Here is a 203,989-nt window from a genome sequence, read left to right on the forward strand (position 1 = left end):
CGGTGCGCGATCAGCCAGCCGAGCCAGTCCCGCCCCCCGGCCCTGTCGCCGATCGCCGCGGCCTCGAGCGCGAACAGGCCGGTCTCCGGCGTCCACGCGGCGCTGGCGCCGAACGCCTCGCCGGGTACCGCACCGCCGCCCGCCAGCCGCAGCCGGTCCCGGATCCGGGCCACCGCCGCCAGCACCCCGGGCGCGGGCGTCGCGAACGGCGGGGCCAGGAAGGTGACGGAGGCGTCCGCGGCCCCTCCGCGGATGGGCGAACGCGGATAGCCGTACGGCGCGAACCGCCGCTCGATGGCCGCGGACAGCCGGTCGGCGGCCCGGTCCCAGCGCTGCGCGGCGCCGGCGTCGCCACGGTCGGTGGCCAGCGCGGCGGCGGCCCGCAGCCCGGCCAGCATGGGCGCGCAGACACCGAGCGTCGGCGCGTGCGGCGCCTGCTCCCGCGAGGGGCTGCGCTCCCAGTAGTCCGGCGACGGCGGCGGGAGGCCGTCGGCGCGCAGCGCGGTCGCGGAACGGTCGGCGGCCCGGCGGACCATCGGCCACAGCGTGTCCAGATTGGCCGCCCGCGGGTCCTTCTCGTGCAGGAACCAGGTCGCCCAGAGCACCCAGCCGAGACTGTCCAGCTGTACCTCCCGGCCGTCCGTGACGGCCGTGCCGTCGGGCCGGTACCGGGCGGCCCACAGGCCCGTCGGCGCCTGGGTGCGGGCCAGGAAGTACAGCACCCGCTGGGCGTCGCCGCCGTGACCGGTGGCGGCGAACGCCGCGACGGCGAACGCTCCGTCGCGCGGCCACACGTAGTTCCACGCGCCGTACCAGGACGCGGTCGAGGCGCCGTTCGGCAGCGTCAGCATGCGCAGGTCGAGCAGGGCACGGGCGGCCGCCTCGCGCTGCTGCGCCGTCGCGCCGGGCACCGTTCCCGAGGCCAGCCACGCCTGGTCGGAGCGGACCGCGTCGGCCACCCGCGGATCGTCGCGGTGCAGCGTCAGCGGCTCGCCGCCGCCGAACGGGATGAGTCGCGCCCGGCCGTCCGGGAGCATCAGGACGGCGCTGCCCGGGACGTAGGACGCGCCGGCCGCCTCCTCCGGCGTGACCGCGACCCGCGTGAACGGCCAGCCGCCGTTGCCGATCAGGCCGGGACTGCGCCACGGCGAGGCGTCGGTTCGCGGCAGGCCGGCGGCACAGGTGGCGCTGAGCGCGGCGACGAGGAGGAGAAGGGCGATGTGGCGCACCCTCCGTGCCGCCCTCTGTGCCGTCTTCCGCGTCACTGGCGCACCCTCCCTACCGTGTCGCGCCTCACCGGCGGCTGCTGCGATCCATGGCGTTCCAGTACACCAAACCCCGGAGTGCACTTTGACGACATCGACTCCTTACCCGGCCGTCATCTCCGGAACGCGTTCCGCCGGACCCACCGGCCCGCGCCGCATCCTGGAAGGACTAGGCTGCCTGGTCGGAGCGGACCGCTGGACGCGGTCGTTATCTGTCGATCCCGTTAAGGACGGACCCCCGTGGACCTGTTCGAACATCAGGCGAAGGAGCTCTTCGCGGAGTACGGCGTCCCGGTCCCCACCGGCAAGATCGCCAAGACGCCGGAGGAGGCCCGCGCGATCGCCGACGAGTTCGCCGCGGCCGGCACCTCGCGCGTCGTCGTCAAGGCGCAGGTGAAGACCGGCGGTCGTGGTAAGGCCGGCGGCGTGAAGGTGGCCGACTCGCCCGCCGACGCGGAAGAGAAGGCGCGGCAGATCCTCGGCATGGACATCAAGGGCCACACGGTCCACAAGGTCCTCGTCGAAGAGGCCAGCGCCATCGCCCAGGAGTACTACTTCTCGTTCCTGCTCGACCGCGCCAACCGGACGTTCCTGTCCATCTGCTCGGTCGAGGGCGGCATGGAGATCGAGGAGGTCGCCGCCACCAAGCCCGACGCGGTGGCCATGGTGCCGATCTCCGCCCTGGCCGGCGTCGACCGGGCAAGGGCCCGTGAGATCGCGGCCGCCGGCCGGCTGCCGGTCGAGGCCCTGGACGGCGCGGCGGAGCTCATCGAGCGCCTGTGGGCCGTCTTCGTCGACGAGGACGCCACCCTGGTCGAGGTCAACCCGCTGATCCTCACGCAGGACGGCCGGGTCGTGGCCCTCGACGGCAAGGTCACCCTCGACGAGAACGCGTCCTTCCGCCAGGCCGAGCATGCGGCCCTGGAGGACAAGGCCGCCGCCGACCCGCTCGAGGCCAAGGCCAAGGCGAAGGACCTCAACTACGTCAAGCTGGACGGTTCCGTCGGCATCATCGGCAACGGCGCGGGCCTGGTCATGTCCACGCTCGACGTCGTCGCCTACGCCGGTGAGCAGTACGACGGGCAGAAGCCGGCCAACTTCCTCGACATCGGCGGCGGCGCCTCGGCCGAGGTCATGGCCAACGGCATGGAGATCGTGCTCGGCGACCCGGCTGTCAAGAGCGTGTTCATCAACGTGTTCGGCGGCATCACCTCCGGTGACGCCGTCGCGAACGGCATCGTCCAGGCCGTCAAGCTCCTGGGCGACCGTGGCGAGACCGTCGACCGGCCGATCGTGGTCCGGCTCGACGGCAACAACGCAGAGGAGGGCCGGCGCATCCTCAACGAGGCCGCGATCCCGGTCATCGAGCAGGTAGAGACGATGGACGAAGCGGCGCGCCGTGCCGCCGAACTGGCCGCGCAGGGGGCATGAGATGGCGATCTGGCTGACAGAGAACAGCAAGGTCATCGTCCAGGGGATGACCGGCGGTGAGGGGTCGAAGCACACGGCCCGCATGCTGCGCGCCGGCACGAACGTCGTCGGTGGCGTCAACGCCCGCAAGGCCGGGCAGACCGTCACCCACGAGGGCCGTGACCTCCCGGTGTTCGGCACCGTCGCCGAGGCGATCGAGCAGACCGGCGCGGACGTGTCCGTGGTCTTCGTTCCGCCGAAGTTCACCAAGGACGCCGTCGTCGAGGCCATCGACGCGGAGATCCCGCTGTGCATCGTGATCACCGAGGGCATCCCGGTGCACGACAGCACGTGGTTCTGGGCGCACGCGGTGGAGAAGGGCGGCAAGACCCGCATCATCGGCCCGAACTGCCCCGGCATCGCCTCGCCGGGCAAGTCGAACGCCGGCATCATCCCGGCCGACATCACCACGCCGGGCCGCATCGGCCTGGTGAGCAAGTCGGGCACGCTGACGTACCAGATGATGTACGAGCTGCGTGACATCGGCTTCTCCACGTGCGTCGGCATCGGTGGCGACCCGGTCATCGGCACGACCCACATCGACGCCCTGGAGGCCTTCCAGGCCGACCCCGAGACCGACGCGATCGTGATGATCGGTGAGATCGGCGGCGACGCCGAGGAGCGCGCCGCCGCGTACATCGAGCAGCACGTCACCAAGCCGGTCGTCGGGTACGTCGCGGGCTTCACGGCCCCCGAGGGCAAGACGATGGGCCACGCCGGCGCGATCGTCTCCGGCTCCTCCGGCACCGCCCAGGCCAAGAAGGAGGCCCTGGAGAAGGTCGGCGTCCGGGTCGGCAAGACCCCGAGCGAGACGGCTCGCCTCATGCGCGAGATCATGTCCGCCTGATCCACGGCGGCACACGTCGCCGAAGACGCCCGGGCCGGGACCTCCTGGCCCGGGCGTCTTTCGCGCGAGAGCGGCTTCGCCCGCGGCTCATGTCGTGCGGGCGTGTGGGGCGTCCGTGGCGAAGGGAAGGGCGACACGCCGGGCGGGTGCGCGGGATCGCCGGTTCCGCGCTGCCAGCATGGTGACGCCGTCCGCGAAGCGAGTGAGGAGCGGTGATCGCCCCATGACCACGACCGATCACGACGAGGCGGAGCTCGACGAGGGCGACCCGTCGCCTGTGGCGGAGCCCGTGACCCGGCCGCTCGCCGTCACCGGCATCGTCGCGGCGGTCTGGTCGGCGGGCATCGGCCTGACCGTCCTCACCACCATCACGCTGATCGGCTGGATCGCCGCGCCGCGCAGCGCGCTCGGCACGGGCCTGCCGGACGTCTTCCGCACGGCGGTCGGGTTCTGGCTCGTGGCCCACCACGCGGGCTTCACGGTGCCGCACGGCCGCGTGGGGCTGCTGCCGCTCGGGCTGATGGTGCTGCCGGGCGCGGTGCTTTTCCGCAGCGGCGGGTGGATCGCGCGGACCGGCCGCGTGCGGGGCCGCTACCGGATCGGTGTCGTGCACGCCGCACTGGCGCTGGCCGTCCCGTACGCGGTGCTGTCCGGGCTGCTCGCGCTCCTTGCGCACTCGTCGGTCGTCCGGCCGTCCGCGTGGCAGGCGCTGCTGCTGTGCTTCCTGCTGGCCCTGTTCGCCGGAGGCCTCGGGGCGGCGCGGATGCTGGTCTCGACGACCAACCGCGCCCCGTGGGTGGCGATGCTCGGGCTGCTGCCCAGGCGCGCCCGTTCGGTGGCCGCAGGGGCCACCGGCGCGACGGCCGTGCTGCTCGGCTCGGGTGTCCTGATCTTCCTCGCGTCCCTGCTGTTCCACCTGTCCGAGGCCAAGAACCTCTACGACGTTCTCAAGCCGGGTGTCGTCGGCGGGATCCTGCTCTTCCTCGTCGGGCTGGTGTATCTGCCGAACGCCGCGCTGTGGGCGGTCGCGTACGCCGTGGGGCCGGGGTTCGCGGTCGGTGCGGGTACGAGCGTGTCGCCGTCCGGGGTGTTCGTCGGCATGATCCCGGCGTTCCCGCCGCTCGCGGCGCTGCCGCAGCCGGGGCCCGCGCCGCTGGTGTCGCTGTTCACGCTGGCCGTGCCGTTCGCCGCCGGAGCCGTCGGCGGCGTGTTCACGATCCGGTACCAGCCGACCGCGGCGACCGAGGCGGCGCCGCTGTGGGGCTTCGTGTCCGGGGTGCTCACCGGCGGCGTGATCGCCTTCCTCGCCGCCCTGTCCGGTGGCCCGCTCGGCGGTGGGCGGATGGCCGTCATGGGGCCGTCCGCGTGGCAGATCGGGCTGCTGGCCGCGCTCGAGGTGGGCGTGTCGGCCGCGATCGCCGCCTGGGTGGCGAACTGGCGGCTGCTGCGCCGTGCGCCCTCCGTCGACGATGTCCCCGACGACGAGCCCGTGGCCGAGGAGGTCGAGTTCGAGGAACCGGAGCCGCTCCTGGCGTCCGTCGACGACGAGCCGCCGCTGCCCGAGGGCGTCATCCCGATCGGGGAGTGGACCGGCTCGCGGACCGCCGAGCCGCCGCGGTCGCGCGAGGAGCCCGCGCCCGGAACGGTGTCACCGATCAGGAAGCGGCCTCCGCGCGACCGCGGCTGAACGACGGGGTCAGAACCAAGAGTCGTACCGCCGCAGGGAGTCCTTCGGCATGTGCAGCCGGTGTTCGATCCGCGGGAAGTATTCGTCCTGGCAGGTCTTCTTGTCGTCGATGGTGAGGGCCGACTCGCGGCACTTCGTGTAGCCGCTGAGCTCGTTCCACATCGTCGCGGTCAGCGCGATCGAGAAGGCGCAGAAGACCAGGCCGATCGAGCCGAGCACGACCCCCGCGACCGCGCCCGGCGCCGGGGCGAGCACCCGCCGGGCCCGCTTCCGGGAACGTATGCCCGTCACGACCGCCGCGATGGACAGCACCAGCCCGGCGGGAAGGAACAGGAACGTCAGAACGAGCCCCGTGATACCCAGGATCAGCGCGCGGGGGCCGCCGCGCTCCGGCGCGGTCGGCGGCAGCGGCGGCCGGGGTGGTTCGGGGAGCTGCGTCTGCGGCCCGGCCTGCTCGGGGCCTGGCGCGTCACTCACTGGTCCTCCTGGTGTCGGCTGAGCCGAGTCGAGCGGCGGCCGATAGGCTGGTACGGCCCGCCCACCAGTCGTTCCTGGGAGTTTACGGTGTCCGCCCGGCTCGTCGTCCTCGTCTCCGGTGCGGGGACCAACCTACAAGCGCTGCTCGACGCGTGTGTCGATCCAGCTTATGGCGCTCGGATCACTGCCGTGGGCGCCGATCGCGACGACATCGAGGGACTGCGCCGCGCCGAGCGCGCCGGCGTGCCGACCTTCGTGGTCCGCGTGAGAGACCATCCGACGCGCGACGCGTGGGACGCCGCGCTGACCGAAGCGGTCGCCGCGTACGCCCCTGACCTGGTCGTCTCCGCCGGCTTCATGAAGATCCTCGGCAAGCGGTTCCTGGACCGGTTCGCCGGTCAGGTGATCAACACGCACCCCGCGCTGCTGCCGGCCTTCCCCGGCACGCACGGCGCGCGCGAGGCACTGGAGTACGGCGTCAAGGTGACCGGTTGCACGGCGCACTTCGTCGACGCCGGGGTCGACACCGGCCCCATCATCACCCAGGAGGCCGTACCCGTCCTGGACGACGATGACGAGGACTCGCTGCACGAGCGGATCAAGGCGGTCGAACGCCCGCTGCTCGTGCGGACCGTGGGCCGTCTGGTCCGCGAGGGATGGACCATCGAGAACAGGAAAGTGAGGATCGGGTGACCCGCATCGCGATCAAGCGGGCGCTGATCAGCGTCTACGACAAGGCCGGCCTCGAAGGACTCGCCAAGGGTCTTCACCAGGCCGGCGTGGAGATCGTCTCGACCGGGTCGACCGCCGCCCGCATCGCCGAGGCGGGCGTCCCGGTCATGAAGGTCGAGAAGCTCACCGGCTTCCCCGAGTGCCTCGACGGCCGGGTCAAGACGCTGCACCCGAAGGTGCACGCCGGGCTCCTCGCCGACCGGCGTAACCCCGACCACGTACAGCAGCTCGAAGACCTGCACGTCGAACCGTTCGACCTGCTGATCTCCAACCTGTACCCGTTCCGGGAGACGGTCGCCTCCGGCGCCGCCCCGGACGAGATCGTCGAGCAGATCGACATCGGCGGCCCCGCGATGGTGCGCGCCGCCGCCAAGAACCACCAGAGTGTCGCGGTCGTCGTCGACCCTGCGGCGTACGACCAGGTGCTCGACGCCGTACGCCGGGGCGGCTTCGAGCTGGAGGAGCGCAAGCGGCTCGCGGCGGCGGCCTACGCCCACACCGCCGCGTACGACGTCGCGGTGGCGTCGTGGTTCGCGAGCGCGTACGCGCCGGACTCGGAGACCCGCTGGCCGGACGTGGTCGGCGCGGTCCGCACCCGCAAGAGCGTCCTGCGCTACGGGGAGAACCCGCACCAGGAGGCGGCGCTCTACACCGACGGCGACGGCGGCCTGGCCGAGGCCGAGCAGCTGCACGGCAAGGAGATGTCCTACAACAACTACGTCGACGCCGACGCCGCCCGCCGGGCCGCGTACGACTTCGCCGAGCCGTGCGTCGCGATCATCAAGCATGCCAACCCGTGCGGCATCGCGATCGGCGCCGACATCGCCGAGGCGCACCGCAAGGCGCACGCCTGCGACCCGGTGTCGGCGTACGGCGGCGTCATCGCGACCAATCGGCTCGTTTCGGCCGACATGGCCCGCCAGCTCGCCGAGATCTTCACCGAGGTGATCGTCGCCCCCGGCTTCGAGGAGGAGGCGCTGGCGCTCCTCACGGCCAAGAAGAAGAACCTCCGGCTGCTGGTGTGCCCGGAGGGCCCGGCCGCCCAGGTCGACACCCGGCAGATCGACGGCGGTCTGCTCGCGCAGAGCCGGGATCGGATCGACGCGCCCGGCGACGACCCGGAGACCTGGGAGCTCAGGACGGGTGAGCCCGCCGATGAGGCGACCCTCCGCGACCTCGTGTTCGCCTGGCGGGCCTGCCGCTCGGTGAAGTCCAACGCGATCCTGCTGGCCGCCGACGGCGCGACCGTCGGGGTCGGCATGGGGCAGGTCAACCGGGTCGACTCCGCGCGCCTCGCGGTGTCGCGGGCGGGGGACCGCGCCGCCGGCGCGGCGGGTGCCTCGGACGCCTTCTTCCCCTTCGCCGATGGTCTTCAGGTGCTCGTGGACTCCGGAGTCACGGCTATTGTCGAACCCGGTGGGTCGATCCACGACGAAGAGGTGATCGAAGCGGCCGCCAAGGTCGGCATCACCCTCTACTTCACGGGGGTCCGCCACTTCTTCCACTGACCCCACAGGTCGCCGGGGATTCCGTCCCCGGCGACCGCAGCCCCCAGGGAGACATCGTGCCCGGGTTCCTCGCGTTCAGCGTGGCCATCATCGGCCGAAGCGCGGCGTTCAGCGAGCAGGTCCGCCCAGTGATCGGCCTCATCGCCGCCGTGCTGGCCGCCGTTCTCGCGGGGTCCGCGAGCTGGCACCTCACGGACCGCCTCGTCGCCTGGCGGCGGCGGGCGGACCAGGACGAGCTGTAGTTCCCACGCCTGAGAGGATTGACCCGTGACCGCACGAATTCTCGACGGTAAGGCGACCGCCGCGGCGATCCGCGCCGAACTGAAGCAGCGCGTCGACGCGCTGCGCGAGCGCGGAGTCGTGCCCGGCCTGGGCACCGTTCTCGTGGGCGACGACCCGGGAAGCCAGGCCTACGTCGCCGGCAAGCACCGTGACTGCGCCGAGGTGGGGATCGCCAGCATCCGGCGCGACCTGCCCGCGACGGCCACTCAGGAGGAGGTCGAGGCGGCCGTCGACGAGCTCAACGCCGACCCGGCGTGCACCGGCTACATCGTCCAGTTGCCCCTTCCCAAGGGCCTGGACGAGCAGCGGGTCCTCGAGCGCATCGATCCGGCCAAGGACGCCGACGGCCTGCACCCGGTCAGCCTCGGGCGCCTCGTGCTGATGCAGCCGGGCGCGCTGCCGTGCACTCCGCGCGGCATCGTCGAACTGCTGCGCCGCCACGACGTGCCGGTGCGGGGCGCCGACGTCACCGTCATCGGCCGGGGCATCACGGTGGGCCGGGCGCTCGGCCTGCTGCTCACGCGCCGGTCCGAGAACGCCACCGTCACGACCTGCCACACCGGCACGAAGGACCTCGCCGCGCACACGCGCGGTGCCGACATCGTCGTCGTGGCCGCAGGGGTCCCGGGTCTGCTCACCGCGGACATGGTCAAGCCCGGTGCGACCGTGCTCGACGTCGGCATCACCCGCACGGAAGAGGGTCTCGTCGGCGACGTCCACCCCGACGTCCGCGAGGTCGCCGGATGGGTCGCGCCCATGCCCGGCGGTGTGGGGCCCATGACCCGCGCCATGCTGCTGGCCAACGTCGTCGAGTCCGCGGAGAAGGCCTCGGCCTGACCCGAGACCGCCCCCGCTCCGCCGCAGGCTCGGCGGCCGAGCCACGAGGACGGCGGCGCGGTCGGTCGCGGTGCCAGGAGACGTCGCCACCGGCTCCACGGTGGCGACCTGGTCAGCTCGCGCGCCGTCCCGGCGTCGTCGGCTGCCCGGGGGCCGTCGGCTGACGCGGCTGTGGCGGGGTGCCCGGCCGGGCTCCGTCGGGACGACGGGCCGGCTCCGGCGGACGGCCGCCCTGCGGCGGCACGTGCACAGGCGGCAGTGGGCGGACCAGCCCGAGGGCGATCACCTCGTTCGCGAGCCGGGTGCGCCGGTTGGCGCCCTCGGGGATGCGGAACTTCTGGTACAACCGCAACAGGTGCTGCTTGACCGCCGCCTCGGTCACCACGAGGTCGGTGGCGATCTCACGGGCCGTGGCGGGCGCGACGAACGCCTCGTCGGACAAGGCGGGACGGCACAACGACGTCAGCACGTCGACCTCCCGGCGGGTGAGCTCAGGGGCGACGGCACGGCGCAGCTCCACGTCAGGGTCGACGTCCTCGCGCGGGATGCCGCCCATCCGGCAGCGCGCGGCGCCGAAGCTGATCACGTCACCGTCCTCGAGCACACGCCGCGCGATCGGCCGGCCGTTGACCCTGGTCCCGTTGCGCGACAGGCCGAGGTCCACGACGTAGACGTACGGACCGCGGCGGACCAGCTCGGCGTGCAGCCGGGACACGCTCGGATCGTCGAGTCGTATGTCCACGCCACGGCCTCGGCCGATCGTCGTGACCTCTGAGCGCAGTGGTAGTACCGTGCCGGTTTCTTCGATCCGTATGTACGGGCCCTCCACAGCGGTCCCTTCAGTAGTTAGCGACCCCTGTCTGCCTGGTTACCCGGACCGGCCATGGTCACACCCGCCTACCGGTGGGTAGGACCGAGTACACCGGAGATTACGGGACATCCGACCCTCCGTGAAGGGGGCTTCGGGACCGCCGGAACGCGGAGGGAGTGAGGCGGCCATGAGTACGCCGTCGAAGGGGCTGGCCGATGTCGTCGCCGCCTCCACCGCGCTGAGCGACATCGACGGCATCCGAGGGCTCCTGTCGTACCGCGGATACGACATCCACGACCTGGCCGGGAGGATCGGCTTCGAGGAGTGCGTGCACCTCCTCCACCACGGGTCACTGCCCGACCGCGCCGGGCTCACGGCCCTCACGGAGCGCCTGGCCGAGGGCAGGAGGCTCGGCGGCCTCGTCGCGGACGTCCTCGACGCGGTCGCGCGGAGCCAGGCGCCGATGGAGGCGCTGCGCACGCTCGTCTCGCTGTCCAGCGCGGACGACCCGGACGCCGCTTCCAATGAGCCGGCGGCCGACCTTCGCAAGGCGGCCCGGCTGACGGGCCGGCAGCCGGGCCTCGTCGCGCGCTACCACGCCGCCCGCCGTGGAGTGACCGTCCCGGACCCCGACCCTACGCTCGGCATCGCCGGCGACTTTCTGCTGCAGATCACCGGCCGGCGTCCGTCGGCACGCGAGGTCGAGATCTTCGACGAGTGCCTGGTCCTGCACGCCGACCACACGATGAACGCCTCGACCTTCGCCGCCCGCGTCTGCGCGGCGACGCTGTCGGACATGCACTCGGCGATCGTCGCCGCGATCGGCACGCTGAAGGGTCCCCTGCACGGCGGCGCGAACGAGCAGGTCATGCACATGCTGGAGACGATCGGGAGCGCCGCCGAGGCGCCCCGGGCCGTACGCGCCCGGCTCGACGCGGGGCAGAAGATCCCCGGGTTCGGGCACCGCGTCTACAAGACGGAGGATCCACGGGCCACCCACCTGCGCCGGCTGGCGCGCGAACTCGCCGGCAGCACGGGCGACGACCGCTGGTGGGCCATCTCCCGCCGCATCGAGGAGGCCGTCCTCGCCGAGAAGAGACTGTTCCCCAACGTCGACTTCTTCGCCGCGAGCGTCTACCGCGGTCTCGGCATCCCGACCGACCTGTTCACCCCGGTGTTCTCCATCAGCCGGATGGCCGGCTGGACCGCCCACGTCATCGAGCAGCACGCCGACAACCGGCTCATCCGTCCCGGCAGCGAGTACGTCGGGGAACACGACCGAGAATGGGTCCCTCTGGACCGGCGGTGAGCATTCACGCTCGAGCGCTGCCAAGATAGAGACATGTCGGAGCAGTACGGGCCACCGGAGTCGTACGAAGCGTCCCCGGCGGACGCCCCGCCGTCGGCGCAGCCCGCGCCCGGGCCGAGGACCCCGCCGTCCCCGCGCCGCGCGGAGCGCGCGCAGGTCCGCCCGGCCGTGCCGCGGTGGCTGGGGCAGCTGCCGTACGTCTTCGTGCTCTGCGGGGTCGCGGCCGGCCTGGCCGTGGTGGCGACCAACCACTTCCGGCGGGGCAGCATGCTGATCGCCGCGTCGGTGTTCATCGGGGCGCTCGCCCGGCTGGTGCTCCCGGAGAGCCAGACCGGAATGCTCGCGGTGCGCCGCCGGTGGGTGGACGTCCTGCTCATGACGGCCGCCGCGGTCGGCGTCACACTCGTCGCATTCGTCGCAAAGGGCACCACCGGCTGAGCGGTTGGTCCGCCATCGGCGCTTCGAGTGGAGAAAAAAGGTCTGCCCCGGGCGCGCACCTTGCGAGCGGGTCCGGGGCTTACGGCCTCAGCTTACGGAACCGATGGTGGTGAAGCACGGTCGGGTGCCGGAGTTGTTGGCGCGGAGGCCGTGATGGGCGGTGCGGTGGGGCGATCGGGCGCGCGGTAGCCTGACGCCTGGAATATCTCGACGACGAGAGACCCGATGGGAGCTCCGCTCGGCGCTCGACACGGGCCTCGTACCAGCTGGAGACCACGATGACTCGCACTCCCGTCAATGTGACCGTCACCGGCGCGGCCGGCCAGATCGGCTACGCCCTGCTCTTCCGCATCGCCTCGGGGCAGCTGCTCGGCCCCGATGTACCCGTGCACCTTCGCCTGCTGGAGATCCCGCAGGCCGTCAAGGCCGCCGAGGGCACCGCGATGGAGCTCGACGACGCAGCCTTCCCGCTGCTCGCGGGCATCGACGTCACCGACGACGTGAAGAGGGCCTTCGACGGGACCAACGTCGCCCTGCTGGTCGGCGCCCGCCCGCGCACGAAGGGCATGGAGCGCGGTGACCTCCTCGAGGCCAACGGCGGCATCTTCAAGCCGCAGGGCGAGGCGATCAACGCCGGCGCCGCCGACGACGTGCGGGTGCTCGTGGTCGGCAACCCGGCCAACACCAACGCGCTGATCGCCAAGTCGCACGCCCCGGACGTTCCGGCCGACCGCTTCACCGCGATGACCCGCCTGGACCACAACCGCGCCATCGCCCAGCTCGCCAAGAAGCTGCAGGCGCCGGTGGCGGACATCAAGAGGCTCGCCATCTGGGGCAACCACTCCGCGACGCAGTACCCCGACATCTTCCACGCCGAGGTCGGCGGCCGGAACGCCGCGGAGGCCGTGAACGACGAGGCCTGGCTCCGCGACACCTTCATCCCGACGGTCGCCAAGCGGGGCGCGGCCATCATCGAGGCCCGTGGCGCCTCCTCGGCGGCCTCGGCGGCCAGCGCGGCCGTCGACCACATCCACACCTGGGTCAACGGCACCGCCGAAGGCGACTGGACCTCCATGGCCGTCGTCTCCGACGGCTCGTACGGCGTGCCCGAGGGCCTGGTCTCGTCCTTCCCGGTGGTCGCCAAGGACGGCAAGTGGGAGATCGTCCAGGGCCTGGAGATCAACGACTTCTCGCGCGAGCGCATCGACGCCTCGGTGCGCGAACTGGAGGAGGAGCGCGAGGCGGTCCGCAGCCTCGGCCTGATCTGACACGGAGGCGCGATCGTCTCTTTGCGTGATCGAATTGACGCGGAGCGTGACTTCTGTGATCCTCGCCGTCAGAGTCACCTCATCAAGAGCCATTGCCGGCCAGGAGTGGTCGTGCCCCGCGTCAAGGCCGTCTGGGTGGCGTGCAGACGGACACGAGGAGCTTGGAGGAGACTCACCGCAGCCAGCGGTCGCCCTTCGGTTCGTGTCAACCCCCAGCGCCGAGGAGGCAGAAGCACCGTGGGAGTCATCGAGGACATCCAGACCCGGGTCGGGACCCTGGAGCGACGCATGGACGACCATGACACCGCGTGCGGCCGGATCGAGCAGCGGCTCGACCGGCTCACGGACGACGTCACCGAGCTCAAAGCTGACGTCACCGAGCTCAAGAGGGACATGGCGCAGGTCAAGGCCAATACGGCCGACCTGGGCGAGATCCGGGCTCGGGTCGCGGTCATCCCGGAGCTGATGGCCGGGCAGGTCGAGCTGCGCGAGATGGTCGCGAAGCTGCTGGCCCGGTCCGAGGCGGACGGCCGCTCCTGAGGCGGTCTCAGGCACAGCGGTGAAAGGCCGCCGGGTCCCCGTGACGGGGGCCCGGCGGCCTTCGCGTGCAGGCGTGCCCGGTGGTGCGGCTGAACGCCGGGGCGTCGGCGGCCGCCGCCTGCGACGTTCGCGCGACCATGTCGCGGATCAGGTGGCTCGGCGGGCGCGCCAGACCAAATACACGGCGGTGACCAGCGGTCCGATGATCATGACGGTCAGGAGCGGGACGCCCAGCCAGCCGGACAGGGCGGTGCCCGTGCAGTGCCCGCCGTGCCGGTGCCCGCTCGCGTCGTCCACGTACACGCATTCGCGGGTGGGGGCGAAGACGACGAGGGCGGTGGCCGCGGCCAGCCCGCCCGGCCAGACGAGCAGGCCGGCCAGTTTGTCGCGGGCCGACCAGCGCGACGAGCCCACGAGCATCGCCGCGCCGATCAGCCAGCCGGCCACCGGGAGCAGCACTCCTCCGACGAGGAGCAGGAACACCGTTATTGCCTCATAGCGCCGCATGTGACCAAGGATGGCGGTACGGGGTGATCCAGGCGTGTCAGGACACGCGGCGGGCACCGGCCGAGGGGGAGGCGTCGATGAAGCGCGGCTCCTCCCAGGCGCGGTCGGCGTACGCCTTGGTCACGGCCTCGCGCACCTGCTCCTCGCGGTCCACCGGCACCAGGGCGATCACCGAGCCGCCGAATCCGCCGCCGACCATTCGCGCCCCTCGCGCACCGGCGCGTACGGCCTCCTCGACCGCCACGTCGGCCTCCGGCCAGGAGATCTCGAACTGATCGCGCAGGGACAGGTGCGAGGCGATGAGCAGCGCGCCGACCTCGGCGACGGCGCCGGCCCGCAGCAGGCCCACCGCCGCCTGGACGCGGTGGTCGTCCGTGACGACGTGCTGGGTGCGGCGGCGCAGCACCGGGTCGTCGAGCTTGGTGAGCGCGGCGGCCAGGTCCTCGACGTCGCGCAGCGCCGCGACGCCGAGAAGCTCGGCGGCCTTCTCGCAGGCGGCGCGGCGGGCGGCGTACCCGCCGTCGACCAGCTCGTGCTCGGCGCGCGTGTCGATGACCAGGAGAGACAGGCCGGTCAGGTCGAGGGGGACCTGCGTGGACAGCCCGCTGCGGCAGTCCAGGAGGAGCGCGTGACCCTCGGTGCACAGCAGGGAGGCGGACTGGTCCATGATGCCGCAGGGCACCCCGACGAAGTCGTTCTCGGCCCGCTGCGCGATGCGGGCCAGCTCCGGCCGGGGCACCTCGATCCCGTAAAGATCGCACAGCGCGAGGGCGACGGCGCACTCGAGCGCGGCCGACGACGACAGGCCGGCGCCCTGCGGCAGGTCGGAGGTGATGAGCAGGGACGCGCCGCCGACCTCATGCCCGGCGTCGCGCAGCGCCCAGGCCACGCCGGCGGCGTACGCGGCCCATCCGGTGACGTCGCCGGGCCGCGGGTCGGTGACGCGTACGGCGTCCGGCGACTGCAGCGAGCGGAACTCGAGGACGCCGTCGTCGCGGCGGGCCGCCGTGGCCGACACGCCCTGGGCGAGGGCGAAGGGCAGGACGAAGCCGTCGTTGTAGTCGGTGTGCTCGCCGATGAGGTTGACGCGACCGGGAGCGTGCCAGACCCCTTCTGGATCGCGCCCGTAGAACTCGCGGAAGTCCATGATCACCGTGCCTGTCGTGGGGGCAGCGATCCTACCGGCAGCCCATCGGGGAAAAGGTCCTCGGTCGCCCGTTCGAGGGCGAGGCGGACGGCCCCGGTCGCGACGCCGACTGGAGCCGGCCGCCGATGAGGACACCCGCCGCGACGCGGTTGCCGGCGAGGACGCAGACGGCGTCCCGTACGTCCTGGGCGGCCCCGCGCCAGTGCTCGGCGATGGTGGCGAGCAAGAACGGAGTACGCCGACATCCGACCATCCGCTTTACGCGTGCGTGCACCGCCAGTAAGGTCGCTGGCGCTCCCACGGCTCCATCGAGGGCGACGGGGTTCGGCTGACCCTGGAGGACTTCGTCTCCGGGACCCACGAGGTCGTCGAGGCGGACGACGGGGAGGAGGCGTCACTTGCCGGGGACCAGGCCCCGCCGACACGTTCGTCGCCGCGCTGGCCGCGAACGACCCGTCCCTGCTGCTCTCCGACGCCCGCACGTCCCTCGCGAGCCACCGGCTCGTGTGGGCCGCCGAGCGGGCCCGGCACACCGGCACCGTCGTCTCCCTCCCCGACGGCGGGAGCTCCGCCCCCTGACGCCCCCCTGCACCGCCCTCCATCCCACCAGCGGAGTCACCATGAAGCACCGTTTCCCGCGCCGGAGCCTCCTCGGCGCCGTCCTGGCCCTCGGGCTGTGCGCCTGCGGATCCTCCGGCGGCTCCGACGACTCGGCCGGCCGCGGGCCGATCACCTGGGCGAGCTTCAAGGAGCCCACGGGAACCCTCCGGAAGATCGTCGACAGCTGGAACTCCTCCCACCCCGGCACCAAGGTCACCCTGGTCGATCTGCCGGAGGCGGCCGACGCCCAGCGCCAGCAGCTCGTCCAGAACGCCCAGATCAAGTCCACCGCGTACGACGTCGTCACGCTGGACGCCGTCTGGACCGCCGAGTTCGCCGCGAACCGGTGGGCGGAACCGCTCACCGGCCTGGACACCGGCGGGTTCCTCGAACCATCGCTGCGGACCGGCCAGTACCGCGGGAAGCCGTACGCCGCGCCGTGGCTCACCGGCGCGGGCCTGCTGTACTACCGGACCGACCTGCTGAAGAAGGCCGGCATCGACAAGCCCCCGACGACGTGGCAGGAGCTCACCGACGACTGCGCCAAGGTGCGCAGGTCCGTCGACATCGGGTGCTACGCCGGCCAGTACGACAAGTACGAGGGCCTGACCGTCAACGTCACCGAGGCGATCAGCAGCGCCGGCGGGCAGATCCTCGACGCCTCCGGGAAACCGGCCCTGAACACCCCGGAGGCCCTGGCCGGTCTGCGGTTCCTCACCGACGGCCTCAAGAACGGCCTGATCCCCAAGCCCGCCCTCACCTACCAGGAGGAGAACGGCCGGCGCGCCTTCGAGGCCGGCGACCTGCTCTTCCACCGCAACTGGGGCTACGTCTACGCCCTCGCGGGCAAGGCCGACGGCTCCAGCAAGGTCGCCGGCCGGTTCGGGGTCGCGTCGCTGCCCGGGCGCACCGGCCCGGGCACGTCCACCCTCGGCGGGAACAACGTGGCGATCTCCGCCTTCTCCAAGCACAAGAAGACGGCCCTGGAGTTCATCCGGTACGTCACCGGCACCGAGGCCGAGAAGGCCTTCGGCCTCGGCAGCGCGTACCCGATGTCCCGCACCGCGCTGTACTCCGACCCCGACATGGTCAAGGCACAGCCGTACCTGCCGACACTGGCCACGTCCATCCAGAACGCCCGGCCCCGGCCGGAGGTCGTCCGCTACGGCGACGTCACCGCGGCCGTCCAGGAAGCGGCCTACGCGGCCCTGCGAGGCGAGCAGAGCCCTGAACAGGCCCTGTCCGGCCTGCAGGCCAAGCTGGGTCCCCTGACCGCGAACTGAGGGATCTGGGCGTCAGCGCCGGGCGAAGCCCCAGGCGTCGGCGACCATCGCCTTCAGGTCCCGTTCGGGCTTCCAGCCGAGCCGGTCCGCGATCTTGGTGGAGGAGGCGATCAGCACCGCCGGGTCGCCGGGCCGGCGGGGGCCCTCCACCGCCGGGATCTCGTGGCCGGTCACCTCACGGCAGACGTCGATCACCTCGCGGACCGAGTAGCCGGACCCGCTGCCGAGATTGAAGATCTCGTGGCTGTGCGGGGTGCAGGCGTCCAGGGCCAGGAGGTGGGCCTCGGCCAGGTCGACGACGTGGATGTAGTCGCGGACGCAGGTGCCGTCCGGCGTCGGGTAGTCGGTGCCGAAGACCGACACCGACGCGCGCTCGCCGAGCGGCACCTTGAGCACGTTGGGGATGATGTGCGTCTCGACCGTGTGCCGCTCGCCGTACCTGCCGTAGGCGCCCGCGACGTTGAAGTAGCGCAGGCTCACCCCGCCGATGCCGTAGAGGCGGGCGTACTCCGCGAGGGTCGTGTCGATGGCGAGCTTGGACGCGCCGTAGGGGTTCGTGGGCCGGGTGGGGTCGGTCTCCAGGATCGGTGTGCGCTCCGGCTCACCGTAGGTCGCGGCGGTCGAGGAGAACACGATGCGCGGCGTCCCGTGCGTCCGCATCGCGTCGAGCAGGGCCAGCGACTCGCCGAGGTTCTTGTCCCAGTACAGCCCGGGCTTCTCGACCGACTCTCCGACGAGGGACTTGGCCGCGAAGTGCAGCACGCCGTCGAACCCCTCGGCCAGCGTCTCATGGGCCGCCTCCCGGAGCGTGGCCCGGACGAGCCGCGCTCCGTCCGCGACCGCGTCGGCGTGACCGGTCGAGCAGTCGTCCAGCACGACCACCTCGTGCCCGGCCTCCAGCAGTCGTGCCGAGACGACACTGCCGATATAACCGGCACCTCCCGTGACGAGAAGTTTCATCAGGCCTCCTTCTGAGCAGGAACGGGTACGCTTTCAGCTCAAGTCTTTCCGAACAACCCACCTGGATATGGACGACCCACATAGTCTGAGGCGTTTCTCATGAGAGAAACGCTGGTGAGCGCCGCGATCGTCCTCGCGCTCATTCTCATCGAGGCCCTGTTCGTGGCGTCCGAGATCGCTCTCGTGTCGCTGCGCGACAGCCAGGTCCGCCGCATCGCCGAGCTCGGGCGGCGCGGTACCGCGGTGGCCAGGCTCGTCAGCGACCCCAACCGGTTCCTCGCGGTGGTGCAGATCGGCGTCACGCTGACCGCACTGCTGTCGTCGGCCTACGGCGCCATCACGCTCTCGGAGACCGCCAAGAAGGCGCTCATCGCGCATGCCGGGCTGTCGGACGGCCTGGCCGGGTTCGTCGGCGTCGTCGGCGTCACCCTGATCATCTCCTACGTCACGCTGGTCATCGGCGAGCTGGCGCCCAAGCGGCTCGGCCTGCAGCGGGCCGAGGGCACCGCGCTGACGGTGGCGCCGTTCCTCGACCGGATGGCGAAGGTCTCCCGGCCGGTGATCTGGCTGCTGTCGAAGTCGACCAACGTCATCGTGCGCCTGCTCGGCGGCGACCCGGACACCTCCCGCGAGGCGATCACCGCGGAGGAGATCCGCGCGCTCGTGGCCGGCACCGCCGAGATCGCACCGGACGAGCGGAACCTGATCGAGGAGGTCTTCGCGGCCGGGGAGCGTCAGCTCCGCGAGGTGCTGGTGCCCCGCACCGAGGTGGAGTTCCTCGACGCCTCGACACCCGTGTGCAAGGCCGCGAAGATCGCCGCGGGCAGTCCGCACTCACGGTTCCCGGTGTACCGGGACTCCCACGACGACGTCATCGGCTTCGTGCACGTCCGGGACCTGCTCGATCCGCAGATCTCCGGCCGCTCCACGCCGGCCGGCGAACTCGTACGGCCGGTGCTCTACCTCCCGGCCAGCAAGCGGGTGCTGGCCGCGCTGTCGGAGATGCGGCGTGAGGGCCACCACCTGGCGATCGTCGTCGATGAGTACGGTGGAACAGCGGGGATCGTCACCCTCGAAGATCTCGTCGAGGAGCTCATCGGCGACATCCGCGACGAGTACGACGTGGAGGACGCCCACGCCCGCCGGCTGCACGGCGGCGCGCTCGAGATCGACGGACTGCTCAATCTCGACGCGTTCGCCGACGAGACCGGCCTGGAGCTGCCCGAAGGGCCGTACGAAACGGTCGCGGGCTATCTCATGGCCGTTCTCGGGCATCTGCCGCAGGTCGGGGAGAGCATCGAGGTGGACGGGCATCACCTCACCGTCACGGAGGTGGACGGCAGGCGCGTGTCGCGCGTTCGCCTCACTCCTCCGCCCGCCCAACCGGCGGACGCCGACGAATCCTGAGAGAATCCACCTATGCCCATCGAGTCCAGCCCGTCCGCCCCGCGCCCGCGGGTCCTGTCCGGGATCCAGCCGACCGCCGACTCCTTCCACCTCGGCAACTACCTCGGCGCGCTCCGTCAGTGGGTCGCCCTGCAGGACACCCACGACGCGTTCTACTGCATCGTCGACCTGCACGCCATCACGATGGAGCACGACCCGCAGACGCTGCGGCGGCGCACGCGGGTGGCGGCGGCGCAGCTGTTCGCGATCGGGCTGGACCCGGAGCGCAGCACGGTCTTCGTGCAGAGTCAGGTGCCCGAGCACGCGGAGTTGCAGTGGGTGCTGTCCTGCCTCACCGGGTTCGGCGAGGCGAGCCGGATGACGCAGTTCAAGGACAAGTCGGCCAAGCAGGGGACCTCCGCGGCCTCCGTCGGGCTGTTCACGTACCCGATCCTGCAGGCCGCCGACATCCTGCTCTACCAGGCCGACCAGGTGCCGGTCGGGGAGGACCAGCGGCAGCATCTCGAGCTGACCCGCACGCTCGCGCAGCGGTTCAACCACCGCTTCGGCGAGACCTTCGTCGCGCCCGAGGCGTACATCCCGAAGGCCACCGCGAAGATCACCGACCTGCAGGAGCCGACGGCGAAGATGAGCAAGTCCTCGTCCTCGCCGCAGGGCATCCTCGACCTGCTCGACGAGCCAGGCTCGGTGCGCAAGAAGATCATGCGAGCGGTCACCGACACCGGCACGGAGATCAAGGCCGACGAGGTGAACAAACCAGGTGTCACCAACCTCCTCCGGATCCACTCCGCGCTGTCCGGCACCTCCGTCGAGGACCTCGAGCGCCGTTTCGAGGGCCAGGGGTACGGCGCGCTCAAGAAGGAACTCGCCCAGATCGTCCTGGACACCTTCGAGCCGATCCGGGAGCGCACCGCCAAGCTGCTGGCCGACGAGGGGGAGCTCGACCGGATGCTGATGGTCGGCGCGGACCGCGCCCGGGAGGTCGCCCGGCAGACGATGGGCACCGTACGCGACCGGGTGGGGTTCCTGGGTCGTGACTGACGCCGAGGAGCGCACGATCGGAGTGGCCGTCGCCATTCCCGAGCCGTACGGTCCGGAGCTGCAACGCCGCCGCGCGTCGTTCGGTGATCCGCTCGCGGCGTCCATCCCCACGCACATCACGCTGGTGCCGCCGACGCGGGTGCCGGTCCCCGCTCTGGACGACATCGAGCGGCATCTGCGCGCGGCGGCCCGCGACGAGTCCCCCTTCGACATCCATCTCCGGGGCACGGGCACCTTCCGGCCCGTGTCACCGGTGGTGTTCGTCGCGCTCGCGGAGGGCATCGGTGACTGCGAGCGCCTCGAGCGCGGGGTCCGCCGGGGCCCGCTCGCCGTCGAGCGGGCCTTCCCCTACCACCCGCATGTGACCGTGGCCCACCATCTCGCCGACGACGCGCTCGACCGCGCGTTCAAGGAGCTGGCCTCCTACGAGGCGAAGTTCCCGGTGCGCGCCTTCTCGCTGTACGAGCACGGGGCGGACGGCGTGTGGCGGCCGCGGCGGCACTTCCCGTTCGGTCGCCGCGCGCACCGTTCATGAGCGTTCGCTCCGGGTGAATCTTCTTCTTTCGGCGGGGTAGTGCCCCCACCATGGCGCCGATGATCGGTGGGGTGCAGCGGGGTGTCACCTCGGTTCAGGAGCACGGGAAGGCGTTCCTGCGCGGCCTGCGGGCCCGCTGGCGGTGGTTCGACCACATGGGCCGGGCCTATGACCGTTACGAGCGGCACCGGGGCAACCGGCTGGCCGCGGCCCTGACCTTTTACGGGTTCCTGTCGTTCTTCCCGCTGGTCGCCCTGGCCTTCGCCGTGATGGGGTACGCCGTGGCGGTCAGCCCCGGAGCCCGCGACTACGTCACCAAGGCGATCTCCGAGATCCTGCCCGGCATCGCCGACAAGCTCCCCGTGCAGCAGATCGCCGACGCCAAGGCGGGCGCCGGCGTGTTCGCGCTGCTCGGCCTGTCGTGGAGCGGCCTGGGCTGGATCGGCGTCTGGCGCGAGTTCCTCCGCACGATGTGGACGGGCGATCCGGAGGACGACGCCAACCCGATCCTCAAGAAACTCGCCGACCTGGCCGTCCTGCTCGTCCTGGGCCTGACGCTGCTCGCGTCGGTCGCGCTTTCGGGACTGGCCACCTCGGCCACCCACGCCGTCCTCCACGCCGCCGGGGTGGACCACGTTCCGGGCGCCGGCACGGTCCTGCGTCTGGTGGCGATCGGCGTCGCGGTCGTCGCGGACACCTTCGTCTTCCTGGTGCTGTTCTCCCGCCTGTCGGGCACCCGCGCGCCCTGGCGGCGGCTGCTGCGCGGCTGCCTGTTCGGCGCCCTGGGCTTCGAGGCGCTCAAGCTGCTCGGCGCGTACCTCGTTGGGCACGTCGTGCGCAATCCGCTGTACGCGTCGTTCGCCGTGATCGTCGGCCTGCTGATCTGGATCAACGTCGTCTCGCGGTTCGTCCTGTTCACCGCGGCGTGGACGGCGACGCGCCGGGTGGTGCTGAAAGCCGACGAAGCAACGGCCGACGCACCACCGGCCGACGACTCCGAGCAGAGCCCCCGCCCCGCCGAGCGCACGTAAGAAGAGGGGCTGGCGGCGCGCCGGTCGCGGGCGGGGAGCCCTCTGATCAGCGTGCCGCCTCGTCGTCGCGGCTTCCGGCCTCCGGTGACTCGTCGGACATCGCCGGCGACGGCTCGCCCGCCGACCCGTCCACCGGCTCGAACGGCCCTCTGGCCCGTAGGCCCGGCTCCCCGCCGCCCGTCGCGGCGTCCCGTGCGGTCGCCGTGCCGTCGCGTACGGTGCGCTCGGCGTCCCCCACCGTCCGTTCGTCGTCACGGAGGGTCCGCTCGGCCTCCTCGACCGCCCAGCCCCCGTCCAGTACGGTCCGTTCGGCCGCCCACTCGTCATCGCGGAGGGTCCGTTCGGCGTCCCGTACGGCCGGGTCCTCCTCGGCCCGAGGGCCGTCGTGGACCGTCTCCTCGCCGTCGGCCCACGCGTCGTGCGGGAGCTGCACCGGATTCGGTGCGGTCTGCCGGGCGGACGGGTCCTGTCCATCGGAGGACAGCGGGGCGCCCGCGACCTTGACGTCGCCGGGATGCCGCAGCCGCGGCACCGGTTCGGTGCCATCGGTGTCACCGGGAACCGGCGTCTCGGAGCCGGCACCGGGCGGCGGGGCCGGATCGGGGCCGATCGTGCGGACGTGACCGCCGACGGGCGGCAGCGGCGGTGCCGCGCCGGCGAGCGCCGCGCGCCGCCGCCGGCGCCGCAGGCCGATCGTCACGCCGACGACGATCACCAGGAGGACGGCACCCCCGCCCCCGGCGGCGCCGAGCCTGCTCCAGTCGGGGCCGTCGGCGGGGGAGACGCGCACGGTGCGCGGCCTCTTGTCCACCGTCGCCGCGGTCTTCTTCGGCTGCGGCGGCGGAATCGGATCCACCAGCGTCCCCACCGGCTGCGCCTTCGCGCGCTCGGCGAAGCCCCAGTTCAGCAGCGAACGCGCGTCGCCCCAGAAGTCGGACTGCGCGTGCATCAGCGCGATGATGATCGTGTGGCCGTTCCGCGTGGCCGCGCCGACGAAGCTGCCGAGCGCGTGGCTGGTCCAGCCGTTCTTGCCGCCGATCATGCCGCGGTAGCCGTCACCGACGAGCAGGTGGTCGTGCGTGCCGATCTGGTAGCCGCCGGTCTTCTTGCCCTTCTCCCGCTCCTTCTTGTCCGGCGGGGCCGGCCAGTCGTAGAGCGTCGCCCCGACGTACTTGCGGAAGTCGGGCAGCGTGAGGCCCTGCTTCATGATCAGCGCGAGGTCGTACGCGGAGCTGTGCTGCTGCGCGAGCGTGAGCGGCGGGTCGTCGTCGAGACCGTTGGGGGTCCGGGCGACGGTGTCGAGGGCCTGGATCCGGTGGGCCTCGGCGTTCATCTGGTCGAGGGACGGCCCAAGTCCGCCGTTCGCCTCGCACAGGGCGATGGCGGTGTCGTTCCCGGACTGCATGAGCAGGCCGTGGAACAGGTCGCGGACGGTGTACTTCCACTTGGTGTCCATGCCGACCGCCGATCCGGACGCGTTGACCGCCGTCTGGGACGGCTTCACCTGCTTCGCCGGATCCAGGCGCGGGATCAGCGTGATCGAGGTGAGCGTCTTCAGCGTGCTGGCGGGCCGGAAGTGGCCGTGCGGGTCCTTCGCGGCCAGGATCCGTCCCGTCTCCAGGTCGGCGATGACGTACGACGACGCCTGAATGTGCGGCGGGGCCGACACTCCGGACGACCGGTCCCAGATGTACCCGTGCCCGCCGAGGCCGGGGCCGCCGACGACCGTGTCGGCCCGGGCCGGCGCTGCGACCAGCGGGACGACACCCACGGAAAGGGTCAGCAGGGTGATTAACGTTCGCATGGCGGCCCAACGGTAGACGACGGGGTAGGTGCACGACACAGGGGGTGTACCCCCAATAATGACTGCTGATGAAGCTCTCTCGGTTCGCCTCCGCTTTTATGATCGGCCTTGCCGCATTCATGATCTTTGAGTGGCTCATGCTTGCCAAGAACTTGGGCAGCGGTCCGGCCCGATCCACCGCGTTCTATGTCATCCACGCCATCTTGATCTGCGTCAACCTCGTCCTGGCCGCCGTGCTCGGCACGATCGGCTGGCGCTCCTGGAGGGCCGGCCGCGGTGTGAAGTAGGCCACCATGTAACCGAACGGCGATCGGTCGTACGATCGCACAAGGGCGAGGTGGAGCCGCGTAAGCCTGCACGCCGAGGGCGTTCTCGCAGGTCGGCGGCGCGAATGGGAAGGTGATGACGGCATGCGTTCCGAGTCGGGGCTGCCGATCGAACCCGTCTACGGGCCCGAGGTGCTGGAGGGGTTCGACCCCGCGGAGCGCCTGGGGGAGCCGGGTGCGTTCCCCTTCACACGCGGGGTCTACCCGACGATGTACACCCAGCGGCCGTGGACGATGCGGCAGTACGCCGGGTTCGGCACCGCCGCCGAGTCGAACCGGCGCTACCACCAGCTGATCGAGGCGGGCACCGCCGGCCTGTCGGTGGCGTTCGACCTGCCCACCCAGATGGGCTACGACTCCGACGCGGACATCGCCCGCGGGGAGGTCGGCAAGGTCGGCGTGGCGATCGACTCGATCGAGGACATGCGCCTGCTGTTCGACGGCATCCCGCTGGGCGAGGTGTCGACGTCGATGACGATCAACGCGCCCGCGGCCGTGCTCCTGCTCCTCTACCAGCTCGTCGCGGAGGAGCAGGGCGTCCCCGCCGACCGGCTCACCGGCACGATCCAGAACGACATCCTCAAGGAGTACATCGCGCGGGGCACCTACATCTTCCCGCCGAAACCGAGCTTGCGCCTCGTCGCCGACACCTTCCGGTACTGCAAGGACGAGATCCCCAAGTGGAACACGATCTCGATCTCCGGCTACCACATGGCCGAGGCCGGGGCGACGCCCGTACAGGAGATCGCGTTCACCCTCGCCAACGCCAAGGAGTACGTCCGGGCGGCCGTCGACTCGGGGCTGGACGTCGACGCGTTCGCCCCGCGCCTGTCGTTCTTCTTCGTGGCCCGCACCACGTTGCTGGAGGAGATCGCGAAGTTCCGCGCGGCCCGCCGGATCTGGGCGCACATCATGCGCGAGGAGTTCGGGGCGAAGAACCCCAAGTCCCTGATGCTGCGGTTCCACACCCAGACCGCGGGCGTCCAGCTCACCGCCCAGCAGCCCGAGGTCAATCTCGTGCGCGTCGCGATCCAGGCGCTCGGCGCGGTCCTGGGCGGCACCCAGTCGCTGCACACCAACTCCTATGACGAGGCCATCGCGCTGCCCACGGAGAAGGCCGCCCGTCTCGCGCTGCGCACCCAGCAGGTGATCGCGCACGAGTCCGACCTGACGCGGATCGTCGATCCGTTCGCCGGGTCGTACGCCGTCGAGTCGATGACCGACGACATCGAGGAGGCCGCCCGCGCGCTCATCGATCAGGTCGAGGAGCTGGGCGGTGCCGTGGCCGCCATCGAGAAGGGCTTCCAGAAGGCCGAGATCGAGCGGTCGGCGTACACCATTGCGCTGGAGATCGACGGTGGTGAGCGCGTCGTCGTCGGCGTCAACCGGTTCCGGACCGACGGCGAGGAACCGTACGAGCCGCTGCGCGTGGACCCGACCATCGGAGAGGCCCAGGCCGAGCGGCTGGCGAGGCTGCGCGCCGCGCGCGACAACGACGAGGTACGCCGTCGCCTCGACGACCTGCGCCACCTCGCGGAGAAAGAGGGCGCGCAGGCGGCCTCCGGCGACGTCTCCGCGGGCGACGGCAACCTCCTGTACCCCCTGAAGGAGGCGCTGCGGGCCCGCGCCACGGTCGGCGAGGTCTGCGACGCGCTGCGCGACGTCTGGGGGGTGTACGTCCCCGCCGACGCCTACTGACGGAGGCGACCAGGCGAAGCGTCCGATCCGCGCCCGCGCGAGCCTCGTGACGGGCGATGACCCCCCGGGAGCGAGGATCACCACGATGAGCGACGAGTGGCGGGCGAACATCGACGCCTTGGAGCAGACGGCCCGTTCGGTGATCGCGCTGGGCGAGGAACTCGAGGCGCCGGACTGGGCCCGTGCGACCGAGTGCCCGGGCTGGTCGGTCCTCGACCAGTACTCCCATATTCTGGGACTGGAGCGTTGGCTGCTCGGCGAGGCCGCGGACGACGAGCCGCGGACGGCGGCCAACACCGGTCTCGACGTGGAGGCCCTCCGCTCCTGGCCGCCGGAGAAGATCCTCGGTGAGCTGCGCGGGGTGATCGACCGGCGTCTCGCGGCGCTGCGATCCGGTGCCGTCGACCTGTCGCAAGTGGTGACCACTCCCTTCGGCGTGGACATGCCGTACGGCGATTTTCTGCGACACCGTGCATTCGACGTGTGGATGCACGAACAGGACGTACGACGCGCCACGGGGCGTCCGGGCAACCTCGGCGGTCCCGCCGCCGAGACCGCCGCGCGCATCCTCGGCGGCGCGCTGCCCTTCGTCGTGGGCAAGCGGGCGGCGGCCGAGCCGGGCCAGACGGTCCTGGTCGAGACGCCCACGCGTCGCTGGTGCGTCGAGGTCGGCGCCGACCGGCGGGCCCGGTTCGCGGAGGAGACGCCGGAGCCGTCCGCGCGGCTCCGCATGGAGTGGGAGACGTTCGTCCGGCTCGGCGGCGGCCGCGTGGACCCGTCCCAGGCCGACGTGCGGGTCACGGGAGACGGGGACCTCGCCGGCCGGGTGCTCGCGGGCATGTCCGTCACGCCCTGAGCGGCGGACAAGCCCACCAGGGTTGATGATCAAAATGGTTATTAGTGAGGATTGCTCGTAGCCGGAACGGATGGCGGTGACCGCCCGATGGGTGCCCCAGAAGAGTCAACCGCGCATCGCGGGGCAAAGACGCCCCGAGACCGCATGCGGTCGGCGGCATGATGGTCGTCGATCGGGGCGGTTTCGGTGCTCACTCGGGGCACCTGACGTGCTGGCCGAATTACATCACGCGAGAGCCATCAACCTGCAAGGATTGAGGGACGGAGGTTGGCCGTGGCCATTGAGTTCAATGCCTCGCGAGGCGCGACACTGGGCGTCGAGTGGGAGCTTCAGCTCATCGACGACCAGACACGATGCCTTCGTCAGGACGCTGGACAGGTGCTGGGGGCGCTGCCCGGGCTCAGCGAGGCCGAGCGCAACCCCAAGATCCGCCATGAGCTCATGGAGTCGACCGTGGAGATCGTCACCGACGTGTGCCACACGGTCTCCGAGGCGCGCGCGGATCTGGCCGCCACCATCACCGAGCTGCGCTCCGCCGCCGAGCCCCGGGGCATCGGCCTCGCCTGCACCGGAACCCACCCGATCAGCGACTGGCGCGACGCGGAGATGGCGCCGATCCAGCGCTACGCCGAACTGGTCGAGCAGTACCAATGGCTGGCGCGGCGCATCCAGACGTACGGCGTGCACGTCCACGTCGGCGTGCGCTCCGGCGACAAGGCCATTCCGATCGTGAACGCCCTGTCCGCCTACCTCCCGCACTTCCTCGCGCTCACCGCGTCGAGCCCCTTCTGGAGCGGCCACGACACGGGGCTGGCGTCGAGCCGGGCGATCGTCTTCGGGGCGCTGCCCACGGCCGGCCCGCCACACCTGCTGGCGGACTGGGCCGAGTTCGAGGCGTACATGGACACGCTGCTGCGCGCTCAGGCGATCAAGAGCATCAAAGAGGTCTGGTGGGACATCCGGCCGCACCCGGATTTCGGCACCATCGAGATCCGGATGTTCGACGGAATTCCGACTCTCCGGGAGGTCGGAATGGCCGCGGCGCTGTGCCAATCACTCGTCGAACTGTTCGATCACCAGCTCGATCGCGGATACACTTTGCCCAGCCCAGCCGCGTGGGTCGTGCGCGACAACAAATGGCGAGCGACCCGGTACGGCCTGGACGCCATCGTGATCACCGACGATCAGGGAACGACCGCTCCGCTCCGCGACGAGCTCTACGAACTGGTCCGGGAGCTGGAGCCGATGGCGGACCGGCTCGGTTGCGCCGAGGATCTGAAAGTGGTCTCCGACGTCCTTGACCATGGCGCCTCCTACGAACGGCAGCGCGCCATCGTCGCCGATGGCGGCAGCCTTGAGGACGTCGTGACCGCGGGTCTCACGGAGTTCCGGGACGACCGGTTCGTCAATCCACGGGAGGTGACACATGCGGGGGCCTGAATTCCCCGGTAATGAGCCAGGAGGAGGGCTGAGACCGCAACTCGACTCGTTCCTTGCCGAGAACGAGAACGATCTCATCGCCTTCCGCCGGGATCTGCACATGCACCCGGAGCTCGGCTTCGCCGAGCACCGCACGACGGCTCGTCTGATCGAGGCGCTGACGGCGGCGGGGCTGCGGCCGAAGCGGCTGCCCAAGGGCACCGGCCTGGTCTGCGAGGTCGGCAACGGCGACGGGCCGGTCGTCGGCCTGCGCGCGGACATCGACGCCCTTCCGCTGACCGACGAGAAGGACGTCCCCTACCGTTCCACGGTGCCGGGCCTCTGCCACGCCTGCGGCCACGACGTGCACACGACCATCCTGCTCGGAGTGGGGCGGTTCTTCGCCCGGCAGGCCGCCGCGGGCCTGGTGCCCGGAAAGGTGCGGCTGATCTTCCAGCCGGCCGAGGAGACGCCGGGCGGCGCCCTGGACGTCCTGGCCGCCGGCGGCATCGCCGGGGTCGACCGCATCTTCGCGCTGCACTGCGACCCCCGCCTGGAGGTCGGCCGGCTCGGCCTGCGGGTCGGCCCGATCACCGCGGCGTGCGACAAGGTGGACGTCCGCGTCGCCGGTCCCGGAGGCCACACCGCCCGCCCCCACCTGACCGCGGACCTGGTGTACGCCCTGGCCAAGATCGTTACTGAGCTGCCGGCCGCCCTGTCACGGCGCGTCGACCCGCGCTCCAGCCTCAGCCTGGTGTGGGGTCGCGTATCGGCCGGGTCGGTGGCCAACGCCATCCCCGACGACGGCATCGCCCAGGGCACCGTGCGCTGCCTCGACGACGAGGCCTGGCACTCCGCGCCCGAGCTGATGAAGACCCTGCTCGACTCGGTGGCCAGTGCGTATGGCGTCAAGGCCGAGCTGGACTACGTACGCGGCGTCCCCCCGACCGTCAACGAGAAGACGAGCATCGACATGTTCCGCACCGCCGTCGGCAGCGTGCTGGGCGAGGACGGCGCGGCCGGCACCCCCCAGAGCCTCGGCGGCGAGGACTTCGGCTGGTACCTCGAGTCGATCCCCGGAGCGCTCGCCCGGCTCGGCGTCGCGGCGCCCGGCATGGCGGGGGCGTACGACCTGCACCGTGGCACCTTCGACGTGGACGAGCGGAGCATCGGCATCGGTGTGCGGATCATGGTCGCCACCGCGCTGACGGCCCTGTGGGAGAGCCGGCGTGCCGGCGCCACCGAGCCCATCGGAGAGCCGGCCGCTTAACGATCAGGCTCTGTTCTCGGGGCCGCTCACCCTCCTCACGCGCTGGGCGAAGCGGGCGGCCTCGTCTGCTGGCCTGACCAGTGACGATGCGCTCTCGCCTTGATAACGGACACGTTGCGACACGGTAGCTTTGGTTCGTTCTGCGCCTGGCTCCGACTAAGGTCCGAGGGATTCGTGCCAAGACGCACATTTCGGGCGGGGTCTAATTGGAGGAGCTACCTTGCGCCGTGCAGTGAAGATGACCGCCGTGGTCGCGAGCGCGGTGCTTGCGCTGAGTGCCGCCGGCTGCGGCGGTAAGAAGGCCAGCACCGGGGGCGGTGGCGGCAGCGAGAGCCAGAAGTCCCTCAAGGTCGGCCTCGCGTACGACGTGGGCGGCCGTGGTGACAAGTCGTTCAACGACGCCGCGTACGCGGGCCTGCAGAAGGTCCAGAGCGACCTGAAGCTCGACGTCAAGGACATCGAGGCCAAAGAGGGCGAGAGCGACAACGACAAGATCCAGCGGCTGCAGCTGCTGGCCCAGTCGGGCTACAACCCGGTGATCGCGGTCGGTTTCGTGTACGCGACGGCGCTCGGCAAGGTCGCGCCGAAGTTCCCGAACACCAAGTTCGCCATCATCGACGACAACTCGATCCAGCAGGCGAACGTCGCGGACCTGCTCTTCGCCGAGCAGGAGGGCTCCTACCTCGTCGGCGCCGCGGCCGCCAAGAAGTCCAAGACCGGCAGCATCGGCTTCATCGGCGGCGTGGAGACGCCGCTGATCAAGAAGTTCGAGGCCGGGTACGTCGCGGGCGCCAAGAAGATCAACCCGAACGTCAAGGTCCAGATCAAGTACATCTCCCAGCCGCCGGACTTCGGTGGCTTCAAGGACCCGGCCAAGGGCAAGACGATCGCCCAGGGCATGTACGACGGGGGCGCGGACGTGATCTACGCGGCGGCCGGCCTGTCCGGCAGCGGCTCCCTGCAGGCGGCCACCTCGACCAAGAAGTGGTTCATCGGCGTGGACTCCGACCAGTACCAGTCGGCGTCCGCCGACGAGAAGCCCTACGTCCTGACCTCGATGCTCAAGCGCGTGGACACTGCGGTGTTCAACTTCGTCAAGGACGTCGGCGACAACAAGTTCCAGAAGGGCGACCAGCGGTTCAGCCTCAAGAACGACGGCATCGACTACTCCAAGTCGAACCCGTCGGCCCTGGGCGACCTGTCGGCGACCCTCGACGACCTGAAGCAGCAGATCGTCTCCGGAAAGATCACGCCGCCCGAGAAGTGACGGCGACAAGGGCTCGGGCCCGGGTGGGCGGCCGTTCCGGCCTCCCACCCGGGCCCACTGGCGCGGGAGCAGGGCATGTCCACGACTGAGCCGGCGGTCGAGCTGCACGGCATCACCAAGCGCTTCCCCGGTGTCGTGGCCAACCACGACATCGACATCACGGTCGCGGCGGGCACGGTGCACGCGATCGTTGGGGAGAACGGCGCGGGTAAGTCGACCCTGATGAAGATCCTCTACGGCATGCAACGGCCGGACGAGGGGACCATCGAGGTCAACGGGGCGGTGGCGGATCTCCATTCACCGTCCGACGCCATCGCGCGCGGCATCGGCATGGTGCACCAGCACTTCATGCTCGCCGACAACCTCACCGTCCTGGAGAACGTCGTCCTCGGCGCGGAGAAGCTCCACGGCATCGGCGCCGGCGCACGGCGCCGCATCCAGGAGATCTCCGACCAGTACGGCCTCGGCGTCGAGCCGGGCCGGCTGGTCGAGGAACTCGGCGTCGGGGCCCGCCAGCGCGTGGAGATCCTCAAGGTCCTCTATCGCGGTGCGAAGATCCTCATTCTGGACGAGCCGACCGCGGTGCTCGTGCCGCAGGAGGTGGATGAGCTCTTCGCCAACCTCGAGGAGCTCAAGCGCGAGGGCCTCACCGTCATCTTCATCTCGCACAAGCTCGATGAGGTCCTCAAGGTCGCCGACGCGATCACCGTGATCCGCCGGGGCACCACCGTCGCCTCCGCCGATCCCCGGGAGGTCTCCGCGCGGCAACTGGCCGAGCTCATGGTCGGCAGCGAACTGCCGGTTCCGGAGCTGCGGGAGTCGACGGTGACCGACGTTCCGGTGCTGACCGTCGAGGACGTCACGGTCCGCGACGCGACCGGCCGCGCCGTCGTCGACGGCGTGTCCCTGACCATCCACGAGGGCGAGATCCTCGGGATCGCCGGAGTCGAGGGCAACGGCCAGGCCGAACTGGTCGAAGCGATCATGGGCATGCTGCCGGTCGAGTCCGGCGTCCTCAGGCTCAGGGGACAGGACCTGGTCGGCCGGTCCACCCGGCATCGCCGCGAGATGGGCATCGGATTCATCCCCGAGGACCGCCACCGGCACGGCCTGCTGCTGGAGTCGTCGCTGTGGGAGAACCGCGTCCTCGGCCACCAGACGCGGCCGCCGAACGTCAAGGGAATCCTCATCGACCGGGCCGGCGCGCGCCGGGACACCGAGCGGATCGTCGAGGACTATGACGTGCGGACGCCCGGCATCGACGTCGCCGCGGCGTCGCTGTCCGGCGGCAACCAGCAGAAGCTCATCATCGGCCGGGAGATGTCCGGCGAACCGAAGCTGCTGATCGCCTCGCATCCGACCCGCGGCGTGGACGTCGGCGCGCAGTCCGCGATCTGGGACCACCTGCGGCGCGCCCGGGGCGAGGGGCTGGCGGTGCTGCTCATCTCCGCCGACCTGGACGAACTGATCGGCATGTCCGACACCCTGCGGGTGATCCTGCGCGGCCGGCTGGTCGGGGAGGCCGACCCGGCCACCATCACCCCGGACGCACTCGGCTCCCTCATGACCGGCGCCGGAGAGGGGAGCGCGGCATGATTTCCAACCTGCTCGCGAAGTCGTACGCGCGGACCGTGGTGGCGGCGCTCGTCGCACTCGTGTTCGCGATCGTCGTGACCTCGATCGTGCTGTCGGTGAGCGGGTTCAACCCGCCGTCGACGTTCCAGGCGATGTTCTCGTTCGGCAAGCAGCCCGACAGCGTCGTCAACACGGTGAACCGCGCGGCGGCGTACTACCTGTCCGCGCTCGCCGTCGCCATCGGGTTCCGGATGAACCTGTTCAACATCGGCGTCGACGGGCAGTACCGCCTCGCCGCGATGGTCGCCGCCGCTGCGGGCGGCGCCTGGGCACTCCCGGCCGGCCTCCACCAGCTAGTGATCATCCTGGTCGCGGCGGTCGTGGGCGGCGCGTGGGCGGCCCTCGCCGCGATCCTCAAGGTGACGCGCGGCGTCAGCGAGGTCATCTCGACCATCATGCTGAACTTCATCGGCACCGGGGTGATCGCCTTCCTGCTCAGCCCGGACCGGCTCGCGGTGAAGGTCGCCGGCAGCAACAACATCGGCACCAAGCCCATCGCGTCCTCGGGCCGGGTGCCGGGGATCTCCTACCCGGGCAGCGACCTGAAGATCTACGGTCTGGTCCTGCTGGCGGTACTGGCCGGCCTCGGCTTCTGGTTCATGGTCAACAGGACGCGCTTCGGCTTCGATCTGCGGGCCACGGGTCTGTCCCAGAGCGCCGCCGTCGCCAGCGGTGTCGACACCAAGCGCATGGTGATCATCGCGATGGCCCTGTCTGGTGCGGTGGCCGGCCTGGTCGGCATGCCGCAGCTGCTCGGTGGGTCGTACTCCTACTCGCTGGACTTCCCGACCGGGATCGGTTTCACCGGGATCGGGATCGCGCTGCTGGGCCGGAACAACCCGGTCGGCATCGCGTTCGCGTCGCTGCTGTGGGCGTTCCTCGACCAGTCGTCGCAGATCCTCGAGTTCAACGACATCCCGAAGGAGATCGTCGCCATCACCCAGGCGGCCGTGCTGCTGTCGGTGGTCGTGGTGTACGAAATCGTCAACCGGGTGGGCCGGCGCATGGACCAGCGGCGCGTCGCCGCGCAGCTCGGAGAGGTGGCGGCGTGAGCACAGGGACGCGGCATCGGCCGGCGCACGGTTCCGAGCAGGCAGGCGAGGTGGCACCGTGAGCGAGCGAAGCGAGCGAGCCATGAGCACAGCATCCTTGATCACCCTTCCGACGAAGGAGGGCTCATGATCGACCAGGAGGTCCGTACGCCGACGCCCCGCACCGGGCCGGCGCGGGCGGCGCGCGGCCGGCGGGCGCTGACCATCGGGCTGGGCGTCTTCGCCGCGCTCATCGCGCTCCGGCTGATCACCGGCGAGACGGACATCACCTCCAGCGGCACCATGAGCGCGACGCTGGCCCTCGCCGTACCGATCGGGATGGCCGCGATGGGCGGCCTGTGGTCCGAACGCTCCGGCGTGGTCAACATCGGGCTCGAAGGCATGATGGTATTCGGCACGTGGGGCGCGGCCTTCGGGGCGTACTTCAGCGGCAGTCCCTGGCTGGGCCTGGTCGCCGGAGCCATCGCCGGAGCGCTGGGCGGCCTGCTGCACGCGGTCGCGACGGTGACCTTCGGCGTGGACCACATCGTCTCCGGTGTCGCGATCAACATCCTGGCACCGGGCGTCACGCGCTACCTGTCGGACCTGCTCTTCACGCACGAGAGCGGCGGCGGGGCCACCCAGTCGCCGCCGCTGCCGAGCTTTCCCACGTGGAGCGTGCCCGGCGTCGGCGGCCCGCTGGGCGACCTCGAGAAGCACCACTGGTTCCTGATCTCCGACCTCGCCGGCCTCGTCCGCGGGCTGCTCACGAACCTGTCCCCGGTCACCCTCATCGCGGCCGCGCTCATCCCGATCTCGTTCTTCCTGCTGTGGCGCACGGCGTTCGGCCTGCGGCTGCGATCCTGCGGGGAGAACCCGCTCGCCGCCGAGTCACTGGGCGTCAAGGTCTACACGATGAAGTACGCCGCGGTCGTGATCTCCGGTGCGTTCGCCGGAGTGGGCGGCACGTTCCTGGCCATGGTGGCGTCCTCGAACTACCAGGAGGGCCAGGTCAACGGGCGTGGCTTCATCGGCCTCGCCGCCATGATCTTCGGTAACTGGCGGCCGGGTGGCGTCGCGGCGGGCGCCGGACTGTTCGGCTACACCGACGCGCTGCAGCTGCGCGGCGGCGCCGGTGCGGTGCACGCCATGCTCCTCCTGCTGGGCGTCGGGCTCCTGGCCCTGGCGGTCTGGCACGGCTACCGGCGCCGGATGGTCACGGCGGCGGTCTCGGCGGTCGTGGGGGTCGGGCTCCTCGCCTGGTTCTTCCTGACCGACGAGCTGCCGAGGGAGATCGTCACCTACAGTCCGCACATCACGACGCTGCTCGTCCTGGCGTTCGCGGCCCAGCGGCTGCGCATGCCGGCCGCCGACGGGCTGCCCTACCGTAAGGGCGGGGGGCACTGATGGCCGACATCGACTGGGAGGCCCTCCGGCAGGCCGCCCGTACGGCGATGGAGAAGGCGTACGCGCCGTACTCCGAATTTCCCGTGGGCGCCGCCGGGCTGACCGACGACGGCCGCGTCGTCTCCGGCTGCAACGTGGAGAACGCCTCGTACGGCGTCGGCCTGTGCGCCGAGTGCGGGTTGGTCTCGGCGCTGCACGGCACGGGCGGCGGGCGGCTGGTCGCCGTCGCCGTCGTGGACCGCGCGGGTTCGCCGCTGATGCCCTGCGGGCGCTGCCGACAGCTGCTGTGGGAGCACGGCGGCCCCGACATGCTGCTGGAGACCGTTCGCGGCATCCGGCCGATGCGCGAGGTCCTGCCCGACGCCTTCGGCCCCGACGACCTGGAGAACCGTAAATGACCTTCGACGCCGTCGACGTCATCCGCGCCAAGCGGGACGGCGGAGAGCTGTCCGACGCGCAGATCGACTGGACGATCGACGCCTACACCAAGGGGGTCATCGCCGAGGAGCAGATGTCGGCCCTGGCCATGGCGATCCTCCTGAAGGGCATGACCCGGCGGGAGGTCGCCCGGTGGACGGACGCGATGATCCGCTCGGGCGAGCGGATGGACTGGTCGGGGCTGAGCCGGCCCACGGCGGACAAGCACTCCACCGGCGGGGTCGGCGACAAGATCACACTGCCGCTGGCGCCGACCGTCGCCGCCTGCGGGGCGGCCGTTCCGCAGCTGTCCGGACGCGGCCTCGGCCACACCGGCGGCACCCTCGACAAGCTCGAGTCGATCCCAGGCTGGCGGGCGTCACTGTCCAACGAGGAGATGCTGGCCGTCCTCGACCGGGCGGGCGCGGTGGTGTGCGCGGCCGGCTCCGGCCTCGCGCCCGCCGACCGCAAGCTGTACGCCCTGCGCGACGTCACCGGCACGGTCGAGTCGATCCCGCTGATCGCCAGCTCGATCATGTCCAAGAAGATCGCGGAGGGCACCGGCGCGCTGGTGCTCGACGTCAAGGCCGGGTCCGGGGCGTTCATGAAGAGCGTCGAGGACGCCCGTGAGCTGGCCCGCACGATGGTCGCCATCGGCGCCGACCACGGGGTCAGGACGGTCGCCCTGCTGACCGCCATGGACACCCCCCTCGGCCGTACGGTCGGCAACGCCATCGAGGTCGACGAGTCCGTGGAGGTCCTGGCCGGCGGCGGCCCGGAGGACGTCGTCGAGCTGACGGTGGCCCTGGCCCGCGAGATGCTGGCCGCAGCGGGCCTGGCGGGCGCCAAGGACCCGGCCGACGCGCTGCGCGACGGCTCGGCCATGGACGCCTGGCGGAGCATGATCACCGCGCAGGGCGGCGACCCGGACGCCCCGCTCCCGGTCGCGAAGGAGACCCACGAGGTCCTGGCGACGGAGTCCGGCGTGCTGACCCGGCTCGACGCCTTCGGCGTCGGCGTCGCGGCGTGGCGCCTCGGCGCCGGGCGGGCGCGCAAGGAGGACCCCGTGGCCCACGCGGCGGGCATCGTCCTGCACGCCAAGCCCGGCGAGACCGTACACGCGGGGCAGCCGCTGATGACCCTCCACGCCGACGACCCGTCGCGCTTCGAGCGCGCGCTGGCCGCACTCGAGGGCGCCGTCGAGGTCGAGACGGCCGTCGGCGAGACGTCGGAGCGGCCGCTGGTCATCGACCGGATCGCCTGATCAACCGGTTCCTGACTGGGAGGCGGCGGCGGCCATGATGATGACGATGACCACGAACACGAGCCCCAGGACGATGAAGGCCGTGCCGATCGCGCCCATCACGATGCCGGCCGTCGCATTGCCCTCGCCGCCGATGTACCCGCCGCTCTCGCGGATCCGCCGCTTGGCCGACATCCCCATGAACAGCGCGATGGGCGACAGCAGGCCGCACAACACAAGGCCGAGGATGCCGAGGACCATCGAGGTTGTCGCCCCACTGTCATCCTGCGGGGGCGGCGGCACCGGATACTGATACATGTCGGCACCATAGACGAACGCCGCCACGGACCGCGTGTCCAGGATCGGCCGAGTCAGTGGCGGCCGATTGACCTGCGCGGCAAGCCCCAGCGGGTCACGCTGCACTCTTGGGGGTTCGCCCAGCTCGGCCAGTTCATCGCCTACAAGGCGGTCCGCGCCGGGGTACCGGTGGTGTATGTGGACCCGCGCTACACCTCCCAGGGGTGCTCGGCGTGCGGTCACATCGACAAGAAGAATCGGCCCGAACAGGCCGTGTTCTGCTGCACGTCGTGCGGCTTCGCTGAGCATGCCGACGTGAACGCAGCCCGTAACATCGCCGCACGCGGTGTCGCGGGCTGGGCAGTGAGTCACGCTGCCGACGACGCGGCCTGAACCGTACCCGCCAGGCACGGAACAGAGTTGCAAGCTCGGAAATTCGAGGCCGAGAAGCTGACGAAGTACGTCATTTGAGCCGATCACACCGGACGTACTGGAAGCTGGTGCCGTACGACCACGTCTTCAAGCCCGGCCACCGCATCGGCCTGGTGATCATGGCCACCGACCACGACTACACGCTGCGGTACCCGGCCGGCACGAAGGTCTCCGTCCGGCTCGGCGGCTCGACCCTGCGGCTGCCCCTCACCACCGGCTGACGACCGCCGTACGGGCCCCCTCTCCGCGCCCCGCCGAGGGGGCCCGTACGGCGATCTGAGGGGCGCACGGCGGGTAGTGTGCGAGGCGTGACGAACCGCCCTGTGCTCGACGACATCCGGCGGGCCCCCAAGGTGCTCCTCCACGATCACCTCGACGGCGGGCTGCGGCCGGAGACCATCGTGGACCTCGCCCGCGAGACCGGCTACGACGCCCTCCCCACCACCGACCCGGACCGGTTGCGCACCTGGTTCGCCGAGGCGTCCGACTCCGGCTCACTGGAGCGCTACCTGGAGACGTTCGATCACACGGTCGGCGTGATGCAGACCGCCGAGGCCCTCACCCGCGTCGCGTACGAGTGCGCCGAGGACCTGGCCAACGACGGTGTCGTCTACGCGGAGGTGCGATACGCGCCCGAGCAGCACACTCGCCGGGGCCTCACGCTGGGCCAGGTCGTCGAGGCGGTGCTGCAGGGGTTCGCCGACGGCGGCCGGGACCACGGCATCCGGGTGGGCACGCTGCTCACCGCGATGCGCCACCAGGCCCGCAGCATGGAGATCGCCGAGCTGGCCGTCCGCTACCGCGACGACGGCGTCGTCGGCTTCGACATCGCCGGCGCCGAGGCGGGCTACCCGCCCACCCGGCACCTCGACGCGTTCGAGTACCTCCAGCGGGAGAACGCCCACTTCACCATCCACGCGGGCGAGGCGTTCGGTCTGCCGTCGATCTGGCAGGCCATCCAGTGGTGCGGCGCCGACCGGCTCGGCCACGGCGTGCGGATCATCGACGACATCGCCGAGCGCGACGCGGACATCCCCCGGCTCGGGCGCCTCGCAGCCTACGTACGCGACAAGCGCATCCCGCTGGAAATGTGCCCCAGCTCCAACGTCCAGACCGGCGCCGCCAAGTCCATCGCCGAACACCCCATCGGGCTCCTCCGCCGCCTGTACTTCCGGGTCACCGTCAACACCGACAACCGGCTGATGAGCGGCACCACCCTGTCCGAGGAGTTCGCCAAGCTCGTCGAGGCGTTCGACTACGGCTGGGACGACCTGCAGTGGTTCACGGTCAACGCCATGAAGTCCGCCTTCCTCGGCTTCGACGAACGCCTCGAGCTCATCAACGGGGTCATCAAGCCGGGCTTCGCGCAGCTGAAGTGGCGCTCGCACCCGTGACCGCCGCCGTGTCCCCCCAGACTCCGGCCGGGGCCAAGGTGTTCCGGTCGAGCGCCGCCCGCTTCTTCGGCTGGGCCTGGATGGTCTTTGCCGCGGCCAACCTCGCCGACCTGATCTGGCGAGGAGACGACGCGGCCTCACTGGTCGCCGCGACCGTCATGCTGCTCGGCTGCGGCGTCGCGTACGTCGTCGCGTTGCGCCCGCGCATCGTCGCCCACGCCGAGGCCGTCCGTCTGCACAACCTGTTCCGCGACGTCGAGGTGCGCTGGGGCGGGGTGGAGCGGGTCGAGGGCGGCGACGCGGTATACGTCCACGCGGGCGGCCGCCGGTTCCGCGCCTTCGTCCTGCAGATCTCCCCGCGCAACCGCGCGCGGTTCGAGGCGAAGGCCCGCCGCGAGGAGCGGAAGCTCCCCGACCACGTCGCGGAGTACATCCAGGGACGCACCCAGACCGACTTCGCGGTCGAAGAACTCCGCGAGATGGCCGAGGACCGCTCGCGTGGCGCGAAGACGGGTGCGACCGAGCCGGTGGTGACTTGGGCATGGCCCGCCATCACCGCTCTGGCGGTGCCCGCCGCGGCCTTCGTCACCGCCGTCATCATCGCCCTGTTCTAAGGACGGCCGCGCCTGGTCGTCTCCAGTCCGGTGGCGTGGATGGGGACCTGCCGGTCAGCCGTTCCTCTCCCAGTTCTCGGTGACACGTGCCTTCTCGGCCTCGATGAGGGGACGGACGACGTCCTCGACCGTTCGGTGGGAGATCTCGGCGAACGCCCAGACCCACTCGACGAGTTCGGCGGGCAGTTCGAGGGTCAGGCGGCGCGTGCCGGAGTCCGAACGAGACCTGGTCATGAGGGGTCTCCCTTCCATAGAGGATGATGACGGTCATGGCATTGTCGACGGCGTTCACGGAGTTGCTCGGTGTGCAGCACCCGATCGCGCTGGCGCCGATGGGCGGGTCGGCCGGCGGCGCGCTGGCGGCGGCCGTGTCCAACGGCGGAGGGCTCGGGTTGCTGGGCGCCGGCAACGGGGATCAGGACTGGCTGGCCCGCGAGTTGCCGATCGTCGCGGAGGGCACCGGGAAGCCGTGGGGTGTCGGGTTCCAGACCTGGGCGATCGATGCCGGTGCGGTCGTGCGGGCGCTGGAGTACGACCCCAGGGCGGTGATGTTGTCCTTCGGCGACCCGAGCCCGTTCACCGAGCGCATCCGCGCGGCCGGCGCGGTACTGATCATTCAGGTCACCGATTTGGAGGAGGCCAGGCAGGCCGTGGACCTGGGCGCCGACGTCATCGTGGCCCAGGGGACCGAAGGCGGTGGACACGGCGCCCGGCGCGGGCGATCCACGCTTCCGTTCGTACCCGTCGTGGTGGATCTGGCGGCGCCGGTGCCGGTGCTGGCGGCCGGCGGGATCGCTGACGGGCGCGGTGTGGCCGCGGCCCTGGCCCTCGGTGCCGCCGGGGCCCTCCTCGGCACCCGCTTCCAGGCCACGGCCGAGGCCCTTGTCGACCCGTCGATCGCCAAGGCGATCCTCGATGGACGCGGGGAGGACACCGAGCGCAACAGGGTCCTCGATATCGCTCGAAGCTCACGGTGGCCTTCGAAGTACACCGCCCGCACCCTCGGCCACCCCTACCTCGACCGATGGCGAGGCAGGGAGTCGGAACTCGCCGCCGACCCTCAGGCCAAACAGGCCTACCAGGATGACGTGGCCCGCGGCGATCTACTCCCGCTGCCGGTGTGGGCCGGCGAGGCCGTCGATCTCATCAACGACCTGCCATCCGCAACCGATCTTGTCAGCACTCTCGCCGCCCAGGCTGAGGACGCATTGTCCCGAGCGGGCAGGCACTGACTCGACCGCTTCGCCAGAAACGGCCAAGCCGTTGTGGGACGGCGCGCCGGGCCCGGGTTGCACAGGCAGCAGGAGACGACGAAGCCGTGGTGGGAGGGGTGCGCGGACCGGCGTAGCCCGGCGTCGGGGTTCCCGGGAGCCGTCCCCCTGGACGGAGACCGGGAGATGGCGAAGCCGTTGTGGAGGGGGGCCGGGCGTAGCCCGGCACCGGGGGTTCCAGGGAGCCGTCCCCCTGGATAGACACCAGAAAACGGCGAAGCCGCCCCAAGGGGCGGCGAGCATGGCGATCCGAGAGCGGACGACGGGATTCGAACCCGCGACCCTCACCTTGGCAAGGTGATGCTCTACCAACTGAGCCACGTCCGCGTGACTTCATAAGAATACCGGATTCGGTGACTAGACGAGTCCGGCGTCGTGGGCGAGGAGGGCGACCTGGACGCGGTTGTTGAGTTCCAGCTTGGCCAGCAGCCGGGAGACATGGGCCTTGACGGTGGCGACGCTCATGTAGAGCTCGGAGCCGATCTCGGCGTTCGACTTGCCCTGGCCGATGGCGACGACGACCTCGCGTTCACGGTCGCTGAGGCGGGTGAGGCGTTCCTGGGCGGGGTTGCGGCGCGTGTGGGCGACGTGTGCGATCAGGCGACGGGTGACGCTGGGGGAGAGGATCGGCTCGCCGGCGGCGACGCGCCGGATCGCGTTGATGATCTCGCCGGGCGGAGTGTCCTTGAGGAGGAACCCGGCGGCACCGGCTCGCAGGGCGCGCAGGACGTGCTCGTCGGCGTCGAAGGTGGTCAAGATGATGACCTCCGGGGAACCCTGGCGGGCTCGGAGGGCCTCGGTCGCGGCGAGGCCGTCCATGCGGGGCATCCGGATGTCCATGAGGACGACGTCCGGCAGGTGTTCGGCGACGAGCGGGGCGACCTCGGAGCCGTCGCTGGCCTCCGCGACGATCCGCAGATCATCGGCTCCGGCCAGCATCATCGACAGGCCCGCACGGACCAATGCGTCATCGTCGACGATCAGCACGCGAATGGTCACGGGGACACATTAATGGTGCTCGGTGATCAGCGGCCTGATTCGACGGGTCAGGCGTTGCCGCCGACCGCGGCCGCTCGTGCCGCCTGGTCACGCCAGGGCAGCCACGCGCGGATCCGGAACTCCCCGTCCGGCGTCGGGCCGTGTTCGAGCCGGCCTCCGGACAGCAGGGCGCGTTCGGCCAGCCCGATGAGCCCGGTGCCCGAGCCCGGGATCTCCGACACGGCACTGACCAGGGGGTTGCGCACCTCGACGGTGAGGTCGGCGCCCGCCGAGCCGCCGATGATCACACTCACGGCCGCGTCGGGAGCGTGCTTACGGGCGTTCGTGAGCGCCTCCTGCACGGTGCGGTAGGCGCTGCGCCCGACACCGGTGGGCACCGCGTTCAGGTCGCGCAGCCGGTTCTCGTACGTCACGGTCATCCCCGCCCGCCGCGACTCGTCGATGAGGGTGGGCAGGTCGGCGATGTTCGGCTGGGGGCGCTCTGGGGTGTCCTCCGCCGCGTCCTCGCGGAGCACGCCGATCACTTCCCGCAGGTCCTGCAGTGCCTGGTGCGCGCTGGCCCGGATGACACCCGCGGCCTTGGCGATCTCCTCCGGGGGAGCGTCGGGGCGGAACTCCAGTGCCCCCGCGTGCACGCTGAGCAGCGAGATGCGGTGGGCGAGTACGTCGTGCATCTCACGGGCGATCCGGGCGCGTTCCTGCTGCCGGGCCTGCTTCACGCGGAGCTGCTGCTCGGCCTCTGCTCGTAGCGCTCGCTCGCGCAGGGACAGGATGAGCTGCCGCCGGGCGCGGACGAACATCCCCCAGGCGACGACCGCCGCGATGATGACCACGCTCCACAAGATCCCGGTCCAGTACCCCGTCTTGGGGTCCGGGAAGACGGCCGTGTAGATCAGGCCGGTGACGAAGTGCACCAGCGCGACCAGTGCCACCGTACGGAAACGCCGGTGCACGGCGACCGTGAACAGTGCGATGCACGCCGCGCCCGAGACCGTCACGGAGATGACGCTCAGTACGCCCAAGGCGGCCCCGAGCTCGACCGGACGGCGTCGCCGTATCCACAGGGTGAGGCAGCCGAGCGCGCCGATGGCCACGTCGAGCAGGCGCGGCGGGTGATGGGGCGGGGGAGATCCCTGGGAGGTGGCGAACAGCATCAACGCCCCGAACAGCGCCGCCAGGACGAAGCAGGCCATGTCGACCACCCAGTCGCGCGCCGATCGCCGGATTCGCTCCATCGGTTCGGGGGCGACGAGGAGGGCGGGCAGGAGGGACGGGTGGTCGGGGCGGGACACCGCCATACCGCTCATGTTCGTCAACGGTAGGCCCTCTCCCGGTGGCCGGGCATCCGCCGAAAGTCGATGCGGGAACGACCTCGGTCGGCCGTCACCGGCCCACCGAGTCGCGACCGCTCAGGAGCCACGTCCCACGCTTCGGCCGAGCGCCGGGGCCGGCCGATCGGACCCCCGTCTCCCGAATGGCCGACGGCCGGACCGCGGGCTACAGCCCGAGGATGCTCGCGAGGTCGCTGCGGAGCACCGCGAGCGCGGTGTCGGCCCTCGTGCGGGCGCCGGCGACCGAGGCGGTCACCGGCTCGACGACCTCGAGGTAGCACTTGAGCTTCGGCTCGGTGCCGGACGGCCGGACGACGACGCGTCCGCCCTCCGACAGCCGGAAGCGCAGGCCGTCCGTCGGGGGCAGGCCGCCGAGCCCGGCGGACAGGTCGTCCACTTCTGTGACCGTGCGGCCGCCGAGCCGGTCCGGTGGCGTCGCGCGCAACCGGGCCATCGCGTCGGCGATGAGTGACAGGTCGGCCACCCGTACCGACAGCTGGGCGGTCGCGTGCAGGCCGTACCGGCGTGCCTGGTCGTCGAGGAGGTCGGTGAGCGTACGGCCCTCGGCCTTGGCCTCGGCGGCCAGCGCGGCGACGGCGAGCGCCGCGCCGATGCCGTCCTTGTCGCGTACGGGGACGCCGTCGTCCCCGCCGACGCAGTAGCCCAGGGCCTCCTCGTAGCCGTACACCAGGCGGTCGCGGGCGGTGCCCGCCTTCATGATCCACTTGAACCCGGTCAGCGACTCGGCGTACCGGACGCCGTGTGCCGCCGCGATCTTGCCGAGCAGCGACGACGAGACGATCGTGGTGACGACGAGCCGGTCGGCCCCACCGGTGTGCCGCAGGACGTGCTCGGCGAGCAGCCCGCCGACCTCGTCCCCGGTCAGCATCCGCCCGCCCACGGCGACCGCGCAGCGGTCCGCGTCAGGGTCGTTGGCGATCACCAGGTCGTGGCCCTTGCCCAGAGCGAGGGCCAGGTCCATCGCGCCGGGCTCCTCCGGGTTGGGGAAGGCCACGGTCGGGAAGTCCGGGTCGGGGCGGTCCTGCTCGGCGACGACGTCCGGCACCGGGAACCCGCTCCACTCGAAGGCGCGGCGCAGCACCTCCCCGCCCACCCCGTGCAGCGGGGTGTACGCGACCGTCACGTCCCGCAAGGCGCCCAGCGGCAGCCGCCCCAGCGAGCGGAGGTAGGCCTCGACGATGCCGTCGCCGAGGACGTTCCATTCCGCCCCGCGCGGCAGCTCGTCGACCCGGCCCACGGCGTCGATCGCGCGGGAGATCTCCGAGTCGAGCGGCGGGATGATCTGGGCGCCGTCGCCCCAGTAGACCTTGTAGCCGTTGTCTCTCGGCGGGTTGTGGCTGGCGGTCACCATGACGCCGGCGTCGGCGCCCAGGTGACGGACGGCGTACGCGAGGACCGGCGTCGGCAGAGGCCGCGGCATCAGGTGCACCGTGAGACCCGCCCCGGCGAGCACGGCGGCGGAGTCCTCGGCGAAAGTGTCGGACTTGTGCCGCGCGTCGTACCCGATCACGACGGAGCCGCCGTTGCCGGGCCGCTCGAACCGCTCCGCCGCCTCATCGGAGGTGAGAACGGTGGCGAGGCCGGCGGCGGCCCGCATCACCGTCACCCGGTTCATCCGGTTGGGGCCGGCGCCGAGCTCCCCGCGCAGGCCCGCGGTGCCGAATTCCAGCTTCGCCCCGAACCGCTCGGCCAGTGCCGCCTCGTCGTTCAGCAGACCCCGCAGTTCCTCCCGGGTCTCCGGGTCGGGATCCTGGGCGAGCCACTCTTCGGCCTGCCGCCGGTGGCCCGTGTCGTCGCTCACGTATTCGTCCACTCCGCCCTGCTCGCCGATGTCGTACGTCGCCTACAGGGCCCGCAGGGCCTTGGCCAGGAGCGCGCCCATCCGCTCGGCGGCGGCACGCCCGGCGGCCAGCACCTCGAGGTGGTCCAGCGGCTGCCCGGTCAGCCCGGCGGCGACGTTCGTCACCAGGGAGATGCCCAGGACGTCGGCGCCGCCCTCCCGGGCCGCGATCGTCTCCAGCGCGGTGGACATGCCGACCAGGTCCGCGCCCATCGTGCGCAGCATCTGGATCTCCGCCGGCGTCTCGTACGACGGGCCGGGCAGCGCGGCGTAGACGCCCTCGGCCAGCGTCGGGTCGATGTCCTTGACGAGGGCCCGGAGGGCCGGGGAGTAGGCCCCGGTCATGTCGACGAAGGTCGGACCGGTGATCGGGTTCTGGCCGGTGAGGTTCAGGTGGTCGCTGATCAGGACCGGGTCGCCGACCTTCTGCCACTCCGGGCGGGTGCCGCCGGCGGCGTTGGTGAGCACGATCGTCTTGACCCCGGCGGCCAGCGCGGTGCGGACGCCGTGCACGACCGGCCCCACGCCCCGCCCCTCGTACAGGTGGGTGCGTCCGAGGAAGACCAGCGCGCGCTTGGCCCCGACCTCGACGACGCGGACCGTGCCCGCGTGGCCTGGCACGCCGGGTTCGGCGAAGCCGGGAAGCTCGGTCACGGTGATCTCGTCGGCGGGCGCACCGAGCGCGTCGGCCGCCGGAACCCAGCCCGACCCCATGACGAGGGCGACGTCGAAGGAGTCGGCGGCGAGGCGTCGTTTCAGCGTGTCGGCCGCTGATCGGGCCAGCTCGTAGGCGTCATTGCTCACAAGCGGACAGACTACCCACGCCGTACGTGCTGGTCAGTCGCCGAGTGACTTGCACGGACGGGTGCGCAGGTCCTTGACGTAGTCGTCGGGCGCTCCGGCCTTCTCCGCGGCGTCCCCGAGGATGCCGAGATAGCGGGCCGACGGCAGGCCACCCTCATAGGCGTCGAGGACGTAGAGCCAGGCGAGGACGTCGCCGTCGAGGGTGGCGATCCGCACCCGCATCTTCCGGTAGACGCCGAGGGCCGCCCCCTCCCACCCGTCGAGCGCCTGCTCGTCGAGGTCCGGGACGTCGTACAGCGCGACGAAGACGTGCTCGTCGGCGTCCTCGACCACGGTGGCCAGGGCGCCTTCGAAGCCGACGTTCTCTCCGCCGAAGGTCAGCCGCCAGCCCTTGAGCCAGCCGGTCGTGCGCAGGGGCGAGTGCGGAGCCCGCTGCGCCATCTGCTCGGGATCCATGTTCGATGCGTACGCCGCGTACAAGGCCACGATCGCCCAGCGTACGGCCTGGAGCGACGCGACGACGCGCCAACCCCGGGAGTGCGGAAGAATGACCGATATGACAAGCGTAGCCATCATCGGAGGCGGCCCTGGCGGCTACGAATCCGCCCTGGTCGCGGCCCAACTCGGCGCCGACGTCACGCTCGTGGAGCGCGACGGGCCCGGCGGAGCCTGCGTACTCACCGACTGCGTTCCCTCCAAGACGCTCATCGCCACCTCCACCCGCATGGCGGTCCTGTCGGAGTCGGCGTCGCTCGGCGTGCGGTTCTCCGGAGGCGGAGACGGCGAGGTCGGCGGGCCGGAGGTCGATCTCCCGCTCGTCAACAAGCGGGTGAAGGAACTGGCCTGGGCTCAGTCCGCCGACATCGAGCGGCGGGTCGCGGACGAGGGCGTACGCATCATCCGCGGCGACGCACGCCTCGTCGACCCGCAGATCGTGGCGGTCGGCGACGAGCGGATCCACGCCGACGTCGTGCTCATCGCCACCGGCGCGACGCCGCGGGTGCTGCCCGGCGCGGAGCCCGACGGCGAGCGCATCCTGAACTGGCGCCAGCTCTACGACCTGCCCGAGCTGCCCGAGGACCTCATCGTGGTGGGCTCCGGCGTCACCGGCGCGGAGTTCGCCGCCGCGTACCTCGCGCTGGGCTCGCGTGTCACGCTCGTCTCCTCCCGCGATCACGTGCTGCCGAACGAGGACGAGGACGCCGCACGGGTCCTCGAAGAGGTCTTCCAGCGGCGCGGCATGAACCTCCTGGCCCGTTCCCGGGCGGCCGGGGTGAAGCGCACCGCCGACGGCGTCGAGGTGACGCTCACCGACGGCCGTACGGTCAGCGGCTCGCACTGCCTCATGACGGTCGGCATGGAGCCGAACACCCGCGGGCTCGGTCTGGAGGAGGCCGGCGTCCGGCTGGACGAGTGCGGGTTCGTCCAGGTCGACAAGGTCTCCCGCACCTCCGCGCCGCACGTGTACGCCGCCGGGGACTGCACGGGAATCCTGATGCTCGCCTCGGTCGCCGCCATGCAGGGCCGCATCGCGATGTGGCACGCCCTCGGCGAGGCCGTGCAGCCGCTCAAGCTCGGCTGGGTGGCGGCCAACATCTTCACCGATCCGGAGGTCGCCACGGTCGGCGTGTCCCAGGCGCAGATCGACTCGGGCGAGGTGCCGGCCCGCATCGTGAAGCTGCCGCTCGCCACCAACCCCCGCGCGAAGATGCAGGGCTTCCTTGACGGGTTCGTGAAGCTGTTCTGCCGGCCGGCCACCGGCATCGTGCTCGGCGGCGTGATCGTCGCGCCCCGGGCCAGCGAGCTGATCCTCGGCCTGTCCATGGCGGTGCAGCAGCATCTGACCGTCGATCAGGTCGCTCACACGTTCGTGGCCTACCCGTCCGTGTCCGGCAGCCTCACCGAGGCCGCCCGTCGCCTCATGCAGGAATCGGCCTACTGACCCGCGGCCCCCTCCACGCGTCGTCGGCCGTCGCTCGTGGGCTGCTGCGCGATGACGGTCAGGGGGAGTCTGACGAAGGACCACGCGTCGTCGGCCGTCGCTCGACGGCCGCGATCGTTCAGGGGCCGGTGCCACAGTCCACAGGTTGTGGACAACTACTGTGGACGACCCCTGTGGATGACGCGAAAGGGGAGGTCAGTGCGGTGGATGGCCGCGTTCCGGGTCGTCGGGCACGGGCAGCCCGTGCTGGCGCAGCCGCGCCTGCCGGATGTCGGCGGCGTTGACGCCGACGACGAAGGTGCTGCTCAGCAGCGCCAGCGCGACGACGGCCACCCGGAGGCCCCACTCGGCGGGCAGCAGCCCGAGCCCCACGCAGACCGGAGTCATGAGAACGAGGTGGCGGGCCATCATCCGGCCACGCCACCCCGCGTCGGTCAGGTCGTGCCGGACCCAGCTGAGGTTCTCCGGAGGGAGCCGGAACCCCAAGATGTAACGGGCCCACCGCAGCGGGCCCGGGTCACCGGGTAGCCGGCTCAGCGGGGGCCTCCATCACCAGTCGCCCCCGCCGCCGAAGTCACCCCCGCCATCGAAGCCCCCGAAGTCGCCGCCGCCGATGTCGAAGCCACCGCCACCGCCGCCGCCATCTCCGCCACCGAAGCCCCAGCCGCCGTCGTTGTTGTTGCCGGCGTCGTACCCGGCCGCGTAACCCGAGTCGTACCCGCCGTGGCCGCCGAAGCCACCGCTGAAGATCGATCCCAGTGCGGTGCCGATGAGCAGACCGCCGATCATGTCACCGCCGCCGAAGCCGGAGTAGTACCCCCCGGCGTACGGCGCGTACGCCGGTCCGGCGTCCCAGTACGGCCGCCGCTGACCGCCGACAGTGACGAGGCGGGCGTCGGGCTCCAGGCCGGACAGCACCCGCTGCGCGTCGGCCGCGCAGGCCGGGACCGACCGGGGCGCGCCACCCGGGGGCGCCCACGTGACGTCCTGCACCGACGGGCCGTGCTGCGGGTTGAAGAAGCAGGGCGCACGCCGCTCCGGGGCCGGCAGGCCTTCGAGGCGGGCCCGCACCGCGGTCATGGAGTAGCGGCCGTCCTCCAGGGCCTCGGTGACCTTGCGCATGTCCTCCGGCCGGCGCGCCGCGTCGACCGCCGCCTTGGCCCGGTCGTAGGAGTCCATCGCCCGCTGGTAGTCGTCGCGGGCGGCCGGGTCGAGACTCGGGTCCATGACGTTCAGGTTGAGCGCGGTGATGTCCTCACCGAGCCGGGTGACGTCCTCGTAGACGCTTTCCTTCAGCTCGGCCAGCTGCTTGGCCTCCCGCTCCTTGCGCCGCTTGCGGGCGAAGAAGATCAGGCCCACGACGCCCGCGACGATGAGCACCAGGATGGCGAGCACGACGAACCCGGCCGTGGCCGACCCGGACTTCTTGTCCCCGATGGCCTTGTCGAACCGCTTGTCGAGGTTGAGCAGCAGGCTCTTGAGGTTCGAGGAGTCGCCCCGCGCCTGGGCCACCAGCTCCTTGATCTTGCTGCTGCCCAGGCCCTCGTGAGACCCCGCGAGGACCCGCTGGCCGGTGCCGTCGAGCAGGATCAGGGTGCCCTTCTTACCCAGGGCGGTGTCGAGCTGGCGCAGGCCGGCGGTGGTGACCCGGCTCTGCTTCACCACGGCGATCCGGATGGTCGACTCGTCGTCCTTGAGCGCGCTGACGACGCTCTGCTGGTCCGAGCCGGACATCGTCGCACCGGCGTCCTGGGACAGGTAGAACCGCTGGCTCTTCAGCCCCTGGACGACGTTCTGGAACGGGTCGGCGCTCGCCGGTGTGGCGAACGCGAACAACAAAGCGACGACGGCAGCCACCGCGGCGGGAATCGTCGAACGGCGAATCTTCATGGCGGCCTTCATGTGATCAGATTGGTTGCTACGACTACCTTCGACGAATCAGCGGTCGGGATGGTTCCGTAAACGCCGCGTGAGCTCCCCACACGGCACCTCGTCCACCAGGTCGCCCCTGAGCCGATCGTGACCGTCTGCTGACCCTACGCTACGCCTGGGACCGGCCTCTTAGTAGAGCAACGCAGGGTCGACGGGCACGTGCGGGCGTCCTGAGCCACGCAGACCCGTACGCCCGGCCGGCCGGCGCCTCAGGAGTCCTTGATGTCGCAGATCACGGCACCGCTGGACACCGTCTGGCCGACCTCCGCGGACAGCCCGGTGACGGTGCCCGCCTTGTGCGCCGTGAGCGGCTGCTCCATCTTCATGGCCTCGAGGACGACGATGGTCGCTCCGGCCTCCACGGATGCGCCGTCCTCGACGAGGATCTTGACGATCGTGCCCTGCATGGGGCTGACCAGGGAGTCTCCGCCGGCGGCGGCCGCACCGGCCTTCTTGCCGCCACGTCGCCGGGCCGGGGTCGCGCGGCCGGGGTTGGAGGCGGTGGTGGAGGCGCCCAGTCCGGCGGGGAGCACCACCTCGATGCGCTTGCCCCCGACCTCGACGGTGACCTTCTCCCGCTCGGCGGCCTCCTCCGTCTCCACGGCGGCGTCGTACGGCGGGATCGTGTTGTCGAACTCGGTCTCGATCCAGCGCGTGTGCACCCGGAACGGCGCGTCGACGAACGCCGGGTCCTCGACCACCGTGCGATGGAACGGGATGACCGTCGGCATCCCGCCGACCTCGAACTCCGCCAGAGCGCGCCGGGCCCGCTCGAGCGCCTGCGTCCGGTTCGCACCCGTGACGACCAGTTTCGCGATCATCGAGTCGTACATCTGCGGGATCGTCATGCCCTGCTCGAAGCCCGTGTCGAGGCGCACCCCCGGACCGCTCGGCGGGCTCCACCGACTGATCGTCCCGGGGGCGGGAAGGAAGTTGCGACCGGCGTCCTCGGCGTTGATGCGGAACTCGATCGAGTGCCCGCGCAGCACCGGGTCGTCGTACCCGAGCTCCTCGCCCTCCGCCACGCGGAACTGCTCGCGCACCAGGTCCACGCCGGCGACCTCCTCGGTCACCGGGTGCTCGACCTGCAGACGGGTGTTGACCTCCAGGAACGAGATCGTGCCGTCCTGGCCAACGAGGAACTCGCACGTGCCGGCGCCGACGTACCCGGCCTCCCGCAGGATCGCCTTCGAGCTGGAGTAGAGGGTCGCGAGCTGCTCCTCGTTGAGGAACGGCGCCGGGGCCTCCTCCACCAGCTTCTGGTGCCGGCGCTGCAGCGAGCAGTCACGCGTCGAGACCACCACGACGTTCCCGTGCCGGTCGGCGAGGCACTGGGTCTCGACGTGACGCGGCCTGTCGAGGTACCGCTCCACGAAGCACTCCCCGCGACCGAACGCAGAGACCGCCTCGCGGACGGCCGAGTCGTACAGCTCGGGGATCTCCTCGATCGTCCGGGCCACCTTCAGCCCGCGGCCGCCACCGCCGAACGCCGCCTTGATGGCGATCGGCAGACCGTGCTCGCGGGCGAACTCCACCACCTCGTCGGCGTTCTGCACCGGGTCCTTGGTGCCCGCGACGAGGGGAGCGCCGACCTTCTGGGCGATGTGCCGCGCCTGCACCTTGTCGCCCAGCGCCACGATCGCGCTCGGCGGCGGGCCGATCCAGGTCAGCCCGGCGTCGATCACCGCCTCGGCGAACCCGGCGTTCTCGGCGAGGAACCCGTAGCCGGGATGCACGGCGTCGGCGCCGCTCTCCTTGGCGATCCGGAGAAGCTTGTCGATGTCGAGGTAGCTCTCGGCGGCGGTCTGCCCGCCGAGCGCGTAAGCCTCGTCGGCGATCCGCGCGTGGAGCCCGTCCAGGTCGGGCTCGGAGTAGACGGCAACACTGCCGATCCCCGCGTCCCTGCACGCCCGCGCGATACGGACGGCGATCTCACCCCGGTTGGCGATCAGGACCTTACGCACGTACGACTCCTCGCTCTCGCCGATCGAACAGAGTTTAGGCATCCCGGCTCAACTCGTCCGCAGGGGCCGCCCGGTTGTCACGATCTCCAATGTAACCAACCGCTTGCTCGGCTGATGGTCCGGCTCCTCGTGTTCCGTCGTTTCAGCCCAGCGCGATGAGTCGGTACAGCGGGTCGGGCCGGGCCTAATGTATCGGAATCGAGAACGAAAACGACATATCGGTCACTCCATGGGACCCGAATGCGCCTTTTTGAGTGCCCGCCCCGCCGCTGCCCGTCGGATTCCGCAGCGTGCGATCGCGAGTGCAATGTCCCGAGCAAGAAGCTCGGAAAACGACATGCGATCATGGTGATTTCCACCGCTATTCCGCACCGCGCAGCGCCGACCGTACTCGATGACCGAGTGTTTCGTCCGTCCACGAGGGGTCCACCCCGGCCGGCGGTCGGCCTCCACGGCGGATCCCCGATGAGGCGGGACGCCGGAGGGAGAAGCGATGAGTCCGAGTGCCGCCGGGGCGCTCGCCGTCCTGAGAGAACGCGACTTCCGGCGATTCTTCATCGGCCAGTCGGCCTCGCTGCTCGGCGACGGCATGGTCGGCGTCGCATTGGCGTTCGCGGTGCTCGACCTCACCGGATCACCGGCCGATCTCGGGTACGTCCTCGCCGCCCGATCGATCCCCATGGTCGCAGGCCTGCTCATCGGCGGCGTCGTCGCCGACCGGCTGCCCCGACGCCGCATCATGGTGACCGCCGACCTGGCCCGCTTCCTCGGCCAGGGAACGATGGCCGCACTGCTGATCGGCGGCCACGCGACGATCTGGGAACTGGTGGTTCTCCAAGCCGTGCACGGTACGGCGAGCGCCCTGTTCATCCCCGCCTCGACGGGCCTCGTCCCCGCCATCGTCACCGGCGGGCGCCTTCAGCAGGCCAACGCACTGCGTGGGCTGGTCCTCTCGGTAGGTAAGATCGCCGGTCCCGTCCTCGCCGGCCTCCTGGTCGCGGTGGCAGGCCCCGGATGGGCGATCGTCGCCGACGCGGCCACCTTCGGGCTGAGCGCGATCACACTCATCCTGCTGCGACCGCCTACGCATCGGCCACCACCGGCTCAGTCCTTCGTACGCGACCTGCGGGAGGGCTGGACGGAGTTCAGCTCCAGGACTTGGCTGCTGACGCTCGTCACGGCGGCGTCGCTGACCAACCTGCTGTTCGCGGCCTTCTACGTCCTCGGGCCGGCGACCGCCGCACACTCGCTCGGTGGTCCCGCGGCATGGGCCACCATCCAGGCCGTACTCGGTGCGGGCTCCCTGATCGGCGGCATCACAGCCCTGCACATCCACCCGCGCCGCCCGCTGCGGACCGGCGTGCTCGCCCTCCCGCTCAGCGCGCTGCCCGTCATCGGCCTCGCGGCACACCTTCCCGTCATCCCGGTGGCCGGCCTCGCTCTTCTCTGCGGCATCGGGATGACGGTCTTCAACACCCTCATGGAGACAGCCCTCCAACACCATGTCCCCGAAAAGGCCTTGTCCCGGGTCAGCGCCTACGACTGGTTCGGGTCCTTCGTCTGTCAGCCCATCGGCCAGGCCACGGCCGGTCCGCTCGCGGCGGGACTCGGCACCCACCCGGCCCTCTGGCTGGCAGGCGTCCTGCAGTTCCTCGTCGCCCTCGGCGCCCTCGCCGTCCCCGCCATCCGCCGTCTCCCGGCCGGAATCCCCGACGCACCGGTCCCCGCCCATCACGAGTCCTGAGTACGGCGCGTTGCCCGCCCCAAAGCGCCCGGGATGGACCAGCCGTCTGGTCACGATCCCCGTGCCGCACGCGACATCCAGCAGGACGCGCGTGTCCTCCGGCGGCAGCCGCTCGGCGGCCGCGGCACGCGCCTCTCCGCCGCGGGACGCGTCATATCCTGCGGCTTCGCGGTCATAGCGGGGCACGACAAGAACGTATCGGGATCGAGTACGACAACGACGAATCGAGTGCGCTATGAGGCCCGAATCCGTCTTTTTGCGTTATCCGCGCCGCCGTAATTCGCTGGGCCTGCTCCAGGGTCGCCTCCGGCGCCCTGAGCCTCCCACGTGGGCATGGCGGAACGATGTGCCGAGCAAGAAGCTCGGAAAACGATATGAGATCATGGCGATTTCCGGCACTATTCCGGAATTTGCGGCACCGCCCGTACTCGATGACCGAGCTTCTTGTCCGCCCACGAGGAATCCGCCGGCAGGCCTCCACAGCGGGTCTCCGATGAGGCGGGACGTCGGAGGGAGAAGTGATGAGTCCGAGTGCCGCCGGGGCGCTCGCCGTGCTGAGAGAACGCGATTTCCGGCGATTCTTCATCGGCCAGTCGGCCTCGCTGCTCGGCGACGGCATGGTCGGCGTCGCATTGGCGTTCGCGGTACTCCGCCTGACCGGATCACCGGCCGATCTCGGGTACGTCCTCGCGGCTCGCTCGATCCCCATGGTCGCAGGCCTGCTCATCGGTGGCGTCGTCGCCGACCGGCTGCCCCGCCGGCGCATCATGGTCACCGCCGACCTGGCCCGCTTCCTCGGCCAGGGAACGATGGCCACCCTGCTGATCAGCGGACACGCCGCCATCTGGCAACTCATCGCCCTTCAGGCCCTGCACGGCGCGGCGGCCGCGGCCTTCAACCCTGCCTCCACCGGCCTCGTCCCGTCCATCGTGGCCGGCGGCCGGCTCCAGCAGGCCAACGCGCTGCGCGGCCTGGCCATTTCGATCGGCGACATCGCCGGTCCCGTCCTCGCGGGCGTCCTGGTCGCGGCGGCGAGCCCGGGCTGGGCCATCGCCGCCGACGCGGCCACCTTCGCCATCAGCGCAGTCATGCTCGCCCGGCTCCGGCCTCCCGCGCACCGGCCGCCGCCCGCCCAATCGTTCATGCGCGATCTGCGCGAGGGCTGGACGGAGTTCAGCTCCCGCGTCTGGGTGTGGACGGTCGTCACCGTAGCCTCGCTCACGAACATGCTTTTCGCGGCGTTCCTGGTCCTCGGCCCCGTCCTCAGCGAACGGTCACTGGGCGGCCCGGCGGCATGGGCGACGATCCAGGCCGTCCTCGGCGCCGGATCCGTGCTCGGCGGCATCGCTGCCCTGCACATCCGTGCGCGGCGTCCGCTGCGAGCCGGTGTGCTCGCCCTCACCCTCTGCCCCCTGCCGACCCTCGGCCTCGCCGCGCATCTACCGGCTGTGGCGGTGGCCGGCCTGGCATTCCTGTGCGGCTTGGGGCTCACGGTCTTCAACGCACTGTGGGAGACCGCCCTGCAGCATCACATCGCCGACAAGGCCCTGTCCCGGGTCAGCGCCTATGACTGGTTCGGGTCTCTCGCCTGCCAACCCATCGGCCAGGCCACCGCCGGACCGCTCGCCGCCGTACTCGGCATCTACCCGACCCTCTGGCTGGCCGGCGTCAGCCAGGTCGCCCTGTCCCTCGCCACCCTCGCCATCCCTGCCATCCGGCGCCTCCCGGCCGGAATCCCCAACGCACAGACTCCCGTCCGCCAGGAGTCCTGAGTATCGGCGGCTACCCCCGGAACCCGGCACCCGTCGACCGGTGCCTGCTACGGCACCCCCAGGAGCCCTGAATGGGCTGATCCTTTTACCGGGTGACCTCGCGATTGCAATCGGGCAGGTCATGGGGTTCCTTCGGGGGGTATTGACCAGCCAGTGTTATAGATCACGAGGCAACCTGCAATTGGTCATATATGGCAACTGTTCAGGATGCGGTGGTTACGCACGTCATGGCCGTCATCATGCGTGTTTGCGTCGGCTCATGGCCAGAAGTGGACAAGTAAGAGACTTCTGTCGTGCCCTTCCCGATGCTTGATTTGGAACGGCAAAGAAGAGAATGCAGACAGGCGTAAGCGAACGCTCCAGGTCGGAGGCGTTGACGCGTTCGATCGCGGTCAGTCCACCGCAGCGGGGTGACCCACCGGCAGGCCACACTCGAACGTGGCTGACGGCACAGAGCGATCGCGGAAGGGAAAGGCTCGATGAGCGGCATCTACGGCGGCGATCCTGAAGCCATGAAGAGGCTCGCCAGCCTCTTCCAGAGGCACGGACAAGAGCTCGACCAGATCATCAGGGATCTCAACTCGAACACGCAGAGCAGCCAGAGCATCTGGCAGGGACCCGGAGCGAACCGGTTCCGCGAAGCGTGGGCGCAGGCCAAGCCATCGTTCGACAAGATGGTCACGGCCTTCCAGGAGGCTCACAGGGACATCAACAGCCGTGCGGAGGGCTTCCGCAACGTCGGCAGGTAGCTCCGTGTCGTCGAGGGTTGCCGCAGACCTTCGGCGCCCACGACTGTCAGGTACGGCGGAAGCGGTACCGCTTCAGAACGTGACCCATTGACGATCATCGCCTTGCAAGGATCTTGCATCAGCATGGGCGTTCCGCAGCAGTGCGGTAAGGGTGCTCAGTTCGCGAATGTCTCGTAGGACTGGGTAGTCGGACCATGCGGTGATGTCATGACCGTACGCCGCGATGGAGGCATCGCGTTGAGCTGTTGGGAGACCGAAACGGGTCGCGGCCAAAGTGGGAAGTAGATCTATTTCCCGAGGGCCCCAGCTAGCGCGTCCCAGTCGCTGAGTAGTGCGCCCTTTCCATCCCGAAGGACGTTGCCGCGCCACGCGTCTCGATGGATCATTCCGGCCGGCAATGAGAAATTCAAGTTGTACAAGGCTGTCTGTGCGGGGAAGGTGACACTCGCCGCCGCACAGAAGGCCATCATGACCGACTGGACGACCGCAGAGCAGATCATCCGCTAGGAGTCATGCGGCGACCTGCTGCGGCGCTCCAGATCGTGGAAGCCCCTCGGATATCACCCGGTCGAGGGCCAACTGATCACCAGACGGCTGTGTGGCTTGTGGATCACAGTCCCAGCAATCTCGTCGTCCGGTGCGTTGACGGGGTAGGCGGTGATTCTGGGCTGGGTGGGGCGCTGTTGATCCCATGTGTGGAGTAGTCGGGCCAATCGGTCGGCCAGGCATCGGCTATCCGGTCCGTGCGCGATGACGCCGAGCTCGGCGGTGTCGTCGTCGAGCTCGCGGCGGGTGATGTACGCCAGGGTGCCACTGTCGTGGATGGCGGCGCCGCCCCAGCGCCGTGCCGGGTCGGCCACGCCGTTCTCGCGCGCTTTCGGCCCTGCGGACATCCGTGCGAAGCGGTCGCTGTCGATGGTGGCGAGCCATAGGTCGAGGTGTTCGATCGGGTCGTTGTCGTTCACGATCACCCCGGTCCACTCCCTCTGGGAAGGGTGGTTCATGGCGTCGCGGAGCGCGTCGTCGTCCGTGCCGCCAGCGCGGACGCTGAGCGTGAGATCGTCGCCGAGGGTGATGCGGTGCCCGGCGTGGCCGGCGGCTCCGATGAGCGGTATGAATCCGCAGACCTGGACCGAGTCGCTGACCAGCCGATCGCCGTGGTTGGTGAACGCGATCGAGCGGGTCAGGTCACTGCCGTGCAGGCGCAACGGCACGACCAGGCGGCCGCCGACGGCGAGCTGCTGCCACCAGGCTGGGGCGATGTCCCAGGCTCCGGCGGTGACGATGATCCGGTCGTACGGCGCGCGGGGAGAATGCCCCAGGGCACCGTCGGCGCAGATTACCTCGACCTGGCGGTACCCGGCGGCGGCGAGGCCGGCGCGGGCTCCGTCGGTGACCTCGGGGTCGATGTCGATGGTGGTGACGTGACCACTCGGGCCAGTGAGCTCGGCCAGCAGGGCGGCGTTGATGCCGGTGCCCGCGCCGATCTCCAGGATCCGGTTGCCCGGCTGGGCGTCGAGCTGGTTGAGCATCCCTGCGACCACGACGGGGCTGGACGCCGACGACAACGCGGATCCGTCAGTGGCGCGTTTGGTGACCACGACCCGGGGGGCGTACGCCTCGTCGAGGTCGACGCCCGGAAGGAATGCGTGCCGGGGTACGGCGCGGAAGGCGGCCTCGACCGCTGGGCTGCCGATGCGGTTGAAGCGGTGCAGGGTGTCGATAAGCGCTTGGACACGCTCGGGGTCCGGAGCGACCTTCTGGGCACTGTCGGTTGGGGTCACTGGCGTCACCTTAGTCAGAGGGAGGGCGGAGAGGAGACGGTTCGTTCGGCGGAGACGGATCCTTGGCCGAAGACGACCTCGGATGCGGTCGCGGCCAGGAGCGCTTGGTGATGGGCGGCGACACCGGCGCGGTTCCAGGCGAACAGGACGTGGTGGGCCAGGATGGCTCGTAGCCCGCGCGTCAACGTCCCACGCTGCGCGAGCTCGGCGACCTGCCATCCGGCCTGCTCGAAGGCGGTTGCCCAGGCCGGCGCGTTCCGCAGGGGGCTGTGCTCTCCGTCGTCTCGGGCGGTGATGAACAGGCGCACGGCTGCCGGATCGGGTGCGAGAGGTGAGTTGTCGCCCGTAGAGCGGTGCGCGGCGACGTGTGCCCAGATGTCGCCCTGCTCATACCAGTCTTGCCCGGCGGCGCGCATCAGCCGACCGCCCAGCAGCAGGCCCAGTTCGTGCCGGAGGGCCTTGCTGGATCGTTGGAGGTGGTTCAGGAGGTGGCGGCTGTCGGCGTGGAATAGAACATGTGTGACCTGCATGGCCTCTGGGCCGCCGAAGGCGTGGGTCTCCGGTTCGTAGATGACGGTGGCGACGTCGCAGAGCCCGCCGTGGGCCAGGAGGTCGTGTGTCAGCTCGTCGAGCACAGCGGCGGCCTGCTCTTGCCGACCGGTGGTGGGGAGGTATCGCAGACGCCAGGTGGCGCGTTTGCGGACGAACCACCAGGCGGTGATGTGTCCGGCGTTCTCGGCGTCGGTCAGCCGCGGCCCCAGGAACGCGACGGCGGCCTGTTCGGCGATCTGCCAGTCACCGAACGTCAGGTTCGTCTGCCGCCACCGGGTATCGGTGTCGACCGTGCATCTCAGGTCGTCCATTCCGCGTTGTCCTCTTCGTCCAGGGGGCGGTCAGTTGATGAGCAGGCAGGTCTGCCAGCGGCCTCTCGTTCCGGTCACGATCTCGTGCAGCGTCAGGGCCACCCCGGCTGTGCCGTCGATCAAGCCGTGCGGGACCGGTGAGTCATCGGCCGCGATGCCGAGGAGGGGGCTCAGTAGGTTCGGCAGGTGAGCGGCGATCTCGGGGGAGCGGGCATCGACAGCCGCGGCCCAGACGGTGGCGATCATCCCCGCCCAGCCATGGCACAAGGCTGGGTCGATGAAGCGGGCGAGCTGGACCGGGTCGGACAGGCAGCGGTCCAGGGCGTGTTCGGCGAGTTGCTGGCGGGCGTGATCGCCGGTGACCCGGGCGGCCAGTTGCTGGGCGCGGGCGATGCCGGGCGTCCCGTAGCACCAGGACGGCCGCGCAGGTCCGGACTGGGACGACCGGCCGGCATACAAATCGGCGAGGCTGACGCGTTCGGGCCACCACGGGCCTGCTGGTCCCTCGCCGCGCCAGGTGTCCATCCACCGGCAGATCCGGTCGATCGCGGCATGGTGGCCATCGACGGTGATGCCCTCGCGCATCGCCAGGGCCAGCAGTGCGAGCGGGCCGCTGATGCCATGGGCCATGCCGAGGTCAGCGTGGCCGCCCGCGTCCGCGTGCGGTGGCCGGGAGGGCACGTCGCCGGTCCACCAACCCGGCAGACTCATTCCGGTCGGCTCCCCGCGAAGGGGCAGGGTGAGCCGCACCAGGTAGGCGAGGACCGCGCGGATCACCCCGCCGTGCGGATCAGAGCGCAGCAGGTAAGCGCCGAGCCCGGACAGGCCGTGGACCAGATCGTATTCCGCGCGTGGGACGAAGGCGCCCATTCTCATCCGGGCGTGCGCCTGGTCCAGGCGTGTCCGTACGAGGCGCTGGACAGCTGCATCTAGCGTCGCGTGGACCCGCTCGTATTGGCCGGGCTCGGCGGCGATCTCCATGGCGAACGCGACGGCCGGTGCGCCGAACCACAGGCCAGCACCGGGTCCGGCGCTGAGGTCCTCGCTGGTCGCTCGGGTGAGCCAGGCGTGCACTGCCTGCCATTCGCCTCGGCTGGTCTGGGCGCGTGCCCCGTGCAGGATCGCGATGCCGGCGGCACCTCCGGCCAGTGACTGGTGCTGCCAGCAAGGGCTGGAGGGGCCGCTGTCGGTGCAAGGTTCCAGAGGTGGCGGTACCGCCAAGCGGTCGGCGAGTTGATCGGCGAGTGCCGCAGCGCGGAGTCGGACCGCGTCCAGGGAGGTCATTCAGTTTCTCCTGCGGGGTGATGGGCGGTCCAGGCCAGCGCGGCGGCGCGGGCCAGCCGATGGCACCAGCGCTCGAGCTGAGGGTCGATGCCGTGTGCGCGGACGACGTGGAGGTGCAGCAGCGACCCCAGCGCCGAGCTGACGGTTACCGCCTGGCCAGGGTCGTGGAGACTTTCGGCGTACGCGGCCAGTGCTGTGCGTCGTTCCTGCCACATGGCGGCGATCTGTGGTCCGCCGGGGATTGCGTGCAGCGCCGCGTGGTCCTGGCTCGGGTCGGCCAGGGTGACGGCCTGGGCGTAGATCGCGCGGTTGCCCGGCACTGACGGCTGGCCGAGCTGGGGATGGTCGATCAGCCACCGCATCCCGTTGGCTACCCCACCGTTCATGGCGGACGCCATGTCGACCAGGCTTGCCGCGGTGATAGCGACCGGGTGCACGCCGGAGTTTGGGCGGGCTGCCATCTGTGTGAGGGCTGCTGTGGAGTCGGCCGCGAAGACGGTTTCGGCTGCTGCCAGCGCCGGGCCCATTCCGTAGCGGCCGACCTCGGGATGGTCGGTGTTCAGGGTGAGGTCGCCGATCAGACCCAACTGCCGCAGGTCGGCGGCCCACGCCCCGACGCGGGATGCGGCGTCACCGAACGCGGCGGCGATCGGGAGGTGGATCCGCAGTCGCAGGTGCGGGTCGGGGTCGCGATAGCGGATGAACCACCACAGCGGCTCAGGTTCCCAGTCGGTGAACAGGGCGGGCAGATGACGGGTCAGAACGGTCTCGTGCAGGTCCGGGTGCCCGTACAGCCGGGCGTACAGGACGTTCGATCCCGGCATTCGGCCGTGGTCGCGGTCGACCAAGGGGAGCCGCCCCGGCCTGGCCAGTGCGCGGGGTGGGCCGGCCGGTTGCGCGGTCGAGACCAACGGAATGAGCACTTCGTGGACCCGGCCGCCGCACCAGCCGTGATCCAGCGCCGAGGGGGCCTCAGCGAGCACGAGGTAGTCCCCGCAGGTGTTCGCGTGGGCGCGTAGGACCGCCAGGTCCATCGGTTCATTCAGATCCAGGCGCAACAGCCGATCCGCGGTCCCGGCGTGCACGGTGGCAGGCAGATCAAGACGATCTCGCAGGCGGGTCATCGCTGCGGTCCATGTCGCCTGCGAGGCGTCGGGGCCCGGGAGGTTCCGGATGGGGATGCGCCATCGGGCGGGGGAGAGTACGTTGCGGCCGTAGCGGACACGGGGCAGGAACGGCAGTTCGGCTGCCGCGCCCCACCGCCAGAGCGTGACCACGGAGGCGCGGGCGCGCGGGATCTCGAACAGGAACCGGGCCAGCGGCGGCATAGCATCGAGCGCGATCGCGTGAGCGATCATCGGCTCGACGACGCGTCGTCGGGACAACGAGACCAGATACAACCGATCCGTGTCCGCCGTGACCGCCAGGTCGTCAAGCCGGATCCGGCCGGGGCTGTCGTCGCGGTGTTCGGCCAGGGAGATTACAACCGGCAGCGCGAGAGGTGACCGTGCGACGTTCTCGGTGTGAGGGTGCCGCGGCGGGAAGGACAACAGTGCGGGATCAGCACCGTCCACGCTGACCGGCAGCCGGCGATACAGGCGGGCCAGCGGTTCATGGTCCTCGGCGAGCAAGACGTTCAGGAACCGACCGGACATTGCGGCCGCCGTCCGGCCGATGCCGGTGATCCCAAGCGTGAACGCTCCTTCAACGAGCGCGGTCGTTGTGGCGGCCCGTACGTCCGCGCATACCTCCAGGTGCGGCGGACGGTCCGCATCGGCTGCAGGGGTGGGGGCGGGGACATCGATCGTCAGGTCATCGAGGACGACTTCGCGCGCGCCGTCCAGCGCCGCCTGCTGGGCCAGTGCGAGCAGGCCCTTATCGCGTTCGCTCAATCCACACGGAGTGGAAGGACGCCCGGAGCAGTACCCGGCAGGGAAGCCCAGCCCGATCGTGGGGTCGACGAGGTCGGTGACCGGAACGAGGGCGGCGGCGCCGTACCGGTTCAAGAACCGGGCGTGGTAATCCCGCCAGGCGGACGTTCCCCCGGAATCTGGTGTCAGTCGGAGCAACACGTCGGCGGCTGCTTCGGCCTCGGCGGCGACCTGCGGCGGCAGCTCAACCGAGGATCCGAGCCGTAGGTCGACCATGACCGGCTGCTCCGCGCGATCACAGATGTCGCGCATGTGGGCGGCGACCGGCGGCCTCGACCTCGCGCTCGTCCAGGCGGCTGACGTGGTGGCCGCCAGCTCCGCATGGATCGTCCGTAGACGTTCCACCAGGGGCGCGACTCTATCCAGCGTCGCGGCGTCCACGTGGGTCAGCCGGTCCAGAACGTGGGCCAGCCCGTCGTGGCATGTCGAGGGAGGGCGTAATGCGGTGATCAGCACGCCGAGCTTCACCAGCTCGGCCACCGTGGTCTCGATCACCTGCACCGGCGAGGCGGTGAACTCCGCGAAGAGCTTGTCGATCAGATCACCGCCGCGGATCGGTGACCGGGCGGCGTCCACCACCAGCTCGACGGCCCGGCTACGTCGCACCGACACCTCTGCCGAGACGCTGCGGTCAGGATCCGCAGCGTGCGGCGGTACCAGCACCACTAGCCGATCCCCGCGTACGACGGCGAGGTCGTTGGTCATCATCGGCAGACGCCGGAGCAGCTCGGGGCATGCCTCCAAGGTCGCGATCACACCGGCCAGCCACACGACATCACTGCGGACTATGACCGTGTGCGGGCGGGCAGTCCACCGCGCCGATGGTTCGGGGCCGAATCGTGCCGCGGCTACTCCTGCCGCCAGCCCAAACGGTGTGGCCCTGCCTGACATGCGCAGTAGATAGCGAGCCACCGACATCGCTATGCGCCGCGCCTGGGTGTCCTTCGGGCGTGCGCCCATACACACGGCTTGGACTCTGGACGCAAGCACGGGGCTCGCCACCGTGATCACGGCTGCGATCGGGGCCTGTTCCCATACACGACGAAGCCAGATGCGCCATTGCTCTCCGGTCGCTTCGTCCGTATTCGGCCACGGAGGAAGTTCGAATTCATCCGAGGATGCAGCGCGGACAAGTGCCGTATCGACATTCCGGTAGGGCTGAAAAACAGATAGAGAACTCAATGTCCCTGCCTTCGCGCTGTTTCCTGGCCGATAAATCGGGGATTCGCCTGCTGGCGGCGGGTGCGGGATTCTCGCCGCCAGCAGGAGAGCAGGGATCAGCAGTCGCTGCCCTTGACGGTGTCACAGCCGTTGTCCGTGATGGTCGGCAGGACGTCGGCCGGACCGCCCTTCTCGACGATGGACACGTCCAGGTCGAGTTCCTGTGTCGGAGCGGTCATTGGGAATACCTCCCTGTTGTTGCGGATATTGCGAGATGAATACTCACTAAACATTTCCCAGATGTCAACCCCGAGTTCAGTAGATTTCCGATCGGAATCACCGCAGCCTAAATCGTCCTCCGGGCTGCTTTAATCGCGTAAGCGTGTAGCGCTTGTTAACGGGGCCTGTGATGCTCTGGCGGAGCCTTCTCACGAGAGAAGTGGTGACTACGACTAGCCCCGGTGAGCGATCCGTTGACGTGCGCGTGTGCCGGGCCTGCCGGGGGTGTTGGCTAGCTGCTCGATGTCCGTACGGCGGTATTCACGGCCGCCCGAGACGGTGGTTCGATGCTGGAGGAGTCCATCGGTCCAGTAAGTGAGCTGCCACCTGCTTGCGCCGAAGATCTCTCTCACATGGTGTTCGGCGAGCCATTCCGGGCCTTGCAACTGGTACACGGTGATGCTGCCTCCGTCGATACGCGGGGGGAGATGACGGCGCTTTCATTCGGTCTCCGGGAGGAGCCGGTCGGCGACCGCCGCTGCTTCGAGAGCGCCGAGCTCCGCGTAGATGGCGTGCGCTTCGCGGAGGTCGCGCTGTTCGAGGTCGGTCTCGCCCGTGTCGTCGGCCAGGTCTGCGAGCTCGACGAGGATCTCGGCCTGTTGCTGGTGGGCGCCGGTCTTCCGGCTGAGTTCGAGCGCATGTTGCAGCGCCGAGCCTGCCTCGGAGTATCGGAAGGTGAGGCGGAACAGGCGGCCGAGCGGCCCTAGGCATCGCGACAGCAGGTACGGCTCGTTTGCCTGCCGGCACCAGCGCTCTACGGCGTCCAGATGTATTTCGGCCTGGCGGTAGTTCCCTGCGGCCAGCTCGGCTTCCCCCTTGTGCCGGGTCATCAAGAAGACCCCCCGCTCGTCACCGAGCTCGCGGTAGATCTCGCGCGCAGCGTCGAAGTGGTCGACAGCGTCAGCGTGTTCTTCCCGACCGAGGTGAACCCGGCCCAGCAGCCCCAGCGACGTGGCCTCGGCGTGGCGGTGCCCGCTCACCATCGCGAGCTCAAGAGCCTGGGCGGACAGGGCCTTCGCGTGGCCGAAGTGGCATCGGCCAAGCCACGCGGATGCCTGGCCTTGGAGCATGTGGGCTTGCGCCTCCAGGTCGCCGGCCGTGAGGGCGGCCTTGTAGCCGATCTCGTAGGCGCTGACCCAGGTGTCGTAGTGGCGTCGGCGAACGAAAAGGGCCCACATCGCCTCGGCGATCTGCCAGGCGACCGTATGCAGACCCAGCTTGTGAGCGACATCGATGATGGCGAGCAGGTTGTGGCGCTCGACCGCCGACCATTCCAGTGCCGTGATCTCGTCGAACTCGACGGCGAGGGGTTCGGTGAAGACGCGGCCGAGATACCAGCGATCGGGGATCACCGCCCGCTGAGCCGCTGTGGCCCTGCGCAGGTACCAGTACGCCAGGCGGGTGAACGCTTCGAGCGGATCGTCCTTGCTCTCATACTTCTTGGCGGTGGCGCATGCGTGGTCGTAGGCCAGGTCGCCGAAGAAGTAGCGGCCCTGCTCCTCCTGGAGCAGATGGAACTCGACCAGCTGCTCCAGCAGGAGGGTCGCGGCCTGCTCGGTGGTGTCGATCAGCGCCGCAGCGGCGCTTGGAGTGATGTCGGGCCCAGGATGGCGGCTCAACAGCCGGTATAGGCGCTGGGCGTCATCGTCCAGGCAGGCTTCGTAGGCGGTATCGAAGGTCTCAGTCATGGTTCCGTTGGTGTCGAGGGCAGGCAGTGTTAAATCGCGAGCCAGGCGCGCGATCCGCGCCCACGTCTACGGGGCGCGGCGTGCGCCGGAGGCGGCGGCGAGTTGGGCGGCGCGTGCGCGGGTGATGAGGGTGTTCGGGTCGGGGGCGTCGATGATCGTCCCGGCCGGGGTGCACGCACCGAACGCCGTGTACCGGCGGTGGTAGGGCGCCCACATCACGACCCAGCCGGGCAGGCCCTGCTCAAGCCGTGCGGCGGTCTCGACGTTCGCTGCATCACGCATCGGCGGGCTCCTCGACGCGGCCGGACACGACGCGCGCGATTAGATCGGCGGCCTGGCCGATGTCGCCGGCCGGACAGAACGGCTCGAACTCCGGCTCCGGCGGCGGCGTGTCGCGGTCGGCCGGACGCGGGCCGGGCCAGAGCCAGCACCACATCAGCCCGTCGGGGGTCTCGCGGAGGCGTACCCCCTGAGAGAGAACTCGTGGGTTGGTCGCCGTCACGAGGTCGCCGTCGACCTGCACGCGCAGACCTCGTCGCACGAGCGCGGCGGACAGCAGGTCAATCAGCTTGCGCGGGCGTTGCTCAACCATGAGATGCCTCCGCTGGCTTCAGGCCGACGGCTCCCAGGACGGGAATCTCCTTGGCGGACTCCGCGGCGCGTTTCCACTTCGACACGGGGACCAGACCGGGATGGATGAGCTGGAAGCCAGTGAGGAGGCGCTCGATGTCCTTGCGTGTGCGGGGTACGCCGGGAGCGTTCGACTGGTTCCACACCTTGGCCACGTGTTCCGTCTGCGGTTCCGCTCGCCGTGGCTCAGTACCAGGTGACTGCCGGGGGCCATGGCCTTCCGGAGCTTCGCGACGATGCCGTAAGGATCATCGGTGTCCGGAATGAAGTGCAGGATCGCGACCAGTAGTACAGCGACCGGCTTCGACCAGTCGATGTGCCGGAGGAGCTCGGGGTGATTGATGATGTCGTCCGGGGCACGGAGGTCTGCCGTGACGACCGTGGTGTTGTCGTTTCTCGCCAGGATGGCGCGACCGTGGGCGAGGACGAGCGGGTCATTGTCGACGTAGACGACGCGGGCGTCGCGCGCTCGTTTTTGGGCGATCTCGTGGGTATTGGTCAGCGTGGGCAGTCCGGCGCCGACGTCGACGAACTGCCGGATGCCCTGATTCGTGCAGTATCTGACTGCTCGTTGGAGGAATGCGCGGTTCTCCTTGGCCATCAGCCGAAGGCTGGGCACCCGCTCGATGGCCTCCTTCACGGCCAGCCGGTCGGCCAGGCCGTTGTCTTTGCCGCCGAGGAGGTAGTCGTACATGCGAGCCACGTTTGGCTGACTAGGGTCGTACTCGTTCGACTGCGGCCGGTGCAGGTGCACCCCGTATCCGTCGCCGTCAGACATCAAGAGGGCGTCCCTCCAGCCTCGCCGCGTAGCTGCTCGGCGAGATGGTCAGATGTCGATCCGCGGAGTTCGGTTGCGCTGCCGTCCTTCGGGCGCAGGCGTTTGGCGATCCAGTCGCCATGTACCCCGCCGGGGAGACGCTCCCTATAGATCTCCCAATCGCTGGCGTACAGGGCCTGAAGCTGTTCGATGTCGCTTGGCCACGGGCCGTGCAGACTGTCTCTTCGCGTGTATGCGCTGTCCATCTCGGCGTCCTTCTGTCAGGTCAACTGAGAAGGTACGTTCGGTTATCTGTCAGTGACAGAGTCAACGCATGACCGTTTTAAAGATCGACAGCGAAACAGCCACGGAACGTGTCCTGGAAAGGGTCACGAAACGTGGCTGTTCTCGTCAGCGCGGTTACAACAGAAAATCCTGCGTCATAACCTGAAGGTCGCCAGATCTCAGGAAGGACGCAGGGCTGTGACTGAATCTACCATTGGCGATCGTCTCCGGGAGCTACGTCGGCGACGAGGAATGACCCAGGAGGAGCTGGCCGAAGCCGCTGGCGTCAGCCTCGGGGTGATCAAGAAGCTGGAGCGGGGCGGCAACGCTCGCATGGAGACCCTCCACGACATCGCACGGGCCTTGGGTGTGGTCACTGTGACGTTTGCCGCGCCGACGTCTCCGGAGCCGCAGGAAGAAGCTGCCGACGAACTAGTGCTCGCAGACATGCGCTCGGCGATCAGCCCGCCCATCGGACTCGGTGGCCGGCGCATCTACGGCACAGCTGACGGCGATCACCCCGACCTGGCGAGGCTTCGCCGGGCTGTGAAGACCGTAGCCGCGGCCTACCACGCCGATCGCTACGACGACCTCGCAAGGATCATCCCGGCTCTCGTTCGCTCCGCGCACTACCACGTGGACGTGCACGACCAGGGTGACGAGAACCGGGTAGCGCTACACGCCCGCGCCGACGTCCTCAGCCTCGCAGGCCGCTACCTGATCCAGGTCCGGGCACATGATCTCGCCTTGACCGCACTCCACGCCTCCCTCCAGGACGCAACGGCGATCGGAGACGTCCCCCTGGCGGCTGCAGCGATCAGCGCCCAGGCCCACGCGATGCTTCGCCAGGGCAGGCTCAGCGAGGTCGAACAGCTCTGCGCCGACACCGCATCAGAGATCGAGCCGCGCATGTCGAGCGCTGAGCCGGATGAGATCTCGGCTTGGGGCTGGATGCTGATGCGCGCGTCGGCTGCGGCCGCTCGCAACAACAGGCCCCAGGAAGCGACGGAGTACCTGAAGCTCGCCGCTGCCGGTGCGGCACGGCTCGATGACGAGCATCCGACGGTCGACTACCGCACATTCGGGCCGGTCACCGTTTCGCTCAAGCGAGCTGAGAACGCAGTGATCGGTGGCAAGCCCGACCAGACCATTGAGGTTGCGAGCCATCTGCCGGGCGACCTCGACCACACGATGCCCGAGGAGTGGCAGCGTCATCGTCTGGACCACGCCCTCGCGCTGGTCCGGGTTGGTTCCCCAGATCCGGCGACTGACGTTCTGGACGAGTTGCGGAGGCGCAAGCCGCACTGGCTTCGCTACCAGCAGTACGCCCGTGACGCCGTTCGAGAGATCCTCCAAACCCGGCCGCGGATGCCGAGCGAGAAACAGCGAGCACTCGCAGAGTTCATGAACGTGGAGGGCTGACAGGCTCCTCGGATCACCCCCACGTGCGTGGGGAGCACTACTCACACATCCGCTTGTAGTCCCGTTCGGTCGGATCACCCCCACGTGCGTGGGGAGGACACGACCCAAGACCTCTCCCGGGGCTACAGCGGCGGCTCACCCCCACGTAGGTGGGGAGGACGCACCATCTACATCATCGCCATCAACGAATGGCTCCACTCACTTCGAAACGCATCCTAGCTAGGTCCCTTGCATGGCTATGGCCCCCTGAATCGGAATTATCTGGCCGAGGTGGACGTATAGGCCGCGGCCGGTGGGGCCGTCCACGGAGATCTGGCGGGGGAGGCGGAGGTTGAAGACGTCGCCGTCGTCCGGGGACGTGACGGCGAGGAGGACACCGGTGCGGGAGCGTCTCGTTTCGGCAATGGCGCCGCTGTAGCCGCGGGCGAGGTCCTGGGTCGTTCCGCCGATGATGACGGCCTGTTCGGCGTCCCGGGCCTGGCGTAGCGCGCGGACGAGCACGTCGTCGAACGGGGTGGTGTCCAGCAACTCCGCGTCGTCGACCACCACCACGTACCGGCTCTCACCCTCGACGATCTCCTCGAATCGGTAGGCGTCCTCCGGCGTTTCCAGCACGGAGAGCACGCCCGGCTCACCGCGCAGCTCCCGCAGCGGCGACCGGCGGGGGCAGACGAGGACGACCGGCACGGTGCCGCTGCCGACCTTCGGGTCGAGCAGGGAGGTGACCATGGTCATGAGGACGGTGGAGCGGCCGGAGCGGGGTGGGCCGGCGACGGTGAATCCGGGGCCTTCGGCGAGGAGGTCGACGCCGATTGGGCCGAGTTCGTCGCCGCCCGCGCCCACCAACGCCCACAGCGGGGACGGTGCGACGAAGTCGGGGTCCAAAGCCAGCGCCTCGGCATAGGTGACGCGGACCGGGAGTTCGTCCACGTGGAGTGGGCGCTGGCCGTGGGGAGGGCGGTCGTACGACCGTTCGGCCTCGCGGGCGATCCTCTGCAGGGCGGCGACCTGGGCGGTGCCGGAGGCGACGTCGGTCAGCAGCGCGATCTGGGACTCCCGCAGGGACCCGCCGTCGGGGCCGACGGGCTCGAGCACGCGGCCCGGAGGCATGTCGGAGGGTACGTGGCGTTCGTCGACGCCGGCGTAGGCGTAGTCGTTCGGGTCGGCCATGCGCAGGATGAGGCGGTCGTCGAACAGGGTGGAGACCCGGCCGGTGAGGCCGGTGCGTTCGCCGGTGACGACGGCGCGCAGGCCGACGGCGGCGCCCTCGCGCAGGAGGAGCAGGACGGCGTCGATGAGACGGCCGTAGTCGTAGTTCTCGAAGGCGGCGACGAAGCCCTCCCAGCGGTCGAGCATCAGGAGCATCCAGGGCAGGCGCTCGGACGGTGCGACGGCGGCGCGCTGTTCGGCGAGGGAGGAGAAGCCGGTGGCGGCGAGGATCTGCTGGCGGCGGCCGACCTCGGCGTGGAGGCGCGCGAGGAGGCGTTCGAGGCGTTCGGTCTGGTCGCGGGTGACGACGGCGCCGCAGTGCGGCAGGGCGACCAAGGGGAGGAGGGCGTTCGAGCCGCAGTCGATGGCGTAGAGGTGGACGTCGGCGGGGGCGCAGGTCGAGGCCAGGGAGCCGGCCAGGGTGCGCAGCGCGGTCGAGCGGCCGGAGCGCGGCGATCCCGCGACGTAGACGTGGCCGCCGTGCACGAGGTCGAGTGCGAGGACGGAGCGTGACTGGGCGGACGGCAGGTCGGTCAGGCCGTACGCGAGCGGTGGGACGTCGTCGTGGTCGGTGAAGACCGCGGGCAGGTCCTCGAGGGTCACGCGGGACGGCAGCGGCTCCAGCCACGGTGGCGGCTGGTCGTCGAGGCCGGCGCGGTCGGCGGCGTCGCGGACGGCGGCGACGAGTGCCTTCAGGTCGGTCACCGTCGTGGCCTCGTCGTCGGTGGTCTCGGTGAGGGCGAGCGGGCGGCCGAGGCCCTGCCAGGGGAGGGGGACGACGTCGGCGGGGATGGCGGTGTGGGCGCCGGGGCGCCGTCCGCCGATCCGCGCAGACTGGACCGCCTGCGGTGCGGCGGCGCCGGACCGTACGTAGCATCGGCCGGGCGTGGACTTGGAGATCCGGGCGGCGGACGGGTCGTCGATCACGTCGGTGGACTCTTCGGGGCCGGTGACGCGCAGCGCGATCCGCAGGTTGGTGTTGGCGCGGATGTCGCCGGTGACGACCCCGGCGGGGCGCTGGGTGGCGAGCAGCAGGTGCACGCCGAGGGATCGGCCGCGGCGGCCGATGTCGACGAGGCCGTCGACGAAGGCGGGCAGGTCGTCGGCCATCGTGGCGAATTCGTCGATGACGAGGACGAGGCGCGGCATCCGGACGGGGGCGCGGCGGTCGCCGTCGTCGTACAGCTCGCAGTAGTCCTCGATGTCCTTGGCCCCGGCGTGCAGCAGGGTCTCCTCACGCCGCCGCAGCTCGGCCCCGAGGGACTCGAGGGCGCGTTCGGTGAGGTGGCCGTCGAGGTCGGTGACCATTCCGGCGACGTGCGGCAGTGACGCGCAGTCCTTGAACGCCGCGCCGCCCTTGTAGTCGATCAGCACGAACGTCATCTCGTCGGGCCGGTTCGCGACCGCCAGCGACGCGATCAGGGTCTGTAGCAGCTCGGACTTGCCCGCGCCCGTCGTGCCGGCGATCAGGCCGTGCGGCCCGTCGACGCGCAGGTCGATCGTGAACACGCCGTCGGCGGACACCCCGATCGGCACCGCGGTGGTGCGGCCGCCGGCCGCCCAGATCGCCTGGACGTGGGCGGCGGTGGGCGCCGGCATGCCGAGGACGTCGAGCAGCCTGGCCTCGCGCGGGACCGCCGACTCGGCGTCGTCGCGGGACACGTCCCGTACGGGGGCCAGGGCCCGGGCCATGCGGTCGCACCAGCCGGTGGAGACCTGGTCGGCCAGGATCGGGCCGACGGAGTCGAGCCCGTGGCCGCGCAGCCGTACGTGCGTCGGCCGGTCCCAGTCCCAGGCGGCGACGGCGGTGCACTCTTCGGGCAGGAGGCGTTCGTCGTCGTCGACGCAGATCGCGTGCAGTCCGACCGCCGGGCCGCCGGACAGCACCTGGGGCATGCCGGGTACGCGGCGCAGCTGCCGCGCGCCGTCCATGACCAGGAGGATGTTGTACGGGCCGGAGCCCTGGGCGGCGCCGCTGAAGAGTCCGCCGGAGGACCGGTCGGCGGCGCGGCGGCGCTCGGTGATGCGGATCGCCAGCTCGGTGATCCGCCGCGCGACCGATTCGGGATCGGCGCCGATCAACGCGACGCACTCCTCGCCCTCACGCGGGGCGCAGTGCGGCAGCCAGCGCGCCCAGTTCCAGTGCTCGCCGCCGTCGGGGTCGGCTGAGAGCACGACGATCGCCAGGTCGCGGGGGCTGTGCAGCGCGGCGGCCTGAGCGACCAGCCAGCGGGCGAGGGCGCGTGAGCGGTCGCGCGGCCCGGCGAGCCCGATCACGCCGAGGTCGGCGAGGGGCAGCGTGACCGGGACGGTGCGCGCGACGGGCGGCTCGGGCATGACGGGATCCGTGTCGCCGCCGCGGCCGGGGGTGAGCTCGATGCGGGCGGGCAGGTCGGCCAGGCCGACGCGCAGGTGCAGTGTGTCGGCGTCGGCGCGGCGGCGTTCCCAGAGCCGTCGCCGGGGGCCGGTGGCGGTCAGCAGCACCTCGGCCGGGTCGGGCGCGAGGGCCCGGCGGTCGTCCTCGTCGGCGCGGCGCAGCCGCTCCAGCGCGTCGTCGAACTCCGCCTTGGCGCGCCGGTGGTCCTTCATCGCCCGTTTGTAGGACTTACGGCCGTACAGCCGGTCGCCGATCCATTCGCCGACCTGGATGACGGGGTAGGCGAAGGCCATCAGCATCCAGTACCACTGGTGGGTGATCACGGCCATCGCGACGCCGGTCGCGGCGAAGAGCAGCGAGCCGAGCAGCCGGAGCCGCTCCCTCTGGCTCTTCGGTGGCTGCTGCGGCACCTCGAGCGCGGACCGGCGTTCGGGCGGCAGCAGGCGGGGCGGCCGGTTGTAGGCGAGCCCGCCGTCGTCCAGCGGCGCCAGGTGCGCGTCCGGCGCGGTGGACGGGGCGTACGTCAGCACGGACGCTCCGACCGTCAGCACGCCTCCGGGAGGCCACGCGACGGTGCCGTCCAGCGGCACGCCGTCGACGGTGCCGTGCCCGTCCACGGTGACGCGGTGGGACTCCACCGTGATGGTCAGGGCGTGCGGCGGCACGGAGGGGTCGCCGATGCGTACGTCCACGTCGGGAGCGTTGCCGACGGTGGTCGTGCCGATGCCGATGCGGTGCACCGCCCCGGAGGCGGGGCCGCCGGTCACGCGGATCTCGGCGCTGCCGCTGGGCTCGGTCAGGACCGTCGCGACGGCGTCCGCCGGGTCGAGGGCCACGACCGCGCCGTCTCGTAGCACCCGCGCGGCGGGCACGGCCGGATCGAGCATGCGGCCGCCGGCCCACAGCGGAGGCGCGGATTCCGCGACCCAGCGTGCGCTTGGTAGGTGTACGACTTCCGCGAGGGCCTCTTTGGCCGGCTCGGTGTTGAGCGCCGTAATAAGTGATCTCGCAACGGTTTCTACCGTCATATCGGAATCACCGTTGACCACGACGTCACGGGGACCGTGATCGGTCATCACCGTGAGCGAGATTCGCATTACCCCTCCGGATTCGCCGTCTGCCGGACCAGGATAGAGAGGGTGCCGGGGTCTCTCCAGCAGCTCCGGTCGAGTACTCGCTTGATCGCTTACTAGTTGTGACATCCGTGGCGAAACAATCTGTGGTTGCCGCATTGACGCGGAGCGGTAAGGGCGGAACGATGGTTCGCCGCGTCCCGTCAACGCCGACAGTCCGCAATCCCCCGAATTGGCGGAGTAGCCAGTGACGACGAGCAGTGATCGTAAGAGCGTCGCCGACACCTCCGGGCGGCCGTCGCTCGCAGTGGCGGCCGGCCACCGGATTCCCGTGCCGCCCCGGGAGCGCAAGCCGGCGATGGCCGCGCTGGCCGTCCTGCTCATCGTCGGAGGCGCGCTGGTCAGCGCCTATCTGGTGATGGCCAGCGGGCAGCGCGTCCCCGTGATCCGGGTCGCCGCGCCGGTCGCGGCCGGCCAGCGGATCCCGGCGTCCGCCCTGGAGGAGGTCCAGGTCTCGGCGACGGGCGGTCTGGACTACATCCCGTGGCGGGACCGCGCGAAGGTCACGCAGACGTACGCGACCGTCACCCTCGTCAAGGGCTCCCTCCTGACCAACGGGATGCTCAGCACGGCCGCCTCGGCGGCCAAGGGCACCGTCGTCGTCGGGCTGGCGCTCAAGCCCGGGCAGCTTCCGGCGGGCGGCCTGCACCCGGGCGACCGCGTCGCGGTGTACGCCGTGGCGGTGCAGGGGCAGACCGGCATCCAGGCCGGGGCGGTCCTCGCGCCGGCGGCGCTGGTGTACGACGTGGCCGAGCCGGGCCAGAACGACGTCCAGAGCGACCAGGTCCAGGTGTCGGTGACCGTGCCCACCGACGAGGCGCCGCTGGTGACCCAGGCGGCGTCGGCGGGCGCGGTCGCGGTGGCCGTCCTCGCGCCGGGCGAGCAGGCGTCCGGGAGGCGGCCGCGCGCCGGCGCGGCCTCGTCGGCCGTACCCCCGACGCCGCAGCAGTCGGCGACCGAGCGGCAGCCGACCCCCGAGCGCACGACACGCCGGCCCACGACGGGCACACGTGGCGGCTCGACGGGCAGGCCCTGATGGGGCTCATCGTCCTGGCGGCCGACAAGGGGGCACCGGGCGTCACCACCGCCGCGGTCGCGATCGCGGCGGTCTGGCCGCGCCCGGTGCTGCTCGCCGAGTGCGACCAGGCGGGCGGAGACCTGGTGTACCGGCTGCCCGCCGAGGACGGCGCCATGCTGAACCCCGCGCGCGGCATGCTGAGCCTCGCCGCCACCGCGCGGCGCGGGCTTCGGGCGGATCAGGTCTGGGAGCACACGCAGCGGCTCGTCGGCGGCCTTGACGTGCTCGTCGGCCTCACCAACGCCGAACAGGCGCAGGGCCTGACCTGGTTGTGGAGTCCCCTCGGCCGGGCGTTCGCGAACCTCACCGTCCCTTCGCCCGGCGGCGTGGCCCCCGGGCCTCCCGCCAACGGGACGACGCCGGGCGCCGGGTCCCCCGTGCAGGGCACAGGGTCGCCCGTCGACGGTGCGGCGTTTCCCGCGCGCGGCCCGGCGCCGCGCCCGGCGCCGGGCGCGGTCGCCGTCGACGTGGTCGCGGACTGCGGGCGGCTGGGCGCCGGATCGGCCGTGACCGACCTGCTCCGCGAGGCGTCCGCGATCGTGCTGTTCACTCGCGCAACCCTTGAACACGTCGCTCACCTGCGCGAACGCATTAATTCTCTCGCGTCCGAACTCGGCGGTCACGCCGCGCCACCGATCGGTGTCGTCGTGGTGGCCGACCCCCGCGAATATCGCACCTCGATCACCGAGGTCGGCCGGATCATTTCCAATGCCAAATTGCCCGCAAGTGTTCTGGGGGGTTTCGCGCTGGATCCCAAGGGTGCTGAAATGCTGAGAGGCCGATGGGGCGGAAGGCTTGACAGATCACTGCTGATTCGTTCGGCCCGGCAGATCGCGGGCGGGCTCGCCGCGCGGGCCGCGGGCGGCCCGGATGCGGGCCGCGAGGCGCAGGGAGCGGCTAGTGGATCACAGTCTCGTTAAGCGACTGCGGCAGGAGGTCGGCGGGCGGCTCGCCGACCAGCGCCGCCTCGACGCGGCGAACGGCATCGCGCCCATGGTGCCGGAGGACGAGCGGCAGTTCGCGCGCGCCCTGATCGGGCAGGTCCTGGAGGAGTACGCCCGGGCGGAGATCGGGGCGGGCCGGCGCCCGCCGAACGCCGAAGAGGAGGAGCAGCTGGCGGCCGGCGTGCACGCCGCCCTGTTCGGCGTCGGACGGCTCCAGCCGCTGCTGGAGGACCCCGAGATCGAGAACATCGACGTCAACGGCTGCGAGCGGGTGTTCATCGGGTACGCCGACGGCCGGGAGGTCATGGGGGAGCCCGTCGCCGAGTCCGACGAGGAGCTCGTCGAGCTCGTCCAGATCCTGGCGGCCTACAGCGGGCTGTCCAGCCGACCGTTCGACTCGGCCAACCCCCAGCTGGACCTGCGGCTGCCCGACGGGTCCCGCCTGTCCGCCGTCATGGACGTCACCGTACGTCCCGCGCTGTCGATCCGGCGGGCGCGGCTGGGCAAGGTGTTCCTGTCCGACCTGGTCGGCAACGGCACTCTCAGCACCGAGGTCGGCCTGTTCTTGCGGGCCGCGGTCGCCGCCCGCAAGAACATCATGATCGCCGGTGCGACCAACGCGGGGAAGACGACCCTGCTGCGGGCCATCGCCAACGAGATCTCGTCCACCGAGCGGCTGATCACCGTCGAGCGCGCCCTGGAGCTCGGGCTCGACCAGTTCCCCGAACTGCACCCCAACGTCGTCGCCCTGGAGGAGCGGCTGCCGAACTCCGAGGGCCAGGGCACGATCACGATGGCCGGGCTCGTCCGCCGGTCGCTGCGCATGAACCCCTCGCGCGTCATCGTCGGCGAGGTGCTCGGCGACGAGATCGTCACGATGCTCAACGCGATGACGCAGGGCAACGACGGCTCGCTGTCCACGATCCACGCCAACTCCTCGTGGGAGGTGTTCAACCGGATCGCGACGTACGCCCTGCAGTCCGACGAACGGCTGCCGATCGAGGCGACGCACATGCTCATTGCAGGTGCCATCGACTTCGTCGTCTTCATCGAGAAGCGCAACGACTACGTCCAGGGCGGGCGGCTGCGCCGCTTCGTCTCCAGCATCCGCGAGGTGACCGGCTGCGACGGCCGGGTGCTGTCCAGCGAGATCTTCGAACCCGGCCGGGACGGCACCGCCGTGCCCGCCGCGCCGATCGCCTGCGCAAACGAGCTCGTGCCGTTCGGCTACGACCCGGCCCAGGGAGTCTCCTGGTGATGGCCGGTCTGGCCGACATGGCCGCGCTGCCCGCCATCCTCGCGGGCGCGCTGGTCGGCGGTGGTGTCTTCCTGCTCATCGCCGCGATCCGCGGTGTGCGGCCCCGCCCCGGCCGGCCGTCCGGGCGCAGCCGCGAGGACCTCGTCCGCACGTTCAGCACACGCACGGCGCTGGCCGTCATCGCCGGGGTCGCCGTGCTGGTCGTCACCCGATGGCCGGTCGCCGCGGTCGGCACGGGCCTGCTCGTCCTCGGCTGGAACACCATCGGCGGCGGTGCCGCCGAGGAGCGCCGCGCGATGGCCCGCCTGGAGGCCCTCGCCGCCTGGACCGAGTCGCTGCGCGACACGATCGCCGGCGCGGTCGGCCTCGAACAGGCCATCCCCTCCTCGCTGCGGGCCGTGGCGCCCGTGCTGGAACCGCACGTACGGGCCGTCGTCGACCGCCTGCACACCCGCGTGCCGCTCGCCGACGCGCTGCGCGGATTCGGCGACGACCTGAACGACCCGTCCGCCGACCTCGTGGTCGCCGCGCTCATCCTGAACGCGCGGCTGCGCGGCCCCGGCCTGCGCGACATGCTCGGCGCGCTGTCCACGTCCGCCCGCGCCGAGCTCGACATGCGGCGCCGCGTCGAGGCGAACCGCCGCACGACCCGCCGCAGCGTCCAGATCGTCGTGGGCGTCTCGGTCGGCACGGCCCTGATGCTGGCCGTCTTCAACCGGTCCTACGTGAAGATGTACGACACGTTCGTCGGGCAGCTCGTCCTCGCCGTCGTCGTCGGCCTGTTCGCCCTCGGGTTCTTCTGGCTGCGCAGACTCGCCAAGTACGAGATGCCGCAGCGCTTCCTCGGCTCGGCCGACACCGACCGTCCCGGCGTGCCCGCCGAGGTGCCCGAGACGGTCGCCCGCTGGCAGGGCCGTACCGGTTCCGCCGTCAAGGGAGGCACGCGATGACGACCGCACTGCCGGCCGGCGCCGTTCTCGGGCAGGGAGGCGCGATGACCACCGGACTGCCGGCCGGCGCCGTTCTCGGGCAGGGAGGCGTGCGATGACCACCGCACTCCTCGCCGGGGCGTTCTTCGGGCTGGGCGGCTACCTCCTGTTCCGCGCGCTGTTCCCGCCCCGACCGGGCCTGGCCGCGCGCCTCGCCGCCTTCGACACGGCCCGGCGGCGGGGCGAGACGGAGCCCGAGAAACGGACCGCGGGCGACTCCGGAAGGTTCCCCGGCCTGCGCGCCCAGGTCGGCCGCTCCCTGGCGGCCTTCTACGAGGCGCGGGGGTGGCGGCAGCGCTCGGCGCGGGCGGATCTGGCCCTGCTGGACCGGTCGTTCGAGGGGTTCCTCGCCACGAAGTTCCTGCTCTCGGCGGCGGCGATCGTGTTCATCCCCGTCCTCGTCGGCTACTTCGCCATCCTGGGCCTCGGCGTCGCGGTCGCCATCCCCGTATGGCTCGGGCTGTTCTTCGCGGTCATCTTCTTCCTGCTGCCGGACCTGCAGCTGCGTCAGGAGGCGGCGGCGCGGCGGCGTGACTTCCGGCACGCCGTCAGCGCGTTCCTCGACCTGGTCGCGATGAACCTCGCCGGCGGGCGCGGCGTGCCCGAGGCCCTCATGACCGCCGCCAACGTCGGTGAGGGCTGGGCCATGCGTCGCATCCGCGACGCCCTGTCCAACGCCCGTATCACCGGAACGACGCCCTGGCAGGCGCTCGGCCGGCTGGGCGAGGAGGTCAGCGTCGACGAGCTCCGTGACCTGTCCGCCGCGCTGGCCCTGGTCGCCGACGACGGGGCGAAGGTACGCCAGTCGCTCGCCGCCCGTGCGGCCAGCATGCGCAGCCGTGAGCTGTCCGACGTCGAGGGCCGCGCCGGCGAACGCTCCCAGTCGATGCTCGTCGCCCAGCTCCTGCTGTGCGCCGGCTTCCTGATCTTCCTGGCCTATCCGGCGGTGATGCGGGTGATGGCCGCGTGACGTCGATCTCCACAAGTCTCCGCTCTGCGCAAGGAGTCGCCATGCAGTCGCTGAATCCGATGAACGATCCTTTTGTCGCCTATGTCTGGTCGTCGGTGCAGCTGCGCATCCAGCGGCTCCGCGACGACACCGAGCGCTCCCGCGGCGCCTCGGCGATCGAATGGGCGATCATCACCGGCCTCCTGGCGATGATCGCGCTCGGCGTCGGCGTCGTCATCTACCGCAAGGTCCGGTCCGCCGCGAACGACATCAAGACCAAGTGATCCTCCGATGGACAGGCGGACGGATCGTGGTGCGAGCACGCTGGAGCTCGCGCTGCTGACCCCGGTCCTCCTGCTCGTCATCCTGCTGGTGGTCCAGTTCGCGATGGTCTACCACGCCCGGCACGTGGCGCTCGCCGCCGCGCAGTCGGGCGCCCGGGTGGCGCGCGAGAGCGGGGGCGGCGACTGGAAGGGGGAGTCGGAGGCGAAGGCGCGCGAGTACGTCCAGCAGATCGGCCCGGAGCTGCTGAGCGGCGTCACGCCGCAGGCCGACGGCGACCGGAACCAGCGGTGGGTCACCGTGACCGGCACCGCCGTGCGCGTCGTGCCCTTCCTGACCTTCCACGTCAGCCAGCGCTCCGGCGGACCCATCGAGTGCTACCGGCCCGACGTGGGCGCCGGTGCCGCCTGCGAGGACCAGCCGCGCCCATGAGACCTCCACGGCGAGTGCGCGTGTCCGCCCGAGGGACGAGGCCGGACACGGAGCGTGAGCGATCCGTGGTCGCTCCCACGAGTACGCCTCCGCGACGGCGGCCGGACGCGGGTGCGCTCCGTCCGCGCGTGGACGCGGAGCCTGAGGGAGCCGTGGTCGCGCCCGCGAGTACGGTTCCGCGACGGCCGGTGGACGCGTGTGCGGTCCCGCCGCGCGCAGGCGCGGAGGGTGAGGGAGCCGCAGGCACTCCCGCGAGTACGCTCCTGCGGCGGCGGCTGGAGGCGCGCTCGGCCCGTCCGCGTGCGGACGCGGGCACGATGTCGCTGGAGCTCGTGCTGCTGACGCCGGTCCTCGTCGCGTTCATGATGCTGATGGTCGGGCTCGGCCGGATCGTGGAGGCGCAGAGCCAGGTCGACGGCGCGGCCCGTGACGCCGCCCGGGCCGCCTCGGTCGCCCGCGATCGAGGGAACGCCCGGGTCGACGCGGACAACGCGGCGAAGGCGACCATGAGCGGCACCAAGTGGTGCCGGGGCGGACCGCGCACCGACCCGGACTTCCGCGACTGGCGGCAGGGCGGCCAGGTGTCCGTCACGGTGCGGTGCGACATCGACCTGGGCGGCCTGTCGCTGATCGGGCTGGGCGCCTCCAAGACGATGGTCGGTACGGCGACAGCTCCCCTCGACACCCTCCGGAGGATCGATTGAGCCGGTGGAGGCGGGCGGTGGCGGAGGCCGGAGGCGACCGCGGGACCGTGGCGATGTTCACCACGATCTTCGCGCTGTTCGTGATCGTGCTGGCCGGGTTGGTCGTCGACGGCGGTCTGGCGATCCACGCCCGGCAGCGCGCGGCGGACATCGCCGAGCAGGGCGCCCGCGCCGCCGCCGACGAGGTGGACCAGGACGTCCTGCGGCGGACCGGCGAGGCGCGGATCACCGACGCGCGTGCGGCGTGCACCCGCGCCGAACGCCTCGTCGCCGCCTATCCCGAGGTGACGGGGCGGGCCAGGTGCCAGATCGAGGGCGGCCGGACGGCACGGGTCGTCGTGCAGATCAAGGTCCGGCTTCAGCTGCTCGGCATCATCCCCGGCTTCAGCGACTTCACCATGACATCGGCGGCGACCGCCCACCCTCAGGAGGGGATCTGATGAGAAGGGTGCGCGACCAATGAGCGAGCGAAGCGCGCGAATCATAAGCACAGCGCCCCGGGTCACTCCTCCGACGAAGGAGGGCGCATGACCGCCATACGGCGGCAGCCCGTGCGGATCGACCGTGGACGGGGGCCCGGCGACGTGGCCGTCGGCGTGCTCGCGCTCGCCGCCATCGCCGCGCTGCTCGTCGGCGTCCCGTTCGCGCTGCTCACCTTCTTCGGCTCGCCGATCCCGAGCCGGCCCCCGTCGATGGAGACGTTCACACAGCGGCTGGACACGGCCGCGCTGATGCGCATCCTCGTCCTCATCGTGTGGCTGGCCTGGTTGCAGCTGGCCGCCTGCGTGACCGTCGAGGTGTACGCCGGCATCCGCGGGGTCGGTGTGCCGGCCCGGGTGCCGTTCGCCGGCGGCCCGCAGGCGGTGGCGCACCGGCTCGTCGTCGCGGCGCTGCTGCTGTTCACCGCCACGACGGTGGTGGTGCCGGCCCTGACGGCGCCCCGCGCTACGCACGTCCAGGTCAAGGACCCGCCACGGCCGCAGCCCCAGCCGCCGTCGGCCGAGCGCGCCGATCCGGTCACCCGGCAGGCCCCGGAGCCGGACGTCGCGCCGACCCCGATGGAGCACAACGCCGTCCGCAAGATCTACCGCGTCCGTCCACCGGCGGGCCGGCACCACGAGAGCCTCTGGGAGATCGCGGAGAAGTGTCTCGGCGACGGCCGCCGTTACCGCGAGATCTACACGCTGAACAAGGGCAAGGTGCAGCCGGACGGCACCCGGCTGACCATGGCGAGCCTGATCCGGCCGGGCTGGGTCCTCGACATGCCGGCCGACGCCACGCACGTCGAGCTCGTGCACCGGGGCCCGCACGACGGGCAGCACGAGCACGGGGTGCCGCACTCCCAGGTGCCCGGAGGCGTTCACCATCACGGCTTCGTCGACACCGGGAAGCAGGCGGTCGAGGCGGCCCGGCGGGCGGCCCGCGAGGAGGCGCGGGAGGAACGGGCCGACCACCACGAAGGGCAGGAGGGCGGCCAGGGAACCGGCACGCGGGCCGGTCAGGACCGCCAGGACGGCCAAGGTCAGGACGGCCAAGGTCAGGACGGTCATGATGGTCAGGGCGGTCAGAGCCCTGGCCGGGAGACCGGTCGCCCACCGGCCGCGCAGGCGCCTCACCCGACCGCTCCGGCGCCGTCCGTACGGCCGCCCGCCCAGGCGTCACCCCGGGCCGAGCGGACGACGCCCGAACACGCGCAGTCACCCGCCGAGCGGCAGCCGTCCCACCGGCCGGAGTTCGGATGGCCCGAGGAGCTGGCCGTGGCGTCGCTGCTCGCCGCCGGACTGCTCGCCGTGCTGGGCCGCCGGCGGCGCGAGCAACTGTGGCGGCGGGCGTTCGGCACCATGATCACACCGCCCGACGGGGAGGCCGCGCTCGCCGAGCAGGCCCTGCGGATCGGCGCGGACACCGACGCCACGCGCCTGCTCGACCTCGGCCTCCGGCAGATGTCGAAGGCCCTCGCCGCCGAGGGGCGCACGCTGCCCACCGTGTACGGAGTGCACCTGGGCGCCGACAGCCTCGACCTGTGGATCGCCCCGGCCGACCGCAACCCGCCCGCGCCGTGGGAGGAGTACGACAACGGCCAGGTCTGGCGGCTCAACGCGGGCGCTCTCGACGGGATGGCGACGGCCGACCTCGCGGACGTCCTGGCGCCCTATCCGGGGCTGGTCTCGCTCGGCACGAACGACACCGGCCGGATCCTCATCGATCTGGAGACCGCGCACGGCCTGATCTCCCTGCAGGGCCCGGACGAGGCTCGCCGCGCCGTGCTCGCCGCCGTGGCGGTCGAGCTGGCGACGAACCGGTGGTCCGATCACATGCGGATCACGCTGGTCGGCTTCGGCGAGGAGCTGTCGCTGATCGCCCCGGACCGCATCCGCGCCGTCGCCACGCTCGCCGAGGCCCTGCCGGAGCTGGAGAGCCGTACCGAGGAGGTGCGTCAGGCCCTGGCGGCCTCAGGCGCGGACTCGGTGCTCACCGGCCGCTGCCGGGGGGTGTTCGGTGAGGCGTGGATGCCGCACTACCTGATCATGGCCGACCCGCCGGCGCCCGAGGAGGCCGAGCGACTGGTCGCCCTGGCCCGTACGGGTCAGCGGATGGCGGCCGGGTACCTCGTCGCGGGCGAGACGCCGGGAGCCACCTGGACCTGGGACGTCACGACCGACGGTCGGCTCCGCGCGGGTGTCCTCGGCTTCGACGTCGAGGCCCAGCTTGTACCCGAGCGGCACTACCGGGCGGTCGTGGAGCTGTTCCGTACGGCCGGGCGGGCGGACGGCGTCCCGTACGGCGGCATCGACGAGGAGCCGGCGGCGCCGCCCGCCATGGGCGAGACGCGGCCGGCCGTCGACATCCGGCTCCTGGGTCCCATCGAGGTGGACGCGCCCGGCGTCGTGGAGGAGAGCCGCCGGGCCTTGTGCACCGAAGTGCTCGTCCACCTGGCGACGCACCCCGAGGGGGTGCACCCGACCGTGCTGGGCGGCGCGGTGTGGCCGCGTGGGGTGTCGGCGCCCGTGCGCGACGCGACCGTCGCCCGCGTCGCCGACTGGCTCGGACGCGACTCGCGCGGCCGCCCCAACCTGTACTACGACGAACGCGGCCGCATCCGGCTGGGGTCGGAGGTCCGGGTCGACTGGGAGATGTTCCGCTGGCTCGTGTGGCGGTCCGCCGCCGAACCCGCCTCCGAGACCGCCTACCTGACGTACGCACTCGACCTCGTACGCGGCCGGCTGATGGACGGCCGTCCGCGCGGCCGGTACGCCTGGCTGGCGGCCGAGGACCTGGAGTTCGAGGCGACGGCGCGCATCGCGGACGTCGCGCACCGGCTCGTGCTCATGCGGCTGGACGACGGCGACGCCCGGGGAGCGGTCTCGGCGGCCCGCGCGGGGCTGCGGCTGGCGGTGGACGACGAGGGCCTGTGGCGGGATCTGCTGCGCGCGACCCACGCCACGGGCGACCACGCAGCTGTCCGGGGCGTCGTCGAGGAGCTCAGCGAACGCGCCGGCACCGACCCGTTCGCCGCGCAGATGCAGCCGGAGACCGAGGCGCTGGTCGAGGAGCTGGTGCCCCAGTGGCGCGGCGTCGCCGAGGGAACCGGCTGAGCACCACCGTTCCGGGTGCGGCTCCGTCTGCCTGAGGGAGCACTGGCGCGCCGGCCGAGCCGGGTGCGTCACCGTGACGGGGCGGGTTCGCCGCGCCGAAGGGCGCTGAACGTCGCGGGGGTCGTCCAGCCGCGCAGCGTGGCGAGGATCGTCGACCGGAACGTGGTCTCGGCCGTGGCGGTGTCGAGCGCCCCGGCCAGTTCGAGGGTCACGAGTCCGTGCAGGGTCACCCAGATCGAGAGGGCGATGGACGTCGCGTCGCCGGAGAGCACGGACGCCGACAACGCGCGATCGATCGCGTCGATGAGTGGTCGGACGGGGTCGCCGGCACCGACCGCGCCCGACGGGTCGAAGGACTGCACGCCACCGAACAGCACCGTGTAGAGGTGGCTGTGCTCGCGCCCCCATCGCCGGTACGCGACGGCGAGCGCATAGAGGTCGGCGAGGGGGTCGTCGGAGGTCGGCGCCATCGACAGGTCCTGGAACAGCCCGGCGACCGCCCTGTTGCGTACCTCGCCCATCAGCTCGTCCTTGCCGCCGAACAGCGAGTACAGGGCCGCGGTCGAGGTCCCGGCGGCAGCGGCCAGGGCGCGGACGGTGATCGACTCCCGTGGACGGGTGGCGAACATCTCGGTCGCGGACGCTACAAGACGTTCCTTCACGGTGTCGTCGTTGGTTCTCGGCCTTCCCACGACGACCAGCCTAACCCAGCTGCTAACGTTGTTTTGAAACAGTGTTTGGAAACTCTCGCGAGGACCGTGATGCTCAAACCGTTCATCCGTCTTGCCCGCTTCACCGGTCGCCTGGGCCTGGCCCTGACCGCCGTCGTGGGGCTGGTCGTCCTGTTCCTCGCACTGATCGTCCTGACGGACGGGGCGGGCGCGGGGATCGCCGCATGGCTGACGGCCCTCGGACTCGGGACCGTCGCCGTACTGTGGCGGGGCCGCCGCCGTACCTGGCCGGTGCGGCTGGCGCGGCTTCTGCCGGTGGTCCTCGCCGCAGCGCTGACAGCGTCGGTCTGCATCCCGACCGTGCCCACGGAGCGGCGATACCCGGCCGCCCTACCGTTCGTCGCGACGCAGCATTGGGGCCTTGCCACGGGAAGCCGGGTCGCGGTGTACCACTACCCGCCCGCCCCCGGCGGCACCCGGCACCCGACGCCCTTCGTGTACCTCAATGGCGGACCCGTCCGCGGCATCTCGGTGCTCGACCACCGATTCCTGCAACTCCTGGCACGACAGGGCTACGACGTCTACGCCTACGAGCAGGCCGGTGGGGGACGGAGCGACCTTCTTCCCATGGAGCAGTACACGATCGACAGGTCGATCCGCGACCTCGCCGCCTTCATCGACCACCTGGACAAGGGCCGGGTCGACGTCCTCGGGTTCTCCTCAGGCGCGGTCGTGCTCACCCGCGCCCTGGCCGACCCGCACGTCGCCGCCCACGTGCACCGAGCGATCATCGCCGAGCCCGGCCCGATGGACGGCCCCACCGCGCGGATCACCGGGCAGAAGGGACGACCGTCCGCACGCGGTCTCGCGCCGGCGATGACCGGACCGCGTTCTACGCGTGTCCCCCGATACGCCGTCGGACTCGGCCTCATGCAACTCGGGCTCCTCCCACCCGACACCGGCCTGATCGGGCAGGCCGAAGGCGACAACGCCTTCAAGGCCGCCGACCTCGGCAGCGACACCGCATCCGACTACTGCGCGCGGGACGCGCATCGCATTCCCGCCGAGGACACGGCGCAGAACTTCTCCTTCAGCCCCGCCGCGAGCCTGCACGTCCAGCAGACGGTGAAGGACTCACCCTCCATCGCCCAACAGCTGAGCCGCTCCCGCACGCCCGCGATGCTGATGATCGCCGAGTGCTCCGCGCAGGTCCGTCAATGGGAGACCGCCGTTCTGGCGAACGACCCCGCCATCCAGCGCACCCAGTACATGCCCGGCGTCGGACACCACATGTGGAACGGCCTTGACGACAACAACGAGCGAGCCGCAGCCGCCATCACCGCATTCCTTCGGCGCAAGCCGGCTCCCCTGCCGAACTACCCGACCCGCGCCGACATCCCCACATTCCTTCAGCGCCACAGATGACGGCGACGGGCAGTCCACCGTCGCGGCTCGGCGGGGCGCTGCGCGCTGACGCAGCGCGTAGCGGCGGGGCCGTACGAACGCCGGTCGACAGCCACAGGGCCCCGGGCGCTACCGATAGATGCCGGTATGTCTGGCGACTGCGATCCTGCTCCGCGACGGCGGTCTGCACCCCTCCATAGCCGCCGGACTCAACCGCCCGAGGGCGGATCGTGAGCGGATGATCACAAAGAGGTCGCCATCGGTTCGAACGGGTTTAGCGTCCGTGCGCCGGTGCGCTCTACGTCTTTGACGTTCCGCGTGACGAACGTCCAATCGTTGAGGAAGGCGGTCGCCGCCATCAATCCATCGACGACGGGGAGCGGAAACGCCGCTCGCCATCGTCCCCAGATGATCGCCGTCGCGGTGTCGACCGGGACGATTCGTGAGGCGTACTGCTCCTTGATTCCGGTCAGCCAGGCGCCGAGTCTGGTGGCCTGTGGAAGATCACGCTTGCTGAGCTGGTGGACGCCCCGCGTGAGCTCACCGACGACCAGTGAACTGAGGTACTCACTGGAGCCCTCGATCGAGTCGTACCACGCGCGAACATTCGGATCGCATCCGCGCTTGCGGAGTTCGGAGACCACGTTCGTGTCGAGAAGGTAGGACACCCGTCACTCCTCGAAGAGGAACGACAGGTCGCGACCAGAGTCCTTGTCGCGCTCGATGAGGTCGTCGAAGTCGCCCGGAAACGGAGGGCCGGACAGCAGGTAGTCGTGGAAGGTCATCTTCTTCGCCTGCGTATGGCGGTATTCGGCCATGTCCACGATGATCGCCACCTCTTCCCCGTGCCGCGTGATGATCTGCGGACCTTCATCGTGTGCCTTACGCAGAACCTCGCTGAAGCGCTGTTTGGCCTCTTGCACCTGCCAGTGCTGTGCGGGCTCACGTTCGTGTGCGGTGGTCATCACGTCCCCTCCTCTGTCCAGACAGTCTAGATTAAGGCCGCGAGAAGTGTCCACCCCATCACGAAGCGTTATTGACGCTGTGTTACGGCAGGGTGCGGGCGCGCCAGGCGCCGGGGCCGTGCGGGAGGGGGCGGCGGAGCCGGCGGGAGTGGTCGGCCCAGGCGGAGCGGCGCCGCGGGGGCGTCGCGCGGCCGGCCTCGGCGGCCCGTGCGCGGGCGGTCAGCACCGCGACCAGCGCGGCGATCTCCTCCGGCGTCGCGTCTCCGCGCACCACCTGCAGGAAGGGGCGCTCGCTCATCGGTCGGTACCTCCTACAGGGGGATGTTGCCGTGCTTCTTGGGCGGCAGCGTCTTGCGCTTGTCCTGCAGGGCGCGCAGCGCCTTGACCACCTGCCCGCGCGTCTCCGACGGCTTGATCACCGCGTCGACGTAACCGCGGGAGGCGGCGATGTAGGGGTTGGCGAGGGTGTCCTCGTATTCGGTGATGACCTCGGCACGCCGCGCGTCGGGGTCCTCGGCGGCGGCCAGTTCGCGCCGGTAGAGGATGTTCACCGCGCCCTGCGCGCCCATCACGGCGATCTGCGCCGTCGGCCAGGCCAGGTTGATGTCCGCGCCGAGGTGCTTGGAACCCATGACGTCGTACGCGCCGCCGTACGCCTTGCGGGTGATCACCGTGACCAGCGGCACGGTGGCCTCGGCGTAGGCGTACAGCAGCTTGGCGCCGTGCCGGATGATGCCGTTCCACTCCTGGTCGGTGCCGGGCAGGAAGCCGGGGACGTCCACGAAGGTCAGCACCGGGATGTTGAACGCGTCGCAGGTGCGGACGAACCGCGCGGCCTTCGCGGACGCGTCGATGTCCAGGGTGCCGGCGAAGTGCATCGGCTGGTTGGCCACGATCCCGGCCGACCGGCCCTCGACCCGGCCGAACCCGCAGATCATGTTCGGCGCGAACAGCGCGTGGACCTCGAGGAACTCCCCGTCGTCGAGGACGTGCTCGATGACGGTGTGCATGTCGTACGGCTGGTTCGGCGAGTCGGGGATCAGCGTGTCGAGTTCGAGGTCCTCGTCGGTGATCTCCAGCGGTGCGGCGGCGTCGTACGCCGGCGCGTCGGAGAGGTTGTTCGACGGCAGGTAGGACAGCAGCGCCTTGACGTACTCGATGGCGTCCTGCTCGTCGGAGGCCTGGTAGTGCGCGACGCCGGACTTGGTGTTGTGGGTGTGCGCGCCGCCGAGGTCCTCGAAGGTCACCTCCTCGCCGGTGACCGTCTTGATGACGTCCGGCCCGGTGATGAACATGTGCGAGGTCTGGTCGACCATGACGATGAAGTCGGTCAGCGCGGGGGAGTACACCGCGCCGCCCGCGCAGGGGCCCATGACGAGCGAGATCTGCGGGATCACGCCGGAGGCGTGGGTGTTGCGCTTGAAGATCTCGGCGTACAGGCCGAGCGCGACCACGCCCTCCTGGATGCGCGCGCCGCCGGAGTCGTTGATGCCGACGACCGGGCAGCCGGTCTTCAGCGCGTGGTCCATGACCTTGACGATCTTCTCGCCGAACACCTCGCCGAGCGAGCCGCCCGCGACCGTGAAGTCCTGGGAGAAGACGGCGACGGGCCGGCCGTCGACGGTGCCGTGGCCGGTGACGACGCCGTCGCCGTACGGCCGGTTCTTCTCCACGCCGAAGCCGTACGCGCGGTGCTGCGCCAGCTCGTCGAACTCGACGAACGACCCCTCGTCGAGGAACGCGTCGATCCGCTCGCGGGCGGTCATCTTGCCCTTGGCGTGCTGCTTCTCGACCGCGCGCGCGGAGCCGGCGTGAACGGCCTCGTACCGGCGGCGCTCCAGGTCGGCGATCTTGCCCGCCGTGGTGTGAATGTCGATCTCGTCCGCGGGGAGGGGCTCGGGCGCTTGCGTGGCCATGAAGGCCAGGGTAGCCAGCCTCCGGATCGGCCTGCCAGGAGGGGCGCGTTCTGCGGAATCTCAGCAGGCGAGACGGGACTCTGGCCACGTCACCGGGACGAACTACCCTGAGCTGCGTGTCGACTCGAAACTCCGCTCGGCAGGAGATGCCCGAGCCACTGCGCCGTGACGTCCGGTTGCTCGGTTCCCTCCTCGGTAAGGTCCTCGTCGAGTACGGCGGGCAGAGCCTGCTCGACGACGTGGAGGCCCTGCGGCACGCAGTGATCGCCGCGCGCCGGGGTGAGACCTCCGTCGACGACGTGGCCGCGATCGTCGGCGGCTGGGCGATCGACCGCGCGGAGCTGGTGGCCCGCGCGTTCACCGTCTACTTCCACCTCACGAACCTCGCCGAGGAACACCAGCGGATCCGCACGCTCCGGGAGCGTGACACCGGCGAGACGCCGCAGCGCGAGTCCGTCGCCGCGGCGGTCGCCGAGATCGGCGCGGACCGCGTCCGCGAGCTGCTGGAGGGTCTGGAGCTGCACCCGGTCCTGACCGCGCACCCCACCGAGGCGCGCCGCCGCGCGGTGGTCACCGCGATCCTGCGGATCAGCGCACTGCTGACCGCCCTGGACGACCCGCGCGCGGGCAGCGGGGAGCACGACGAGATCACCCGCCGGCTCGTGGAGGAGATCGACCTGCTGTGGCGCACGTCACAGCTGCGCCGCACGAAGCCGGACCCGCTCGACGAGGTCCGCACCGCCATGGCGATCTTCGACGAGACGCTGTTCCGCGTCGTTCCGGCGATCTACCGCTCGCTCGACACGGCCCTGGCGCCCGGCACCGGAGAGCGCCCGGCGCTGGCCCGGCCGTTCCTGCGCTTCGGCAGCTGGATCGGCGGCGACCGCGACGGCAACCCGTACGTCACCGCCCAGATCACCCGTGAGGCGATCGGCATCCAGGCCGACCACATCCTCCGCGCGCTCGGCAACGCCTGCGTGCGGATCGGCCGCACGCTCACCGCGAACGAGACGACGACCCCACCGTCGCAGGCGCTCAAGGGCGCGCTCGCCGCGGCCCGCGCCGCCCAGCCCGACCTCGTCGCCGAGATCGGCAAGCGCTCGCCGGGCGAGCCGCACCGCCAGTTCCTGCTGTACGCCGCCGAGCGGATCCAGGCCACGCGGCTGCGCAACGCCGACATGGCGTACGGCGGCCCCGCAGATCTGCTGGCCGACCTGCGCATCGTGCAGGAGTCCCTCGTGGAGGCGGGCGCGCCGCGCCAGGCGTACGGCGAGCTGCAGCACCTGGTCTGGCAGGTGGAGACCTTCGGGTTCCACCTCGCGGAGCTGGAGATCCGCCAGCACTCCGCGGTGCACGAGAAGGCCCTCGCCGAGGTCCGCGCCGGAGGTCCGCTGAGCGAGCAGACCGAGGAGGTCCTCGACACGCTGCGAGTCGCCGCGTGGGTGCAGGAGCGATTCGGCGTCGACGCCTGCCGTCGCTACGTCATCTCCTTCACCCGCACCGCCGACGACGTGGCCGCCGTGTACGAGCTGGCCGAGGCCGCCGCGATCGGCGGCCGGGCGCCGGTCCTCGACGTCGTGCCGCTGTTCGAGACCGGTGAGGATCTCGACCGGTCGCCGGTCGTGCTGGACGGCATGCTCCACCTGGCGCCGGTGCGCCGCCGTCTGCTGGAGACCGGCCGCCGCATGGAGGTCATGCTCGGCTACTCCGACTCGGCCAAGCAGCTCGGCCCCACGACGGCGACCCTGAAGCTGTACGACGTGCAGGGCGCGCTCACGGCCTGGGCGGCCCGGCACGACGTGAAGCTGACGATGTTCCACGGGCGCGGCGGCGCGCTGGGGCGCGGTGGCGGCCCGGCCAACCGGGCGGTGCTGGCCCAGGCGCCCGGCTCGGTCGCGGGCCGGTTCAAGGTGACCGAACAGGGCGAGGTGATCTTCGCGCGGTACGGCCACGCTGAGATCGCGCGGCGCCACGTCGAGCAGGTCGCCAACGCGGTCCTGCTCGCCTCGACCCCGGCGGTGCAGGAGCACGCGCTGGCGGCCGCCGAGCGGTTCCGGCCGCTGGCCGACCGGATCAGCGTGGCGGCCGAGCGGACCTTCCGGTCGCTGGTCGAGGCTCCGGGGTTCGCGGAGTGGTTCGCCCGGGTCAGCCCGCTGAACGAGCTGTCGAACCTGCGGCTCGGCTCCCGGCCGTCCCGGCGCAAGGCGACGACCTCGCTGGACGACCTGCGGGCGATCCCCTGGGTGTTCTCCTGGACGCAGACGCGCGTCAACCTGCCGGGCTGGTACGGCCTGGGCAGCGGTCTGGCCGCCGTCGACGACCTCGACGCCCTGCGTGACGCCTACCGTTCCTGGCCGCTGTTCGCCGCGCTGCTCGACAACGCGGAGATGAGTTTGGCCAAGACGGATCGCGCGATCGCCGAGCGCTACCTCGCCCTGGGCGACCGGCCCGAGCTGAGCGAGACGGTCCTGGCCGAGTACGACCGCACGAGCTCCCTCGTCATCGAGGTCACCGGGCACACCCGGCTCCTGGAGAACCGCCGGGTGCTGTCCCGCGCGGTCGAGCTGCGCAACCCGTACGTCGACGCGCTGTCCCACCTGCAGCTGCGCGCGCTGCAGGAGCTGCGGGCCGGGGTGGACGACGACGCCGAGCGCGAGCGGATCGAGGACCTGCTGCTCCTGGCCGCCGCCGGCGTCGCGGCCGGCCTGCAGAACACCGGCTGACCCGGGACGGATGATTCTCGTCCGTCTGACGGTTAGAGGAGCACATGGGTATCAGGCTGGCCGAAGCCGTCGACCGGGAGTCGGTGGAGGCGATCGTCAAGGCGGCGTACACCCCGTGGGTTCCCGTGATCGGGACGGAGCCGCCGCCGCTCACCGCCGATTACGCGGAGGCGATCGCCGAAGGGCGGGTGTACGTCCTGGAGAACGGCGGGATCAACGCACTGATCGTCCTGCGCCCCGAGGACGGCGACCTCCTTGTGGAGAATGTCGCGGTCAATCCGGATCGTCAGGGGCGCGGGCTGGGGCGGCGGCTCCTGGCGTTCGCGGAGTTCCGGGCGCGGTCGCTGGGGTTGCCGGCGGTGCGGCTCTTCACCAACGAGAAGATGACCTCGAATATCGGTCTGTATCAATCCCTGGGTTATCGCGAGACCGACCGGACGGGAATCGGCGGTCGCCGCGTCATCCACATGCGAAAGCGGCTCTGAGCGGCGAGAAAGGCCTCACATCCGAGGACGGGGGGCTGATCTTCACCTAAAGTCATAGGTGATGACTGTTCGCGAGCCTGTGTCTCCCCTATCGCCGCTGCCGCGCTACGCGATCCTCGTAGACGTGGGGTATCTCTACGCCGCAGCGGGCGACCTCCTGTTCGGCATCTCCTCTCGTCGCTCCTGGCGGGTCGACGCCGAGGGCCTCATCAAGGCCCTGGAGGAGCGCGCGGCCGCCTGCATGCGCGGAGAGCTGTTGCGGATCTACTGGTTCGACGCCGCGCGCGACCGCGTGCCGACGATCGACCAGCGGGTCGTCGCGCCGCTGCCCTTCGTGAAGCTCCGGCTCGGCAATCTCAACAAGCACAATCAGCAGAAGGGCGTCGACGCCCAGATCCGCGAGGACCTGGAGACGCTCGCCCGGCACGGCGCCGTGACCGACGCCATCCTGCTGGCCGGTGACGAGGACATGCTTCCGGCCGTGGAGGCCGCGCAGACCTACGGCGTCCGTATCCACCTGTGGGGCGTCGAGCCGCCGTACGGCACCAACCAGGCCGAGCGGCTCATCTGGGAGTCCGACACCGTCGACGTCGTGAACGCCGACTTCGTCAAGCCGTACTTCATGCTCGACACCTCCCGCGAGACGACGTCGGAGCCGCCGGTCACCCAGCCGATCCCGTCGCCCACCGCGGTGTTCGGCGCCCGGCCGCCCAAGCCAGCCCCGCCGCCGGTCCGTGCCCAGCCGAGCCCGGTCGCCAAGCTCGGTCCGAGCCGCGACCGCGTCGAGGAGATCGGCGAGCACATCGCGCACAAGTGGATCCTCACCCGGGGCCGGGACAACATCCGCGACCTGCTGCCCGGCCCGATCCTGCCCACGGTCATCGACAAGGAGCTGCTGATCGAGGGGGAGAAGGAGCTCGGTCACTCGCTGCGCCCCTACAAGGAGGCCCGCGACTGGCTGCGCGAGGGCTTCTGGGCGCGTGTCTACCGCGAGTTCGACTTCGGCGTCGGCGTCTCCGGCAAGGCCCCCCGCTGACTGCGGCCTAGGCTGGGGACGTGAGCCCTTCGCCGTACACCGATCTCGACCGCCCGCCGCTGAACGAGCGGGCGCTGAACCGCGCGCTCGTCCACCCGGGCGGGCTGTGGCGGGAGATCCGGGTGGTCGCCGAGACCGGGTCCACCAACGCCGACCTGGCGGCGCTCGCGCGGAGCGGCGCGGATGAGGGGCTGGTGCTCGTCGCCGAGGCGCAGACGGCCGGGCGCGGCCGCCTCGACCGGGCGTGGACGGCCCCGCCGCGTTCGGGGCTCGCCTTCTCGGTGCTCCTGCGCCCGGAGGTCCCGCTCGCCCGGCTGGGCTGGCTGCCGCTGATGGCCGGGGTGGCGGTGGTGTCCGCCCTGCGCGGGTTCGCCGAGGTCGAGGGGGCGACGCGGGGCGGGATGGCCGACGCGGCGCTGAAGTGGCCCAACGACGTGATGATCCGCGGCCGGAAGCTGGCCGGAATCCTCGCCGAGCGGGCAGGGGACGCCGTCGTGCTCGGCGTCGGGTTGAACGTCAGCCTGCGCGCCGACGAGCTGCCGGTGCCGACCGCGACCTCCCTCGCCCTGGAGGACGCGCCCGCCGACCGCGACCCGGTGCTCCGCGCGATCCTGCGCGAGCTGGACGTACGCTACGCCGCGCTCGGCCGGGAGGGCGCCGAGGAGCCGCTGCGGCGCTCGTACAAGGAGCTGTGCGCGACCCTGGGCCGCCAGGTGCGCGTCGAGCTCCCCGGTGGCGCCCCGGGCGGTCCTGGCGGCGTCCTCACCGGGGAGGCCGTGGACGTCGACGAGACCGGGCGGCTCGTCGTCCGCGCCGCCGACCGTGAGTACGCGCTCAGCGCCGGCGACGTCGTCCACGTCCGGTAAATGGATCCAACTGGACCGGTCCGCGACACGCCGGTTTAATTGGGCTATCCCCATCTTCCGGAGGTCGTTGCATGGCCAGTGTGGCTGAGCTCAAGGGCGCTATCGCCCAGGCCGGCGAAGAGGCCGAGCAGGCCGTGCAGCTGCTCGTCCAGGCCGGCGGCCGAGCCGAGTCGGCGCTGCAGTACCTCATCGCCGTGGCGCAGGGGAGCGAGCACGATGCCCTGAGCGGCGCGCTGGGCGCGATGGGGCAGGCGGTGGAGAGCATCGAGGAGTGCCAGAGCCAGATCGGTGCCGCGATCGAAGAGGCGAACACCTACGCCCAGGGGCTCTGAGGACCGCACATCGACACGTCCCCGACCGAGGTACCGCCCACCGCCGTCTGCGTGAAAGCCGCAGGAACACCCACATGACGCTCAAGCCCGGCGATCTCCTTGCCGCCGTGCGCAAGGACATCCGGCAGGCGCGGGGAGCGATCCGCGCCCGCCGGAGCGAGCTCGACGAGACGATCGCCCGAGCCGAGGCCGCGGTCGAGCAGGGCCGCCGGGACGTCGCCGCCACGAGCGGCCCCGAGACGGCGGTGACGGTCGACGGCTGGCGGGAGCTGGCCCGCGAGGCCGCGCCCGGCGCCGCGGCCGCCCTCTGGACCGACTGGCCCGCCGAGCCGGAGCCGGAGCCGGTCGAATCCGGGCCGTTCCTGTACCGCGTGGGGACGGCCGCCGGTGACGTCCCCGCTCTCGTCCCGCTCCTGGACTCCGGCCACCTGAAGATCACCGGAAGCCAGACGCCGGTGGCCGACGCCATCGTCGACTCGCTCCTGGTCCGGATCGTGGCGACGACGCGGCCGGGTTCCGTGCGGGTGAGCCTGTACGACCCGCGCCGGCTCGGCGCGGGCCTCGGCGGCTTCCACGCCCTGTCCCGGCCGGGGCTGCTCACGGTGTACGGCGTCGAGGAGTTCAAGGAGCTCCTCGGCTCGCTGGACCGTGACATCCGGCGCATCCAGCGCGACGTGCTCGGCGGCGGGCACTCCTCTCTCGCCGCGCTCGCCGCGGCCACGGGCCGGCGGCCCGAGCCGTGGCAGGTCGTCATCGTGCAGAGCCCGGTGCGGGGCTTCCGCGACGACGAGATCGCCCACCTGAACAGCGTGATGCACGCCGGGGCGGCCTGCGGCATCCACGTGGTCTGCCGCGACGTCCCGGTCGACGACGCGCCGGACACCGAGACGATCACCATCGCCTCAGACGGGCGGGTGACCACCTCGATGACCGGTGAGCTGGAGGTGACGGTCGAGCCGCCGCCGCCGGAGCTGGTTCGCGCGGTCTGCGAGCGCGCCGCCCGCTGGGCGGGCATCGAACGCGACCCGCCGCGCTTCGCCGAGCTCATCCCGCACCGGATGTGGAGTGAGTCGTCCGCGGCCGGGGTCCGCGCCCCCATCGGCGAGGACGTCGACCGGTACGAGCCCGTGGAGGTCCTCCTCGGCGACGACCCCGTGCACGCGCTCGTCGGCGGCCCGCCCGGCTCCGGCAAGACCAACTTCCTCTACGCGATGATCGGGTCGATGGCGGCCCGGTACTCGCCCGAAGAGCTGGAGTTCTACCTCCTGGACTTCAAGGAGGGCGTGTCGTTCGCCCGCCTGGCCAGCGGCCGTACCGACAAGACGTGGCTGCCGCACGCGCGGCTGATCGGCGTGAACATCAACAACGACCGCGAGTTCGGCCTGGCGCTGCTGCGCTTCCTCGCCCGCGAGCTCGAACGCCGGGGCGCCGCCGCCCGCGAGCACGAGGTCACCAAGCTGGAGGAGCTGCGGGCCGTCGACCCGGACGGGCACTGGCCGCGGATCGTCGCGGTGATCGACGAGTTCCAGGTGCTCATCCAGCAGCAGGACAAGATCACCGACGAGTCGTTGTACCTCCTCAACGACCTGGCCCGCCGAGGCCGCTCCCAGGGCATCCATCTCGTGCTGGCCAGCCAGAACGTCGGCGGCGTCCAGTCGCTGTGGGGGCGCGGGGCCATCCTCGACCAGTTCACGCTGCGGATCGCGCTGCCGAAGGCCCGCCGCATCCTCGCCGACGACAACCCCGCCGCCCTCCAGGTCGCCCGCTTCTGCGCGGTCGTGAACGCCGAGTCGGGCGCGCGGCGGGCGAACCGCATCGCCCGGCTTCCGGACGCCGGGATCGCGGGCACGTTCGACGCGCTGCAGCGGGAGTTGTGGCAGCGCCGTCCCGAGCACCTCGCGCCGCCGCGCATCTTCGACGGCGCGCACGTGCCCGAGCTGATGACCGCGCCGACCCTCCCGCCCGGCGAGAGCGCGGTGGGGCAGCTGATCGACCTGGCCGGCAGCGCCGCGACCGTGCGGTTCGACCGCGCGCCCGGCCGTAACCTCGCGGTCATCGGCACCCGTACCGACGAGGCGTACGACGTCCTCGCCTCGGCGGTGCTGTCGCTGGCCCGCGGGCACGCCCCCGGGTCGGCGGTGTTCCGGCTGTACGCGCTGGACGAGCAGCTGGAGCCCCGCGTCGGCCTGCTGGTCCGGCGGCTCGCCGATGACGGCCACGAGGTCACCATCGGCGGCGAGCTGCCCGATCTCGCCGACCGGACCGTCCCCGAGTACCTCGCGCTGTTCGCGGTGGACGCCGCGACCACCCGCTCCGACGAACTGCGCCGGACGGTGCGCCGCCTCGTCGAGCACGGCCCGGAGCGCCGCACGCACGTGCTCGGCTGGTGGCGGACCACCGATCGGCTCAAGGCCGATGTCGTCGAGCGCGTCGGGTCGGTGCGCAACATCGACGCATGGGTGGCCCTGGACGTACGGGACGGCGAGCTGTCGCCGCTGCCGGGCGGCCAGATGCTGGGCTGGACCCCGCGCCGCCGCCGCGCCCTGTTCCACGACCAGCGCACCGGCGAGCCGCCCCAGCCGATCATCCCGTTCGAGGTGCTGAGCGAGGCGGGGGACGGCGTCACGTGAGGGCGGAGGGCCGATGACGAACGCGCAGGCGGCGCGGCGGGCATACAAGGAGTACGCCGCCGAGGCCGGCCGCAGGCTGCTCGCCGCCGAGGAGGCGCGGCGCAGGCTCGCGGAGGCGGAAGAGCAGCGGACCGCGGCATACGCCTCGGTCGAGCAGGAGTGGGCGCGCCTGGACGGCCTCGAGGAGCGGGCCACCGGCGTCTGGCGCGAGCTGACCACGCGGTTCGGCCCGCACGCGGTGGGCCCGCTTCCCGGGCCCGCCGACGACGTGCGGCCCGACCAGGACGCCACGGAACTCCTGGGCGACGCGCACCGGCGGGTGCGCGAACCCGTCCACTATCCCCTCGCCGGCAGGTACGTCCAGATGGCCGTGCTGGGGTTCGCGGTGGCCGTGGTGGTGACCGCCGTCGGATTCGAGCTCGCCAAGGGCCTGCGCGACCTGGGGCAGGTGCGGCTGGTCCTGGCGTACGGGCCGGTTCTGGCGGCGCCGTGGATCGGGCAGCAGACGGCCAAGGGGTGGATCCGGCTGCGCACCTCGAACGAGGAGCGGGAGTACGCCGTGGACACCGCGACCGGTGGGCTCGTCGGCGGCGGGGGCGTCTGGCTCATCGCCCTCATCTTCATCGTCATCCACTTTGTGACGTGATCGGCGCACTGATCGTCCGCTCAACGACGGTTTCTGCCAGGATGGCGCCATGGGTCTTGCGAAGAGCGCGTTGGGCGAGGACGAAGAGATCGTCCTTGAGTTCCACCCCCACTGGTCGACGCTGGTCGGCACGATCTTCTGGGCGGTCGTCACGGTCGCCGTCGCCGCCGTCGCGATCGTCTTCATCCCGGGCGGCAGCGCGCAGACGGTGATCCGCCTCATCGTCGCGGCCGTGGCCGTCGTCGTGGTCCTCGTGGTCGGGCTGATCCCGTTCCTGCGGTGGGTCACCACCTCGTACACGCTGACCAACCGGCGGTTCGCCATGCGTGACGGCATTCTGTCCCGCTCGCACCGCGACATCCCCCTCACGCGGGTCAACGACGTGTCGTTCCGGCAGACCCTGATCCAGCGGATCATGAGCAGCGGCACGCTCACCGTCGAGTCGGGCGGCGAGCACGGCCAGCTCGTGCTGAAGAACATCCCCCGGGTCGAGTACACCCAGAACCAGCTCTACCGCATCGTCGAGGAGCTGACCGACGGTGACGACGTCCGCCCGTAGATGAGCGACGCGCCCGACCCGAGGGAGATCGAGGAACTGCTGCTCGGCGGCGAGCTTCAGTTCACCCGGATCGACGCGATCAAAAGGGCCGGGGTCTCGGAGGAGTTCACCCAGCGGCTGTGGCGCGCGTTCGGCTTCCCGCACCTCGCCGACGAGACGGTCGCCTTCACCGAGGGCGACCTCGACGCGCTCGTCCGGATCCGGGACCTGCTCCAGGCGGGGCTCCTGGACGAGGAGATGGTGCTGCGGATGGTCCGCGCGGTCGGCCAGACGATGGCGCGGCTCGCCGAATGGCAGATCGACATCATCGTCGGCGCGCTCGCCGACCCCCTCCAGCCGCCGTCGCCGGAGGTCGTCCGCCTCATCATGGACCACGCCGAGAGCCACATCGCCGCGCTCGAACCGTTGCTCGTCCACGCGTGGCGGCGGCAGCTCGCCGCCGCGGGCACCCGGGCGCTGACCGCGTCGACGGCGGAGGACGCCCTCCCCGGGCGGCCGCGGGTCGCCGTGGGGTTCGCCGACATCGTGGAGTTCACCGAGACCAGCCGGAACCTCGACGAGCGCGAGCTGGCACGGCTGGTGGAGCGGTTCGAGGAGACCGCCTCCGACATCGTCGCCGAGCACGGTGGCAGGATCGTCAAGACGCTGGGCGACGAGGTGCTGTACACCGCCGACACCCCCGCGCTCGGCGCGGAGATCGGGCTGCGCGTCGCCGAGGCGGTCCGCGCGGGCGGCGACACGGACGTGCGCGTCGGCATGGCGTACGGCCTGGTGCTCACGCTGATGGGCGACGTCTTCGGTACGACCGTCAACCTCGCGAGCCGGCTGACCTCGATCGCCCGCCCCGGCACCGTCCTCGCCGACGCCCGCCTGGCCGACGGCCTGCGCGGCGAGGGTGCGTACGAACTGGTCCGCATCGGCCGCCGCCCGGCCCGTGGCCTCGGCATCGTCCAGCCGTACGTCGTCCGCAGGGCACTTTAACGGGCGTTCGAAGCCACGCCGGCCGCCGGGTTTCGGCCCGGCAACATGTTGTTCGCTTTCCGTTCACAAAAAATGGGGAGCATATATCTCATGAGTGTTGAACCAGGGCATTTCGCCCGCCCCGTGGACGGCCTGCCGGAAGACCGGTTCCTTGACCGGGAGGAGAGCTGGCTCCGGTTCAACCAGCGGGTGCTGGACCTGGCCGCCGATCCGGGGCTGCCGCTGCTCGAGCGCGTGAAGTTCCTCGCGATCTTCGCGACCAACCTGGACGAGTTCTTCATGGTGCGGGTCGCCGGGCTGGCCCGGCGCATGGCCACCGGGATCGCCGTCCAGAGCGCCAGCGGCCGCCAGCCCCGCGAGATCCTCGCGCACACCTCCGAGGTGGCGCACGAGCTGATGGTCGCGCACGCCGCGCTGTTCCACGAGGAGATCCTCCCCGCCCTCGCCAAGGAGGGGATCGAGGTCCTGCGCTGGGACGAACTGGCCGACACCGAGAAGGAGAGCCTGAATCGCCTGTTCCGCCGGCGGATCTACCCCGTGCTCACCCCGCTGGTGGTCGACCCGGCGCATCCCTTCCCGTACATCTCCGGGCAGTCCCTCAACCTCGCGGTGCTGGTCCGCGACCCGCAGGTCGGCGCGACGATGTTCGCACGGGTCAAGGTGCCGCCGTTGCTGCCGAGGTTCCTCGAGGCGTCGCCGTCGCGGTTCGTGCCGCTGGAGGACGTGATCGCGGAGAACCTGCCGGAGCTGTTCACCGGCACCGAGATCCTCGAGCACCACGCCTTCCGGGTCACCCGCAACCAGGACTTGGAGGTCGACGAGGACATCGCCGAGAACCTGCTCCAGGCCCTCGAACGCGAGCTGCTGCGCCGCAGGTTCGGCCCCGTCGTCCGCCTGGAGGTCGAGGAGTCGATCACACCGGAGGTCCTCGACCTGCTGATGACCGAGCTCGAGGTCGAGGAGCGCGCGGTGTACCGCGTGCCCGGCCCGCTCGACCTCGGCGGCCTGTTCGCCATCGCCGACCTCGACCGGAGCGAGCTGAAGTACCCGCCGTTCGTGCCGTCCGAGGCGGCCCTGCCGCACGACGCGGACATCTTCGCCACCCTGCGCGACCACGACGTCCTCGTCCAGCACCCGTACGACTCCTTCACCACCAGCGTCGAGCGCCTCATCGAGGACGCCGCCGCCGACCCCCAGGTCCTCGCGATCAAGCAGACGCTGTACCGCACCAGCGGCGACTCGCCGATCATCGACGCCCTCATCGACGCCGCCGAGGCGGGCAAGCAGGTCGTCGTGGTCGTGGAGATCAAGGCGCGGTTCGACGAGCAGGCCAACATCACCTGGGCGCGCAAGCTGGAGCGGGCCGGCTGCCACGTCGTGTACGGCTTCGTCGGCCTCAAGACCCACTGCAAGGTCGCACTCGTCGTCCGCGAGGAGTCCGACGGGTCACTGCGCCGCTACTGCCACATCGGCACCGGCAATTACAACCCCAAGACCGCCCGGATCTATGAGGACTACGGCCTGCTCACCGCCGACCCCGAGGTCGGCCAGGACGTCAGTGCCCTGTTCAACCACCTGACCGGCTACTCGCGCGACACCGACTACCGGCGTCTCCTCGTCGCCCCCGACTCCCTGCGCGGCGGGCTCGTCCGGCGCATCGAGCGGGAGGTCGAACACCACCGGGCCGGCCGCCCGGCGCGCATCCGGTTCAAGGGCAACGCGCTGGTCGACGAGGTGATCATCGACGCGCTGTACCGGGCGTCGCAGGAGGGGGTGCCGGTCGACGTCTGGGTGCGCGGCATCTGCGCGCTCCGCCCCGGTGTGCCCGGCATGTCGGAGACGATCCAGGTCCGCAGCATCCTCGGCCGGTTCCTCGAGCACTCCCGGGTGTACGCCTTCGAGAACGGCGGAGAGCACGAGGTCTGGATCGGCAGCGCCGACCTCATGCACCGCAACCTCGACCGCCGGGTCGAGACGCTGGTGCGCGTCACCGACCCGGCCCACTGCGCCGACCTCGTCGGCCGCTTCGACCTGGCGATGGGCGTCGACACCAAGTGCTGGCTCCTGAACGACAACGGCGTATGGACCCGCCATGACGGGGACGTCGACGTCCAGACCAATCTGATGCGGGCGCGCCGCTGGAGGACCGTTGACTCCTGACCCCCCGGGGACGATCCGCGCCGCCGGCGCGGTCCTGTGGCGGCCCGGCCCGGACGGCCGCCCGCTCGTCGCCCTCGTCCACCGCCCGCGATACGACGACTGGTCCTTCCCCAAGGGCAAGGTCGACCGCGGCGAGCACGTAGTGCGCGCCGCGGCCCGCGAGGTCTGGGAGGAGACCGGTGTCTGGCCGGTGCTCGGCCGCCGGCTGCCCACGGTCCGCTATCCCCGGCAGGGCCGGCCCAAACGGGTCGACTACTGGACGGCCACCGGCGACGACAGCCCGTTCGTCCCCAGCGACGAGGTCGACCGGATCGAATGGCTGCCGATCGCCGACGCGGAGGAACGCCTCGCCTACGAGCACGACCTGACCGTCCTGCGCGCGTTCGCCGCCGGACCCAGCCGCACCACCCCGTACATCGTCCTGCGGCACAGCAGCGCGGGCGAGAAGCGCGACTGGCAGGAGGACGACCTGCTCCGCCCTCTCGACGGGCGGGGCCGCGCCCAGGCACAGCGGCTCGACGACGTGCTCGCCTGCTACGGCCCCACCCGCGTGATCAGCTCGGCCACGGCCCGCTGCCTGGAGACGGTGCTGCCGTACGCCTCCCGGACCGGCACCGACGTCCGCACCGACTGGGCCGTCACCGTCGGCACCTCCAAGGCCCCGGGCGACCGCATCGCCGAACTCCTCGCCGACGGCCTGCCGATCCTGATCTGCACCCACGGCGAGCTCGTCCCCGAACTCGTCACCCGCGCCTGTGAGGAGCTCGGGGCCCCGCCTCCGGACGACGCCAAGCTCCCGAAGGGCGGCTTCTGGGCCCTCCAGGCCGCCGACGGCGCCCTCGCCTCCATCGAGCGCCACAGCTGCTGACCCGGGGCCGGCCGGGTGGTCAGCGGAGGGTGCGAAAGAAGGCGCGGATGTCGGCGACGAGCTGGTCGGGGACTTGAAGAGAGGCGAAGTGGCCGCCGGTATCGAACTCCGACCAGTGGGTGACGTGGTTCGACAGAGCCGCCAGCGTGCGGATGGCGCGGTCGCCGAGGAATTTGGCGACGCCGGTCGGCACCCCGGAAGCGGGCGGTCGGCCCCAGCCGTCCGCGGTGATCTCGCGGTAGAGGCGTGCGGCGGAGCCGGCAGTGGAGGTGAGCCAGAAAGCGGTGACGTTGGTCAGCACGGCGTCCCGGTCGGCGAGCGGCTGCCGGGTATGTGTCGGATCGTGGTCGACGAACCATTCCAGGTTCCAGGCCAGCTGCCCCGCAGGTGAGTCATTGAGGGCGTACGCCACGGTCTGCGGGCGGGTGGCCATCTGGGTGGCGTAACCGGAGTGGGCGTGCCACCAGGCATGGTTGGCCTGTGCCTGCTCGCGTTCGATGTCGGAGAGCAGATCGAGTTCGTGGGGGGCCGCGGGGGCCGAGGCGCCCACGAGCGCGTTGACGTGGACGCCGATGACGTTCCCGGGGGCGACCCGCCCGAGTTCGGGAGAGACGATGGAGCCGAAGTCACCGCCTTGGGCGCCGTAACGGTCGTAGCCGAGGCGGCGCATGAGCTCGGCCCAGGCGCGCGCGGTGCGGTTGCTGCCCCAGCCCTTCTCGCGGGTGGGTCCGGAGAACGCGAATCCGGGTATCGAGGGAGCCACGACATGGAACGCGTCGGCGGGGTCCGCGTCATGGGCGCGGGGGTCGGTGAGCGGGCCGATGATCCCCAGGAAGTCGTTGACGGTGCTGGGCCAACCGTGCGTGATGATGAGCGGGGTCGCGCCGGGTTCCGGGGAACGGGCGTGCAGGAAGTGCACGTTCTGCCCGTCGATGGTCGTGGTGAACTGCGGTACCTCGTTGAGCCGCGCCTCGTGGGCCCGCCAGTCGTATTCGTCGATCCAGTACTCCACCATGTCCTGGAGGTGGGAGCGGGCGACGCCGTAGTCCCAGCCCACGCCGGGAAGCTCATCGGGCCAGCGGGTCCGGGCCAGCCGGTCTCGTAGATCGTCGAGATCCGTCTGCGGGATGTCGATGCCGAACGGGTTGATCTCCATTGGTGCCCCAGTCGTCGATCACAGGCGAGCCGGATGGCCGGCCGAGGAGTCACGGTAGGGATCACTTAGGTCAGATCCTGGCCGCTGTGCGGAGCGGTCGCCGACAGGAATGTGGCGGTGGGCAGGAGTACCCGTGCTCGGGTACGCGGTCGGAGACCGAGTGGGGCGTGGTCATCTCGTCATCAGAAGCCGGCGCAGCGCGGTCGGGGTGTGTCCCAGGTGTTCGCGGACGGTGCGGGTCAGGTGCGCTTGGTCGGCGAAGCCGAGGTCGGAGGCCAGGTCGGCGAGGCCGGATTCACCCTCCGCGAGGCGGTCCATGGCCCAGCCGACGCGGACCCGGTTGCGGTAGCGGGTCAGTGAGACGCCCATCTCTTGGGAGAACGCACGGCTCAGGCGATATGGCGAGACCTTCAGCAGGCCGGCCAGCGAGCAGAGCTGCGCCGTCTCCGGCACCCCTTCGATGATGGCCTCCCGAGCCGCAGCGACCAGCACCCGGTCGGCAGGCCTCACCCGCTCGACGGGCCGTCCGGTGGCCACCGCGACCAGCCGGAGCAACTCCTCCGTCAGCGCGTAGTCGATGTCACCGCCACGGGCGGCGGCGAGCACACGACGGTGCGCCAGGTCGACGCGCGCGTCCACGTATACCGCCGCTCCGCCCGAAAGCCCTTCCCAAAGCCAAGGCGTGAAGCTCAGAGATGTGCAGAAGTCGCCCCCGGCCGGATGCGCGAACCGTTCCTCCTCGCCCGGTGCTCCCACGTAGCCCACCGTCGAGTCCAGATCGGCGTCGGACCCGTCCACCGACCGCCGGAACCTGCCACGCCGTACGAGCACCATGCGGTGGTCGTCGCGGGCCTCCGGCTCCGACCATCGGGTGTGGTCGGCCTCGCAGGCCACCGTGGTCACGGCGAACTCGGGCCGGTCGGCAAGGACCACGGCTGACAGCACGCCGCGGACACTACGCCAGGGATACGACGAAACAGCCCGCAAGGATCTTCAAGACCGTGCGGTACTCCAGAGCGGATCCTGAGCGGGCAAGCGATCGACACCAAGGAGTCATCGACATGACCGTCAACGCGGAACTCACCGCGATCATCATCGACTGCGCCGGCCCGAAGGCGCTCGCCGAGTTCTACCGGAACGTCACCGGCTGGGAGATCACCCACAGCGACGACGATTCCGCGTATCTGGGCGACGGCCCGATACAACTCGCCTTCCAGCGGGTCGATGGCTACCAAGGGCCGGGATGGCCGGATGCCGCCAAGCACGCCCATCTCGACTTCACGGTCGCCGATGTGGACCTCACGGCCAAGGAACTGCTGGCACTCGGCGCGACCAAGCCAGACTTCCAGCCGGGCGAGGGCCAGTGGACCGTACTCGCCGATCCCGAAGGACACCTCTTCTGCATCGCTGCGGCCTGACCGGGAGTACCGATGGCCTCCATCCATAAGGAATTCATCATCGACGCCACACCCGACGAGGTCTGGGACGTGCTGCGCGACTACGGCGCGGTGCACGAACGCCTCGCGCCCGGCTTCGTCACCGACACACGCGTGAGCGCGGACACCCGCACCGTCACGTTCGCCGACGGCACGATCGTCCACGAACGGCTCGTCGACCTCGACCCCGGCAACAGGCGCATCGCCTACACCGTCGTCGGCGGCAGCCTTCACCCCTCCCACCACCACGCCTCGATGCAGGCCCTCCCCCAGGACGGCGACCGGACGAAGTTCGTTTGGCACACCGACGTCCTCCCAGACAGTCTGGCCGCTCCGATCGCCGAGTTCGTCGAACACGGCTCGGCGGTCATGCGACAGGCCCTGGGGACCAGGACCACCGCCTGATCCGGACCGACTGCTGCCGGTGGTTCGAGGCAGGCGTCGCCGCGGAGCGGACGCAATGCTCGGTGAACGTCTTCGCCAGAACACACGAACCTGGGCGAAGCCCCGATCGGCGGTCGCCTTTGCCGAGCGTTCGGCGCGCTCCGGCTTCCGCCGAGCCACGGCTGCTCGGCGGAGGCCGGAACCGACCCGGTCGGCCTCGCCTTTATCCGAGCTCGGCGAGGTCCTCCGGGCTCAGAGTGAGCGCGGCGGCGGCGATGTTCTCCTCCAGGTGGTCCAGGGAGCCGGTGCCGGGGATCAGCAGGATGTTCGGAGATCGGGCCAGCAGCCAGGCCAGGGCCACCTGCGGCACGGTCGCGCGGTGGCGGGCGGCGACGGCCTCCAGGCGCCCGGCCGTGATCGGCTGGAAACCGCCGACCGGGAAGAACGGCACGTACGCGATGCCCGCCTCCGCGCAGGCGTCGACCATGGGATCGTCGTCGCGCTGGGACACGTTGTAGAGGTTCTGGACACAGGCGATCGGAGCGATCGTACGGGCCTGCTCGAACTCGGCGGCGGTGACGTTGGAGACGCCGAGGTGGCGGATCAGGCCCTCCTCACGCAGCGCGAGCAGCGTTTCCAGGGGCGGGGCCAGAGGCGTCTCGGAGCGGTCGAGGTCGCCCATCCGCAAGTTGACCACGTTCAGGCGGTCCACACCCAGCGAGCGCAGGTTCGCCTCCACGCCGCGGCGCAGACCGTCGGGGGTGAGGCCGGTCTTCTCCGCCGCGGGCAGGGCGATGTCGGAGCCCTCGACCAGCGCACCCACCTTGGTCACGATCACCAGGTCGTCCGGGTAGGGGTGCAGCGCCTCCCGGATCAGCTCGTTGGCCGCGACCCCGTCGCGCGCGTAGTAGTGCGAGGTGTCGATGTGGTTCACCCCGAGCTCGACGGCCCGGCGCAGGACGGCCAGGGCCGTCTCCCGGCCGGGCCGGTCGCCACTCGGCCAACCGGTCAGCTTCATCGCGCCGTACCCGACCCTCGCGACGCTCAGGTCGCCGCCCAACGCCCATCGTTCCGTGGTCACGATCTTCCACTCTAGACGGGTGGTGGTGCCGCCGCTTCGTGCCCTGGTTCGACCGGTCCCGCCGTCAGGAGTCGGGGAAGAGCCAGAGGTCCTGGTCGGCGCCGGCGCGTACGAACTCCGCCAGAGCCTCGATGCCGCTCAGGGGGACGATCGTGTCGTCGTCGAGGCTCACCTTGTCCGTACCGGCGGCGCGGGCGTCGGCCAGCCATCGGGCGAGGCGGTCGGCGAGGTCGCGGACCTGCGCCGGGTCGTGCAGCTCGTACAGGTTGACGCCGAGAGTGCCGTTGACCCACTCCCGGTACACCTGGCCGCGGAATCCGGTGACGTCGCCGTCGGAGGGCCAGAACAGGCCTTCGGGGAAGTCGCGGGGGATCTCCTCGAACGGTTCGAGGTCCGCCGCCGGCTCCCATTCCCACGTGACCGGCGTCTCGAGCGTGTCGTGGCCCGTCACGGCCGGGTCTCCCGGGCGGACGGCATAAACATCGAGTCCCATGGCCACTGATCGTCGCACATCGTGATCAGTTGTGCGGAACAACGGCATGATCACCGGATCGCGGGGCGGGTGCCGAGGTCGGCGCGGTCCGCGGCGGCCTGGCCGGACAGCCAGCCCTCCCGGTCGGTGGCGGCCGCGATCCGCCGGCCGGTGAGCTTGGGGAACATCGCCTTCATCGCGTCGTCGACGGCCTGGTCGCGGGCGGCGAGGACCGGGAGCAGGCCGGTGCCGGGCGTCTCCGCCGCGGCCTGGCGCTCGGCCGTGCCGGTGGCCTCGGCGAGGCGTTCGCCGACGCGGACGGCGTAGGAGACCAGGAACGACCGGCGGAAGGCGCGCGTACGGGAGCGCCGGCCACGGCCGCCCTCGTGGACGAGCGCGGAGGTCGCCTGGACGAGGAGTGAGGTGAACAGCAGCTCGACGGCGTCCACGTCGGAGGGGAATCCCAGCACCGTTGAGAAGCCGAGGGACCGGGTCCAGACGGCGCGGCACCGGTTGGCGTCGGCGACGGTGCCCAGGAGGGCCGCCTTGGGAGATTCGTACGGGGCGTCGATGGGCAGGCGGCGGCCGAGCGGCCCGTCGCCGGGCGGCCCGGCCCGTGTGGGGAGGAGGGCCTGGTCGATGCTGTGCCGGGCCATCAGGTGCTGGGCCCGCGCGGTCAGCGCCTCGGCCTCCTCGGGGAACTCGGTCGACTCCGCCTTGGCCAGGAGCGCCCGGATCCGGTCCGGGATCCGCCCGTCGGCCCGCCTCCCGGCGTGGTCGCCGGGTACGGGACGCCGGGCCTCGCCCGGTGGTGGGCACAGGCGCTCCAGACGGGGGAGTGAGCGCAACAGCGCGACCACCTGGAGGGCGCAGCGGACCGCCGTGTCGTGGTCGGTGCCGTGGCGGTCCGCCCACTCGGCCAGGTACGTGTCGTCCCGCTTCCACCACGCCTCGGCGCCCAGCGTGGTCAGCTGGCCGAGCCACCGCTCGTCCACGGTCGCCGCCGCGTGGGCGCGCATCTCGGCGGCGATCGCGTCGGTCATCATCCGGCCGGCCCGCCTGCCGTGCGCGCGGACCGCGTGGCGCACCAGGTCGGCCGGCTGCCAGCCGAGCCGCCAGCCGGCCGAGACACCTTCGGTCATCGCGCCGGCCGGCACACGGTCCACCAGAACGTCCTCCCCGATTCTTCTCCTCCCTCGGCCCGCGCTCGCAGGCCCGCGGCGCGATCGTACGGGCGGCGCGCAGGCGGGCTCAGTCGCCCGGGGGCTCGGCGAAGCGCTGGAGGTAGAGCGGCTCGCCGAGCTTCTCGAGGAGCTCCAGCTCGGTCTCCAGGTAGTCGATGTGCTCCTCTTCGTCCGCCAGGATGTCCTCGAAGATCCGGGCGGAGGTGGCGTCGCCGCGTGAGCGCATGAGTTCGATGCCGGGGCGCAGGCGTTCGACGGCCTCCACCTCGACGGCGAGGTCGGAGCGGAGCTGCTCGGGCACGGTCTGGCCGATGCGCAGCGTGCCCAGGCGCTGATAGTTCGGCAGGCCGTCGAGCAGGAGGATGCGGTCGGTCAGGCGTTCGGCGTGCCGCATCTCGTCGAACGACTCGGCGCGGGTGTGGCGGGCGAGCCGGGTGAATCCCCAGTGCTCCTGCATCTTGGCGTGGAGGAAGTACTGATTGATCGCCGTGAGCTCGGCGGTGAGCTGCTCGTTGAGCAAGCCGATGATGTCGCTGTCACCTTCCATGCCAACCCATCGTGGCACGTCTGGAGGTGAGAGGAAGGACCGACCCGCGGTCAGGCCGCCACGAACACTTCGTCGCCGGGCCGCTCCGTGAAGTGCTGCTCGATGAGGTCGCGGATGCGGCCCACGCACGATCCGCAGCCGGGGCGCATCCCGCAGGCCGTACGGACCTCCTTGGCCGAGCAGGCTCCGGCCTTCACGTGGTCGCGCACGTCATCGTCGGTCACGGCGTGGCAGACGCAGGCGTACATGGGGGGAGAGCCTCTCGATCGGACCATAAGGTAAGGCTCTCCTAAGCTAACGCACCGTGCGCGGACTGGCAATGCCGGGTGGCGGCAGAGTGCTTGTTACGTTGACAAACCGGTATGAACTTCAGCGTGTGAGTCGATCACCGAAGGGAAGCTCACCCATGTGATGCGCGTATGGCCGGGCGATCCCCACCCCCTCGGGTCCCACTACGACGGCGCCGGCACCAACTTCGCCCTCTTCTCCGAAGCGGCCACCCGAGTCGAGTTGTGTCTGTTCGACGACGAGGGACGGGAGACGCGGCTCGACCTCCCCGAGACGTCCGGCTTCGTCTGGCACGGCTACCTCCCGTCCGTCGGACCCGGGCAGCGGTACGGCTACCGGGTGCACGGCCCGTACGACCCCGGCCGGGGGCAGCGGTGCAACCCCGCCAAGCTGCTGCTCGACCCGTATGCCAAGGCCATCGAGGGCGACGTCGGCTGGAACGAGGCGCTGTTCTCCTATCGCTTCGGCGACCCGTCCTCCCACAACGACGACGACAGTGCCCCGTACACGCCGAAGTCGGTGGTGATCAACCCGTACTTCGACTGGATGAGCGACCGTCACCCCCACACGCCGTACGCCGAGACGATCATCTACGAGGCGCACGTCAAGGGCCTGACCAAGCTGAACCCGGACATCCCCGAGGCACAGCGCGGCACGTACGCGGGGCTGGCCCACCCATCGATGATCGACTACCTCCAGCGGCTGGGCGTCACCGCGGTCGAGCTGATGCCGGTGCACCAGTTCGTCCACGACGAGTTCCTGCTGCAGAAGGGCCTGTCGAACTACTGGGGCTACAACACGATCGGCTTCTTCGCCCCGCACAACGGGTACTCCTCAACGGGGCGGCTCGGCGAACAGGTGCAGGAGTTCAAGCTGATGGTGCGGACCCTGCACGAGGCGGGCATCGAGGTGATCCTCGACGTGGTCTACAACCACACCGCGGAGGGCAACCACATGGGGCCCACCCTGAGCTTCCGGGGCATCGACAACGCCCACTACTACCGGCTCGTCGAGGGCGCGCCGGAGTACTACATGGACACGACCGGCACGGGGAACAGCGTCAACGTCCGGCAGCCGCACGCGCTGCAACTGATCATGGACTCGCTGCGGTACTGGGTCACGGAGATGCACGTGGACGGCTTCCGCTTCGACCTGGCCTCGGCGCTGGCGCGGGAGTTCCATGAGGTCGACCGGCTGTCGGCCTTCTTCGACCTGGTCCAGCAGGACCCGATCGTGTCGCGGGTGAAGCTGATCGCCGAGCCGTGGGACGTCGGCGAGGCCGGCTACCAGGTCGGCAACTTCCCGGCCCTGTGGACGGAGTGGAACGGCAAGTACCGCGACACCATGCGCGACTTCTGGCGCGGCGTGGACGGGCGGCTGCCGGAGTTCGGCAGCCGGTTCACCGGCTCCAGCGACCTGTACGCCGACGACGGCCGGCACCCGATCGCCTCGGTCAACTTCGTCACCTGCCACGACGGCTTCACGCTGCAGGACCTCGTCTCATGCGACCACAAGCACAACGAGGCGAACGGCGAGGGCAACCGGGACGGCGCCGACGACAACCGCTCGTGGAACCACGGCGTGGAGGGCGAGACCGACGACCCGGACATCGTCGGCCTGCGCGAGCGGCAGAAGCGGAACCTGCTGACCACGCTGCTGCTGTCCCAGGGCGTGCCGATGCTGTCCCACGGCGACGAGGCCGGCCGCACCCAGCGGGGCAACAACAACGCCTACTGCCAGGACAACGAAATCTCCTGGATGAGCTGGTCCGACTCGCCGGAGCAGGAGGTCCTGCGGGCGTTCGTGCGGCGCGTGACCGAGCTGCGCCGCGAGCACCCGGTGTTCCGGCGCCGCCGCTTCCCGACCGGCGACGGCGACGTCGCCTGGTACACCACCATGGGCAACCCGATGACCGACGCCGACTGGCAGACGTCGTACGCCAAGGCGGTCACGGTCTTCCTCGACGGCGACCGCATCGCCGAGCGGGACCAGCGTGGCGAGCCGATCCGCGACGACTCGTTCCTGCTGCTGTTCAACGCCGCAGACATCGACCTGAACTTCGTGCTGCCCGACACCGGTGGAGGGATGTGGACCGGCATGCTCGACACGGCGACCCCGATCGAGGTGTACGAGGATCATGAGCGGCCGGTGGACCGCTCCGGGGAGAAGGTGAGGGTCGAGGCCCGTTCGATGCAGGTGCTGCGTCGTGTCTAGACGCCCGACCGCGACGTACCGGTTGCAGCTGCGCCGGGAGTTCGGGTTCGCCGAGGCGGGGGAGCTGGCCGGTTACCTGGCCGCGCTCGGCGTCTCGCACGTGTACCTGTCGCCGATCCTGCAGGCCGCTCCCGGCTCCGCGCACGGCTACGACGTGGTCGACCACACGCGGATCTCCGACGATCTCGGCGGGGAGGAGGCGTTCCGGGCGATGGCGGGCCGCATGCGCGCCCACGGCCTGTCGATCATCGTGGACATCGTGCCGAACCACATGGCGATCCCCGCGCCGGAGAGCCTCAACCAGGCCTTCTGGGACGTCCTGCGGCAGGGGCCGGACTCCCCGTACGCCCGGTGGTTCGACATCGACTGGTCTCAGGGCGCCGTCGTGGTCCCGGTGCTCGGCTCGCCGGACGACGAACCCCGCCCGGACGGCGACGTGCTGCGCTACCACGACCACGTCCTCCCCCGTGAGGGCCGCCACCGCCCGGCGTACTGGCGTGAGCCCGACCTGAACTACCGGCGCTTCTTCGACATCTCGTCCCTGATCGGGCTCCGGGTGGAGGACCCGGAGGTCTTCGACGCGACCCACGCCGTGATCCTGCGGCTGGTCGACGAGGGGCTCATCGACGGCCTGCGGATCGACCACCCCGACGGGCTCACGGACCCGCGCGGGTACCTGCGGCGGCTCGACCGGCCCCGCGGCTGGGTGGTCGTGGAGAAGATCCTCACGGGTGAGGAGCCGTTCCCGGCCGACTGGCCGTGCGCCGGCACCACCGGGTACGACGCGCTCGGCATGGTCGGCGGGCTGTTCGTCGACCCGGCGGGGGACAAGCCGCTGACCGAGGCGTACACCGCGCTGACCGGCGGACCCGCCGACTTCGCCGAGGTGGAGCGGGCGGCCCGGCGGTTCGCGGCCGACCGGATCCTCGTCCCGGAGGTGCGCCGCCTGACCGCGCTGCTGGCGCGGATCCTCCCGGAGGAGGACCCCGACGCGCTGCGGGAGGTCCTGGTCGAGCTGCTGGTCGCGATGCCGGTCTACCGGGCGTACGTCGTGCCCGGCGAGGAGCCGCCGGCGCAGGCCCTGGAGATCGTCGCCCAGGCCGCCGCCGAGGCCCGCGCCGAGCTTCCGGACGGTGCCCTGCTCGACAGGGTCATTCCCCTGGTGCTCGGGCTGGGCGGCCGTGACGAGGCGCGGGACGAGTTCGTCGTGCGGTTCCAGCAGACGTCCGCGCCGATGACCGCCAAGGGCGTCGAGGACACCGCCTTCTACCGCTGGTCCCGGCTGGCCGCCCTGAACGAGGTGGGCGGCGACCCGCTCAGGTTCGCCGTGTCGCCGGAGGAGTTCCACGCCTACTGCGCGCGGATCGCCGCCGACCGTCCCCGCACGCTGACGACGCTGTCCACGCACGACACGAAGCGCCAGGAGGACGTACGGGCGCGGCTCGCCGTCCTGTCGGAGCTGCCGGACGAGTGGGTCGCCGCCGTCGGCCGGTGGCGGTCGCGGGTGCCGGACAGCCCCCTCGAACCCGACCTCGACTACCTGATGTGGCAGACGATCGTCGGCGCGTGGCCGCTGTCGGCCGACCGGCTCAGGGAGTACCTCACGAAGGCGATGCGCGAGGCCAGGACCCGCACGTCCTGGACGGACCCCGACCCGGCGTACGAGGAGGCGGTCCTGGCCCACGCGGACGCCGTGCTGTCGGACCCGGTGCTCACCGCGGGCGTCGCCGGGTTCGCCCGCCGCATCGCGCCGTACGCCCGCGTGGGCTCGCTCGGCCAGAAGCTGGTCCAGCTCGCCATGCCGGGCGTGCCGGACGTGTACCAGGGCTGCGAGCTCACCGGCCTGTCCCTCGTCGACCCCGACAACCGGCGGCCGGTCGACTACGCACGCCGCCGCGAACTGCTCGCCGACCTCGACGCCGGGACCACCCCGGCCGACCTGGACGGCGAGAAGCTCCTCATCACGTCCCGGCTGCTGCGGCTTCGGGAGAGGCACCCTGAGTGGTTCGACGGCGACTACCAGGCGGTGACCGCCATCGGCCCCGCCGCCGCCCACGCCGTGGCGTTCCGGCGCGGCGGCGCGGTCGTGGTCGCGACCCGGCTGCCCGTAAGCCTCGAACGGCGCGGAGGCTGGGGCCACACCCGGCTCGAACTGCCCGGCGGCCCCTGGCACGACGTCCTCACCGACCAGTCGTACCCCTCCGGTCTGGAACTGAGCGGAGTCCTCCGACTCCTTCCGGTCGCCGTGCTGATCGAGGCCGCATGAGGTACGAGGTGTGGGCGCCGGCCGCCGAGACCGTCGAGGTGGAGACCGGCGGGGCCCGGCACGCCATGACGCCCGGCGGGCGGCCCGGCTGGTGGACGGCGCGGATCGACGCCGGGACCGGCGAGCGGGACTACGGATTCGTGCTCGACGGCGATGGACCGTTCCCGGACCCGCGTTCCCCCTGGCAGCCGAACGGCCTGCACGGGCTCAGCCGCACGTACGACCACGAGCGCTTCCCCTGGTCCGACGACGGCTGGAGGGGACGGCCGCTGCCGGGCGGCGTGCTGTACGAGCTGCACGTCGGCACCTTCACCCCGGAGGGGACGTTCGACGCCGCGATCGAGTGCCTCGACCACCTCGTGGAGCTCGGCGTGGACATCGTCGAGCTGCTGCCGGTGGCGGCCTTTCCCGGCCGGCACGGCTGGGGGTACGACGGCGTCCACCTGTGGGCGGTCCATGACCCGTACGGCGGCCCGGACGGTCTGAACCGTTTCGTGGACGCGTGTCACCGGCGCGGACTCGCGGTCGTCCTCGACGTCGTCTACAACCATCTGGGGCCGAGCGGGAACCACCTGTGGCGGTTCGGCCCGTACTTCACCGACGCCTACCAGACGCCCTGGGGCCCGGCGGTCAACGTCGACCAGGCCGGCTCCGACGAGGTCCGCGCGTACATCGTCGGCAACGCGCTGATGTGGCTGCGCGACCACCACATCGACGGGCTGCGACTCGACGCCGTGCACGCCATCCGGGACCAGCGCGCCGTGCACATCCTGGAGGAGCTGGCCGAGGCGGTCTCCCGGTTCGGGGCGGAGACGGGCCGGGAGGTGTTCCTCATCGCCGAGTCCGACCTGAACGACCCGCGCCTGGTCACCTCGCGCGAGGCGGGCGGATACGGCCTGGACGCGCAGTGGAACGACGACTTCCACCACGCCCTGCACGCGCTGCTCACCGGCGAGCGGCACGGCTACTACGCCGACTTCGGCGCCCCGGAGGCGCTGGCCAAGACGCTGACCAGGGTCTTCTTCCACGACGGGACGTGGTCGTCGTTCCGGGGCCGCACGCACGGGCGGCCGGTCGACACCCTCCGCGTGCCCGGCCACCGCTTCCTCGGCTTCCTGCAGAACCACGACCAGATCGGCAACCGCGCCACCGGCGACCGGATCTCCGCGAGCGTGTCCACAGGCCGGCTCAAGGTCGGGGCGGGCCTGCTGCTCACCGCGCCGTTCACGCCGATGCTGTTCATGGGCGAGGAGTGGGGCGCCCGCACCCCGTGGCGGTTCTTCAGCGACCACCAGGAGCCCGAGCTCGCCCGGGCCGTCAGCGAGGGGCGGCGCCGGGAGTTCGCCGATCACGGCTGGGCAGCAGGCGACGTCCCCGACCCTCAGGACCCGGAGACCCATCGGAGTTCGATCCTGAACTGGGCGGAACTCCGCGAGCCGCACCACCGGGAGCTGTTCGACTGGTACCGCGCGCTGATCGCGCTGCGTCGGTCCGAGCCCAAGCTGACTGACCCCCGCCTCACCGAGGTTTCCGTCGAGTACGGCGAGTCATGGCTCGTGATCCACCGTGGTTCGCTCCGGGTCGCGGCCAATCTAGGCGACGAGCCGTTGCCGTTGCCGGACGGTCATGTGCTCCTCGCCTCCGCCGAAGTGGGCGAGGGTCGGCTCCCGGGCGAGTCTCTCGCCATCCTGCGAACGCTTGGCCAGGAGAGGACGTGACCCTGCGACCTCGTTACCGCTTGCTCTTGGCGAGCAGGAACAAGCCGATGATCATCCGGATGCCCCCGAAGAGCATCGGTCCCCAGGCGACGACGTAGACCCCGCCGCTTCCGGACGCGTGTGAGTACGTGAGCACGGTGATGAGCAGCCCGATCACGAAGAACGCCGCGCCGACACCGATGGCCCGGGTGGCCCTGCGGCGCTCCGCGTCATCCACTCCCTGATAGGGCGAGCCCTGGAACGGCGCGTTCTGGTAGGGCCCGCTCTGGGGCAGAGCCTGGTACGGCTGCGGCGGGTTCGGGGCCGTCGCTGAACCCCAGAAGCGTCCTCGGACGTGAGTCCCCGGGCTCTCTGGCACCGTTCGGCACCAGCGCGGCGAGCGAGCCCGGGGGAGGAAGGAGCCGGCAGGCGTCGACCTTGGCGAACCGGCCGTCGGAGGTGAAGAACCCCAGATACCAGCCGGCCGCGACGCCGCAGCCGACGGCGGCGACCACGGACGTGACGACGAGGGACAGTCGCCGGCGAGTGAGGTGACCGCCGGGTCGCGGAGGGTGAGGGGTCATGATCGAGAGGATGGCAGACCCCGCCAGGTCGCTATGCGCCGGCGCGTGCCGGGACGAGGGCACCGTCGCCGTCCGGGTGGAAGGTGCGGCGGTAGGCCATCGGTGACACGCCGATCGCCGCGTGCAGGTGCTGGCGCAGCGAGACGGCGGTGCCGAAGCCGGCCCGGTGGGCGACCTGGTCGACCGGCAGGTCGGTGGTCTCCAGCAGGTGCCGCGCCAGCTCGACCCGCTGCCGGGCGAGCCAGCGGCCGGGGCTCATGCCGACCTCCTCGTGGAACCGGCGGGTCAGCGTACGCACGCTCATCCCGGCCCGGCCGGCCAGCTCGTGCAGCGCGATCGGCCGGTCCAGGTGCTCCAGCGCCCACGCGCGGGCGGGCGCGGTGCCGGCGTCGTGCGGCTCGGGCACCGGGCGCTCGATGTACTGGGCCTGACCGCCGTCCCGCCACGGCGGGACCACGCCGCGCCGGGCCACGCGGTTCGCGACCTCGCTGCCGTGGTCGCGGCGCACGACGTGGAGGCACAGGTCGATCCCCGCGGCCGCACCCGCGGAGGTCAGCACGTCGCCGTCGTCCACGAACAGCACCTCCGGGTCGACCCGCACGCCGGGGAAGAGCCGCTGAAGCCGGCCCGCCTCGTTCCAGTGGGTGGTCGCGGGCCGGCCGTCGAGGAGGCCGGCGGCCGCGAGCACGAACGAGCCCGTGCAGATCGACATCACGCGGGTGCCCGGCCGGATCAGCGCGAGCGCCGACACCAGGTCCTCCGGGAGCCGCTCGGGCGGATGACACGAGCCGAACGGCGGGAAGACCACCGTGTCCGCCGTGGCCAGGATCGTCGCGTCGTGCTCGACGGTGATCGAGAAGTCGGCGGCCGTGCGCACGGGCCGGCCGTCCACCGTGCAGGTGACCACCTCGTACAGCGGCTCGTCGTCGGGTCCGAGCGCGGCCTCGAAGATCCGTCCGGGGATGCCCAGCTCGAACGGAATGACGCCGTCCAGGGCCAGGACGGCGACGCGGTGCGGAGATCCGGCCGGAGACGTCATGGCCAGATCCTTTCACAGGATGGCCATCCTGCCACTCCCTGCGGAGACACGCCTGCCGCAGTCTTGGGTCCATCACGAAGACGAACGGACCGTAGGAGGAACGATGACCACGATGCGCGCGATCGTCCAGGACGAGCCCGGCGGCCCCGAGGTACTGCGGCTCGCCGAGATCGAGCGGCCGGAGCCCGGACCGGTCGAGATCCTCGTGCGAGTGCACGCCGCCGGGGTCAACCCGACCGACTGGAAGACCCGGCAGCGGGGCCGCTCGGGGTACGGGTCGGCGCTGCCCCGGCTCGGCTTCGACGTGTCGGGCGTGGTCGAGGCGGTCGGGCCCGGCGTGACGCTGTACCGGCCGGGCGACGAGGTGTTCGGCATGCCGCGTTTCCCGCATCCGGCGGGCGCGTACGCCGAGTACGTCACGGCGCCGCCGCGCCACTTCGCCCGCAAGCCGGCCGGCGTCGACCACGTCCAGGCCGCGGCGCTGCCGCTGGCCGCGCTGACCGCCTGGCAGGGCCTCCTAGACACCGCGGAGCTGCGTCCCGGCCAGCGGGTGCTCGTGCACGCCGCCGCAGGCGGAGTCGGGCACCTCGCGGTCCAGATCGCCAAGCTCAACGGCGCGTACGTGATCGGCACCGCCCGGGAGGCCAAGCACGCCTTCGTACGCGGACTGGGCGCCGACGAGGTCATCGACTACACCGAGGTCGACTTCGCCGAGGCGGTCCGCGACGTCGACGTCGTCCTCGACACCATCGGCGGCGACTACGGCCCCCGCTCCCTGCGGACCCTTCGCGACGGCGGTGTCCTCGTGTCGTACCTGTCGGCCGACGACGACCTTGTGTCCGCGGCCGCGAAACGGGACATCAACGCGGGCTGGACACTCGTCGAGCCCGACTACGCCGCGATGAAGGAGATCGCCGCGCTCGCCGAGGCGGGCCGGCTGCGCGCCGAGATCGACTCGGTGTTCCCACTGGAGGAGGCCGCCAAGGCCCACGAGCGCGGCGAGACCGGCCGCACCACCGGCAAGATCGCCCTGACGGTGGCCCCCTGACGATCCGGATCGCGGCTCATCGGCCGAGCAGGCGGTCGATGGCGCGGCGGGCCCGTTCGGGGGCGGCCGGGTCCCGGTGCAGCTGGATGGCCTGGCCGGCGGCGAGCCCCACGCCGCCCAGCTCGAAGACCAGTTGATCGACGTCGGTGTCCGGGGGCAGGTCGCCGGCGTCGACGGCCGTCCGCAGCTCGGCGGCCGCGTAGTCGGACCAACGGGACAGGGCGGCGAGCACGGCGTCCCGGACGGGGCCGGGACGCCCGTCGAACTCGGCGGCGACCGAGGTGAGGAAGCAGCCGCCGTGCCCGTCGTCCGCCATGTACGCGATCCACTCATCGAAGGCGCGGGTCAGCCGGTCGACGCCGGGATCGGACCCCGCGGCGCGTGCCGGCACCCGGTCGGCGAACTTCTCGATCGCGGCGTCGAGCGTCGCGAGCTGGAGCGCCTCCTTGGTGCCGAAATGGCCGATCACTCCGGCCTTGCTCATCCCGAGCTCGGTCGCGAGCCGGCCGATGGTGACGCCTTCGAGCCCCTCGGTCGAGGCCAGCGTCAGGGCGCACTCGATGATCCGGGTCCGGGTGGCGGCCGTTTCGACGGCGGACTTGCGTGGGCTCACGAGATCAGCTTAACCTACCGACCGTTCGCTAAATGCGTACGACCGTTCGGTAGCTAAAGGAGCGCCATGAAGATCCATCACCTGAACTGCGGATCGATGCGCGAGATCGATCCCGCCGACGCGGCAGATCACCGGCTGGAGCCCGCGCGGGCGCTGAACCACTGCCTGCTCGTCGAGACCGACGACTCCGGTCTCGTCCTGGTCGAGACCGGATTCGGCACGCCCGACGTCGACCGCCCGGAGGAGACCCTCGGCCGGACCTTCCTGGACCGGACCCAGGCGCTGCTCGACCCGGAGGAGACCGCCGTACGGCAGATCCGGCGGCTCGGCCACTCGCCCGACGACGTCCGCCACATCGTGCTGACCCACCTCGACCTCGACCACAGCGGCGGGCTGCCGGACTTCCCGCACGCCACCGTTCACCTGCACGACGCGGAGTACCGGGCCGCCATGGCCGCGACCGGCGCGCACCCCGAGCACGCCCTGCGCTACCGGCCCGCGCACTGGGCGCACCGCCCGCACTGGAGGACCTACGAGTCGCGGAAGGGCGAGTCGTGGTTCGGGTTCGACGCCCTCGAACTCGACGGCCTGCCCCCGGAGATCCTGCTGATCCCGCTCGCCGGGCACACCGAGGGCCACTGCGCCGTGGCCGTACGGGACGAGGATCGATGGCTCCTGCACGCCGGCGACGCCTTCTACCACCACGGCCAGGTCGAGCCGGACGACCGCTGGTCCATGCCCCTGTGGGAGGCGCTGGAGGAGATCACGGAGATCGACCGGCCGCTGCGCGCCGCCAACCAGGCCCGCCTCCGCGAGCTCCTGCGCGACCACGGCGACGAGGTCGAGGTCTTCTCGGCCCACGACCCCTGGGCCTTCGCGCGCCTCGCCGCCCGGCCGTGACCGACCGTGCCGGATCACTGTGATCCGGCACCGGCACCGGCTCCGGCACGCCGGCGATCCCCAGGGTGGTGGGCCGGATCCGGCGGGCCGAGCCGAGGGCGTACGGTGCGGACGCGGACGCCTGAGGGCAAGGCGAGGGTATTTACTTTGCATTAGCGCGGTTATCGGTATGTCTAAGGCTGGCCTACGACTGGAAGATCGCAGGTCAAGGCCCCGCTACTACCGAGGAAACGTTCTTGAATAGCTCTACGATCGGTTCATGACCTCAGTTCTGCTCGCCGAGGACGACACGTCCATATCCGAGCCTCTCGCCAGAGCGCTGCGGCGGGAGGGATACAACGTCGAAGTCAGTCCCGACGGTCCGCAGGCTCTCGAGCGGGCGCTCGGGGGCGGGGTGGACCTCATCGTCCTGGACCTCGGCCTGCCCGAGCTCGACGGGCTCGAAGTGGCCCGGCGCGTTCGCGCCGAGGGCCACGGCGTGCCGATCCTCATCCTCACCGCCCGCGCCGACGAGGTGGACACCGTGGTGGGCCTCGACGCCGGCGCCGACGACTACGTCACCAAGCCCTTCCGTCTCGCCGAACTCCTGGCCCGCGTACGCGCTCTGCTGCGCCGGGGCAGCACGGAGACGCCGATCGTGCAGGGCGTCCGGATCGACGCCGAGTCCCGTCGCGCCTGGATGGGCGACCAGGAGCTCCAGCTCACCACCAAGGAGTTCGACCTGCTTCGCGTGCTGGTCCGCGACGCGGGCAAGGTCGTCACCCGAGAACAGATCATGCGGGAGGTATGGGATACCAACTGGTGGGGTTCCACCAAGACCCTCGACATGCACATCTCCTGGCTCCGTCGCAAACTGGGAGATGACGCGGGCAGCCCGCGTTACATCACGACCGTGCGAGGAGTGGGCTTCCGCTTCGAGCGCGGTGACTAGTCGTGTGAACCCGGCGTGACCACCCCCTGGTCACGTCTCGGGCGAAAGAGAGGGTCCCCCATGAGGCGACGGCTCCTGCTGTCCACGCTGGCCGTCGCGGTCGTCGCCGTGCTCCTGCTCGGCATTCCCCTGGCGTACTCGACCCATCGGCTTCTCTACGACGAGGCCGAACAACAGGTCGAGCGGGAGGCGGCGACCGTGGTTGCCGGCGTGAACCTCAAACAGGAAGGCAAGCAGTCCATCGTCGGCGACCAGATCGCCAAGGAGTTCCCCAGCCGGTACATCGTCGTCACGCTGGCGAACGACGAGGTCATCACGGCCGGAGTCGCGCCGCCGAAGGGCGCGCACGTCATCCGGAAGACCGCCAACGACCGCGGTATCCGGGTCCAGGTGTCCCGTGACGCCGCCGACATCGAGGCCGAGGCACTGCGCACGTTCCTGCTGATCGGCAGCCTCGTCGTGCTCGGCGTCGGCGTGGCGGTCGGGCTGGCGATGGTGCAGGCGCGGAAGCTGACCCTGCCGCTGATCGACCTGGCGGAGACCGCCGAGCGCCTCGGGTCGGGCAACGCGCGGCCGCGCCGGCGCCGGTACGGCGTGCCCGAGGTCGACCGGGTCGCGGAGGTGCTCGATCGCAGCGCCGTGCGGATCGCCGATCTGCTGGCCGCGAGCCGGGAGTTCGCCTCCGACGCCAGCCACCAGCTGCGTACGCCGCTGACGGCGCTGTCCATGCGGCTGGAGGAGATGGTCGAGGCGGCGGAGTACCCGGACATCGTCCGGGAGGAGGGCGCCGCCGCGGCCGCGCAGATCGAGCGCCTCGCCGCGGTGGTCGAGCAGCTCCTCGCCCGCGCCAAGCACGATCCCACCGGTGACGCGATCCCCGTGCCCGTCGACGACATCGTCGCGCAGCAGCTGGAGGAATGGGAGCCGGTCTTCCGGCGCGAGGGGCGCCGGCTGGAGGTGACCGGCGTGCCGGAGCTCACCGCCGTGGCCAGTCCCGGCGGCCTGTCGCAGATCATCGCGACCCTGCTGGACAACTCGCTCGTGCACGGGGACGGGACCGTCACGATCCACACCAAGGAGACGGCCTCGTCGATCGTCGTGGAGGTCGGGGACGAGGGCGCGGGCGTTCCGCCGGATCTGGAGCGGCGGGTCTTCGACCGCAACGTCAGCGGAAGGTGGCAGGGGACCGGGCTCGGGCTCTACCTCGCGCGCTCGCTGGCCACGGCGGACGGCGGGCGGCTGGAGCTCATCCGCGCCCGGCCGGCCACCTTCGCGATCTTCCTGCGGCAGGGCGACGAGGTGCTGCGGGCGCGCGAGCGCGTCGTCAGCGGCCCCGCCTAGCGGCCTGCTCGGCGGGCATCCGGGGGGAGGGCGGCTCGGCGTCGCTCCGGACGGGTCCCTCCTCCTCGGCGTGGTCGGCCTGCGAGAGCTCGTGGGCCTCGGGCAGACCGGTGTGCGGATCGACCGGCGGCGCGGTCGGTGGCAGGAAGACCCACTTCTTGTACGCCCAGTAGCGGAAGAGGGTCGCCACGCCGGTACCGATGATCTGCGACACGTTGAACGCCACGCCGTTGCGGATGCCGAGGACGTAGTGGGTGAAGCCGATGAACACCCACGTGATCACCAGGCCGACGCCGTTGAACGCGAAGAACAGGACGTACTCCCGGCCCAGGCCCGACTTGTCACGGTGGCGGAACGTCCAGAACCGGTTGGCGAAGTAGGAGAAGGTCGTCGCCGCGACGGTGCCGACGCCGAACGACGTCAGCGGGCCCACGTGCATTCCGAGGTGCAGGGTGTCGGAGATGCCGATGGTGATGATGAAGTTCAGCACACCGATCGTCCCGAACGCCGCGAGCTCGTGGATCAGATGGGCGAATCTTCGGTACAGACGACTGGCGAGACGCACGAGATGGGACCTTTCATTCCGGCTCGGTGGCCGATCGCACACCCTCGGCGACACCCGGATCTAGATACCCCTGGCTTACGAGGTTAGACGGCCTTCCGCGGCGCGTCGTTCCCGCGGGGAACGACCACCTCGCGACATCGGTGTGGCGTCTCGCGGGCACGGCCGTGCTTCTCGTCCGGGGCACCCGGTCTCTGAGCACGGCGGATAGGCTTCGCACGTGACGGACAGGCAAGACATACCAGTCGTCGGCATGGTCGGCGGCGGGCAGCTCGCCCGGATGATGCAGCAGGCGGCGATCGCGCTCGGCGTGCCGCTGCGGGTGCTCAGCGACAGCGCGCACGCGTCCGCGGCCAAGGTCATCGCCGACGTGCGCATCGGCGACCACGGCTCCCTCGACGACCTGCGCTCCTTCGCCAAGGGCACCGACGTGGTGACGTGGGACCACGAGCACGTCCCCGGCGAGCACATCCGGGCCCTGGAGGACGCCGGCGTTCCCTGCCGCCCCGGATCCGGGGCGCTGCTGCACGCCCAGGACAAGCGCGTGATGCGGGAACGGCTCACCGAGCTGGGCATGCCGTGCCCGGAGTTCGTCGTCCTGGACCCCGAGGCGCCGCTGACGACCCTCGAGCGGTTCGGGCGGCACGCCGGCTGGCCGGTCGTGATCAAGGCGTCGCGCGGCGGCTACGACGGCAAGGGTGTGTGGGTCTGCGCGTCCGTCGAGGAGGCGCGTGTCGTCGTTGAGCGCGCCGTCGCCGAGGGCGTCGACCTGCTCGCCGAGCGGCACGTGCCGTTCCGTCGCGAGCTGGCCGCCCTCGTGGCCCGCTCCCCGTACGGGCAGGGCGCGGCGTACCCGATCGTGGAGACGGTGCAGCGCGACGGCATCTGCCACGAGGTGATCGCGCCCGCCCCGGGCCTGCACCCCGACCGGGCCGAGGAGGCCCAGCGGCTGGCGCTCACCATCGCCGACGCCCTCGACGTGACCGGCCTGCTCGCCGTCGAGCTGTTCGAGACCGAGGACGGCGTGCTGGTCAACGAGCTGGCGATGCGGCCGCACAACTCCGGTCACTGGACGATCGAGGGGTCGCGCACGTCGCAGTTCGAGCAGCACCTGCGGGCCGTGCTCGACCTGCCGCTCGGCGAGACGACCCCGACCGCGCCGTACACCGTCATGGCCAACGTGCTGGGCGGCGAGGATCCTGACGTCTACCGGCGCTACATCCACGTCATGGCCCACGACCCCGCCGTGAAGGTGCACTTCTACGGCAAGGAGGTCCGGCCCGGCCGCAAGATCGGACACGTCACCGCGCTCGGCGACGACCTGGAGGAGACCCGCGAGCGGGCCCGCCACGCCGCCGACTACCTGAGAGGGACCGCCGTATGACCGTCGGCGTCGTGATGGGCAGTGACTCGGACTGGCCCGTGATGAAGGCCGCCGCCGAGGCGCTGGATGAGTTCGACGTCGCGTACGAGGCGGACGTGGTCTCCGCCCACCGTATGCCGCAGGACATGATCGCGTACGGTTCGGAGGCCGCCTCCCGGGGGCTGCGCGTGATCATCGCGGGTGCGGGCGGCGCCGCCCACCTGCCGGGGATGCTCGCCGCCGTGACGCCGCTCCCGGTGATCGGGGTGCCGGTGCCGCTCAAGTACCTCGACGGCATGGACTCCCTGCTGTCGATCGCGCAGATGCCGGCCGGCGTCCCCGTGGCGACGGTGGCGATCGGCAACGCCCGCAACGCCGGCCTCCTGGCCGTCCGGATCCTCGCGGCGGCCGATCCGGAGCTGCGTGAGCGCATGGAGGAGTTCCAGCGCGACCTGTACGCCCAGGCCAAGGCGAAGGGCTCTCGCCTGAGGAAGGCCAGAGACTAAGGGCACGCTCAGCGGGGAAGGCCCAGGCGGGCCCATTCGATGGCCGGGCAGCGGTCCATGACGACGTCGAGGCCCGCCTCCCGCACCCGCCGGGCGGCGGCCTCGTCGATCACGTCCAGCGGGAACCACACCGCCCGCACGTCACCGTCCCGGCGCGGGCCGTACGCCGCGAACAGCTTGATCGCCTCGTCGGCGACCTCGCCCGCGTGCTCGGCGCGCCGGTAGACGCCGACGACGTCGACCCGGTGCGTCACCTCGTCCAGTGCCGAGACGCCCGGCACCCCGAGCACCGTCTCGGCGGCGGGGTGGACGGGGACGATCGCCTTGCCCCGGGACTGGAGCAGCTGCGCCATGTCGTACGCGGTGCGGCCCGGGTTGTCGCGCAACCCGACGAACGCCCACGTCCGCGAATCGAGCAGCACCCGGCGGATGACGGCCTCGTCGGCGTAAGAGTCGCTCATGACGGTGCCAACCGCCGGGCGGCCCGCCGCCTTCCCGGCGGAACGCCGCCCGTACGGCACCGCCCGGCCACCTGGGCCGGGCGGTGCGGGCTTACGGGCGTCCCAGGGCGCGGTAGTGCCAGCCGGCCGCGCGCCAGAGCTCGGGGTCGAGCGCGTTGCGGCCGTCGACGATGTTGCGCTCGGCCACCGCGGCGCCGAGGACCTCCGGGTCGAGGTCCCGGAACTCCTTCCACTCGGTGAGCAGCAGCACGACGTGCGCGTCGTCGGCGGCGTCCATCGCCGACGTGCCGTAGGTCAGGTCCGGGTGGGCCCGGCGTGCGTTGTCGAGCGCCTGCGGGTCGTACACCGTCACCTGGCCGCCCTGCGCGCGGATGGAGGTCGCGACGTCGAGGGCGGGCGAATCGCGGATGTCGTCGGAGTTCGGCTTGAACGCCGCGCCGAGGACGCCGACCGTACGGCCGATGAACGAGCCGCCCAGCAGCTCGCGCGCCAGGTCGACCATGCGGATGCGGCGCCGGATGTTGATGGCGTCCACCTCGCGCAGGAACGACAGCGCCTGGTCGACGCCGAGCTCGCCGGCGCGGGCCATGAACGCCCGGATGTCCTTGGGCAGGCAGCCCCCGCCGAACCCGAGACCCGGGCCGAGGAACTTGCCGCCGATCCGGTCGTCGTAGGAGAGGGCCTCGGAGAGCTTGGTCACATCGGCGTGCGCGGCCTCGCACACCTCGGCCATCGCGTTGATGAACGAGATCTTCGTCGCGAGGAAGGCGTTGGCGGACACCTTGACGAGCTCAGAGGTGGGGAAGTCGCTGACGATGAAGGGAACGCCTTCGGCGACCATCGAGGCGTACACCTCGCGTAGGACCTTCTCCGCGCGGTCGGACTGGACGCCGACGACGATGCGGTCCGGGTGCAGGGTGTCCTCGACGGCGTAACCCTCGCGCAGGAACTCGGGGTTCCAGGCGAGCTCGACGACGTCTCCGGCGGGGGCCAGCAGCGCCAGCCGCTGCGCCAGCCGCTCGGCGGTGCCGACGGGGACGGTGGACTTGCCGACGACCACGCAGGCCCGGGTGAGCAGCGGCGCCAGGGAGTTGATCGCGTCGTCCACGTAGCTCATGTCGGCGGCGTACTCGCCTGGTTTCTGCGGCGTGCCCACACAGACGAAGTGGACGTCGCCGAACTCGGCGGCCTCCTCGTACGACGTGGTGAACCGCAGCCGGCCGTTCTCCAGGTTGCGGCGCAGGATGGGCTCCAGGCCCGGTTCGTAGACCGGGAGGTCGCCTTGGGTCAGACGCGCGATCTTCTCCGCGTCCACATCCACGCCCAGCACCTCGAAGCCCAGGTCGGCCATGCATGCCGCGTGGGTGGCGCCCAGGTAACCGGTACCGATCACGGTCAAGCGCTGTGCCAAGGTCCCGCCTCCTTTCCTAAGTCCGTCGTGCCCGACCCCGTTATCTCCCCACGGGCCGCTCGGCATGCTACCGGCCCTACTGGCGAGTAGGTTTACCGCGTACGATCGGCGTATGACCGCAGACTTTCCTCTGTACGAACTTTCTGAAGAGCACCAGATGCTCCGTGAGACGGTTCGTTCGCTGGCCGATGACAAGATCGCTCCGCGAGCCGCGGAGACCGACGAGACGGGGGAGTTCCCCCAGGCCGTCTATGACGCGCTCGTCCAGGCGGACCTGCACGCCGTGCACATCCCCGAGGCGTACGAAGGAGCCGGTGCCGACGCCCTCGCCACGGTGATCGTCATCGAGGAGGTCGCTCGCGCCTGTGCCGCCTCGTCCCTGATCCCCGCGGTGAACAAGCTCGGCACCGTTCCGATCCTCCTCTCCGGCTCGGAAGACCTGAAAAAACGCTACCTGAGCTCCGTGGCCCGTGGCGAGAACATGTTCTCGTACGCCCTGTCGGAGCCGGAGGCGGGCAGCGACGCGGCCGCGATGAAGACGAGGGCCGTGCGCGACGGCGACCATTGGGTGCTTAACGGCACCAAGCGGTGGATCACCAACGCGGGTGTCTCGGAGTACTACACCGTGATGGCCGTCACGGACCCGTCGCAGGGCGCCCGAGGCATCTCGGCGTTCGTGGTGGAGAAGAGCGACCCGGGTGTGAGCTTCGGCGCACCGGAGAAGAAGCTCGGCATCAAGGGCTCGCCGACGCGCGAGGTGATCCTCGAGGACGTGCGGATCCCGGCCGACCGGATCATCGGCGAGGAGGGCACGGGTTTCAAGACCGCGCTCGCCACCCTCGACCACACGCGCGTCACCATCGCGGCCCAGGCGCTCGGCATCGCCCAGGGCGCGCTCGACTACGCGCTCGGCTATGTCAAGGAGCGCAAGCAGTTCGGCAAGTCCATCGGCGACTTCCAGGGCGTGCAGTTCATGCTGGCCGACATGGCGATGAAGCTGGAGGCGGCCCGTCAGCTCACCTACGCCGCCGCCGCCAAGTCCGAGCGGGCGATGGAGGGCGAGCGCGTGGCGGACCTCACCTTCGTCTCCTCGGCGGCCAAGTGCTTCGCCTCCGACGCGGCGATGGAGATCACCACCGACGCCGTGCAGCTGCTCGGCGGCTACGGCTACGTCAAGGACTACCCGGTCGAGCGCATGATGCGCGACGCCAAGATCACCCAGATCTACGAGGGCACCAACCAGATCCAGCGCGTCGTCATGGCCCGCCAGCTCCTGAAATAGAGTCCCGCCGGCACACCGGCCCGGGCCGGCCGTGGTCCGCCCTCCGGCCCGCGCCGGTGTTTCGCGTGTGCGCCGTGGAGCCACCGGCTGACAACTGCTGGACGAATGTCAGACGCCTGGATAACTTCCTGTCATGAGAACATCACGGATCGTGTTCCGGCTGAGTGGGGAGGACAGGCGGATCATCGAGTCGGCCAAGCGCTCGGATGAGGGAGTGACCGATGTGATCCGGCGCGCCCTGCGACTGCTGGAGCGCGAAGACTGGCTCAGGCAGGCCAAGGCGGACGCCGAGCGCCTGGCCGATGAGGATCTGTCCGCCGAAGAAGCGCTTTAGGGCGCTACGGCGGTGGCTTGGGGAGGGGGCGTCCCGTACGTCGGGGTGCTGCCGTCGTCCCGCGCGGCGCGGAACCGTCCGGCCCCGAGCGCCGTGGTGGGACCGGCGCAGGGAGCCGTGGGTTCAGCGTTCAGGCATGAGCCGCGCGTCGCGCGGCCCGGGGTCAGTTGTGAAGGACAGGGCTGGCTCCCGCCAGCGGATCGTACGCCCTCCGGTTGTGCACCATGACCCAGAACCGGTAGTAGCCATGCGCCTTGCGCGGTGTCTTCATCGAGTAGGGAACGTGGCCCTGCTTGCAGCCGTAGTGGGCGCGCCAGATTGTCTTGGAGCCGGTGAACTTCTTGTTGTCCGCCTTTTCAAGGGCGACGTCGATCCGGCAGAAACCGCGGTCGTGCTGGCCCACCCGGTCGACATAGAAGTCGGGCCGGACCACGTTCTTGTGGGCGCTGATGCAGGCGCGGAACTTCCATCCCGAGTAGCGGTCGCTGTACGGCCGGCATCCGCCGCCGGACGACGCCGCGGCCGAGGGGGCCATGGTCAGGATGAGCCCAGAGGCGACCGCCAGCCCGGTCACGGCCGATATGGATCTTCCTCGCAGAGACACACATGCCTCCTGTTCTTGATCGATCTGGTCGAGGACGGATCCTTTCAGCACGCGGTGGTGTCCGACAGGGACTCAGGGCTCAACCCGGATGAATGACGACGGGACGGTCCAGAGAGTCATGAACGATGTCGAGAGAGCACCGCGTCCGCAATTCGCTCAGAGCGTCCGCGGCGGCCGGCGCTCGGTCAGCGCGGGCGGCGCATCTCGCGGGTGCCGCCGTCCTCATCCCGAGGCCTGAACGGCGACTGGTCGCCGTACTGCCGTTCCGGCTCGTACAGCGGCACGTCGAACTCCGTCTGCCCGTACGCCGTCGCGGCCGGCCCCTCGGCGGAGCCGTAGACGGGGATGTCCCCCTGGTCCGCCGACCCGTACACGTGGGTGTCGGTGTGACGGGGCGTCCCGTACGCCGGGGTGCTGCCGCCGTCCCGCGCGGCGGCGTGACGGCCCCGCCCCCCGGTGGACGTCGAGCGCCGCCCGTCCGTCTCCTCCGACTCGGGAAGGCCGTATTCGTACGCCGGGTCGGAGTCGTCGTCGGGCCGGCTCCGCCATCGCGAGGGGAAGAACGACCCGAAGAGCAGGCCGACGCCGGCGAAGAGGATGAACCCCTCCTCCTCGAGGCCCGCGAGTGTCACGCGCTGCCCCTTGAAGGGGAACCGGTTGATGAGGTCGGCGGTCGTCTGCTGGGAGACGAAGAACAGCACGCCGGCGGCGGTGAGGATCAGGCCGCCGATGAGGGAGGCCAGCGGCGAGATCCGAGAGGCGGTGAGGAGCGCGAAGACGATGGCGGCGCCGGCCAGCGCGCCGCCGCCGAGCCACTTGTCGGTCTTGTGGCCCTGCATCACGAAGCCGTGCTGCAGGCGGTACGTGCCGAAGATCAGAAGTCCTGCGAGCGCGGCTGTAAGGATCAGTCCCAGGAAGAATCCCCAGGTGTGGCGGGCGCCGTTCGACATCGCTGTCCTCCCAGTGGCCGACGACCCCGGCGGGGCCGCCGGTACACCAGAAGGCTAGTGGCCCGAGGAACGCGTAAAAAGGAGCATTTTTCAGGCAGGGCGATGTGGCCTCGGCGGCCACTGTGATCTCACTCGCGGATTCACCTGCAGAGGTTCTGCGTGGCCGTCCTCGCGTTCACCTGCCGCTGCTGGGAGTCCGGCGCCTTGGCGGGCTCTCTCACGGTGACCTTCTTCACCCCGGACCAGGACGGCCCGACCACGACCTGAAGGCGTGACCCGAGCCCGGACACCTGCTTGAGCCTCGCCCCCGGGATCGCCGCCTTCAGCGTCTTCGCCGAGTCCTCCCGGCCCGGCCCGTACTGGATGACGGTCGCCCCGACCCCGTGCCGCGAGCCGGGCACCACGGTCGCGCCGAACCCGGCGTCGCGCAGGTCACCGGCGGCCCGGGCGGCCAGCCCGGGCGTGCCGACTCCGTTGATCACGCGGACGTCGATGTTCCGCGGGGCCACCGTGAGGCCGTCGGGCTTCGCGCTCGGGGACGCCCCGGCGGGGCTCTGCGCGGGCTTCGGCTGGTCGACGATCGGCTTGTCCTGCTGGATCTGGTCGAACAGCCGGCCGGCGGCCCGGTCGTCCCACAGCACGGTCGACTGCCGCACGCCGCCGATCGGCGTCAGGTAGTCGGCGTTGGCCAGCGGCACCGTCGTGAAGGCGATGCCGTCGGTCGAGATGCCCCGCATCTGCGTGGCCAGTGACGTCAGCGTGCCCTTCGACAGATCCTTGTCCGCCCGGATCGTGCTCAGCGCCGCGCTGAGCACGGCCGGATACCTCGTCGGGTCGTTCAGCGCCTTGTGGGCCACCGCGGACATGAACTGCTGCTGCCGGTCGATCCGGCCCAGGTCGCTGCCGCCGGTCAGGGTGTAGCGGGCCCGGGAGTAGGCGAGCGCGGTCTTGCCGTCCACGGTGGTCTTCCCCGCGGGCAGCCGCAGGCCGCTCTTCGGGTCGTCGATCGCCTGGTTCGTGCAGACGGTCACGCCGCCGAGCGCGTCCACGACCTTGATGAAGCCCAGGAAGTTGACCTCGACGTAGTGGTCGACGTGCACGCCGGTGGCGCGCTCGACCGTCTGCACGGCGAGGGTGGGCCCGCCGTACATGTAGGCCCAGTTGAGCTTGCCCTGCCGCTCACCGACCTGCGTGCCGCGCGTCCCCTCGTTGCCGTTCGACTTGTGCGACGGAATGGTGACCAAGGAGTCGCGCGGCAGGCTCACCACGGTGATCTTGTCGTGCTTGGACGAGACGTGCACCAGCATCATCGTGTCGGAGCGCTCGCCGCCGACCTTGCCCAGATGCAGGTCCCGGATCTGCTGGTCGGTCAGCCCGTCGCGCCGGTCGACGCCGGCCAGCAGGATGTTCATCGAGCCCTGGGGGCCGGAGTCGGGGCGGTTCTTCAGCCCCTCGAACGCGTTGACGCGCCGCACGCTGCCCAGGACGTAGTCCTGGAAGGCCCAGCCGCCACCGGAGAAGAGCAGCACCGCCGTCGACATCACGCCCGTCGTCAGCAGGAACCGGCGCTGCCGCCGCGCTCCGTCCGCCGGAGCCCCGCGCGGGGCCCGTTCGACGCGCACGTGCGAGGCCTCCGCGTCGCCGAGGGCGACGCCCTCCACCTCCGCGGCCTCGTCGTCAGCCGGGGTGCCCGGGCGGGGGCGGAAGTAGCGCTCCTGCGGGTCGGACTCCTCGTCGTGTGCCATGACGGCTCGCCTCTCCGGGGGGTGCGAAGTCTTGCCTTCATTGCGGCGTTCCTCGCGTTCGTACAGTACCGTGGCGCCGTCATGAATCCCTCGCCCAACACACAGGTCGCCGTAAACCGCGTCTGGCCGGCCGTGTCAGTGATCATGCCCGTACTCAACGAGGAACGACATCTCGCGGAGGCGGTCACGTCCATCCTCACCCAGGACTACCCCGGTGAGCTGGAGCTCGTCATCGCGGTCGGACCCTCCCGCGACCGCACGCAGGAGATCGCCGAGAAGCTCGCGGCCGACGACGCGCGGATCGTCGTCGTCCCGAGCCCGACGGGCCGCACCCCCAACGGCCTGAACGCCTGCATCACGGCCTCGCGGCACTCCATCATCGTCCGGGTCGACGGCCACTCGCTGCTGCCCGCCGACTATGTCCGGGCCGCCGTCGAGACCCTGGAGGAGACGGGCGCGGACAACGTCGGCGGCATCATGGCCGCCGAGGGCGTCACCCCGTTCGAGAAGGCCGTCGCCCGCGCGATGACGACCAAGATCGGGATCGGCAACGCGACGTTCCACATCGGCGGTCAGCCGGGCGAGGCGGAGACGGTCTACCTCGGCAGCTTCCGGCGCACCGCCCTCGACCGGGTCGGCGGGTACGACGAGACGTTCGTCCGCGCGCAGGACTGGGAGATGAACCACCGCATCCGCCAGACCGGCGGCAAGGTCTGGTTCACCCCCCGGATGCGGGTGACCTACCGCCCCCGGCCGAACATCCGGGCGCTGGCCAAGCAGTTCTTCCACACCGGCAAGTGGCGGCGGGTGGTCGGCCGCGAGCACCAGGGCACTCTCAACCTGCGCTACCTCGCGCCGCCGCTGGCCGTGGTCGCGATCGCCGTCGGCGTGGTCGCCGGCGTCCTCGGCTTCTGGCCCGGCTGGATCATCCCCGGCGGGTACGCCGCCGCGATCCTCGCGGGCTCGGTCGCGACCGGGCGGGGGCTGCCGTTCTCGGCGTGGGTGCGGCTTCCCCTGGTGTACGCGACGATGCACATCGCGTGGGGGCTCGGCTTCCTGGTCAGCCCGCCGAGCCTGGGGCGTTCTCCCCAGCGGTGATCTGCTCGGCGATCAGCAGATCGACCGGATGGGTGATTTTAATGTTCCGCTCACTGCCCGGGACGACCCGTACGGGGATCTCGGGCAGGTAGCGGTGCACCACCCCGCAGTCGTCCGTCGGTGGCCGCTCGGCGAAGCCCGGGTCGGCCAGCGCCCGCTCGTACGCCGTGCGGATCGTGGCCAGCCGGAATCCCTGGGGCGTCTGGAAGCGCCGCAGCCGGTCCCGCCGCGGCATCTCCACGACCCGGTCCCCCTCGACCACGACGACCGTGTCGGACGAGGGCACCGCCACCGCGACGACCTCCTCGCGCTCCAGCGCCGCGACGCAGTCGGCGATGATCCGGGCGTCCACGAACGGGCGGGCGGCGTCGTGGAACAGCACGCGGACGTCGCCCGGCTCGTCCTCCAGCGCCGCGAGCGCCCGTAGCGTCGACTCCGTACGGGTGGAGCCGCCCTCGACGACCCGGCCGACCTTGGCGTACGGCTTGGCGATCACCTCGGCCTCGGCCACATGACCGGCGGCCATCACCACGACGACCTCGTCGATGTCCGGCGCCGTGTCGAACGCCTCGATCGCGCGGGCGAGAATGGGCCGACCCCCCACGGCCGCCAGCTGCTTCGGCGCGCCGAGACCCAGACGCAGTCCCGTTCCACCGGCGAGGACGACCGCAACGGTTCTCATGCGCCCGCACTTTACTGTCCGCCACCTACCGTCGTGAGGGCCCACAGGGTGTCGACAGCGGTAACCTATGGGGACCTTTGCCGCGTCACCCGGCTGAACGGATGTTTACGGCGAGGAGGCGGCGCCGCGACACTCGCGGTATGGTCGGCGCTCACATCTCACGGCTCTGCCAGAGACCCCCCCACTCCAGACCTGAGGACTACAGACATGATCTTCGGAGGGCGCCGATGACGTTGGCAGTGGTTCTCGCAACCGAGGCGGTCGCCTCTGGGTCCACGCCGACGGCCGGCCTCACACTTCCGGGCGGCGGCGCTGTCGTCACCCGGCTGCTCGCCCAGCTCGAATCCCTTGACGTCGCCGATCGCCGCGTGATCGCCCGTCCCGAGTTCGCCGCCACGCTCCGGGAGCACGGCTGCGAGGTCGTCGAGTCCAAGGGGCTCGCCGACGATCTCCGGGAGATCGCACGGGTGGCACGTGCGGCGAAGGAGCCGATGCTGGTCGTGCACGGTGACGTCATCGCCCATCGCGAGGTGTTCGCCCGGCTCGTCTACAATTCCAAGGCCCCCGCCTCCGCCGTCGTCGCCCGCGATCACGTGAACGACGACGAGCTCACCCGCCCCCTCATCCGGATCAGCAAGGGCCGCATCGCTTCGGCGGGCTCCCCCTACCACCAGGTGACCGACCCGAACGCCGTCTTCCGCGGCGTCCTCCGGGTCTCCCAAGAGGAGACCGACACGCTCGCGCAGGCGGCGGAGAAGCTCGCGGAGCTGGCCGACAAGCCCGACGGTCTCACGGAGATCAGCCCGGTCCGCCACCTGTGGCAGAACCCGGAGGACACCGGCGACATCGAGATCGAGCAGGGCGACGGCGACCGCAACAGCGCCCTGGCCACCACCCCGATCACCGGAGACGACGCGCCGACTCTGCTCGTCGTCGGCCTGGTGCGCTCGGGCGTGAAGGTCACCGGCCGCGGCAACGCCACACTGCTGTGCGAGCGGGTCCTCGACCAGACACAGGCGGACGCGGCCCAGCGCGCCATCGACGCCGTCGACGAGGACAAGGTCCGCCTGAGCGCGGCGGTGAAGAACAACGACGGCTTCTTCACGACCTACGCGGTGAGCACCTACTCCCGCTACATCGCGCGCTGGTGCGGCAAGCGCGGCTGGACGCCGAACGGCGTCACCGCGATCTCCATGGGGATCTCGGTGGTCGCCGCCTACTTCTTCTCCACCGGCCAGCGGTGGGGGATGATCCTCGGCGGTGTGTCGCTGTACTTCGCGTTCGTCTTCGACTGCGTGGACGGGCAGCTGGCCCGCTACACCCGCCAGTTCAGCACGCTCGGTGCCTGGCTCGACGCGACGTTCGACCGGGCCAAGGAGTACACCGTGTTCGCCGGCCTGGCCGCGGGTTCCACCGCGGCGGCGGTCGGCAGTTCGGTGCACGGCGGTGACGTCTGGTACCTCGCCGCGATCGCGATCACGGTGCAGACCTGCCGTCACATGGTCGACTTCGCGTTCGGCGCGTCGAAGCGGCGGAGGCCGCCCGAGCCCATCCCGGTCGTTCCGCTGGGCACGCCCGGCGACAGCGCCCTGGACGAGCCGGAGCCCTCGAAGAGCCGCCCGAAGGGCAGCGGCATCAGCCACTTCGCGGTGTGGCTGTCCGCCCGCTCGGAGAAGATCCAGGTCTTCCACTGGTTCAAGAAGATGATCGTGCTCCCGATCGGGGAGCGGTTCGCGCTGATCGCCCTCACGGCCGCGCTTTTCAACGCGCATGTGACGTTCATCGCACTGCTCTCGTGGGGTGCCGTCGCCGGGGCCTACACGGTCATCGGCCGCATCCTCCGTTCCCTCACCCAGCCGAGGTCGGTGGCATCCTGAAATGAGCACAGTCCTTCCCGGCATGTCGCCGGCCGCCGACAAGCCCGCCCCCGTTCCCGACGCCGAGCTCGCCTACCACGGCAGCCGGCTGATCGCCTACCGCGACGACGGTCCCATCGCCAACGCGCTGGGCCGGCTGACCAAAGGGCAGCTTCCGCCTCTGCTCCCGTTGCTCGTCGCCGGTATCGTCACCGCGATCCTGCTGGGGGCCGGGGTCAGCGGTCAGACCAGCCCTGCGGTCTTCGCCCCGGTGCTGGTGCTGCTGCTGGCGGGTCCCGGCTCGACGCACCCGCACAGCGGGCGGCTCGACTGGCTCGTGCCGCCGATCATGCGGGCGATCGAATACGGATACCTGGCGACGCTGGGCTTCGCGCACGGCGTCTCCAAGCCGCTGGTGTACGCCTTCCTGGGCGTGCTGGCCTACCACCACTACGACACCGTCTACCGCACCCGCCAGCGGCTTTGGCCGGCGAAGTGGGTGTTCGTCGCCGGCCTCGGCTGGGAGGGCCGCCTGCTCATCGCGGCGGTCGCCACGCTCGCGGGGAAGCTGTCCATCGTGCTGGCCGTGCTGGGCGTCTACTTCGCCCTGCTGTTCGGCATCGAGAGCGTCTACACGTGGGTGCGGACCGGTACGGGCAGCGGTGTCATGGTCAATCTCGAGGAAGAGGAGGAAGCCGGCTCATGATCGGCATGGTTCTGGCCGCGGGAGCGGGCCGACGGCTCCGCCCGTACACGGACACGCTGCCCAAGGCGCTGGTGCCGGTCGACGGTGAGACGACGATCCTCGACATCGCGCTCGGCAACCTCGCCGAGGTCGAGCTGACCGACGTCGTCATCGTCGTCGGGTACCGCGCGGAGGCGGTCGAGCAGCGCAAGGCCGCCCTGGAGAGCCGGTACGGCGTCTCCATCACGCTCGTGCACAACGACAAGGCCGAGGAGTGGAACAACGCCTACTCCATGTGGATGGCGCGCGACCACTTCGGCGAGGGCGTCCTCATGGTCAACGGCGACACGGTGCACCCGGTGAGCGTCGAGAAGACCCTCCTGGAGAACCGCGGCCCGGACATCCTCCTCGCCGTCGACGACGTCAAGAAACTCGCCGACGAGGAGATGAAGGTCATCCTCGACGCCGACGGTCGCCTTCAGCGCATCACGAAGCTGATGGACCCGTCCGAGGCGAACGGGGAGTACATCGGCGCCACGCTGCTCGAGCCGGCCGCCGCGCAGCCGCTCGCGGACGCGCTGAAGGCCACCTGGGAGCGTGACCCGGACCTCTACTACGAGGACGGCTACCAGGAGCTGGTGAACCGCGGCGGGAAGATCTCGGTGGCCCCGATCGGCGCGGTCGACTGGGTCGAGGTCGACAACCACGACGACCTGGAGAAGGCCCGCCGGATCGCCAAGGGATACTGATGCCGCTGCTCACGCGGATGCTACCCGCGCCGCTGTCCATCGACGTGCGGCGCGGGGCCATCGCCCATCTCGGGGAGCTGCTCGCCGACCGGCGGATCGCCACCGAGGGCCGCGTGGCCATCGCGGTCGGCCCCGGACAGGGCGACCAGATCGCCGAGCACGTACGGCCCGGTCTGCAGGCGTGCGAGGTCTTCCACGTGGACGGCGGCACGGTCGACGCCGCCGTCGACCTCGGTTCGCGGCTTCGGAGCGGTTCGTACGAGGCGGTCGTCGGCATCGGCGGCGGGAAGACCATCGACGCCACCAAGTACGCCGCGACGCTCGCCGGCATGCCGATGGTCTCGGTCGCCACGAACCTGTCCCATGACGGGATCTGCTCGCCTACGGCCTCCCTGGAGCACGAGAAGGGAAAGAACACCTTCGGTGTCGCGATGCCGCTGGCCATGATCGTCGATCTCGACTATGTCCGCGCCGCGCCGGACCGTCTCGTCCGCGCCGGCGTCGGCGACGTGCTGAGCAACTTCTCGGCGGTCGACGACTGGCTGCTGTCCAACCGGGAGCAGGGCGACCCGATCGACCGGCTCGCGCTGACCTTCGCCCGTACGGCCGCCGAGGCGCTGATCTACCAGCCCCGGTCGATCGAGTCCGACGAGTTCCTGACGGTGCTGGCCGAGAGCCTGGTGCTGTCCGGGATGGCGATGTCCTTCGCCGGCTCGTCGCGCCCGTCGAGCGGCGGCGACCACGAGATCATGCACGCGATCGACCACCTGTTCCCCGGCACCGCCAACCATGGCGAGCTGGCCGGGATCGGCGCGGCGTTCTGTTATCACCTTCGTTCGGTTCACCTGGGGGAGGGCGCCGAACGCCTCGCGGAGATCGTGGCATGCCTGGATCGTCATGGGCTGCCCAAGACTCCGTATGACATCGGTCTGACGGAGGAGCAGTTCGCCGAAGCGGTGGTCTACGCTCCCCAGACCCGGCCTGGCCGGTACACCATCCTGGAGCACCTCGGACTCGACGAGGGCGCTGTGCTGAAAGCGGTACGCGAATATGTCGGCACCTTCGCTGGCTGACGTCCGGGCGGGCGGTCAGCCGCCCGGCCTCAAGGATCGTCGGAACGAAGAGCACTGGGCTGGGCGGCTGTACATGCGCAGCATCTCGCCCTACTTCAGCTGGATCTTCATCCGCGTCGGGTTCTCCCCGAACCAGCTCACCTACCTGATGATCGTCTGTGGCGTGCTGGGCGGCGCGGCCGTCGCGGTCGACGGTCGCGGGACGACGGGCCTGGTCTGGGCGATCGTCGGCGCCCTGCTGATCCAGGCCTATCTCCTGCTGGACTGCTCCGACGGCGAGGTGGCGCGGTTCCGCCAGCGCACGTCGGTCACCGGCGTCTACCTCGACCGGATCGGGCACTACCTGTCGGAGGTCGCGCTCCTGGCCGGCCTGGGAGTGCGCGCTCAGGGCGCCTTCGAGAACGGCGGCTACGTCGAACTCGGCCTGCTCGCCGCGCTCGGCGCGGCGCTGATCAAGGCCGAGACCGACAACGTGGTCGTCGCCCGGGCAAAGTCGGGCCTGGCCGCCGAGCCGGAGACCGGCGACCGCGCCCTGCGCCCGGAGTCGACCGGACTGGCGCTGGCCCGTGAGGCGGCGTCGCTGCTGAAGCTCCACCGGATCATCGGCGCGGTGGAGCTGTCCCTGCTCATCGTGGCCGCCGCGGTCGTCGATCACCTGACGCACGGCCTGACCGCCACGAGGGTCCTCGCCGCAGCCGTCGCGATCGTGGCCGTCCTGCAGACGGGGCTGCACTTCGTCAGCATCGTCGCGTCGCGGAGGCTGAAGTGAAGACGGCTTGCGCCGAGGCGCATCCCCAGCCGGTTCGAGTCGATTCATGGAGACGCGCGTGAAGCTGTCCGTCGTCGTGCTGACCATGGGAAACCGCCCGGCCGAACTCGAACGCGCCGTCAAGAGCGCCCTGAACCAGAAGTACGTCGACGTCGAGGTCGTCCTCGTCGGCAACGGCGCGGACGTCCCCGGCTCCTGGCCGGAGAACGTCAAGGTCGTGCGCCTGCCGGAGAACGTCGGCATCCCGGCCGGCCGCAACCGGGGCGTCGAGGCGTCGTCCGGGGAGCTGATCCTCTTCCTCGACGACGACGGCTGGTACGAGTCGCCGGAGCTCGGTGCGCGGCTGCGGGACAGGTTCACGGAGGACCCGAGCCTCGGCATCGTCTCCTTCCGGGTGCGCGACCCCGAGGGCGGTCCGGGCGAGCGGCGCCATGTCCCCCGGCTGCGGGCGGGTGACCCGCTCCGTTCGTCGGAGGTCACGACGTTCCTGGGCGGGGCCTGCGCCATGCGCCGCGCCGTGTTCGACGCGGCGGCCGGGCTGCCGGAGGACTTCTTCTACGCCCACGAGGAGACCGACCTCGCCTGGCAGGCACTCAACGCCGGCTATCGCATCGTCTACGACGCCGAGTCGGTGATGTTCCACCCGGCCGTGGCGCCGACCCGGCACGAGATGTTCTACCGGCTCAACGCCCGCAACCGTGTCTGGCTGGCCCGGCGGAACCTGCCGTGGCCGCTCCTGTTCGTCTACCTCGGCGTGTGGGTCGCGATGACGGTCGCACGCGAGCGCAAGCCGGCCTCCCTCCGCCCCTGGTTCAGCGGTTTCCTGGAGGGCTGGCGCAAGCCGGCGGGCCGACGACGCCCCATCTCCTGGCGCACCGCCTGGCGCATGACCCGCCTCGGCCGCCCTCCGGTCATCTGACGGCCGTTACCGCCGGGGTCTGCCGGGCCGGTGGTCGAGGCCTTCCGGCCGGGTCGCCGCGCGGCGGGTGGCCCGTGCCGCCGGTCACCGGGAGGCGGCTCCGGACAGGAGCGCCTGCCAGTCGGGGGCGGTGGTGAGGACGGTGAGGCGCTGGGTGGCGCGGGAGACGGCGACGTACAGCGTGCGCAGTCCCGTCCGCGAGTAGTCCGCGATCTCGCCGGGCTCGACGATCAGTGCCGCGTCGAACTCCAGGCCCTTCGCCTCCAGCGCGTCGAGGACCTGGACCCGCTCCGGTAGGTCCGGCAGGGGCGGGGCCGGGCGGCCCACCGGCAGGATGACGCCGACGGTGCCCTCGACCGCGTCGGCCAGGGCGGCGGCCTCGGCGCGCACGCTCCCGTCCAGTTCGGAGACGTGGCGTATCACCGGATGCCGGCCCGAGGCGCGTACGGCGCGGGCGGGCCGGGCCTCGGGGACCGCGCGGGCCAGCACGCGCGCGGCCACCTCCGCGATCTCGATCGAGTTGCGGTAGTTGGTGGTCAGCTGGAAGGCATGGCGTGGACGGCGGCCGAGCGCGGTGTCCATCGTCTTGTCCGCGGCGGCGGAGTCCTCCCACGCGCTCTGGGCCGGGTCGGCCACGACGGTCCAGGTGGCCTGCCGGCCGCGTCTGCCGAGCATCCGCCACTGCGTCGGTGCCAGGTCCTGTGCCTCGTCGACGACGATGTGGGCGTACTCCACGGGCAGGTCGTCGTCATCGTCGCCGCGTCGCATGGCCTGCTCACGGCGTTCGACGTACGTCGTGAGCTCCCGCAGCGTCGGCTCGTCGTCGTCCTCGGTCTCGACGACCTCACCGGTGAAGACGTTGACGCCGTCGATGACGAACGGGTCCTCCGCCTTGCGCTTCTTCCCACGGGCCGGCCGCGGCGGGGGCCCGAGGATGGCACCGGCCTCGTCGAGCAGCGCGATGTCGAGGTAGGACCACGGACCCTGCCAGGACTCCGCGAGCAGCCGGACCTGCCGGTCGGTGGCGGACCGCCCGGCGGCGCGGCGCAGCCGGTCGACGTCGGCCAGCGAGCGCAGCACGTCGGCGGGGCGGCGGACCGGCCACCAGGCGCGCAGGAACTCCACGAAGCGCCGCTCGTCGCGCACGTGCCCCGTGAACGCCGCACGGGTCGTCCCCGGCGCGTCGTCGGGCCCGCCTACATCGAGGAAGCGATCCCACAGCGCGCCGAGCAGCAGCTGGGCGGCGCGGGGGTAGGCGGTGTTGACCGCGCCGTTCACGGTGCGGTGGACATCCCGGCGGACGCGGTCGAGCGTCTCGCGGCCCAGCGTCACCACGACTCCGCGGTAGACGGTGCGGAGGGTGTCGGGGCTGCCCGGCGGGGCGTCCTGTACGGCGCGTCTGAGCACGCGCGTCATCATGGCGGCACCCTTGACGCGGGCGATCTCCGGTGCGTCGTGGGCGGCCGCCTCAGCGCCCGGCACGAGATCACCGAGCGAGCGCAGGGTGGCGCCGCCCTCGCCGAGGGACGGCAGCACGCGCTCGATGTAGGCGGTGAACCGCGGGTTCGGGCCGACGACCAGCACGCCGCGTGAGCCGAACCTGCGCCGGTGCCGGAACAGCAGGTACGCCACCCGGTGCAGGGCGACGGCGGTCTTGCCGGTGCCGGGGCCGCCCTGGACGATCACGGTGCCGTCGGCGGCGGCGCGGATGACCTCGTCCTGCTCGCGCTGGATCGTGGCGACGATGTCGCGCATCGTGCCCTCCCGGCTGCGGGCCAGCGAGGCCAGGAACGCGCCGTCGCCGACGATCGTGAGGTCGGGACGGGCGCCGGGGATGAGCAGGTCGTCCTCCAGGTCGACGACCTTGCGGCCCTGGCAGTGCAGCACCCGGCGGCGTACGACGCCACGCGGGTCCTCCGGGGTCGCGCGGTAGAACGCCTCGGCCGCCGGGGCGCGCCAGTCGATCACGAGAGAGTCGTGCTCGCTGGTGCGCACGCCGACCCGTCCGACGTACAGCGTCTCTCCGCCGACGAGGTCGAGGCGGCCGAAGACGAGGCCCTCCTCCGCGACGTCGAGCGCGTGGCTGCGCGCGGAGGCCTGGTGGACCATCGCGTCCCGGTCGACCAGCGAGCCCTTGGTGCCGGCCTGGGCCTGGCGGTATCCCTCCTCGATCATCCGGCGAGCGCCCGCGCGCATCTCCTCGAGGCGTGCGTACGCTTCGTCGACGCGGGACTGCTCCGCGGCGATCTGCTCGTCCTTGACCGTCGGCACCATGGGCCAATTATCGGTGCGAAGCGAGGGAACCCCGTACTCTCGGCAGTGCGTGGCCAATGGGAGGTGATCACGGTCGAGTCCGCGCGGAGCCGTAGGCACGTCATCCTGAGCGCCCTGACGGCCCTGCTGACCGTGATCGTCGGTGGGGTGCTGGCCGACCATTTCGTCCTCCAGGCGGAGTGGTGGCAGGTGAACCGCACCGTGACGCACGCGCCGCAGCCGCCGCTGGCCGATCTGGGGCCGCCGGCGACGCCGGTGACCGCGAGCTGGCAGCTGAGCACGCCGGTCGGCGACAGCGACCTGCCCGCCTATGACCGGGTGGCGTACACCGTCATGGACGGCCAGCTCGTCATCGTGTCCGGGCACGGCCTCGACGTCCGCGACGCGCGCACGGGCTGGGAGCGGTGGCACTACCACCGCGCGGAGTGGTCGGTGCTCGGCTGGGCGCGCACCGGGCAGGTGCTCGTCGCCTACCTCGAACGGACCGGGCACCGCGGCGACCGCCTCATGGTGGGCCTGGACGCGGTGAGCGGCACGCTGCTGTGGCGGCAACAAGGCGACGTGCCCGCCGCGACCGACCGCACCACGCTGCGCTGGCCGGCCGCCGGAGGAGTGGTGTTCGTCACGGGGGACGGGCGTCACACGCTGTACGGCCGGTCGGCGACGACGGGCCGGCGTCTGTGGACCAAGCGGCTCCCGCACGGCTGCCTGCTGCCCGAGGCGGTGCCGTACGCGTCGGGTAGCAGCGACACCATCGCCGCGTTCAGCATCGACTGCGGCGCGAGCGACAGGGTTCTGGTCGTCGACCGCGACCCGCGGTCGGGTCGGGCGAGGTTCACGGTCCTCGCCCGGAACACCGCGCGGTCGGCGGTCGCGGTCGGCGGTGACGTGACGGCCGTCTTCGACGGATCGTCGCTTGACGCGTTCGACCGGTCGGGCCGGCGTTTCCTGCACCGCGCGGGCCAGGATCTGTGCCGGGACATGTGCCCGATCGCGGTGACGGAGGGCCACCTGCTGATCGCCTACGAGGTCGGGCGGCGGCCCGAGGACGCCACGCCGACCCGCCGGCTCGAATCGGTGGACATCGCGTCCGGTTCGTCGTCCTGGCATCGCGACATGCCCGGGTACACCGCCCTGGCGGTCTCCGGAGGACTGGTGTACGGCCTGCGCTCGCGCCTCGCCGACCCGCTGCTGCCCGCCGGGGTGGACGTCATCGATCCGATCAGCGGGACCGGGACGACGGTGCCGATCCCCCTGGTCCTGCGGGCGGGCCTGGACGGCGTACGTCCCTGGCTGGCCGCGGGCGGCGGGATGCTGTACGTCGCCGCGCCGGCCGCGCGGCCGCGCCCGTTCGGGGCCGGCCGGCTCGTGGTGCTGCGCGGCGGGGTGCGCGGCGAAGGCCCTCCGGAGCTCTCCGGGGTGCCGGCCGACAAGTGGCCGGACGCCTGCTCGCTGCTGCCCAAGCGCGACCTGCCGCGGGGATACGCCGGTGAACCCGCGCCGACGACCGTCGACGGTCTGCGGCTCCCGGCCGGGTGCACCTTCCGGCCGCGTCACGCGCGCGGGCGAGGTCCCGACGGGCCTGAGCGGGAGGCGGGGGTGCTGTCGGTCACGGTCCAGTGGGTCTCGGTCGACGCCGCGACCGCGAAGGCGCTGTTCGCCGCGGCCCGCGACACGCAGAACGGCACGCGGGACCCGGTACGCGCCGGCGAAGAGGCGTACGCCATCGGCACGTCGTCGGGCACGGTCGTGATGCGGGTCGGCCGCACGATCGTGACCGTCACCTCCGGAGTGCCCGACACGGCGACGCGGATGGCGGCGGTGGTCGCCGCGCGGCTGCGCACGGCGTGACTTCAAGTCCGGCGTGACTTCAAGCGCGGGTGCGCGCCCAGTCCTCCAACTGGGCGACGAACAGCCGGGCCTGCTCGGGCCAGTGGAACCGCGCGCGGGCGGCCTCATGGCCCCGCTTGCCCATCTCCAGGCGCAGCGCCGGGTCGTCACGCAGCCGCCGGACCGCCGCGGCGGTCGCCTCGGGGTCCTCGAACGGCACGACGAGGCCGCAGTTCGCCTCGCCGACGATGCGGGCGGCGATCGGGTTCGGCGTGCTGATGACCGGGAGGCCGCGCGCCATGTACTCGACGACCTTCGTGGGCATCGAATGCCGGTAGTTCGGCGTGTCGTGCAACAGCGACAGGCCGGCGAGGGCGCCCTCGGCCATGCGCAGCGCCCGGTCGTTCGGCACGAACCCGTACCACCGCAGGATCCCCTCCCGCTGGGCGTCGCGCAGCAGCGGCCGTACGTCGGTGTCGGCGCCGCCGATCAGGTCCAGCATGATCCCGTCGGCGTGGACGAGCCGGGCCAGCGCGACCAGGTCCCTCACGCCGCGGGCGAACGACAGCTGCCCGACGTAGATGATCCGGTCGTCGCCGGGAGGGGCGGGCGGCGTGTCCGGGACGTGCGTGGTGTTCGGGACCACCGGATGCGGCTCGCGGAACCGGTCGCGGTACCCCTCCTCGGCCAGCAGGAGCTTCAGCCGGCGTTCGGCACGGCGCTCGAGCCGGCGCACGGCGAACCGCAGCGGGACGCGCAGGGGGGCCGGCAGCCAGCCCTTCGCGCCGAGCGCGGCGGCGGTGTCCTCGTGCACGTCCCAGACGGTGCGCGACCGCAGCCGGTGCGGCACCGCGAGCAGCAGCTCGGGGTCGTGCAGCAGGAGGATGTCGGCGTCCTTCGCGTGCGCGGCGAGGATACGGCGCGCCCTCCGCAGCGCGTGCAACCGCTTCCGGCCCGTCGCGCGTGGAACGTCGAGCGGATCGATGTCCGGCCAGGGCGCCACATTGCACGCCCTGAAGGGCGCCACATAAGTCACGTCGTGCCCAGCGTCCAAAAGCGCGCGGATCTGCCGGTGCAGAATTCGCGCATCCTCCGGGTGGTGCACGACGGTGCACACGAAAATCCGCATCGTTCTCACTTCACCGAGAGTCTCGCGGGCGCGGAAGAATATTCGGTTAATTCCATGAGGCCATCGGGTCACAGCAATTCGACGCGTTCGGCGGCCGATTCCTCGACGCGGCGCGTGCTGCCGCGGGTGTCGAAAAGCAGCCGCGCGTGCCGGGTCAGGCTCTCGCCGTCGTACTCGCGGTGGTCGGTGAGGACGACGACGAGGTCGGCCTCGGCGAGCGCCGTGTACAGCACGCGGGCGCGCGGCACCGGCTCGCCGTCGACCTCCCAGGTCTCGACGTGCGGGTCGTGGAAGCTCAGGTCGGCGCCCATCTTCCGCAGCCGCCGGGCGACCGGGCGGGCCGGCGACTCGCGCTGGTCGGCGATGTCGGGCTTGTACGTCACGCCGAGGACGAGCACCTTGGCGCCCTTCATCGCCAGGCCCTCGCGGTTGAGCAGGGCCTGCGCGCGCTCGACGACGTAGCGGGGCATCCGGTCGTTGATCTCCTGGGCGAGCTCGACGAACCGGAACGGGTAGCCGAGGGACCGCACCTTGTACGACAGGTAGTTCGGGTCGATCGGGATGCAGTGACCGCCGACCCCCGGTCCGGGGTAGAACGCCTGGAAGCCGAACGGCTTGGTGGAGGCGCAGGCGATCGCGTCCCACAGATCGATGCCCAGCTCGTTGCAGAACACCGCCATCTCGTTGACCAGCGCGATGTTGACGTGCCGGTAGGTGTTCTCCAGCAGCTTGGCCATCTCGGCCTCGCGGGTGCCCTTGGCCTGCACGACCTGGTCGACGAACTTGCCGTAGAACGCGGCGGCCGCTTGGGCGCAGGACGGCGTCAGGCCGCCGACGATCTTCGGGGTGTTGCGGACGCCGTACACCGGGTTGCCCGGGTCGATCCGCTCGGGGGAGAAGGCCAGGTAGAAGTCCTCGCCCGCGACCAGGCCCGACTCCTCCAGGATCGGCCGGACGACCTCCTCGGTCGTGCCCGGGTAGGTCGTCGACTCCAGCACCACCAGGGTGCCCGGGTCCAGGTGCCGCGCGACCGTCTGGGCGGCGGCCCGTACGGCCGTCAGGTCGGGGCCGCCGTCGGTCGACAGGGGCGTGGGCACGCAGATCACGACGGTGCGCGCACCGTCGAGGATGTCCTCGTCCCGTGAGGGCGTGAAGCCGGCGGCGAGCAGGTGCTCGACCTCCTCGGCGCTCACGTCGTCGACGTGGGAGAGGCCGGCCTTGAGCCCGGCGACGACACGGGCGTCGCGGTCCAGCCCGCCGACCCGGAGGCCGGCGCGGCCGGCCTCCCGTACGAGCGGGAGGCCGACGTAGCCAAGTCCGATGACCACCAGATCCACCAGGTGGCTCCCTTCAGGATGCTGCGGAGGCGATGTCCCGGTAGGCACCGAGACAGCGGGCGGTGACAGCCCGCCAGGTGCGGTGTGCCGCGACCCACTCTCGGGCCGCCTGTCCGATTTCGCCGCGTAGCTTTGGACTGTAAATGAGCTGGTCCAGGCAATTCGCCCATGCTTCCGGGTCTTCTGGAAGAGTTAACGTGCCGGTCACGCCCGGTTCGATGATTTCGCGAAGCGCTTTGACATCACTTGCTATTACTGGGATTCCCCCTGCCATCGCCTCCAGCGGTTTCAGCGGAGTCACCAACTGGCACACCCGGTCCGCCCTCCGCGGAACCGCGAAGACATCGAGGACTGCGTGATACCGACGGACCTGATCGACCGGCACCCGGCCGGTGAAGATCGCCGGCACCCTGAGCTCCGCGGCGCGGCGCTCCAGGGCCGGCCGTTCGGGCCCGTCGCCGACGAGCAGGAGCGTGAAGTCGCGCCGCAGCGCCGCCGCCTCGATGAGCGTGTCGATGCCCTCGAAGCCGTAGAAGGTCGAGGTCAGTCCCACGACCACGTCGTTCTCGGCGATGCCGAGGTCGGCGCGCAGCTTCGCCCCGTCCGGCAGAGGCTGCAGGAAGCCGTCGTCGACGGCGTTCGGCACGACGAGCACGTCGCCCACGCCGCCGCGGCCCTGGATCTCCGCGCGCATCGCCTCGCCCAGCGTCACGACCAGGTCGGCGTCGCGCATCCGTGCGCTCTCCAGCTCGCGGGTGAGCCGGTAGAACTCATCATCCGTCGACCGCGCCGGGTCCCGCGACAGCCAGGAGTCCTCCAGGAAGCCCCGTACCTCGTAGACGACCGGCAGGCCGTACCTCCGCCGCAACTCCAGCGCGACGGCCGCGTTGAGGTGGTTGCTGGCCGCGTGCAGCACGGCCGGGCGCAGCTCCTCGACGAGGCGTCCGGCCAGGTCGGCGGCCTTGCGCACCTCCTGGACGGGCCCGCGCGGCGGCAGCCAGGGCAGCAGCCGGTGGTAGGGGATCCCGTCCACCTCGCACTTCGGCCGCGCGTCCCGGACCCCCTGCGCGAGCGGGTAGCCCAGCCGCGTCACGACGTGCGGATCCAGGCCCAGCTCGCGCTGGGCGGACACGATCCGGTGCGTCCGCACGGTGTACCCGGCCTGCGTGCGCGGCAGCGCGTTCGTGACCAGGTGCAGCACCGCCATCCGGTCCCCGGCGGGGCGGCCCGCAGGGCGTACGGACCCAGTGGTCGGCGGGCGCGCCTCGGCGAGCAGCGCGCGAAGGTCCTCGGTCTCACGGTCCTGACGCTGTGGGGCCGGCGCGGCCAGCGCGCGGAACCGCGCGCGCACCGGTCCGGGGGCCACGCGAAGCGCCAGCCGTACGGCCAGCCGGACCGCCCGTCGTGGATCGGCGCGTGCGTGCCGCCACGCCAGCACCGTCCAGAAAAAGATCATCTTGGCCAGCTGCATGCTGGGCGAGGTTAGGGATCGTCCGTGAACGAAAGGGAAACGCAACAGTGATCGCTCATGTCCTCGGCGCCCGGCCGAATTTCGTCAAGGCGGCACCCGTCATCGCCGCCCTGTCCGGGACCCGGCCCGGCGCCGTGGATGCGGCCCGTGCCCAATGGGTGATCCACACGGGCCAGCACTACGACGAGCGCATGTCGGAGGTCTTCTTCCGCGACCTCGGCCTGCCCGAACCCGACGTGAACCTGGAGGTCGGGTCGGGGAGCCACGCCGCGCAGACAGCGGCGATCATGGTGGCGCTGGAGAAGGAGTTCATCGAGCGTTCACCCGAGCTCGTCATGGTGTACGGCGACGTGAACTCCACCATCGCCGCCGCCCTCGTCGCGGCCAAGTTGCGCATCCCGGTCGCCCACGTGGAGGCGGGGCTGCGCAGCTTCGACATGACGATGCCGGAGGAGGTCAACCGCCGGCTCGTCGACCAGCTGTCGGACCTGTGCTTCGTCACCAGCCCGGAGGCGGTCGGCCACCTCGCGGCGGAGGGCGTGGCCGTGGAGCGGATCCACTTCGTGGGCAACCCGATGATCGACACGCTGCTGGCCCACCTTGACGCCTTCGACACCGACGCCGTGCGGCGGGCGTACGACCTGCCCGAGCGGTACGCCGTGGCGACGCTGCACCGCCCCGCCAACGTCGACGACCCGGAGGTCGCCGCCGGCCTGGTCAAGCGACTGCACGAGATCGCCGAGCTGGTCGACGTCGTGATGCCGGTGCACCCGCGCGGACGGAAGGTGCTCACCGACGCCGGCCTGGACGCCCACCCGCGCGTGCGCCTGCTCGAGCCGCTCGGCTACGTCGAGTTCGTCGCGGCCGTACGCGGCGCGGCGGCCGTCGTCACCGACTCCGGCGGCGTGCAGGAGGAGACGACCATCCTCGGCGTGCCGTGCCTCACGCTCCGGCCCAACACCGAGCGGCCCATCACGATCACGCACGGCACGAACCGGCTCGTCACCGCCGACGACGTCGTCCCGGCGGTCGCGGAGACCCTGGCGGCCGGCCGCGGCGACCGGGAGCACCCGCCACTGTGGGACGGCCACGCCGGGCCGCGCATCGCCCGCGTCGTGGAGGGATGGCTCGGTGGCTGACCGGCAGGTGGCTCGGCTGAAGGCGGCCCTGGCCGACCGGGAGGCGCGCGTCCAGATCCTCGAGGCGCGGGTCGCCGCCCTGGAGGGATCGACGTCCCTGAAGGTGGGCCGAGCCGTCACCGACGCCGCCCGCAAGCCCGGCAAGGGCGTCGTCCAGCTGCCGCGCGAGCTGTACCGCATGTGGCGGCACCGGGGCGCGCCGAACGTCGTCACGTCCGTGGACGCGCGGGAGCGGCCGATGTTCACCGCCCGCGACGAGGACCGGCTGATCGCGGCGGCGCCCGCGACCGGTCTCGTGGTCGCCGGCGTGCTGGGCGCGGCCGCCGCCGAGGCCCTGGAGGACGTCGCGCACGTCGTGCCGCTGCTGCCGCACGACGCCGCCCTGGTCCTCGACACGACCGACGTCGACCTGGTGATCGTGGACGCCGCCGCCGGCGAACCCGGGGGGCCGTGGGCCTACCTCGGCGTGCCGGGCGTTCCCGACCGCGACCGGGCGCTGCTCGCCATGATGGGGGTCGCCCGCGACCGGGGCCGGCCGCTGGTGCTGGCCGGATCGGCCCCGGCGATCGCCGGGTTCGGCTGGGACGCCACCGTGGCGCCCGGGACGCCGATCGGCGAGGCGCTGCCCGGTCTGTGCGCCCGGTTCGGCATCACAGAGCTCTCATGATTCTGCGAGAAGGGGCTCTCATGACCTCGCGAGAAGGGGAACGCGTGCGCGCTCTGGTGTACGGCGACGTCGATCTGAACCTCATCGACGGGTCGGCGATCTGGGCCCAGGCGATGGTGCAGGCGCTGGACGCCGCGGGCGTCGAGGTGACGTTCGTCCTCAAGGCCCCGGTGCGGACCGGGCGCCTCGTCGACCCGCTCGAACAGCTGCCCGGGGTGACCGTTCTGCGGCGGCCCGAGGACGCGGCCACGTCGCTGACCGTCGACGAGACGGCCGCTCTGCTCACCGAGCTCGACGCCGAGCGGCCGTATGACCTGGTGGTCGTGCGCGGCCGGCGGCTGGCCGTGCGCCTGACCGGGACGCCGCTGGCCGGGCGGCTGTGGACGTACCTCACCGACGTGCCGCAGACCGTCGCCGAGCTGGACGGGAAGGCCCGTGGCGAGCTGGCGGCGGTCGCGAAGGCGTCGCGGTTCCTGCTCTGCCAGACCGAGGAGTTGCGCTGCCACCTGGAGGGCGTGCTGCACAGGGCGGCGGGCAAGTGCGTGCTGTTCCCGCCGGTCGTCGCGCTGCCCGAGGGCCTCGAGCCCGCGCCGGAGCGCACGCCCGGCCGGCCGCTGCGGCTCGTCTACACGGGCAAGTTCGCGCCGCGCTGGAACACCTACGAGATGACCGCGCTGCCGCGCCGCCTGGCCGCCCGCCACGTCGACGCCGAGCTGCACATGATCGGCGACAAGATCCACCATGACCGGAAGGACCCCGGCTTCGCCCGGCGCATGCGCGTGGCCCTGGAGTCGACGCCCGGCCTGACGTGGCACGGCGGTCACCCGCGGGCCGAGGCCATGCGCGTGTCGTCCGGCTGCGACGTCGGGCTCTCGTGGCGGCACCCCGAGCTCGACGCGAGCCTGGAACTGTCGACCAAGGTCCTGGAGATGGGGGCGCTCGGCCTGCCGGTGGTCCTCAACCGCACGCCGATGCACGAGAACCTCCTCGGCGCCGACTACCCGCTGTTCGCCGCGACCGAGGACGACGTCGTCGACGTGCTGGAGGCCGTGAGCGACCCGGAGGTCTACGCGCTGGCCCGCCGCCGGTGCCTGGACGCCGCACGGGCGTTCACGCTCGACGCGGCGGCCGAGCGGCTCCGCACGTACCTTCGGCAGGCGTTCCCGCCGCCGCTGCACGCCGACGGGTCCGGGCGGACGACGCGGGTCGTCGTCGCAGGACACGACCTGAAGTTCTTCAGCCGGCTGCTCGACCGCATCGGCGCGCTGCCGGACGTCGAGGTCCGCGTCGACCGCTGGCCCGCCCTCGGCTCCCACGACCCCGAGGTCAGCGCCGAGCTGGCGGAGTGGGCCGACGTGATCATCTGCGAGTGGTGCGGGCCGAACGCCGTCTGGTACAGCGAGTGGCGCAAGAGGCACGGCCGCCCGGACCAGCGGCTGATCGTGCGGCTGCACCGCTTCGAGCTGTACGGCGCGTGGCCGGGTCGGCTGGACATCGACCTGATCGACCAGGTCGTCTGCGTCAGCCCGTCGTACGCGGAGCTGACCCGCAAGATGACCGGCTGGCCCGCCGAGAAGATCACGGTGATCCCCAACTGGGTGGACGTCGCGCAGTTCGACCGGGCCAAGCTCCCGGGCGCGCGGCATCACCTGGGGATGATCGGGATCGCGCCGTGGCGCAAGCGCCTCGACCTGGCCGTGGACGTCCTGGAGGAGCTCCGGCGGCAGGACCCGCGCTTCACGCTGTTCGTGAAGTCGAAGCTGCCCTGGGACCTGCCGTGGATCTGGAACCGCACCGAGGAGCGTGAGGCGTTCGAGGCGCTGTTCCGGCGGATCCGGCGCTCGCCGCTGCTGGCCCGGTCGGTCGTGTTCGATCCGGCCGGGCCGGACGTCGCCGCGTGGCTGCGCCGCATCGGCTTCGTGCTGTCCACCAGCGACGACGAGAGCTTCCACCTGGCGCCGGCCGAGGGCATGGCGTCCGGGGCGGTGCCCGCGCTGCTCGGCTGGCCGGGCGCGGACACGATCTACGACCGGCGCTGGATCCACGAGTCGCCGTCCGCCATGGCCCGGGAGATCGCCGCGATGGTCGCGGAGGGCCGCTGGGACGAGGAGAGGGCGCGGGGCCGCGCGGAGGTCGCGCGGTCCTACGCCCTCGATCTCGTCGGCGAGCGATGGGTGGAGCTGCTCAGGCCTTCCGCGGACGCCGTAGCGGCACGAACGCCCACGACATATCCGGCTCAAGCGCCCAGTGCATGACCGTGCGCACCGGCGGGGTGCAGAGCAGCGTCGCCAGCACCGCGCCGGTCGCCGCGGTCCCCAGCACACCGGGAATCGTGTGCAGGAACGCCGCGTCGTACCAGCCCATGTACTCCATCAGCTTCGTGAAGAAGCCGTGGAGCAGGTAGGCGTACAACGTGGCGCCGCCCAGGCCGGTGAACCAGGTCTGGCGGCCCGGTACGAGGGTGAGGAACGCCGCCACCAGGACGATCGCCGCGGTCATGAGGGCCAGCCGCATGGCCGAGCCGGTGAGGTTACCGACGTGCAGGGCGGCGTTGCCGCTGCGCCAGTACACCCACTCGGTGGCCATGTGGCGGTCCGCGACGAAGAGGGTGAAGGCGAACCCGGCGAGGAGGGTCAGCGCCCCCAGCACCCTTGCCTTCGGCCGCTTCAGCAGGTCGAAGTGCTCCTGCTTGAGCATCAGCCCCAGGACGTAGAACGGCACGAGGCCGAACACGCGGTTCATCTCCAGGTCGTCCGGCAGGTCGCTCATGCCGGCGAGCAGTGACACGCCGACGGCGACCGCCACCGGCCAGCGGATCTGCTGCCAGACCGGCGTGGACAGGCGCCACATGAACAGCGCCATCAGGAACCAGGTGAGGTAGTACGGGTCGAGCAGGCTGATCTCGAAGTCGGAGCTGCCGACCGCCCAGTGGTAGGTCGAGTACGCCGTCTCGAACACGACGTACGGCACACCCAGGTTGGTGATCAGCTTGCGGGCCTTGCCCCCGGAGAACGTGAAGTTCCGGGAGAAGTAGCCGGTGATCACGATGAACACCGGCATGTGGAACGTGTAGACGAACAGGTAGAGCGCGTGCGCGAGGCGGACGTCGCGCAGGTCGACGATCGAGTGGCCGGCGACGACCAGGACGATCGCCAGGAACTTGGCGTTGTCGAAGAACGGGTCCCGCCTGCGACGGCCGGGAGCCGGGCTCTCGGCGCGTGCGGGGGCGAGGGGCTCGGCGGTCACGACGGGCAGATCGGGAGTCGTGACCGGACTCTGCGGGGATGCGGCGGAGTGCGTGGTCGGCGAGGTCATCGATTCCAGAAGAGTGGAGACGGTGGGTCCGGGCCCCGAAAGCACCGGGGCGAGAAATGACCATACCGACAGTCCGAGGCACATGCGGGGCGATGCTCGAACTCTGGGGAACCTTTCAGCTACGCGGAGTGGTCGTTCGGTCCCTCTCGGTTTACGCGGCGTTAACCTATGACTTGTCCGAGCAGAGGTCCGCAGCGGCGTTCACCGCGCCCGCCGCGCTCGAGGCGGGGATGGACGCCGACGCGCTCTTCAGGCCCTGCCAGTCGGGCCCCAGGACGAGGTCCACGGTCCCGGCCGGGGTGTCCTGCCCGGCGACGGGCTTGGCGCCCGGGACCACCTGGGCGAGCGCGGCGGCCTGCTGGTCGGCGCCGGTGCCATAGCGCACCTCGGTCTTGGCCGGCCTGGTGCCGTTCAGGGTGCCGACCTTGCCGACCTGGTAGCCGCGTGCGGTGAGCTGGTCGCCGGCCCGCCCGGCGAGCCCGGGCGTCGTCGTGCCGTTGAGCACCTGGACCTTCACCTGCGACGGCTGGAGGTTCACCTTCTTGACCGGAGTCGAGGCCTGCACCTTGTTGTCGTTGCGGATCGCGGCGAACAGGTTGTTCGCGTCCGGCTGCCGCCAGGCGACGCGGTTGGGGTCGGGGGCGTAGGCGCCCCACGGCACGGTGATGAACTGCACCTTGCCGGCCGACATGCCCTGCACGCTGCCGGCGACCTTCTTCATCTCGTCGACCGTGAAGTCCTTGTCGGTCGTGACGGACTTCGTCATGGCGTTGAGGAAGCCCAGCAGCTTCGACGGGTTGGTCAGGGTGCCGTTGCTCGTGGCCTTCTTGACCACCGCGCCGAGGAATTTCTGCTGGCGCTTGATGCGGTCGGTGTCCGAGCCGTCGCCCAGGCCGTGCCGCGTGCGGACGTAGGCCAGTGCCTGCTCGCCCTTGACGACGTGCCGCCCGGCGGACAGGTACAGCTTGCTCGCCTTGTCGGCGACGCGCTTGGGCAGGCAGATCTCCACGCCGCCGAGCGTGTCCACGACCCGCTTGAAACCCGAGAAGTCGACCTTGACGAAATGATCGATGCGGATTCCGGTCAGCGTCTCGATCGTGTGCCACGTGCAGCCGGCGCCGCCGTTGTTGAACGACTCGTTGATCATTCCCAGGTGCGCCGGGATGGCGTGGCCGCTGGTCGACGTGCACTGCGGCAACTGCACCATCGAGTCACGGGGGAAGCTGATCCCGACGGCCTTGCTCCCGCCCGGCGACAGGTGCAGCAGGATCATCGTGTCGGAGCGTTCGCCGACGTCCCGGCCGTATTTGGCGTTCGCGCCGTTCCGCTGGTCCGAGCCGATGAGCAGGACGTTCAGGGCCTTGTTCAGCTTCGGCGGCCGCTTGCCTCCGAGCTGGGCGGCGACGTCCTCGTGCTTGATGTTGCCCTCGAGCTTCCGGTACGTCGCGTAGGCGGCCAGGCTGGTCCCGACGAGGACCACCGCCATGGCGATCGAGGCCCAGCCGACGACGCGCCACCAGACCCCCCGGTTCGGCGGGGGGCCGGACGGGTAGTCCTGGTCGAGGTACTCGTAGTCGCTGATCATCGGCCCCATAGGCTAGGCGAAGGTATGGAACGGGCGATCCGGTCAGATCACGGATGTCACATGTTCTACGGAGATTCGGCGTTCCAAGGTTGATTCATCTAGGTTTTGGCAGATTATTACTGATCCGTCGGAGGTCAAGGGTCCGAGCAGACCTTTGAGGAGACCTTGAGGTGTGTCGAAACCAGCAGTGGTGAGCACCCGGGCACCCTCCGGCGTGCCCAACGCCCGGGCCTCGGTGACGAGTTCCGACCCGGTCAGGGACCGGTCGGTGAACTCCACCGCCGGAGCGTCCGGGTCGAGCCCGCCGCCGGAGAACCGGTCGCCGTACGCGCGCACCTCCACCGCATAGTCGGTCACACCCGGGGGGCACTCCGCCAGCGGCGCGCCGAGGGCGTGCAGGGACAATCCGACCACGTCGGCGGCCGTGTCGGCCGCTTCGGCCAGCCGGGCGGGCCCCGCCGCTACGATGTCGGCGTCGCCCGGGATGGCGCCGTCGCCGACCGGCAGCACCGTCAGCCCGGCCGACCAGCATGCGAACAGCCAGACGGCGGTCTGCCAATGCCCCGGAAGGGCCAGGGCCACCCGTCCGGACGGTACCGCACCGAGCCCGTCGACCAGCAGGTTCGCGGTCTTGGCCACCCAGTTGTCGAACGTCTTCACCGACAGCTCGACACGTTCGCCGGTGGCGTCGTCGTAGAAGGTGACGAGCGGACGGGACGGGTCGGTGGCCAGGGCCCCACGCAGGAGCTCAACGGGATGTGACATGAAAGTGAAGATTACGGCCACACGGGCTCCAAGCTCACGTGGCCGTTACTCTCCCGACTCGATGGACGACATCGACGGAGGACCCGGGGCGTCCCGGGGAGGCCTCTTTCTCGCGCGCCTGACCGTCGCCCCAGTGCTGCTCCTGGTCTCCTGGCTGGCGGTGGGCCTGCCCCTGCTGATGGCGGGCGTGTTCACCCCCTGGGTGGCGATCCCGCTGTTCGTGCCGGTGGCGGCGGTCACGCTGACGTTCGGGCTGCGGGCCGTGCGGCCCGCGGGCGAGGTGACGGGCCGGTCCTCCTGGTGGCCGGTGGCGGGCGTGCTCGCCGTCGCGGTGGCATTCGGCGCGCTGCAGCTGGTGATGTGCTCCCAGCAGATCGTCGTGCGCCGCGACCCGGCCTCGTACTTCAACTTCGCGACCTGGCTGACGGGCCACGGCTCGCTGCCGATCCCGCAGATGCGGTGGGCCTTCGGCGGCGGGGACGGCGCGCTGACGTACGGCAGCCCGGCGTTCTACCAGCGCGGCGGCGTCCTCGTGCCGCAGTTCATGGCCGGGATGCCGCTGATCGTCACGCCGGGCGGCTGGCTCGGCGGCCCGTACGCGACGCTGGCGGTCATGCCGGTGATCGGAGCGCTGGCGCTGGTGTCGTTCGCCGGCCTGGCGGGCCGGCTGATCGGCCCCCGGTGGGCGCCCGTCGCCGCCCTCGCGCTCGGCCTCACCTGGCCGATGATGATGATCTCCCGTTCCATCTACAGCGAGACCGGCGCGCTCATCCTGATGCTCGGCGGGGTGTGCCTCACCCTCGACGCGGTCCGCTCGGGCCGTCGCCTGCCGGCGCTCCTGGGCGGGCTGGCGCTCGGGCTGACGATCCTCGTGCGCATCGACGGGATACGCGACGTCCTGCCGGTGGTGGCGTTCGCGGGGCTGCTGCTGGCGCTGCGGCGGCGCGCCGGCCTCCCGCTGCTGGCCGGGCTGACGGCCGGCGTCGGCGCGGGCCTGCTCGAGGGCTTCGTGATGTCCCGGCCGTACCTTCACTACCTGAGCGCGTCGCTGCACCCGCTCGTGTACATCGCGGCGCTGGTGGTCGCCGCCACCGCGGTCGTGAGCCTGGCGATCCGCCGCTGGGGGCTGCCGGACCTCACCCGTTTCCGGCTGCCGGACCTGGCCGTCCCCGCGACGTTCGCGGTGCTGGCCTTCTTCGCCGCCCGCCCGATCCTCCAGACCGTACGACGGGTGCCGCACAACCCCGACGACCAGGTCAACGCCGCCTTCATCGCCGCCCTGCAGAGGTCCCAGGGGCTGCCGGCCGACCCGAACCGCCAGTACTCCGAGCTCAGCCTGCACTGGGTGGCGTGGTACATCGGGGTGCCCGCGGTCCTGCTGGCCGCGGTGGGCGCCGCGCTGGTCGCGCGCGACCTCCTGCGCCGGCGCCGCACCGCCTGGCTCCTGCCGTACGCGCTCATCGTCTGGACCACCGGCACGACGCTCTGGCGGCCGGGCATCACGCCCGATCACCCGTGGGCGAGCCGACGCCTGATCGGGGTGGTGATCCCGGGGCTGCTGCTGTTCGCGCTCTGGGCCGTCGCCTGGGCGGCGCGCCGCGCGCGGCGGTTCCGCCGCGGCCGTCCGCTCTCGGCCGGCGTCGCCGCCGTGGGCGCGCTGCTGATCCTGGTGCCGACCGCGGTGGCCTCGGCGCCGATGGCGCTCGCACGGACCGAGGAACGCGAGGTCTCCCAGGCGCAGTCGATGTGCCGGGCCATCGGCCCGAACGCCTCGGTCATCATCGTCGAACGCGTCACGGGTGACCGGTTCACGCAGCTGATCCGCGGCATGTGCGGCACGCCCGCCGCCCGCGTGCGCGTCCACGCCGGTTTCAAGACCGCTCCCGAGGACGACGTGGCGCGGGTCGTCCGGAAGGTCGCGGCGGCGGGCCGTCGCCCGGTGCTGCTGGGCGCCGACGGCGTCGACGTGTCACCGTACGGGCCGGTCCGGCGGGTCTTCCACGTCCACACGCGCCGCGACGCGAGCGCCCTGGTGTCGGCTCCGCAGGGCACATGGTCGCTCACGATCAACGTCTGGATGGCCGATCCTGTGTACAGAGGGTGAACAGTGCGTACGCTAAGGACCGTGTCCCAGACTGGGCGACTATCCTCGCCGGGCGTGACTACCACGCCCCATGTGACGATCGTTCTGCCGTGCTACAACGAGCAGGACCACGTCATCGACGAGGTCGAGCGCATCTGCAAGGCGATGGACGCCAGCGGGCAGACCTACGAGCTGCTGGCCGTCGACGACTGCTCGACCGACGACACACTGGCCCGGCTCGAGCAGGCGGCGCCGCACTACCCCAACATGCAGGTCGTGCCGTTCCACCGCAACGGCGGGTCGGGCACCGTCCGGCGGATCGGCTCCCAGCAGGCCCGGGGTGACATCGTCGTCTGGACCGACGCCGACATGACCTATCCGAACGAACGCATCCCCGAGCTGGTCGACATCCTCGACCAGGACCCGACGGTCGACCAGGTCGTGGGCGCCCGCACCACCGAGGAGGGCACCCACAAGTTCCTGCGGGTGCCGGCCAAGTGGTTCATCCGCAAGACGGCCGAGGTGCTCGCCGGGCAGAAGATCCCCGACCTGAACTCCGGCCTGCGGGCGTTCCGCAAGGACGTCGCCGAGCCGTACCTCAAGCTGCTGCCGCCGGGATTCTCGTGCGTCACGACGATCACGCTGGCGTTCCTGTCGAACCAGCACGACGTCCGCTACGTGCCGATCGACTATGCCAAGCGGGCCGGCAGCTCGAAGTTCCACTTCGTGCACGACGCGTACCGCTACATCCTGCAGGTGCTGCGGATGGTGATGTACTTCAACCCGCTCAAGGTCCTGATGCCGCTCGCACTGTGGCTCCTGGGACTCGGCGTGGCCAAGGGCATCCTCGACATGGTCCTGCACCCGCTGCGGTTCGCGATCAACACTGTGCTGATCTTCGTGACCGGATTGATCATCGCGTCGATGGCGTTGCTGGCCGACCTGATCGTGCGATCGCGGGGAGACACGTGAGCCCGAGCGGCGTGACGGGAAGGCGGGGCCGACCGTGAAGATCGCGATCGTCGGGCCCGCGTTCCCGTACAAGGGCGGCGGCGCCCACCACACGACCGAGCTGGCGCACCGGCTGGCCGCCGCCGGGCACGATGTGACGCTGGAGTCGTGGAAGGCGCAGTACCCCTCCTTCCTCTACCCGGGCGAGCAGACGATCGCGACCCCGGAGGGCGAGCCGTACCCCGGCACCCGGCACACGCTGGCCTGGTACCGCCCGGACGGCTGGCTGCGCATCGGCCGCCGGCTGCGCTCCCAGGACCTCGTCATCCTCGTCGTACTCTCGCCCGTGCAGGTTCCGGCCTACCTCGGCATGCTGGTCGGCCTGGGCGCCCGCGAGGAGGCGTCGGGACCCCGTGTCATCGCGCTCTGCCACAACGTTCTGCCGCATGAGCGCAAGCCGTACGACGTGCCGCTCATGCGGCGGCTGCTGAAGCGCGTCGACGGCGCCCTCGTGCACTCCGCCCAGCAGGCGCAGCTCGCCCGCGACCTGGCACCGGGCACCCCGGTGCGCACGGCGGTGCTGCCCGCGCACCTGCCGACGCCTCCCCATGGGACGCCCGTTTTCACGGGCGCGCCGGAGGGCCCGTGGCAGCGCCTGCTGTTCTTCGGCATGGTCCGGCCGTACAAGGGCCTGGACGTGCTGCTGCGGGCGCTCGCGCGGATGGACGACGTCGCGTTGACCGTCGCCGGGGAGTTCTGGGGCGGCGCCGAGGAGGTCCGCGGCCTGATCTCCTCGCTCGGGCTGGAGGACCGGGTGGAGCTGCGGCCCGGATACGTGCCGGCCGCCGAGGTCCCGGAGCTGTTCGCCCGCGCCGACGCCCTCGTCCTGCCCTACCGCACCGCCACGGCCTCACAGAACGTCTTCATGGCCTACGAGCACGGCATCCCGGTCATCGCCACGCGCGCCGGCACCCTCGCCGATCACGTCCGCGAGGGCGTCGACGGGGTGCTGTGCGAGGCCGACGACGTCGACTCGCTCGCCGACGCCCTGCGCCGGTTCTACGCGCCGGGCGAGCCGGCGCGGCTGCGGGCGGGCGTGCGGCCCGTCGACTCCGAGCCGCACTGGGCCTCCTACCTCGAACAGCTCCTCACGGCCGGCCCGCTCGTCGGGAGCGGCGCCGGCGGCGAGGAGCGATCGGCCTGAGACCTCAGAGCCCGCGCGGAATGAACGGCCGGACTCGCGGCGCCCATTCCGCGCGGGACCTCAGAGGTGCGGGGTGATCGCCTTGAGGAGGGCGCGCTTCGGCTTGGCGCCGGTGATCTGCTCGACGACCTCGCCGTCCTTGAACAGCAGGAGGGTCGGCAGCCCGAGCACGTTGTACTTGCCCGGGGTCGACTGGTTCGCGTCGTAGTCGAGCTTGGCGATCTTCAGTTTGCCGGCGTACTCGCCGGCGATCTCGTCCAGGACCGGCGCGATCATGCGGCACGGGCCGCACCACGACGCCCAGAAGTCGACCAGCACGGGCGTGTCGCTCTTCAGGACGTCCTGGTCGAACGTCTTGTCGGTCACGGTGATGGGCTCGGCCACGGGAGCCATTGTCTCTCCTTCCGGTACGCCGCGTGTGCGGCGTCGGTCAACACCGATCACAAGGCCGGTGGACCTGGCGATATTCCAGCGGGGAGAGGTTAGTCGACCGGGCCCGCCACCGGCTCGACGTCGTCCTCGACGAGCACGGGGTGCCGGGTGCCGAGGAGGACGGCGGCGCCCGCCCACGCGAGGTCGGCGACGGTCAGGACGACGCGGGAGGCGAGCGCGACGACCAGCGGCGCGCCGGCCGCCGGCAGCACCGGCCCGAGCGTCACGGTCAGCGCGGCCTCCCGCACGCCCACGCCGCCGGGAGCGATGACGATGATGAACCCCGCGGTGAACGCCAGGGCGTACGCCCCGGTGGCGAGGAAGAACCCGTGCCCGCCCGCCGCCCGCACGAGCAGCCAGGTGTGCGCGCCGAACAGGAGCCAGCCCAGCGCGGTCCAGGCGACCGCCCGCGCCATCGTGCCGAGCCCGGCGGTGCGGGCCAGGGGTTGCCGCCGTGCCAGCCGCAGCGCGCGGTTCAGCGCGAACGCCAGCACCCGGGGATGCAGCATCGCGAGGAACAGCGGCGCGAGGACGAGCAGCCACCAGTAGCGGTGCGTCGCGTCCGGCGAGGTGAACGGCAGCGTCACGGTGGCGACCGCGCAGCCGGTGGCGACCGTCGTGGCCATCGACAGCACGCCGGCGCTCGCGCCGCGCTCGCGCGGCACCCGGTGCTCCTTGGCCAGCTCCATCTGGGCGACGAGTGCCCACACCGACCCGGGGATGTACTTGCCGAGCTGGGAGACGAAGTAAACCCGCACGGCCGCCCGCAGGGGCAGCGGCGAGCCCAGGCCGGCCAGCAGGCGGCGCCAGGCGAGCATCCACGCGCCGAGCCCGAGCACCCCTGCTGCGAGCGCGGCGCCGACGTACGGCCAGGACAGCTCGGTCACCGCGTGCCGCGTGTCGTCCCAGCGGGCGAACAGTCCGTAGCCGCAGAAGCCCAGCGCGGCGACGACGAGGGCGACGCGCGCGAGGCGGCTCGCTCGCAGGCGGGAGATCACGCGGCCAGACTAGTCGGTACGCCCCGGTGAACACTCGGTGATCAGCGGGTACGCGCCCCGGCGGGGCCGTAGAGTAAGGACGCGATGAAACTCAACGACGCGAAGGCCTTCGTCGGCCATCAGGTGCACGTGTGCCGTTTCCGCGAGGCCGGGACCCTCCTGCGCTGGATGGGCGACGACCTGCGCGGCAAGCGGGTGCTCGACGTGGCCGGCGGCGACGGCTACTGGGCCGGGCAGGCCCGCAAGCGCGGCGCGCAGGCGGTCTCGATCGACCTTGCGCGCGGCAAGATGCTGTACGGGCAGACCCTGAAGCACCCGCCGGCCCTGATCGAGTGCGACGCGCTGCGGCTGCCCTTCGCCGACGGCAGCTTCGACGCCCTGCTGTCGGTGTGCGCGATCGAGCACTTCGACGACGGCGGCAAGGCACTCGACGAGATGTCGCGCATCCTGAAGCCCGGCGGCGAGCTGTTCATGTCCGCCGACGTGCTCAGCCGGTCACGCGACTGGCCCAAGCTGCGCGAGGCGCACTGCGCGAAGTACCACGTGCAGCACACCTACACCCACGAGAGCCTCGGGGAGCTGCTGGCCGACCGCGGCATGGAGCTCGCCGACTACTCCTACCAGTTCCGCACCCGCGCGACCGAGCGTCTCTACCTCTCCCTGTCGGCGTACGGCGGCCGGATGGGGTTCAACGCCGCCGCGCCGCTCGCGCCGCTGGTCGCGCTCGCCGACCGGCGCAGTCCCAACGATCGTGGCAGCATCGTTCTCATCAGGGCGCGCAAGAACGGGTGACGTCCCCCTGTCGGCGATCGATCGGCGTAGGCTTCCCACGGGGAAACCGGACGGAGGGGGCGACACCGTGGTGCCTCGTGTGCTTGTCGACGCGACCGCCGTGGCCGCCGACCGCGGCGCGCTCGGGCGTTACGTCGACGGGCTGATCGGCGCGCTGCACCGCGCGGACGCCGATCTGGCCGTCGTCTGCCAGCGGTCGGACGAAGAGCGGTACGGCCGGCTGGCGCCGAAGGCGCGGGTCGTCGCCGGCCCGACCGCCATCGCGCACCGCCAGGCGCGCCTGGCCTGGGAGCAGACGGGCCTGCCGCTCATCGCGCAGCAGGTCGGCGCGCACCTCATTCACGCGCCGTACTACTCGATCCCGCTGCGTCCGGGCCTGCCGACCGTCGCGACGGTCCACGACATGGCGTACTTCACCGATCCGGAGGCGCACAATCCGGTCAAGACGACGTTCATCAGGTCGGCGACGCGTACGGCGGCGCGACGCGCGACCCGGGTGATCGTTCCGTCGAAGGCGACTCGCGACGAGATCGTCCGGTTGCTGGGCGCGGACCCGACGCGGATCGACGTCGCCTACCACGGCGTCGATCACACGATCTTCCATCCGCCCACCGAGGAGGAGCGGCGGCGCGTCTCCGACCGGCTCGGCCTGCACGGGCGTTCCTACATCGCGTTCCTCGGCGCGCTCGAGCCGCGGAAGAACGCTCCGAACCTCATCCGCGGCTGGGTCGAGGCGACGGCCGACCTGGAGATCCCGCCCGCGCTCGTCCTGGCCGGCAGCGGCGGATGGGACGACGAGCTGGACGCCGCGCTGGCCGACGTTCCGTCCCGCATGCGGCTGCTCCGGCCGGGCTACCTGCCGTGGCCGTCGTTGCCTGGGTTCTTCGGCGGGTCGCTGACGGTGGCGCTGCCGAGCCGGGGTGAGGGGTTCGGTCTGCCGGTCCTGGAGGCGATGGCCTGCGGCGCGACCGTGCTGACGACCCCCCGGGCATCGCTGCCGGAGGTCGGCGGCGACGCCGTCGCCTACACCGAGCCCGACGCCGAGGACATCGCCGTGGCGCTGCGCGCGCTGATCGACGACCCGGAGCGGCGCGGACTGCTCGCCGAGGCGGCGCACGCGCGTTCCCGAGAATTCACGTGGGCGGCATCCGCCGAGGCCCATCTGGCGGCGTATCAGCGCGCCGTCGAACAGTAAGGTTGCTGGCCGGTACCGATGAGGAGGGGCACCCTGGAAGCGATTCTGCTGGTCGGCGGTAAGGGCACGCGGCTGCGGCCGCTCACGATCTCGACGCCGAAGCCACTGCTGCCGACGGCCGGGGTGCCGCTGCTGGAGCATCAGCTGCGCAAGGCGAGTGCGGCGGGCATCCGCCGCATCGTGTTCGCCACGTCCTACCGCGCCGCGATGTTCACCGAGGCGTTCGGCGACGGGTCGCGGTTCGGCCTGGAGCTGGTCTACGTCACCGAGGAGGAGCCGCTGGGCACGGCCGGCGCCATCCGCAACGCCGCCACGAAACTGACCTGTGACTCCGACAGCCCGGTCGTCGTGCTCAACGGCGACATTCTGTCCGGCCACGACCTGGTGTCGCAGGTCGCGATGCACGAGAAGTCGGACGCGGCCGTCACCATGCACCTGACCCTGGTCTCCGACGCGCGCCGCTACGGCGCGGTGCCGACGACCTCGGAGGGCAAGGTCATCGCGTTCGTGGAGAAGTCCCCGAACCCGCCGACCAACCAGGTGAACGCCGGCTGCTACGTCTTCCGCCGGTCCGCGATCGACGCGATCCCCACCGGCCGGGTGGTGTCGGTGGAGTACGAGACGTTCCCCGAGCTGCTCACCTCCGGTGAGACGATCATGGGGTACGTCGAGGGTGCGTACTGGCTCGACGTCGGCACGCCGGCCGCCTTCGTCCAGGGCTCCTGCGACCTGGTGCTCGGCCGGATGGAGTCGTCCACCGTGGGCGCGGGCGGGGGCGTGCTGTTCCTCAATGGCTCGGTGGTGGCCCCTGAGGCCGCCGTGTCCGGCGGTACGACCGTCGGCGCCGGGGCCGTGGTCGAGTCGGGTGCGACCGTGGAGTCCAGCGTGCTGTTCGACGGGGCCATCGTCGAGCACGGGGCGCGGGTGTCGCGTTCGGTGGTCGGCCGGGGCGCGCGGATCTGCGCGGGCGCGGTCGTGGAGGAGGCCGTCATCGGCGACGGCGCGATGGTCGGGCCGGGCAACGAGCTGCGCGACGGGGTGCGCCTGTGGCCCGGCGTCCAGCTGCCGGAGACGGCCGTGCGCTTCTCCGCCGACGTTTGAGAGACTGTCGTGCTCACTCGCGACGCCGGCACCCGGACGTGGCGGCCGCCGTGGCCGGTCGACGTTCGGCTGACGCTGGCGCCGCACCGCCGGGGTTCCGGCGACCCGGCCTTCGCGATCACACCCGACGGGGCGGTGTGGCGGGCGTCGATGACCCCGGACGGGCCGGGCACGCTGCGTCTGCTGGCGCGCGGCGGCGAGATCGAGGCCGAGGCGTGGGGGCCGGGAGCGTCCTGGCTGCTGGACGGCGTGCCGGAGCTGCTGGGCGCGGCCGACGATCCGGCGTCGTTCCGGCCGGAGCACGAGGTCCTGCGCCGGGCGGCCGTGCGCCTGCGGCACCTGCGCATCGGCCGCACCCGCAACGTCTTCGAGGCCCTCGTCCCGGCGGTCCTGGAGCAGAAGGTGGTGGGCAAGGAGGCCTGGCGGGCCTGGCGCTACCTTCTGCACGGGTTCGGTGAGCCCGCGCCCGGACCGCTGGACCTGCGGGTGCCGCCCGCGCCCCGGACCTGGGTCACCATCCCGTCCTGGGAGTGGCACAAGTCGGGCATCGAGGCGGTCCGGGCCCGTACGATCATCGGCGCCGCACGGGTGGCGAGCCGGCTGGAGGTCGACGACACGCGGGAGGCGGACCGGCGGCTGCGCTCGCTGAACGGCGTCGGCGTGTGGACCTCGGCGGAGGTGCGGCAGCGGGCCCTGGGCGACGCCGACGCGGTCTCGGTCGGCGACTATCACATCCCGGGCATCGTCGGATGGGCCCTGACCGGCCGGAAGGTCGACGACGCGGGCATGCTCGAGCTGCTCGCGCCGTACGCCGGGCACCGGTACCGCGTGACGCGCATGCTGGAGCTGTCGGGGGCCGCTCCGCCACGGCGCGGGCCGCGGATGCCGGTCCGGGACTACCGGCGCTTCTGACGCCGGAGGGCGGGGGCAGTGGGAATAACCAGTGCAGACCGGGCGTATGTTGCCAGCATGAGTGATCTCGCCGCCTCGGCGCCTTCGCCCACCGCCCTCCGCCGCTCGCTCGCCCGGGCGCGCGACGGCAAGTCACTCGACGTGTCCGAGGCCGAGGTGCTGCTGCACGCGCGCGGCGAGGACCTGGAGACGCTCCTGTCGTACGCCGCGCGCGTCCGCGACGCGGGCCTGGAGGCCGCCGGCCGGCCCGGAGTGATCACCTACAGCCGCAAGGTCTTCATCCCGCTGACGCGTTTGTGCCGCGACCGGTGCGGCTACTGCACGTTCGCGACCGTGCCCGGCCGCCTCGACGCGCCGTACCTCGGTCCCGACCAGGTCCTGGAGATCGCCCGCCAGGGCGCCGAGCTGGGCTGCAAGGAGGCGCTGTTCACCCTCGGCGACCGGCCGGAGGACCGCTGGAAGCAGGCCGGCGAGTGGCTGCACGCGCACGGCTACGACGACACGCTGTCCTACGTGCGCGCCATGGCGATCCGCGTTCTGGAGGAGACCGGGCTGCTGCCCCACCTCAACCCGGGCGTCATGAGCTGGCGGGACCTGCAGCGGCTGCGCCCGGTGGCCCCGTCGATGGGCATGATGCTGGAGACGACGTCCCGGCGGATCTTCGAGGAGAAGGGCGGCGCGCACTTCGGCTCCCCGGACAAGGACCCGGCCGTACGCCTGCGCGTGCTGGAGGACGCCGGCCGGTCCAACGTGCCGTTCACGACGGGGATCCTCATCGGCATCGGCGAGACGGTCCGCGACCGCGCCGAGTCGATCTTCGCGATCCGGAAGGTCGCACGGGAGTACGGCGGGATCCAGGAGATCATCGTCCAGAACTTCCGCGCCAAGCCGGACACCAAGATGCGCGCCACGCCCGACGCCGACCTGGAGGAGCTGGCCGCCACCATCGCCGTGACCCGCGTCGTCCTGGGGCCGAAGGCGCGCGTGCAGGCCCCGCCGAACCTCGTCGACTCCGAGTACGCCCTGATGCTGCGCGCGGGCATCGACGACTGGGGCGGCGTGTCACCGCTGACGCCCGACCACGTCAACCCCGAACGGCCCTGGCCGCAGATCGACGAGCTCGCCGCCCGAACCGCCGACAGCGGCTTCAGTCTGCGGGAGCGGTTGACGATCTACCCCGAGTACGTCCGGCGCGGAGAGTCCTGGCTCGATCCCCGCCTCGCCGCCCACGTCGCCGCGCTCGCCGGTCCCGACGGGCTGGCCCGCGAGGACGCACGCCCCGAGGGCCGTCCCTGGCAGGAGCCGGACGGCAGCTGGGGCGAGGCCGGGCGGGTCGACCTGCACGTCGCCATCGACTCCGAGGGCCGTACGAAGGACCGCCGGGACGACTTCGACGAGGTGTACGGCGACTGGTCCGAGGTGGGCACGCGGATCCGGCCCGCGGAGCGGTTCGACGCCGACGTCGCGGCGGCGCTCCGGGCCGCCGAGCGCGACCCGGCCGGGCTGTCGGACCAGGACGCGCTCGCGCTGCTGCACGCCGACGGCCCCGAGCTGGACGCCCTGGCCCGGCTCGCCGACGACCTGCGCCGCGACGCCGTCGGTGACGAGGTCACCTATGTCGTCACCCGCAACATCAACTTCACCAACGTCTGTTACACCGGCTGCCGGTTCTGCGCGTTCGCCCAGCGCCGCACGGACGCCGACGCGTACACGCTGTCGATCGAGCAGGTCGGGCAGCGGGTCGACGAGGCCTGGGCCGCGGGGGCGACCGAGGTGTGCATGCAGGGCGGCATCCACCCGGACCTGCCGGGCACCGCCTACTTCGACCTCGCCCGCGAGGTGAAGCGGCGGGCGCCGGACCTCCACATGCACGCCTTCAGCCCGATGGAGGTGGTCAACGGTGCGGCCCGCACGGACCTGTCCATCCGGGACTGGCTCGTCGAGGCCAAGGCGGCGGGGGTCGACTCGCTGCCCGGCACGGCCGCCGAGATCCTCGACGACGACGTGCGCTGGGTGCTCACGAAGGGCAAGCTGCCGACCTCCGCGTGGGTCGAGGTGGTCACGACCGCCCATGAGATCGGCCTGCCGACCACCTCGACGATGATGTACGGCCACGTGGACACGCCCGCGCACTGGGTCGCCCACCTGAAGCTGATCCGCTCGATCCAGGAGCGCACCGGCGGCTTCACCGAGTTCGTCCTGCTGCCGTTCGTCCACCACAACGCGCCGATCTACCTCGCAGGCCTGGCGCGAACCGGGCCGACCAGCCGGGAGAACCGCGCGGTGCACGCCCTCGCCCGCATCCTCCTGCACGGGGCGATCGCCAACATCCAGTGCTCGTGGGTGAAGCTCGAGAACGAGCTGTGCGCCCAGGTCCTTCAGGGTGGCGTCAACGATCTAGGCGGCACGCTCATGGAGGAGACGATCAGCCGGATGGCCGGGTCGGAGAACGGCTCGTTCAAGACCATGTCGGCCCTGGAGGGGCTGGCCGCGCGGGCCGGGCGTCCGGCGCGGCAGCGGACCACGCTGTACGGTCCGGTGCCGGAGGAGCGCCGCGCGGCGGCGCTGGCGACGGACGGCGTCGGGCGGTTCCTGCCCCTGGCCCACTGAGGGTTCTTGGGGGCGGACAGGGTGGTCCGGCACCCTGTCCGCCGCGTCGTCACCTACTGGATGAAGCGCACGACGTGGGCGGTGTGCCGTCCCGACCCGTACAGCGTCGTGATGTGCACGCTGTGCGAGGCGCGAGGCGGCGCCGCCTCGATGATCTTGTTGTTGCCGATGTAGAGCGCCACGTGGGTCGTGGAGTAGATGTTGTCACCACTACCCCAGAAGATCAGGTCGCCCTTGCGCAGCGACGACCAGCTCTTCTTCGGGCCCCGGCTGTACTGCTGGGTGGTGTCGGCGCCGATGTCGATGCCCGCGCCCTTGTAGAAGGCGTACAGCGTCAGGCCGGAGCAGTCGAAGCCGTACCGCCGGTAGTCGGCGTAGCCGCCCGGGCTCAGGGACGAGATGCCGCAGGACGCGCCGCCCTTGCCGCCCGCGCCCCACGAGTAGCTGCGGACCTTCTTGGTCTCCGCCGTCGCGATCGAGATCACCCGATTGATGCGGGCGCTGGCCGACCCGACGCGCGAGCCGGAGGTGCCGTTGTTCCGGCCGTGCACGGCCGCGCTGCTGTAGCAGTTGCTGGCGCCCGGGGTGTTGCCACCCGAGCTCGTGCTGCCACCGCCGGTGCCCGACGTGCCGGTGCTGCACCGGGGCACGCCCGTGGCGTACCCGGTGTGACCGGTCTTCACGTAGACGTCGGTCACCCAGGTGCCGGCGGTGGTCTTGTCCCAGATGGCGGAACCGTAGGCGAACTCGCCCGGGTCCTGGCAGACGACGGGGACCTTCTGTCCCTTCTTGTACTGGTCGACCTTGACGGTCTTCGCGTTGAGCGACTTGCCCGCGCGTCCGTCCAGGTTGTCCGCCGCCACGAAGTTGTGGACGGTCACCTTCTTGCTGGCCGACGTGGACTGCACGTGCGACGACGAGCAACCGCTGAGTGCCGCGATGCCGACGGAGACGGCGGCGACGCTCAGGCCGTTGACGAGGAGTCGTCTGGTTGTCATTAGCGGGTCCTCTCCTGGCGCGGCTCGAGGCCGCGCTGGTCGGGGGGCTTGCGGTCAGTGATCATGACAGGTAGCGGGGAGTAATTCATGTTTTTCACAAACCCGACTTAATCGGACACATAACGTCACGCAAAGTAAGCAGGTACTGGCTAACACGAAAACCGCTCGTAAATCTGCATTGATGGTTAAAGCAAGGTAAAGGTAATAAACGGGCATTTAAGGGCGCTTTTCGCCGGACGTACTATCCTCCGGATCATGGCCGTGAGCAGGAGAGATCCCCGGATCCGTCTGCTGGTCGTCGGCGCGGTGCTCCTCCTCGCCGGCCTGTCCGCCGGCGTCTACCTCCTGCGCGACCGCCCGCAGGCCTGCCAGGGGAAGACCCTGCAGGTCGGCGTGGTGGCGGCCCCGGACATCACTCCCGCGCTCGCCGACATCGCCGCCCGGTTCAACGTGCAGCCCCACGAGATCGGGGGGAGATGCGCTCAGATCGAGATCGAGGCGCGGGATCCGGGATCGGTCGCCCGATCGCTGGCGAAGGGCGACCCGGCCGGAGCGGACGCCTGGGTGCCCGACTCGTCGATGTGGCTCGATCGCGCACGGGCCGCCGGTGCCCGGACGATCACTCCGGGCACCCCCCTCGCCGCGTCACCCGTGGTGATCGCCGCACCACGTGCCGTCGCCGCCGAACTGCGGGACGGCGGCGTCACCGCCGGCTGGCGCCTCCTGAAGGACGCTCCCCTGCACGCGTCGGTCCGCGCCCTCGACCCGGCCCGCAACGCCGCCGGCGCCGCCGTCACCCTCGCCGTCCGTGCCACCGTCGGCACCGTCACCGTCCCGCGCGACCCGGATCCGGCCCGGCTCTACGCCTCCTTCGCCGGACTGGCCGACCTCCGCCGTCCTCTCGTCGCAGCCTCGGAACAGTCGGTCGTCGCCTACAACGACACGCACCGGCCCAACCCGGCGGCGGTCATCGTCCCCGAGGACGGAACCCTCCTCCTCGACCACCCGTTCGTCGCGGTGACCCCCGACCCGTTGCGCGCCCAGGCCGTCGACGCGTTCCGCTGGGCCCTGCGGGCGCGCCAGGCCCTCGACATCTTCCAGTGGCACGGCTTCCGTACGACGGACGGCCGCCTCGACGCCCGTGAAGCCACCCGCCTCGGCCTCCGCGAGACCCTCCCCAAGATCCTCCCGAATCCGACCCCGGCCCAGGTGGCCGCCGCCATGCGCGCCTGAACCGCGACCGAGGATTCATCCACACTTCACCGGAGAGACGACCGGCGGCCTCCGCTCGGTCTGTCGTGGTTCCGGCTTCACCAAGATCATTTTTCTGGCCGGAACGGTTCTTCGCCGGCCGTGGATCAAGCCCTCCATCGAAAGCGAGAACGAACCATGCGCAGACTGATCGTCGCCGGGGCGCTCGGCGTCGCCGGCGTGCTGGCGTCCGGAGTGCCCGCGCACGCCGCGTCCGCCGATCACGCTTCCCCCCGTATCCAGCGTGCGGCGTGCTGGCAGAAGGTCAGCGGCCGGGCCTCCATCAAGAAGACCAGTAAGAAGTGGCGTGACGTCAAGGCACAGGTCTATGTCGCCGACCCGAAACTCTGCAAGGGCAAGATCATCGCCATCCGGCTCTACAAGCGCACGGCGAAGACCGGGTGGTACCCGGTGCAAAGAAAGGCCGTAAAGGTGAAGGTCGTTACGGGCTTCAAGTACTACAGCACCGATAACGCCTACAGCCTCCCGTGCGGACAGTACGTGCACACCGAGTACCGCCTCGACGGAGTGACCCGGGTCGGAAAGTCCTACAAGCTCTGCTCGAATAACTGACCGAGCCGGCGCAGGTCCGTCCGCGTGGCCGCCGTCGGTCCCCGTGGCTCCTCCGGCCACGGAGACCCACGGCGTCACGTGCGGTGGGTCAGCGGCGCAGGATGAAGTCCTGCGGGTCGCGGGGCGGGCGGTCGCGCGGGGGAGCGGCGGGGTGGCCGATGCCGACCGCGCCCATCGGGTCCCAGGTCGCCGGCAGGTCGAGCACCTCGCGCACCACGTCGGCGCAGAACAGCGTGCTGGACACCCAACAGGAGCCCAGGCCCTCGACGGCCAGCGCGACGAGGAGGTTCTCCACGCCCGCGCCCATGGCGACGAGGAACATCTCGCGCTCGGCGCGGGAGCGGCGCGCGTCCGGATAGTCGTGCGCGCCGTCGGTCACCAGGCACGGCACGACGAGGTACGGGGCGCGGCGCAGCACGTCGCCGCGCTTGTGCCGCCGGGCGATCGACTCCTCGCTGAAGCCGTCGCCGCGCAGGTCGGCGGTCCAGGCGTCCCGCATGGCGTCCAGCAGCCGGTCCTTGTTCTCCTCGACGAGCACGAACCGCCAGGGCGTCGTGTGGTGCGGGGCGGGCGCGGTGATCGCGGCGGCCACCGCCCGGCGGACCGCGGCCGGGTCCACCGGCTCCGGTCCGAACTCCCGTACGGTCCGGCGGGCCGCCAGGACGTCCGCGGAGCCGTGCCGGAACATGTCCTCGTCGGGCGAGCGGACGAGGGCCCGCGCCCCAGGCCCGTCCTCCTCGGTCACCAGGCCGTCCAGGCCGCGGACGACCGCGACCGGGACGCCTGCCAGCTTTCCCTTCACCAGCTCGGCCGCCGAGGCGATCTCGTCGGCGATCGAGGTCATCGTGGCGTCGAGCCGGTTGCCGTACGTGTCGACGCGGCCCCGCAGATCGTCCAGCGGCGGGATGCCGGCCGCGCCGATCGCGGCGTCGGTCAGGCCCAGTCGCCACGGCCGGCCGAGCGTGTCCGAGACGATCACGCCGACGCGGACCCCGGCCAGCTCCCGGAGCCGCGCGCGGATCCGGCGCGCCGACGCGTCCGGGTCCTCCGGAAGGAGGAGCACGGTGCCCGGCTCGGTGTTGGAGGCGTCGACGCCGGCCGCGGCCAGGACCAGGCCCTGACGGGTCTCCACGATGCGCGTGGCACCCCGGCGGGCCACCACGCGTACGGTCTCCGCGTCGATCGCCTTCTCCCGGTCGTCGGCGACCAGGATCCGGCCCTCCGCCTTGCTGACGATCTTGGAGGTGATGACGACGACGTCGCCGTCCCGCAGCCCGGCCCCGGCGATCAGCGCCGCGACGTCGTCGCCCTCCCGCACCTCGGGAAGGCCGCCGACGCCGAACACCTCGTAGTGAGTACTCATGAGCGGAGCTCCGTGGCGAGGTCGAGGGCGGCGCGGGCGATGTCGGCGGAGGCGTCGACGTCCGTCATCAGCAGCGGCCGGGAGCGGACCGCGATGCCGTTCAGGTCGCCCTCGAGGACGGAGTCGGCGGTGTCGACGAGCCAGCCGTCCAGCAGGTCCGGCCCGTAGTGCGCCGCCACCGCACCGGCGGAGGTCTCCACGCCGATCGCGGTCAGGCACGCGTCGGCCATGCCGCGTACGGGCGCGCCGCCGATGATGGGGGAGACGCCCACCACGGTCTTGGCCGCGACCGCCGGGCGGATGCCCGGCACGGACAGGATCGTGCCGACGCTGACGACCGGGTTGGACGGCGGGAGGATCACGAGGTCGGCGGCGTCCAGGGCCTCGAGCACGCCGGGGGCGGGCTTGGCGTCCTCGGCGCCGACCGCCACGATGGACCGGGCCGCGACCTGCGCGTGCAGCCGCACCCACCACTCCTGGAAGTGGACGGCGCGCCGGCCTTCGGCGTCCTCGATGACGACGTGGGTCTCCACCCGGTCGTCGCTCATCGGCAGCAGGCGCACACCGGGCTTCCACCGGTCGCACAGCGCCGCGGTGACGGCCGACAGCGGATACCCGGCGTCGAGCATCTGCGTGCGCACGATGTGCGTCCCGAAGTCACGGTCGCCGAGGGTGAACCAGGAGGGCCCGATCTCGTACGCGGCCAGCTCCTCGCGGATCGTGAATCGCTCGTCCGCGCGCCCCCACCCCTGCTCTTCGTTGATGCCGTCGCCGAGGGTGTACATCACGGTGTCGAGGTCGGGACAGACTCGTAGCCCGAACAGTGAAATGTCGTCGCCTGTGTTGCCGATAACGGTGATGTCCGCCTCTGGGGCGGCCTGCCTCAGTCCGCGCAGGAAACGGGCTCCCCCGATTCCGCCCGCGAGTGCCACGATGCGCATGCGGACAAGTCTGGCACTCCGGGGAGCGGTGGACGCCACGGGCCGTGGGTCAGTGTGCGAAGCTGGCGTGGATTCGAACACTCACAGGGAGTAACGCGTGAACAATGACGCCGCGCAGCGGCTACGAGAACCAGGCGCCTGGGTTCTCCTGGGTTCGGTCTTTCTGCAGTTGGTCAGCGGACTGATCAGTCTCTTCACGGGCAGCGGCGGCACGGGGTTCACGTACCGCGCCTACAACTTCGTCGCCTACGACAACTTCTTCACGGCGGTCGCCATCGTCGGGCTGGTCGTGGTCGCGGTGGCGCTGACGTCCCGGCTCGGTGGCGCTCCCACCCCTCAGGCCCGCAACGTCGCGCTGGCCGGGGCGATCCTGCTCGGCGCGATCGCGCTGTTCGAGGTGATCGCGATCCTCGCCGGCCTCGCCGCGGGCGCCGGCAGCCCGGGCGTCATCCTGGACGTGGCGGTCAGCGCGAAGCTCGCGATGTTCCTGTACGGCATCGCGAAGCTCGCCGTGGTCGGGGTCGGGGCCTTCTACGCCTTCTCGACCTTCCAGTCGTTCGCGCCCCGGCCGGTCGCGCCGCAGTACCCGCAGCAGGGATACGGCCAGCCGGCGTCGCCGTACGGCCCGGCGTACGGGCAGCAGCAGCCGTACGCGCAGCCGCAGGCGCCTTATGGGCAGCCACAGAGCCAGCAATCGTATGGTCAGCAGCCGCCCTTTCCCCAGCAGGGGTACGGCCAGCCGGGCTACCCTCAGCAGCCACCAGCGCAGCCTTCGTCGGGGCAGCCGGCCGGGCAGAGCGAGGGTGAGTGGACGCGTGCCTACGGCAGTTCGGACGTGCCGGCGCCGAAGGAGGCGCCGTCGGGATCCGGCGAGTCGGACCAATCGCCCCCGGGCGACCCGTACCGGCCTCCGGAGTAGTCGGCGGCGGCAGAAAGGCATAACTGAATGATTCTGCGTAGTGGCTACCGTCTTCGCAGGTCAGCGCGGCTTTTTTAGCTGCGGCGCACCGTTCCGTGCCCATTCGGCTTGACGCCGCTGGTCAGACACGCGTGTAATTTCATCGGTGTAGTTCTGCCTTCCCGGGGGACTCAGTCGGGGAAGGTGACCAGGGGGGGACTCCACGGGGCGAGGAGGTGCGTCTGTGAGCGAAGTGCTCATCCCGCTGACGCACGGTGCAGACGGCGAAGAGTTGGGCTGGCAGGAGCGCGCCCTGTGCGCGCAGACTGACCCGGAAGCGTTTTTTCCGGAAAAGGGTGGCTCGACCCGTGAAGCCAAGAAAGTGTGCCGTGCCTGCGAGGTGCGGGCGGAATGCTTGGAATATGCGCTTGGGCACGATGAGCGATTCGGTATTTGGGGAGGTCTGTCCGAACGTGAGCGCCGGAAGCTCAAGCGCGAGGCGAGCTGAGGCCCACGCGCGCGGTGTGCGACGCCCGCGGTGATCGTTCACCCGGGGTCCTGCCGGACGGCTCGACGCGGTCCGGCGGGCCCCCGGGGGGCCTGCCGGACGAGGCTGGCCGATTGCGGTCGTTATGGGCCGATCGGGGGGATTCGGTGCCTGAAGGTCTCTTGAGCCGAGCGACTCTGAGCCGGCCGACTCTGAGCCGGCCGACTCGCGTCAAAGCGCCGCTTGAGCCGCCTCACTCGTCGCGAGAGTCGTAGGTCGGGTCGACGGACTCCGGCGCCAGCCCGAGCAGATCCGCGACCTCCTCGACGACCACGTCACGGACCAGCCGGGCACGGTCGCGCTCGTCGTCGCCGCCCCGCGCCTCCACCGGCCGCCGGTACACCACGATCCGCGCCGGCCTGTCGTCCGCGGCGGGCAGCAGGCGCCCGAGGGGAATCGGCTCGGCGGGGTCCGCCCACGACTCGACGGGCGGAACCTCTTCGACGGCGAACTCCACACCCGCCAGCTCGTGGCTCCAGCGCTGCTCGAGACGGCGCGCCTCCTCGCGGACCAGATCGTCGAAGCGCTCGGCCCGGGAGCGGGAGATCGGCACCTCGGGCGGCGCGAGCGGTCCGCGCATCCCGCGGCCACGGCGGTCGCGGCGGCGTGTGCTAGAGCGTGTCACCCGGGATCGCACTCCTTGAGCATAGTCCGGACCTGGCCTGGCCGCCCCTCGCACAAAGATCCGTTATGCGGTCGCGCGTCGGAAATACGGCGACACGAAGTGAGGATAGTGGCGCGGGTACGGCAGGAGGAGATACGTTCCCGTCGTGAGCCCCGTCCGCATCTGCTCCCGCACCGCGTGCAAGCAGTCTGCTGTCTACACGCTCACGTACGTCTACGCCGACTCGACCGCTGTTCTGGGCCCGCTGGCAGCGTACGTCGAGCCCCATTGCTACGACCTCTGCGCCGAGCACGCCGAGCGCCTGACCGCCCCCGTCGGCTGGGAGCTCGTCCGCCTGCCCGCCGAAGAGTCCGAGCCGACCAGTGACGACCTCGAGGCGCTGGCCAACGCCGTCCGCGAGGCCGCCAAACCCGCCACGCCCCGGCAGGAGCCGGTCGGGCAGGGCGTCGAGGTCGGCCGTCGAGGCCATCTGCGGGTGCTCCGCTCGGACACGCCCCGCAAGCCCTGATCCGCTCCCGGTAGGCTCAGGGCGGCAATACGACGACGGGCCGTGAGCAGGGGGGCGCGAGTGGGCGACCTGGCCAAGATCTTCAAGGCGTACGACGTCCGGGGGATCGTGCCCTATGAGTTCGACGAGGCGACCGCCGAGGCGGCGGGCGCCGCCTTCGTGCGCGTCACCGGCGCCACGGCGATCGTGACCGCCCACGACATGCGCACCTCGTCGGGCCCGCTGTCCGCGGCGTTCGCGCGGGGCGCCACCGCCCAGGGCGCCGACGTGACGGAGGCGGGTCTGGGCTCCACCGACCTGCTCTACTACGCCAGCGGCAGTCTCGGCCTGCCCGGCGCGATGTTCACCGCCAGCCACAACCCGGCCAAGTACAACGGGATCAAGCTGTGCCGGGAGGGCGCCCGGCCGATCGGCCGCGACACCGGGCTCGAGGAGATCCGCCGGCTGGTGGAGGAGGGCGTCCCCGCCCACGACGGCCCGGCCGGCTCGGTCCGCCGGCTCGACCTGCTGCCGGGGTACTCCTCCCACCTGCGCTCCCTCGTCGACCTGTCGGGCATCCGCCCGCTCAAGGTCGTCGTCGACGCCGGCAACGGCATGGGCGGTCACACGGTGCCGAGCGTGTTCGACGGCCTGCCGATCGACCTCGTCCCCCTCTACTTCGAGCTCGACGGCACGTTCCCCAACCACGAGGCCAACCCGATCGAGCCGGAGAACCTCCGGGACCTGCAGGCGGCGGTGCGCGAGCACGGCGCCGACATCGGCCTGGCCTTCGACGGCGACGCCGACCGCTGCTTCGTCGTCGACGAGCGCGGCGAGGCGGTCACCCCCTCGGCGATCACCGCCCTGGTCGCCGTACGGGAGCTGGCCAAGCATCCCGGCGCGCGGATCGTGCACAACCTGATCACCTCGCGGGCCGTGCCGGAGATCATCCGTGCGCACGGCGGCGAGCCCGTCCGCACCCGCGTCGGGCACTCGTTCATCAAGCAGACGATGGCCGAGAGCGGTGCCGTCTTCGGCGGCGAGCACTCCGCCCACTACTACTTCCGCGACTTCTGGTTCGCCGACTCCGGGATGCTCGCCGCGCTGCACGTCCTGGCCGCGCTCGGCGAGCAGGACCGTCCGCTGTCCGCGCTGCTCGCCGCCTACAGCCCGTACACCGCGTCCGGCGAGATCAACTCCGAGGTGGCCGAGCAGGAGGCCGCGACGGCCCGGGTGCGCGCGGAGTTCGCGGGACGCCCGGGTGTGACCGTGGACGAGCTCGACGGCCTCACCGTCGCGCACGCCGACTGGTGGTTCAACCTCCGCCCGTCCAACACCGAGCCCCTTCTCCGCCTCAACGCCGAGGCGACCGACCCCGAGACCATGTCCGCGATGCGCGACGAAGTCCTCGCCATCGTCCGAAAGGAAGACAGTTGAAGATCGACGACTGGCTGCTGGAGATCCTCGCCTGCCCCAACTGCCGGGGCGAGCTGAAGGCCGACGAAGCCACCGACGAGCTCGTCTGCACCGGGACGTGCAAGTACGCCTACCCGGTGCGCGACGACATCCCGGTCCTCTTGGTCGACGAGGCACGGACCCCGGCCTGACATGCGTCCTGTCGAGGCCGACCCCGGCCGCCTCGACGACCCCGAGGCGCTGGCGGCCGCCGATCCGGGCGACATGCTGCGGCGCGTCGCCTCGGCCGCGGCGCAGGTCCGCGAGGCCCAGCTGCACACCGCCGAGGCGGACGTCGAGCGGATCGCCCAGGGCGGCCGGCCCCGTGCCCTCGTGATCGTCGGCACCAGTGGCTCCGGCTTCGCCGGAGAGGTGCTGGCGGCCGTCTGCGGGCAGGGGTGCCCGGTGCCCATCTCGACCGTACGAGGCCACCGGCTGCCCGGCTGGGTCGGCGCGGCCGACGTGGTCATCGCCGTGTCCGGGTCGGGTGGCGCCGAGGAGACCCTGACGGCCGCCGTCGAGGCCGTGCGCCGGGGCTGTCGCCTGCTCTGCGTCGGCGCCCCCGGGTCGCCGCTGGCCGACATCGCCGTTCAGGCCGGCGTGCCGTTCGTGCCGGTGCACGCGGCCGGTCCCGAACGCGCCATGCTGTGGGGCCTGACGGTTCCGCTGCTGCTGGCCGCGCGGGCGCTCGGGCTGGCCGACGTCACGCGCGAGACGCTGGAGCGGACCGCCGTGGTCCTGGAGGAGATGAGCCACCAGTGCCGCCCGGCGAGTGAGGCGTTCGTCAACCCCGGCAAGCAGGTCGCCCTGGAGATCGCCGGCTCCATGCCCGTGATCTGGGGCACCTCGCCGCTGACCGGCGCGGCCGCCCGCCGGTTCGCCAGCCAGCTCGCGGCCAACGCCGGCCATCCCGCCGTCCACGGTGAGCTGCCGGCGGCCTGGCACGACCAGGCGGCGATCTTCGACGGCCCGTTCGTCGTCGGAGCCGCCGGGGCCACCGGAGCCGCCGGAGCCGCCGACGAGGACGACTTCTTCCGCGATCGGGTCGACGACCCGGAGCCGACGCTGCTGTCTCTGGTGCTCGTCCACGACGTCGAGGAGCACCCGCAGGTGACCCGGCGGCGGGAGATCGCCGCCGAGTTCGCCCGCGACCGCGCCGTCCCCGTCGTAGAGCTGACGACGAGGGGTACGCATCCTCTGGAGCGGCTCGCCGGGCTCATCGCGCACATCGACTACATCAGTGTCTATCTGGCCCTGGCGGTCGGCGTCGATCCGTCGGCGACCACCGGGGAACCCGAAGAGAGGACCACGTGAGTAACACCGGCCGCGCGACGGACAGGAGCGACCGTGAGTGCTGAAGGCGGAACCAAGGCGATCATCGCGGCACTCGCGGCGAACCTCGGCATCGCGGCTGCGAAGTTCGTGGCATTCGCGTTCACCGGATCGGCATCGATGATGGCCGAGGGGGTGCACTCGGTCGCCGACTCGGGCAACCAGGCGCTGCTGCTGCTCGGCAGCAAGCGGGCCAAGCGGGCCAGGGACCGCGAACACCCGTTCGGCTACGGCAGCGAGCGCTACTTCTACGCCTTCATCGTCGCGGTCGTGCTGTTCACCGTCGGTTCCCTGTTCTCGCTGTACGAGGGCTGGCACAAGGTCGTCGACCCGCACGACGTCGACGACCCGGTCTGGGCGTTCGGCGTGCTGATCTTCGCGATCCTGCTCGAGGGCTTCTCGTTCCGCACGGCCATCAAGGAGGCCGGCCGGACGCGTGGCGAGCAGAGCTGGGCGTCCTACATCCGCCAGGCCAAGGCGCCCGAGCTTCCGATCGTGATCCTGGAGGACTTCGCCGCCCTGGTCGGCCTGGTCATCGCCCTGGTCTGCGTGGCCCTGGCGGTGATCACCGGCAACGGGATCTGGGACGGCGTCGGCTCCATGGCCATCGGCGTGCTGCTGGCGTTCGTGGCGATCGTGCTGGCCGTCGAGACCAAGAGCATGCTCATCGGCGAGGCGGCCGCCACCGACGTCGAGAAGCAGATCGTGACGGAGCTGGAGTCGGTCGACGAGGTCGACCGCGTCATCCACCTGCGCACCCTGCACGTCGGCCCGGAGGAGCTGCTCGTCGCCGCGAAGATCGCGGTGACCCACGACGACACGGCGGGCGAGGTGGCCAGGGCCATCGACGCCGCCGAGAAACGCATCCGCGCCGCCGTCCCGATGGCCCGCCACATCTACCTCGAACCCGACCTCGATCGCTCCGGCGTGCCGAAAGCACCGTAGACCCCGGGGACACTCCACGGCGATCGCCCGCGAAACGGAGACCGCCGACCCCACGGTGTGGGGTCGGCGGTGATTGGTCGGGGCGGACGACCGAGTCGATCCCGGTCACACGCCGCCGGTTGTGTGGTCACGTCGGATCACGTGGAGGACGTCCCAGATGATCGCCACGTAGTTGGCGACGGCGAGCAGCCGGACAGTCACCAGCAGCGTCGTCCGCAAGTCGATCCCGTTCGCGAACCCGTCGCGGAGGTCGGGCACGGAATTGATGGTGAAGTAGATCACGCCGACGCAGGCTGCCACGCCGACGAGGCGCACGATCAGCCATTCGAGCGCGAGCGCCAGGTAGTAAACCCCCGACTCGATCCTGTCCAGGACCGCCTCACCGTGGTCGGCCAGCCTTGCGCCGGCGCGGCGGCCCCAGTTGCGGACGGTAATCCAGTTGTCGCGGAGCATGGCTCCTCCAGGTTCCCTGTTTGTAGTGACGCTTTCGGGAGGGAACCGTCCGTATCGAAGCCTCGGCGGCAAGCACATAGTCGGTCTGACCCGTCAAAAGGTGCAGCCCTCCGCCTGTCGGCGGAGGGCTGCTGTGATGGGAGGGGCCGCGTCAGCGGCACCCGCTCGATACCGTCACCCGATCACCTGGGTGAACCGGCTACGACAGGAAGCGGCGACCTGCTACCGCCCCCGGCCACGGCGTCGGCGGCTCCCCCGGCCCGGGCATCGGGAGGGGGACCGGCTTCTTCGGCGTGGACTTCGTGGTCGTCCTCATGGCGTGCTCCTTTGTCTGAGCTGTTTACCGTCCGTGTCTTTGGGCGTGGACGGCCTCGGTTCGGATGGATCCGAGTGATCTAGACCGTGCGGAGCCCGGCGCGCGGTGCAATGGATCGGGGAGGGAAGTTTCGGCGAGTCCGGTGAGTGCCTTCGGAACAGGGGTAGCGGCTATTCCGTGGCTCCGCCGGGAGTGACCAGGCCGGACTCGTAGGCGAGGACGACGGCTTGGGCGCGGTCGCGCAGGCCGAGCTTGGTGAAGACGCGGGCGACGTGCGTCTTGACCGTGTGCTCGCTGACGACGAGGCGGGCGGCGATCTCGGCGTTCGAGAGGCCACCGGCGATGAGCTGGAGGACCTCGGTCTCCCGGGCGGTCAGCGTCGCCAGGGCCGGGGCCGGCTTCGGCTGGTCCCGGCGCTGCCGTGCGAACTCCCGGATCAGCCGTCCCGTCACCTGCGGAGCCAGCAGTGCGTCGCCCCGGGCGACCACGCGTACGGCGGCCACCAGGTCGTCGGCGGTCGAGTCCTTCAGCAGGAAGCCGCTCGCCCCGGCCGACAGCGCCTCGTAGACGTACTCGTCGACGTCGAACGTCGTCAGCATGAGTACGCGCGTCGATCCGTTGGCCGGGTCGGCGAGGATGCGCTTCGTGGCGTCGATGCCGTCCATCTTCGGCATCCTGATGTCCATCAGCACGACGTCGGGCCGGTGGGCCTCGGCGAGCCGTACGGCCTCCCGCCCGTCACCGCACTGCCCGACGACGTCGATGTCCGGCTGGGCGGCGAGCAGGGCGGCGAAACCGGCCCGCACGATCGTCTGGTCGTCGACGATCAGCACTCGGATCATGAACGCCGATTCTGGCCTACCGGAAGGTCCGCCTGCACGGCGAATCCGCCTTCCGGTCGTGGGCCGGCGGCGAACCGGCCGCCGAGCATCGTCGCCCGCTCCCGCATTCCGACGAGGCCGTGCCCCATGAGCCGGGTCCGTGTGGCCGGGTCCGGCGCCGCGGGGGGAGCCGTCGCGCCGCTGTCGACGACGCGGACCGCCAGCCGGTCGCCCTGGTACTCGAGTTCGACGTCGACCCGCGCGCCGGGCGCGTGCCGCCGCGCGTTGGTCAGGGCCTCCTGCACGATCCGGTACGCCGACAGCTCGATCGTCGTGGACAGGGGGCGGGCGCTGCCGCGCACCGTCAGCCGCGCGTCGCCGCCCGCGCCGCGGTGCGAGTCGATGAGCTCGCCCAGCCGGTCCAGCCGCGGCTGCGGCGTCACCTCGGGCTCGACGCCGGGCTCGGCACGCAGCACGGTGAGCAGCCGGCGCATCTCTTCGAGAGCCTCCCGGGCGGCCCCGGCGATCTCCCCGAAGCCCTTCTTCGCCTCGGGGGACAGCTCCCGCATGGTGTACGGCGCCGTCTCCGCCTGTACGGCGATCATCGAGACGGAGTGCGCGACGACGTCGTGCAGCTCCCGGGCGATCCGGGCGCGCTCGCGCAGGATCGCCTGTTCGCGCTGGGCGGCGTTGAGCTGCGTGAGGGTCTCGCTGCTGCGCTCCCGCTCCTCGTCCACGCTGGCCTCGGCGGTCTCCACCGTACGGCGGGCGTCGCCCAGCCCGATCGCGGCGATGACGGCCGTGAGCCCGGCGAGCCAGGGGATGTCGTCGAGGCTGCTGGAGGCGAGGTACACCACGCCCACGGCGACGACGCTGCACACGCCGAGCACGCCCGTGGACTGGCGGGGCAGCTGCTGGGCGAGGATGTACAGCGTGTACAGCCCGGCGAAGGCCGTGATGAGCAGGACCTGCTGCCCGGACAGCAGGCTCGCGGCGAGCGCGCCCAGCACGATCGCCGACGCCGGCCGCAGGGACTCCCGGCGGAACATCAGCGGCAGCGTCGCCGCCAGCGCGAACACGCCGGGCAGGCTCACGACGCGCAGGTGGTGCAGGGGCAGTTCGATCAGGGCCGCCACGGCGATGATCGCGCCGGTCACCGGCCCGTACGCCCACGACTCTCCGAAACGGCGCCAGGCGTGGACCCAGCGCAGCAGCGGCGGCGTCTTGGGCGGCCGTGCCGCCGGGGCGGGCGGGCCCGCCGGGTTCGGCGGCTGCCGTTGCAGCAGAGTGCCGTCCGGCGAGGCGTACGGAGGTGGTCCACCGTAGGGCGGAGGCGCGGCGGGAGGCGTGCTCCTGCCGTACAGCGCGGTGACGAGGCGGCTCGTGATGGGGCGGAGCAGGCGGCCGATCCCGGTGAGGATCCACAGGAGGACCTGACCCACCGCGGTCACGACCTGCGCGGCCAGGCGCCACGCCGCCGGTCCGGCCTCGTGGAGGAAGTCAGGCTTATCGCTGGTCACTCTTTATCATCACCCGTCCGCGGAGGTGTTCGCCTCACCGCACAGAGCTATTTCGTCTCGGTCGTTCGGACCCCGATGTCCACCTCTGGGACGATCTCGGGCCCATCCTTGCGGGGGACGACCGGTCGCGATCCGCGGCGTACCTTTGCATTGTGACGAGGCGCCGGCGCTCTCGTACTAGGGGGTCCGAGGTCGCCGGCGTCCGGGCCGGGCCATCTGGATCTCGGGGGTTCGGATGGCGCGGCCGATCGTCCCTCGCCGAGGTGGCCGTAGTCCGTCCGGGTCTCCCGCGGGTTATCCCGTGGACGGCCTGATCGGGGCGACCATGGGCTGGGGAAGGCCCCGATCCGGCCTCCTCGGCGAGGGCAACCCCCGGCCCGCCGATCTCACGGCCGGCCGCGCAGGAGGCGCAGCGCCTTCTCTTTCTCGAAGTCCAGGGCCCGCGCCGGAGGCGCCGACACGCGCCCGACACGCTCGCCGAGCTCCCGGACGTCCGCCCGTACCTCCGGGTCGGCCAGTACGCGCAACCCGAACGCGAGCTCCGCGGGGCTGATGTCGTACCTCTTCTCCAGTGCCAGCGCGAGCGCCACGGCCCGCAGCTCGGCCTCGCCGAAGCGGCGGTGGCCCTGACGTTCGCGTGTCGGCGGAAGGAGGCCGAGGGTCTCGCGGTAGCGGAGCATGCGGGGGGACGTGCCGAGCCGCTGGGCGGCCTCCGTGATACGCATGGCCCTATTCTGACAAATCCGTGTCAGATACGCCGTCCGCCTCGTGCGATCCCCCGGCGACCGCGCCTAGACTCGCTCTCGGCACACCGAATCCCAGGGAGCAAACCAACCATGGACTACAAGGTCGCCGACCTGTCGCTGGCGGCGTTCGGCCGCAAGGAGATCCAGCTCGCCGAGCATGAGATGCCGGGTCTCATGTCGGTGCGCGAGGAGTACGCCGAGGCCCAGCCGCTGCGCGGCGCGAAGATCATGGGCTCGCTGCACATGACCATCCAGACCGCCGTGCTGATCGAGACGCTCGTCGCACTCGGCGCCGAGGTCCGCTGGGTCAGCTGCAACATCTTCTCCACCCAGGACCACGCGGCCGCCGCGGTCGTCGTCGGCCCGAAGGGCACGCCGGAGGACCCGCAGGGCGTCCCCGTCTTCGCCTGGAAGGGCGAGACGCTGGAGGAGTACTGGTGGTGCACGGAGCAGGCGCTCACCTGGCCCGGCGGTGACGGTCCGAACATGATCCTCGACGACGGCGGCGACGCCACCATGCTCGTCCACAAGGGCGCCGAGTACGAGAAGGCCGGGGCCGTGCCCTCCTCCTCCGAGGACGACCCGGAGGAGTGGAAGGTCGTCCTCGACCTGCTCCACCGCACCGTCGACGGCTCCGGCCGGTGGACCGCGATCGCCGAGCGCATCAAGGGCGTCACCGAGGAGACCACGACCGGCGTGCACCGCCTCTACGAGATGCACAAGACCGGCACGCTGCTCTTCCCGGCGATCAACGTCAACGACTCCGTCACCAAGTCGAAGTTCGACAACAAGTACGGCTGCCGCCACAGCGTCATCGACGGCCTCAACCGCGCCACCGACGTGCTGATCGGCGGCAAGGTCGCCGTCGTCTGCGGCTACGGCGACGTCGGCAAGGGCTGCGCCGACGCGCTGCGCGGCCAGGGCGCCCGCGTCATCGTCACCGAGATCGACCCGATCTGCGCACTGCAGGCCGCCATGGACGGCTTCCAGGTCACCACCCTGGAGGACGTCGTCGAGATCGCCGACATCTTCGTCACGACGACCGGCAACTTCAACATCATCCGCGCCGACCACATGGAGCGGATGAAGCACCAGGCGATCGTGTCCAACATCGGGCACTTCGACAACGAGATCGACATGGCCGGCCTGGCCAAGATCCCGGGCATCGTGAAGGAAGAGGTCAAGCCGCAGGTCCACACCTGGACCCTCCCCGACGGCAAGACGATCATCGTGCTCGCCGAGGGCCGGCTGATGAACCTCGGCTGCGCCACCGGCCACCCGAGCTTCGTGATGTCCAACTCCTTCACCAACCAGGTGATCGCGCAGATCGAGCTGTTCACCCGCACCGAGGACTACCCGGTCGACGTGTACACCCTGCCCAAGCACCTCGACGAGAAGGTCGCCCGCCTGCACCTCGACGCGCTCGGCGTCAGGCTGACCGAGCTCACCAAGGAGCAGGCCGCCTACATCGGCGTCGACGTCGAGGGCCCCTACAAGTCAGACCACTACCGGTACTGAGCCACCACCGCATCAGATGACGTACGACATCGCGGACCCCGGGCTCGCCGAGTCCGGGGTCCGGCGCATCGAGTGGGCCGACCGGTCCATGCCCGTGCTGCGGCGCATCCGGGAGCAGTTCGCCGCCGAACGCCCCCTGGACGGCCTGCGGATCGCGGCGTGCATGCACGTCACGACCGAGACCGCGAACCTCATCCGCGCGCTGCAGGCCGGCGGCGCCCAGGTCGCGCTCGCGGCCTCGAACCCGCTGTCCACCCAGGACGACACCGCCGCGGCGCTCGCCTGCGAGTACGGCGCCGCCGTGTTCGCCCGGCAGGGCGTCGACCGCGACGGCTACTACCGGCACATCCACCAGGCCCTCGACATCGCCCCCGAGCTCGTCCTCGACGACGGCTGCGACCTCGTCAACATCCTGCACACCGAACGCCGCGACCTCCTGGGCGGCGTGCGCGGTGGCTGCGAGGAGACCACCACCGGCGTCATCCGCCTGCACCAGATGGCCCGCGAGGACGCGCTCCGCTTCCCGATGGTGGCGGTCAACGACACCGACACCAAGCACATGTTCGACAACCGGTACGGCACCGGCCAGTCGACCCTCGACGGCATCGTCCGCTCGACCAACACGCTCCTCGCCGGCAAGACGATCGTCATCGCCGGGTTCGGCTACTGCGGCCGGGGCCTCGCCGAACGCGCCCGCGGCATGGGCGGCCGCGTCGTCGTCACCGAGATCGACGCCGTCAAGGCGCTCGACGCCCTCCTGCAGGGCTACCGCGTCCAGACGATGGCGCAGGCCGCCGAGCACGGCGACGTCTTCATCACCGTCACCGGCAACCGGGACGTCATCCGCGCCGAGCACCTCGCCCGGATGAAGGACGGCGCCATCCTCGCCAACTCCGGCCACTTCGACGTCGAGATCGACGTGCGGGCGCTGGCCGACCTCGCCGTGGAGGTCCACCACGACGTACGCCCGCAGGCCGACGAGTACGTCCTCGCCGACGGCCGCAGGCTCGTCCTGCTCGCCGAGGGACGCCTCGTCAACCTCGCGGCGGCGGAGGGCCATCCGGCGGCGGTCATGGACATGTCCTTCGCCGACCAGGCCCTCACCTGTGAGTGGCTGGTGAGCCAGGACCTGGCTCCGGGCGTGTACGACGTTCCCAAGGCGATCGACACCGAGGTCGCGAGCCTCAAGCTCGCCTCCATGGACGTCGAGCTCGACGCGCTCACCCCGGGCCAGGAGGAGTACCTGTCCTCCTGGCGGCAAGGGTCCTGATCTTCCGTGCTGGAAAGCCTTCGGGCTGCGGCCGCGACGGCCGGAGCGAGACCCGGCATAACGCCTGAATGTCGCCGACGGGCGAAGGTCTCTCGTTCCGCGGCGTACGCTCAGGCGGCAAAATTCCCGTGTGGCGGGACAGCGCAGAACGAGGGCAGCCACCCCGGACGGAAAAACTCCCGAATTCCGCCTCGGTGAGGAGCGCCCACCGACCACGCGGACCCACCTGGAGATCGTCGGCGTTCTCCGGAGACACTAGATTTGGGGGTATGCCGCGCGGTACGTACGTCCACGAAGCCGGCGTCGAGGAGCGGTTCACCTGCGCCCTGGACGGCGGCGGCTGGCGCTACTCCGCGGAGCGGTCCGACGGCGGCACGATCGAGCTGGTCGCCGACAGCCGCTGGCGGCCCGCCCGGCTCGAGGTGACCGCCGGCGAGCACGTCCTGCGGGGCGGCGCCGTCGGGGCGGAACTGCTGTGGGTGACCGCCGACCGGGAGCACACCGCGCGGGCCACCGGATTCCTCGGCGAGTCGCCGGGTCTGCTCGTCGCGGTCGCCCGGTCGCTGCGCCTGGCCGAGGGCGAGCGTGTCGACGTGCGGATCCTCCTGGTCACCGCCCCGTCCCTCGCGGTCCGTACCGTCCCGCAGCGCTGGGCCCTCGCCGAGATCGCCTGGCACGACGCCGACGGCGAGCGCGTCCCGGTCGAACGCTATGAGATCACCGACCTGGAGACGGGCGAGGTAGCAGAGTCCCACCTGGCAGGCGACGTGGTCGTGGCGGCTCCGGGTATCGAACTGGTCAACCTTGAGAATCCCCCGAATTTTTTCTAAGAACTTCTGACAACCTCTGGGGCATGTGCGGTGTCATATCGATCATGAAGCATGTGGTTGTCGGTGCTGGGGTCGTCGGTCTCCTCAGCGGCGGGCTGGTCGTTGCGTCGGGGGGCTCCGCGATGGCGAAGTCCAATCTCACGCTCAATGCCGCGCACAAAGTGATCCACGCGGGTCAGACCCTGCACTTCGCGGGGGTGGCCGGCGATGACGCCGGGCTCCGGAAGGCGCGGTTCTGCCTGCAGGTCCGGGATCCCGGGCGGCACTGGAAGCAGATCGGTACGTGCGTCAAGCCGTACCACGTCGACGGCTGGAGCGCGGACTTCCGGTTCGACACCCGGTTGCTCGCGCACGGCCGGTACGCCTTCCGCGCCGTGGGCGTCGGTCTGCGTCACCGGAACCACGAGATCTACGGGCCGTCTCCGTCGGTCCGCGTCACCGTGCGCTGAAACATCGGCGGACCCGCCCGCGGTCAGCCCGTGGGCGGGAGGAAACGCGGCGGGTTCGTGGTGCCCGGAGCGCCGCCGAGCCACTCCGGTACGGGCATGGGGCCGCCGCCGTACGACGGCATTGACGGCGGGGGCCCGCCCATCGTGATGACGGCCGGACCTCCGTGCTGCCCCGGGCCGGGCGGGACGCTGACCGTGAGCGGCATCCCGCGCCGGGCGATCGCGGCCCGCCGGGCGGCGCGCTCGGCCAGTCGGCGTTCCTCACGGTGCCGGCGCTCGGCGAGGACGGCCGACAGGTAGATCTCCGGCCGGAACCCCGCCGGAGGCGGCGGGCTGATGTAGGTCAGGACCTCCTCGGTGAGCCGCTGCCCCATCTCGTCGCGGACGCGCGGAGCGAGCTCCCAGAAACGCGTGAGGTACTGCCGAGCCGCCAGGGCGAGGGTGTCCGGCAGGCGGGACAGCTCCAGGGACGCCGCCCAGGGGGCGAGCTGCGGTGGCATGATCGCCACGGGGCCGAACATGACGTTCACCGGCACCCGGTCCTGGATGACGATCGTGCCCGCGAAGATGTCGCCGAGGCGTTTCCCGCGCGGGCTCACCAGGGACGCGATGAGCGCCGGAGAGCCGAACAGTGTCCAGAACTCGATGAACCCGGCCAGCGCCCGCACCAGCGCCTGACGGAAGCGCTCCGGGCCGCCGTCGTCCGCGACCACGCGCAGGCCCAGGGCGAGCTTGCCGACTGTACGACCCCGGGTGAGCGTCTCGGTGATCGTCGGGTACCCGACCAGGACGCCCACGAGCATCAGGATCGCCAGGCCGATCGTGACCGCGGAGTCCGAGACGCTGGACGACAACCCCACGAAGATCATGCAGAAGTAGAGCACCATCAGCTGCAGCAGCACGTCGATGAACAGGGCCAGCGCGCGGCTGGCCAGCCGCGCGACCCGGATGTCGAGTGCTACGGCCTCACCGGTGACGAGTTCGACGGGCACGCTGGCCCCTTCCGGTCGGACTTCAGTCGGGCGTATCGCTCAAAGCCTGGAGAACTCCAGTGAACGGTAGTCTGCCGGGTTGTGGACGTCGACGCCTTCGTGGCCGCGCACAACGCCGAATGGCGGCGCCTCGAGCAGCTCGTCAACCGTGGCACGCGCAAGCTGAGCGGCGAGGAGATCGACGAGCTGGTCGAGCTCTATCAGCGGGCGGCCACCCACCTGTCGGTGGTGCGCTCCAGCTCCCCGGAGCCCGCGCTGGTCGGCCGGCTGTCCGGGCTCGTGGCGCGGGGCCGGGCGGCGGTGACCGGGGCGCAGGCCCCGATGTGGCGGGACGCCGCACGCTTCCTCACCGTGGCGTTCCCGGTGACGGCCTACCGGATGCGCTGGTGGTGGCTGGGATCGGCGGTGCTGTCGAACCTGGTCTCGCTGGTGCTGGCCATCTGGGTCGTGCACGATCCGCAGGTACAGACGTCGCTGCTGTCACCGGAGCAGATCAAGCAGCTCGTCGACCACGACTTCGCCAATTACTACACCGAGCACGCCGCCGGGGCGTTCGCGTTCCAGGTGTGGGTCAACAACGCCTGGGTCTCCGCGCAGGCGTTGATCTTCGGCATCCTGCTGGGCATCCCCACGATCCTCGTGCTCTGGGGCAACCAGCTGAACCTCGGCGTCTCCGCCGGGCTGATGTTCGCCCACGGCAAGGGGGCGATCTTCTTCGGCCTGATCCTGCCGCACGGCCTGCTGGAGCTGACGGCGGTGTACCTCGCGTCGGCGGCGGGCCTCCGGCTGGGCTGGACGATCATCGATCCGGGCCCTCGCCGGAGGGGCCAGGCCCTGGCCGAGGAGGGCCGCGCGGCGATGAGCATCGCGATCGGCCTGATCGGCGTGCTGGCGGTCTCGGGCGCCATCGAGGGCTTCGTCACCGGTCACGTGCACGTCACCTGGCTGCGCATCGCCATCGGCGTCGTCGCCGAGACCGCCTTCATCGCGTACGTCGTCGTCTTCGGCCGCCGTGCCGCCAAGGAGGGCGAGACCGGCGACTCCGAGCTGGTCCCCGACGCCGCCCCGGTCGCCGCCTGACCGATCCGGTCAGGAGCACCACCGATGGCAGGGCGATGCTTCGGGAGTGTGGAGGCGTGGGTCAGAGGCGGCCGGCGGCCTTGAGGGAGAGGTACGCGTCGGCGAGGGCGGGGGCGATCTCGTCCGGGGGAGCGTCGACGACCTCGACGCCGTACTTGCGGAGCTCCGCGGTGACGCGACGGCGTTCGGCGCGGGCGCGCTCGGCGGCTGCGGCGTCATAGACGGCTGCGGCGTCGCCGCGGGAGGTCGCCATCTCCGTGACCCGCGGGTCGCTCACCGCCGCGACCAGGACGAGGTGCTTGGCCGTCAGCTGGGGCAGCAGCGGCAGCAGGCCCTCTTCGATCGCGGTGGCGTTGAGATCCGTCAGGAGCACGACCAGGCAGCGCTGCCGGACGCGGGAGAGCAGCGCCGAGACCATGCCCGCCGCGTCGGACTCGATCAGCTCCGGCTCGAGCGGCGCCATGGCGCGCACCATCGCGGTCAGCAGCTCGGTGCGGGCGGCGCCCTCCACGCGGGTGCGGACCCTCCGGTCGTAGGCCAGCAGGTCGACGCGGTCACCGGCCCGTGCGGCCAGCGCGCCGAGCAGCAGGGCGGCGTCCATCGAGCAGTCGAGGCGCGGGATGTCGCCGACGCGCCCGGCGGCCGTCCGGCCGGTGTCGAGCACCAGGTAGATCCGCCGGTCCCGCTCGGGCCGCCAGGTGCGGACGACGACGTCGCTGCGGCGCGCGGTGGCCCGCCAGTCGATCGAGCGGACGTCGTCGCCGTCGACGTACTCCCGCAGCGAGTCGAACTCGGTGCCCTGGCCGCGGATCAGCGCGACGTGCTGGCCGGTGAGCTCGCGTAGCCGCGCCAGTTTCGCGGGCAGGTGGCGCCTGGACGGGAAGGCGGGCAGGACCCGCACCGTCCACGGCGCGGAGCGGTTCAGCTGGCGGGCCGCCAGGCCCAGCGGGCCGTACGACCGCACGGTGACCGTGACGGGCGCGCGGTCGCCGCGGCGGGTGGGGACGAGGCGGGTCTCGACGTGGCGCCGCTCGCCGGGCGGGATCGTGACGGCCGCGCTGCGGGGGGAGGCGCCCGCGCTGGGCGACCAGGCGTCCCGGAGCCGGGCCCGGAGCCGACGGGGGCCCGGGTTCTCGACGATCAGGGAGACGGTGGCCTCCTCGCCGAGGCGGACGTTGGTGTCGCCGGAGCGGTGCAGGCGCAGCCGACGTACGTTGCCCGCCAGTGTGAGGTCGGCGGCGACGAGCGCGATCACCGTGCCGTCGACCGCGAGCAATGTCCACCAGCTCGGAACCAGCACGAGGACGACCGCGCCGAGGACGGCCAGCAGTCCGGTGCGCCCGGTCAGCGCCATACCCGACTCCTCACGCGCTCATCGGGGAGCGGGGACGGTGGTGAGGATGCCCTCGAGCACGCCGTCCGTCGTCGCGCCCTCCAGCTCCGCCTCGGGCCGCAGCTGCACGCGGTGGCGCAGAGTGGGCCGGGCGAGCGCCTTCACGTCGTCGGGCCGTACGTAGTCGCGTCCGGACAGCCAGGCCCACGCCCGGGACGTCGCCAGCAGCGCCGTGGCGCCACGCGGCGACACGCCCAGCTGCAGGGACGGCGACTGGCGGGTGGCCCGGCACAGGTCGACGATGTAGCCGCTGACCTTCGGGTCGACGTGGACCCGGCGTACGGCCTCGCGGCCCGCGGCCAGGTCGGCCGGGCCGGCGACCGGGGTCACGCCGGCCGCGCCGAGGTCGCGCGGGTCGAAGCCGGACGCGTGGCGCTGCAGCACCATGATCTCGTCATCGCGAGAGGGGACCGGGACGTTCAGCTTGACCAGGAACCGGTCGAGCTGGGCTTCCGGCAGCGGGTAGGTCCCCTCGTACTCGACCGGGTTCTGGGTGGCGCAGACGACGAACGGGTCGGGCAGCGGGCGGGGCTGGCCCTCCACCGACACCTGCCGCTCCTCCATCGACTCCAGCAGGGACGCCTGGGTCTTCGGCGGCGTCCGGTTGATCTCGTCGGCGAGCAGCAGGTTCGTGAAGACCGGGCCCTCCCGGTATTCGAACTCCGACGTGCGGTTGTCGTAGACGAGGGAGCCGGTGACGTCGCCCGGCATGAGGTCGGGGGTGAACTGCACGCGCTTGAAATCGAGCTTCAGCGCCTGCGCGAGGGTGCGGATCAGGAGCGTCTTGGCGACGCCCGGGACACCCTCCAGCAGGACGTGGCCCCGGCACAGCAGGGCGATGACCAGGCCGGTCACGACGGAGTCCTGGCCGACGACCGCCTTGGCGACCTCCCCGCGCAGTGCCGTCAGCGCGGCACGGGCGTCCTCGCCCCCGATGTCCTGTGGAGTTTCCGTCAAGAGCTGCGAACCAACCTTTCCAGGTCGTCGAGGACGCCGACGAGCAAGACGAGCCCGGCGTCGTCCACTGGGGGAGGACCGTACAGGGCGGCGCCGATCTCCGCCTGCTCCCGCCCGGTGTGCGCCGCGATCGCCGCGACGATCTCGGCGGCCATCGCGGGGTCGGACGCCGCGGTTCGCGGCATGCCGAGCAGCCCGGTGAGACGCTCGAGCGCGCCGGCGCGCAGTGCCTCCGCCGCCCGGTCGGCGGCCCGCCGGGAGCGGTACAGCCGGGCGCGGCCCTCGACGGCCTCGGCGGAGCGCACGATGACCGGCAGCGGCTCGACCACGACCGGGCCGAGGCGCCGGGACCGCCACAGCGCCACCAGCGCGACGGCGATGACGATCTGCAGCACGGCGAGCTTGACCCCGAAGGGGACCAGCTCGCCGAACGACTTCTGCCCGCCGCTGCCCGGCGACGGCAGGTCCGGCATGAGCCAGACGGCGTTCGGCCGGGCCTCGATCAGGTTCATGGCCAGGGCGGCGTTGCCGCGCTCGGCAAGGTGCTCGTTCGTCAGCGGTCGGGTCGCGCCGAGCACGGTGACCGTCGCGCCGTCCACGGGCAGCTGTACGAGGCCGGCTCCGCCGGTGGTGGGATAGCACTTCGTGGCCTGGCCGGGGGCGGTGTAGGTGGTCGCCTCGAGGAAGTCGGCGCTGCCGGCGTACGCCGCCGCGGGCAGGGTGCACCCGGGCTCGGGCGTGCTCCAGGCCGAGCCGGCCGCCTCGACGCCGGGGGCCAGGGCCTTGAGCGTCTCGCCGGACGGGGTGATGAGGAGCCGGTCGCCGGGGGCGCCGCGGAGGGCGGTCAGGTCGGCGGGCACCAGGCGCTCGGAGCGGACGACCACGAGGACGGCGTCGGGCTGGGCGCGCAGGCGCTCGGCGGCGGCGGACGCGCTGTGCACGACCGTCACGGGGGTGCCGTGCCGCCGGGTGATCTCCGCGAGTGCCCGGGAGCCCTGCTGACCGGGCGAGTCCGGGTCGAGGTACTCCGAGCCGGTGCGCGGGCGCATCAGGGCGAGGAGCACGCCCACGACGGCCAGGGCGAGCAGCGCCACGAGGACGCCCCGGGACCGCTGCCAGCGGCGCCGCGCCACCTGTCCGGCGGTGGCCGCGTCGCCCGCGGGTGGGGCCTGCAGCGCCGTCATGAGCGGCCTCCGAGCGGGACGGGGCGCGCGTCGCGCAGCCGGCCGTCGAGTTCGACGAGCCGCCGGTAGCCGTCCGCGTCGCCCTGGCGTCCGCCGTACCAGACGTCGTCGAACAGGCGTATGCCGGCGGCGAGGGCGTCGGCGTGGTCGGGCAGTGCCGTCCCCGCCTCGGTCGCCAGCTCGTCGGCGGTGCGGCCGGGCCGGGGCGGGACGATCGCCCGCTCCTCCAGGTCGCGCGCGATGGCGCGGAGGCGTTCGCGGATGGCCTCGGGCCACTCGCCGGCGGCGGCGTGGCGTTCGGCCGTGGCCCGGTGGTCCTCGGCGGTCGTGGTCGCGTGATCGAGCAGGGCCTTGGGCCCGGTGGCGTTGCGGCGCACGCTGCCGATCCGCCACCAGACGGCGGCGATCACCACGACGAGCAGGGCCAGTAGGAGGACGAGGCCGAGCCAGCCGCCGCCGGTGCCGCCTCCGGTGCCGGTCAGGCTGTGGTAAAGGGTGTTCAGCCAGTCGCCGATCTTGTTGAGGATGCGTTCGACGAACGAGGGCTCGTCCTGGTGGTAGACGGGCTTCTGGAGCTCGCGGCGGGCCAGCTCGCGCGCCGGGTCGCGGGCGATCGGCGGACCGCCTCCGTAGAGGATCACCGGCGTCATCGGTGCCATCCCGGAGGCGGCGGCGCGGGTCTGACGAAGGTCTGGCGCGGCATGTGGGGCTGGGGCCCCGAGCCGGCCGCCGTGAGGGGACCGGGCAGCCAGGCGGCGAGCGGGTCGGCGGGCCGCTCCATCTGCAGCTCCAGATCGAAGGCCTCGCGCCGCATACGCCGGTCGGCGTACATCAGGGCGATCACCCCGGCGTTGAACGGGTTGACGAGCGTGCCGGCGATGATGCGCCCCACCCCGCCGACCGCGATGACGGCCACGAGCAGCCAGCCGTGCGGCTCCTTGTCGAAGGCCAGCATGATCTGCTGCGCGACCGCGAACGGCACCGGAAGCACCACGAACTCGACGAACAGCGTGATGACGAGCGCCAGGCTGAGCACACCCATCATCCGCCACCAGCGGCCGCGCACGATCTCCGCCGACCGGCGGAGCGCGGCGCGGACGCCCCGGCGCTCCAGCACGGCGATCGGGGTGGCGAGGGCGAACCAGACGTAGCCGACCACCATGAGCGCCACCGCCAGCGGGACGCCGAAGATGGCCGTGAGGGCCTGGACGCCCGCGGGAGCGTGGACGACGATCGCCGCGACGAGGGGGGCGAGGGGGAGCGCCACGGCGACCAGCACGATCGCGAGGACGGCCGCCGCGGCGCCGATGAGCCGGGCCCGGGACCCCCGCACGTCGCGGTGGACCTGCCCGAACGAGGTGGCGCGGCCCAGCAGCGTGCGGCCCATGACCGGGGCGAGGAGCCCGCTGAGCAGGAGCACGACGTACGCGGTGAGGACCAGCCCGACGAGGGAGGTCGCGGACGCGAGCCCGAGGGTGCGGGTCAGGTCCACGGGAGTCCGGACGTCGGCGCGGATCCGCCCGCCGAGCGCGATGTACTGCACGGCCGTGACGGCCACCTGCACGATCGACGTGAGGATCGCCGAGAGGCCGAGCGTGGCGCGTGGGTTGCGGCGGACGTAGGTGATCGCTCCGTCGAGGAGCTCCGAGACGCCGAGCGGCCGCAGCGGGATCTCCGTCTCGAGCGTGTCGTCGGCGGCGGCGGCGGGCTCGGGCGGCGGAGTCTCGGGGCCGGCGCTTTCGGGCAGGGCGGAGCCCGGTGACGCCCAAGCTCCCGCGTCGGTCATGACACTCCCCGCCCGCCCATCACCCGGTCAATCCTGCCATGCGGCGAGAGTACGGGTGATCGGTCGCCGGAGTCGGCGGATCCGGGGACTGCACGGCCTAAATCGGGCAGACTGGGGGCGTGGACGGGGTACGGCATGCGATCCGCCGGGTGCCCGCAGCGCGATCCGGGAGAAGTCACCACAATCGCCGGACAACCTGCGGAGCCGCTCGGGAGTCCTGTCTACAATCCGGCCTTCGATGTGACCCGGGCGGCCGGTGACGGCCATCGTCACCGAGCGCCGGGTCATCGCGCAGGTAAACGAAGGTAGCCTAGCCCCCCTGGGCGACCGCCTCCGATAACGCGACGATGAGGGCTCATGAAGGGACGCGTGCTGGTCGTCGATGACGACCTGGCTCTGGCCGAGATGCTCGGCATCGTGCTCCGCGGCGAGGGCTTCGAGCCGTCGTTCGTGCACGACGGTGACAAGGCGCTCGAGGCGTTCCGGGAGACCCGGCCCGACCTCGTGCTGCTGGACCTGATGCTGCCCGGAATCGACGGGATCGACGTGTGTCGGCAGATCCGCGCCGAGTCCGGCGTGCCGATCGTGATGCTGACCGCCAAGAGCGACACGGTCGACGTCGTTCTCGGCCTCGAATCCGGCGCCGACGACTACATCGTCAAGCCGTTCAAGCCGAAGGAACTGGTGGCGCGGGTCCGCGCGCGGCTGCGCCGTACCGACGACCCGACGCCGGAGCTGCTTCAGATCGGCGACATCTCGATCGACGTGGCGGGCCACTCGGTGAAGCGGGCCGACCGGCACATCCCGCTGACGCCGCTGGAGTTCGACCTGCTCGTCGCCCTGGCTCGAAAGCCGCGCCAGGTCTTCACCCGTGAGGTGCTCCTCGAACAGGTGTGGGGCTACCGCCACGCCGCCGACACGCGGCTGGTCAACGTCCACGTTCAGCGGCTGCGCGCCAAGATCGAGAAGGACCCCGAGCACCCGGAGATCGTCGTGACCGTACGCGGCGTCGGGTACAAGGCGGGTCCGGCATAACGGCCCTTCGAGTCCGCGAGCAGTCGATGAACACGTGGGTCAGGCTGACGACGGCGGCCCGTCGCGGCCTGCGAGCGGTCCGCCGATCCGTTCGCGCTGCGTTGCGCACGGCGTACGTCAGCTGGCGGCGGTCGTTGCAGGCGCGCGTCGTGACGACGACGTTCCTCGTGTCCGGGCTGGTGGTGGCGGTGCTCGGGGTCTTCCTGATGCAGCAGATCACCACCGCGCTGCTGGAGGCCAAGGAGCGGGCGGCGCTGCTCCAGCTCGACGAGGGCGCCGGCGTGGCCCAGGGACGGCTGGCGGTCGCCAGTATGGACGACTCCGACAGCACCAAGATCACGCTCAACGCGATCGTCACCTCGCTCGCCCACCGGAGCGGGCCGTCGGGCCTGTACGAGGTGATCATCCTCGATCGGGACGACCCCGGCAGCCTCGGGTTCAGCTCCAACTGGGTCCGGCTGAAGAGCGTCCCCGCGGTGCTGATGCAGCAGGTCGAGTCGTCGGACGCGAGCAAGCCCTACCGCACCTACGGCACGCTCACCTATGACGACGGGTCGTCGGAGCCCGGCCTGATCGTCGGTACGAAGCTGAGCCGTTACCAGCTGTACTACCTCTTCCCGCTGACCCAGGAGCGGCAGAGCCTGGAGGTCGTCCAGCAGACGCTCCTCGGCGTCGGCGCGGCGCTCGTCCTGCTGCTCGCCGCGATCGCCTCCCTCGTCACGCGGCAGGTGGTCATCCCCGTGCGGATGGCGGCCCAGGCGGCCGAGCGGCTGGCGGCCGGGCGGCTCGAGGAGCGGATGAAGGTGCGGGGTGAGGACGACCTCGCCCGGCTCGCCACCTCGTTCAACGACATGGCGGCCAACCTGCAGGAAAAGATCGTTCAGCTGCAGGAACTGTCGCAGGTGCAGCGCGTTTTCGTCTCCGACGTCTCCCACGAGCTGCGCACCCCGCTGACCACGGTCCGGATGGCCGCCGAGGTGCTGTACGAGGCGCGTGCGGACTTCGATCCGATGGCCGCCCGCTCCGCCGAGCTGCTGCAGAGCCAGTTGGAACGTTTCGAGGGGCTCCTGGCCGACCTTCTGGAGATCAGCCGCTACGACGCCGGCGCCGCGACCCTCGACATCGAGCCGATGGACGTCCGTGAGCTCGTGCTTCGGTCGGTCGGCTACACCGAGGACCTGGCCGAGCGGAAGGGCAGCAAGATCGTTCAAAAGCTGCCGGGCGAGGCGACCATGGCGGAGGTCGACCGGCGCCGCGTCGAACGCATCCTGCGCAACCTCCTGGTCAACGCGATCGAGCACGGCGAGGGCAAGGACATCATCGTCAGTGTCGGCGCCGACCGCGACGCCGTGGCCATCGCCGTCCGCGACCACGGCTGCGGGCTGCGGCCCGGCGAGACGACCATGGTGTTCGACCGGTTCTGGCGCGCCGATCCGGCGCGGGCCCGCACGACGGGCGGCACCGGTCTCGGGCTGTCGATCTCCATGGAGGACGCCCAGCTGCACGGCGGCTGGCTGCAGGCATGGGGAGAACCGGGCCAGGGGTCACAGTTCCGGCTGTCGTTGCCCCGGGTGGCGGGGAGCGAGCTGCGCGGGTCGCCGCTGCCCCTGGTGCCGCCGGAGATCGAGCTGCAGCGTGCGCCGTACGCAGGGCTGGAACTGGAGGCGGAGGCGTGAGGTCCCGGGTCTTGGCCGTCCTCGCCGCGGTGTTCCTGGCGGGCGGGTGCGTCGGTGTCCCGCAGGGCGGCCGGGTGCTGAGCGGCAGCGCCGGCGGAACCGAACAGCCGGTCGACGACCCGTACGTCCGCATCATCCCGGTCGGGCCGGAACGCGACGCGACTCCCATCACGATCGTCCAGGGCTTCCGGACGGCCTCGTCCAGCTTCGACGGATTGAACGGCGAGCACCAGGTCGCCCGCACCTACCTCGCCTGCTCCTCCTGCTGGCGGCCGGGTGTGGCGTCGATCGTCTATGACCAGCTGGACGCCCCCGGGTACCACGACGACGGCCCCGGGCATGCGACGGTCACGCTGGAGGGCACACAACTGGGCAAGATCGGCGCCGACGGTCAGTACATCGCCGATGCCCGGCGGTTCAAACAGATCTTCCGTCTGCGTCAGGACGCCCAGCGGCAGTGGCGCATCACCGACCCGCTCCCCACGGAGCTCCTGCTCAGCCGCGACGACGTCACCCGCGCCTTCCGCACCCTCGACCTGTACTTCTTCGCACCCGACGCCCAGGTGCTCGTTCCCAACCCGGTGTTCATCCCGCTCGTCAGCCGGTCCTGGCTGCCGACCCAGCTGGTCAAGCAGCTGATCGGCGGTCCCACCACCTGGCTCAAGAGCGCCTTCGTGCGATCGGCGTTCCCGGCCGGCACGGCGGTGCGCAAGCTGGAGATCAGTGGAGGCGTGGCCACCGTCGACCTCAGCCGCCAGGCCCGGGCCGGCGACCTGCGGAACATGTCGATTCAGCTGATGTGGACGCTCCGGCAGCTCCGCGAGGTCCAGCGGATGGAGCTGAGGATCGACGGCAGGCCGATCGAGGTGCCCGGCGTCGGCGGGTCGCTGCAGTCCATCCGGGACTGGGACGCCTTCGACCCCGACGGCAACGGCGAACCGCAGCCGGCCTACGTGCGTATCGGTGACGGACGCCTGGGGCACCTCGAGGCCGGAGGGCCGCAGGCCACCCTGCCCAAGCTCCAGGCCGCCCATCCGGCGATCTCCTACGACCACCGGCAGGTCGCCTCCCTGAACCGCGCGGCGGACACCGTCACCGTCACCGACCTGGTCGGGGGCGCCGTCCGGACCACGCTGCGGGCGACCTCGAAGGGCGGCAGGTTCACCCCGCCGTCCTGGGACTCACGCGGCAACGTCTGGGTGGTCGAGTCGACCACCACCGGCTCCCGCCTCTGGGTGATCGAGGGAGGCACCCGGTCCGCCCCGGTGGACGGCTGGGCGCTGACCCCCTACCCGGTGAGGGCACTGCGCATCTCCCGCGACGGCACCCGCGCCGCGGCCATCGTGAAGGTGGACAACCGCTGGCAGGTCCAGCTCGGCCGGGTCGACCGGGCCCCGTCGGGCGGTCTGCAGGCGGAGGGGTTCATCGCGATCAGCTCGGAACTGCAGAGCGCCATCGATCTGGCCTGGAGCACCACCGACCATCTCGCCGTCGTCGGCATGACCAACGGGAACTCCTCCCCGTCGTTGTTCGACGTGCCGGTCAGCGGGGCCCCCACCCAGCCGATGATCGGCCCGGGCGGTGAGGTGACCACGATCACGGCCTCGCCCGGCTCCCCGCTGCTGGTCACCCAGCGCGTGTCGGGAGACCCGACCCTCAACGTCTGCCGGCTCAGCGACCGGTACGACGAGTGGAAGTGCTTCAACGGCACTTCCGACCCCGCCTACGCCGGTTAGGGCCTGTCTCGAAGTCCCCGTCCGTAGCGAGCGGTGTCCAGGTGGTGCCTCGGAAGGCGGAGGAGGGAGTCAGCCTGGTTTTGGCTGGCGACCGACGACAACGCGGCGAGGCGCCGCCTGGGCGCCGCGCAGTAGGACAGTGGGGCTTTGAGGCAGGCCCTAGCGCCGCGCCGTCGGCGGCCTCGTCCACCGGCGTCACGGACGGTCGGGTGGTCTCCGTGCGTGACGCGGGCGGGTAGCGGGTTCCTGAGCGCGTACGGGCGGTGCCGGGTCCCCCAAGACCCGTGACGGGCGGTGGACTCGTCCACAGGCGTGTCATGGGGTCTGGCGGCCCCACTGCGCGCACCGGCAGGCTTCGATCCGTGGGACTCCTCGCCGCCGCCCTCGACCTCCTGCTGCCGCAGCGGTGCGCCGGCTGCGGCGACGCCGACGGTCTCGTGTGCCCCGTCTGTGCCGCCCTGCTCGGCGGCCCGGCCCGCGTGTGCCCGCCCCGGCCCGCCCCGCCCGGCCTGCCGCGGCCCTGGGCCGTCGCGCCGTACACCGGCGCGGTCCGGCAGGTGATCCTGGCGCACAAGGAGCGCGGGCGCACGGGGCTGGCCCGGCCGCTCGGGGTCGGTCTCGCGGCGGCGGTGCTGGCGGCCGCCGGTGACACCGGGTGCCCGGTCCTGCTGGTCCCGGTGCCGTCCTCACGCGCCTCCATGCGCCGCCGGGGGCACGACCCGACCCTCCGCATCGCGTGGGCGGCGGCTCGTGAGGCGGCCGTCCGCTGGGGCGTCGCCGTGTCCGTCTCGCGGGCGCTGGCGCAGCGTCGCGGGGTCGCCGACCAGGCCGGGCTGACGGCGGCGGAGCGAGCGGCCAATCTCGCGGGCGCCCTCACCGTGCGGCGCGACGTACGCGGGGCCACGGTGATCGTGGTGGACGACGTGATCACCACTGGGGCGACGCTCGCGGAGGCCGCCCGCGCCCTGCGGGCGGGCGGCGCACGGGTCCCGGCCGCCGCGGTCGTCGCCGCGACGCGCCGATACGGTGACGCGCCGGCTTCCCGTGATCTCGGTCACGTTCCGTAGCCGATTAACGGCCGACCCTCTCGCCGGCGGAACAGCCCGCGCGGTCACCTTGGGTGGCCCGTCTGCCGCAAACCGCATAATTCTCGCCTGGGCGGCGCCCGTCCGGACCCGTGATCGACCTGTTTCGCCCGGTCGGCGGCCGGTGACGTCGGTGTTCCGTAGGGCGAACCGGGGGTCCGAAACGGTGCCCGTCAATGACTATCCGTGGTTTTCTCCGTCACACCCCCCTGACATTCGCCGTGAGAGGGGTTAGCGTTCCAACATGACACCCGCCCGGGTCCGTGGTTGCGCCGAGCCCCTCCAGGCCCGGCAAGCCGATGCCAGCCGCAGGCGAAACGGCCCACGTAAGGCGACTTTTTGTCGACCGATCACGGTGCGGCTTAGAGGTAAGTCCTGCCTCGCCGGGGGATCAGATGTCCTCCGGACCGAGAGAAGGGGAGTAGTGGCGAGAGCGCCGCGAGACCCTCAGCAGGCGGATGTGGGGACGAAGACCAGGTCGGCCGGGCGGGTGTTGTCCCCATGGGGTCCGGCGACCGATGACCGGATCCGAGGTGTATACCGAGCCCGGTGTTCCCGTCGCTGACAGGTCAGTGAGCGGGAGGAGGGGGGTCCCCCGTGGAAATCATCGTCAAGGGTCGCCACACGGATGTGAGCGACCGGTTCCGTCGACATGTGGACACCAAGATCTCCAAGGTCGAGAAGCTCGACCCGAAGGTCATGCGGATCGACGTGGAGGTCTCCCAGGAGCGCAATCCTCGCCAGTCGGACCGCCGTGAGCGCGTCGAGCTCACCATCCACTCACGCGGTCCCGTGATCAGGGCCGAGGCCGCCGCGGACGATCGTTTCGCGGCGCTCGACATGGCCATCGGCAAGCTCGAGTCGCGGCTCCGCCGCGTGAGCGACCGGCGCAAGCCGCACGGCGGCCACGGGCGCGACCGCCTCGCGATGGCGCTCGCGCCGGACACCGTCGGCGCGGCCGCCACCGCGGATACCGAGGTCGACGACACCCCGAGCGCGTGGCGCGAGGTCGCCGACCGGCCGGAGGCCGAGCAGGGCATCGTGCCGATCCCGATGGAGGGCGACGGCCCCCTCGTGGTGCGCGAGAAGTCCCACAAGGCCCAGCCCATGACGATCGACCAGGCTCTGTTCGAGATGGAGCTGGTCGGCCACGACTTCTTCCTCTTCCGGGACAAGGACTCCGGCGACGCCAGTGTGGTCTACCGGCGTTGCGGCTGGGACTACGGTGTGATCCGGCTCCTCGAAGAGTGACCCGGCGCTTGCGCCGCGCCATCGCCTCGACCACTCTGGTCTCGGAAGCGTCCCGCGGTGGGACGCCCAAGACTCCCCGAGCTTGATCTCAGCCCCGCGACACGCCCAGGATTTGATGATCATGGGCAGGCGCACCGTTTGGAGGATGAGTTGAGCGAGACCCCCGAGACTCGCGGCGTGGTCGGCGGTGATCCCATCCGCGTGATGATCGTCGACGACCACGCCCTGTTCCGCCGTGGTCTGGAGATGGTGCTCGAGGATGAGGACGGCGTCGAGGTCGTCGGGCAGTGCGGTGACGGCCAGGAGGCCACCGAGCAGGTGGGCGATCTGTTGCCGGACGTCGTGCTCATGGACATCCGCATGCCGCGTCGCGGCGGGATCGAGGCGTGTACCGCCATCAAGGACCAGGTGCCGAGCGCCAAGATCGTCATGCTGACCATCAGCGACGAGGAGGAGGACCTCTTCGAGGCGATCAAGGCCGGAGCCACCGGCTACCTGCTGAAGGACGTCTCGATCGACGAGGTCGCCGACGTCGTACGTGCCGTGCACGACGGCCAGTCCTTCATCAGCCCCTCGATGGCGTCCAAGCTGATCACCGAGTTCGCCGCGCTGGCCAAGCGCGGCGAGGAGCGGCAGCAGCAGGTCCCCGCGCCGAAGCTCACCGAGCGTGAGATGGAGGTCCTCCGTCTCGTCGCTCGGGGGCTCGGCAACCGGGAGATCGCCAAGGAGCTGTTCATCTCCGAGAACACCGTGAAGAACCACATCCGCAACATCCTCGAGAAGCTGCAGCTGCACTCGCGGATGGAGGCGGTGGTCTACGCGGTGCGCGAGAAGCTCCTGGAGATCAGCTGAGCCCTCTCTCCTGCAGCGCCGTGTTCAGCAGCGCGGCGAGCTCGGGAGGGTCGAGGCGCTCCACCCGCACGGTGTCGCACCCGACCCAGGCGGCGGCCTCGCGCAGCGCGTCGGCCAGCTGAGCGACGGCGTGCGCCGCTCGGGTGGGCGTGCTCACGGCCGCGGGCTCGAGCGACGCCTTACGCACCACGAGTGCGCCGCCCTCGCGCGCCGGGTCGGCGCGGCCGATGAGCCGCCCGCCGGCGAGGAGCGGCATGGTGAAGTAGCCGTGCACGCGTTTGTCGCGGGGGACGTAGGCCTCGAGCCGGTGGTCGAAGCCGAACACCCGCTGGGTGCGCTTGCGGTCCCAGACGAGCGAGTCGAACGGCGACAGCAGCGTGGTGCGGTGCCGTCCGCGCGGTGCCGGGGCGGCCAGAACCTCCGGGTGCGCCCAGGCGGCGCCCTTCCCCGCGCCGTTGCCATTGGCCCAGCCCGCGACGGTCACCGGGATCAGCCCGGCGGCCTCGACCACGGCGTCCACGTCCTCACCCCGGACGCGGACGTAGTCGGCCAGGTCGGCTCTGGTCGCGACGCCCAGCGCCCGCGCGGCGCGCCGTACGAGCGTGGTGACGCACTCGGTGTCGTCGAGATCGCGGGCCCGCAGCTCGGCCGGGATGGCCCGCTCGGGCAGGTCGTACACGCGCCGCCAGCCCACCCGCCGGGTGCAGACGACATCGCCGGTGGCCAGCAGGAACTCCGCGGCGATCTTCTGGTCGGTGCGGTCGAACCACTCGCCGCCCTTCTTGGCGCCGCCCAGGCCGGTGACGGTGAGCGGGCCCTCGGCGCGCAGCCGGGCCAGGACGTCCGCGCAGGCATCCTCCGGCGTGTGATGCCAGTGCCGGCCCCGTTGCCGGTAGGCGCGTCGGCGGAAGGAGTAGAGCGGCCAGTCCTCGACCGGGAGCACGCAGGCGGCGTGCGACCAGTACTCGAACGCGGCCGTCCCGCCCCAGTAGGCGTGCTCGACGCTCGCGCGCCCGACCGGCCCGAGCCGGGCGTACGCGACGAGCTCGTGGGAGCGGGCGAGCACGGAGATCGTGTCGAGCTGGACCGCGCCGAGATGGCGGAGCGCGGCGAGCGCGCGGCGCGCGTCCGGATCGCCGCGCAGCCCGTGGACCGGTGCGGGCGCGACACGCCCGAGAAGGCCCTGGGAGTGCAGCTGGATCCGGCGCGCCTCGTCGGCGGTCAGCTCGTGGGTCGGCATGGCCCGATCGTAGGTACCGACACCGACAAAACCGCTATGCGGGTTGAGAGCCCGCGCGAAATCGGGCGTCGCGAGGCGCCGCCAAGGCGCCGCGCGGCCGGTGGTGCGGTCCGCGCGGGCTCTGGGCGCCTGCTCAGCCGTGCGGCCGCGTGGTGGCGGGGTCCGTGGCGGTCGCGGGACCCTTGGCGGTCGCGGGACCCTTGGCGGCCTCGACGGCCCGCGCGTGCAGCTCGGCCGGGTGGGCCTCCTCGGACATGACGCGCGGAGCGTCGATGATCACGTCGTCGAAGATGCGGACGATCAGCCCGATGACACCGCCGACCGCGACGATGCCGACACCGGTCCAGAAGAGCCACCACGACGGTCCGGTGACCATCGCGACGCCCCCGACACCGAAGCCGATCCACATCACGACGACCGCGACCCACGAGCTCAGGCGGCCTCCGTGAGAATTGCCGGCCATGTGTTTTCCTCCCAGGGGCGTCCGCGTTCGTCGCCGAACGCGCTCCTACGTTGTACGTTGTACTGCGGTTCCTCGCTCCGTACACGATAAACCCGGGGCGCGCGTCCCGTGTGGCCGAGTCCCGTGATATCGACGTCGTCCCGCTGTACGGTTGGACTCGCCTACGATGACACCGTACGGGTCGTGTATGCAGCGTCGGACATGACCCCCGGCGATTCCACGAATGGTTCGAGGAGCTTCCGAGAGTGCCAGTAGTCATCGACAAGATCCTTCGCGCGGGCGAGGGCAAAGTTCTGCGCAAGCTCAAGCGGATCGCCGACCAGGTCAACTCCATCGAGGAAGACTTCGTCGACATGAGCGACGCGGACCTGCGCGCGCTCACCGAGACGTACAAGGAGCGCCTGGCCGACGGCGAGTCGCTTGACGATCTGCTTCCCGAGGCGTTCGCGACCGCGCGCGAGGCCGCCAAGCGCACGCTGGGCCAGCGCCACTTCGATGTGCAGGTCATGGGCGGCGCCGCGCTCCACATGGGCAACATCGCCGAGATGCGCACCGGTGAGGGCAAGACGCTGACGTGTGTGCTGCCCGCCTACCTCAACGCGTTGAGCGGCGAGGGCGTCCACGTCGTCACGGTCAACGACTACCTGGCCAAGCGCGACGCCGAGTGGATGGGTCGCGTGCACCAGTTCCTCGGCCTCGAGGTCGGAGTGATCCTGGCCGACATGACGCCTGAAGAGCGCCGCAAGGCGTACGAAGCCGACATCACGTACGGCACGAACAACGAGTTCGGCTTCGACTACCTGCGCGACAACATGGCGTGGAGCCTGGACGAGTGCGTCCAGCGTGGCCACAACTTCGCGATCGTTGACGAGGTCGACTCGATCCTCATCGACGAGGCGCGGACCCCGCTGATCATCTCCGGCCCCGCCGAGCAGAACTCCAAGTGGTACGTGGAGTTCGCCAAGATCGTGCCGCGGCTGAAGCGCGCCACCGACGGCCCGGAGGGCGAGGACGGCGACTACCAGGTCGACGAGAAGAAGCGCACGGTCGGCATCCTGGAGTCCGGTGTCGAGAAGGTCGAGGACTGGCTCGGCATCGACAACCTGTACGACTCGGTCAACACGCCGCTGGTCAGCTTCCTGAACAACGCGCTGAAGGCCAAGGAGCTGTACAAGAAGGACAAGGACTACATCGTCAACGCGGGCGAGGTCCTGATCGTCGACGAGTTCACCGGGCGCATCCTGCAGGGGCGGCGTTACAACGAGGGCATGCACCAGGCCATCGAGGCCAAAGAGAGCGTGACGATCAAGGACGAGAACCAGACGCTCGCCACGATCACCCTCCAGAACTTCTTCCGGCTGTACGGCAAGCTCGGCGGCATGACCGGTACCGCGCAGACCGAGGCGGCCGAGTTCAACAAGATCTACAAGCTGGGCGTCATCCCGATCCCGACGAACAAGCCGATGGTCCGCCGCGACGTCTCCGACGTCGTCTACAAGACGGAGCAGGCCAAGTTCGAGGCCGTCGTCGAGGACATCAAGGATCGGCACGAGAAGGGCCAGCCGGTCCTGGTCGGCACCACCTCGGTGGACAAGTCCGAGAAGTTGTCGCGGATGCTCAAGCGGCGCGGCGTCCCGCACGAGGTGCTGAACGCCAAGTACCACGAGAAGGAAGCGATGATCATCGCCGAGGCGGGCCGCAAGGGTGCCGTCACGGTCGCGACGAACATGGCCGGTCGAGGCACCGACATCACGCTCGGCGGCAACCCCGACCACATCGCCGACAAGGAGCTGCACGCCCGCGGCCTGTCCCCGCTCGACACTCCGGAGGAGTACGAGAAGGCCTGGCCGGAGGCGATCGAGCGGGCCAAGGAGGCGGTCAAGGAGGAGCACGAAGACGTCAAGGAGTTCGGCGGCCTCTACGTCCTCGCGACCGAGCGGCACGAGTCGCGGCGCATCGACAACCAGCTGCGCGGCCGGTCCGGCCGGCAGGGCGACCCGGGTGAGTCCCGCTTCTACCTGTCGCTCGAGGACGACCTGATGCGGCTGTTCAACTCCGCCCGGGTCGAGGCGATCATGACCCGGCTGAACATCCCGGACGACGTGCCGATCGAGTCGAAGATCGTGTCCAACGCCATCCGGTCGGCCCAGCACCAGGTCGAGCAGCAGAACTTCGAGATCCGCAAGAACGTCCTGAAGTACGACGAGGTGCTCAACCGGCAGCGCAAGGTGATCTACGCCGAGCGCCGACAGGTCCTCGAGGGCGCCGACCTGCACGAGCAGATCGAGCGCATGATCGACGAGGTCGTGGCAGGATACGTCACCGCGGCCACCGCCGAGGGCTTCCCCGAGGAATGGGACCTCGACAAGCTGTGGAAGGCGTTCAAGCAGCTCTACCCGATCTCGATCAGCGCCGACGACCTGATCGAGGAGGCCGGCGGGCAGGCCGGGCTGACGGCCGAGCTGCTCTCCGAGAAGATCACCGAGGACGCCCAGGCGTCGTACGAGCGGCGCGAGGAGGAGCTCGGCGGGGAGGTGCTCCGCGAGCTGGAGCGCCGCGTCGTCCTGTCCGTCCTCGACCGTAAGTGGCGCGAGCACCTCTACGAGATGGACTACCTCCAGGAGGGCATCGGCCTGCGGGCGATGGCGCAGCGCGACCCGCTGGTCGAGTACCAGCGCGAGGGCTACGACATGTTCACCTCGATGCTCGAGGGCATCAAGGAGGAGTCGGTCGGCTATCTCTTCAACCTCGAGGTCGAGGTCGCCGAGGAGGACCGGACTCCGGCGGTCGCCGGGGTCGGCGAGGCGCCGGTCGCGCTGTCCGCGACCGCCGACGAGGCGCCCGAGATCGTCGCCAAGGGCCTGGAGGACTCCGCCCGGCCGCAGACGCTCAGCTACACCGCGCCGACCGTCGACGGTGAGGGCGGTGTCGAGACGCACACCGAGAAGACCGAGGACGCGTTCGCCGACGTGTCGCGCAACGACCCGTGCCCCTGCGGTTCGGGCAAGAAGTACAAGCGCTGCCACGGCGACCCGAAGAACAACTAAGAGCTCGCGCGGAATGGGCGTCGGATCAGGGAGCGGCGCGAGCCCGGCGGCCCATTCCGCGCGAGCGCTGAGCGTGTGCTGAACGGCGGGGGGGGCCCGGCCGCCGGTCCGGGGCG

General features: G+C 71.2%; 186 protein-coding genes, 1 tRNA gene and 2 pseudogenes (1 of these 189 only partly in view). 112 read left to right on the forward strand and 77 right to left on the reverse strand.

All coding sequences use genetic code 11. The features are described from left to right. Positions 1-1,265: the 5' portion of a glycoside hydrolase family 15 protein gene (locus tag NE236_RS06860; protein ID WP_252840954.1), read on the reverse strand. 139 nt of this gene lie to the left of the window's left edge; the window shows 1,265 of its 1,404 coding nt (coding positions 1-1,265); it begins with the start codon at positions 1,263-1,265; the stop codon falls past the left edge of the window. Positions 1,266-1,505: 240 nt separating this feature from the next. On the opposite strand from NE236_RS06860, the gene sucC reads away from it, so the two are divergent. From sucC to NE236_RS06875, 3 genes are all read left to right on the forward strand, one after another. Next, positions 1,506-2,696 (forward strand): ADP-forming succinate--CoA ligase subunit beta, encoded by a 1,191-nt coding sequence (gene sucC, locus NE236_RS06865; protein WP_252840955.1) that lies wholly within the window; start codon positions 1,506-1,508, stop codon positions 2,694-2,696. Between the two features lies 1 nt (position 2,697). Next, positions 2,698-3,582, forward strand: coding sequence for a succinate--CoA ligase subunit alpha (gene sucD, locus NE236_RS06870; protein ID WP_252840956.1), 885 nt, complete (start codon positions 2,698-2,700; stop codon positions 3,580-3,582). 223 nt (positions 3,583-3,805) lie between these two features. Then, on the forward strand, positions 3,806-5,269 hold the full coding sequence (locus NE236_RS06875; RefSeq protein ID WP_252840957.1) for a cell division protein PerM: 1,464 nt from the start codon (positions 3,806-3,808) through the stop codon (positions 5,267-5,269). Positions 5,270-5,278: 9 nt separating this feature from the next. Here the strand turns inward: NE236_RS06875 and NE236_RS06880 are convergent, their stop codons facing one another. Next, the gene (locus NE236_RS06880) at positions 5,279-5,746 is read right to left on the reverse strand and encodes a DUF4190 domain-containing protein (protein WP_252840958.1); all 468 of its coding nucleotides are present in this window, start codon (positions 5,744-5,746) and stop codon (positions 5,279-5,281) included. Positions 5,747-5,833: 87 nt separating this feature from the next. Here NE236_RS06880 and purN point away from each other — a divergent pair, with 87 nt between their 5' ends. From purN to NE236_RS06900, 4 genes are read left to right on the forward strand one after another with little or no spacing between them, the layout of a single operon-like run. Then, entirely contained in the window at positions 5,834-6,439 is a 606-nt protein-coding gene (purN, locus tag NE236_RS06885) for a phosphoribosylglycinamide formyltransferase (RefSeq protein ID WP_252840959.1), read from the forward strand. Continuing rightward, positions 6,436-7,986: a bifunctional phosphoribosylaminoimidazolecarboxamide formyltransferase/IMP cyclohydrolase gene (gene purH, locus NE236_RS06890; protein WP_252840960.1), complete on the forward strand. Its 1,551-nt coding sequence runs from the start codon at positions 6,436-6,438 to the stop codon at positions 7,984-7,986. Before purN ends, purH begins: the two co-directional genes overlap by 4 nt. 56 nt (positions 7,987-8,042) lie before the next feature. Next, positions 8,043-8,228: a hypothetical protein gene (locus NE236_RS06895; RefSeq protein WP_252840961.1), complete on the forward strand. Its 186-nt coding sequence runs from the start codon at positions 8,043-8,045 to the stop codon at positions 8,226-8,228. 25 nt (positions 8,229-8,253) lie between these two features. Then, complete coding sequence (locus tag NE236_RS06900) at positions 8,254-9,105, forward strand: bifunctional methylenetetrahydrofolate dehydrogenase/methenyltetrahydrofolate cyclohydrolase (protein WP_252840962.1); 852 nt, start codon at positions 8,254-8,256, stop codon at positions 9,103-9,105. Positions 9,106-9,217: 112 nt separating this feature from the next. On the opposite strand, the gene NE236_RS06905 is transcribed toward NE236_RS06900, so the two are convergent. Next, entirely contained in the window at positions 9,218-9,934 is a 717-nt protein-coding gene (locus NE236_RS06905) for an FHA domain-containing protein (protein WP_252840963.1), read from the reverse strand. A 169-nt stretch (positions 9,935-10,103) separates the two neighbouring features. Between NE236_RS06905 and NE236_RS06910 the strand changes: the two genes are divergently transcribed. The 4 genes from NE236_RS06910 to NE236_RS06925 all read left to right on the forward strand — a co-directional run bounded on the left by NE236_RS06910 (position 10,104) and on the right by NE236_RS06925 (position 13,471). Beyond that, a complete protein-coding gene (locus tag NE236_RS06910; RefSeq protein ID WP_252840964.1) occupies positions 10,104-11,225 on the forward strand; it encodes a citrate/2-methylcitrate synthase in 1,122 nt (373 codons plus the stop codon). A 33-nt stretch (positions 11,226-11,258) separates the two neighbouring features. Next, entirely contained in the window at positions 11,259-11,663 is a 405-nt protein-coding gene (locus tag NE236_RS06915; protein ID WP_252840965.1) for a DUF3017 domain-containing protein, read from the forward strand. Positions 11,664-11,941: 278 nt separating this feature from the next. Then, positions 11,942-12,931 (forward strand): malate dehydrogenase, encoded by a 990-nt coding sequence (locus NE236_RS06920; protein WP_252840966.1) that lies wholly within the window; start codon positions 11,942-11,944, stop codon positions 12,929-12,931. 237 nt (positions 12,932-13,168) lie between these two features. Then, complete coding sequence (locus NE236_RS06925; protein WP_252840967.1) at positions 13,169-13,471, forward strand: hypothetical protein; 303 nt, start codon at positions 13,169-13,171, stop codon at positions 13,469-13,471. A gap of 147 nt (positions 13,472-13,618) precedes the next feature. Here NE236_RS06925 and NE236_RS06930 read toward each other — a convergent pair whose 3' ends face one another. From NE236_RS06930 to NE236_RS06940, 3 genes are read right to left on the reverse strand one after another with little or no spacing between them, the layout of a single operon-like run. Beyond that, complete coding sequence (locus tag NE236_RS06930) at positions 13,619-13,978, reverse strand: hypothetical protein (protein WP_252840968.1); 360 nt, start codon at positions 13,976-13,978, stop codon at positions 13,619-13,621. 37 nt (positions 13,979-14,015) lie between these two features. After that, positions 14,016-15,125 carry a galactokinase gene (gene galK, locus NE236_RS06935; protein WP_252840969.1) on the reverse strand — a complete coding sequence of 370 codons (1,110 nt, stop codon included), beginning with the start codon at positions 15,123-15,125 and terminating at the stop codon, positions 14,016-14,018. Between the two features lie 31 nt (positions 15,126-15,156). Beyond that, positions 15,157-15,351, reverse strand: a complete 195-nt coding sequence (locus tag NE236_RS06940; protein ID WP_252840970.1) for a hypothetical protein — start codon at positions 15,349-15,351, stop codon at positions 15,157-15,159. Positions 15,352-15,745: 394 nt separating this feature from the next. Here NE236_RS06940 and NE236_RS06945 point away from each other — a divergent pair, with 394 nt between their 5' ends. Next, positions 15,746-17,008, forward strand: a complete 1,263-nt coding sequence (locus NE236_RS06945) for an ABC transporter substrate-binding protein (RefSeq protein WP_252840971.1) — start codon at positions 15,746-15,748, stop codon at positions 17,006-17,008. A 12-nt stretch (positions 17,009-17,020) separates the two neighbouring features. On the opposite strand, the gene galE is transcribed toward NE236_RS06945, so the two are convergent. Beyond that, positions 17,021-17,968 carry a UDP-glucose 4-epimerase GalE gene (gene galE, locus NE236_RS06950; RefSeq protein ID WP_252840972.1) on the reverse strand — a complete coding sequence of 316 codons (948 nt, stop codon included), beginning with the start codon at positions 17,966-17,968 and terminating at the stop codon, positions 17,021-17,023. Positions 17,969-18,067: 99 nt separating this feature from the next. Here galE and NE236_RS06955 point away from each other — a divergent pair, with 99 nt between their 5' ends. The 4 genes from NE236_RS06955 to NE236_RS06970 are packed head-to-tail and all read left to right on the forward strand — an operon-like array spanning position 18,068 to position 21,982. Further along, complete coding sequence (locus NE236_RS06955; RefSeq protein ID WP_252840973.1) at positions 18,068-19,375, forward strand: hemolysin family protein; 1,308 nt, start codon at positions 18,068-18,070, stop codon at positions 19,373-19,375. A gap of 12 nt (positions 19,376-19,387) precedes the next feature. Beyond that, complete coding sequence (gene trpS, locus NE236_RS06960; RefSeq protein WP_252840974.1) at positions 19,388-20,416, forward strand: tryptophan--tRNA ligase; 1,029 nt, start codon at positions 19,388-19,390, stop codon at positions 20,414-20,416. After that, complete coding sequence (locus tag NE236_RS06965; RefSeq protein WP_252840975.1) at positions 20,409-20,951, forward strand: 2'-5' RNA ligase family protein; 543 nt, start codon at positions 20,409-20,411, stop codon at positions 20,949-20,951. Before trpS ends, NE236_RS06965 begins: the two co-directional genes overlap by 8 nt. Before the next feature lie 59 nt (positions 20,952-21,010). Then, positions 21,011-21,982, forward strand: a complete 972-nt coding sequence (locus NE236_RS06970) for a YihY/virulence factor BrkB family protein (protein WP_252840976.1) — start codon at positions 21,011-21,013, stop codon at positions 21,980-21,982. Positions 21,983-22,028: 46 nt separating this feature from the next. Here NE236_RS06970 and NE236_RS06975 read toward each other — a convergent pair whose 3' ends face one another. Continuing rightward, the gene (locus tag NE236_RS06975) at positions 22,029-23,786 is read right to left on the reverse strand and encodes a D-alanyl-D-alanine carboxypeptidase family protein (RefSeq protein WP_252840977.1); all 1,758 of its coding nucleotides are present in this window, start codon (positions 23,784-23,786) and stop codon (positions 22,029-22,031) included. A 68-nt stretch (positions 23,787-23,854) separates the two neighbouring features. Between NE236_RS06975 and NE236_RS06980 the strand changes: the two genes are divergently transcribed. From NE236_RS06980 to NE236_RS07030, 11 genes are all read left to right on the forward strand, one after another. After that, entirely contained in the window at positions 23,855-24,073 is a 219-nt protein-coding gene (locus NE236_RS06980; RefSeq protein WP_252840978.1) for an SCO4848 family membrane protein, read from the forward strand. A 123-nt stretch (positions 24,074-24,196) separates the two neighbouring features. After that, the gene (locus NE236_RS06985) at positions 24,197-25,810 is read left to right on the forward strand and encodes an acyl-CoA mutase large subunit family protein (protein ID WP_252840979.1); all 1,614 of its coding nucleotides are present in this window, start codon (positions 24,197-24,199) and stop codon (positions 25,808-25,810) included. An 85-nt stretch (positions 25,811-25,895) separates the two neighbouring features. Next, positions 25,896-26,666, forward strand: coding sequence for a maleylpyruvate isomerase family mycothiol-dependent enzyme (locus NE236_RS06990; protein WP_252840980.1), 771 nt, complete (start codon positions 25,896-25,898; stop codon positions 26,664-26,666). A 273-nt stretch (positions 26,667-26,939) separates the two neighbouring features. Beyond that, positions 26,940-28,106 (forward strand): glutamate--cysteine ligase, encoded by a 1,167-nt coding sequence (locus tag NE236_RS06995; protein WP_252840981.1) that lies wholly within the window; start codon positions 26,940-26,942, stop codon positions 28,104-28,106. Beyond that, positions 28,093-29,355, forward strand: coding sequence for an amidohydrolase (locus NE236_RS07000; RefSeq protein ID WP_252840982.1), 1,263 nt, complete (start codon positions 28,093-28,095; stop codon positions 29,353-29,355). Before NE236_RS06995 ends, NE236_RS07000 begins: the two co-directional genes overlap by 14 nt. A 220-nt stretch (positions 29,356-29,575) precedes the next feature. After that, positions 29,576-30,622 (forward strand): BMP family lipoprotein, encoded by a 1,047-nt coding sequence (locus NE236_RS07005; protein WP_252840983.1) that lies wholly within the window; start codon positions 29,576-29,578, stop codon positions 30,620-30,622. Between the two features lie 75 nt (positions 30,623-30,697). Next, entirely contained in the window at positions 30,698-32,218 is a 1,521-nt protein-coding gene (locus tag NE236_RS07010; RefSeq protein ID WP_252840984.1) for an ABC transporter ATP-binding protein, read from the forward strand. Continuing rightward, positions 32,215-33,309, forward strand: coding sequence for an ABC transporter permease (locus NE236_RS07015; protein WP_372494253.1), 1,095 nt, complete (start codon positions 32,215-32,217; stop codon positions 33,307-33,309). The genes NE236_RS07010 and NE236_RS07015 overlap by 4 nt, the downstream gene beginning before the upstream one ends. A 126-nt stretch (positions 33,310-33,435) precedes the next feature. Then, positions 33,436-34,695: an ABC transporter permease gene (locus tag NE236_RS07020; protein ID WP_252840985.1), complete on the forward strand. Its 1,260-nt coding sequence runs from the start codon at positions 33,436-33,438 to the stop codon at positions 34,693-34,695. After that, positions 34,695-35,093, forward strand: a complete 399-nt coding sequence (locus NE236_RS07025; protein ID WP_252840986.1) for a cytidine deaminase — start codon at positions 34,695-34,697, stop codon at positions 35,091-35,093. The genes NE236_RS07020 and NE236_RS07025 overlap by 1 nt, the downstream gene beginning before the upstream one ends. Continuing rightward, positions 35,090-36,376 carry a thymidine phosphorylase gene (locus NE236_RS07030; RefSeq protein ID WP_252840987.1) on the forward strand — a complete coding sequence of 429 codons (1,287 nt, stop codon included), beginning with the start codon at positions 35,090-35,092 and terminating at the stop codon, positions 36,374-36,376. Before NE236_RS07025 ends, NE236_RS07030 begins: the two co-directional genes overlap by 4 nt. On the opposite strand, the gene NE236_RS07035 is transcribed toward NE236_RS07030, so the two are convergent. Beyond that, the gene (locus NE236_RS07035) at positions 36,377-36,673 is read right to left on the reverse strand and encodes a DUF4190 domain-containing protein (protein ID WP_308209065.1); all 297 of its coding nucleotides are present in this window, start codon (positions 36,671-36,673) and stop codon (positions 36,377-36,379) included. 81 nt (positions 36,674-36,754) lie between these two features. Between NE236_RS07035 and NE236_RS07040 the strand changes: the two are divergent. The 4 genes and pseudogenes from NE236_RS07040 to NE236_RS07055 all read left to right on the forward strand — a co-directional run. Next, positions 36,755-37,045 (forward strand): annotated as a pseudogene (locus NE236_RS07040) (RNA-guided endonuclease InsQ/TnpB family protein); the annotation flags it as partial. 74 nt (positions 37,046-37,119) lie between these two features. Further along, complete coding sequence (locus NE236_RS07045; protein WP_252840988.1) at positions 37,120-37,305, forward strand: CocE/NonD family hydrolase C-terminal non-catalytic domain-containing protein; 186 nt, start codon at positions 37,120-37,122, stop codon at positions 37,303-37,305. 87 nt (positions 37,306-37,392) lie between these two features. Continuing rightward, positions 37,393-38,478, forward strand: coding sequence for an adenosine deaminase (locus NE236_RS07050; RefSeq protein ID WP_252840989.1), 1,086 nt, complete (start codon positions 37,393-37,395; stop codon positions 38,476-38,478). After that, positions 38,460-39,092 (forward strand): PH domain-containing protein, encoded by a 633-nt coding sequence (locus NE236_RS07055; RefSeq protein ID WP_252840990.1) that lies wholly within the window; start codon positions 38,460-38,462, stop codon positions 39,090-39,092. The genes NE236_RS07050 and NE236_RS07055 overlap by 19 nt, the downstream gene beginning before the upstream one ends. A 54-nt stretch (positions 39,093-39,146) precedes the next feature. On the opposite strand, the gene NE236_RS07060 is transcribed toward NE236_RS07055, so the two are convergent. Beyond that, positions 39,147-39,326, reverse strand: a complete 180-nt coding sequence (locus NE236_RS07060; protein WP_252840991.1) for a hypothetical protein — start codon at positions 39,324-39,326, stop codon at positions 39,147-39,149. Positions 39,327-39,361: 35 nt separating this feature from the next. Between NE236_RS07060 and NE236_RS07065 the strand changes: the two genes are divergently transcribed. Further along, positions 39,362-40,324, forward strand: coding sequence for an NAD(P)H-dependent flavin oxidoreductase (locus NE236_RS07065; protein ID WP_252840993.1), 963 nt, complete (start codon positions 39,362-39,364; stop codon positions 40,322-40,324). Between the two features lie 293 nt (positions 40,325-40,617). On the opposite strand, the gene NE236_RS07070 is transcribed toward NE236_RS07065, so the two are convergent. From NE236_RS07070 to NE236_RS07095, 6 genes are all read right to left on the reverse strand, one after another. Further along, positions 40,618-40,690: transfer RNA gene (locus tag NE236_RS07070), tRNA-Gly, on the reverse strand. 30 nt (positions 40,691-40,720) lie between these two features. Beyond that, entirely contained in the window at positions 40,721-41,362 is a 642-nt protein-coding gene (locus tag NE236_RS07075; RefSeq protein WP_308209055.1) for a response regulator, read from the reverse strand. A gap of 47 nt (positions 41,363-41,409) precedes the next feature. Beyond that, positions 41,410-42,669 carry a sensor histidine kinase gene (locus NE236_RS07080; protein WP_308209056.1) on the reverse strand — a complete coding sequence of 420 codons (1,260 nt, stop codon included), beginning with the start codon at positions 42,667-42,669 and terminating at the stop codon, positions 41,410-41,412. Positions 42,670-42,859: 190 nt separating this feature from the next. After that, entirely contained in the window at positions 42,860-44,515 is a 1,656-nt protein-coding gene (locus tag NE236_RS07085; protein ID WP_252840994.1) for a phospho-sugar mutase, read from the reverse strand. Positions 44,516-44,557: 42 nt separating this feature from the next. Beyond that, entirely contained in the window at positions 44,558-45,358 is an 801-nt protein-coding gene (locus tag NE236_RS07090; RefSeq protein WP_252840995.1) for a purine-nucleoside phosphorylase, read from the reverse strand. Between the two features lie 33 nt (positions 45,359-45,391). Continuing rightward, the gene (locus NE236_RS07095) at positions 45,392-45,844 is read right to left on the reverse strand and encodes a gamma-glutamylcyclotransferase family protein (RefSeq protein WP_252840996.1); all 453 of its coding nucleotides are present in this window, start codon (positions 45,842-45,844) and stop codon (positions 45,392-45,394) included. Positions 45,845-45,914: 70 nt separating this feature from the next. Here NE236_RS07095 and NE236_RS07100 point away from each other — a divergent pair, with 70 nt between their 5' ends. Then, complete coding sequence (locus NE236_RS07100) at positions 45,915-47,300, forward strand: NAD(P)H-quinone dehydrogenase (RefSeq protein ID WP_252840997.1); 1,386 nt, start codon at positions 45,915-45,917, stop codon at positions 47,298-47,300. Positions 47,301-47,495: 195 nt separating this feature from the next. Here the strand turns inward: NE236_RS07100 and NE236_RS07105 are convergent, their stop codons facing one another. The 3 genes from NE236_RS07105 to NE236_RS07115 all read right to left on the reverse strand — a co-directional run bounded on the left by NE236_RS07105 (position 47,496) and on the right by NE236_RS07115 (position 51,196). After that, entirely contained in the window at positions 47,496-47,837 is a 342-nt protein-coding gene (locus NE236_RS07105) for a DUF5313 family protein (RefSeq protein ID WP_308209066.1), read from the reverse strand. 12 nt (positions 47,838-47,849) lie between these two features. After that, positions 47,850-49,190, reverse strand: coding sequence for a hypothetical protein (locus NE236_RS07110; RefSeq protein WP_252840999.1), 1,341 nt, complete (start codon positions 49,188-49,190; stop codon positions 47,850-47,852). Between the two features lie 251 nt (positions 49,191-49,441). Next, positions 49,442-51,196 carry an acetyl/propionyl/methylcrotonyl-CoA carboxylase subunit alpha gene (locus NE236_RS07115; RefSeq protein WP_252841000.1) on the reverse strand — a complete coding sequence of 585 codons (1,755 nt, stop codon included), beginning with the start codon at positions 51,194-51,196 and terminating at the stop codon, positions 49,442-49,444. A gap of 493 nt (positions 51,197-51,689) precedes the next feature. Here NE236_RS07115 and NE236_RS07120 point away from each other — a divergent pair, with 493 nt between their 5' ends. The 3 genes from NE236_RS07120 (at position 51,690) to NE236_RS07130 (ending at position 55,461) form a co-directional block, all read left to right on the forward strand. Beyond that, positions 51,690-52,940 (forward strand): MFS transporter, encoded by a 1,251-nt coding sequence (locus tag NE236_RS07120; RefSeq protein ID WP_252841001.1) that lies wholly within the window; start codon positions 51,690-51,692, stop codon positions 52,938-52,940. 521 nt (positions 52,941-53,461) lie between these two features. Beyond that, positions 53,462-54,712 carry an MFS transporter gene (locus tag NE236_RS07125; protein ID WP_252841002.1) on the forward strand — a complete coding sequence of 417 codons (1,251 nt, stop codon included), beginning with the start codon at positions 53,462-53,464 and terminating at the stop codon, positions 54,710-54,712. Positions 54,713-55,191: 479 nt separating this feature from the next. Beyond that, positions 55,192-55,461 carry a WXG100 family type VII secretion target gene (locus NE236_RS07130; protein ID WP_252841003.1) on the forward strand — a complete coding sequence of 90 codons (270 nt, stop codon included), beginning with the start codon at positions 55,192-55,194 and terminating at the stop codon, positions 55,459-55,461. A 560-nt stretch (positions 55,462-56,021) separates the two neighbouring features. Here the strand turns inward: NE236_RS07130 and fxlM are convergent. From fxlM to NE236_RS07175, 10 genes and pseudogenes are all read right to left on the reverse strand, one after another. Next, on the reverse strand, positions 56,022-57,245 hold the full coding sequence (fxlM, locus tag NE236_RS07135; protein WP_252841004.1) for a methyltransferase, FxLD system: 1,224 nt from the start codon (positions 57,243-57,245) through the stop codon (positions 56,022-56,024). A 14-nt stretch (positions 57,246-57,259) separates the two neighbouring features. Then, positions 57,260-58,108: a thiopeptide-type bacteriocin biosynthesis protein gene (locus NE236_RS07140; RefSeq protein ID WP_252841005.1), complete on the reverse strand. Its 849-nt coding sequence runs from the start codon at positions 58,106-58,108 to the stop codon at positions 57,260-57,262. Positions 58,109-58,138: 30 nt separating this feature from the next. After that, complete coding sequence (locus NE236_RS07145; RefSeq protein WP_252841006.1) at positions 58,139-59,392, reverse strand: lanthionine synthetase C family protein; 1,254 nt, start codon at positions 59,390-59,392, stop codon at positions 58,139-58,141. After that, positions 59,389-62,505, reverse strand: a complete 3,117-nt coding sequence (locus tag NE236_RS07150; RefSeq protein ID WP_289849976.1) for a lantibiotic dehydratase — start codon at positions 62,503-62,505, stop codon at positions 59,389-59,391. The genes NE236_RS07145 and NE236_RS07150 overlap by 4 nt, the downstream gene beginning before the upstream one ends. A 95-nt stretch (positions 62,506-62,600) precedes the next feature. Further along, positions 62,601-62,723 carry a hypothetical protein gene (locus NE236_RS43345; RefSeq protein WP_289849977.1) on the reverse strand — a complete coding sequence of 41 codons (123 nt, stop codon included), beginning with the start codon at positions 62,721-62,723 and terminating at the stop codon, positions 62,601-62,603. 480 nt (positions 62,724-63,203) lie between these two features. Then, positions 63,204-64,451 carry a hypothetical protein gene (locus NE236_RS07155; RefSeq protein WP_252841008.1) on the reverse strand — a complete coding sequence of 416 codons (1,248 nt, stop codon included), beginning with the start codon at positions 64,449-64,451 and terminating at the stop codon, positions 63,204-63,206. 66 nt (positions 64,452-64,517) lie between these two features. Beyond that, on the reverse strand, positions 64,518-64,733 hold the full coding sequence (locus NE236_RS07160) for a hypothetical protein (RefSeq protein ID WP_252841009.1): 216 nt from the start codon (positions 64,731-64,733) through the stop codon (positions 64,518-64,520). Next, entirely contained in the window at positions 64,726-65,043 is a 318-nt protein-coding gene (locus NE236_RS07165) for a hypothetical protein (protein ID WP_252841010.1), read from the reverse strand. Before NE236_RS07165 ends, NE236_RS07160 begins: the two co-directional genes overlap by 8 nt. After that, positions 65,036-65,859 (reverse strand): annotated as a pseudogene (locus tag NE236_RS07170) (SAM-dependent methyltransferase). The gene NE236_RS07165 and the pseudogene NE236_RS07170 overlap by 8 nt, the downstream one beginning before the upstream one ends. Continuing rightward, positions 65,859-66,104 (reverse strand): hypothetical protein, encoded by a 246-nt coding sequence (locus tag NE236_RS07175; protein ID WP_252841012.1) that lies wholly within the window; start codon positions 66,102-66,104, stop codon positions 65,859-65,861. The pseudogene NE236_RS07170 and the gene NE236_RS07175 overlap by 1 nt, the downstream one beginning before the upstream one ends. Before the next feature lie 217 nt (positions 66,105-66,321). On the opposite strand from NE236_RS07175, the gene NE236_RS07180 reads away from it, so the two are divergent. After that, entirely contained in the window at positions 66,322-67,545 is a 1,224-nt protein-coding gene (locus NE236_RS07180) for a helix-turn-helix domain-containing protein (protein WP_308209058.1), read from the forward strand. Between the two features lie 219 nt (positions 67,546-67,764). On the opposite strand, the gene NE236_RS07185 is transcribed toward NE236_RS07180, so the two are convergent. After that, the gene (locus NE236_RS07185) at positions 67,765-72,018 is read right to left on the reverse strand and encodes a type VII secretion EssC family protein (protein WP_308209059.1); all 4,254 of its coding nucleotides are present in this window, start codon (positions 72,016-72,018) and stop codon (positions 67,765-67,767) included. A 433-nt stretch (positions 72,019-72,451) separates the two neighbouring features. Here NE236_RS07185 and NE236_RS07190 point away from each other — a divergent pair, with 433 nt between their 5' ends. From NE236_RS07190 to NE236_RS07235, 10 genes are all read left to right on the forward strand, one after another. Further along, positions 72,452-73,300: a CpaB family protein gene (locus tag NE236_RS07190; protein ID WP_252841015.1), complete on the forward strand. Its 849-nt coding sequence runs from the start codon at positions 72,452-72,454 to the stop codon at positions 73,298-73,300. Beyond that, positions 73,300-74,262, forward strand: a complete 963-nt coding sequence (locus NE236_RS07195) for a hypothetical protein (RefSeq protein WP_252841016.1) — start codon at positions 73,300-73,302, stop codon at positions 74,260-74,262. Before NE236_RS07190 ends, NE236_RS07195 begins: the two co-directional genes overlap by 1 nt. Beyond that, a complete protein-coding gene (locus NE236_RS07200) occupies positions 74,243-75,544 on the forward strand; it encodes a TadA family conjugal transfer-associated ATPase (protein ID WP_252841017.1) in 1,302 nt (433 codons plus the stop codon). Before NE236_RS07195 ends, NE236_RS07200 begins: the two co-directional genes overlap by 20 nt. Beyond that, positions 75,544-76,494: a type II secretion system F family protein gene (locus NE236_RS07205; protein WP_252841018.1), complete on the forward strand. Its 951-nt coding sequence runs from the start codon at positions 75,544-75,546 to the stop codon at positions 76,492-76,494. The genes NE236_RS07200 and NE236_RS07205 overlap by 1 nt, the downstream gene beginning before the upstream one ends. Before the next feature lie 94 nt (positions 76,495-76,588). Continuing rightward, on the forward strand, positions 76,589-77,503 hold the full coding sequence (locus NE236_RS07210; protein ID WP_252841019.1) for a type II secretion system F family protein: 915 nt from the start codon (positions 76,589-76,591) through the stop codon (positions 77,501-77,503). A 41-nt stretch (positions 77,504-77,544) separates the two neighbouring features. Continuing rightward, positions 77,545-77,766 carry a Flp family type IVb pilin gene (locus tag NE236_RS07215; RefSeq protein WP_252841020.1) on the forward strand — a complete coding sequence of 74 codons (222 nt, stop codon included), beginning with the start codon at positions 77,545-77,547 and terminating at the stop codon, positions 77,764-77,766. A gap of 7 nt (positions 77,767-77,773) precedes the next feature. Next, complete coding sequence (locus tag NE236_RS07220) at positions 77,774-78,196, forward strand: TadE/TadG family type IV pilus assembly protein (protein WP_252841021.1); 423 nt, start codon at positions 77,774-77,776, stop codon at positions 78,194-78,196. Positions 78,197-78,384: 188 nt separating this feature from the next. Next, the gene (locus NE236_RS07225; protein ID WP_252841022.1) at positions 78,385-78,900 is read left to right on the forward strand and encodes a TadE family protein; all 516 of its coding nucleotides are present in this window, start codon (positions 78,385-78,387) and stop codon (positions 78,898-78,900) included. 17 nt (positions 78,901-78,917) lie between these two features. Continuing rightward, positions 78,918-79,340 carry a TadE/TadG family type IV pilus assembly protein gene (locus NE236_RS07230; RefSeq protein WP_252841023.1) on the forward strand — a complete coding sequence of 141 codons (423 nt, stop codon included), beginning with the start codon at positions 78,918-78,920 and terminating at the stop codon, positions 79,338-79,340. An 87-nt stretch (positions 79,341-79,427) separates the two neighbouring features. Beyond that, positions 79,428-82,496 (forward strand): AfsR/SARP family transcriptional regulator, encoded by a 3,069-nt coding sequence (locus NE236_RS07235; RefSeq protein WP_252841025.1) that lies wholly within the window; start codon positions 79,428-79,430, stop codon positions 82,494-82,496. A 68-nt stretch (positions 82,497-82,564) separates the two neighbouring features. Here NE236_RS07235 and NE236_RS07240 read toward each other — a convergent pair whose 3' ends face one another. Continuing rightward, a complete protein-coding gene (locus tag NE236_RS07240) occupies positions 82,565-83,188 on the reverse strand; it encodes a TetR-like C-terminal domain-containing protein (protein ID WP_252841026.1) in 624 nt (207 codons plus the stop codon). A 69-nt stretch (positions 83,189-83,257) separates the two neighbouring features. Here NE236_RS07240 and NE236_RS07245 point away from each other — a divergent pair, with 69 nt between their 5' ends. Next, the gene (locus NE236_RS07245) at positions 83,258-84,592 is read left to right on the forward strand and encodes an alpha/beta fold hydrolase (protein WP_252841027.1); all 1,335 of its coding nucleotides are present in this window, start codon (positions 83,258-83,260) and stop codon (positions 84,590-84,592) included. A gap of 221 nt (positions 84,593-84,813) precedes the next feature. On the opposite strand, the gene NE236_RS07250 is transcribed toward NE236_RS07245, so the two are convergent. From NE236_RS07250 to NE236_RS07265, 4 genes are all read right to left on the reverse strand, one after another. After that, positions 84,814-85,239, reverse strand: a complete 426-nt coding sequence (locus NE236_RS07250) for a type II toxin-antitoxin system VapC family toxin (protein WP_252841028.1) — start codon at positions 85,237-85,239, stop codon at positions 84,814-84,816. A gap of 3 nt (positions 85,240-85,242) precedes the next feature. Next, positions 85,243-85,536, reverse strand: coding sequence for a type II toxin-antitoxin system Phd/YefM family antitoxin (locus NE236_RS07255; RefSeq protein WP_252841029.1), 294 nt, complete (start codon positions 85,534-85,536; stop codon positions 85,243-85,245). Positions 85,537-85,618: 82 nt separating this feature from the next. Continuing rightward, complete coding sequence (locus NE236_RS07260; protein ID WP_252841031.1) at positions 85,619-85,834, reverse strand: acyl-CoA carboxylase subunit epsilon; 216 nt, start codon at positions 85,832-85,834, stop codon at positions 85,619-85,621. A gap of 13 nt (positions 85,835-85,847) precedes the next feature. Further along, positions 85,848-87,452 (reverse strand): acyl-CoA carboxylase subunit beta, encoded by a 1,605-nt coding sequence (locus NE236_RS07265; RefSeq protein WP_252841032.1) that lies wholly within the window; start codon positions 87,450-87,452, stop codon positions 85,848-85,850. Between the two features lie 146 nt (positions 87,453-87,598). On the opposite strand from NE236_RS07265, the gene NE236_RS07270 reads away from it, so the two are divergent. From NE236_RS07270 to NE236_RS07320, 11 genes are all read left to right on the forward strand, one after another. Beyond that, positions 87,599-90,175 carry a phosphoenolpyruvate carboxylase gene (locus NE236_RS07270; protein WP_252841155.1) on the forward strand — a complete coding sequence of 859 codons (2,577 nt, stop codon included), beginning with the start codon at positions 87,599-87,601 and terminating at the stop codon, positions 90,173-90,175. 44 nt (positions 90,176-90,219) lie between these two features. Continuing rightward, positions 90,220-90,660, forward strand: a complete 441-nt coding sequence (locus NE236_RS07275) for a GNAT family N-acetyltransferase (RefSeq protein WP_252841033.1) — start codon at positions 90,220-90,222, stop codon at positions 90,658-90,660. A 61-nt stretch (positions 90,661-90,721) separates the two neighbouring features. Then, positions 90,722-91,696, forward strand: coding sequence for an NYN domain-containing protein (locus NE236_RS07280; protein ID WP_289849979.1), 975 nt, complete (start codon positions 90,722-90,724; stop codon positions 91,694-91,696). Between the two features lie 20 nt (positions 91,697-91,716). Then, positions 91,717-92,562 (forward strand): biotin--[acetyl-CoA-carboxylase] ligase, encoded by an 846-nt coding sequence (locus NE236_RS07285; protein ID WP_252841035.1) that lies wholly within the window; start codon positions 91,717-91,719, stop codon positions 92,560-92,562. A 71-nt stretch (positions 92,563-92,633) separates the two neighbouring features. Further along, entirely contained in the window at positions 92,634-92,894 is a 261-nt protein-coding gene (locus NE236_RS07290; RefSeq protein ID WP_252841036.1) for a hypothetical protein, read from the forward strand. Positions 92,895-92,968: 74 nt separating this feature from the next. After that, positions 92,969-95,524, forward strand: a complete 2,556-nt coding sequence (locus NE236_RS07295) for an FtsK/SpoIIIE domain-containing protein (protein WP_252841037.1) — start codon at positions 92,969-92,971, stop codon at positions 95,522-95,524. A 13-nt stretch (positions 95,525-95,537) separates the two neighbouring features. Next, positions 95,538-96,170, forward strand: coding sequence for a hypothetical protein (locus NE236_RS07300; RefSeq protein WP_252841038.1), 633 nt, complete (start codon positions 95,538-95,540; stop codon positions 96,168-96,170). Positions 96,171-96,219: 49 nt separating this feature from the next. Beyond that, positions 96,220-96,729, forward strand: coding sequence for a PH domain-containing protein (locus NE236_RS07305; protein ID WP_252841039.1), 510 nt, complete (start codon positions 96,220-96,222; stop codon positions 96,727-96,729). Further along, the gene (locus tag NE236_RS07310) at positions 96,730-97,710 is read left to right on the forward strand and encodes an adenylate/guanylate cyclase domain-containing protein (RefSeq protein ID WP_252841040.1); all 981 of its coding nucleotides are present in this window, start codon (positions 96,730-96,732) and stop codon (positions 97,708-97,710) included. 90 nt (positions 97,711-97,800) lie between these two features. After that, a complete protein-coding gene (locus NE236_RS07315) occupies positions 97,801-99,870 on the forward strand; it encodes an RNA degradosome polyphosphate kinase (protein ID WP_252841041.1) in 2,070 nt (689 codons plus the stop codon). Next, positions 99,860-100,738: an NUDIX hydrolase gene (locus NE236_RS07320; protein ID WP_252841042.1), complete on the forward strand. Its 879-nt coding sequence runs from the start codon at positions 99,860-99,862 to the stop codon at positions 100,736-100,738. Before NE236_RS07315 ends, NE236_RS07320 begins: the two co-directional genes overlap by 11 nt. 19 nt (positions 100,739-100,757) lie before the next feature. Here NE236_RS07320 and NE236_RS07325 read toward each other — a convergent pair whose 3' ends face one another. Both NE236_RS07325 and NE236_RS07330 read right to left on the reverse strand, forming a co-directional pair. Beyond that, positions 100,758-101,894, reverse strand: a complete 1,137-nt coding sequence (locus NE236_RS07325; protein WP_252841043.1) for an epoxide hydrolase family protein — start codon at positions 101,892-101,894, stop codon at positions 100,758-100,760. Between the two features lie 171 nt (positions 101,895-102,065). Then, a complete protein-coding gene (locus NE236_RS07330) occupies positions 102,066-102,839 on the reverse strand; it encodes a helix-turn-helix domain-containing protein (RefSeq protein WP_252841044.1) in 774 nt (257 codons plus the stop codon). A 116-nt stretch (positions 102,840-102,955) separates the two neighbouring features. Here NE236_RS07330 and NE236_RS07335 point away from each other — a divergent pair, with 116 nt between their 5' ends. Next, positions 102,956-103,312, forward strand: a complete 357-nt coding sequence (locus NE236_RS07335; protein ID WP_252841045.1) for a VOC family protein — start codon at positions 102,956-102,958, stop codon at positions 103,310-103,312. Between the two features lie 12 nt (positions 103,313-103,324). Continuing rightward, entirely contained in the window at positions 103,325-103,735 is a 411-nt protein-coding gene (locus tag NE236_RS07340) for an SRPBCC family protein (RefSeq protein ID WP_252841046.1), read from the forward strand. A 202-nt stretch (positions 103,736-103,937) separates the two neighbouring features. On the opposite strand, the gene NE236_RS07345 is transcribed toward NE236_RS07340, so the two are convergent. From NE236_RS07345 to NE236_RS07365, 5 genes are all read right to left on the reverse strand, one after another. Then, a complete protein-coding gene (locus NE236_RS07345; RefSeq protein ID WP_252841047.1) occupies positions 103,938-104,795 on the reverse strand; it encodes an oxidoreductase in 858 nt (285 codons plus the stop codon). Between the two features lie 64 nt (positions 104,796-104,859). Continuing rightward, on the reverse strand, positions 104,860-105,288 hold the full coding sequence (locus NE236_RS07350; RefSeq protein ID WP_252841048.1) for a hypothetical protein: 429 nt from the start codon (positions 105,286-105,288) through the stop codon (positions 104,860-104,862). Positions 105,289-105,338: 50 nt separating this feature from the next. Beyond that, complete coding sequence (locus NE236_RS07355; protein ID WP_252841049.1) at positions 105,339-106,433, reverse strand: DUF2786 domain-containing protein; 1,095 nt, start codon at positions 106,431-106,433, stop codon at positions 105,339-105,341. An 85-nt stretch (positions 106,434-106,518) separates the two neighbouring features. Next, entirely contained in the window at positions 106,519-106,998 is a 480-nt protein-coding gene (gene bfr / locus NE236_RS07360) for a bacterioferritin (protein WP_252841050.1), read from the reverse strand. Positions 106,999-107,048: 50 nt separating this feature from the next. After that, complete coding sequence (locus NE236_RS07365) at positions 107,049-107,273, reverse strand: (2Fe-2S)-binding protein (protein WP_252841051.1); 225 nt, start codon at positions 107,271-107,273, stop codon at positions 107,049-107,051. Positions 107,274-107,406: 133 nt separating this feature from the next. On the opposite strand from NE236_RS07365, the gene glgX reads away from it, so the two are divergent. The 3 genes from glgX to treZ are packed head-to-tail and all read left to right on the forward strand — an operon-like array spanning position 107,407 to position 113,484. Then, positions 107,407-109,500 carry a glycogen debranching protein GlgX gene (glgX, locus tag NE236_RS07370; protein ID WP_252841052.1) on the forward strand — a complete coding sequence of 698 codons (2,094 nt, stop codon included), beginning with the start codon at positions 107,407-107,409 and terminating at the stop codon, positions 109,498-109,500. After that, positions 109,493-111,766, forward strand: a complete 2,274-nt coding sequence (gene treY, locus NE236_RS07375; protein ID WP_252841053.1) for a malto-oligosyltrehalose synthase — start codon at positions 109,493-109,495, stop codon at positions 111,764-111,766. The genes glgX and treY overlap by 8 nt, the downstream gene beginning before the upstream one ends. Further along, positions 111,763-113,484 carry a malto-oligosyltrehalose trehalohydrolase gene (gene treZ, locus NE236_RS07380; protein WP_252841054.1) on the forward strand — a complete coding sequence of 574 codons (1,722 nt, stop codon included), beginning with the start codon at positions 111,763-111,765 and terminating at the stop codon, positions 113,482-113,484. The genes treY and treZ overlap by 4 nt, the downstream gene beginning before the upstream one ends. Before the next feature lie 13 nt (positions 113,485-113,497). Here the strand turns inward: treZ and NE236_RS07385 are convergent, their stop codons facing one another. Together NE236_RS07385 and NE236_RS07390 are read right to left on the reverse strand one after the other, a co-directional pair. Then, positions 113,498-113,701, reverse strand: coding sequence for a hypothetical protein (locus NE236_RS07385; RefSeq protein ID WP_252841055.1), 204 nt, complete (start codon positions 113,699-113,701; stop codon positions 113,498-113,500). Between the two features lie 377 nt (positions 113,702-114,078). Further along, a complete protein-coding gene (locus NE236_RS07390; protein ID WP_252841056.1) occupies positions 114,079-115,086 on the reverse strand; it encodes a GlxA family transcriptional regulator in 1,008 nt (335 codons plus the stop codon). 112 nt (positions 115,087-115,198) lie between these two features. Here NE236_RS07390 and NE236_RS07395 point away from each other — a divergent pair, with 112 nt between their 5' ends. After that, positions 115,199-116,134: an NADP-dependent oxidoreductase gene (locus NE236_RS07395; RefSeq protein ID WP_372494265.1), complete on the forward strand. Its 936-nt coding sequence runs from the start codon at positions 115,199-115,201 to the stop codon at positions 116,132-116,134. 16 nt (positions 116,135-116,150) lie between these two features. On the opposite strand, the gene NE236_RS07400 is transcribed toward NE236_RS07395, so the two are convergent. Further along, complete coding sequence (locus tag NE236_RS07400) at positions 116,151-116,747, reverse strand: TetR/AcrR family transcriptional regulator (protein WP_252841058.1); 597 nt, start codon at positions 116,745-116,747, stop codon at positions 116,151-116,153. A gap of 66 nt (positions 116,748-116,813) precedes the next feature. Between NE236_RS07400 and NE236_RS07405 the strand changes: the two genes are divergently transcribed. The 3 genes from NE236_RS07405 to NE236_RS07415 all read left to right on the forward strand — a co-directional run bounded on the left by NE236_RS07405 (position 116,814) and on the right by NE236_RS07415 (position 119,919). Beyond that, positions 116,814-117,647, forward strand: a complete 834-nt coding sequence (locus tag NE236_RS07405) for an MBL fold metallo-hydrolase (protein ID WP_252841059.1) — start codon at positions 116,814-116,816, stop codon at positions 117,645-117,647. A 259-nt stretch (positions 117,648-117,906) separates the two neighbouring features. After that, on the forward strand, positions 117,907-118,578 hold the full coding sequence (locus NE236_RS07410; protein WP_141956913.1) for a response regulator transcription factor: 672 nt from the start codon (positions 117,907-117,909) through the stop codon (positions 118,576-118,578). Positions 118,579-118,638: 60 nt separating this feature from the next. Further along, positions 118,639-119,919 carry a sensor histidine kinase gene (locus NE236_RS07415; protein WP_252841060.1) on the forward strand — a complete coding sequence of 427 codons (1,281 nt, stop codon included), beginning with the start codon at positions 118,639-118,641 and terminating at the stop codon, positions 119,917-119,919. Here NE236_RS07415 and NE236_RS07420 read toward each other — a convergent pair. Next, positions 119,903-120,484: a GtrA family protein gene (locus NE236_RS07420; RefSeq protein ID WP_252841061.1), complete on the reverse strand. Its 582-nt coding sequence runs from the start codon at positions 120,482-120,484 to the stop codon at positions 119,903-119,905. The two genes, NE236_RS07415 and NE236_RS07420, sit on opposite strands and share 17 nt — an antisense overlap. Before the next feature lie 217 nt (positions 120,485-120,701). On the opposite strand from NE236_RS07420, the gene NE236_RS07425 reads away from it, so the two are divergent. Both NE236_RS07425 and purE read left to right on the forward strand, forming a co-directional pair. Then, positions 120,702-121,865, forward strand: coding sequence for a 5-(carboxyamino)imidazole ribonucleotide synthase (locus tag NE236_RS07425; protein WP_308209060.1), 1,164 nt, complete (start codon positions 120,702-120,704; stop codon positions 121,863-121,865). Continuing rightward, positions 121,862-122,350: a 5-(carboxyamino)imidazole ribonucleotide mutase gene (purE, locus tag NE236_RS07430; RefSeq protein ID WP_252841062.1), complete on the forward strand. Its 489-nt coding sequence runs from the start codon at positions 121,862-121,864 to the stop codon at positions 122,348-122,350. The genes NE236_RS07425 and purE overlap by 4 nt, the downstream gene beginning before the upstream one ends. Before the next feature lie 8 nt (positions 122,351-122,358). Here the strand turns inward: purE and NE236_RS07435 are convergent, their stop codons facing one another. Beyond that, a complete protein-coding gene (locus NE236_RS07435) occupies positions 122,359-122,811 on the reverse strand; it encodes a CoA-binding protein (RefSeq protein WP_252841063.1) in 453 nt (150 codons plus the stop codon). Between the two features lie 91 nt (positions 122,812-122,902). Further along, on the reverse strand, positions 122,903-124,222 hold the full coding sequence (locus tag NE236_RS07440; RefSeq protein ID WP_252841064.1) for a UDP-glucose dehydrogenase family protein: 1,320 nt from the start codon (positions 124,220-124,222) through the stop codon (positions 122,903-122,905). A gap of 112 nt (positions 124,223-124,334) precedes the next feature. Here NE236_RS07440 and NE236_RS07445 point away from each other — a divergent pair, with 112 nt between their 5' ends. Continuing rightward, on the forward strand, positions 124,335-125,504 hold the full coding sequence (locus tag NE236_RS07445; RefSeq protein WP_252841065.1) for an acyl-CoA dehydrogenase: 1,170 nt from the start codon (positions 124,335-124,337) through the stop codon (positions 125,502-125,504). A gap of 133 nt (positions 125,505-125,637) precedes the next feature. Continuing rightward, a complete protein-coding gene (locus NE236_RS07450) occupies positions 125,638-125,838 on the forward strand; it encodes a hypothetical protein (protein ID WP_252841066.1) in 201 nt (66 codons plus the stop codon). Between the two features lie 163 nt (positions 125,839-126,001). Here the strand turns inward: NE236_RS07450 and NE236_RS07455 are convergent, their stop codons facing one another. The 3 genes from NE236_RS07455 to NE236_RS07465 form a co-directional block, all read right to left on the reverse strand. Further along, on the reverse strand, positions 126,002-126,412 hold the full coding sequence (locus NE236_RS07455) for a hypothetical protein (protein ID WP_252841067.1): 411 nt from the start codon (positions 126,410-126,412) through the stop codon (positions 126,002-126,004). Between the two features lie 215 nt (positions 126,413-126,627). Then, the gene (locus NE236_RS07460; protein ID WP_252841068.1) at positions 126,628-127,392 is read right to left on the reverse strand and encodes a hypothetical protein; all 765 of its coding nucleotides are present in this window, start codon (positions 127,390-127,392) and stop codon (positions 126,628-126,630) included. A 140-nt stretch (positions 127,393-127,532) separates the two neighbouring features. Beyond that, positions 127,533-129,137, reverse strand: a complete 1,605-nt coding sequence (locus tag NE236_RS07465) for an LCP family protein (RefSeq protein WP_252841069.1) — start codon at positions 129,135-129,137, stop codon at positions 127,533-127,535. A 21-nt stretch (positions 129,138-129,158) separates the two neighbouring features. On the opposite strand from NE236_RS07465, the gene NE236_RS07470 reads away from it, so the two are divergent. After that, entirely contained in the window at positions 129,159-130,235 is a 1,077-nt protein-coding gene (locus NE236_RS07470; RefSeq protein WP_504915074.1) for a glycosyltransferase family 2 protein, read from the forward strand. Here the strand turns inward: NE236_RS07470 and ispD are convergent. After that, positions 130,198-130,917 carry a 2-C-methyl-D-erythritol 4-phosphate cytidylyltransferase gene (ispD, locus tag NE236_RS07475; protein ID WP_252841071.1) on the reverse strand — a complete coding sequence of 240 codons (720 nt, stop codon included), beginning with the start codon at positions 130,915-130,917 and terminating at the stop codon, positions 130,198-130,200. The two genes, NE236_RS07470 and ispD, sit on opposite strands and share 38 nt — an antisense overlap. A gap of 227 nt (positions 130,918-131,144) precedes the next feature. Here ispD and NE236_RS07480 point away from each other — a divergent pair, with 227 nt between their 5' ends. The 6 genes from NE236_RS07480 to NE236_RS07505 are packed head-to-tail and all read left to right on the forward strand — an operon-like array spanning position 131,145 to position 136,968. Beyond that, on the forward strand, positions 131,145-132,794 hold the full coding sequence (locus NE236_RS07480; protein ID WP_252841072.1) for a CDP-alcohol phosphatidyltransferase family protein: 1,650 nt from the start codon (positions 131,145-131,147) through the stop codon (positions 132,792-132,794). A 1-nt stretch (position 132,795) separates the two neighbouring features. Beyond that, positions 132,796-133,479: a DUF5941 domain-containing protein gene (locus NE236_RS07485; RefSeq protein WP_252841073.1), complete on the forward strand. Its 684-nt coding sequence runs from the start codon at positions 132,796-132,798 to the stop codon at positions 133,477-133,479. Beyond that, positions 133,476-134,207, forward strand: coding sequence for a phosphocholine cytidylyltransferase family protein (locus tag NE236_RS07490; protein ID WP_252841074.1), 732 nt, complete (start codon positions 133,476-133,478; stop codon positions 134,205-134,207). Before NE236_RS07485 ends, NE236_RS07490 begins: the two co-directional genes overlap by 4 nt. Before the next feature lie 17 nt (positions 134,208-134,224). Beyond that, positions 134,225-135,280 carry an iron-containing alcohol dehydrogenase family protein gene (locus NE236_RS07495; RefSeq protein WP_252841157.1) on the forward strand — a complete coding sequence of 352 codons (1,056 nt, stop codon included), beginning with the start codon at positions 134,225-134,227 and terminating at the stop codon, positions 135,278-135,280. Then, complete coding sequence (locus NE236_RS07500) at positions 135,258-136,049, forward strand: CDP-alcohol phosphatidyltransferase family protein (RefSeq protein ID WP_252841075.1); 792 nt, start codon at positions 135,258-135,260, stop codon at positions 136,047-136,049. The genes NE236_RS07495 and NE236_RS07500 overlap by 23 nt, the downstream gene beginning before the upstream one ends. 46 nt (positions 136,050-136,095) lie before the next feature. Further along, complete coding sequence (locus NE236_RS07505) at positions 136,096-136,968, forward strand: glycosyltransferase family 2 protein (RefSeq protein WP_252841076.1); 873 nt, start codon at positions 136,096-136,098, stop codon at positions 136,966-136,968. Between the two features lie 84 nt (positions 136,969-137,052). On the opposite strand, the gene NE236_RS07510 is transcribed toward NE236_RS07505, so the two are convergent. Next, the gene (locus NE236_RS07510) at positions 137,053-139,242 is read right to left on the reverse strand and encodes a HelD family protein (RefSeq protein ID WP_289849981.1); all 2,190 of its coding nucleotides are present in this window, start codon (positions 139,240-139,242) and stop codon (positions 137,053-137,055) included. Between the two features lie 45 nt (positions 139,243-139,287). Here NE236_RS07510 and NE236_RS07515 point away from each other — a divergent pair, with 45 nt between their 5' ends. Then, the gene (locus NE236_RS07515) at positions 139,288-141,093 is read left to right on the forward strand and encodes an outer membrane protein assembly factor BamB family protein (protein ID WP_252841077.1); all 1,806 of its coding nucleotides are present in this window, start codon (positions 139,288-139,290) and stop codon (positions 141,091-141,093) included. Between the two features lie 19 nt (positions 141,094-141,112). On the opposite strand, the gene NE236_RS07520 is transcribed toward NE236_RS07515, so the two are convergent. From NE236_RS07520 to NE236_RS07530, 3 genes are all read right to left on the reverse strand, one after another. Further along, the gene (locus NE236_RS07520) at positions 141,113-142,201 is read right to left on the reverse strand and encodes a glycosyltransferase (RefSeq protein ID WP_252841078.1); all 1,089 of its coding nucleotides are present in this window, start codon (positions 142,199-142,201) and stop codon (positions 141,113-141,115) included. A gap of 68 nt (positions 142,202-142,269) precedes the next feature. Continuing rightward, positions 142,270-143,538 carry a nucleotide sugar dehydrogenase gene (locus tag NE236_RS07525; RefSeq protein WP_252841079.1) on the reverse strand — a complete coding sequence of 423 codons (1,269 nt, stop codon included), beginning with the start codon at positions 143,536-143,538 and terminating at the stop codon, positions 142,270-142,272. Positions 143,539-143,551: 13 nt separating this feature from the next. Next, the gene (locus NE236_RS07530) at positions 143,552-145,009 is read right to left on the reverse strand and encodes a glycosyltransferase family 4 protein (protein WP_252841080.1); all 1,458 of its coding nucleotides are present in this window, start codon (positions 145,007-145,009) and stop codon (positions 143,552-143,554) included. Positions 145,010-145,059: 50 nt separating this feature from the next. On the opposite strand from NE236_RS07530, the gene wecB reads away from it, so the two are divergent. Genes wecB through NE236_RS07545 form a run of 3 tightly spaced genes read left to right on the forward strand, consistent with a single transcriptional unit; the run spans position 145,060 to position 149,070 of the window. Continuing rightward, positions 145,060-146,148 (forward strand): non-hydrolyzing UDP-N-acetylglucosamine 2-epimerase, encoded by a 1,089-nt coding sequence (gene wecB, locus NE236_RS07535; protein ID WP_252841159.1) that lies wholly within the window; start codon positions 145,060-145,062, stop codon positions 146,146-146,148. Beyond that, on the forward strand, positions 146,141-146,815 hold the full coding sequence (locus tag NE236_RS07540; RefSeq protein WP_252841081.1) for a hypothetical protein: 675 nt from the start codon (positions 146,141-146,143) through the stop codon (positions 146,813-146,815). The genes wecB and NE236_RS07540 overlap by 8 nt, the downstream gene beginning before the upstream one ends. A 20-nt stretch (positions 146,816-146,835) precedes the next feature. Continuing rightward, the gene (locus tag NE236_RS07545) at positions 146,836-149,070 is read left to right on the forward strand and encodes a glycosyltransferase (protein WP_252841082.1); all 2,235 of its coding nucleotides are present in this window, start codon (positions 146,836-146,838) and stop codon (positions 149,068-149,070) included. Here NE236_RS07545 and NE236_RS07550 read toward each other — a convergent pair. The 3 genes from NE236_RS07550 to NE236_RS07560 form a co-directional block, all read right to left on the reverse strand. Next, positions 149,000-150,130, reverse strand: coding sequence for an acyltransferase family protein (locus NE236_RS07550; RefSeq protein WP_252841083.1), 1,131 nt, complete (start codon positions 150,128-150,130; stop codon positions 149,000-149,002). The genes NE236_RS07545 and NE236_RS07550 overlap by 71 nt on opposite strands. A gap of 166 nt (positions 150,131-150,296) precedes the next feature. Beyond that, complete coding sequence (locus tag NE236_RS07555) at positions 150,297-151,715, reverse strand: LCP family protein (protein ID WP_252841084.1); 1,419 nt, start codon at positions 151,713-151,715, stop codon at positions 150,297-150,299. A 42-nt stretch (positions 151,716-151,757) separates the two neighbouring features. After that, positions 151,758-152,480, reverse strand: coding sequence for a TIGR03089 family protein (locus NE236_RS07560; RefSeq protein ID WP_252841085.1), 723 nt, complete (start codon positions 152,478-152,480; stop codon positions 151,758-151,760). Positions 152,481-152,541: 61 nt separating this feature from the next. On the opposite strand from NE236_RS07560, the gene NE236_RS07565 reads away from it, so the two are divergent. The 3 genes from NE236_RS07565 to NE236_RS07575 are packed head-to-tail and all read left to right on the forward strand — an operon-like array spanning position 152,542 to position 156,718. Continuing rightward, on the forward strand, positions 152,542-154,584 hold the full coding sequence (locus tag NE236_RS07565) for a hypothetical protein (protein WP_252841086.1): 2,043 nt from the start codon (positions 152,542-152,544) through the stop codon (positions 154,582-154,584). Between the two features lie 54 nt (positions 154,585-154,638). After that, complete coding sequence (locus NE236_RS07570) at positions 154,639-155,535, forward strand: glycosyltransferase family 2 protein (RefSeq protein ID WP_252841087.1); 897 nt, start codon at positions 154,639-154,641, stop codon at positions 155,533-155,535. 34 nt (positions 155,536-155,569) lie between these two features. Further along, positions 155,570-156,718 carry a glycosyltransferase family 4 protein gene (locus NE236_RS07575; protein WP_252841088.1) on the forward strand — a complete coding sequence of 383 codons (1,149 nt, stop codon included), beginning with the start codon at positions 155,570-155,572 and terminating at the stop codon, positions 156,716-156,718. Positions 156,719-156,778: 60 nt separating this feature from the next. On the opposite strand, the gene trxA is transcribed toward NE236_RS07575, so the two are convergent. Together trxA and NE236_RS07585 are read right to left on the reverse strand one after the other, a co-directional pair. Then, entirely contained in the window at positions 156,779-157,111 is a 333-nt protein-coding gene (trxA, locus tag NE236_RS07580; protein WP_252841089.1) for a thioredoxin, read from the reverse strand. An 89-nt stretch (positions 157,112-157,200) separates the two neighbouring features. Beyond that, positions 157,201-158,148: a lysylphosphatidylglycerol synthase transmembrane domain-containing protein gene (locus tag NE236_RS07585; RefSeq protein WP_252841090.1), complete on the reverse strand. Its 948-nt coding sequence runs from the start codon at positions 158,146-158,148 to the stop codon at positions 157,201-157,203. A gap of 84 nt (positions 158,149-158,232) precedes the next feature. Between NE236_RS07585 and NE236_RS07590 the strand changes: the two genes are divergently transcribed. The 5 genes from NE236_RS07590 (at position 158,233) to NE236_RS07610 (ending at position 164,758) form a co-directional block, all read left to right on the forward strand. Then, positions 158,233-158,940 (forward strand): class I SAM-dependent methyltransferase, encoded by a 708-nt coding sequence (locus NE236_RS07590; RefSeq protein ID WP_252841091.1) that lies wholly within the window; start codon positions 158,233-158,235, stop codon positions 158,938-158,940. Between the two features lie 67 nt (positions 158,941-159,007). Further along, positions 159,008-160,135 carry a glycosyltransferase family 4 protein gene (locus NE236_RS07595; RefSeq protein WP_252841092.1) on the forward strand — a complete coding sequence of 376 codons (1,128 nt, stop codon included), beginning with the start codon at positions 159,008-159,010 and terminating at the stop codon, positions 160,133-160,135. An 18-nt stretch (positions 160,136-160,153) separates the two neighbouring features. Further along, positions 160,154-161,236 (forward strand): mannose-1-phosphate guanylyltransferase, encoded by a 1,083-nt coding sequence (gene manB, locus NE236_RS07600; RefSeq protein ID WP_252841093.1) that lies wholly within the window; start codon positions 160,154-160,156, stop codon positions 161,234-161,236. Between the two features lie 9 nt (positions 161,237-161,245). Then, positions 161,246-162,148, forward strand: coding sequence for a DNA-3-methyladenine glycosylase family protein (locus NE236_RS07605; protein WP_252841094.1), 903 nt, complete (start codon positions 161,246-161,248; stop codon positions 162,146-162,148). 57 nt (positions 162,149-162,205) lie between these two features. Beyond that, a complete protein-coding gene (locus NE236_RS07610; RefSeq protein ID WP_252841095.1) occupies positions 162,206-164,758 on the forward strand; it encodes a bifunctional FO biosynthesis protein CofGH in 2,553 nt (850 codons plus the stop codon). A gap of 53 nt (positions 164,759-164,811) precedes the next feature. On the opposite strand, the gene NE236_RS07615 is transcribed toward NE236_RS07610, so the two are convergent. Next, entirely contained in the window at positions 164,812-165,756 is a 945-nt protein-coding gene (locus NE236_RS07615) for a C40 family peptidase (protein WP_252841096.1), read from the reverse strand. 255 nt (positions 165,757-166,011) lie between these two features. On the opposite strand from NE236_RS07615, the gene NE236_RS07620 reads away from it, so the two are divergent. Together NE236_RS07620 and NE236_RS07625 are read left to right on the forward strand one after the other, a co-directional pair. Further along, positions 166,012-166,989, forward strand: coding sequence for a substrate-binding domain-containing protein (locus NE236_RS07620; protein ID WP_252841097.1), 978 nt, complete (start codon positions 166,012-166,014; stop codon positions 166,987-166,989). A gap of 156 nt (positions 166,990-167,145) precedes the next feature. Then, the gene (locus tag NE236_RS07625) at positions 167,146-167,580 is read left to right on the forward strand and encodes a hypothetical protein (protein WP_252841098.1); all 435 of its coding nucleotides are present in this window, start codon (positions 167,146-167,148) and stop codon (positions 167,578-167,580) included. 88 nt (positions 167,581-167,668) lie between these two features. Here NE236_RS07625 and NE236_RS07630 read toward each other — a convergent pair whose 3' ends face one another. After that, complete coding sequence (locus NE236_RS07630; RefSeq protein WP_252841099.1) at positions 167,669-168,943, reverse strand: coenzyme F420-0:L-glutamate ligase; 1,275 nt, start codon at positions 168,941-168,943, stop codon at positions 167,669-167,671. Further along, positions 168,940-169,884, reverse strand: coding sequence for a 2-phospho-L-lactate transferase (cofD, locus tag NE236_RS07635; RefSeq protein ID WP_252841100.1), 945 nt, complete (start codon positions 169,882-169,884; stop codon positions 168,940-168,942). Before cofD ends, NE236_RS07630 begins: the two co-directional genes overlap by 4 nt. A gap of 97 nt (positions 169,885-169,981) precedes the next feature. Between cofD and NE236_RS07640 the strand changes: the two genes are divergently transcribed. Both NE236_RS07640 and NE236_RS07645 read left to right on the forward strand, forming a co-directional pair. Further along, complete coding sequence (locus tag NE236_RS07640; protein ID WP_252841101.1) at positions 169,982-170,803, forward strand: hypothetical protein; 822 nt, start codon at positions 169,982-169,984, stop codon at positions 170,801-170,803. A gap of 223 nt (positions 170,804-171,026) precedes the next feature. After that, complete coding sequence (locus NE236_RS07645; RefSeq protein WP_252841102.1) at positions 171,027-171,290, forward strand: WhiB family transcriptional regulator; 264 nt, start codon at positions 171,027-171,029, stop codon at positions 171,288-171,290. A gap of 232 nt (positions 171,291-171,522) precedes the next feature. On the opposite strand, the gene NE236_RS07650 is transcribed toward NE236_RS07645, so the two are convergent. After that, positions 171,523-171,909: a metallopeptidase family protein gene (locus NE236_RS07650; protein ID WP_252841160.1), complete on the reverse strand. Its 387-nt coding sequence runs from the start codon at positions 171,907-171,909 to the stop codon at positions 171,523-171,525. A gap of 190 nt (positions 171,910-172,099) precedes the next feature. On the opposite strand from NE236_RS07650, the gene NE236_RS07655 reads away from it, so the two are divergent. The 5 genes from NE236_RS07655 to NE236_RS07675 are packed head-to-tail and all read left to right on the forward strand — an operon-like array spanning position 172,100 to position 176,173. Beyond that, the gene (locus NE236_RS07655) at positions 172,100-172,462 is read left to right on the forward strand and encodes a DUF3499 domain-containing protein (RefSeq protein WP_252841103.1); all 363 of its coding nucleotides are present in this window, start codon (positions 172,100-172,102) and stop codon (positions 172,460-172,462) included. 60 nt (positions 172,463-172,522) lie between these two features. Further along, positions 172,523-173,878, forward strand: a complete 1,356-nt coding sequence (locus NE236_RS07660; protein ID WP_252841161.1) for a phosphomannomutase/phosphoglucomutase — start codon at positions 172,523-172,525, stop codon at positions 173,876-173,878. Next, positions 173,875-174,048, forward strand: a complete 174-nt coding sequence (locus NE236_RS07665; protein ID WP_252841104.1) for a Trm112 family protein — start codon at positions 173,875-173,877, stop codon at positions 174,046-174,048. The genes NE236_RS07660 and NE236_RS07665 overlap by 4 nt, the downstream gene beginning before the upstream one ends. Position 174,049: 1 nt before the next feature. After that, positions 174,050-175,210 (forward strand): SIS domain-containing protein, encoded by a 1,161-nt coding sequence (locus NE236_RS07670; RefSeq protein WP_252841105.1) that lies wholly within the window; start codon positions 174,050-174,052, stop codon positions 175,208-175,210. Between the two features lie 33 nt (positions 175,211-175,243). After that, positions 175,244-176,173 carry a cation diffusion facilitator family transporter gene (locus tag NE236_RS07675; RefSeq protein ID WP_252841106.1) on the forward strand — a complete coding sequence of 310 codons (930 nt, stop codon included), beginning with the start codon at positions 175,244-175,246 and terminating at the stop codon, positions 176,171-176,173. Between the two features lie 105 nt (positions 176,174-176,278). Here NE236_RS07675 and NE236_RS07680 read toward each other — a convergent pair whose 3' ends face one another. The 4 genes from NE236_RS07680 to NE236_RS07695 all read right to left on the reverse strand — a co-directional run bounded on the left by NE236_RS07680 (position 176,279) and on the right by NE236_RS07695 (position 180,008). Then, positions 176,279-176,626 (reverse strand): hypothetical protein, encoded by a 348-nt coding sequence (locus NE236_RS07680; protein WP_252841107.1) that lies wholly within the window; start codon positions 176,624-176,626, stop codon positions 176,279-176,281. Positions 176,627-177,112: 486 nt separating this feature from the next. Next, the gene (locus NE236_RS07685) at positions 177,113-177,784 is read right to left on the reverse strand and encodes a response regulator (RefSeq protein ID WP_252841108.1); all 672 of its coding nucleotides are present in this window, start codon (positions 177,782-177,784) and stop codon (positions 177,113-177,115) included. Further along, positions 177,781-179,283, reverse strand: coding sequence for a sensor histidine kinase (locus NE236_RS07690; protein WP_252841109.1), 1,503 nt, complete (start codon positions 179,281-179,283; stop codon positions 177,781-177,783). Before NE236_RS07690 ends, NE236_RS07685 begins: the two co-directional genes overlap by 4 nt. Before the next feature lie 386 nt (positions 179,284-179,669). Further along, positions 179,670-180,008, reverse strand: coding sequence for a MerR family DNA-binding transcriptional regulator (locus NE236_RS07695; RefSeq protein WP_252841110.1), 339 nt, complete (start codon positions 180,006-180,008; stop codon positions 179,670-179,672). Between the two features lie 111 nt (positions 180,009-180,119). On the opposite strand from NE236_RS07695, the gene ahcY (NE236_RS07700) reads away from it, so the two are divergent. The 4 genes from ahcY (NE236_RS07700) (at position 180,120) to NE236_RS07715 (ending at position 184,096) form a co-directional block, all read left to right on the forward strand. After that, positions 180,120-181,547 (forward strand): adenosylhomocysteinase, encoded by a 1,428-nt coding sequence (gene ahcY / locus NE236_RS07700; protein WP_252841111.1) that lies wholly within the window; start codon positions 180,120-180,122, stop codon positions 181,545-181,547. Positions 181,548-181,563: 16 nt separating this feature from the next. Continuing rightward, positions 181,564-182,817: an adenosylhomocysteinase gene (gene ahcY, locus NE236_RS07705; RefSeq protein WP_252841112.1), complete on the forward strand. Its 1,254-nt coding sequence runs from the start codon at positions 181,564-181,566 to the stop codon at positions 182,815-182,817. Positions 182,818-183,086: 269 nt separating this feature from the next. Next, the gene (locus NE236_RS07710) at positions 183,087-183,647 is read left to right on the forward strand and encodes a hypothetical protein (protein WP_252841113.1); all 561 of its coding nucleotides are present in this window, start codon (positions 183,087-183,089) and stop codon (positions 183,645-183,647) included. Between the two features lie 44 nt (positions 183,648-183,691). Then, positions 183,692-184,096, forward strand: coding sequence for a hypothetical protein (locus tag NE236_RS07715; RefSeq protein WP_252841114.1), 405 nt, complete (start codon positions 183,692-183,694; stop codon positions 184,094-184,096). A 23-nt stretch (positions 184,097-184,119) separates the two neighbouring features. Here the strand turns inward: NE236_RS07715 and NE236_RS07720 are convergent, their stop codons facing one another. After that, a complete protein-coding gene (locus tag NE236_RS07720) occupies positions 184,120-185,088 on the reverse strand; it encodes an RDD family protein (RefSeq protein WP_252841115.1) in 969 nt (322 codons plus the stop codon). 81 nt (positions 185,089-185,169) lie between these two features. Here NE236_RS07720 and NE236_RS07725 point away from each other — a divergent pair, with 81 nt between their 5' ends. After that, a complete protein-coding gene (locus tag NE236_RS07725; protein WP_252841116.1) occupies positions 185,170-186,168 on the forward strand; it encodes a stage II sporulation protein M in 999 nt (332 codons plus the stop codon). A gap of 61 nt (positions 186,169-186,229) precedes the next feature. Here the strand turns inward: NE236_RS07725 and NE236_RS07730 are convergent, their stop codons facing one another. The 5 genes from NE236_RS07730 to NE236_RS07750 are packed head-to-tail and all read right to left on the reverse strand — an operon-like array spanning position 186,230 to position 191,488. Next, on the reverse strand, positions 186,230-187,522 hold the full coding sequence (locus NE236_RS07730) for a DUF58 domain-containing protein (protein WP_252841117.1): 1,293 nt from the start codon (positions 187,520-187,522) through the stop codon (positions 186,230-186,232). Between the two features lie 18 nt (positions 187,523-187,540). Beyond that, on the reverse strand, positions 187,541-188,518 hold the full coding sequence (locus NE236_RS07735; RefSeq protein ID WP_252841118.1) for an AAA family ATPase: 978 nt from the start codon (positions 188,516-188,518) through the stop codon (positions 187,541-187,543). Beyond that, positions 188,515-189,702, reverse strand: coding sequence for a DUF4350 domain-containing protein (locus NE236_RS07740; protein ID WP_252841119.1), 1,188 nt, complete (start codon positions 189,700-189,702; stop codon positions 188,515-188,517). The genes NE236_RS07735 and NE236_RS07740 overlap by 4 nt, the downstream gene beginning before the upstream one ends. Further along, positions 189,699-190,352 (reverse strand): DUF4129 domain-containing protein, encoded by a 654-nt coding sequence (locus NE236_RS07745; RefSeq protein WP_252841120.1) that lies wholly within the window; start codon positions 190,350-190,352, stop codon positions 189,699-189,701. The genes NE236_RS07740 and NE236_RS07745 overlap by 4 nt, the downstream gene beginning before the upstream one ends. Further along, positions 190,349-191,488 carry a DUF7847 domain-containing protein gene (locus NE236_RS07750; RefSeq protein WP_252841121.1) on the reverse strand — a complete coding sequence of 380 codons (1,140 nt, stop codon included), beginning with the start codon at positions 191,486-191,488 and terminating at the stop codon, positions 190,349-190,351. Before NE236_RS07750 ends, NE236_RS07745 begins: the two co-directional genes overlap by 4 nt. A 357-nt stretch (positions 191,489-191,845) precedes the next feature. On the opposite strand from NE236_RS07750, the gene mtrA reads away from it, so the two are divergent. The 6 genes from mtrA to NE236_RS07780 all read left to right on the forward strand — a co-directional run bounded on the left by mtrA (position 191,846) and on the right by NE236_RS07780 (position 199,123). After that, positions 191,846-192,523 carry an MtrAB system response regulator MtrA gene (mtrA, locus tag NE236_RS07755; RefSeq protein ID WP_252785371.1) on the forward strand — a complete coding sequence of 226 codons (678 nt, stop codon included), beginning with the start codon at positions 191,846-191,848 and terminating at the stop codon, positions 192,521-192,523. A 26-nt stretch (positions 192,524-192,549) separates the two neighbouring features. Next, positions 192,550-194,199, forward strand: a complete 1,650-nt coding sequence (mtrB, locus tag NE236_RS07760; protein ID WP_252841122.1) for an MtrAB system histidine kinase MtrB — start codon at positions 192,550-192,552, stop codon at positions 194,197-194,199. Beyond that, positions 194,196-195,935 (forward strand): LpqB family beta-propeller domain-containing protein, encoded by a 1,740-nt coding sequence (locus NE236_RS07765; RefSeq protein WP_252841123.1) that lies wholly within the window; start codon positions 194,196-194,198, stop codon positions 195,933-195,935. The genes mtrB and NE236_RS07765 overlap by 4 nt, the downstream gene beginning before the upstream one ends. A gap of 362 nt (positions 195,936-196,297) precedes the next feature. Beyond that, entirely contained in the window at positions 196,298-197,002 is a 705-nt protein-coding gene (locus NE236_RS07770) for a ComF family protein (RefSeq protein WP_252841124.1), read from the forward strand. Between the two features lie 615 nt (positions 197,003-197,617). Further along, positions 197,618-198,271 carry a ribosome hibernation-promoting factor, HPF/YfiA family gene (gene hpf, locus NE236_RS07775; protein ID WP_252841125.1) on the forward strand — a complete coding sequence of 218 codons (654 nt, stop codon included), beginning with the start codon at positions 197,618-197,620 and terminating at the stop codon, positions 198,269-198,271. A 150-nt stretch (positions 198,272-198,421) separates the two neighbouring features. Beyond that, positions 198,422-199,123, forward strand: coding sequence for a response regulator (locus NE236_RS07780; protein ID WP_443612853.1), 702 nt, complete (start codon positions 198,422-198,424; stop codon positions 199,121-199,123). On the opposite strand, the gene NE236_RS07785 is transcribed toward NE236_RS07780, so the two are convergent. Together NE236_RS07785 and NE236_RS07790 are read right to left on the reverse strand one after the other, a co-directional pair. Next, positions 199,116-200,363, reverse strand: a complete 1,248-nt coding sequence (locus NE236_RS07785) for a winged helix-turn-helix domain-containing protein (protein ID WP_252841126.1) — start codon at positions 200,361-200,363, stop codon at positions 199,116-199,118. The genes NE236_RS07780 and NE236_RS07785 overlap by 8 nt on opposite strands. Before the next feature lie 133 nt (positions 200,364-200,496). Beyond that, on the reverse strand, positions 200,497-200,826 hold the full coding sequence (locus tag NE236_RS07790) for an HGxxPAAW family protein (protein ID WP_252841127.1): 330 nt from the start codon (positions 200,824-200,826) through the stop codon (positions 200,497-200,499). A gap of 245 nt (positions 200,827-201,071) precedes the next feature. Between NE236_RS07790 and secA the strand changes: the two genes are divergently transcribed. After that, positions 201,072-203,873 carry a preprotein translocase subunit SecA gene (gene secA / locus NE236_RS07795; RefSeq protein WP_252841128.1) on the forward strand — a complete coding sequence of 934 codons (2,802 nt, stop codon included), beginning with the start codon at positions 201,072-201,074 and terminating at the stop codon, positions 203,871-203,873. The last annotated feature ends 116 nt before the right edge of the window (positions 203,874-203,989 follow it).

The sequence above is a fragment of the Actinoallomurus purpureus genome (assembly GCF_024055795.1).
GTDB lineage: Bacteria > Actinomycetota > Actinomycetes > Streptosporangiales > Streptosporangiaceae > Actinoallomurus > Actinoallomurus purpureus.

What these genes read in the sequence shown, in the direction of transcription:
- NE236_RS07035 (WP_308209065.1), bottom strand. Translation starts at nt 36,673, where the DNA reads ATGTATCAGTATCCGGTGCCGCCGCCCCCGCAGGATGACAGTGGGGCG.
- purE (WP_252841062.1), top strand. Translation starts at nt 121,862, where the DNA reads ATGACCGTCGGCGTCGTGATGGGCAGTGACTCGGACTGGCCCGTGATG.
- NE236_RS07140 (WP_252841005.1), bottom strand. Translation starts at nt 58,108, where the DNA reads ATGGACGACCTGAGATGCACGGTCGACACCGATACCCGGTGGCGGCAG.
- NE236_RS07290 (WP_252841036.1), top strand. Translation starts at nt 92,634, where the DNA reads ATGGCCAGTGTGGCTGAGCTCAAGGGCGCTATCGCCCAGGCCGGCGAA.
- NE236_RS07460 (WP_252841068.1), bottom strand. Translation starts at nt 127,392, where the DNA reads ATGTCGAACGGCGCCCGCCACACCTGGGGATTCTTCCTGGGACTGATC.
- NE236_RS07485 (WP_252841073.1), top strand. Translation starts at nt 132,796, where the DNA reads ATGAGCACAGTCCTTCCCGGCATGTCGCCGGCCGCCGACAAGCCCGCC.
- NE236_RS07030 (WP_252840987.1), top strand. Translation starts at nt 35,090, where the DNA reads ATGACCTTCGACGCCGTCGACGTCATCCGCGCCAAGCGGGACGGCGGA.
- NE236_RS07670 (WP_252841105.1), top strand. Translation starts at nt 174,050, where the DNA reads ATGCGTCCTGTCGAGGCCGACCCCGGCCGCCTCGACGACCCCGAGGCG.
- NE236_RS07305 (WP_252841039.1), top strand. Translation starts at nt 96,220, where the DNA reads ATGGGTCTTGCGAAGAGCGCGTTGGGCGAGGACGAAGAGATCGTCCTT.
- NE236_RS07520 (WP_252841078.1), bottom strand. Translation starts at nt 142,201, where the DNA reads ATGCGGATTTTCGTGTGCACCGTCGTGCACCACCCGGAGGATGCGCGA.
- NE236_RS07015 (WP_372494253.1), top strand. Translation starts at nt 32,215, where the DNA reads ATGATTTCCAACCTGCTCGCGAAGTCGTACGCGCGGACCGTGGTGGCG.
- NE236_RS07560 (WP_252841085.1), bottom strand. Translation starts at nt 152,480, where the DNA reads ATGTCACATCCCGTTGAGCTCCTGCGTGGGGCCCTGGCCACCGACCCG.
- treZ (WP_252841054.1), top strand. Translation starts at nt 111,763, where the DNA reads ATGAGGTACGAGGTGTGGGCGCCGGCCGCCGAGACCGTCGAGGTGGAG.
- NE236_RS07545 (WP_252841082.1), top strand. Translation starts at nt 146,836, where the DNA reads ATGACCTCGCGAGAAGGGGAACGCGTGCGCGCTCTGGTGTACGGCGAC.
- NE236_RS07695 (WP_252841110.1), bottom strand. Translation starts at nt 180,008, where the DNA reads ATGCGTATCACGGAGGCCGCCCAGCGGCTCGGCACGTCCCCCCGCATG.
- NE236_RS07390 (WP_252841056.1), bottom strand. Translation starts at nt 115,086, where the DNA reads ATGACGTCTCCGGCCGGATCTCCGCACCGCGTCGCCGTCCTGGCCCTG.
- NE236_RS07365 (WP_252841051.1), bottom strand. Translation starts at nt 107,273, where the DNA reads ATGGTCCGATCGAGAGGCTCTCCCCCCATGTACGCCTGCGTCTGCCAC.
- NE236_RS07175 (WP_252841012.1), bottom strand. Translation starts at nt 66,104, where the DNA reads ATGGACAGCGCATACACGCGAAGAGACAGTCTGCACGGCCCGTGGCCA.
- NE236_RS06920 (WP_252840966.1), top strand. Translation starts at nt 11,942, where the DNA reads ATGACTCGCACTCCCGTCAATGTGACCGTCACCGGCGCGGCCGGCCAG.
- NE236_RS06955 (WP_252840973.1), top strand. Translation starts at nt 18,068, where the DNA reads ATGAGAGAAACGCTGGTGAGCGCCGCGATCGTCCTCGCGCTCATTCTC.
- NE236_RS07205 (WP_252841018.1), top strand. Translation starts at nt 75,544, where the DNA reads ATGGCCGGTCTGGCCGACATGGCCGCGCTGCCCGCCATCCTCGCGGGC.
- NE236_RS07495 (WP_252841157.1), top strand. Translation starts at nt 134,225, where the DNA reads ATGCTACCCGCGCCGCTGTCCATCGACGTGCGGCGCGGGGCCATCGCC.
- NE236_RS07785 (WP_252841126.1), bottom strand. Translation starts at nt 200,363, where the DNA reads ATGCCGACCCACGAGCTGACCGCCGACGAGGCGCGCCGGATCCAGCTG.
- galK (WP_252840969.1), bottom strand. Translation starts at nt 15,125, where the DNA reads ATGGACTTCCGCGAGTTCTACGGGCGCGATCCAGAAGGGGTCTGGCAC.
- NE236_RS07530 (WP_252841080.1), bottom strand. Translation starts at nt 145,009, where the DNA reads ATGCAGCTGGCCAAGATGATCTTTTTCTGGACGGTGCTGGCGTGGCGG.
- NE236_RS07235 (WP_252841025.1), top strand. Translation starts at nt 79,428, where the DNA reads ATGACCGCCATACGGCGGCAGCCCGTGCGGATCGACCGTGGACGGGGG.
- cofD (WP_252841100.1), bottom strand. Translation starts at nt 169,884, where the DNA reads ATGCGCATCGTGGCACTCGCGGGCGGAATCGGGGGAGCCCGTTTCCTG.
- NE236_RS07065 (WP_252840993.1), top strand. Translation starts at nt 39,362, where the DNA reads ATGGCATTGTCGACGGCGTTCACGGAGTTGCTCGGTGTGCAGCACCCG.
- NE236_RS06970 (WP_252840976.1), top strand. Translation starts at nt 21,011, where the DNA reads ATGATCGGTGGGGTGCAGCGGGGTGTCACCTCGGTTCAGGAGCACGGG.
- NE236_RS07450 (WP_252841066.1), top strand. Translation starts at nt 125,638, where the DNA reads ATGAGAACATCACGGATCGTGTTCCGGCTGAGTGGGGAGGACAGGCGG.
- NE236_RS07245 (WP_252841027.1), top strand. Translation starts at nt 83,258, where the DNA reads ATGCTCAAACCGTTCATCCGTCTTGCCCGCTTCACCGGTCGCCTGGGC.
- NE236_RS07325 (WP_252841043.1), bottom strand. Translation starts at nt 101,894, where the DNA reads ATGGAGATCAACCCGTTCGGCATCGACATCCCGCAGACGGATCTCGAC.
- NE236_RS07255 (WP_252841029.1), bottom strand. Translation starts at nt 85,536, where the DNA reads ATGACCACCGCACACGAACGTGAGCCCGCACAGCACTGGCAGGTGCAA.
- NE236_RS07295 (WP_252841037.1), top strand. Translation starts at nt 92,969, where the DNA reads ATGACGCTCAAGCCCGGCGATCTCCTTGCCGCCGTGCGCAAGGACATC.
- NE236_RS43345 (WP_289849977.1), bottom strand. Translation starts at nt 62,723, where the DNA reads ATGACCGCTCCGACACAGGAACTCGACCTGGACGTGTCCATCGTCGAG.
- NE236_RS07490 (WP_252841074.1), top strand. Translation starts at nt 133,476, where the DNA reads ATGATCGGCATGGTTCTGGCCGCGGGAGCGGGCCGACGGCTCCGCCCG.
- NE236_RS07210 (WP_252841019.1), top strand. Translation starts at nt 76,589, where the DNA reads ATGACCACCGCACTCCTCGCCGGGGCGTTCTTCGGGCTGGGCGGCTAC.
- NE236_RS07680 (WP_252841107.1), bottom strand. Translation starts at nt 176,626, where the DNA reads ATGCTCCGCGACAACTGGATTACCGTCCGCAACTGGGGCCGCCGCGCC.
- NE236_RS07480 (WP_252841072.1), top strand. Translation starts at nt 131,145, where the DNA reads ATGACGTTGGCAGTGGTTCTCGCAACCGAGGCGGTCGCCTCTGGGTCC.
- NE236_RS07625 (WP_252841098.1), top strand. Translation starts at nt 167,146, where the DNA reads ATGCGCAGACTGATCGTCGCCGGGGCGCTCGGCGTCGCCGGCGTGCTG.
- NE236_RS06875 (WP_252840957.1), top strand. Translation starts at nt 3,806, where the DNA reads ATGACCACGACCGATCACGACGAGGCGGAGCTCGACGAGGGCGACCCG.
- ispD (WP_252841071.1), bottom strand. Translation starts at nt 130,917, where the DNA reads ATGAGAACCGTTGCGGTCGTCCTCGCCGGTGGAACGGGACTGCGTCTG.
- NE236_RS07275 (WP_252841033.1), top strand. Translation starts at nt 90,220, where the DNA reads ATGGGTATCAGGCTGGCCGAAGCCGTCGACCGGGAGTCGGTGGAGGCG.
- NE236_RS06930 (WP_252840968.1), bottom strand. Translation starts at nt 13,978, where the DNA reads ATGCGGCGCTATGAGGCAATAACGGTGTTCCTGCTCCTCGTCGGAGGA.
- NE236_RS07500 (WP_252841075.1), top strand. Translation starts at nt 135,258, where the DNA reads ATGTCGGCACCTTCGCTGGCTGACGTCCGGGCGGGCGGTCAGCCGCCC.
- NE236_RS07590 (WP_252841091.1), top strand. Translation starts at nt 158,233, where the DNA reads ATGAAACTCAACGACGCGAAGGCCTTCGTCGGCCATCAGGTGCACGTG.
- NE236_RS07265 (WP_252841032.1), bottom strand. Translation starts at nt 87,452, where the DNA reads ATGGCCACGCAAGCGCCCGAGCCCCTCCCCGCGGACGAGATCGACATT.
- NE236_RS07110 (WP_252840999.1), bottom strand. Translation starts at nt 49,190, where the DNA reads ATGAAGATTCGCCGTTCGACGATTCCCGCCGCGGTGGCTGCCGTCGTC.
- NE236_RS07415 (WP_252841060.1), top strand. Translation starts at nt 118,639, where the DNA reads ATGAGGCGACGGCTCCTGCTGTCCACGCTGGCCGTCGCGGTCGTCGCC.
- NE236_RS07610 (WP_252841095.1), top strand. Translation starts at nt 162,206, where the DNA reads ATGAGTGATCTCGCCGCCTCGGCGCCTTCGCCCACCGCCCTCCGCCGC.
- NE236_RS07060 (WP_252840991.1), bottom strand. Translation starts at nt 39,326, where the DNA reads ATGACCAGGTCTCGTTCGGACTCCGGCACGCGCCGCCTGACCCTCGAA.
- NE236_RS07550 (WP_252841083.1), bottom strand. Translation starts at nt 150,130, where the DNA reads ATGACCTCGCCGACCACGCACTCCGCCGCATCCCCGCAGAGTCCGGTC.
- NE236_RS07620 (WP_252841097.1), top strand. Translation starts at nt 166,012, where the DNA reads ATGGCCGTGAGCAGGAGAGATCCCCGGATCCGTCTGCTGGTCGTCGGC.
- NE236_RS07080 (WP_308209056.1), bottom strand. Translation starts at nt 42,669, where the DNA reads ATGAGCGGTATGGCGGTGTCCCGCCCCGACCACCCGTCCCTCCTGCCC.
- sucD (WP_252840956.1), top strand. Translation starts at nt 2,698, where the DNA reads ATGGCGATCTGGCTGACAGAGAACAGCAAGGTCATCGTCCAGGGGATG.
- NE236_RS07020 (WP_252840985.1), top strand. Translation starts at nt 33,436, where the DNA reads ATGATCGACCAGGAGGTCCGTACGCCGACGCCCCGCACCGGGCCGGCG.
- NE236_RS07340 (WP_252841046.1), top strand. Translation starts at nt 103,325, where the DNA reads ATGGCCTCCATCCATAAGGAATTCATCATCGACGCCACACCCGACGAG.
- NE236_RS07505 (WP_252841076.1), top strand. Translation starts at nt 136,096, where the DNA reads ATGGAGACGCGCGTGAAGCTGTCCGTCGTCGTGCTGACCATGGGAAAC.
- ahcY (WP_252841111.1), top strand. Translation starts at nt 180,120, where the DNA reads ATGGACTACAAGGTCGCCGACCTGTCGCTGGCGGCGTTCGGCCGCAAG.
- NE236_RS07710 (WP_252841113.1), top strand. Translation starts at nt 183,087, where the DNA reads ATGCCGCGCGGTACGTACGTCCACGAAGCCGGCGTCGAGGAGCGGTTC.
- NE236_RS07335 (WP_252841045.1), top strand. Translation starts at nt 102,956, where the DNA reads ATGACCGTCAACGCGGAACTCACCGCGATCATCATCGACTGCGCCGGC.
- NE236_RS07300 (WP_252841038.1), top strand. Translation starts at nt 95,538, where the DNA reads ATGACGAACGCGCAGGCGGCGCGGCGGGCATACAAGGAGTACGCCGCC.
- NE236_RS07445 (WP_252841065.1), top strand. Translation starts at nt 124,335, where the DNA reads ATGACCGCAGACTTTCCTCTGTACGAACTTTCTGAAGAGCACCAGATG.
- NE236_RS06980 (WP_252840978.1), top strand. Translation starts at nt 23,855, where the DNA reads ATGAAGCTCTCTCGGTTCGCCTCCGCTTTTATGATCGGCCTTGCCGCA.
- NE236_RS07000 (WP_252840982.1), top strand. Translation starts at nt 28,093, where the DNA reads ATGCGGGGGCCTGAATTCCCCGGTAATGAGCCAGGAGGAGGGCTGAGA.
- NE236_RS06990 (WP_252840980.1), top strand. Translation starts at nt 25,896, where the DNA reads ATGAGCGACGAGTGGCGGGCGAACATCGACGCCTTGGAGCAGACGGCC.
- NE236_RS07395 (WP_372494265.1), top strand. Translation starts at nt 115,199, where the DNA reads ATGCGCGCGATCGTCCAGGACGAGCCCGGCGGCCCCGAGGTACTGCGG.
- NE236_RS07315 (WP_252841041.1), top strand. Translation starts at nt 97,801, where the DNA reads ATGAGTGTTGAACCAGGGCATTTCGCCCGCCCCGTGGACGGCCTGCCG.
- NE236_RS07565 (WP_252841086.1), top strand. Translation starts at nt 152,542, where the DNA reads ATGGACGACATCGACGGAGGACCCGGGGCGTCCCGGGGAGGCCTCTTT.
- galE (WP_252840972.1), bottom strand. Translation starts at nt 17,968, where the DNA reads ATGAAACTTCTCGTCACGGGAGGTGCCGGTTATATCGGCAGTGTCGTC.
- NE236_RS07750 (WP_252841121.1), bottom strand. Translation starts at nt 191,488, where the DNA reads ATGACCGACGCGGGAGCTTGGGCGTCACCGGGCTCCGCCCTGCCCGAA.
- NE236_RS07195 (WP_252841016.1), top strand. Translation starts at nt 73,300, where the DNA reads ATGGGGCTCATCGTCCTGGCGGCCGACAAGGGGGCACCGGGCGTCACC.
- NE236_RS07025 (WP_252840986.1), top strand. Translation starts at nt 34,695, where the DNA reads ATGGCCGACATCGACTGGGAGGCCCTCCGGCAGGCCGCCCGTACGGCG.
- NE236_RS07350 (WP_252841048.1), bottom strand. Translation starts at nt 105,288, where the DNA reads ATGGGACTCGATGTTTATGCCGTCCGCCCGGGAGACCCGGCCGTGACG.
- NE236_RS07615 (WP_252841096.1), bottom strand. Translation starts at nt 165,756, where the DNA reads ATGACAACCAGACGACTCCTCGTCAACGGCCTGAGCGTCGCCGCCGTC.
- NE236_RS07650 (WP_252841160.1), bottom strand. Translation starts at nt 171,909, where the DNA reads ATGCGCGGACCGCTCGCGCCGCCCGAGGTGCCGATCTCCCGCTCCCGG.
- NE236_RS07100 (WP_252840997.1), top strand. Translation starts at nt 45,915, where the DNA reads ATGACAAGCGTAGCCATCATCGGAGGCGGCCCTGGCGGCTACGAATCC.
- NE236_RS07685 (WP_252841108.1), bottom strand. Translation starts at nt 177,784, where the DNA reads ATGATCCGAGTGCTGATCGTCGACGACCAGACGATCGTGCGGGCCGGT.
- NE236_RS07465 (WP_252841069.1), bottom strand. Translation starts at nt 129,137, where the DNA reads ATGGCACACGACGAGGAGTCCGACCCGCAGGAGCGCTACTTCCGCCCC.
- NE236_RS07790 (WP_252841127.1), bottom strand. Translation starts at nt 200,826, where the DNA reads ATGGCCGGCAATTCTCACGGAGGCCGCCTGAGCTCGTGGGTCGCGGTC.
- NE236_RS07125 (WP_252841002.1), top strand. Translation starts at nt 53,462, where the DNA reads ATGAGTCCGAGTGCCGCCGGGGCGCTCGCCGTGCTGAGAGAACGCGAT.
- NE236_RS07145 (WP_252841006.1), bottom strand. Translation starts at nt 59,392, where the DNA reads ATGACCTCCCTGGACGCGGTCCGACTCCGCGCTGCGGCACTCGCCGAT.
- NE236_RS07155 (WP_252841008.1), bottom strand. Translation starts at nt 64,451, where the DNA reads ATGACTGAGACCTTCGATACCGCCTACGAAGCCTGCCTGGACGATGAC.
- NE236_RS06945 (WP_252840971.1), top strand. Translation starts at nt 15,746, where the DNA reads ATGAAGCACCGTTTCCCGCGCCGGAGCCTCCTCGGCGCCGTCCTGGCC.
- NE236_RS07715 (WP_252841114.1), top strand. Translation starts at nt 183,692, where the DNA reads ATGAAGCATGTGGTTGTCGGTGCTGGGGTCGTCGGTCTCCTCAGCGGC.
- manB (WP_252841093.1), top strand. Translation starts at nt 160,154, where the DNA reads ATGAGGAGGGGCACCCTGGAAGCGATTCTGCTGGTCGGCGGTAAGGGC.
- NE236_RS07160 (WP_252841009.1), bottom strand. Translation starts at nt 64,733, where the DNA reads ATGCGTGATGCAGCGAACGTCGAGACCGCCGCACGGCTTGAGCAGGGC.
- NE236_RS07740 (WP_252841119.1), bottom strand. Translation starts at nt 189,702, where the DNA reads ATGACGGCGCTGCAGGCCCCACCCGCGGGCGACGCGGCCACCGCCGGA.
- NE236_RS07120 (WP_252841001.1), top strand. Translation starts at nt 51,690, where the DNA reads ATGAGTCCGAGTGCCGCCGGGGCGCTCGCCGTCCTGAGAGAACGCGAC.
- NE236_RS07410 (WP_141956913.1), top strand. Translation starts at nt 117,907, where the DNA reads ATGACCTCAGTTCTGCTCGCCGAGGACGACACGTCCATATCCGAGCCT.
- NE236_RS07165 (WP_252841010.1), bottom strand. Translation starts at nt 65,043, where the DNA reads ATGGTTGAGCAACGCCCGCGCAAGCTGATTGACCTGCTGTCCGCCGCG.
- trxA (WP_252841089.1), bottom strand. Translation starts at nt 157,111, where the DNA reads ATGGCTCCCGTGGCCGAGCCCATCACCGTGACCGACAAGACGTTCGAC.
- NE236_RS07435 (WP_252841063.1), bottom strand. Translation starts at nt 122,811, where the DNA reads ATGAGCGACTCTTACGCCGACGAGGCCGTCATCCGCCGGGTGCTGCTC.
- NE236_RS06910 (WP_252840964.1), top strand. Translation starts at nt 10,104, where the DNA reads ATGAGTACGCCGTCGAAGGGGCTGGCCGATGTCGTCGCCGCCTCCACC.
- NE236_RS07310 (WP_252841040.1), top strand. Translation starts at nt 96,730, where the DNA reads ATGAGCGACGCGCCCGACCCGAGGGAGATCGAGGAACTGCTGCTCGGC.
- NE236_RS07215 (WP_252841020.1), top strand. Translation starts at nt 77,545, where the DNA reads ATGCAGTCGCTGAATCCGATGAACGATCCTTTTGTCGCCTATGTCTGG.
- NE236_RS07510 (WP_289849981.1), bottom strand. Translation starts at nt 139,242, where the DNA reads ATGGTGCCGACGGTCAAGGACGAGCAGATCGCCGCGGAGCAGTCCCGC.
- NE236_RS07630 (WP_252841099.1), bottom strand. Translation starts at nt 168,943, where the DNA reads ATGAGTACTCACTACGAGGTGTTCGGCGTCGGCGGCCTTCCCGAGGTG.
- NE236_RS07745 (WP_252841120.1), bottom strand. Translation starts at nt 190,352, where the DNA reads ATGACGCCGGTGATCCTCTACGGAGGCGGTCCGCCGATCGCCCGCGAC.
- NE236_RS07555 (WP_252841084.1), bottom strand. Translation starts at nt 151,715, where the DNA reads ATGATCAGCGACTACGAGTACCTCGACCAGGACTACCCGTCCGGCCCC.
- NE236_RS07185 (WP_308209059.1), bottom strand. Translation starts at nt 72,018, where the DNA reads ATGCTCGATCCGGCCGTGCCCGCCGCGCGGGTGCTACGAGACGGCGCG.
- NE236_RS07130 (WP_252841003.1), top strand. Translation starts at nt 55,192, where the DNA reads ATGAGCGGCATCTACGGCGGCGATCCTGAAGCCATGAAGAGGCTCGCC.
- NE236_RS07730 (WP_252841117.1), bottom strand. Translation starts at nt 187,522, where the DNA reads ATGGCGCTGACCGGGCGCACCGGACTGCTGGCCGTCCTCGGCGCGGTC.
- NE236_RS06915 (WP_252840965.1), top strand. Translation starts at nt 11,259, where the DNA reads ATGTCGGAGCAGTACGGGCCACCGGAGTCGTACGAAGCGTCCCCGGCG.
- ahcY (WP_252841112.1), top strand. Translation starts at nt 181,564, where the DNA reads ATGACGTACGACATCGCGGACCCCGGGCTCGCCGAGTCCGGGGTCCGG.
- NE236_RS07220 (WP_252841021.1), top strand. Translation starts at nt 77,774, where the DNA reads ATGGACAGGCGGACGGATCGTGGTGCGAGCACGCTGGAGCTCGCGCTG.
- NE236_RS07270 (WP_252841155.1), top strand. Translation starts at nt 87,599, where the DNA reads ATGCCCGAGCCACTGCGCCGTGACGTCCGGTTGCTCGGTTCCCTCCTC.
- NE236_RS06975 (WP_252840977.1), bottom strand. Translation starts at nt 23,786, where the DNA reads ATGCGAACGTTAATCACCCTGCTGACCCTTTCCGTGGGTGTCGTCCCG.
- bfr (WP_252841050.1), bottom strand. Translation starts at nt 106,998, where the DNA reads ATGGAAGGTGACAGCGACATCATCGGCTTGCTCAACGAGCAGCTCACC.
- trpS (WP_252840974.1), top strand. Translation starts at nt 19,388, where the DNA reads ATGCCCATCGAGTCCAGCCCGTCCGCCCCGCGCCCGCGGGTCCTGTCC.
- mtrA (WP_252785371.1), top strand. Translation starts at nt 191,846, where the DNA reads ATGAAGGGACGCGTGCTGGTCGTCGATGACGACCTGGCTCTGGCCGAG.
- NE236_RS07260 (WP_252841031.1), bottom strand. Translation starts at nt 85,834, where the DNA reads ATGAGCGAGCGCCCCTTCCTGCAGGTGGTGCGCGGAGACGCGACGCCG.
- NE236_RS06985 (WP_252840979.1), top strand. Translation starts at nt 24,197, where the DNA reads ATGCGTTCCGAGTCGGGGCTGCCGATCGAACCCGTCTACGGGCCCGAG.
- NE236_RS07280 (WP_289849979.1), top strand. Translation starts at nt 90,722, where the DNA reads ATGACTGTTCGCGAGCCTGTGTCTCCCCTATCGCCGCTGCCGCGCTAC.
- NE236_RS07010 (WP_252840984.1), top strand. Translation starts at nt 30,698, where the DNA reads ATGTCCACGACTGAGCCGGCGGTCGAGCTGCACGGCATCACCAAGCGC.
- mtrB (WP_252841122.1), top strand. Translation starts at nt 192,550, where the DNA reads ATGAACACGTGGGTCAGGCTGACGACGGCGGCCCGTCGCGGCCTGCGA.
- NE236_RS07405 (WP_252841059.1), top strand. Translation starts at nt 116,814, where the DNA reads ATGAAGATCCATCACCTGAACTGCGGATCGATGCGCGAGATCGATCCC.